The organism is Micrococcus sp. FDAARGOS_333 (genome assembly GCF_002206575.2).
Taxonomy (GTDB): Bacteria; Actinomycetota; Actinomycetes; order Actinomycetales; family Micrococcaceae; genus Micrococcus; species Micrococcus lylae.
In genome coordinates, this window is record NZ_NJFJ02000001.1 from 1,765,461 (window position 1) to 1,996,146 (window position 230,686).

The window sequence follows — 230,686 nt, forward strand, 5'->3', positions numbered from 1 at the left end:
GAGGCGGCCTGGGTCAGCACCTGCGTGTACACGGCCACCGGGGCGATGGTGTCCGCGAGCGCCTCCACGGCGTCCACGAAGGCCGCCACGGACAGCTCGCCGCCGCGGACCATGGCCCACAGGGAGGCCCACACGGTGGCCTGCGCCAGCGGGTCGGCGATGCGGTGGGTGAGCACGGCGTCCAGGGAGATCTGGTCCAGGGACACGGCGGCGTAGGTGAGGTCCTCGTCGTTGGGCAGCACCAGGCGCACGCCGTGCTCCGGAACCTCCAGGCCACGGATCGGGGTGCGCTCGACACCCTCGGCCACGTCCACGGTGACCGAGTCGGTGCGCATCAGGGCACCCGAGGCGTTCGGCTCGTAGACGCCCACCTGCACCACGTGCGGGCGGCGGATCGGTTCGCCGGTGGTGGGGTCCTCGCCGGACTGGACCAGCACCGCGGTGCCGTCCACGATGTCCACGCGCAGCGTCGGCACGCCGGCGGTGTGCAGCCAGGCACCGGCCCACGCGGACATGTCCCGGCCGGAGGCCTCGGACAGCACGGCCAGGAAGTCCTTCAGCTCGGCATTGCCCCACGCGTGGCGCTGGAAGTAGGTGCGGGCGGCCTGCTCGAAGGCCTCGCGGCCCACGTAGGCGGCCAGCTGCTTGAGCACGGATGCGCCCTTGGCGTAGGTGATGCCGTCGAAGTTCTGGCGGGCGGCCTCCAGGTCCACGATGTCCGCCACGATCGGATGCGTGGTCGGGTACTGGTCCTGCACATAGGCCCAGGCCTTGCGCCGGGAGGCGAAGGAGGTCCAGGCCTCGGTGAAGCCGGCGGCCTCGGCGGAGGCCAGGGTGCCCATGTAGTCGGCGAAGGACTCCTTCAGCCACAGGTCGTCCCACCACCTCATGGTCACCAGGTCGCCGAACCACATGTGCGCCATCTCGTGGAGGATGGTGTTCGCGCGGCCCTCCAGCTGGGCGCGGGTCGGCGCGGTGTCATGGATGTAGTGCTCGGTGAAGGTCACCAGGCCCGGGTTCTCCATGGCGCCGAGGTTGTACTCCGGCACGAACGCCTGGTCGTACTTGCCCCACTCGTAGGGGACGCCGAAGAGGTCATGGAAGAAGTCCAGGCCGTTCTTCGTGATGGCGAAGACGGCGTCTGCGTCCATGTGCTCGGCCAGTGTCTGCCGGCAGAAGATGCGCAGGTCCACCGGCACGGCCCCGGTGGCCTCGTGGCCGCCCCAGTGGTCCTCGAACACGGCGTAGGGGCCGGCGAGCAGCGTGGTGATGTAGGTGGACTGCGGACGGGTGGCCTGGAAGGCCACGGTGACCGAGCCGTCGTCGTTCTTCGTCCGGGAGGTCTCCACGCCGTTGGAGGCGAGGACCCACGCGGCCGGGCCGGTGAGGCGGAAGGCGAAGGACGCCTTCAGGTCCGGCTGCTCGAAGTTCGGGAACACACGGCGGGCGTCGGCCGGCTCGTACTGCGTGTACAGGTAGGTCTGGCCGTCGGCGGGGTCCACGTAGCGGTGCATGCCCTCACCGGAGCGGGAGTACAGCGAGGTGCCCCTGAGCACCACGGTGTTCTCCGCGGCCAGGCCGGGCAGGCGGACACGGTTGCGGCCGGCGACCTCGGCGACGTCCAGGGTCACGCCGTTGAGCTCGACGGACTCCACCGAGGCGTTGATCCAGTCCAGCCAGGTCTCCGAGCCCGGCTCGGAGCAGGAGAAGACGAGGGTCGCGGTGACCGGGTACGCCTCGGCCTCCGCGTCCTCGGCGTTCCGGACGTCGACGCAGACGTCGTAGGAGCGCACGGAGACGGCGTTCGCGCGCCCACGGGCCTCATCGCGCGTGAGCTCGGCGGTGTCCCAGTCCGGGCGCGGCAGGGCGGAAGTGTTCTCAGACATGCGTCCTATCCCATCACATCAGCCGCCCCGGGCCGTCGTCGGGTCGGGTCTGTCGGGGACACGGCCGGGTCAGGCCGGGACGGCCTGGTTCTTCGGGATGACCGTCAGGCCGGACGCGGTGACCGTGAATCCGCGGGCCTCGTCCTCGGCGCGGTCGAAGCCGATGCGCACGCCCGGCGGAACCACCACGTTCTTGTCCAGGATCGCGTTGCGCACCTGGGCGCCCTCGGAGATCACCACGGAGTCCAGCAGCACGGACTGCTCCACCCATGCCTCGTCGAGGATCCGGCAGTCCGTGGACACCACGGACTGGGCCACGGTGCCGCCGGAGACGACCACGCCCTGGGCCAGCAGCGAGTCCACCGCGGTGCCCGGGCGCTTCGAGGCCGAGCGGACCAGCTTGGCCGGCGGGGACACGGACTGCCGGGTGTACAGCGGCCAGTCCCGGTTGTAGAGGTTGAACTCCGGCACCGGCTGGACCAGGTCCATGTGGGCGTCGTAGTAGGAGTCGAGGGTGCCGACGTCCCGCCAGTAGTGCTGGCCGGAGCGGGCGCCCGGGATCTCGTTGGCGGTGAAGTCGTACACCCCTGCCTCGCCGCGCTCCACGAACCAGGGGATGATGTCCCCGCCCATGTCATGCGTGGAGTCCTCGTCCTCGGCGTCACGGTTCAGGGCCTCCACGAGGGCGTCCGTGTCGAACACGTAGTTGCCCATGGAGGCGAGGAACGCGTTCGGGTCGTCCGGCAGGCCGGGGGTCGAGTCCGGCTTCTCCACGAAACGGGCGATCCGCTGCCGGTCGGTCTCCGCGGTCTCGATGACGCCGAAGGAGGAGGACATCTGAAGCGGCTGGCGCACCGCGGCCACGGTGGCCTTCGCGCCCGAGGCGATGTGCTGGTCCACCATCTGCTGGAAGTCCATGTGGTAGACGTGGTCCGCGCCGATCACCACCACGATGTCCGGGCGGGCGTCCTGGATCAGGTTCATCGACTGGTAGATGGCGTTCGCCGAGCCGAGGAACCAGTCCTTGCCTCGGCGCTGCTGCGCCGGCACCGACGCCACGTAGTTGTTCAGCAGCGTGGACATCCGCCAGGTCTCGGAGATGTGGCGGTCCAGGGAATGCGACTTGTACTGGGTCAGCACCACGATCTCGCGGTAGCGCGAGTTCACGAGGTTGGACAGGGCGAAGTCGATGAGCCGGTAGGCGCCGCCGAAGGGCACGGCCGGCTTGGCGCGGTCCGCGGTCAGCGGCATCAGACGCTTGCCCTCACCTCCGGCCAGGACGATCGAGAGGACCTTCTTCTGGACCATGGAACGAGGACTCCCTTCCTGCTGGCTGAGATGCCGGCATCGCACCGATGTCCGGTACCGCCAGACTATCGGCACGGTTCGGCGCTGGACTAGGTTGGAGGCGTGCGCATCGACATCGTGAGCAAAGAGTTCCCCCCGGCCGTCTACGGCGGAGCCGGCGTCCACGTCGCGGAGTTGACCCGCGTCCTCGCCGCACGCGCCGACGTCCGCGTCCACGCCTTCGGCGACCCCCGCGACGCCGACTTCCACGGGGCCCAGGTGCTGACCTACCCGACGCCGTCCGGCTTCGAGCAGACCAACGGCGCCGTCCAGACCCTCGCCACCGACCTGACCATGCTCGAGTCGTTCGCCGGAGCGGACGTCATCCACTCGCACACCTGGTATGCCAACATGGCCGGCCACCTCGGCGCCCTGCTGCACGACGCCCCGCACGTGCTCTCCGCCCACTCCCTCGAGCCGCTGCGCCCGTGGAAGGCCGAGCAGCTCGGCGGCGGCTACCGCGTCTCCAGCTGGGCCGAGTCCACCGCCTACCACGCCGCGGACGCCGTCATCGCCGTCTCCGAGGGCATGCGCCGGGACATCCTGAGGTGCTACCCGCAGGTCGACCCGGCCCGGGTGCACGTGGTGCACAACGGCATCGACACGAAGCTCTGGACGCCGCAGACCTCCCAGGGGGCCCTGGCCGAGCACGGCATCGACCCGGACCGGCCGTCCGTGGCCTTCGTCGGCCGCATCACCCGCCAGAAGGGCGTGCCGCTGCTGCTCAAGGCCGCCCTGCAGCTGCCGGAGGAGGTCCAGCTCGTCCTCTGCGTCGGCGCCCCGGACACTCCGGAGCTGGCGAAGGAGGTCGACGCCCTGTTCGCCCAGCTGCGTGAGAAGCGCGACGGCGTCGTGGTGATCGAGGGCATGCTGCCCCGCCAGGAGGTCATGGAGATCCTGTCCCAGGCCACCGTGTTCGCCTGCCCGTCCGTCTACGAGCCGCTGGGCATCGTCAACCTCGAGGCCATGGCCTGCGGCACCGCCGTGGTCGCCTCCCGCGTCGGCGGCATTCCCGAGGTCGTGGACCACGGCACCACCGGGCTGCTCGTGGACATCGAGCAGGAGGACGACGGCACCGGCACCCCCGTCGACGAGGACGCCTTCGTGGCCGACTTCGCCGCCGCCCTCACCCAGGTGCTCTCCGACCCGGAGAAGGCCGCCGCCATGGGCGAGGCCGGTCGCACCCGGGCCATCGAGCACTTCTCCTGGGAGACCATCGCCGAGCGCACCCTCGAGGTCTACCGGACCGTCCTGCGCTGACCCGGCTCCACGCGAACGGCCGCCCGCCTCTGGCTGAGGTGGGCGGCCGCCGTCGCGAAGGGCAGGACCCGGCCGGACCGGGTCACGTCAGGCTCAGGCGTCGGAGTTCTTCGCCTTCTTCGCCGTCTTCTGCCGGGCGCGCAGGGTGCGCTCGTGGACCGGGGCGTCACCCGAGGCGGCCAGCTCCGCGTAGTGGGCGTGGGCCTCCTCCTGACGCGCGTGCTCCTCGTCGGTGGTCAGCTCCATGCGCAGGTGCTCCTGCTCCAGGCCGTAGGCCTCCACCAGCTCCTGGGCGAAGGGGCGAAGGCGCTCGGCGAGGCGGTTGATGTATCCGCGCAGGGCACGGGCGCGCTGGGAGGACACGCGGCCGTGGGCCACGTACCAGCCGAGGTCGTCCTCCACCGTGCGCAGCGCGAAGAGGTCGCGCAGCCAGGTGAGCACGGTGCGGGTGTGCTCATCCTCGATGCGCTCCACGGCACGGGTGAAGGCCTCCCACTGCAGCAGGGCGGCGTGGTCGCGGGCGACCTCGATCAGCTCGTGCTGACGGGAGTTGAAGGCGGCGGCCTGCGCGGCCTTGTCCTTGCCGCGCACCTTCTGCAGGGTGCCGGCGATGTCCGCGGTCTTCGAGCGCACCCGATCCGTCAGCAGGCTCTGCTGGACCTGCGGGTCCTTGAACCAGTTCGCCGAGCGGCGCTCGTCCGAGCGGTCGGACACGGACTGGACCACCTTGTGCAGGCCGGCCCGGTGCAGGGCCTCGGAGGCCTGGCTGGCCACGTACTTGGACACGGCGCCGACGTCGAGGCGGCCGAACTCCTTCGAGTAGTCCGTGAGCAGACGCTTGCCCACCAGCTGGAGCAGGACGTTGTTGTCCCCCTCGAAGGTGACGAAGACGTCCAGGTCCGCGCGCAGCTGGGTGACCCGGTTGCGTGCCATGAAGCCCTGGCCGCCGCAGGCCTCGCGGGCCTCCTGGAGGGTGTCCAGGGCGTTCCAGGTGGTCACCGGCTTCACCGCCGCCGCGAGGGTCTCGAGCTCCTGGCGGTGATGGTCGGTGTCCCCGCGGCCGGAGAAGACCTCGTCGAACTTCTCCAGCAGCTCGTTGGCGGAGAAGGCGTCTGCGTAGGTGCGGGCGAGGCGGTCGATCAGGCGGCGCTGATGGTTCTGGTAGTCCATCAGCACCTCCTCGCGGTCCGGGGAGGACGCGTTGAACTGGCGGCGCTGGTTGCCGTAGGTGATGGCGCCCTGCAGGCCGAGGAAGGAGGCGCCCGTGGCGGACAGGGACAGCGAGACACGCCCCTGCACAAGGGTGCCGATCATGGTGAAGAAGCGGCGGCCCGGGGAGGCGATGGGGGAGGAGTAGGTGCCGTCCGCGGCCACGTCGCCGTAGCGGTTCAGCAGGTTGGTGCGCGGGATGCGGACCTCGGTGAAGTGCAGTCGGCCGTTGTCGATGCCGTTGAGGCCGCCCTTGAGACCGTCGTCTTCGCCGCCGACACCCGGCAGGAAGTTCCCGTCCTCGTCACGGATCGGCACGAAGAAGCAGTGCACCCCGTGGTTGACGCCCTTGGTGATCAGCTGGGCGAACACCGTGGCGGCACGGCCGTGCAGAGCCGCGTTGCCCAGGTAGTCCTTCCATGCGCCCTTGAACGGCGTGTGGATCACGAACTCCTCGGAGGCCTCGTCATAGGTGGCCGTGGTCCCGATGGAGGCCACGTCCGAGCCGTGGCCGATCTCCGTCATGGCGAACGCGCCGGGCAGCTTCAGCGTGAGGGCGTCCGGCAGCCACTTCTCATGGTGCTCGGCGGTGCCCAGGTGCAGGATCGCCGAGGAGAACAGGCCCCACTGGACGCCGGCCTTGATCTGCAGGGAGGGATCCGCGGTGACGATGTCTGAGAACGCCGCCACGGAGGCACCGTGCGCGTCCTCACCGCCGAACCTGGCCGGGAAGGCGCGGGCGATGGCGTCGTTGTCCACGAGGATCCTCAGCTGGTCCAGCACGCGTTCACGGTGCTCGTCCATGCCGAGCAGGGGATCGCGGTGCAGCGCCGGATCCTTCATGAGGGCGCGGGAGGCGCGGCGGACATCGGCCCACCGTCCCAGCAGCGCCTCCTGGAGGGCGGCCCCATCGAGGGCGCCGGCCTCCGGGTGCTCCGGGGCGATCTGGTCGATGTCGTGGGGAACGGAGTCCGTGGGGTCGGCGGCGGGGGTCCCGGTCGTGGGGTCTGCGGCGGTCATGAGGTGCTCCTTTGCGTGCGGGAAGGGGCGGACGTGGTGGATGTGGTGGATGTGGTGGATCCGGTCAGGCCGTTGAGCAGCCAGCCGGTGATCTGGGCGGCGGTCTGCTCCGCCGTGGCGCGGCCGGGACCGCCGGACGCGGAGAGCCAGGCCTCGCCGGCGGCCTTGACCATGCCGAGCGCGGCGGTGGGCCACAGCAGCAGGGGGTCGCCGTCGGCGGGTGCCTCGCGCCCGGCGGCGGCGAGGTGGGCGCGCAGTCGCTCCTCCAGGGTCTGGTGCATGCGCTCGAAGAAGCCGTGGAGCGTCTGCGCGTCGGCGCCGTCCTGCTGCCCGTGGGCCGACTGCACGGAGAAGGCGTACACATGCGGAGAGGAGTCGGCCATCCGCAGGTAGGTCTCGACCATGGCGCCCAAGGCCAGGCGGGGGTCCGAAGAGGTTCCCACCGCTTCGAGCAGGCGCCGCTCCATCAGGGCGATGGCCTCCTGCGAGACAGCCTCCTGCAGGCCCGCCTTGTCCCCGAAGTACCGGTAGAACACGGACTTGGAGGTGCCGGCGTGGGCGGCGATCTCCTCCATGGAGGGGTGGGGGCCCAGGTCATGCACGGCCTCACGGGTGGCCCGAAGGAGCGCGCGGCGCCGCAGGCGGCGATGCTCGTCCCAGCGGGCATGACGCCCGTCGCGCAGCGAGGATGTGTGTGACTTCACGGAACCCACCGTATCAGGTACTCTCGGTTGCGGAAACAACGTTCGCCCTGGCGACGTCCCCTCTTCACGCGGACGCGCCTGCCCCTCGAAGGAGACCGACGTGACCGTCACCGACGCCACCGATTCCCGTCCCGCCGTCGCCGGCGGCCCGCTGCGCAAGGCCGTCGTGGTCGGCGGCAACCGCATCCCGTTTGCCCGTGCCAACACCGCCTACGCGGACGCGTCCAACCAGGACATGCTGACCGCGGCCATCGAGGGTCTCGTCGCCCGCTACGGCCTGCAGGGAGAGCGCCTCGGCCAGGTCGCCGCCGGCGCCGTGCTCAAGCATCCGCGCAACTTCAACCTCACCCGCGAGTCCGTGCTCGGCTCGTCGCTGTCCCATGACACCCCGGCCATGGACCTGCAGGTCGCCTGCGCCACCGGCATGGAGGCCCTCGGCATCCTCGCGGACAAGATCCGCCTGGGCCAGATCGACTCCGGCATCGGCGGCGGCGTGGACTCCATCTCCGACTCGCCGATCTCCGTCTCGGACGGCCTGCGCCGTGTGCTCCTGCGCCTCAACGCCGCCCGCACCGGCAAGGAGCGCCTCGCCGCCATCAAGGACCTCCGCCCGGGCCACCTCGTCCCGGAGCCCGCCGGGGCCGGTGAGCCCCGCACCGGCCTGGCCATGGGCGAGCATCAGGCCCTGACCACCCACGACTGGGGCGTGACCCGCGCCGAGCAGGACGAGCTCGCTCTCGCCTCCCACCAGAACCTGGCCGCCGCCTACGACTCCGGCTACATGGACGACCTGGTCACCCCGTTCCGAGGCCTGGCCAAGGACAACAACCTCCGCGGTGACTCCACCCTGGAGAAGCTCGGCCGCCTCAAGCCGGCGTTCGGCCGCCACCTGGGGGAGGAGGCCACCATGACGGCCGCCAACTCCACTCCGCTCACCGACGGCGCCTCGGCCGTGCTGGTCTCCTCGGAGCAGTGGGCCGCCGAGCGTCGCCTGCCCGTGCTGGCCGAGTTCGTGGACCACGAGATCGCCGCCGTGGACTTCGTGGACGGGGACGAGGGCCTGCTCATGGCCCCGGTGTACGCCGTCCCGCGTCTGCTGGGCCGCCACGGCCTCACCCTGGAGGACCTGGACTTCATCGAGATCCACGAGGCCTTCGCCGGCACCGTGCTCTCCACCATGAAGGCCTGGGAGGACGAGGAGTTCTGCCGCTCCCGCCTCGGCCTGGACGGCGCCTTCGGCACCGTGGACCGCGCCAAGCTCAACGTGCACGGCTCCTCCCTGGCCGCCGGCCACCCATTCGCGGCCACCGGCGGCCGCATCACCGCCCTGCTGGCCAAGATGCTCCACGAGAAGGGCGAGGGCTCCCTCGGCCTGATCTCCGTGTGCGCCGCCGGCGGCCAGGGCGTCGTCGCCCTGATGCGCGGCCGCTGAGCCGAACCGACCGTCGAGACCGACTGAAGAAGGACTGATCTGATGAACGACCCGTACGGCACCTTCGTCGACTCCGCCGTCGGCAAGAGGCTCGCCAAGGCCCTCGGCCTGCCGATGCCCGTCCAGCTGCGCCGGCACACCCCGGGCGCCCCGCTGCTCGAGGGCCCGGCGCTCGTGCTCGGCGGCACCCCCGCCGCCGAGGCCGCCGCCCGTCTGCTGACCAGCTGGGGCGTGGAGGTCCAGACCTCCCGTGCCGAGTCCGTGAAGTACGCCGCCGTGGTGGCCTGCTTCGACGGCATCGACACCCCCGCGGCCATCGGCGAGACCGTCCTCGACCTGGGCGGCACCCTCCGTCAGCTGGCGACGAACTCCCGTGTGGTCACCGTGGCCGAGGACCCGGAGGCCGCCTCGGTGGCCGAGGACCCGGCCGCCCGCGCCGCCCGCCAGGGCATCACCGGCCTGACCCGGTCCCTCGCCCACGAGATGCGCGCCGGCGGCACCGCCAACGGCATCCAGCTCGGTGACGGCGTGGGCCTGGACGCCCCGGGCGCCGCCGGCGCCCTGCGGTTCCTGCTCTCCGGTCGCTCGGCCTACGTCTCCGGCCAGTTCCTCCCGGTCACGACGACGGCCGGTCGCCTCCCGGAGGACCCCGACCGTCCGCTGGCCGGGAAGGTGGCCGTGGTCACCGGCGCCGCCCGCGGCATCGGTGCGGCCATCATCCGCACCCTCGCCCGGGACGGCGCGACCGTGGTGGGCGTGGACGTCCCGGCCGCCGGCGAGTCCCTCACAGCCGTGGTGAACGAGCTCGGCGGCACCGCCCTGCCGCTGGACATCACCGCCGAGGACGCCGGCGCCAGGATCCTCGAGCACTGCCGTTCGCGTCACGGCCGCATGGACATCGTGGTGCACAACGCCGGCATCACCCGGGACAAGATGCTCGCCAACATGGACGCGGCCCGCTGGGACTCCGTCCTGGCCGTGAACACCCTGTCCCAGCTGCGCATGAACGAGGCGTTCCTGGCGGACGAGGCGAAGGACGTGGTGGGCGAGGGCCTGCGCATCGTCACCCTGGCCTCCACCTCCGGCATCGCCGGCAACCGCGGCCAGACCAACTACGCCGCCTCCAAGTCCGGCGTGATGGGCCTGGCGGCCGCCACTGCGCCGCTGCTGGCCGCCCGCGGCGGCACCATCAACGCCGTGGCCCCCGGCTTCATCGAGACCGAGATGACCGCGAAGATCCCGCTGCTCACCCGTGAGGTCGGCCGCCGCATCAACTCCCTGAGCCAGGGCGGCACGCCGGTGGACGTGGCCGAGGCCATCGCCTTCCTCGTCTCCGACGCCGCCGGCGGCACCAACGGCAACACGCTGCGCGTGTGCGGCCAGGCCATGATGGGAGCCTGAGATGACCGAGCTGCAGACCATGCCGTCCCTGGCCGCCTGCTACCGGGCCGCCTTCGGCCAGGCCGCCAAGGACGCCGTCACCAGGCGGCGTCGTCCCGCGGATCTGCCCGCTGCGCCGGTTCTCGTGCGCGGACACCGCATCTCTGCGGAGTCCCTGGACGCCTACCGCCGCCTGCTCGGCGTCGGCGAACCGGAGTCCGTGCCCTCCGTGCTGGTGCACATCGAGGCCTTCCCCGCCGCGATGCACCTGATGGCGGAAGAGTCCTTCCCGCTGCCGCTGATGGGCATGGTGCACCTGACCAACACGGTGTTCCACCACCGCCCGGTCCCCGTGGACGTGCCGCTGGACATCACCGCCCGGGCCTCCGAGCTGGTGGCCCACCACGCCGGCACCGCGGTGGACCTGACCGTCACCGTCACGGACCCGGAGACCGGCGAGGTCCTCTGGGAGGGCGTCTCCCGCTACCTGGCCAAGGGCGTGCACCGCGGTGCCCGGCCCGAGCGTCCGGCCCGCGAGGAGTTCACCGCTCCCGGCATGACCGGGCAGTGGCGCTTCGACGGCGGCGCAGGCCGAAAGTACGCAGCCGTCTCCGGCGACTACAACCCGATCCACCTGAGCGGCCCCACTGCCAAGGCGCTCGGCATGAAGGGCGCCATCGCCCACGGCATGTACCTCGCCGCGAAGATGCTCGCCGGCCGCGAGCCCACCGCAGCGGGCTTCCGCTGGGAGATCGGCTTCGACGCCCCGGTCCAGCTGCCCGGCACCGTCGCGGTCGCCTACGCCCATCCGGCCGCGGGCATCACGGAGGTGACGGGCTGGAACGCCCGCAGGGGCCGCCGGCACTTCACCGGCACGATCGCCCCGATCGAGGCCTGACCCGGCCCCACTCGCACCGAGGCCTCGTGTGAGGCAGACAGGACGGCCCCCGTCACCGCAGAGAAGGTGACGGGGGCCGTCGTCGTGAAGCGCGGGGGCGGGGCAGGACCCGGGCAGGTCGCCGTCCGAGGAGACGACCGGTGCCGGCCGTCCCGTTCAGAGCCCGGCGACCGCTGCGCGCAGGCGGCGGGCGTAGTCGTCCCAGGTGTGGGAGCGGGCCCGGCGCTCGGCCTCGCCGGACATGGCGCGCCAGGAGGCCGGATCCTGGAGGACCCGCTCCAGGGCATCCGCCCAGGCCTGAGGCGTGTTCTGCCGGACGAGGCGCCCGGTGGCGCCGTCTGCCACCGCATGCACCAGCCCTCCGGTGCGGTGGGCGAGCACCGGCGTGCCGCAGGCCTGCGCCTCGAGGGCCACCAGGCCGTAGGACTCGGAGAAGCTCGGCATGGCCACCAGGTCCGCGGCGCGGAACTGGGCGGCGAGCTGATCGGCCGGGACCGGCTCGCTGAAGGTCACCAGGTCCGCCACGCCCTCGGCCTCGGCCAGAGCGGCCAGGTCCGGGGTGTCGGCGCCGGAGGGGGCCCCGTTGACGTGGGCGCGCAGGCGGTCCGTGCCCGGGGCGAGCACGCCACGGCGGCGCAGCTCGCCCAGCGCGGAGATGAGCACCTGGGGACCCTTGTGGTGCTGGATCCGGCCGGCGAACAGGACGCGCAGCTCCGGGTCGAACGGATCCACGTCCTCGGCCTCACCGCCGGGCCACCAGGCATGCCCCGCGGGAGTGAAGACGTCCGTGTCCACGCCGGGGGTGGCCACCACGATGCGGCGCCGAGGGGCGTCCAGCACCTCCATCAGCGTGCGGGCCTCACCGGGGGAGTTCACCACCAGCAGGTCCGCGCCGGCGGCGATCTCCCGCTCGGCCGCCCGACGCTCGTCCGACTCGGCCGCGTCCGGGTCCGCGGCCATCTTCATGGCGGCCACGGTGTGCATGGTGTGCAGCCAGGGTGCGTCCGCGGCCTGCGCGATGCGTCGGGCGGCCGGAGCGGAGAGCCAGTAGTGGCCGTGGACGAAGGCGATCTGCTCGTCGGCCACAAGGCCCTCCTGGTCCAGCCAGGCCAGTGCGTTGCCCGCGAACTCATCCGCGTGCGCGGCGAGGTCCTCCTTGGACAGCTCGCCGCCGGGACCGGCCGGGACCTCGACGACGGTCACCTCCTCCGCCTGCACGCGCGGGGCCGCGGACGGCAGCGCGGACACCACCGGATCCGGGCCGGTGCCACGGGTGAACACGACCGGCCGCATGCCCGTGCGGGCCAGCGCAGCGGCCTCGTGGCGGACATAGGTGTTCAGGCCCCCGGCGTCGCCCTGGCCGGGCTGGTCCAGGGGGTGGGTGTGGAAGGCCACCAGGACGGCGACCGGCACGTCCTGGCGCAGACGGCGGTCCACCGCGTCGAAGAGTCGGCCCGCCCGCGGGCTCGCCGCGATCTCGTCCGCGTGCACCACGGCGCCGTCCGGTCCGCCGAGGGGCACGGTCCAGTTGCGGTACTGGTCCTGGGTGGTGCCGGGCTGGTTCTGGATGCGGCGTTCTCCCACGGCGTCCACCAGGGCCACCGCGTGCAGGGCGGCGGGGGAGCCTGCGGCGAAGCGGTGCAGGGCCAGGATCTTGGCCTCGGTCTCGTCGGACGGCCGGCCGAGCGCGGGATCGCTGGGCAGCTGAGCAGCGGCGTCGAGGAAGCCGGCGACCGTGTGCTCGTGGCCGGCCCGCTCGTCCGCGGGGTCCCCGTCCACGAGGCCGAGCGATTCGCGCAGGTCCAGGTGGACGCCCTCCAGGTAGCCGGCGGTCGGAGGCAGGTCGTGGGTGTTGACGGCCGCCATGGCCAGTGCCCGGTGGGTGCCGGGCTCGGTCGGGACGCCGTCCCGACTCTCGAACCAGAGGATGGTGGTGCCCAGGATCCCGGCGTCCGCCAGGGCCTGCTGGACCCACGGCTCGAAGGTCCCCAGGTCCTCGCCGACCACCACGACGCCCGCCCGCTGGGCCTCGATCGTCAGCACGGCCAGCATGGCCTCGTGGTCGTAGCTGACATAGGCGCCCTCGCGCGGACCGCGGCCGGCCGGGACCCACCACAGGCGGAACAGACCGAGGATGTGGTCGATGCGGACGCCGCCTGCATGGCGCATGACGGTGCCCAACATCTGGCGCAGGCCCGCGTAGCCGTTGTCCGCCAGGGCCTTCGGATGCCATGGGTGCTGCGACCAGTCCTGGCCGAGCTGGTTGTACATGTCCGGGGGAGCGCCGACGGACATCGACTCCACGAGCTGGTCCCCGAGCAGGGCGAGGTCTGCGGCGTGGCGGTCGGCGCCGACGGCCAGGTCCAGCATCAGGCCCAGGCGCATCCCCGAGGACACGGCCGCGGCCTGGGCGGCGGCGATCTGCGTGTCCGCCACCCACTGGCACCAGCGGTGGAAGTCGCGTTCGTCCTCGGTGTCCGTGCCGGTGCGGACGGCGCACCAGGACGCGAAGTCCTCCAGGCCCCGGCCCTGGTCGGCGCAGAAGCGCTCATAGGCGGCCTGGCGCTCGGCCGAGCGGCCCACGGCGTGCACGGCGCGCAGGGCGGGCCACTGCACCTCGGCGACCGCGGCGCGGTCGATCGGCCCGCCCGCGTCCACGGCGGCCTGCAGGGCGGCCCCCGCCGAGAGCCAGCGCTGCTGCTCCGCCTCGGGCAGGTCCGCGAACTCCGGGATCTCGGGAACCCGGACGACCTGCACGTTGAGGAAGCGGCGGCTGACGGGGGAGTAGGGCGAGTCGAGCGGGGCGTGGCCCGGGTCGATCGCATGCAGCGGGTTGAGCAGCAGGAAGTCCGCGCCGTGCTCGGCCGCCGCGGCGGCCACGGTGGCGGCGTCGTGCATGTCGCCGATGCCCCAGGAGCCCGAGGAGGTCACCGAGTAGAGCTGCGCGGAGGCGCCCCAGCCGCGGCGGGCCAGGAACGGCTCGGCGGTGGTGAGCCGTTCCGGGGCGCAGAGGACCGCGGCCTCGGCGACGGTGCGGCCGTCCACGGACACCACCAGACGGTGGTAGCCCACCGGCAGGGACTCGGGCAGCTGCAGGTGGCGCCGCTCGCGCTCGATCGAGTCCACGCTCCGGCGCTCCCCGAGGGAGTCGGTGGCCCCGGCGAGCACGTGGCTGCCGTCCTCGCAGACCACGGTGGCCGCCACCTCCGCGCCGGGGCGCACGGTGAGGGGGACGGTACGCCGCGAGCCGGAGACCGCCACCACCGTGGGCGCGACCACGCGGCGCCAGTCGATCTCCTCGGCGGCCTGCACCGCGGCGTCGAGGGCGACCACGCCGTCCGAGGGGACGTCCACGCCGAGGGCGGAGAGCACCTCCACGAGGAGGTCGTCGGCGACGGTCTGGTCGGAGCCGTCCTGGCCGACGTAGGTCGGCTGCACGCCGTGCAGGCGGGCAAGACGGTGGAGAAGGTCCTGGGCGGCGCGGTTCACCGGTGTCCTCCATCGGATGCTCTGGGCCGGGCGGGGAGGCCTCGGTCGCTGAACGCGCGGGCGTGTGCGCACGAGGCCCACCCCCACACTACCGGGACTGTCCAGGGCCCACGCCCCGACGAGATGCCGGACACGGCGAAGGCCCCGGCAGTTCTGCCGGGGCCTTCGCCTCGATGAGCAGTGCGCGAAGGGGGACTTGAACCCCCACGTCCTTATCGGACACAGCGACCTCAACGCTGCGCGTCTACCAATTCCGCCACTCGCGCTCATTGTTGCGGACCCGGCCGTGGCCGTTCCGCCATGCCCTGCGCGGGCAACTCGAGAACTGTACCACGGTGCTTCGGCGACCGCCAAAACGCAGGTGAGGCACCGTCGTCGGGCCGTCTCGGCCAGCCATGATGAGTCGCCGCGGGACACCGCCGGCCACGGCGGATCGGCTCCGGCGCTAGCCTGAAGGCATGTCCGAGAACAGCGCACAGACCATCCCGACCGACGCCGAGGCCGGTGCGGAGCAGACCCCGTACCGCGATGTCGTCCAGATCTGCCGCGACCTGATCCGCATCGACACCACCAACCGCGGCGGCAACGTGTCCGTCGGCGAGCCGGAGGCCGCCGAGCTCTGCGCCGAGCTCATGCGCGCCGCCGGCATGGAGCCGCAGCTCTTCGAATCCTCGCCCGGGCGCGTGTCCGTGGTGGGCCACCTGCCCGGCTGGGAGCCGGACGCCCCAGGGCTGATCCTGCACGGGCACACGGACGTGGTCCCCGCCGACGCCTCCGAGTGGAGCGTCGACCCGTTCGGCGCGGAGATCAAGGACGGCATGATCTGGGGCCGCGGCGCCGTGGACATGAAGGGCATGGACGCCATGATCCTGTCCACGCTGCTGCACTTCGCCCGCACCGGACAGCGCCCGCGCCGTCCGCTCACGGTCGCCTTCTTCGCCGACGAGGAGGCCGGCGGCGTCTACGGTGCCGGCCACGTGGTCCGGGAGCACCCCGAGGTCTTCGCCGGCTGCACCGAGGCCATCAGCGAGGTCGGCGGGTTCTCCACCGAGATCGGGAGCACCCGCGCCTACCTGGTGCAGACCGCGGAGAAGGGCATCCACTGGCTGAACCTCAAGGCAGTCGACCGCCCCGGCCACGGCTCCGCCCCGCATCCGGACAATGCCGTCACCCACCTGGCCGCCGCCATGCAGCGCATCGGCACCCACGAGTGGCCGCTGGAGTACACCAAGACCACCCGCCAGCTGCTCGAGACCGTCGCCGAGCTCACCGGCACCGAGTTCGACGAGCAGGACCCGACCCCGCAGCTCGAGGCCCTCGGCCACGCCGGCACCTGGGTCGCCGGCACCCTGCGCACCTCCACCAACCCCACCGGGCTCGGCGGCGGATACAAGCACAACGTCATCCCGTCCACCGCCACCGGCACCGTGGACATGCGCACCCTGCCCGGCTCGGACGAGGAGGCGCTCGAGGTCCTCAAGACCCTGGCGGGGGAGAAGGTGCAGGTGGAGCACGAGCACCGGGACATCGCCCTGGAGACCCCGTTCTCCGGCGACCTCGTGGAACTGATGGCCACGGCCCTGCAGGAGGAGGACCCGGATGCCGAGGTGCTGCCCTTCATGCTCGGCGGCGGCACGGACAACAAGCACCTGTCCCGCCTGGGCATCGCCGGCTACGGCTTCTCACCGCTGCGCCTTCCCCCGGACCTGGACTTCACCTCCCTGTTCCACGGCATCGACGAGCGCGTGCCCATCGACGCCCTCGAGTTCGGCTGCCGGGTCCTGGCCCGGATCCTCGAGCCGCGAGAGACGCAGCGCTGAGAGCAGGGCTTCCGTGCCCGCCGCGACGGGGGTACCGTGAGCGCATGAGCACTGACCCGCGCCTGGCCCTCGAAGCCCTCGTCGCCGCCTTCAACGAGCACCTGGTCGCCGTCCAGAACAGCCGCGGCGAGGACGACCCGGCCGTCGAGGCCGCGTTCTTCTCGATCGCCGACGCCTTCGAGGCCTACGAGGACGCCCTCTACGCCAGCACCGGCGAGGTCACCCCGCTCGAAGTGTTCGAGGACGACGATGACGACGACGAGGAGCTCGACGACCTCGAGGACTGACCGCCGCCGGCTTCCCAGAGGCCCCTCCTTTTCAGAGAGGGTGTTCACACCTGCGCGTCGCCCCCGGTGCAGGGCCGTCGCCGTGCCGTAGAGTGACCCCGTGAGTTGGATCGAAGCAGTCATTCTGGGCCTGGTGCAGGGCCTCACGGAGTTCCTCCCGATCTCGTCCTCGGCGCACCTTCGCATCGTGGGCGAGTTCCTGCCCTCCGCGGCGGACCCGGGTGCGGCATTCACCGCCATCACCCAGATCGGCACCGAGCTGGCCGTGCTGATCTACTTCTGGAAGGACATCACGCGCATCATCGCGCAGTGGTGCAGGGCGCTGTCCGGCAAGGTCCCGCACTCCGATCCGGACGTGCGCATGGGCTGGCTGATCATCCTCGGCTCCCTGCCGATCGCGATCCTCGGCCTGCTGCTGGAGGACTGGATCGACACCGAGTTCCGGTCCCTGTGGGTCACCGCCACCATGCTGATCGTCTTCGCGATCCTCCTCGCCCTCGCCGACCGCTTCGGCCGCCAGCGCAAGCCCCTCGAGCAGCTCACCGTCCGCGACGGCATCCTCTACGGCTTCGCGCAGGCCCTCGCCCTGATCCCGGGAGTCTCCCGCTCCGGCGGCACCATCACCATGGGCCTGGCCCTCGGATACGCCCGGGAAGCCGCCGCCCGCTATGCGTTCCTGCTGGCCGTGCCGGCGGTGTTCGCCTCCGGCTTCTACAAGCTCTTCAAGTCCGTCGGCGACCCGACCACCGCCGGCCCGTACGGCATGGGCGAGACTCTGCTGGCCACCCTCATCGCCTTCGCGGTGGGCTACGCCGTCATCGCCTGGCTCATGCGCTTCATCACCCAGAACTCCTTCATGCCGTTCGTCTGGTACCGCATCGCCCTGGGCCTCGGTCTCTACGTGATGCTCGGCACCGGCCTCATCAGCGCCTGAATCACCGCCTCCGACTCGAAAGGCCTCCATGCAGTCCTGGTCCGTCCCCGGCGTGCCCACGCTCCCGGCCCATCCGGACACCCTGCGGGTGCACGACACCGCCACCGGCACGCTGCGCCGTCCCGGGAACCCGGAGGGCTCAGCCTCGCTCTACGTCTGCGGCATCACCCCCTATGACGCCACGCACCTGGGCCACGCGAACACCTACGTGGCGTTCGACCTGCTGCACCGCTACTGGCTCGGCGCCGGCCTGGCCGTGACCTACACCCAGAACGTGACCGACGTGGACGACCCGCTCCTGGAGCGGGCCACGGCCACGGACGTGGACTGGCAGTGGCTCGCCGAGCAGCAGACGGACCTGTTCCGCTCGGACATGACCGCCCTCAACGTGCTCCCGCCGCACCACTACCTCGGCGTCACGGAGACGGTCCCCGCCGTCGTGGAGGGCGTCCAGGCGCTCGTGGACGCGGGCCTGGGGTACACCGTGCCGGGCCGGGACGGCGAGCCGGACGGGGACGTCTACTTCGACACCCGCGCCGCCGAGCGGACCACCGGCTGGCGCCTCGGCTCGGTCGGGGCGCACACGGACGCCGAGATGGCCGAGATCTTCCCGGAGCGCGGCGGCGACCCGCAGCGTCCGGGCAAGCGGGATCCGCTCGACCCGCTGCTGTGGCGCGTGCACCGCGAGGGCGAGCCTGTCTGGGACGGCGGCCCGCTCGGCCGCGGCCGTCCCGGCTGGCACATCGAGTGCTCGGTGATCGCCCGCCGGACGCTGCCGGCTCCGTTCACGGTCCAGGCCGGCGGCTCGGACCTGCGCTTCCCGCACCACGAGTTCTCCGCCGCGCACGCCACCGGCATCGACGGCAAGGACCTCGCCCACACCTACCTGCACTCCGGCATGGTCGCCCTGGACGGGCAGAAGATGTCCAAGTCACTGGGCAACCTCGAGCTCGTGTCCCGCCTCACCGCCCGCGGCGTCGAGGCGGTGGCCGTCCGTGCCGCGCTGCTGGACCACCACTACCGCTCCGACTGGCAGTGGTCCGAGGACGTGCTCACCCACGCCCAGGAGCGGGTCGCGGCCTGGCGCGCCGCGCTCCTGCAGGACTCCCGCCGGGACGGCGCCGCGGTGCACGCCGCTGTGGTCTCCGCCCTCTCCACAGACCTGGACGCCCCGGCCGCACTGCAGGTGCTGGACGCCTGGGCCGTGGGGGAGCGGCTGCCCGAGGCGGAGCCGATCGGCGCCGGGCAGGACGTGGACGTCGCTGACGTGGCCGACGCCCTGCTGGGCCTGCGCCTGCGCTGAGGTGCCCGCTCAGGAACGACGGCGGCCGCGCAGGTAGCGCTCGAACTCCCGTGCGATGGCCTCGCCCGAGGCGTCCGGCAGCTCGCGTGCGTCGGTGGCCTCCTCGAGCTGCTGCACGTAGGCGGCGATGTCCGCGTCGTCCTGGGCGACCTCGTCCACCGACTGCCGCCACAGCGCCGCGTCCGCCTGGAGCTCGGCGGTGTCCACGGTGACGCCGAGCAGCTCCTCGAGCGCCTCCACCAGGGACAGCTGTGTCTTCGGCGAGGGCGACTGGGCCACGTAGTGCGGGACCATGCCCCACAGGGAGAGCGTCGGCAGGCCGGATCGCGCGGCGGTGTCCGTGACCACCCCCACGATGCCGGTAGGCCCCTCATAGGTCGGCTGGTCTGCACCGACGGCGACGCGCACATCCCCCATCGGCGAGGAGGCCCGGGCGGGCATCGGACGGGTGTGGGGCACGTCGGCCAGCAGCGCACCCACGACCACCAGGGCGTCCACGCCCTCGTCTGCGGCCACCTGCAGGATCTCCTGGGTGAAGGCACGCCAGCGCACGTTCGGCTCGACGCCCGAGCACAGCAGCAGCTGCAGCCCGTCCGCGCCGCACTCCTCGGTGGAGACCGGACGTCCGTCGGCGTCCAGCACCGCCTCGTGGACGTGCATGGCGGGCCACTCGATGGTGCCCATGCCGTCCGCATCGCGCCGCACGGTGGGGCGGGTGACCTGGAAGTCGTAGTACTCGCCGGTGCAGACGTCCGCGCGCTGGAAGGCCTCCCACTGGCGGACGAGCGTCTCCAGGGCGCTGGTGGCGGCCTGGCCGGCGTCGTTCCACCCCTCGAAGGCCACGAGCATGACGCGCGGCGCCCGCGCGCCCGACTCCACGGCGGGCACCGTGGCGGTCAGGTAGGCGCGCAGCGGGCCGAGCTCGTCGTCGGTCCTCTCGGTGGACTCCACTTCACTCATGGACGCCACCCTAGACGGTCGGCCCCTGGCCTAGGATGGGCTCATGCCCTCCGCCTCCCACCGGAACGCCCTGCCGGACGCCGTCCTCTGGGACATGGACGGCACCCTCGTGGACACCGAGCCGCTGTGGAACGGCGTGCAGCGGCGCCTCGTCGCCGCGCACGGCGGCACCTGGACCGACGAGCTGGCCGCCTCGCTCGTCGGCCAGGCCCTGGACGTCGGCGCCCGCCGACTGCAGGCCGCCGGCCTCGACCTGCCGGAGGAGGAGATCATCGCGGTGACCATGGAGGAGGTCGCTCGCGGCGTTGCGGCGGACACCCCCTGGCGCCCCGGTGCCCGTCAGCTGCTCGTCGAGCTCGGCGAAGCCGGTGTCCCCTGCGCCCTGGTGACCATGTCCCATGCCCCGTTGGCACAGACCCTGCTGGACGTCGCCCCCGCCGGGGTGCTGGAGCTGTCCGTCACCGGCGACGAGGTCTCCCGCGGCAAGCCCGACCCCGAGGCCTACACCCTCGCCCTGTCCCGTCTGCGGGCGCGCCACCGGGACCTCGACCCTGCCCGCTGCGTGGCGGTGGAGGACTCGCCGGTGGGCGTCCGCGCCGCCATGGCCGCCGGTCTGACCACCGTCGGCGTGCCCAGCGTGCTGCCCCTGGATCCGGACGCGGCCACCGTCCGGTGGGACACCCTGGCGGGCCGCACGGTCGCCGATCTCGCCGCCGTCCTGCCGGGCGCCGCCGCCGGATCCGCGGCGGATTCCTCGTGACCGGTACCTCCGCGGGCCTGCGCCTGGGCAGCCTGGGCGGAGCCCCCATCGTCGTCGGCTGGGCGTGGCTGCTCATCGGCGCCGCCGTGCTGGTGATCTTCGGGCCCTCCCTGCAGCGGGCGGACCCGTCGCTGGGCAGGGCCGCCTACGCCGTCGCCGGCGGCTATGTGCTCGTCCTGGCCGTCTCCGTGCTGATCCACGAGCTCGCGCACGCCGCCGTCGGTGCCGCCCACGGCTCCCGGCCGGAGGCGATCGAACTGTCCGGCTGGGGCGGGCACACCCAGTTCGTCCGCGCCGTGGACCGGCCGCTCGGCTCCGTGCTCACCGCACTGGCGGGCCCCGCGGCCAACCTCGTGCTCGCCGGCCTCGCCCACGCCGCCGGCACCCTCGCGGCCCCGGGCACCGTCACGGCGCTGCTGCTGTCGATGGCGGCCACCGCGAACCTGTTGCTGGCCGCCTTCAACGTCCTGCCCGGCCTGCCGCTGGACGGCGGCCGCATGATCGAGTCGGCGGTCTGGGCCGCCACCGGCTCCCGGCCCCGCGGCACCGTGGCCGCCGGCTGGGCCGGTCGTGTCCTCGCCACCGGCCTGGTCCTCGGCGGGATCGCCGTCCCGCTGCTGACGGACGCCCGCCCCGGCCTCGGTGTCGTGGCCCTCACGGTCCTGGTGGGCGTGAGCCTGTACCGTGGCGCGGACGCAGCGATCGCCTCCGCACGCTGGCAGGACCGCGCCGCCCGCATCACCGTCGGGGACCTGATGCTCCCGGCCGTCCTCCTCGCCCCGGACGCCACCGTGGCGGACGCCGAGGCCGCGCTGCGGACCGGGGGCACCGCCGTCGTGCTGGAGCCGGCGGTCGGCGAGGGCACGACGACGGCCGCACCGGCCGTCGTCGACGTCCAGGCCGTGCGGCGCGTGCCGCAGGCACGGCGGGCACTGACCCCCGCCACGGCGGTCGCCGCCGCCCTCCCGGCCTCCGCGGTGCTCCGTCTGGGCACCGATCCGGAGTCCGGACCCGACTTGATCGACCGTCTCGCCGCCACGGACACTGCGGTGTGGGCGGTCGTCCGCCCCGACGGCCGTGTGCTGGGCATCCTTCCGCGCGCCGCCGTCCTGAACGCCCTCGAGCACAGCCCGCCGAGGCACCGAAGGAGAACACCGAAGTGACCGAGCAGACCCCCACGCCCGCACCCACCGGCGTGAGCGCCCGCCGCGGGCCCCTGCGCGCCGGACAGCGGGTGCAGATCAAGGACGCCAAGGGCCGGCTGAACACGATCACCCTCATCCCGGGAGGGCAGTTCCACAGCTACCAGGGCGTGCTGCGGCACGACGACCTGATCGGCGGTCCGGAGGGCGTGGTGGTGCAGAACAGCTCGGGCCACGACTACCAGGTGCTCCGCCCCCTGCTGAACGACTTCGTGCTCTCCATGCCGCGCGGGGCCACGGTGGTGTACCCCAAGGACGCCGGGCAGATCGTGCAGCAGGCGGACATCTTCCCGGGCGCGGTGGTGGTGGAGGCCGGGGTCGGCTCCGGTGCCCTGTCCATGTCCCTGCTGCGTGCGATCGGCGACGCAGGCCGGCTGCACTCCTACGAGCGCCGCGAGGACTTCGCCGAGATCGCCCGTGCCAACGTGGAGTCCTTCTTCGGTGCCGCGCACCCGGCCTGGTCCATCCACGTCGGAGACGCCCAGGAGAAGATGCTCCAGGTGCACGAGCCGCACTCCGTGGACCGCGTGGTCCTGGACATGCTCGCCCCCTGGGAGTGCGTGGATGCCGTCGCCACCGTCCTGGCCCCCGGCGGCGTGTGGCTCACCTACGTGGCCACCGCCACCCAGCTCTCCCGCGTGGCCGAGGCGATCCGCGAGTCCGGGAAGTTCACCCAGATCGAGGCGAACGAGACTCTCGTGCGCGGCTGGCACCTGGACGGCTTGGCCGTGCGCCCGGACCACCGCATGGTGGCCCACACCGGGTTCCTGCTGACCGCCCGCCGCCTGGCTTCCGGGCAGGAGGCGCTGAGGATGAAGCGCCGCCTGAAGGTCTCCGAGTTCAAGGACGAGGACGTGGAGGCCTGGACTCCCTCGGACGAGTCCCGCTGGACGCCCCAGGCCCTCGGCGAGCGCGTGGTCACGGACAAGAAGGCCCGCAAGAACCTCAAGGAGGCCCGTCTCACCGCCCGCCGTGCCGCCGAGGCCGAGCAGGGTGTGGACGCGCACGGCAACCCTGCCTGAGCCCCCACCTCAGCCCACGAGGAGGACCGATGAGTCAGAACGACCCCACCACCGGCACCGCCGAGGAGCGCGCGGCCGAGCTCGGCCGCATGCTCGCCGACGCACAGGGCACCGCGGAGCGGCTGCGCCTGCAGCTGGAGTCCGCGCAGCGTCACGCCTCGAAGCAGTCTGAGCTGCGCCGTGCCGCCGAGGCCCAGCTGCAGACCGCGGGCCGCAACAACAGGCGCATGGTCGAGCTGCTCGAGGACACCCGTGAGGAGATCACCACCCTCAAGGACGCCCTTGAGGCCACCACGCGCCCGCCGTTCCTCTACGCCCTGCTGGAACAGGTCCACCTGCCCCGACAGCCGCGCGAGGGCGTGGAGTCCGCCGCGGTGGTGCGCGGGGGAGCGGACGTGGTGCTCAACGGCCGCCGCATGCGTGTGGCCGTCTCCCCGCTGCTGGACGCCACGAAGCTGGTGCCGGGCTCGGAGGTGCTGCTGGACGAGACCCAGTCCGTCGTGGGCATCGCCGATTCGGTGCGTGCGGGGCAGATCCTGCGCGTCAAGGAGGTCCTGGACTCCGGCGACCTGGTGGTGGCCGGCGCCGCGGACGAGGAGCGCGTGGTGCGTCGCAGCCCGGCCCTGGCGGAGGCGGACCTGCGCCACGGCGACGCCGTCACCGTGGACCCCCGCCAGGAGTGGGCCCTGCAGACCGTGGTGCTCTCCGAGGTGGAGGACGTCCTGCTGGAACAGACCCCGGACGTCTCCTTCGCGGACATCGGCGGTCTCGGCGCCCAGATCGAGCGCATCCGGGAGGCGGTGGAGGTCCCGTTCCTGCACCCCGGGCTCTACGCCGAGCACGGCCTGCGGGCGCCGAAGGGCATCATGCTCTACGGCCCGCCCGGCACCGGCAAGACCATGCTGGCCAAGGCCGTCGCCTCCTCGCTGTCCGCCCGCTCCACCGCGCAGCAGCCGGCCGTGTTCCTCAACATCAAGGGGCCGGAGCTGCTGAACAAGTATGTGGGCGAGACCGAGCGCCACATCCGCATCATCTTCGAGCGGGCCCGGGAGAAGGCCTCCGCGGGGGCGCCGGTGGTGGTGTTCTTCGACGAGATGGAGTCCCTGTTCCGCACCCGCGGCTCCGGCGTCTCCTCGGACGTGGAGACGACGATCGTGCCGCAGCTGCTCGCGGAGATCGACGGCGTCGAGTCCCTGGGGAACGTGATCGTCATCGGCGCCTCGAACCGTGAGGACATGATCGACCCGGCCGTGCTGCGTCCCGGCCGCCTGGACGTCAAGGTCCGCATCGACCGCCCGGACCGCACCGGCGCCGCCGAGATCATGGGCAAGCACCTCACCGCGGCCATCCCGCTGCACGACGAGGAGGTGGAGGACGCCGGCTCCGCCGAGCAGGCACGTGCCGACCTGATCGAGCGCACCATGGACGCCCTCTACGAGCGCAGCCCGCGCACGGCCCTGGCCGAGCTCACGGACGCCGCCGGCGGCACCGCCGTCCTCTACCTGGCGGACCTGGTCTCCGGCGCCGTGGTGGCGGACGTGGTGGACCGGGCAAAGCGCCACGCCGTCCGGGACCTGCTCGCCGCTGGCGAGGACCCCGCCGCCCGCGGGGTGCGCGCCGTGCACCTGCTGAAGGCTGTGGACGGCGTGCTGGCGGATCAGGCCGACCTGCTCGCCACCGTCTCCCCGGCAGAGTGGGCCCGCACCTCCGGCTGGCGCGGCCCGCACCTGACGGGCCTGACCATGCTGACCGGATCCTCCTCCGGCGGCGTCGCCCGGGAGGCGGGAGCATGAGCCCGGTGCAGCCGACGACCCCGGCGCCGTCCCGCGTGTTCCCGGCCTTCCGGGGCCAGCGCCCGCTGTTCCCGGACACCATGCCCTCCGGACTGGAGGAGCCGCCGAACGGCCGCGACGCCGCCGGCTGGGGTGTCCGGCGCGTCATGGGGACCGAGACCGAGTTCGGCACCCACGCCCCGGCCAACCCGCAGGCCCACCACACCGTGCTCTCCCTCGAGCTGGTGAACGCCTACGCGGACATGGCCACCCGAGCCGGCACGCCGGTGGCCGGCACCGAATGGGACTACTCGGCCGAGTCCCCGCTGGTGGACGCCCGCGGCTGGCGCATGCCCCGCTCGGCCGCCCATCCGTCCCAGCTCACCGACGAGGCCATCACGGGCCAGGACGGCGAGCCGATCCACCTGCTCGTGAACACCGTCCTGGCCAACGGTGCCCGCTGGTACGTGGACCACGCCCATCCCGAGTACTCCTCGCCGGAGACCACCACCCCCCGCGACGCCATGGTCTGGGACGCCGCCGGAGACCTGGTGGCCCAGGACGCGGCGGACCACATCGCCGCCGGCGAGGGCAGCCCCGAGGTGCGGATCTACAAGAACAACGTGGACGGCAAGGGCGCCTCCTACGGCGCGCACGAGAACTACCTCGTGGCCCGCGCCCTGGACTTCGACGAGCTCACCGCCGTCCTGCTGCCGTTCTTCACCGCCCGCCAGGTGCTCGTCGGTGCCGGCCGCGTGGGCATCGGCCCGGACGGGTCCACGCCCGGCTTCCAGCTGTCCCAGCGCGCCGACTACTTCGAGGAGCAGGTGGGGCTGGAGACCACCATCCACCGGCCCATCGTCAACACCCGCGACGAGCCGCACGCCGTCCACGACGCCTACCGGCGCCTGCACGTGATCATCGGCGACGCCACCCTGTCCCAGCACGCCACCTGGCTGCGGATGGGCATGACCGCCCTGGTGCTCGCCCTGGCCGAGGCCGGCACCGCCCCGCGCATCGAGCTCGAGGATCCGGTGGCCGCCCTCCAGACCATCAGCCGGGACCCGTCCCTGCAGGCGGCGGTGCCCGCCGCCGTGGTGCACGACGACGGCACCCGCCACCGTGCGTCGCTCACTGGCATCGACATCCTCCGGGCCTACCTCGATGCCGCCGAGGCCCACTGTGCCGCCCACGGCGTGGATGACGCGGCCACCGCCGAGGTGCTCGCGGCCTGGCGGCAGGACCTCGACGACGCCGCCGCGGATCCCCTGTCCCTGGCCGACCGGGCCGACTGGGCCGCCAAGCTGCGCCTGCTCGAGGGCATGCGCGCCCGCACAGGCTCGGACTGGTCCGACCCCCGCCTGGGCATGCTCGACCTGCAGTACACGGACCTGGCCCCCTCCCGCTCCCTGCACCGGCGGCTGGTCACAGCCGGCCATCTGCGGGTGCTGGCGGACGAGGACGAGGTGCGGGCCGCCGTCGGGACTGCGCCGACGACCACCCGTGCCTGGCTCCGCGGCGGCCTGGTCTCCCGGCATGCGCGCCAGGTGGTGGGCGCCGCCTGGGACAACGTGCTGCTGCGCCCCCAGGAGGGCGACCGCCTGCACCGGGTGCCGCTGGTCGAGCCGCTGCGGGGCCGGGCCGCCGACCTGCCCGGATGGTGGGGCGAGGACGGCCGCACCCCCGACGCGGCCGAGCTGATGCGCACGCTCACGGCCCTGACGGGCGCGTTCTGAGCGCGTAGGCTCGGACCAGACCCTCACCCCACGCCAGAGGAGGACCCCATGGCCCAGGAGCGCATCCATCACCAGAAGCAGGGCGGCGGCGACGGCGGCGAGGACGCCGGCCTGCAGCAGCAGGCCCAGCAGTCCTCCACCGCGCCCAGTGCCGACCTGGACGGGCTGCTGGACGAGATCGACACCGTCCTCGAGGCCAACGCCGAGGAGTTCGTCAAGGGCTTCGTGCAGAAGGGCGGCCAGTGAACGACCGCCGCATCTTCGGGCTCGAGACCGAGTACGGGGTGCAGCACTGGCACCCTGAGGGACGTCGCCTGAGTCCCGAGGAGGTCGCCCGGTACCTCTTCCGCCCCGTCGTGGAGTGGGGCCGCTCCTCCAACGTGTTCGTGGAGAACGGCTCACGCCTCTACCTCGACGTGGGCTCACACCCCGAGTACGCCACCGCCGAGTGCTCCACGATCGACGAGCTGCTCGCCTCGGACGCCGCCGGCGACGAGATCATGCGGGAGCTGATCGCCCAGGCCGAGGAGCGCATGCACGCCGACGGCATCGAGGGCTCGGTGTACCTCTACCGGAACAACGCCGACTCGGCCGGCAGCTCCTACGGCTCCCACGAGAACTACCTGTTGCGCCGCCGCAGTGAGTACCGGCGCCTCACCGAGGCGCTCGTGCCGTTCCTCGTGTCCCGGCAGATCCTCGTCGGCGCCGGCCGCGTGGTGCCCGCCGGCGTGTGGCCGGAGGGCCAGGGGCAGGCCCACTACGCCTTCTCGCAGCGTGCCGACTTCGTGCAGGAGGGCGTGTCCTCCTCCACCACCCGGTCCCGGCCGATCATCAACACCCGCGACGAGCCCCACGCCGACGCCTCCCGCTACCGCCGGCTGCACGTGATCGTGGGCGACTCGAACCTCTCCGAGCACACCCACCTGCTGCGCTTCGGCGCCACTGACCTGATGCTCCGCATGATCGAGTCCGGCTGGCCTCTCGGGGACAAGGAGATGCCCCATCCGACCCTCGCGATCCGCCGGGCCAGCCACGACCTCACCGGCACCGCCCCGCTTCAGCTGCGCGACGGGGCCGCCTCGGCACTCGAGCTCCAGGAGCACTACCTCGAGCGCGCCCACGCGTTCGTCGAGCGTCACGGGGCCCACCACGACCGCGTCGATCAGGTCCTGGACCTCTGGGAGGAGGTCCTGGAGGCCGTCCGCTCCCAGGACACCAGCGGCATCGACACCCGGATCGACTGGGCCATCAAGCTCCGCCTCCTCGAGGACTACCGCGCCCGCCACGGGCTCGACTGGTCCTCGCCCCGGCTGGCGCAGCTCGACCTGGCGTTCCACGACCTCGCCCGGGGCCGCGGCCTGTTCCAGGTGCTGCTCGAGCGCGGCCGCGTGGACCGCGTGATCGACCCTGCCGCGGCCCGGCGTGCCCGCACCGAGCCCCCGTCCGGCACCCGCGCCGCCGTGCGTGCCGCGTTCATCCGCCGGGCCCGCGAGCGTCAGCTCGCGTACGCCGTGGACTGGACCACGATGAAGCTCAACGAACACCCCCTGCACGTCATCTCCATGAAGGACCCCTTCGACACGTCCACCACGGCCGTGGAGAGGCTGTTCGACGGCGTGGTGGATCCAGCCTGAGTCCAGACTCCGTGGGTATGTTGGAGTCCATGACTTCCATCATTCCGCTGGGCCGCTCCCGCAGGCCCCTGACCGCCCTGTCCATGTCCCTGGCGGCGCTGCTGCTGGCCACCGCCTGTGCCGGCGAGGACGCACCCGCCGAGGGCGACTCGCCGTCCGGCGCCGAGGCCTCGGCCGCCGGCCCCGCCGAGAGCGGCGACGGCGGCGAGAAGGACGCCGAGGGCGACGACGAGGACTACACGCGGGCCGAGGCCGGCACCGGCGTGGGCCAGACCGACAAGCTCGAGGCTGTGTCCCTGTCCGCCGCGGACGGCGAGGAGCCGGTGGTGCAGGCCGACACCCCGATCAAGGCCGACGAGGTCTCCACCCGCGTGCTGAAGACCTCCGATCGCGAGCCGGCGAAGGACGGCGACCTCGTCACCGTCTCCACCGTGGCCGTGAACCCGGAGGACGGAGAGGTCATGGGGGAGAACTTCTCCACCGGTCCCGAGGTCGTCATGCTCAACCAGCGCCTGAAGGATGCCAACCAGGAGCTGTACCGGATGCTGCGCACCAGCGCCCCGGGCGCGGAGGTCGCGTACTACATCCCCGAACAGAAGGCCGAGAAGGGTGAGGACGGCCAGCCGCAGGGCCAGGACATGCCCGCCGCGCTCTACGTCTTCCGCGTGAACGACATCCTGCCGACCGAGGCGCAGGGCGAGGAGGTCACCGACCTCGACGACTCCCTCCCGAAGGTCACCGTGGACAAGGAGTCCGGCCACCCGAAGATCCAGAAGCCCTCCGGCGACGCCCCGAAGGACCTCAAGGTGCAGCCCCTCATCCAGGGCGAGGGCGAGGAGGTCGGCGAGCACGACCAGGTCACCGTCCAGTACACCGGCGTCACCTGGTCCGAGGGCAAGACCTTCGACAGCTCCTGGGAAAAGGGCGGCGATCCGGCCACCTTCTCGCTCGACGGTGTCATCGAGGGCTGGAAGGAGGGCCTGGCCGGACAGAAGGTCGGCTCTCGCGTGCTGGTCTCCGTGCCGTCCGAGAAGGCCTACGGCGAGGCCGGCAGTCCGCCGAACATCGGCAAGAACGAGGACCTGCTGTTCGTCGTGGACATCCTGCACACCCAGGCTCCGGCCCAGCCCCAGCAGGACGACTCCGAGGACTCGGACCGCTGACACCCGTCACCTGAGAAGAGGAACACCCCCATGTCATTCGGACAGCGCAACTACGACCGCACGAAGCCCGAGGTGGACTTCCCGGGCGACACCCCGCCCACCGAGCTCGTCGTCGAAGACCTCATCGCCGGCTCGGGCAAGGCCGTCGAGGCCGGGTCCCGCGTCCAGGTCCACTACGTGGGCGTGGCCTGGTCCACCGGTGAGGAGTTCGACGCCTCCTGGAACCGCGGCACCCCCCTGCCGCTGACCGTCGGCGTCGGCCAGGTCATCGCCGGCTGGGACCAGGGGCTGCTCGGCATGAAGGTCGGCGGCCGCCGCCGTCTCGAGATCCCGCCGCACCTGGGCTACGGCGCCCGCGGTGCCGGCTCGGCCATCGGTCCGAACGAGACGCTGATCTTCGTCTGCGATCTCGTCTCGGTCGACTGACGACCGGCGCAGAGCACGTTCGATGACCTCCACCCCCGGAGAGCGTGAACGACGCACCAGCGAGCGCGTGATCGCGCTGCTGATGCTGCTGATCCACACGCGGCACGGCTACACCACCGCGCAGATCCGCCGCCACGTCGAGGGGTATGCGGAACTCGGCGACGAGGCCTTCGAGAAGGCCTTCCAACGCGACCGCGCACTGCTGGAGGACATCGGTGTGCCCCTGTCCCTCGAGCAGCCGGAGGATGCCGACGCCCGCCACGTGGTGGACGCCTCGGCCCTGCTGCTGCCCGAGATCGACTTCAGCGGGGCCGAGCGCCGCGCCCTGCTCCACGCCCGCGAGGTGTGGAGCGAGACCCGGCTGCAGACCGAGGTGATGCGGGCCGTCGGACTGCTCGTGGACCCCGGGTCCGCCGGCGAGGCCGACGACGGTCTCGGCCTGCCCCGCGTGGTGCAGCGTCTCACCCCGAACCTCGAGGTGTTCCTGGACGCCGCCGTGGAGCAGCAGGTGCTCGCCTTCGGCTACCGCACTGCCGCCGGGGCCGTTTCGCCGCAGGACCGACCGCGCCGCGTCCGCATCTGGTCCGCCCTCGAGATCGGCGGCGCCTGGTACGCCGCAGGATGGGACCTCGACCGCCAGGGCGAGCGCCTGTTCCGCGTCTCCCGCGTCATCGGCCGGCCCGAGGAGCTGCCCGGCACCGGGTCCGACGCCCCGGCCCGCCCCGCCGACTGGAACCCCGTCGAGATCCGTGACCGACTGCTCGGCCAGGGCGAGGGCCTGCGCGACCGCGTCCGGCTCTGGGTCGCCCCCGGACGCGGACACTCCGTGCGCCTGCGCGGCCAGGCCGTCACGCCCACCGCGCAGGACGGTGCCGCGCCCGGGGAGGGCTGGGAGCTGTGGGAGACCGACCGTCCCGCCCACGACGGCCTCGTCCAGCTGTGCGGCGGCCTCATGGGCGTCGTCCAGCCCTCGGCGGCCGATCCGGACGTGGTCGCCGAGGTGCTGGCCGCCTGGAGGCGCGTGGCCGAGGTCCACGACGGCGCCCCGCCGCCGCACCCGGAGCTCGCGAAACCACGCCAGTCCCGGTATCGCCAGGGACAGCGCGAGCGCGTCTCCCGTCTGCTCGACATCGTGGGCCTGGCCAACCGCGCCGGCGGCATCACGAAGGTCGAGCTCGCCGACCGCCTCGAGCTCAGCCCCAAGGCCCTCGACGCCGACCTGCGCGACCTCCAGTACTGCGGCCTGCCCGAGCGCCTCTTCCCGGGCTGGCTGTTCGACGTCGATGCCGAGTCCGACGTGGTCGAGGTGCGCCAGGCCGTGGACCTGCCCGCGCCCATCCGCCTCTCCCTGCCCGAGGCACACCGCCTCTCCGCCGCCCTGGACACGGTGGCCCAGATGCCGCACGCGGACGACGAGGTCGCTCCCGCCGCCGTGACCGCGGCAGCACGGATCCGGCAGGTGCTCGCCGACGTCGGACACACCGGTGCCACCACATCGGTGAGGCCCTCCACCGGCGGGACGGACGACCCCGGCGACGCAGCCGCCGTCGTGCCCTCCGCCGCCGACGGCGGGGGAGCAGGGGGCCACGAGCCACCTGCGACGCCCGTGACCTCCTTCTGGGACGTGCACGCAGACCAGGACACCGTGCGTGTGCTCATGGATGCCGTCGCCCGCCACCGGGTGGTGCGCCTGCGCTACCACGCCCTGCACTCCGACCGGACGACGGAGCGGGAGGTCGAGCCCGTGCAGCTCGTCCAGTCCGGCGTGGTCCTCTACCTGCAGGGCCATTGCCGCACCGCCGGCGCCATGCGCACCTTCCGCGTCGAGCGGATCTCCGCTGTGGAGCCGACCGGCGAGATCGCGAAGGCGCGGCGCCGCCCCAAGAAGACGATGCTCACCCCGGTCGACACGACGCTGGAGGCGGTGCTCGCCTGGCATCACCGCATCCGGGACCTGGCGGACGACTATGCACCGCGCCTGGAGGCTCAGGACGCGGACGGGCGACGGCTGACCCGCCTGGGTCTGCTCTCCGAGGACGCGGCGATCGCCCTGGCCGGCATGCACGCCGGGGACGTCGAGGTCCTCGAGCCCGCCGAGCTGCGCCAGGCCGTCCGCGATCGCGCGCTGGCCGCGATCCGGCGCCTCGAAACCGCTGTACGCTTGTGAACAGGAATTCCGACGAAAGGAACTCACCATGGTCGCTGGACTTCAGGGATGGCAGCTCGTCATCATCGTCCTCCTCGCCGTGCTGCTCTTCGCCGCGCCGAAGCTGCCGTCGATGGCCCGCAACCTCGGCCAGTCCATGCGCATCTTCTCCTCTGAGGTGAAGGAGATGCGCAAGGACGGCAAGGACAAGAAGGACGCTCAGCAGGAGGACCGCTCCGCCGGCACCGAGCCGGTGGAGGGTCGCATCGTCGACCGCGACGTCAACGACGTCCGTGAGGGTTCCCACCGCGCCGACGAGCGTTGATCGGCCGGGCCCAGCCCGTCTCGACCGCGAGAGCCGCGCATGAGCATGGACCAGACTCCGCCTGAGGGCGCGCCCGGCACGGGCGCGCCCGAACGCCCCGCGCAGGGCGCCCTCGCCCAGGACACTCCTGCCGTCTCCCGGGAGGAGGTCCGCGAAGCGGCCGCGACGCCCCCGGGCAAGCGCCGCAAGCGCGCCCGCCGGAAGGACAACCCCACCGGCGAGATGCCGCTGCGCGAACACCTCGCCGAGCTGCGCAACCGCATCATCAAGTCCGGCGTCGCGATCGCCCTGGGCACGGTGCTCGGATTCTTCCTGTACGAGCCGGTCATGGGTGCGCTCGCCCAGCCGCTCAAGGACGCCGAGCAGCGGGGCATCCTCGCCTCCCTGAACTTCGACTCGGTCGGACAGTCCTTCGACATCCTGCTGCAGGTCGGACTGTTCATCGGCGTGGTCGTGGCCAGCCCCGTCTGGCTCTACCAGATCTGGGCGTTCATCATGCCGGGCCTGAAGGCCCAGGAGAAGAAGTACGCCATCGTGTTCCTCTCCGTCTCCATCCCGCTGTTCGTCGGCGGCGTGGTGATCGGCTACCTCGTGCTGCCGCAGGCCGTGCAGTTCTTCACCGCCCTGATCCCGGACGGCGGCACGAACTTCATCCCGGCGAACGTCTACATCCCGTTCCTGCTGCGCCTGTTCCTCGCCTTCGGCGCGGCGCTCGTGCTGCCCGTGCTCATGGTGGGCCTGAACATGATCGGCATGCTCCCGGCCCGCACCATCCTCAACCACTGGCGCATCACCGTGTTCCTCATCTCGCTCATCGCGGCCATCGCCGCCCCGGGCGGCGACGCGATCACGATGTTCTACCTGGCCGCTCCGCTGTTCACCCTGTTCGGCGTGGCCATCGTGCTCTGCGTCCTCAACGACAGGCGCCGCAACCGCAGGAGGGCCGCCACCGAGGCGGACATCGAGGCGGAGATCGCCGCCGGCCCGAAGCCGCTCAGCGAGCTCTGAGCCGGCGGGCCCAGGGGACTCCGCCGACAGCGGAGCCGCCTGGGCCGCACAGCGGCCCACCACTAGGCTGGCTCCATGGCCGACTCCCCGCATTCGCATCCGGTGCCCGACGACGAGCCGGTCCTCAGCCCCGCCGAGCGCTACGCCGCCGCCCGCCGGGCCCGGCACCATCCCGGCAGCCGTCTGTCCCAGTTCGCCGCCACCCTCGGGTTCCCCCTCGACCAGTTCCAGGTGCAGGCCTGCACCGAGGTGGAGGCCGGCCACGGCGTGCTCGTGGCGGCGCCCACCGGCTCCGGCAAGACCGTGGTCGGCGAGTTCGCCGTGCACCTGGCGCTGTCCCAGGGCCGCCGGGCGTTCTACACCACCCCGATCAAGGCCCTGAGCAACCAGAAGTTCTCCGATTTCGCCGCGATCCACGGCCCCGAGCGCGTCGGTCTGCTCACCGGAGACACCTCCGTCAACCCGGACGCGGACGTGGTGGTCATGACCACCGAGGTGCTGCGCAACATGCTCTACGCGGATTCCGCCGCCCTCACCGGCCTGGCCTGCGTGGTCATGGACGAGGTCCACTACCTCGGCGACCGCTTCCGCGGTCCCGTGTGGGAGGAGGTCATCATCCACCTGCCCGAGCATGTGCAGCTGGTCTCCCTCTCCGCCACGGTCTCCAATGCGGAGGAGTTCGGCGCCTGGTTGGACACCGTCCGCGGCGCCACCTCCGTGATCGTCTCCGAGCACCGGCCCGTGCCGCTGTGGCAGCACGTCATGGCCGGTCCGCGCCTCTACGACCTCTTCGCCGAGGACGTCGCCTTCGAAGAGTCCGCCGAGGACGACGGCGCCACCGTGCTCAACCCCGAGCTGGCCCGCCTGGCCTCCCAGGCGCACCGCAACGCCGAGCGCTCCGACTGGGGGCGCCCCGGCCGCGGTCGCGGACGCGGCCCCGGAGGCAGGGGCAAGGGGAGAGGCCGTGGCCGTCAGAGCGGGAGGAGACGCACCGACCGCGACGACGGCCGCTCCGGCGGGCGCGGTGCGTCCGGCGGCGGACGTGGCCGGCGCTCCGGCGCCGCCGGCTGGGACGGCGACCGCGGCGTGCAGGGACGCATCGGCCCGCGCGAGCACCGCAACCACGGACTGCGCACCTCGCGCCCCGAGATGGTCCGCACCCTGGAGCGCGAGGGGCTGCTGCCCTCGATCACGTTCATCTTCTCCCGCGCCGGGTGCGACGGCGCCGTGGAGCAGTGCCTGGCCGCAGACCTGGACCTGACCACCCGGGCAGACAAGCGGCTCATCCTGGAGCGGACGGACGAGGTGGCACGCCTGCTCCCGCCGGAGGACCTCGAGGTCCTCGGCTTCTGGGGATGGCGGGACGGCCTGTCCCGTGGCTTCGCCGCCCACCACGCCGGCCTGTTGCCGCCCGTCAAGGAGGCGGTGGAGGACCTGTTCGCCGCAGGGGCGCTGAAGGTCGTCTTCGCCACGGAGACCCTCGCACTCGGCGTGAACATGCCGGCCCGCTCTGTGGTCCTGGAGAAGCTGGTCAAGTTCAACGGGGAATCCCATGTGGACGTCACCCCCGGGGAGTACACCCAGCTCACCGGACGTGCCGGCCGCCGCGGCATCGACGTGGAGGGCCACGCCGTGGTCCTGTGGCGTCCGGGCCTGGACCCGGCCGCCGTGGCCGGACTGGCGTCGAAGCGCACCTACCCGCTGAAGTCGGCCTTCCGGCCCACCTACAACATGTCCGTGAACCTGCTCGCACAGGTCGGTGCACGTCGGGCCCGGGGGATCCTCGAGTCCTCCTTCGCCCAGTTCCAGGCCGACCGCTCGGTGGTGGGCCTGGCCCGCCAGGTGCGGGACAAGGAGGCCTCACTGTCCACCTACGCAGATGCGATGGCGTGCGACCGCGGGGACATGGCCGCGTACATGCGGCTGCGCAAGGAGCTCGCCGCTGCGGAGAAGGCCGGCTCCCAGGGTCGCAGGCGTGCCCGCCTCGGCGCGCTCAAGGAGTCCCTGTCCGAGCTCGCGGTCGGTGATGTGATCGACCTGCGTGACGGCCGCGCCCTCGGGCGCTGCGTGGTGGTCTTCCCGGCCGGCAACCCGCAGAACCCCCGCGTCGGCGTCATCACGGACAAGGCGCAGCTGCGCCGCATCGGCGTGGAGGACCTCGCCATGCCCGTGGAACCGATCGCCGGCGCGGACCTGCCCCGGCTTCTCCAGGTGAAGTCCCCGGCCCAGCGCAAGGACGTCGCAGCGAAGATGCGGGAGGCCGTGCGCACGCACCGCCCGCCCTCCGGCGGGCGCGACCGCTCCGGCTTCCGCCGCGTGGAGCCGGAGGAGTCCCCGCGGGTGGAGGAGCTGCGCCGCGAACTGCAGGCACACCCGTGCCACGGGTGCCCGGACCGCGAGGACCATGCACGCTGGGCCGAGCGCTGGTTGGGGCTGCGCCGGGAGGTCACCCAGCTCCGCGACCGGATCTCCGGACGCACGAACACGCTCTCCGCCGCGTTCGACCGCATCGTCGGGCTGCTGCAGGAGTACGGCTACGTCGGCTCGGATCCGGGAAACCCGCGGGAGGCCGTGGAGCCGGCCGGTCAGGCGCTGCGGCGCATCTACGGGGAGCGAGACCTGCTGACGTCGCTTCTCCTCCAGGATCCGTCCGTCGCCCGGCTCACCCCGGAGGACTGGGCGTGCCTGGCAGCCCTGCTGGTCTACCAGGGCCGGTCCGAGCCCCTGGCCGGCACCGTGGTCATGCCCAACGCGCGGCTCCAGGCCGTCCACGAGGCCACCGAGCGGCTCCAGGACCGGCTCCGCCGGGACGAGGCGGCCGCCCGACTCGAGCCCACGCCGGAGACCGACCCGGGGCTGGTGGCGCCGATGCACCGCTGGGTGCGCGGCAAGTCCCTCCGGGACACGTTGCACGGCTCGGACCTTGCCGCCGGCGACTTCGTGCGCTGGGCCCGCCAGGTCATCGATGTGCTCGGCCAGCTCGCCCAGGTCCCCGGGGACGAGGCCCGCACGCGCGACTGCCGCCGCGCCTCGGATCTCGTGGCACGTGGTGTCGTGGCCACCTCGCTGCCCACGGTCGCCGTGGACGGGTGAGCCTGCCGGGCCGGTGGGCCCGACCGGACGGGGCCCTGATGAGGCCTGGCCGAACGGGACCCTGATGAGGCCCGGCCGTGACCGGACGGGCCATGGACCGGCAGAGAGCACTAGGCTGAGAGCGTGACCGCTCTCCTGTTGCACCACGGCATCGTCCACTCTCCGACCGACCCGTACGCCACCGCCCTGATCGTCGAGGCCGGTACCGTCGCCTGGCTCGGCGGTGACGACACCGCCGCCGCATTCCTGCGCGACGGCATGGCCGAGCAGGATCTGGACGGCGCCATCGTCACGCCGCTGTTCGTGGACCCCCTCGCCTCGAGCGCCTCCGGCGCCTGTCACCGCGGCATCGGCCTCGTCACCGTTCTGCGCGGCTGGGACGGAGACCGCACGCTGCGCACCGGGGTTCCCGGCGCCGACCACGAGGCGACGGACACACCCGGGGCAGCGGTCGTCGTCGAGTACCGCCCGCATCGGCAGACGGACGCGCAGCAGGCCGGCCGTCCGTCCGCCGGCGTCTGGATCGCCGCTGACGCGATCCCGTCCACGGAGCTCGACCAGGCCGTGATCGCCGCCGTCGAGGCGGGGGAGCAGGTCTACCTCGTCCCCTCCGACCTCGCTGATTCGTCAGCCGTGCAGGCCGCACAGACGGCTTCCCTGGCCGCTCTGCGTGCCGCCGAGAAGGCCTGCGGCATCCCCGCCATCGGCCGGACACGTCCACGGCTGGCCGTGGGGGCGCCCCTGACCGCGCAGGAGGAGGACTTCCTCGCCGGGCTCTCCGCCTCCGTCACCGCGCTGGTGGACGCCGGGGCCGGCACCACGGCCCCCGTGGGCGGTCTCCTCGCGGCGGCCGTGCCGGTGTGCCTGTCGCTGGCCGCGGACGGCAATCCCTGGGGAGCTGTCCGCGCCGCGCTGCACCACCCGCATCCACAGCAGGGCGTGTCCGCCCGGTCCGCGTTCACCGCCGCCACCCGCACCGGGCTGCGGGCCCTGTCCGACACGCCCGCCGCCTACGTCGACCTGCCGGCCCGGCTGTCCGTCTCCGCGCCGGCGACCTTCGGCGTCTGGGAGGCGGATGCGGTCACCGTGCAGGCGCCGGACGGCCGGGTGGCCGCCTGGAGCACCGACACGCGCGCGGGCACGCCGTTGCTGCCCTCGCTGGACGCCGGGGAGGACCTGCCCCGCCTGCGCTCGGTCTGGGTCCACGGCCGCGAGGCCTGAGGGCGACGTCGGTCTTCCGAGGCCGCCGTCCGCCGACGCCGGACGGCACGATCCACGGCCTTGCCTCCGCACGATCAGGCGCAGCGGTTCCTATACTGGGGCGGATGACCCGCGCGCCGCGGGCCGTCTGCCTACGCCTGTGTCCCGTCCGGGGACTGCTCGGCGGCAGGGGACGGCGGGGTCCGCACTGGACCGGCCGGCGCTGACACGAACCCGATGCAGGAGGGGAACGCCCGCATGCGCGTGCTGACCATCATTCCCACGTACAACGAGATTGAATCGCTGCCGATCACTCTCGGCCGCCTCCGCGAGGCCAACCCGGAGGTTGACGTTCTCGTGGTGGACGACGGCTCCCCGGACGGCACCGGCGCCTGGGCGGACGAACGCTCCGCAGCGGACTCCAAGGTGAACGTGCTGCACCGCGCCGAGAAGAACGGCCTGGGCGGCGCCTACCTCGCCGGCTTCGCCTGGGGTCTGGAGCGCGGCTTCGACGTGCTCGTGGAGATGGACGCGGACGGATCGCACCAGCCCGAGCAGCTGCCGCGCCTGCTGGACGCGATCCACGGCGCCGACCTGGTGATCGGATCCCGCCGCGTCCCGGGCGGCAAGATGGTCAACTGGCCGCCCCATCGCAAGTTCATCAGCATGTGCGGGTCCCTGTACCCGCGCATCATGCTGGGTCTGGACCTCACCGACATCACCGCCGGCTACCGCGCCTACCGCGCCCAGGTGCTGCGCGAGATGGACCTGGGCGCCGTGCAGTCCAAGGGCTACGGCTTCCAGGTGGACATGACGTTCCGTACCGCCCGTCTCGGCAAGCGGATCGTGGAGGTGCCGATCACCTTCGTGGAACGTGAGTTCGGCGAGTCCAAGATGTCCGGCGGCATCATCACCGAGGCTGTGACCAACGTGACCAAGTGGGGCCTGCAGGCCCGGTGGGAGAAGCTCAGGCAGCTCGTCTCCGGCCGCTGACCGCCGGCGTGACCCGCGGGGGTTGTACGCATGCATGACGAAGGGGCCGGACGTTCCACACGGATCGTCCGGCCCCTTCGTCTGTCCGGCCCCTTCGTCTGTCCGGCCCCTTCGTCTGTCCGGCCCGGGGTCCGGGACGCGGGGGAGCGGCGCGGCTCAGGCCTCGCCGCGGCTGGCGCGGAGCTTGCCGAGCTGGACCTGGAGGGTCTCCTCCAGGTCCTCCATGGAGCGGCGCTCCAGGAGCATGTCCCAGTGGGTGCGGACCGGCTTGCCCGCGTCCTCCTCCGGCTTCTCGCCGTCCACCAGGAACGCCTCCTTGCCGGTCTTGGAGGTCCAGGTGGCCGGGATGTCGGCCTCAGCGGCGAAGGTGACGAACACCTGTTCACCGTCCTCGCAGCGGTACTCCACCCGCTGGCGGGCCGCGGGCTCGACGCCGGCCTCGGACTCCAGCGACTGGGCTCCCAGACGCATGCCTCGCAGGCTGCGATCGCTCACGTTCTCATCTCCCTCGTGTTCGGCGACGGGCGGCGCCCGGACGTGGACCCGGGCGCCGCCCCACTCTCGTCAGTGACGTTCAACTGACGATTGTCGCATGTCATTCCCGGCCGGTGCGGGGATCCTCCTGCGCCGCGCCGGTCCCGTCGCCCGAGGACGGATCCCGGCCGGGGGCGTCGGCAGGGGTATCAGCCTCGACGCCGGTGGGCTGCTCGGCGTGCCGGCCGGGGAGCTCCTGGGCCTCGGGCGCGCCTGCGGCGGTGGTGCCGGGGGCGGTACGGGCGGACTGGCCCTCCGTGAGCGGAACGTCCAGGTCCTGCGGCACGGCGAGGGCCTCGTCGAGGGAGGTCTGCGGCATCTTGTCCGCGGTCATGGCCCCGGCCGTCATGGACTCCATGACGCCCGCCGAGCGCAGGCCGTCCGCGGTGGTCGGGCGGACCTTGCGCTCCTTCCGCTCCGTGCGCTCACGGGTGGCGCTGGTCTGATCGCCGGAGGCGGCACGCGTCTCGGACAGCGGGGAGCCGGAGCCGGAGAAGGCACTGCCGATGTTCCTGAGCGCCTCAGAGAGCTCGGCCGGCACCACGAACATCGTGTTGGACTGGCCGTCGGCGATCTTCGGCAGCTGCTGCACGTACTGGTAGGCCAGCACGTCCGGGTCGGCGCCGCCGGCGTGGATGGCCTCGAACACGACGTCGATGGCCTCGGCCTCCGCGTTCGCGCGGAGGATGCGGGCCTGGGCTTCGCCCTCGGCCGCGAGGATCTGGGCCTGACGCTCACCCTCGGCGGTGAGGATCTGGGCCTGCTTGGTGCCTTCGGCGGTGAGGATGGCGGCGCGGCGGTCGCGCTCGGCACGCATCTGCTTCTCCATCGAGTCCTGGATGGAGTGCGGCGGGTCGATGGCCTTGAGCTCCACGCGGGACACGCGCAGACCCCACTTGCCGGTGGCCTCGTCGAGGACGCCGCGGAGCTTGTTGTTGATGGTGTCGCGGGAGGTCAGCGCCTCTTCGAGGTTCATGCCGCCGACCACGTTGCGCAGCGTGGTGGTGGTCAGCTGCTCCACGGCGTGGATGTAGTTTGCGATCTCGTAGGTCGCGGCCTTCGCGTCGGTCACCTGGAAGTAGACGACCGTGTCGATGGAGACCACGAGGTTGTCCTCGGTGATCACCGGCTGCGGCGGGAAGGAGACGACCTGCTCGCGCATGTCCATGTGGGGGAGCATGCGGTCGATGAACGGAACGACCAGTGTCAGGCCCGCTCCGGCGGTGCGCTGGTACTTGCCCAGGCGTTCGATGTTGGCTGTCCGGGCCTGGGGGATGATCTTGACCGAGGAGGCCAGGATCATCACCACCACGGCGATCAGGACGAGCACGATGATGAGTGACTCCACGTGATGCCTTTCGTCGGGTGAGGTCAGGTGGTCGGTGCGGCTCCGGGCGGGCCCGGATCAGGGATGTGCGGGGTCCTCGCCGGTGGCGTCCCAGTCGATCTGGGGCACCGGGCGGACGATCAGGGTGGCGCCCTCGACGCGGAGGACGGTGACCTCGCTGCCGGCGAGCGCTTCGGGGGCATCCGGCTCGGTGCGGGCGGTCCAGGTGTCCCCGTCGAGGGTGAGGGTGCCGGAGGAGCCGGTGATGGCATCCGGCGTGGTGATGCGGCGTCCGGAGAGCGACTCCAGGTAGGAGGGGGAGTCGTCGGCGGAGCCGTGCAGGCGCTTCAGCGCGGTCGGACGAGCGAGGCCGAGCATCGCCAGGGAGACGACCGCGAAGACCACCCCTTGCAGCCAGGGCTCGGCTCCGGCCAGGGCGGCGACCATGCCGCCGAGCGCCCCGACGCCGAGCATCAGGAAGATGAGATCGAGCAACAGCAGCTCCACACCGGCCAGCACGAGGGCCGCGGCGAGCCAGAGCCACCATGCGTTCTCCTGGAACCACTCCATACTCATGGGTCCGATTGTGTCACAGGCGACACTCATGGCCGCCACGGTCAGGACAAGGCGGACAACGGTCCGGTCACGAATTCCGGCGCGGGCGGGTACCACGTTTGCTACTCGCCAGTAGGATGGACGCATGTCCGACGCCACGCGCCGCCAATCTGCCCCGTCGTCCGCCGTCCCGACGACGGCCGCCGCCTCGTCCGTGCCGCCCACCGCCCGCTCGGGCCGGGGCGGCTACCCTCGGCTGTTCTCCCCGTGGCGGGTCGGCCACCTGAGCCTGCCGAACCGCGTCGTCATGGGCTCGATGCACATGGGCCTCGAGGACTCCCACGACGACCTGCCGCGCCTGGCCGAGTTCTATGCCGAGCGCGCCCGCGGGGGAGCGGGGCTGATCGTGACCGGAGGCTTCTCGCCCAATCGCCTGGGCCGGCTCTCTCCGGGCGCAGGGATGCTCGCCTCCCAGGCCGACGCGGACGCCCACCGCGTGGTCACCGACGCCGTCCACGCCGAGGGCGGACGGATCCTGGCCCAGCTGCTCCACGCCGGCCGCTATGCGAAGTCGCCGCTGCAGGTCTCCGCCTCACGCACGCGGGCTCCCATCAGCCCCGTGACGGCGTTCGCCCTGCCGACCGCCGCCGTGAGACGCACGGTCCAGGACTTCGTGCGCGCCGCAGGCTGGGCCCGCCGGGCCGGCTACGACGGCGTGGAGGTCATGGCCTCCGAGGGCTACCTCATCAACCAGTTCCTGGCCCCGGCCACCAACCACCGCACCGACCGCTACGGCGGCACCGCGGACAACCGCCGCCGCTTCCTCGAGGAGATCGTGTCCGGGATCCGGCAGGCCGCTGGGAACGACTTCGTCATCAGCGTCCGCCTGTCCATGGTGGACCTGGTGCAGGACGGCCAGACGCAGGAGGAGGTCCTGGACGTCGCCCGCGCCGTCGAGCGCTGCGGCGCAGACCTCATCAACACGGGCATCGGCTGGCACGAGGCCCGGGTGCCGACCATCGTCACCTCGGTCCCGCGCGCCGCCTTCGCCGCGGCCACCGCGCGGGTCCGCGAGGTGGTGGACATCCCGGTGTCCGCCTCCAACCGCATCACTCTGCCGCACACCGCCGAGCAGATCCTGGAGGCGGGCCAGGCCGACGCCGTGACGATGGCGCGCCCGTTCCTCGCCGACGCGGCCTGGGTCGCGAAGGCGCGGGCAGACCACGAGGCGGCCATCACCCCGTGCATCGGCTGCAACCAGGCCTGCCTCGACCACGTCTTCTCCGGCCGCACCGTGTCCTGCCTGATGAACCCGCGCGCCGGACGGGAGACCGAGGCCCCGTACGACCGCCTCGGCGGCCCGGTGGCCCTGGGCATGCCCGAGGTGCCGGCGGCGCCGGCGTCGAGGCCGACCGTCGCCGCGGGCCGCACCTACGCAGACGCGGAGACGGCCGACCACACGACCGGTTCCGCTGAGGGACGGCGACGCGTGGCCGTCGTCGGCGGCGGACCGGCGGGCCTGGCGGCGGCCCACGCCGCCGCCGCCCGCGGACACGAGGTCACCCTGTTCGAGGCGACCGGACAGATCGGCGGACAGTTCCGCCTGGCCCGCCGGATCCCCGGCAAGGAGGAGTTCGCCGAGGCGCTCGCCCATTTCCGGGACCGCCTCGATCCGCTGGGCGTCGACGTGCGCACCGGCGTGCGCGCGGATGCCGCCATGCTCGTCGGACAGGCCGGGGAGCCGGCCTACGACCACGTGGTGGTCGCCACCGGTGTGGTGCCGCGTGAACTGGACATCCCGGGCATCGACCGGCCGGAGGTGCACGCCTACCCGGACGTCGTGGACGGAACGGTGACCTGCGGGGACACCGTGGCGGTCATCGGCGCCGGCGGCATCGGCGTGGACGTCGCCGAGCTGCTCACCGCCCCGGCGAGCCACGCGCACGGCGCGTTCCAGGACCTGCAGGACTGGCAGGCCGAATGGGGCGTGGACCCGGCGTTCACCGAGCGCGGGGCACTGACTGCCCGCCGCCCGGAGGCGCCGGCGCGTACCGTGCACCTGCTGCAGCGCAGCCCCGGCAAGATCGGTGCCCGGCTCGGCGCCACCACCGGCTGGGTCCACCGTGCGGCGCTCAAAGCCCGTGGCGTGGTCAAGCACTCAGGTGTCCGGTACGTCAAGATCGACGACGACGGTCTCCACGTGGACGTGACCAGGACGGTGGGGACGTGGCGGAAGAGGACCGAGGTGAGCCGGACGGTCCTGGCGGTGTCCGACGTCGTGGTCTGTGCCGGCCAGGAGTCCGAGGCGTCCCTGGCCGCAGAGCTGCGCGCTGCGGGGATGCCGGACGAGCGGATCCACGTGGTCGGCGGCGCACTGAAGGCCGGCGAGATCGACGCCAAGCGGGCGATCGACGAGGCCGTGCGCGCCGTGGCGACGATCGGCTGACGACGAGCCGCGGGACCGGGGGCCGACTCAGCTTCCCGCACCGGCCGGCCGCCGACCCTCACTGCACGAGCCGCGTGGCCGCCCCGCCGGGCCGGTTGCCAGGGCGTCGGCCAACAGGGGAGCGGCACGGCGGGGGCCTGGTCAGTCGGTCTGGTACTTGTGGCCCAGCCAGGTGATGAGCAGGACCACGGCTGCACCGGCGACCATCAGGCCCACGGTCTGGGGGACCGCCTCGGTCGGAGCCAGCAGGACGCGTTCGTCCTCGAGCTGCCACGGCCAGAGGGCGCGCAGGGCGCCGACCATCAGGCCGGTCACCACCGCCAGGGTGACGCCGCGGTGGTTCTCCAGCAGACGCTGCAGGGCGCGCACGAACAGGCCCAGGCCGAGGATGGCGCCGGCGGCGAAGATCGCCAGATAGCCCCAGTCACGGTTGTTGACGGCGTTGAGGGTCGGCTCGTAGAGGCCGAAGCTCAGGAGCAGGAACGACCCGGACAGGCCCGGCAATGCCAGCGCGCAGATCGCGATCGCGGCGGCGAAGAAGACCACGAACGGGTTGGCGGCAAGCTGTTGGATCGGCAAGCCGAAGAACAGGAAGGCCGCGATGCCGGCCACCACGGTCACCAGCACCGTACGGACGTTCCACGCCGTTCCGACCGCCATGATCGGAATGAGCACAGCGGCCACGGACATGCCGAAGAAGACGCCGAAGGTCTGGATCGGATAGTCCTCGACGGCCGGCGCGATGAACTTCGCGCCCAGCAGCAGTGCAGGGAACATGCCGAGGACCACCGGGATCACGATGTCCCATCGCACCTGGCGCAGGTCCTCGTAGGCGCTGGCCTTGTCCGTCACCAGCCCCTTGATGCCGCCGACGAAGTGCCCGGCCGAACGGATGAGGTGCTCGTAGATGCCCACGATCATCATCACGGTGCCGCCGCTGATGCCGGGCAGCACTTCAGCGGCTCCGATGGCGGCGCCGCGCAGGACATGGAAGGGCGTCTGACGGTTCACAGAGGGCATGCCTGCCAGCGTAGTCGTGCGCGCGGGCGCGCCGGAGCAGATCCGGGCACCGGCCACGTCGTGTTCGTCACCGTCGCGCTGAGTGCCGCAGGCACGGCTCGACGGCACGGGGTTCAGGCTGGCTCACGTGAAGGTTGAAGTCTGAGTGACAGAGCAGTGTCAACCTTCACTGCAGCATGTGGAAGGTTCATGGCAGATCAGCGACACTCACCGCGAGATGGAGCCCCTGAACCCGAACGCCGATAATGTACATTATGTCAGATATCGGTTGCCCGACCATGCGAGACCCTCCCCGGGCCGACCGCCATGGACGGCACGCACCTGCCCACCGATGGGACAATGGGGCCATGAACCGCGCCGTCGACACCGCAGACACAACCCACCGACCGCACCCGCACGCCCAGCGCGCCCTGCCGGGCTGGACGATCCCCGTCGTGCTGCTGATCGACATCGTGCTCGTGACCGTCTTCGTGGCGATCGGCCAGCGCGAGCACACCACGCAGAACGGGTTCCTGGGCCTGCTCGTCACGGCCTCACCGTTCCTCATCGGCCTGCTGGCCTCTTCGTTCGGGTTCTGTTGGACCCGCGCGCATCGGTGGCTCCAGGTGTGGCCGGCGGGCATCGGCGTCTGGCTCGGCACCCTGACGCTGGGGATGCTCCTGCGCGTCGCGTTCGACCAGGGCGGCGCTCCCCTGCCGTTCGTCCTCGTCGCCGCCGGCTCGCTGGCTCTGTTCCTGCTCGGTCGTCGCGCGCTGACCGGCCTGCTGCTGCGTCACCGCTGAGCGTGCCCGAGCGCAGCCGACAGTCGGTGGACGTCGGCGGCCGGCCACAGCTTCGGCGTACAGCCGCGCCTTGAGGTGAGTGGCGTCGTCGTACAGTGGGGCCACGCCCCGCAGGGACGCACCCCTGCTCCCCCGCCAACGGAAGGACGCCCCCATGGTGACCGCCATCGTCATGATCCGCACGGACAAGTCGACCATCCCGGAGACCGCAGAGAGGATCGCCGGCCTCGAGGGAGTCTCCGCCGTCTACTCTGTCACCGGCGGCTGGGACCTGGTGGCCATGGTGAAGCTGCGCGAGTACGACCAGCTCGCTGACACCATCGCCGACCAGCTGTCCAAGGTGTCCGGGATCCAGGACACGGAGACGATGCTGGCGTTCCGGACCTACTCGCAGGCCGACCTGGGTGAGGGTTGGGCCCTCGGTTTCGAAGGATGAGCCTCCGCGGCATCGCATTCACGGCCGCCCCGCTGCTGCTGGCGGGTGTGCTCGGTGGATGCAGTCCCGACCCGGCGGCCGCTCCCCCATCCTCTCCCCCGTCCTCGGCGGCCACGTCTGCCTCGGCGTCGCGTTCCGCCGCTGCCTCTGAGACGGTCCCGTCGCGGACGCAAGCGACGTCGCCGTCGCCCTCCGACGTCCTGCCCAGTTCCGGGTCCGCATCGACATACCCGGCACCGAGCACGCAGGACCCTGTGCCGACCGCCTCGGTCGCCTCCTCCAGCCCATCCGACACTCCCCCGTCCGCGACGCAGGCGCGCACGGCCACGATCTCCGTCTCCGGAGACCTGTTGTGGCACGAGCCCCTCTGGGAGGCGGCCCGCACGGACGACGGCTTCGACTTCCGCGCGCAGCTGGATGGACTCACACCCGCCCTGGCGAACGCGGACCTCGCCGTCTGCCACCAGGAGGTGCCGGTGGCGCGCCCCGGCGGCCCCTACTCCGACTACCCGACATTCCGCTCCCCCGCTGAGACCGTGGACGCCGTCGCGGCCGCCGGCTTCGACCTCTGCACGACCGCCTCCAACCACACGATGGACGACGGCTGGGACGGCCTGGTGCGCACGCGCGAGACCCTGGAGGCCGCCGGGCTCGGCGCCGTCGGCACCTACACCACGCGCTCGGAGGCCCAGTCACCGCACCTGTTCACCACCGATCAGGGGGTGAAGGTCGCGATCGTGTCCCAGACCTATGGTCTCAACGGCATCCCCAAGACACCCGGACGAGAGTGGTCCGTTGACCTCCTGGACCCGGACAAGGCCGTCGCCGACGCTCGCCGTGCCCGCGCCGCCGGTGCGGACATCGTCATCTTCCACATGCATGCCGGCACCGAATACGAGCAGGAGCCGGACAGCAACCAGCGGTACATGGCGGCCATGGTGACCGCATCCGGTGAGTTCGACCTGGTCATGGGCCAGCATCCCCACGTCGTCCAACCGATCGAGAAGGTCAACGGGGTCTGGACGGTCTTCAGCACCGGCAACCTCATGGCCGCACAGCGCCGTGACACCCCTCAGACCGACGACGGCATGCTCGTGGACATCTCCTTCCGGGAGACGCCGTCCGGGCGCTTCACCGTCGACCGGGTGCAGTGGGCACCCACCCACATCAGCCGACCCGGCGAGGATGCGGACGGGATCCCACGCGTGCGCGTCATCCCGGATGCGCTGCCCGAAGCATCGGGGCCGACGCGCAAGGCCTTGCAGGACTCGGCGGCCAGGACCCGCTCCGTGGTCGGCGCGCACGCACCTGAAGGCCTCGTGGAACGCACCGAGCCCCTCGTGTGACCTGACGTCCCCAGGGGGACGACGTCGGCCGTCTCACCTTCAATGTGAAGGTGAGACGGCCGACGTCGTTCTTCCGGCAGAGGCAGCCGCGCGTTTCAGGAGCGCGAGAAGGCCACCCAGCGGTCCAGCACGTCCTGTGCGGCACCGGAGTCGAGGGACTCGGCGGCCACCGCCATCTTGTCCGTGATGCGCTCGGCCAGCGGGCGGGAGGCGTCGGGGTCGTCGGCCACGAGGCCGACGGCGGCGTTAAGCAGGACGGCGTCGCGGATCGGCCCCTTCTCCCCCGCCAGCAGGGCGCGCACGATCTGAGCGTTGTGGGCGCCGTCCTTGCCGGCCAGCGCCTCCACGGACTGCAGCTCGAGGCCGAAGTCGCGCGGGTCGATCTCATGCTCTGTCACTGCACCACGCACCTCGTAGAGGGCAGACGGACCGGACGTGGTGACCTTGTCCCTGCCGTCGGAGCCGCGGAAGACGAAGCCGCGGACGCCGCGGTCGGCGAGCACCTGGGCCAGCAGCGGCGCCATCGTGGCATCGGAGCATCCCAGCGCCTGTGCGGTGACCTTGGCCGGATTGGAGAGCGGGCCCAGGAAGTTGAAGACCGTGGGCACGCCCAGCTGACGGCGCACCGGGGCCACGTGCTTCATGGACGGGTGATAGTTCTGCGCGAACAGAAAGGTCATGCCGACCGCCTCGGCGCACTCCTCCGCCTTCTCAGCCGGCATGGACAGGTCCACGCCGAGCGCCTCGATGACGTCGGCCGCACCGGCGGTGGACGAGGCGCCGCGGTTGCCGTGCTTCACCACACGTGCACCCGCGCCCACGGCCACGAGCGAGGACATGGTGGAGATGTTGACGGTTCCCAGGCGGTCACCGCCGGTGCCGACGATGTCCAGGGTCTGCCCCGGAACGGACACCGGTCGGGCGCGCCGAACCATGACCTCGGTCAGGCCGAGCAGCTCCGGGACGGTCACGCCCTTGGCGGCCAGGGCGGTGAGGAAGCCGCCGGCCTGGGCCTCGGAGGCGGTGCCGCCCATCATCTCCTCCATGGCCCAGGCCGCCTGCGCCAGCGACAGGTCGACGGACGAGGTGAGGTCGCCGAGGATCTCGGGCCAGGTGGACGGGGTCGCTGCGGTGCTGGAGATGGCGTTCACATGGACGACCCTATCGCCCGGCGCACGCCCGGGGACGTCCGACCGTCACGGTGTGACGCTGGACGTTCGCTGACCGTATGCCCTGCAATCACGTTGAACATGCGCCCTACCGGGGACATGCAGGCTGCGACACGGTAGCGTCCGGTTGGGCACAGGACACGGTTTAGGGCCATAATGGCCAGGTGACCACTGCAACTCCCGCTCTCCAGCAGCCCGCGCCCACCGGGCTCCCGAGCCGCCCCAACATGGTCCAGGTCGGAACCATTGTGTGGCTGGCCAGTGAGCTCATGTTCTTCGGCGGGCTCTTCGCCATGTACTTCACCCTGCGCTCCACTTCGCCGGAGCTCTGGGCGACCCACTCCGAGATCCTGAACATCCCGCTCGCGGCCGTCAACACGACCATCCTGGTGCTGTCCTCCGTGACCGCCCAGTTCGGCGTGTTCGCCGCAGAGCGTCTTCAGCCGCGCCGGACCGGAGGCCTCTTCGCCATCAAGTCCTGGGGCATGGTCGAGTGGTTCATCCTCACCGCGATCATGGGCTCGGTCTTCGTGGCCGTCCAGGCCTACGAGTACGCCGTGCTCGTGTCGGAGGGTGTCACCATCGCCGCCAACGCCTACGGCTCGGCGTTCTACATCACCACCGGCTTCCACGCCATCCACGTGACCGGCGGCATCATCGCGTTCATGTTCATCATCGGACGCGCCTACCTGGCCCGCCGCTTCGGCCACCATGAGGCGACCTCCGCGATCGTCGTGTCCTACTACTGGCACTTCGTCGACGTCGTGTGGATCGCACTCTTCTTCATCGTCTACTTCCTGGACATCGTCGCCCCGCTCTGACGGACGGCACACCAGGACCCACTCCGCACCCGAGGCGAATCGACCAGGCATGATGGTGTCGATTCGGCAGACAACGTAAGGAACCCACTGTGAAGGCACTATCGCAGCACCGCCGCCACCCGCTCATGGGGCTGGCACTGCTTCTGCTGGGGCTTCTGGTGACCGGCGGCCTCTACTCCGCCGCCAGCACGGTCAACCAGGCCCAGGCGGCCACCCAGGTCACGACGGCCGCCTCGAGCGATGACATCGCCGAGGGTGAGAAGCTGTTCAACGCGAACTGCGCCACCTGTCACGGCATTGGTGCCGCCGGCAGCGACGCCGCTCCGTCGCTCATCGGCGTGGGCGCGGCCTCGGTCGACTTCCAGGTCGGCACCGGCCGCATGCCGATGCAGATGAACGGCCCGCAGGCCCGCATGAAGCCGGTCCAGTTCAACGAGGAGCAGACCGCGCAGATGTCGGCCTACGTCGCCTCCCTCGGCGCCGGCCCGGCCATCCCGGACGAGGAGTACCTCGACGCGGGCCAAGAGGACGTGAACATCGCCAAGGGCGGCGAGCTGTTCCGCATCAACTGCGCCATGTGCCACAACGCCGCCGCCGCCGGCGGTGCGCTGACCCGCGGCAAGTTCGCCCCCACCCTGGAGGGCGTGTCCGAGAAGCACATCTACGAGGCGATGGCCACCGGCCCGCAGAACATGCCCGTGTTCTCCGACGCCAACCTGAAGCCCGAGGACAAGCGCGACATCATCGCCTACCTCAAGACCATCGAGAACAACGGCTCGCCCGGCGGTCTCTCCCTGGGTTCCCTGGGTCCGGTCTCCGAGGGCCTCTTCATCTGGACTGCCGGCCTGGCCGTGATCATCGGCTTCATGGTCTGGCTGACCTCCCGGTCCTCCTGACCCCGTCGGCGCCCTGGGCGCCGGCCGTTAGACACTGCATCACTCACACAAGCAAAGGAAATGAGTCATATGGGCGAGCACGGCAACGGAGGGACCCAGCGCCCCTCGGACGCCCTCGAGCACGCCGGTGGGGACGCTCCCCGGTACGCCATCGACAACCCCGGGCTGCCTCCGCACCGCCTGAGGATGGCTGACGAGGATCCGAAGGCCGCGAAGCGCGCTGAGCGTCAGGTCTCGGTGCTATTCCTGATCTCGATCATCGGCACCGTCATCTTCTTCGTCGGCTACTTCGGTGTGGGCCAGATCGGCAACAACGAGTCGTTCGACGTCATCTTCCTGCAGAACCTCCTGCTGGGCGTCGGCACCGCCCTCGCGATGCTCGGCATCGGCTTGGGCATCGTCCACTGGGCGAAGACGCTCATGCCGGACCACGAGATGGTCGAGGAGCGTCACGAGGTCCGCACCGAGGCCGATCGCCAGCTCGCCGCCGGCATGATGCAGGACATCATGGACGAGACGCAGATCAAGCGCCGTCCCCTGCTCCGCAACACCCTGATCGGCGCCGCCGTCCTGGCCCCGCTGCCGTTCATCGCAGTGTTCCGCGACCTGGACAACACGGACAACTTCTCCGACAGGGAGACCGAGAACTTCGGCGTCGAGCGCCTGCGCCACACCATGTGGGCCGAGGGCGTCCGCCTCGTGCGCGACCCCACCGGTTCGCCGATCAAGGCCTCCGACGTCACCGTCGGCTCCGCCGTGCACGTGATCCCGGAGGGTCTGAACGACCTGCCCCACGGCAAGCTGAACGAGAAGGCCAAGGCCGTCGTCCTGCTCATGCGCCTCGATCCCGCCAAGGTGAAGATCACCCCGGGTCGCGAGGACTGGAACGTGGACGGCATCTTCGCCTACTCCAAGGTCTGCACCCACGTGGGCTGCCCGATCGCCCTGTACGAGCAGCACACCCACCACCTCCTGTGCCCCTGCCACCAGTCGACCTTCGACCTGACGCAGGAGTGCAAGGTGATCTTCGGCCCGGCCAGCCACGCGCTACCGCAGCTGCCGATCGCTGTGAACGACGAGGGCTTCCTCGTCGCCCAGAGCGACTTCCATGAGCCTGTCGGACCTGTCTACTGGGAGCGTGGCTGATACCCATGAGCACCACTGTGAAAGAGTTTCAGCCGGCCACCCGCACCGGCCGCCTGGCGAACTACCTCGACACCCGTGTGGGCATGTCCCCCATCGTCAAGGAGTTCGGCCGCAAGATCTTCCCGGACCACTGGACCTTCATGTTCGGCGAGGTTGCCCTCTACAGCTTCGTCATCCTGCTGCTGTCCGGCGCGTTCCTGACCTTCTTCTTCGATCCGTCGATGGCGCACGTCACCTACGAGGGCGCCTACGCTCCGCTCTACGGCATCGAGATGTCCGCCGCCTACGCCTCGACGCTGGACATCAGCTTCGACATCCGCGGCGGCCTCTTCATGCGCCAGCTGCACCACTGGGCGGCGCTGCTGTTCGTGGCCGCGATGTCCGTGCACATGCTGCGCGTCTTCTTCACCGGCGCGTTCCGTCGCCCGCGTGAGCTCAACTGGGTCGTCGGCTGCGGCCTCCTCATGATGGGCTGGGCTGCCGGCTTCACCGGCTACTCCCTCCCGGACGAGGTGCTCTCCGGCAACGGCCTGCGCATCATCGACGGCATCCTGAAGTCCCTGCCGATCGTCGGCACGCACATCTCGATGTTCCTGTTCGGCGGCGAGTTCCCCGGCTACTCCATCGTGGGTCGCCTGTACGCGCTGCACATCATGATCGTCCCGGCGATCATCCTGCTGCTCATCGTGATGCACCTGTTCATGGTCGTCACCCACAAGCACACCCAGTACCCGGGTCCGGGCCGCACCGAGAACAACGTGGTCGGCTACCCGGTCGGCCCGGTGTACGCGGCGAAGGCCGGCGGCTTCTTCTTCATCGTGTTCGGCGTCCTGGCCCTCATGGCCGGCACCGTCACCATCAACGCGATGTGGAACTACGGTCCGTACGACCCGTCCCCGGTGCAGGCCGGTACCCAGCCTGACTGGTACATCGGCTGGTTCGACGGCGCCCTGCGCCTGATGCCGGGCATGATCGGCGACTTCTCCTTCCTGTGGAACATCCCGATGCCGTGGGGCTCCAGCGTCTCGCTGCCCATGGGCGTGCTGGTCCCGCTGATGCCGGTCGGCATCCTGATCTTCGGCATGATCCTGTGGCCGTGGATCGAGGCCTGGATGACCAAGGACAACCGCGAGCACCACATCCTGGACCGCCCGCGCAACGCCCCGGGTCGCACCGCCGCCGGTGTCGCCGGCGTCACCTGGTACTGCGTGATGTGGGCCGCCGCCTCGTCGGACCTCATCGCCACCCACTTCCAGGTGTCCCTGAACGACGTGCTGTACATCCTCCGCACGCTGTTCTTCATCGGCCCGGTGATCGCCTTCATCGTGACCCGCCGCATCTGCCTCTCGCTGCAGCGCAAGGACCGCGAGCTGGTCCTGCACGGTCATGAGGCCGGCGTCGTGGAGATGTCCCCGGAGGGCGGCTTCTCGGAGCGTCACCGCAACCTGACCGACTACGAGATGTACCGCCTGGTCTCCTTCGAGTCCCCGCGCCCGATCCCGGCCACCCCGGGTCGCAAGGGCAAGGTGTCCCTCATGGAGAAGACCCGTGCCGGCATGTCCCGCCTCTTCTTCGAGGAGCGCGTGGAGCCCGTCACCCGCCAGGAGCTCGTCGAGGCACAGCTCCACAGCGACCACGGCCACCACGCCGTGGAGGGCGACAAGGGCAATCAGATCGGTCACTGACCTAACGGCTCACCGCCACTGACGGAAGGCCCGCAGCACATCACGTGCTGCGGGCCTTCCGCTGTCTCCAGCACACCTCCCCACCCCTTCCGGACGCCTGGGGGGCCGCTCCCGAGGTCAGAACGCCACCTCCTCGCCCGTCCGGCCTATGGGGGCGGGCGCGGAGACGTGGCAACAGGACAGGCAGGGCAGGACAGGGGAACCGGGTGGGGCTCCTCCACGTGAGCCGACACCGCTGCAGACAGGCAGCCCGTCACGTCGGCGTCTGCTCATGGTCAAGGAAGGCACGGCCCTGGCCGGGACGCTGACGGCGCGCTGCCGCCCTGTCGCCGACAGCAGAGCGCCGACCCCAAACCCCTGTCCAGAGAGTTCTCCTCGCCTGTCTGCCCCCACGACAGTGCTCCAGAGGTCCGCCAGGAGCCGGCCGGACGCCGTGCAAGGGCTCCACGAGACCAATGGGCATCCTGTCTCCCCGTCCGGATGGTGCTGGTGCGGCCGGGATCCTCTTTCAAGGCCGTCTTCTTCGCTCGAGGCCGTCATCCCCTGCCGAGGCCACCCCGCGCGCCTGCAACCCGTTTCCCCGCCTGAGGCCTGGTCATGGCCCCGCAGGCGGCAGACACGCCCGCTGGGCCCCGCTCAGCGGCCGACCCCCGCTGTGGGCCGACCACGGATCCTCCACCGCGGCTCCTGTCCCGGCGTCCGAGGCGCAACGCGCTCCACGGGCCACGCCGATCTCCAGCGCCCAGTGCCCGTCCCGAGGCGTCGACACCCTCGTCGCAACTGCACCCCACACCAACAGCTGCGCCAGGTGGGCGGTGGGCAGACCGGTGGCAGGCAAGGGCGTCGTGGCACACCCCATGCCCCGCAACGGGTCTACGTCCACGACACCGCCTGGCGTGCGTCGATCGACGACGACCGGAGCCTGCAACGCCTTCGTGGCTCACAAGTTCGCGCAGGGTGCGGTGTCACTCCCCTGTCCAGGCCCGCCCGCGCACGAGGTCCACAGACGCCCTTGACGGCCGTCAAGGCCCTTCCCGACGCCGACACCGCACCCCGACGCCAGCACCGCTCCCCGGGTTCCCCGGGCTCCCATGGGCCCCACGCCTCCCCTGGGCCCCACGCCTCCCCTGGGTCCCACGGGGTCCTAGGGCGTGTCTGAGAATGGATCCAGGGGGCCAGCTGACACCCTGGAAGGCATGTCCCGCTTCCAGATGCTCTCCGATGCCCAATGGGAGTTGATCGCCCCGATGCTCCCGACCCGGACCGGCAGGGCCGGCAGGCCGTTCTCGGACGCCCGCACGATGGTGGAGGCGATCATCTACCGATATCGGTGCGGGATTGCATGGAGGGATCTGCCCGAGGTCTACGGGCCTTGGCAGACCGTGTGGACCTGGCACCGGCGCTTAGCTGAAGAGGGCACCTGGGATGCGGTGCTGGCGAGGCTGACCGCCGCCGCGGACGCCGAAGGCCTGATCGATTGGTCGGTCTCGGTGGACTCCACGATCGCCCGCGCGCATCAGCACGCGACGAACATCACCCGCCTCACAGGGGGATGGGTCGAACTACAGGAATCTGCATGAGGAGCCGGCCGATCACGGCATCGGGCGCTCCCGGGGAGGGCTGAGCACGAAGATCCATCAGCTCGTCGATGGGACCGGGCTGCCGCTGGTCAGCCTGATCACCCCCGGCCAAGCCGGGGACTCCCCGATGCTGCTGCCGCTGCTGGGGCGGCTGCGCGTGGCACGGCCGGTAGGGCGGCCCCGGACCCGCCCCGAGGCGGTGCTGGGCGACAAGGCGTACTCCTCCCGGGCGATCCGCACCCACCTGCGTGCCCGCCGGATCAAAGCCGTGATCCCCGAGCCGGCGGATCAGCAGGGCCACCGCAGGCGCCGCGGCTCGGCCGGTGGCCGTCCCGTGGGCCTGGACTCGCAGGCTTACAAGGGCCGGAACGTGATCGAGCGCCAGTACGCGCACCTGAAGCAATGGCGGGGCCTGGCGACCCGGTACGACAAGTACGCGATCGTCTACCGGGCCGCCGTGGTGTTGAACGCTGTGCTCGCGTGGTCCAAACGATTGTCAGACATGCCCTAGCTCTCGTTCCGTCTTCGGGAGAGGCTGGCGAGGTACTCGTTGTAAGAGTCGAGTTCGGCGTCCTCGGCTTTCTGTCGCTGTCTCGAGGTGCGCACGTCGCGGGCTCGCCAGCGGGACAGGCAGACGATGAGCACTACGAACATCGGCAGCTCCGCGTAGGTCCATACCAGCGTGCCGGCGATCGCCTGGTCGATGACGGGGTCATGGCTGCCTGTGGGGGTGGCGTATGCGCTGAACAGCGGTGTGGCGGTACGGAGCAGGATCAGGCCGAAAATGGCGTGGATCTGGATCTCGACGGCGATATCGACGAATCGTGCGGCGAAGGAGGGTTGGCGCGGTAGCGGATCGGAGGACCATAGCGGTGTTGCCGAGACGATGCCGAGGACGAGGATGACGAAGAGCAAGGCGTCCTGGCCGAAGGGGATGCGCATGATGACGCTGATCGCGTCGGTCAGGTAGAGGACCGGGTACAGCAGTATCGCAATGACGATGGCGACCACAGGGTGCAGTGCGGCGCTCCAGAATCGTGAGCGCAGTCCCCCGTGCGCGGCACGGAGCACGAGACGCCCGAGGCCGGTGTGCGGTGTGCTGCGCAGGAGCAGCAGCCCGGGTGACCCTGCGATGAGGAGCGGCGGAACGACGGTCAGCAGGGTGATCTGCTGGAACACCAGCGCTGTGATGGATTCCGTCGCGAGACGGTTCACACCGAACATCGTGATAGCGAAGATCAGGGCGCACCCGATCAGGAACGATGCTGTGCGGGCGATCGCCCAACGGCGCCTGTTTCGCCACATCCAGATCGCTCCTCGCAGATACAGTGCCGCGAACAGCAGAGCGGCGATGCCGACGGGTGAGCCGGTGAGGGGTTCGAACGTGACCCACTGGTCGATCGGCGGCATAGCGAATTTCCCTTCATCGAGGCGATCAAACGTCGGCGACTTCGGCCGCGGTGGTGGTGCCGGAGCGGGGTCAGGTGAGGCCGGAGTAGGAGTGGGGCCTTGGCCCTTGATCGTGGACACGGTGTCGGTTCGGTTATGCCGCTTCCGCAAGCGGCACCGGCTCCCAGGGCAACCAGGTACAAGGGAATCTGCCACCGCTCCAGCCAGCCGATCATGTACTTCCTTTCCGGGCGAGGACCTTGCCTCCATCCTCACGGAGCTGCCCGGTTGTCGCGACGTGGCGGTAGAGGGCCTGTTGGACAAGGAACCTACTGCCTGCCCTTCTCGGTTTCCCAACCTGTGTCCGGCTTTGCCGACAGCTCGGCTCCTCACGCCTCAGGTAGTGCCCGAGCGCCAGCCCTGCTTGGCGGGCGCCGATCACTAGCACGTCGGTCTCGGCCATGGTGTGGTTTCTCCTCGTTGCGGGCGCGTGGGCGGGCCGTAGTGCGGCTGGTGTGTCAGTAACCGGTGAGGGCCGGGAAGAAGGTCCAGAACACCGAGGCGGCCACGGCCACATAGGCGATGGCCACCAGGGTTCCGGCCCAGCCGGCGGAGAACCGCACCACCGCGGCGTGCGCGGGGATCACGCCGTGGGCGAGGTTGCGCACGGTGAGCAGGATGAACAGCGGGATCATCGCCGCCCACACGATCATGCAGTACAGGCACAGGATGTGGATCTCGAACAACGCCTGGGACCACAGCCAGATGGTGAACACCGTGCCGGCGGTGACCCCGGCCTGCAGGCCGGCCCAGTACCAGCGCCCGGGGCTCGCCCCGGAGAGGGTCACCATGGCGGTGGTGATGACCACGGCGAACGCCACGATGCCGATCAACGGGTTGGGGAAGCCGAACAGCTCGGACTGCCAGGTCCCCATCACCTTCCCGCAAGACACCCAGGGGTTGATGTCACAGCTGGTGATGTACCCGGCATCCTCGTACAGCTCCAGGCGTTCGAGCACCAGGATCGCCGAGGCCACCCAGCCGACCACCCCGGTGATCAACAGCACCAGGCCGAACGGACGGTGCCGGGCGACAGTCGGTATCCCCGCTACGTCGGAGGCCTGCCCGGTACCGGCAGGGCGGTCGGTGGTGGTCGTGGGGATCGTCATGGGTGAATTGGTGTCGGTGTCGGGGACACTCATGGGCCCGGTCAGTCCGTCGTGGCGGCGGCGTCGACCTCGGCGCGGAACTGCTCGAGGGTGTTCAGAGTGAGCATCTGTCCGTCCAGGAAGAAGGTCGGGGTGCCCTGCACGCCCAGCGCGGTCCCGTCGGCCACGTCGGCCTCGATGCGGTCGCGGGTGGCCGGGTCAGCCACCGCGGCATCGTAGGCGGCCATGTCCAGGCCGAGATCCTCGGCGTAACCGCGGAACACCGGGCTCCGGTCCTCAGTGGTATGGCTCCACTGCTCCTGGGTGTCGAACATCTGCTGATACATCGCCTCGTACTGTCCCTGCTGGCCGGCGGCTTCCACGGCTACGGCGGCGGTCATCGAGTTGGGATGTCCGGGCAGCGGGAAGTAGCGGTGCACAAAGGTCACCGTGTCGGCGTACTCGGCGCGCAGTTCTTCCACGACCGGGTAGGCGGCCTTGCAGCCCTCGCACTCGAAGTCCAGGAACTCCACCAGCACGGCCTGCTCGTTCGGGGCCTTGGACAGTACCCGGCTGTCTGGGCGCATCACCGGCGTGGCCTCCGAGGGGGCGCTCTGCCCGGTCCCGGAGGAGGCAGTTTGCCCGGAGCCCTGGGGGGCGGCGTCGCGGGGGCCGCTGGCGGCCACCACTCCGACGATCAGCCCGGCCAGCACCACAGCGGCCAGTACGACCCAGACGATGGTCTTGGCCTTGCGGGATGTGGTGCCCGGTGTTGACGGATCAGAGGGGGTCGGATTGCGGGTCGGTGTGCTCACGAAGGGATCCGTTTCGGTCGGTGGCGACGGCACCGTGCCGTCGGGGTGGGAATGAGCTGGGGCTGGGATGCAGGGGTGGGTCAGGGGTGGAGGGTCTCAGTGTGGGGGTGGGTGGCCGGTTCGATTTGGAAGGTGGAGTGTTCGATGGGTACTTGGAAATCCTGGGCCACGCACCGTTGCAGGTCGGTCAGCACAGTGCCCAGGTGCGCGGCGGTCAGGCAGCCGTTGTGCACGGTGACGTGCGCGGAGAGCACGGGGGTGTCGGAGTCGATGCGTGAAGCGTGCAGGTCATGGACCTCCAGCACGTGCGGCAGCTCCGATAGCCGGATGCGGACCGCCTCCAGGTCCAAGCCCTTGGGGGTGGTCTCCATGAGTACGTCGATGGTGTCGCGAAGCAGGATCAGGGCTCTGGGCACGATCAGTGCGGCGATCAACAGGGACACCACCGCATCGGCGCGATTCCAGCCGGTGGTGGCGATCACGATCGCCGAAACGATCACTGCGACCGATCCCAGGGCGTCGTTGAGTACCTCCAGGAACGCGGCCTTCATGTTCAGGTTCTCACCTCGGGAAGAGGCCAGGATCGCCAGACCGATGAGGTTGCCAGCCAAACCGATCACCCCGAACCAGAGCATCGCGGTGGATTCGACCTCGGGGGGTTCGATGAGCCGGCGTACGCCCTCCACGGCTACGAAGCCGCCCACGGCCAGCAGCACCGCGGCCTGCGCGGCCGCGGCGATGATCTCGGCGCGCTTGTACCCCCAGGTGCGCTTGTCCGTGGCCGGGCGCAGCGCCAGGGTCGCGGCGGTCAAGGCGATCAGCAACCCGGCTGAGTCAGTAAACATGTGCCCGGCGTCGGCCAGCAGGGCCAGACTGCCCGAAGCCAGCGCGCCGATGACCTCGGCGACCATGATCGTCGCGGTGATGGAGAAGACCACGGCCAGCCGGCCCCGCCGGCCCGCCGCCGGAAGAGCATGGGAATGATCGTGTCCGCTCATACCGGGGTCTCTTCCACTCGATGAATCATCAGCTGAACGTCACCATCCTATCCGGCGATACTGAAGGCACGCTCAATGCGCACAGCAGGCGCAATCCGCCCCGCAGCCATCGCCATCCTTCTCGTTCTGGTCCCCGGCGATCAGCGCGGAGGCGGGGGTGCAGCAGGCATCCCCGCGCCAGGCCTCCACCCCTTCCTTGAGGGCGACGGCGGCGATCACCAGGGCCGCGACTGGGTCGGCCCAGGTCCAGCCCAGGGTGCTGTTGAGGACCAGGCCCACCAGCAGGACCGCCGAGAGGTAGGTGCAGATCAGGGTCTGTTTGGAGTCGGCCACCGCGGAGGCGGACCCGAGTTCGCGGCCAGTGCGCCGCTCGAACCAGGACAGGAACGGCATGATGGCCAAGCTCACGGCGGCCAGCACGATCCCCACCGTGGAATGCTCCGGTTGCCCGGCCCCGAACAGGGTGCGCACGGCGTCGACGGTGATGAAGGCGGCCAAGCCGAAGAAGGAGAAGGCGATCAGGCGCAGCGCCACCTTCTCCCGGCGGTGCGGGTCCGGGGTGGCGAACTGCCAGGCCACCGCGGCGGCGGAGAGGACCTCCACGATGGAGTCCAAGCCGAAGCCGATCAACGCGGAGGACGAGGCCACGGTGCCGGCGGCCAGGGCGATGGCCGCCTCGATCACGTTGTAGGTGATGGTTCCGGCCACGATCCAGCGGATCCGGCGGTGCAGGACCGCACGGCGGTCGTCCGTGAGGGGCTTGGAGCTCAGCGTGAGGGTGCTCATGCGCAGGTGCATCCCGCAGCGGAGCGGCAATCCGGGTCGATGGTCAGCGTCAACTCCAGCAGCTCCCCAAGGGTCTGGCCCAGCCGGGGGTCGGCCAGGGCGTACCAGACGTTGCGGCCCTCGGCGGTAGTGGTCACCAGCCCGCAGCCGCGCAGGCAGGCCAACTGGTTGGACATCACCTGCTTGGACACCCCCAGCTCCCCGGCCAGCGCCGACGGGCGGGCCGGCCCATCACGCAGGGCCAGCAGGATCCGGGTCCGGGTGTCATCAGAGAGGGCATGGCCCAGTCGGGACAACGCCGAGACATGAGTGAGGGTCGTGGTGCTCATGCCTAGAACGGTACAGCATAACGTGTACCCTTGTCGGGGTGCCGCCCGGCAAGCGGCCGGCACCATGGCCCGATCCCAGGAGGTCCGCGCAACCGTGCCCCACTCTGATGTCCCGCTGACCGAACCATCCCGGCTCCTGCCCGTCCCATTGTCGGACGGCAGGAGAAGGGGCTCGGTGTGAGCATCGGGAACTACTTCGCCGAGACCGTCAACTCCGGGGCTCTGCTCATTGCCGCACCGCTGGCGATGATCGCAGGGATCGTCTCGTTTCTGTCCCCGTGCATCCTGCCGCTGGTGCCCGGCTACCTCGGTTACGTCTCCGGGCTGGCCAACCCCACACATCCGGACAACCGCCGCCGGGTGCTGACCGGGGTCGGGCTGTTCATCCTGGGCTTCGCCGCGGTCTTCACCCTCTACGGGGCCGCCTTCGGCACGATCGGTCACTGGCTGGTGCGCTGGCAGGACCCGATGATCCGCGTCCTGGGCGTCCTGGTGATCGTTATGGGCCTGGCCATGGTTGGCAAGTTGCCCTTTTTCCAGCGCACGATCAAACCCACCCTGGCCCCCCGGACGGGCCTGGCCGGGGCCCCGGTGCTCGGGGTCGTCTTTGGGCTGGGCTGGACTCCCTGCATCGGCCCGACACTCGGCGCCGTGCTGGCATTGAGCACCACCACCGGCGATCCCTGGCGCGGGGCCCTGCTGGGCTTCCTCTACTGCCTGGGACTGGGCATCCCATTCCTGCTGGCCGCGGCGGGGATCAGCTGGGTCACCAACGCCCTGTCCTACGTCCGTCGCAACATCCGGGTATTCAACATCATCGGCGGATCCCTGCTGGTGGGGGTCGGGATTCTGATGGTCTCCGGGCTCTGGATGCTGTGGATGTACCAGCTGCAGAGCCTCGCCGGCACCTTCACCACCCCCGTCTAAAACCAGAAACCCCGCCCCACCGGACCGGTTACTGAGGAGTGACCGGTCCGATGGGACGGGGACGAGGGCCCTGAGTGGTCGGTGACGGGTGTGCTCAGAGGCCGAAGGCTCCGCCGCTGATCAGGATGAAGACGCCTAGGGCGTGTCTGACAATAGCTTCGACCACGCAAGCACCGCGTTCGGCACCACGGCAGCCCGGTAGACGGTCGCGTACTTGTCGTACCGGGTCGCCAGGCCCCGCCATTGATTCAGGTGCGCGTACTGGCGCTCGATGACATTGCGGCCCCTGCAGGCGTCCGCGTCGAGGCGATGGGGCGCCCGCCGCGGGCACCGCGGCGTCTGCGGTGGCCCTGCTGGTCGGCCGGCTCGGGGATGACCGCCTTGGTCCGGCGGGCACGCAGATGGGCGCGGATCGCCCGGGAGGAGTACGCCTTGTCACCCTGCACCGCCTCGGGGCGGGTCCGGGGCCGCCCCACCGGCCGTGCCACACGCAGCTGCCCCAGCAACGGCAGCAGCATCGGGGAGTCTCCTGCCTGGCCTGGGGTGATCAGGCTGACCAGCGGCATCCCGGCCCCGTCCACGAGCTGATGGATCTTGGTGCTCAACCCACCACGGGAGCGCCCGATCCGTCTGAATCGGCCGGCTCCTCACGCAGATTCTTGTAACTCGATCCAGCCCCCTGTGTGCCGGGTGGTGTTCGTGGCGTGCTGGTGAGCGTGGGCGATCGTGGAGTCCACCGAGACCGACCAGTCCACCAAGCCCTGTGTGTCAGCGGCGGCGGTCAGCTATGCCAGCACCGTGTCCCAGGTGCCCTCGGCCGCCATCCGGCGTTGCCAGGTCCACACGGTCTGCCAGGGCCCGTAGACCTCGGGCAGGTCCCTCCAGGGAATCCCGCACCGGTACCGGTAGATGATTGCCTCCACCATCATGCGGGCATCGGCGAACGGCCGGCCCTGCCGACCGGTCCGGGTCGGAAGGGTCGGGGCGATCAGTTCCCATTGGGCATCGGAGAGCATCTGGAAACGGGACATGCCTTCCAGGGTGTCAGCCGGCCCCTGGACTCATTGTCAGACACGCCCTAGGGGCCCCACGCCTCCCCTGGGTCCCACGGGTCCTAGGGGCCCCACGGCTCCTAGGGGTCCCACGGCTCCCCCGGGTGCCACGCCTCCCGCGGGGCCCAGGGCTCCTGGGGTTCGCGCAGCCGCACCAGCGGCTCTGCGGCCGTCCCGTGGTGTCCTCCTGCGCCGTGAGAGCCACCACGGCCCCGATCCCCCTTCCCGCACCCCATCCCGCACACCTTCCCTCAGGGGGTGAGGTCCCACCGCGCTGATGGCGAAGCACCGGTGTCCGGCTCCTGGTCGGGTCCCGGGGACGGGCAAGGCTGCGGACACGAACAGAGGCGGGCCGCACCCCGTGAAGGGATGCGGCCCGCCTCTGTCAGTGGCTCAGGGGCCTCGAGTCAGTGCGCGTACTTTCCGCGGGAGAACTCGAAGACCCAGCCCACGGTGCCGAAGGCGGCCAGGACGACGCCGATGAAGAAGATCCACCAGCCGACGGCCAGACCGGTCACGACGAACGCGCAGGCGGTCGCCAGCACCAGCGGCCACCAGGACCACGGCGCGAAGGTGCCGTAGGTCCCGGCGTAGGTGAGGATCTCACCGTCCTCGTCGTCCGCCGGGCCCTGCCCGAAGCGCTTCTCCGTGGCCTGGATGTACCAGGCGATCATGAAGGACATGGCGCCCAGGGCCAGGAGGGCCGGGATGCCCGCCCACTCGGTCCACTTCACCCAGAACCCGTAGACGGTCCCGACGATGACGAAGAAGACACCGATGACCCAGAAGATGTTCGCGGTCACCTTCACTTGGCAGTCACCTTCTCTCCGAATGCCTCAGGGGTGTGCTGCGGGGAGTACGGCGACAGCTCCGGGTGGTGGAGGTCGAGCGCCGGACGCTCCGAGCGGATGCGCGGCAGCGAGTGGAAGTTGTGGCGCGGCGGCGGGCAGGAGGTCGCCCACTCGAGGGAGCCGCCGAAGCCCCACGGATCGTCCACGGTGACCTTCTTGCCGTGGCGCGCCGTGATGTACACGTTCCAGAAGAACGGGATCAGCGAGGCGCCGAGGATGAAGGAGAACACGGTGGAGAACTGGTTCATGGCGGCGAACCCGTCCTCGAGCATGTAGTCCGCGTAGCGACGCGGCATGCCGATGACGCCCAGCCAGTGCTGCACCAGGAAGGTGCCGTGGAAGCCCACGAACAGCAGCCAGAACTGGATCTTGCCGAGACGCTCGTTCAGCATCTTGCCGGTGAACTTGGGCCACCAGAAGAAGAAGCCGGCGAACATCGCGAACACCACGGTGCCGAAGATGACGTAGTGGAAGTGCGCCACCACGAAGTAGGTGTCGGACACCTGGAAGTCCAGCGGCGGGGAGGCCAGGATGACGCCGGTCAGACCGCCGAACAGGAAGGTCACCATGAAGCCGAGGGTCCACAGCATCGGGTTCTCGAAGGTGATCGAGCCGCGCCACATGGTGCCGATCCAGTTCACGAACTTCACGCCGGTCGGGACCGCGATGAGCATGGTCATCAGGGAGAAGAACGGCAGGAGCACGGAGCCGGTGACGTACATGTGGTGCGCCCACACGGTCACGGACAGGGCCGCGATCGAGGTGGTCGCGAACACCAGGGTCTTGTAGCCGAAGATCGGCTTGCGGGAGAACACCGGGATGATCTCGGAGACGATGCCGAAGAACGGCAGCGCGATGATGTACACCTCGGGGTGGCCGAAGAACCAGAAGAGGTGCTGCCAGAGGATGGCACCGCCGTTCTCCGGGTCGAAGATGTGTCCACCGAAGCGACGGTCCAGGCCCAGCGCGAACAGCGCGGACGCCAGCGGCGGGAAGGCCATCAGTGTCAGGATGCCGGTGATCAGCGTGTTCCAGGTGAAGATCGGCATGCGCCACATCGTCATGCCCGGTGCACGCATGCACAGGATGGTGGTGATGAAGTTGACGCCGCCCAGGATGGTGCCGAAGCCCTGCAGGGCAAGGCCGAAGACCCAGAGGTCTCCGCCGACTCCCGGCGAGTAGGTGGTGTTGGACAGCGGCGCGTAGGCGAACCAGCCGAAGGAGGCCGAGCCCTGCGGGGTGAGGAAGCCGGCGCAGGCGATCAGCGAGCCGAACAGGAAGAACCAGAACGCCAGGGCGTTCAGGCGCGGGAACGCCACATCCGGGGCGCCGATCTGCAGCGGGACGAGGACGTTCGCGAACCCGACGAACAGCGGGGTCGCAAACATCAGAAGCATGATCGTTCCGTGCATGGTGAACAGCTGGTTGTACTGCTCCTTGGTCTGCAGGATCTGCATGCCCGGCTCGAAGAGCTCGGCACGGATCAGCAGGGCCATCACGCCGCCGACACAGAAGAACGCGAAGGAGACGATCAGGTACATGTACCCGAGCACCTTGTGGTCCGTGGTCGTCAACCAGCTGACAGCGATCTTTCCGAGGGAGCGGGGCACGACGCGCGGCGCCGCCGTGCGCGTGGTCTCCTCCGTCGTGTACTCATACGTGGTCATCAGTGGCTACCTCCACCGCGCGGAGTCTGGAGGTCGTTCTCCATCTCACGCGCACCGTCAGGGTTCTCGTTCGGGTTGCGGTTGTACTCGTCCCCGACCAGGCCCGGCTCCATCTGGTCCAGCTGCTGCTGGAACTCCTCCTCGGAGACGACCTCCACGTTGAAGAGCATCTCGGAGTGGTACTCGCCGCAGAGCTCGGCGCACTTGCCGTCGAAGCGGCCCTCCTCCTGCGGGGTCAGGTAGAGGTGGTTGGTCTTGCCGGGGATCAGGTCCCGCTTCTGGAGGAACTGGGGGATCCAGAAGGAGTGGGCGACGTCACGGGACTTCAGCTCGAAGTGCACGGGCACGTCGACGGGGAGGTACAGGGTCGGCAGCGTGTCCTGCACGCCGGCGTTGCCCTCGGTGTCGAGCTGAGCCTGGACGCCGGCGTAGTGCGCCTCCTGGCCCTCGTACTCGTAGTTGAAGTCCCAGGCCCACTGCTTGCCGTACACGGTGACGGTCAGCGGGGAGTCGTCCACGGGGGTGTCGACCTCGGTCTGCACACGAACGGTGAAGCCCCAGAGGCCGAAGACGAGAACCAGCGGGATGACCGTGAACATGGTCTCCAGCGGCATGTGGTACGCGGTCTGCTTCGGGAAGCCCTGGTCGTTCTTGCGGCGGCGGTAGGCCACCATGCACCAGATCATGGCGGCCCAGGCGACCAGGCCGATGACCAGTGCGGCGATCCAGGAGTCGACCCAGAGGTTCGTCAGCACCTCATTGTGGTTGGTCGTCCCGTTGGTGCCGGGGAGCCAACCACGCTTGACCTCTTCCGAACAGCCGGTCAACGCCAGCATGGCGGTGGCCCCCAGGGCGCCCGCCTTCAGCGTGCGTCGAGTCCGACGTCCGGCGTCATTCTGTGCTCTCACAGACGGCCTTCCTCTTCATCTCGTGTGCGATGGGCGCCCCTCTCCCCCGCCGGGAATCGCAGAATCCTGCGGATTTCCCTCACAGCGGACAGGGGTGCCCGGGTGATTCCCCTCTACTCTACGTCTTTCCGGCGATTCGTGCTGACCATGACACCCCGCCTCAGGGGCGTGTCCCCGCCGATCGGAGCACTTCCGGCATCCGGACTGCGGGTACCTCCCGATCCCCCTCTGACAGGGCACGGCGGGCGCCTCCCCGTGGCCTCACCGTCGCCTGTCGCGCCCGCACCGGAGCCCTCCGGACACACCTCGGGCCGGCCCCCTCGGGGAGCCGGCCCGGAAGCGCTCGGCGAGCGGCCGTCGTCGTGGCCCACCCCGCTCTCGGCGAGGTGCCGCGGACAGCCGCCTGCCGGTCAGTGGAAGGAGTCGCCGCAGGCGCAGGAGCCGGAGGCGGTGGGGTTGTCGATGGTGAAGCCCTGCTTCGAGATGGTGTCCTCGAAGTCGATCTTCGCGCCCATCAGGTACGGAACGGACATCTTGTCCACGATCACCTCGACGCCGTCGAAGTCGCGGACGGTGTCCCCGTCCAGGACGCGCTCGTCGAAGTAGAGCTGGTAGATCAGGCCGGAGCAGCCGCCGGGCTGCACGGCGATGCGCAGACGCAGGTCGGTGCGGCCCTCCTGCTCCAGCAGGGCACGGACCTTGGCCACCGCGACGTCGGTGAGCTCCACCTCGTGCGGGGGCAGGCCGTCGGCAGGCTGGGTGGCGCCGATCTCGACGCCGGTCTCGTCAGCGGACAGTGCCATGGGGGCCTCCTCGTGTGGGGACGTTCTTCCGCACCTCGAGGGTACGGCTTCTTCAGGTGTGAACGGTACCGGTCGCCGGTTGATTCCCGACGACGGCCGCCCGCCGTCCGCATCCGGCCCGCCCGGTGCTGTGGCCGGGCGGGCAGGACGGCGGGCATGCGGGCTCAGGCGCCCAGGCGGGCGAGCCAGAGGGCCTCGGCGAGGATCGCGTTGCGGAAGTCGCCGAGGTGCAGGGACTCGTTGGCGGAGTGGGCGCGGGAGTCCGGGTCCTCGACGCCGGTGATGAGGATGGTGGCCTCCGGGAAGACCTCGTTGAGATCTGCGGTGAAGGGGATGGACCCGCCCAGTCCGGTGGCCTTGGGCTCCACGCCCCAGGCCTGGTGGAAGGACTCCATCATGGCAGCGGCCATCGGGTCCGAGGTGTCCGTGGCGAACGGCTGGCCGAAGTGGCCCTTCTCGAAGGTGATCTCCGCGCCGAGGACGGTCTTCGCCTGCTCGGCGAGGTAGGAGGTCACGGCCTCGTAGGCCTGCTCCGGGTCCACGCCCGGGCCGACGCGCAGCGACCACTTGGCGCGGGCGGAGGGCTGGATGGTGTTGGAGGAGGTGTCCACGCTCGGCACGTCGATGCCGATGATGGACAGGGCGGGGCCGTTCCACAGGCGGTCGGCCAGGGAGCCGGAGCCGGCCAGGGTCACCCCGTCCAGCACGCCGGCGTCGGTGCGGTAGGTCTGTTCGGAGTAGTCCACGTCCGCCTGCACTTGGGCGCCGACGCCCGGGACGGCCACGTTGCCCTGCTCGTCGTGCAGGGTGGCGATCAGCCGGCACAGCAGGGTGACGGCGTCCAGGACGGGGCCGCCGAACATGCCGGAGTGCACGGCGTGGTCCAGCACGCGGACCGTGACGGTGCCGTCGGCGACCCCGCGCAGCGAGGTGGTCAGGGCGGGCTCGCCCACGGACCAGTTCGCGGAGTCGGCCACCACGATCGCGTCGGCCTCGAGGTCGGCCTTCTGGTTCTCCAGGAAGGTGCGGAAGGTCGGCGAGCCGGCCTCCTCCTCGCCCTCGACGAACACACGCACGCCCACGCCGGCCTCCGGGACGGCAGTCTGCAGGGCCTTCAACGCGGCGAGGTGGAGCATGATGCCGGCCTTGTCGTCCGCCGCGCCACGGCCGAAGAGGCGGTCGCCCACGCGGGTGGCCTCGAACGGCGGGGTGTTCCACAGGGACTCGTCGCCCGTAGGCTGCACGTCGTGGTGGGCGTAGAGCAGCACGGTGGGCTTGCCCTCGGCACCGGGGCGGTGGCCGAGGACGGCGGGGCCGCCGGGCTGCCCGTCCTCACGGTCCTCGGTGACGATGCGCACGTTCTCCAGGCCCAGCTCGCTGACGAGCTCGGCGACCTTCTGGGCCGACTGCTCCAGCAGCGAGCGGTCGAAGGAGTCCCAGGCGATGCCGCCGATGGACACGAGGTCGGACAGAGTGGTGACGGTCTCGTCGAACTGGGCGTCGACGGCGGCGGTGATCTTCTCGACGAGCGCGGGATCGAGCTCGGAGGCGGCGGGAATCTGAGCGGTCATGGGGCTCACACTATCGAAACGGGGCCGCCGGGCCGATGCACCCGCCGCCGCGGCCGCGTGGCCCTGCGCGGCCCGTGCGCACCGCGCGCCTAGACTGGGGCCCGTGTTCAGCCGCAAGAAGACCTCCGAGAAGTCCAGCACTGCCCCGACGCACGGCACCGAGCCGGCCGGCGTCACGGACGAGTCGCCCGCCCGTCGCGACCGTTCCAAGCCCAAGGGTGTGCCGACCCCGCGTCGCAAGGACCAGGAGGCGGCCCGCCGTCGACCGCTGGTGCCTCAGGACCGGAAGGCCGCGAAGAGGGCGGACCGGGAGGCGATGGCCGCCGAGCGCGCGAAGATGCGCCAGGCGCTGGAGACCGGCGACGAGCGGCACCTGCCCGTCCGGGACCGCGGCGCGCAGAAGCGCTTCGTGCGCGACTACGTGGACGCCCGCTGGTCGATCGGCGAGTTCCTGCTGCCGGTGGTGTTCCTCTACATCCTGCTGATGTTCATCCCGGGGCGTGAGTTCCAGCTGGTGCTGATGTACTCGCTGTACGCCCTGGTGGCGCTGGTGATCGTGGACTCGATCATCCTCGGCTCCAAGGTCCGCAAGGCGCTGGAGGCGAAGTTCGGCACGGCCGAGCCGGGCACCAAGATGTACGCGATCATGCGTGCGCTGCAGTTCCGTCGTCTGCGGCTGCCGAAGCCGCAGGTCACGCGCGGCCACTACCCGGCCTGATCCTCTCCGGCACACGCCGGACACACGAAGGGGCGGTCCCGTTCTCGGGACCGCCCCTTCGTGTGTCTCTGCCTGCTTCCCGACGACGGCCGCTCCCCTTCCGGGGGCGGCTCGCCGTGGGCGTCGGGCGGCTGGAGGACGGTCGTCGGGCCCAGCCTCGCGCGGCCGGTCCGCAAGCGAGCCGCAGGGCGGCTCAGCCGCGCAGGCGCTTGCCGAGGCCGGCGTTGATGCGGCCGGCCCAGAACGGGCCCTCGTAGAGGAAGGCGGTGTAGCCCTGCACCAGGTCGGCGCCGAGCTCGAGGCGCTGGGCGACGTCGTCCGCGGTCGTGACGCCGCCGACGCTGATCAGGGCGACGTCCTTGGGCAGCTGGGCGCGCAGCAGGCGCAGCACCTCCAGCGACCGCTGCTTGAGCGGCGCGCCGGACAGGCCGCCGGCGCCGAGCTTCTCCACCTCGGCGGCGTCGGTCTTGAGCCCCTCGCGGCCGATGGTGGTGTTCGTGGCGATGACGCCGTCCAGCGGCAGCTGGCGGGCCATGTCCGCGACGGCCACGATGTCCTCGTCCGCGAGGTCCGGGGCGATCTTCACCAGCAGCGGCAGGTGGCGGTCGCTGACGGCTGCGTCGGCCTCCTCGCGGACGGCGCGCAGCAGCGGCTCGAGGGTGGCGATCTCCTGCAGCTGGCGCAGGCCCGGGGTGTTCGGGGAGGAGACGTTCACGGCGAGGTAGTCGGCGTGCGGGGAGAGCAGACGGGCGGAGATGCGGTAGTCCGCGGCGGCGTCGGCGAGCTCGACCACCTTGGTCTTGCCGATGTTCGCGCCGAGGATCGGACGGTTCTGCCCGAAGCGGCGCTGCAGGGTGGCGCGGGTGGCGGCCAGGCGCGGGGCGACCGCCGCGGCGCCCTCGTTGTTGAAGCCCATGCGGTTGACCACGGCCTTGTCCTCCACCAGGCGGAACAGGCGCGGCTTCTCGTTGCCGGGCTGGGCCTGGGCGGTGACGGTGCCGACCTCGATGTGGCCGAAGCCGAGGTCCGCCAACGCGGTGGTGCACAGGCCGTGCTTGTCGAAGCCGGCGGCGAGGCCGAACGGGGTCGGGAAGCGCAGGCCCATCACGGTGCGAGCGAGCCACGGGTCCGGGCGGAACGCGGAGCGGAGCACTGCGGAGGCGCCGGTGCGCTCGGCGGCGCGGATGCCGGCCACGCCCTTCTCGTGCGCCTCCTCGGCATCCATGCCGGAGAACACGGCGTTGAAGAAGGGCGGGTAGACACGCGGCAGGCTCGAGCTGAGCAGGTTCTCGATCCCGGTCTTCACGGAAGGCATCTGCATGTGTCCATCATCCCACGTCCCACCCCGGGCTTCGGCGGCGTGCCGCGCCTAGGTGTACTCGGCCATGACGTTGGTGACAGATAGTCCGTTGACGATGAAGAGAACCTCCGGGTGAAGTGGGGCTTGTCAACGGCATCCCAATCACCACGGAGGTTCTCATGTCCCACGCTAACGCCCGGTTGACCCTGTATGGAAGGACGCTACTGGTCCACCGGGTTCTGGAAGAGGGCATGCCCGTGGCCCACGCCGCGGCCTTGATGGGCATCTCGCGTCAGTGCGCGCACCGGTGGGTCTCCCGTTACCGCACCGAGGGCGAACACGGGCTGCAGGATCGTTCCAGCAGGCCTCACCACTGTCCGAGCAGAACCAGCGCCCAGACCGAACAGCAAGTCCTTCAGGCCCGCAGCACGCACCGGCGGGGTCAGGACTGGATCAGCACCAGAGTCGGGGTCCCGGCCAGGACGGTGAACCGGATCCTGGCCCGTCACCAGATGCCTGCCCTGGCCTGTCTTGATCCGGTGACCGGGGAAGTGATCCGTTCTTCGAAGGCCACCACTCACCGGTATGAGAAAGACCGTCCTGGCCAGTTGGTGCACGTAGACGTGAAGAAGATCGGGAAGATCCCGGACGGGGGCGGGTGGCGTGCGCATGGCAGGGCGGCTACCGCTCCGCTCAAAGGACGTCGACCCAAGATCGGGTACGACTATGTGCACTCGATGGTCGACGATTGCTCCCGGCTCTCGTACAGCGAGGCCTTGCCGGATGAGACCGGGCCCACGTGCGCCGGGTTCCTGGCCCGGGCCGCGGTGTACTTCGCTGAGCACGGCATCGACAGGATCGAACGGGTCATGACGGACAACGCCTTGGCGTACAAGAACTCGCAGGCGTTCAAGGAAGCGGTCTCAGCTTTGGGTGCACGGCAGAAGTTCATCCGGCCGCACTGCCCGTGGCAGAACGGCAAGGTCGAGCGGTACAACCGGACGCTGGCGCAGGAATGGGCCTACAGCCAGGTCTGGGCCTCGAATACTGAACGCACGGACGCCCTTGCCCGGTGGCTCCATGAGTACAACACTGAGCGTGGCCACACCGCGCTTGGAGGCAAGACTCCCGCTCAACGAGTGTCATCAACGTGATGGCCGAGTACACCTAGGCTGGATCCCATGACCCTTCCCGACGACGGCCGCCCCCCTCTTCCGTCCGACGCACCGGATCCGGTGGTCGCCTCCGAAGAGGAGACGCTCTCCCCCGACCCGCGCGGGTCGGACGGCAGCACGCCGGAGCTGCCGGCGCTGCTCACCACGGAGCCCGGCGGTGACTGGGAGCCGGACGTCATGGACGGGTTCGAGGCGAAGACCTTCGCGGTGTCCGAGGACGATCAGGGCACCAACCTCGTCACGATCGTCCGGCCGGTCGCCAGTGACCGGGACCGGTCGCGGACGCCGGTGGTGCTCATCCACGGGTGGGCCGACTACTTCTACAACGAGCCGGCCGCGAAGGCCTTCGAGGATGCCGGCTACGCGTTCCACGCCATGGACCTTCACCGCTACGGACGCTCCCTGCGCGAGGGGCAGACCCCCGGGTGGACCGACTCCCTGCTGAACTATGACGCGGACATCGAGACCGCGCTCGGCGAGATCGGCCGGACCTACGAGAACAAGCCGATCATCGTGGCGCACTCGACCGGCGGGCTGGTCGCCTCGCTGTGGGCCGAGCGCAACCCCGGGCGCATCCGGGCGCTGGTGCTGAACAGCCCGTGGCTGGAGATGCAGGGCTCCACGTGGGTGCGGCATCTGGCCAAGACGATCGTGGACCCGGTGGCGAGTCGTCAGCCCTACGCCATGCTCAAGCTGCCGAAGATCGACTTCTACTGGCGCACGCTGTCCTCGGAGGCGGAGGGTGAGTGGGACCTGCACCCGCTGTGGCGGCCGAAGACCTCCTTCGAGGTGCCCGCCGCCTGGCTGGGAGCGGTGCTGGTGGGCCACGCGCAGGTGAAGGCCGGGCTGGACATCCAGGAGCCGGTGCTGACCCTGGTGTCCGAGCGCGGCTTCCGCGGCGCGAAGTTCTCCGAGGAGATGAAGACCGCGGACATCGTGCTGGAGCCTGAGACCATGGCAGAACGCGCCCTGCGCCTGGGCCGCCGAGTGACGATCAACCGCTACCCGGACGCGCTGCATGACGTCTTCGCCTCCCCCGAGGTCATCCGCAACCAGGCTTTTGCGGATGTCCTGCAGTGGTTGCGGGCCTACGGGGGCTGACGGTCACGTCCGGGACTTGTCCACGGCGCCGCCGTAGCGGCGGTCACGGCGGGCATAGAGCTCGACGGCCTCGTAGAGGGTGCGGCGATCCACGTCCGGCCAGAGGATGTCCATGAACAGCAGCTCGGCGTAGGCAGACTCCCAGAGCAGGTAGTTGGAGAGGCGCTGCTCGCCGGAGGTGCGCAGGAACAGGTCCACGTCCGGGGTCGGCCGGCTCCCCCGCACCCCTGCGCGGATGTCCTTGTCCAGGTAGCGGGTGAGTGTCTCCTGGCGGATGCCCTCGGGCGTGAGGTCGCCGGCGGCCACCTGCTCGGCGATCGCCCTGACCGCGTCGGTGATGGCGGCGCGGCCGCCGTAGTTCACGCACATGTGCAGGGTGGTGCCGGTGTTGTGCCTCGTCAGCTCCTCGGCGGTCTGCAGCTCCTTGATCACGGACTTCCACAGCCGCGGGGTGCGGCCGTTCCAGCGGATGCGCACGTTCCAGGAGTGCAGGGTGTCCCGCTGACGGCGGAGCACGTCCCGGGAGAAGCCCATGAGGAAGCGGACCTCCTCCGGGGAGCGCTTCCAGTTCTCCGTGGAGAAGGCGTAGGCGGAGACGTGGCCGATGCCCAGCTCCACGGCGCCGGCCACCACATCCAGCAGGGCGGCCTCACCCGCGCGGTGGCCTTCGGTCCTGGGAAGGCCGCGCTCGTTCGCCCAGCGGCCGTTGCCGTCCATCACGATCGCCACGTGCTGCGGCACGAACCTCCGGTCCAGTGCCGGCGGCCGCGCTCCGGAGGGGTGCGCCGGAGGAGTCACGATGGCCCGCTCCCGTCCGGCGGGGCTGGAGACGGTGGGGTCGCGGCGGACGGGGCTCATCGGTGCTGGTCCTTCATCGAGGCGGTGCAGGTGGTGCGGCCTGAGCCATCTGCTCGAGCACGGTGAGGGACACCAGCCGGCGCTCGACGTGGAACTGCAGGTACGCGCCCACGATACCGGCGGCCTCCCGCACGGCGAGGTCCGACGCGGCGTCCGCGACGCCCCAGTCCCCCACCTGGAGCGCCGCCAGCAGCCCAACGGTCTCGGGGGCCGGCCGGGACGAGCCGGACGGCCGGCAGTCCTCGCAGACCATGCCGCCCAGGGCGATGGTCAGCGAGCGGTGGGGGCCCTGTGCCCCGCAGCGGGCGCAGTCGGTGAAGGACGGTGCCCAGCCCGCTGCGCTCAGCGTGCGCAGCAGGAAGCTGGACAGGATCAGGGAAGGCGTGTGCCGTCGTCGGGACAGGGCAGCCAGGGCGCCGTGGAACAGACGGAACTGGGCCTGTGCGCCGTCGGCGTCCACGGCCGTGACGCGCTCCACCGTCTCGGCCATGGCCGCGGCGAGGGAGAACAGCTCATAGTCCCCGGCCAACCAGGTGGCGTAGGGCGTGATCAGCTGGGCCTGGGAGACGGTGTGGAGGTCCTTGCGGCCACGGGCGATCTGCAGGGTGGAGTGCATGAACGGCTCCACCACGGATCCGAAGCGGGAGGTGGAGCGCCGCACCCCCTTCGCGACGGCACGGACGATGCCGTGGTCCGGGGTGAGGATCTCCAGGATCCGGTCTGCCTCGCCGAGCCTGTGCGTGCGCAGCACGATGCCCTCGGTGCGGAAGGAATTGGCGGTGTAGCCGCCTCCGGGTCCGCGGGAGCTGCGTGCACTGCCGCGCCGGGACACGGCTCCGCCGCCGCCTTCACCCGGTGCGGCGGCGGAGGAGCCTGTCCTCATGGGGCTCAGGCCTGGTCGCGCAGGGCGCGGTTGACGGCGGAGACCACGGCCTTCAGGGAGGCCTGGGTGGTGTTGTGGTCCAGCCCGACTCCCCAGAGGACGCGGTCGCCGATGGCGGCCTCCACATAGGCGGCGGCCATGGCGGAGCCGCCTTCGGACAGGGCGTGCTCGGAGTAGTCCAGGACCCGGACGTCCACCCCGTCCTCCGCCAGCATGCTGAGGAAGGCGGCGATCGGGCCGTTGCCGGTGGCGGTGCGGGTGGACCACTGTCCCTCCCGCTCCACCTCCACGGTCATGGAGAACACGCCCTCGGCCGGGGACTCGGTCTGGACCGTGCCGAGGTGATAGAGGCCCCAGCGGCCGGCCTCGTCCTCGGCGGGCAGGTACTCGTCCTGGAAGACGTCCCAGAGGTCGTCGCCGGAGACCTCTCCGCCCTGGGAGTCCGCGAGGGACTGGATGACGTGGGAGAACTCGATCTGCGCTCGGCGCGGAAGGTCCAGGTTGTGCTCCGTCTTGAGCAGATAGGCCACACCGCCCTTGCCGGACTGCGAGTTGACCCGGATGACGGCCTCGTAGGAACGGCCGATGTCCTTCGGATCGATGGGCAGGTACGGGACCTGCCAGAGCATCTCGTCCAGGTCCTTCCCGGCGGCAGCGGCATCCTGCTCCATGGCCTCGAACCCCTTCTTGATGGCGTCCTGATGGGAGCCGGAGAAGGCGGTGAACACGAGGTCGCCGCCCCAGGGGGTGCGCTCGGGCACGGGCAGCTGGTTGCAGTACTCCACCGTCCGCTTGATGTGGTCCATGTCCGAAAAGTCGATCTGCGGGTCGATGCCCTGGCTGAACAGGTTCATGCCGAGGGCCACGAGGTCCACGTTGCCGGTCCGCTCGCCGTTGCCGAACAGGCACCCCTCGATCCGGTCGGCGCCGGCCATGTAGCCGAGTTCGGCGGCGGCGATGCCGGTGCCGCGGTCGTTGTGCGGGTGCAGGGAGAGGATGACGTTCTCGCGGCACTCGAGGTTGCGGTGCATCCACTCGATGGAGTCGGCGTACACGTTGGGGGTGGCCATCTCCACGGTGGCCGGCAGGTTGAGGATCATCTTGCGGTCCGTGGAGGCCTCCAGCACCGTGGCGACCTCGTCGGAGATCCGCCGGGCGAACTCGAGCTCGGTGCCGGTGTAGGACTCGGGCGAGTACTCGTAGGTGATCTGGGTGCCGGTGAGCTGCTCCTCGAACTTCTTCACCAGGCGGGCGCCCTGGGTGGCGATGTCCACGATGCCGTCCTCGTCCTGGCGGAACACCACACGGCGCTGCAGCACCGAGGTCGCGTTGTACAGGTGGACGATGGCCTGCTTGGCGCCCTCGAGGGACTGGAAGGTGCGCTCGATCAGGTGCTCGCGGGCCTGGGTGAGGACCTGGATGGTGACGTCGTCCGGGATGTGGTCGCCCTCGATCAGCTGGCGGACGAAGTCGAAGTCGGTCTGCGAGGCGGACGGGAAGCCGACCTCGATCTCCTTGTATCCCATGGACACGAGGAGCTGGAACATGCGCAGCTTTCGCTCGGGTCCCATCGGATCGATGAGGGCCTGGTTGCCGTCGCGGAGGTCCACGGCGCACCAGCGGGGTGCCGAGGTGATGACCTTGTCCGGCCAGGTGCGGTCCGGAAGGTCGATGGTGAACTGATCCAGGTACGGGGCGTACTTGCCGACCTTCATGCCGGACGGCTTCTGGACGTTGCGCATGGCGCCTCACCTCTCGACTCGGTGTCTGGTGGCCTGTGGGCCGCCGCCGGCGGGTGTGCCGGTGACGGGGCGGGTGGACGGCGCGGATGGGCAGCCCCACCCTCCTGATCCCATTCCACACCCATCCGCGGCGTCCGTCGCGCCTGTGACACGCGGGGGTCTCACTGGGTGGACGGACACGTCCGGAAAGTGGGTAAAGACGACGACGGCCCTCCCCCGGCGGGAGAGCCTCGCCCGGGCGAGGGCCCGGACAGGCTTCAGACACTCACATGCCGAGTCGATGCAGGTGCTTCGGGTCGCGCTGCCAGTCCCGCGCGACCTTGACCCTGAGATCCAGGTAGACGTCGGTTCCGAGCATCCTTTCGATGCCGGCGCGGGCGTCCTGGCCGATCTTGCGCAGGCGAGCGCCCTTCCTGCCGATGATGATGCCCTTCTGACTGTCCCGCTCGACGTAGAGCGAGGCCCAGACATCCACCAGCGGCCGGTCCTTCGGCCGGTCCTCGCGGGGGGCCATCTCCTCGACCACCACGGCCACGGAGTGCGGCAGCTCGTCCCGGACGTCCTCCAGGGCAGCCTCGCGGATCAGCTCGGCCACCATCACGGCCTCGGGCTCGTCGGTGAGCTCGCCGTCCGGGTAGAGCGGCGGACCCTTCGGCAGCAGGTCGCCGAGGACCGTCTCCACGTCCGCCACCTGCCGGCCCTGCACGGCGGAGACGGGGACGACGGCGCGGAAGCCCTCGCCCTGGTTCTCCGGACCGATCACCTCGTCGCCCAGGGCCGTCACGGCCAGCAGCTGCTCGGCGAGCTGCTGCGGGGAGACCTTGTCCGTCTTCGTCACGATCGCCACCACAGGCGTGCGCCTGAGGTAGCTCAGCTGCTGGGCGATGAACCGGTCGCCCGGGCCGATCGCCTCGTCAGCCGGGATGCACATGCCCACGGCGTCCACCTCGTTGAGGGTCTCCGCCACGAGGTCGTTGAGCCGCTCGCCCAGCAGGGTGCGCGGACGATGCAGGCCGGGAGTGTCCACCAGCACCAGCTGGAACTCGTCCCGGTGCACGATGCCACGGATGGTGTGTCGCGTCGTCTGCGGCTTCGAGGAGGTGATCGCCACCTTCTCCCCCACCAGCGCGTTGGTGAGTGTGGACTTGCCGGCGTTCGGCCGGCCCACCAGGCAGACGAAGCCGGAGCGGAACTCCGGGTCCACCCCGCTGACATCCAGCAGCGGAGCCTCACGATCCTGCCTGCGGTCCCTGCGGCTCATGCATGCTCCTTCGTCGCGGTCTGGCCGGGTTCGGTGTCCTGCTCGTCCTCACGCTGGCGGAAGCGCAGCGGGCGGTCCTCGGTCTCGGTCACGCGAAGCCGGGACACGCGGTTGCGGCGCGGCTCCAGGGACTCGGCGTGCAGGACGATGCCCTGGACGGTCACCTCGGAGCCCTGGATCGGGACGCGGCCCAGGTGCTTGGCCAGCAGGCCGCCGAGGGTGTCCACATCCTCCTCGTCGTCCAGGTCCACGTCGAACTCCTCCGCGAAGTCCGAGACGTTCATGCGAGCGTCCACGAGGTAGACGCCGTCCTCGACCTTCTCCACCTCGGGCTGGTCCTGGCGGTCGTCCTCGTCGTAGATCTCGCCGACGATCTCCTCGATCAGATCCTCCAGCGTCACCAGGCCCGCGGTCCCGCCGTACTCGTCCACCACGATCGCCACGTGGGTGGACTCGCGCTGCAGCTCCTGCAGCAGGGACGCCACGGACTTGGACTCCGGCACGAAGCGCACGTCCCGCATCCGCTCGGACACGCAGGTCTCCGGGTCCACACCGTCCTTGTGCAGGGCGCGGGTGACGTCCTTCAGGTAGAGCATGCCGCGCACGTCGTCCGCGTCCTCCCCGACCGCCGGCACGCGGGAGAAGCCCGAGCGCAGGAACAGCTGCATGGCCTGGCGGAGATTGTGCTCCACGTCGATGGTCACCACGTCCGTGCGCGGCACCATCACGGCGCGCACGAGGGTGTCCCCCATGGTGAAGACGGACTGGATCAGCTCGGCCTCGGAGTCTGCCAGGACGTCCGCGTCGTGGGCCCGGGCCACCACCTCGCGCAGGTGGCGCTCCTGGAAGTCGTCCTCGTCGTCCACCTCGAGCTCAGGGCGGCGGCGGTCCCGTCCCAGCTGGCGGGACAGCGGGCCGAGGGCCCTGGTGAGGCCGCGGACCATGCCGCCGGTGCGCTTGGCCACGGCGGCCTCGTTGCGGGAGCCGATCGGCCGTGGGGACCACACGCCCAGCAGGCCGGCAACCACCACCACCAGCAGCGCCGCGGACAGCAGCGCCGCCCACCAGATGCCGGTGAACTCCACCATCGCGATGGTGATGCAGACGGCGGCCAACGACTCGGTGAGCAGGCGCCAGAAGCGCAGCGAGCCCATGTGCGCCGGCAGCTCGGCCAGCACCTCCAGGGCCGTGGACTTCCCACTGGCGCGGGCGATCTCCTCAGCGTCCTTGCGCGAGAGGTAGGTGAACGCCGACTCCGCCAGGGCCAGCACCCAGGTGAGGATGATGAACAGGACGAAGGCGACGACCAGGATGACGGGAGTGATCACGGCGGTTCGCTCAGTCCTCGGTGGTCGGGGCGGGGGCGGGGCGGCCGAGGACCTCGGCGACGAGGCGGTCCTGCAGCGCGAACATCTCGGCGCGCTCGTCCTGCTCCATGTGGTCGTAGCCGAGCAGGTGGAGCATGCCGTGCGTGAGCAGCAGCATCAGCTCGTCGTCACGGCTGTGGCCGCCGCGGGCCGCCTGTTCGGCGGCCACCTCCGGGCACAGCACCACGTCTCCGAGCACGCCCTCGGACGGGGCGTCCTCGGTGCCGGGGGCGAGCTCGTCCATGGGCAGGCTCATCACATCGGTGGGGCCCTCCAGGTCCATCCACTCCACGTGCAGTTCGGCCATGCGGGCGGCGTCCACCACGGTCACCGCGGTCTCGGCCTGCGGGTGGACGTGCATGCGCGCGTAGACGTGCTTCGCCATGGCGAGCAGGTCCTGTTCCGGCACGTCGATGCCGGACTCGTTCACGATCTCAACGGCCACGGCGGCTCCTTCCGGGCTGGGCGCCGCGGCCGGTCTCCGGGCGCAGGGTGTCGTAGGCGTCCACGATCGCGGTCACCAGCCGATGGCGCACCACGTCCGACGAGTCGAAGCGGACCATCTCGATCCCGTCCACTCCTTCCAGCACCTCCACGGCCTGGGCCAGGCCGGAGGCGGTCCCGCGCGGCAGGTCCACCTGGGAGGTGTCTCCGGTGATGACCATGTGCGCCCCGAAGCCGAGGCGGGTGAGGAACATCTTCATCTGCTCGCCGGTGGTGTTCTGTGCCTCGTCGAGGATCACGAACGCGTCGTTCAGGGTGCGGCCGCGCATGTAGGCCAGCGGAGCCACCTCGATGGTCCCGGCCTCCATCAGCCGCGGGATGGACTCGGGCTCCACCATGTCATGCAGCGCGTCGTAGAGCGGGCGCAGGTAGGGGTCGATCTTCTCGGACAGCCCGCCGGGCAGGTAGCCCAGGTGCTCGCCGGCCTCCACCGCGGGGCGGGTGAGGATGATCCGGTTGACCTCCTTGGCCTGCAGCGCCTGCACGGCCTTGGCCATGGCCAGGTAGGTCTTGCCGGTGCCGGCCGGGCCGATCCCGAACACGATGGTGCAGCCGTCGATGGCGTCCACGTACTCCTGCTGGTTCACGGTCTTCGGCCGGATCGTGCGGCCGCGGCCGGACAGGATGGAGGCGCGGGAGACGGCGGTGGCCGGGGCGCGGCCGCCGCGCACGAGGGTCACCACCTGCTCCATGGTGTCCGCGGTGACGGGGATGTCCTTGTGGGCGATGCCGCGCAGGTCCTCCACGATCCGGCGCACCGCGGCGACCTCGGCGGGCGGGCCGTCCAGCCCGAGCTCCTGGTCCCGGACGGAGACCTCGACCTGCGGGTACACGCCGGCCAGGATCCGCAGCAGGGCGTCCTGGGGTCCGAGCGTGCGGACCATCAGGTCCGAGGACGCGAAGTGGACGCTGTGGTGGCCGGTGGGGACGGTGGGACGGGTCTCGGCGTGAGAGGACGTCACGATGGGGTTCATCACCTCGGGGTTCGCAGGTGCTGTCAGGGGCATGCAGGACGCCTGTGCCGCAGGCGGCAACGTGGCGCGTCCGCTCATTCTACGTGCGTCACCAGCGTCCGAGCAGGTGCTGGAGGACGGCGATGGCGGCCGGTCCCGCCGTGGAGGACCGCAGCACGTTGGGCCCGAGAAGCCGCAGCTGCACGCCGGCGTCCGTGAGCGCATCGAGCTCGCCGGCGGAGATCCCGCCCTCCGGGCCCACCACCAGCACGATCCGCTCCGCCTCGGACCAGTCCGCCGCGTCCGCGGCGGTCAGCCCCTGCGTCGCGTCCTCGTGCAGAACCACGACGACGGTCCCCTCCGTGACGAGGTCCCTCACCGAGGCGCCGGTGACGGTGGGCTCCAAGACGGGAATGCGGGCCCGGCGGGCCTGCTTGGCGGCGGCGTGGAGGGCATCGGCCCACTTCTGCCGGGCCTTGGCCTCCCTGGGGCCGCGCCAGCGCACGATCGCCCGCTCGGACTCCCACGGGACCACGGCGTCCACGCCGAGCTCTGTGGCCGTCTGCACGGCGAGGGTGTCCCGGTCCCCCTTGGCCAGAGCCTGCACGAGCACCAGTTCCGGGCGCTGTGCCGGGACGTCCTCCACCTGGTCCACGGTGACGGTGACCGAGTCCTTCTCCGCCGCGGCCACGGTCCCGTGGGCACGCCGGCCCACGGTGTCGGCCACGAGGATCGGATCCCCCGGTCCCAGGCGCATGGCGCCGGCGGCATGGCGCGCCTCGGCCTCGGTGAGGGTCACGGACGAGCCGGGGCGGCCGTCGTCGAGGACCCCGGGGGCCACGTAGAACAGGTGCGCAGTCACGTCAGAGGTTCTTCAGGTTCTCGCGGATCCGGGCGAACATCGACTTCTGGTGCTTGGCGCCGTGGACGACCTCCTCGCCGCGCAGCTCGGCCAGGCGCTCCATGAGCTCGCGCTGCTCCGAGGTGAGGTCGGTGGGCGTGGCGACGAGGACGTTCACGCGCAGGTCTCCGCGGCCGACGCCGCGCAGTCGACCCACGCCCAGGCCCTTGAGGACCTCCACGTGGCCGGGCTGGGTGCCCTCGGCCAGGGTGACGGTCTGGGGGCCGTCCAGGGTGTCCAGGGTGAGGGTGGTGCCGAGGGCCGCGGCGGCCATCGGGACGGTGACGGTGGTGGACAGGTTGTCACCCTCACGGGCGAAGGTGGCGTCCGGGGCCACGACGATCTCCACGTAGAGGTCGCCGTGGGGACCGCCGCCGGGGCCGGCTTCGCCGCGGCCGGCCAGGTGGATCCGCGTGCCGGTGTCCACGCCGGCCGGGACCTTGATGGTCAGCGGCTTCCGGGCGCGCACACGGCCCTGCCCGTGGCACTCGTGGCACGGGCTCGGCAGGGTGGTGCCCATCCCCTGGCAGCCGGGGCAGGCCTCGGTGGTCATGATCGTGCCCAGCACGGACCGCACCGGGCGCTGGATCATGCCCTGGCCGTGGCAGGTGGAGCAGGTCTCCGGCGAGGTGCCGGGCTCGCAGCAGGAGCCGTTGCAGGCCTCGCACGTCACGGCCGTGTCCACCTGCAGGGTGGTCTCGGCGCCGAACACGGCGTCCTTGAGGGAGATCTGCGCGCGGATCTGCGCGTCCTGCCCGCGGCGGGTGCGGGAGGCCGGGCCGCGCTGGCCGCCGGCGGCGCCCATGAACGTCTCGAAGATGTCCGCGAAGCCGAAGCCCCCGGCGCCCTGGCCGAAGCCACCGAACCCGGCGTTGCCGTTCTCGTTGCCCGTGGAGTCGTAGTTGCGGCGCTTGTCCGGATCGCTGAGGACCTGGAAGGCGTGGGAGATCTGCTTGAACCGGTCCGCAGCCTCCTCGCCCGGGTTCACATCCGGGTGGTACTTGCGGGCCAGCTTCCGGTACGCGCGGCGGATCTCCTCCTGGGAGGCGTCGCGGGACAGGCCGAGCGTCTCGTAGTGGTCGGACACGGTGGGGACTCTTCCTTCCAGAAGACTTCAGATGGGGTTTCGAGGATGCGGTGAGGGGCCGTCGTCGGGACGCGGCGAGGCCCCCCGATGAGGCGGCGACCCTCAGGTGCTGAGGATCCGGGAGAGGTAGCGGGCGATCGCACGGACCGCGGCCATGGTGCCCGGATAGTCCATGCGGGTGGGGCCCACGACCCCGAGCTTGGCGACCGCGCCGGGCCCATAGGAGGCGGCCACCACGGAGGTGTCGGCCAGCGAGCCGGCGTTCTCCGAGCCGATGCGGACCGAGAGGCCGGACACGTCCTGTTCCATCTCCGTGAGCAGCCGCAGCAGCACCACCTGCTCCTCCAGCGCCTCGAGGATGGGGCCGATGGACTGCGGGAAGTCGCCGTGGGTCCGCGCGAGGTTGGCGGTGCCCGCCATGACGATGCGGTCCTGGCGGCCTGCCTCCAGCAGCTGGCGGACGGCGGCGGTGAGCGTGTCCGCCAGCGGACGGTCCTCCGGCGGGACGGACAGCACGGCCGTGTCCAGGACGGCGGAGGCCTGAGCAGGCGTGAGCCCGTCCAGCGACTGCAGCAGGACCTGCTTGAGCGCGGCGAGGGTGGCGTCCGCGGCCTCGTGCTCCGTGGCGACCACACGCTGGTCCACCCGCCCCGTGGAGAGGATGAGGACCACCAGCACGCGGGCCGGCGCCAGGGAGACCAGCTCCAGGTGCCGCACGGTGGAGCCGTCCTCATGGGGGAACTGTGCGATGGCCACCTGCTGGGTCAGCTGCGCCAGCAGCCGGACCGCGTTGTCCATCATCTGCTCCATGTCCGCCTCCGGCTCCAGCAGCGCCTTGACGGCACGGCGCTCGGCGGCGGACAGGGGCTTCACCTCGGAGAGGCGGTCCACGAACACGCGGTAGCCCTTGTCCGTGGGGATGCGGCCGGCCGAGGTGTGCGGAGCCATGATGAGGCCCTCCTCCTCCAGGGCCGCCATGTCGTTGCGGACCGTGGCCGAGGAGACGCCCAGGCCGTGACGCTCCACCAGCGCCTTCGAGCCGACCGGCTCGCGCAGGGCGACATAGTCCTCCACGATGGCCTGCAGCACCTGCATGCGGCGCGGCTGTTCGCTCATCGGGACCGGACTCCTCTCCTGATCGGGTGGGCTCGGGGTGCAGGCGCCTGGTGCCTCGGCATGGCCGACCGGCTGGCACTCTCCGGGTTCAAGTGCTGATCCTACGGCGATCCGGCTGCGAGTTCACGGCGCGTCGGCGCGGGTTCGCTCACAGCGGGCAGTGACGTGGCTAGGGTCTGCAGGCATGGACTGGAGCAGCTGGGGACCCGGACCCGCCGACGCGCTGAAGCGACCCGCCGGCACGCGGGCCAAGACCGTCGGCGCCGCGCCGGGCACCGTGGTGGAGGACGTCGCCACCGGATTCGTCGGAGCCGTGCTTCGTGTGGAGCGCGCCGGCGGCGTGCACGTGGTGGTGCTGGAGGACCGCCACGGGAAGACCAGGTCCTTCCCGCTGGGCGGCGGCTTCTGGATCGACGGCGAACCCGTGACGCTCGTGCCGGAAGCCCGTGCCAACGGGCCGGCGAAGAGGACCGCGCAGCGCACCGCATCCGGATCGGTGCGCGTGGGGAACAGCCGGGCGCGCACGGCGCGGGCGTCGCGCATCTGGGTCGAGGGCGCGCACGATGCCGAGCTGGTGGAGAAGGTCTGGGGCGAGGACCTCCGCCACGAGGGCATCGTGGTGGAGCCCCTGCACGGCGTGGACGACCTCGCCGGGGCCATCGCCGACTTCGGGCCGTCCGGCCGGCGCCGCCTGGGCATCCTGGTGGACCACCTGGTGCCCGGCTCCAAGGAGGAGCGCATCGCCGCCGATGCGATGCGGACGCCCGGAGCGGCCGGCAACGTGCTGATCCTCGGCCACCCCTACGTGGATGTCTGGCAGGTCATCAAGCCACAGGTCATCGGCATCCAGGCCTGGCCCGTGGTGCCCAAGGGGCAGGACTGGAAGACCGGCATCCTCAAGGCACTGGGCTGGCCGCACCGCACCAAGGAGGACGTGGGCCTGGGCTGGAAGCGGCTGCTGGCCCAGGTCCGCACCTACGCCGACCTCGAGCCCTCTCTGCTGGGACGTGTGGAGGAACTCATCGACTTCCTCACCGAGCCCGGGACCGCCTGAGCGATAGACTGACGCAGAATCGGCCCCTGACCGCGGGGCGCCCGGCCGGCAGACAGGGGCGCACCGTCGGTCTCCGGCCAGCCCCCGACCCTTCGAGGAGTACCGTGGCGAAGCCCGACCGCAGCGCACCCCGACGCGTCCCCGAGCCTGCTGCCGAGCAGGGCCCGGCCAGCGGCGCGGAGCAGGCGGAGACCGCAGCGGCGGGCTCGGCCCCTCAGCCGGACCGCGCCCCCAGCGGCCGCGTCCGCCCCAAGCCCGCCTCCGCCCGCCACGCCGCAGGCCCTGCCGCCGCCGAGGACTCCCGACGGGCCACGCCCGAGGCACCGGCGCCCAAGCACGCCGCTGCCGTGGCCGGTGGCGGCACTGCCGTGAAGACCAAGACCGAGGCTCCAGACGAGCCGCGCCCCGCCCGTCCCGTGCGCCCGGCCAAGAAGCAGCGGGCCGCCCGCCGTCCGTCGTGGGTGGAGGCCTCCTCCGGCCCCGGCGCCCCGCTGACCGCCAAGCAGGACCGTGAGCGGGCGACCCTGGCTCACTTCGGCGTGGCCGTCGGCTTCATGGTCCCGCTGGCCGTCTGGCTGCTCTACCGTGACCGCGGCCCCTTCACCGCTCAGGAGGCCAAGGAGGCGCTGAACTTCTCCGTCCCGCCGACCCTGCTCATGGGCGTGTTCTTCTTCCTCGGCCAGCTGCCCGTCCTGGGCCCGGTGTTCGCCGTCATCGGTGCGCTGCTCTGGATGGTCATGGCCTTCTACGGCATCCTCGGCGGCTCCCAGGTGAACAAGGGCCGCCCCTACAGGTACCCGTTCAACCTGCGCATCCTGCGCTGACCGAGCCTGCCAGAGACGAACGGCGCCCGCCTGAGGCGTTATGGGGATGCACCACGGCCCCGGCGTTGTGGGGATGCACCACGGCCCCGGCCTTGTGGGGATGCAACACGGCCACGTTCTTCGATCTCAACACCGTGTCTTGCCCCCACGACGCCGGGGCGGGGCGGGTGGGACCTTGCCTCACATCGCAGGGCCGGGCGGGGGCGGCGACTCGCTCGCTCAGAAGCCGGCGAGCTCGCGCACGATGTGGTCGTTGCGCAGCCGCCCCTGCAGGGTCGGAACGATCCGGCCGGCCTGGGCCAGGCCGCCGTCGATCAGGCCCGCGGCGATCAGCTGCGGGATGCGGGCACGGGCGGCCGCTCCCCCGTCCTCGGCCTGCTCCAGCACCCGCACGTCCAGGCCCTCGACCATGCGGACGTGGAGCATGATCTGCTCCAGCAGGCGTGCCTCGGCGTCCGGCACCTCGCGTCCCACGGCCGGGGTCACCCCGGTGGCCAGGCGCTGCGCGTAGGCCGCCGGGTGCTTGGCGTTCCAGAACCGGACGCCGGCCACGTGCGAGTGGGAGCCGGGGCCGATGCCCCACCAGTCCATGTCTCGCCAATAGGCCACGTTGTGCTCCGCGCGGTGTGCCCCGGTCTCTTGCGGGTCGTGCGCCCAGTTGGAGACCTCGTACCAGCGGAAGCCGGCAGCCTCCAGCAGCTCGTCCGCCAGCAGGTACTTGTCCGCCTGGTCGTCCGGGTCCACGTCGGCCACCTGGCCGCGCGCCACCTGTGCGCCGAACTTGGTGCCCTCCTCCACGATCAGCGAGTAGGCGCTGATGTGGTCCGGGCGGCAGGCGATCGCTGTCTCCACGGTGGTCCGCCAGTCCCCGAGCGACTCCCCCGGCGTGCCGTAGATCAGGTCCAGGGACACGTCCAGCCCGGCGGCGCGTGCAGCATCCACGGCGGCCGGGATGTTCTCCGGCCGGTGGGTGCGCTCGAGCGTGGCCAGCACGTGCGGGACCGCCGACTGCATCCCCACGGACACGCGGGTCACTCCCCCGGCGGCCAGCTCACGCAGATAGGCCTCGTCGACGGTGTCGGGATTGGCCTCCACCGTCACCTCGGCGCCCTCCACCATCCCAAACGCCTCGCGCGCGGCGTCCAGGATCCGCACCAGGTGCGCCGCCGGCAGCAGCGTCGGCGTGCCACCGCCGAAGAACACGGTGTGCAACGGCCTTGCCGGCACCCCGGAGTCCTCCAGCGCCCTGCGTGCGAACCCCACCTCCGCCAGGGCCGTGTCCACGTAGTCGTCGCGCGAGGCGCCGGGGCCGAGGTCCGGGGCGGTGTACGTGTTGAAGTCGCAGTAGCCGCAGCGCACCGTGCAGAAGGGCACGTGCACGTACAGGCTGAAGGTCCTCGGTACGCCCGCGGCGAGGGACCGGCGGACCGCCTCCCCGCACGAGGAGGGGAGGCGTCCGTCGTCGGGGACGGGGTCACCGAGCGGCAGGACGGCGGGCACGCGTTACTTCTTGCCCTTGTCCGCGGACGAGGAGTCCGAGGACAGCGCGGCGATGAACGCCTCCTGCGGGACCTCCACGGTGCCCACCATCTTCATGCGCTTCTTGCCCTCCTTCTGCTTCTCCAGCAGCTTGCGCTTGCGGGAGATGTCGCCGCCGTAGCACTTGGAGAGCACGTCCTTGCGGATCGCGCGGATGTTCTCACGGGCGATGATGCGCGAGCCGATGGCCGCCTGGATCGGCACCTCGAACTGCTGCCGCGGGATGAGCTCCTTGAGCTTCGCGGTCATCATGGTGCCGTAGGAGTAGGCGAAGTCGCGGTGGGTGATCGCGGAGAACGCGTCCACCTGGTCGCCCTGCAGGAGGATGTCCACCTTGACCAGGTCCGCGGCCTGGTCGCCGTCCGCTCCCCAGTTCAGGGAGGCGTAGCCCTTGGTGCGGGACTTCAGGGAGTCGAAGAAGTCGAACACGATCTCCGCCAGCGGGATGCGGTAGCGGATCTCCACGCGCTCCTCGGACAGGTAGTCCATGCCCTGCAGGTGGCCGCGCTTGGACTGGCACAGCTCCATGACGGCGCCGATGAACTCGGCCGGCACGATGATCGTCGCCGCGGCCATGGGCTCACGGACCTCGTGGATCTTGCCCTCCGGGAACTCGGACGGGTTGGTCACCTCCACCACGGTGCGGTCCTCGGTGGTGACCTGGTAGACCACGTTCGGCATGGTGGAGATCAGGTCCAGGTCGAACTCGCGCTCCAGCCGCTCGCGGACGATCTCCAGGTGCAGCAGGCCCAGGAAGCCCACACGGAAGCCGAAGCCGAGCGCCACAGACGTCTCGGGCTCGTAGTTCAGGGCGGCATCGTTGAGCTTGAGCTTGTCCAGCGCGTCGCGCAGCACCGGGTAGTCGGAGCCGTCGATGGGATAGAGGCCGGAGAACACCATCGGCTGCGGGTCCCGGTAGCCGCCGATCTCCTGCTCGGCCGGGTCCGACTCCAGGGTGACGGTGTCGCCCACCTTGGACTGGCGCACGTCCTTCACACCGGTGATGAGGTAGCCCACCTCGCCGACACCGAGGCCTTCGGTCGGCTGCGGCTCAGGGGAGGACACGCCGATCTCCAGCAGCTCGTGGGCGGCACCGGTGGACATCATGCGGATCTTCTCGCGCGGGGTCAGCCTGCCGTCCACCACGCGCACATAGGTGACCACGCCGCGGTAGGTGTCGTAGACCGAGTCGAAGATCATGGCGCGGGCCGGTGCATCCGCCTGACCCACGGGGGCCGGCAGGGACGTCACCACCCGGTCCAGCAGCTCGGGCACGCCCACGCCGGTCTTGCCGGAGACCCGCAGCACATCCTCCGGCTCGCAGCCGATCAGCTGGGCGAGCTCCGCGGCATAGCGGTCCGGGTCGGCGGCAGGCAGGTCGATCTTGTTCAGCACCGGGATGATCTCGAGCTCGTGCTCCATGGCCAGGTACAGGTTGGCCAGGGTCTGCGCCTCGATGCCCTGGGCGGCGTCCACCAGCAGGATCGCCCCCTCGCAGGAGGCCAGGGAGCGGGACACCTCGTAGCTGAAGTCCACGTGGCCGGGCGTGTCGATCATGTTCAGCGCGTAGTCGACGCCGTCGACCTCCCACGGCATGCGCACGGCCTGCGACTTGATGGTGATGCCGCGCTCCCGCTCGATGTCCATGCGGTCCAGGTACTGCGCCTTCATGTCGCGCGGCTGGACCACACCGGTGCACTGCAGCATGCGGTCGGCCAGGGTGGACTTGCCGTGGTCGATGTGCGCGATGATGCAGAAGTTGCGGATCACCGAGGGATCGGTACGCGAGGGCACGGGCGGGTTAGACGCCAGAGGCGACACAGGGCACTTCCTTCACGAGCGGAACCAGGATCAACCGCCCATTCTTCCATGTGCGGAGTCGGTAGGCTCGCTTCCATGGGAATCGACCTCATGCGAGCCGTCACCCTCGCCCGCCGAATCTACCGCACCGTCCAGCAGCGCGGGCGAGCCGACGGCGGACGCCGGCAGGGCCCGGACCCACGCGGGACGGCCCCGCTCCCCGTCGGCGCGGCGCCGGCACGCAGAGTCAACGCGGCACCGGCGCGCAGACCGATCAGCAGCGCGTGTCCCGCTACCCGGGCGACTTCACCGGGCGCACCCGCGTGGAGTATGCGCCGGTCCCCGGCCCGCAGGCCGGCCCCGGAGAGGTCGTGTGGACCTGGGTCCCGTTCGAGGAGCTGGACGGCCGCGGCAAGGACCGCCCCGTCCTGATCGTGGGCCACGACGACGGCCACCTCCTCGGCCTGATGCTCACCTCCAAGGACCGCAACAACGACCACGTCTCCGACCCGGACTACGTGGACATCGGCTCCGGCGCGTGGGACTCGAAGGGGCGCCCGTCCGAGGCCAAGCTGGACCGCATCGTCCGCGTGGACCCGCGGGACGTCCGCCGCGAGGGCGGCGTGCTGGACCGCTCACGGTTCGACGCCGTCGCACAGGCGCTGGCCGACCGCCGGGGCTGGAGCCGCTGACATGTCTGACCGGACGAGGCCCGGTGAGCATGCCGGCGGCGAGTGCCGTCGTCGGCGGGTGCCGTCGTCGGGAGGCGTGAGGGGACACGCAGGAATCTGTGACACGCAGCGGGCCCGGTTCCGCCCGATGTCCATTGGCTGGTAAGGTAGTGGTCATTGTGTCCGGTCGGTCGACGGACACCCTCGGGGCGGAGAACCAAGGCACTCCCCACGCCGCTCAGTCGCCGCACCCGAGATGCCCTCTACGACCCCTGTACAGACGGTGCGGCCACGAGCCGGCACCGACAACATGAAGGACCTGATTTGGCTAACATCAAGTCTCAGAAGAAGCGCATTCTCACCAACGAGAAGGCCCGCCAGCGCAACGTCGCGGTGAAGTCTGCTCTGAAGTCGGCGGTCCGCTCTGTGGACCAGGCCGTCGCCGCCGGTGACAAGGCCGCCGCCGGGGAGGCGCTCAAGGTCGCCTCCCGCAAGCTGGACAAGGCCGCGTCCAAGGGCATCATCCACAAGAACCAGGCCGCGAACCGCAAGTCCGGCATCGCCGCACGCGTGAACGGCATGGACGCCTGAGCTGCTGAAGCTTCATACGAAGGCCCCGTCACCGGTTGGTGACGGGGCCTTCGTGTCTCTGGCTCAGTCACCGGCTCCGTCATCTCGACGACGCCGCCTCCTGCCTCCGGAGGGTGAGGTACCGGGGAGGCCAGCTCTGGAGGGTGAGGTACCGGGGAGCCCAGCCTGCACCGCAGGAAACTCTCTGCTCCTCTCAAGTGAGGGCGCCCCTCTCAAGTGAGGGCTCAACACGGCCTCCTGAAGCGATCTCACCACCGTGTTGTATCCCCACGATGCAGAACTGGGGGCTGCACTGGCCGGCTCAGCGGCGGGTGCCGGTGGAGACGCGGATCACCGCGCGCTCGACGGCGAAGTCCGGGTTGCGGGAGCCGCCCTTGACCTCGGCATCGGCCTGGGCGATCCACTCCACCGCGTGCGCGATCCCGGCGGGGCTCCAGTGGCGGGCGGCCTGCTGGATGAACTTCATCTGGAACGGGGCCACACCAAGAGCGGCGGCGAGCTCGTTCGGGGCGTCCCGGGAGTCGATGACGCGGGCGACCTGACGGGCCTTCATGGCCAGCGCCGTGGTCAGCATCACCGGGTGGACGCCGGTGGCCAGGGCGTGCCTGGTCAGCGCGACGGCGCGGGCGGCATGCCCCTCCAGCGCGGCATCGGCCACGGCGAAGCTGGTGGCCTCCACGCGGCCGCCGTAGTACTGGTCCACCACCTGCCTGGTCACCGCGCCCTCGGTGTCCGCGAGCAGCTGGTGGCAGGCGGAGGCCAGGTCGGTGAGCGAGGCGCCGGTGGCCTGCACGAGCGCACGGGCGGCCTCCTCGTCGATGCGGCGTCGGTGGTCCTTGAACTCGGCGTAGACGAAGGCGATCTTGTCCTCGTCCTTCTTCAGCGCCGCACACTCCACCACGGTGCCCACCGTCGCGACGGCGTCCAGCAGTTTCTTGCCGCGGTTGCCGCCGGTGTGGCGGAGGACCACGGTGACGTCGACGGCCGGCGGGCCGGAGGTCACCAGGTCCAGGGCGTCCGTGAGGAACGCGTCGTTCATGGACTCCAGGCCTTCGGCGATGATCAGCGTGGGCTCGGCGAACAGGGAGGGGCTCGCGGCCATGGCCAGCTGGCCAGGCTGGTACTCGGCGGCGCGGAAGCGGTGGGTCTCGATGGCCTCGTGGCGCTGCTTGAGCCCCTTCACCACCTGGTCGGTGACCCAGCGGGCGGCGTAGTCCTCGGGGCCCTTGAGCAGCATCAGCGGCCCGGGCCGGGCCTGGCGCCAGGCCAGCGGGTTCGCGGCGGCGCGAGACCGGGCGGTGCGGGAGGAGCGGGCTGCGGCCATGCGGTCCATCCTACGGGTCATCGGCCCCCGCCCTCCGGCCCTGTGCTCAGCGCGTGGAAGCGCAGCCGCGCCGTGGTCTGCGCCACCGCCGGGCTCGTCCCGTCGTCGACGGGGTGCTCCGGGGCCCCCGCGGTGCCCGCCTCGAGGCTCACGACGACGGTCCCCGCCTCGTCCGTGCGCAGCACCGCTCCCAGCGGGGCCAGGACCTGCAGGGTCTGCGGGTGCGGGTGGCCGTAGGAGTTCTCCCGTCCGGCGGAGACCACGTAGGCGTCGGCATCGACGGCCCGGGGCAGGGCGGCCCCGCCGTTGCGGGCGCCGTGGTGGGCGACGGAGTACAGGTGCGCGTGCGCCGGCGGCGCCGCGGCATCCTCATGCCGTCCGGCGATCCAGGCGTCGGCGGCATCCTGCTCGATGTCCCCGGTGAAGAAGACGCGCAGCGGACCGCGGCCGGTCTGCACGGTGGCGAGGATCTGGGCGGAGGCGTCGTTCTCCGTGGCGGCGTCCTCATCTGCGAGCAGCACCTGCCAGGTCACGTCTCCGGAGCTCTCCCGGTCTCCGGTGCGCAGGCGGCGGGAGCCCGGTGGCGGATCGGTGCCTGCCTCCTCACCGGCCGCGGCGGGCAGCCCGAGGCCCCGGACGCCCTCGCCGCGTGTGGCATGGCGCAGGGCGGGTGCTCCCAGGGCGATGGCGGCGTCCAGTCCCCCGGTGTGGTCGGCGTGCAGGTGGGTGAGGAGCACGGCGTCCACCCGCGCGATGCCGAGCGCCTCCAGGCAGGCTGCCGCCGGCTCCGGCTCGGGACCGACGTCCACCACCACGGCACGTTCGGGGCCGCTGCGCAACACGGCCATGTCGCCCTGGCCCACATCGCAGAACGCCACCGCCCAGTCTGCGGGAGCCTGACCGGCGGGGGCGGGCAGGACCACGGCGGAGTAGCCGCCGGCCCCCGAGGCGATGAGCACGGCGACGAGCACACCGGACACGGTCAGCCTCCCACCCCGCCGGGGAGCGGAGAGGCCCTGCCTGCGCACGGGGGCGTGCCGCCGTCGTTCGGTCAGGAGCAGGACGGCGTACAGGGCGGCAGTCGCGGCCACGGTGAGGACTGCGAGGACGAGGCCGAGACCGCCCTCGGGCCAGGGCCTGAGCGCGCCGGGCAGCCCGGCACAGACGTGGGCGACCAGACCGATGTAGGCGGCCGGGAACTGGATCACCCAGACGAGGGCCGCCGAGACGGGCGGCAGCGCCAGGACGAGCCCTGCGGCCGCGGTGCCGAGCACGGTGATCGGAGCCACGGCCGGTGCGGCAAGCATGTTCGCCGGAATCGCGTAGGCGGAGACGGTGCCGGTCATGGCGAGCAGGATCGGCTGACACGCCAGGTGGGCACAGGTGGTGACGGCGAGGGTGACCGAGAGCCAGCGGGCGGCCCAGCCCGGCAGGACATGGCCGAAGAAGCGGTAGAGGTGTGCCTCCGCCGGCCGCGCGCCGAGGATGATGCCGGCCGTGGCCGCGACGGACAGCTGGAGCGCCGGCTCCGTCGCCAGCCCCGGCACGGCGACGACCACCGCCGTCCCAGCCAGGCAGAGCAGCGTGAACGCATGACGTGAGCGCCCGCCGAACAGCGCCAGGGCCCCGAGTCCGCCCATGACCGCCGCGCGCAGCACCGACGGCTCGGGCCCGACGATCACCACGAACACGACCAGCGTTGCGATGACCGCGGCGAACACGGCCGTCCGGTTCACGCGCAGCAGGCGGAGCAGGCCGGTGACGGCGCCCGCCAGAAGAGCACAGTTCGCACCGGAGACGGCGCTCAGGTGACTCAGCCCGGCGTCCTTCATCGCCTGGTCGGTCTCCGGGCTCTGGGCGCTGCGGTCACCCAGGACGAGGCCGGGGATCAGCTCGCCGGCGGTGCCGAGGGTGCCGTCGGCCTGGTCCCGGAAGGCGGCACGCAGGCGCTCTCGGCCGCCGCCGGCGTCAGGCGACACGACGCCGTCCCCGCCGTGGGCGGCCGGGCGGGAGCCGGGGCGCTCGCCGTCGGGGTTCTCACGGACACAGGGGGCCGGGCGGGGGTCGGCGGTGGCGCGCAGGAACACGGTGCCGTCCTCACGCCGCGGTTCGACCACCGCGCAGACGGACTCCCCCGGTGCGGCCTCCAGCCAGCCCTCTGGCCCGGTGAGCACGGCGGAGGTGGTCTCCGCCATGCCCTGCTGGTCCGGTCCGAAGGCGGTGACGTCCACGGTGACCGCAGCACGCCGGGCACCGTAGGCGGAGGCGAGCTCCCGCGGGTCTGTGCTGATCTGCAGGGCCACGCGCACGGGCTGCTCGGCCTGCAGGGTCTGCGCCCAGCCGATGCGCTCCTCCTCTCCCACGCGCAGCGCCACCGACTGCGAGACCAGCGCTCCGACGGCCGCCGCCACCGCGAGGGCCCCGGCCGCCGTCCGCGTCCCCGCAGCCGCTCCACGCTCCCGCGTCCCCGCAGCCGCCCCACGCTCCCGCGCCGCCGCAGCCGCCCCCCGCTCCTGCGGCGTCGCTGGCGGCACGGCAGTCCTCGCACGACCCCTCAGCCCGACCGCCGTCACCGCCGCGGCGATCGCGACCGCCACCAGCCCGACAGAGACCAGCGTGGTCCCCGTCGACGTCCACTGCGGCGCCAGATTCCCGACCGCCAACGCCGTCACCAGGGCCGGCGCCCAGCGGGCGTCGATCGCGGCGGGCAGTCGCCGATTCACGCGCTGCTCACCAGGTCACCAGCGGCGCGAGCCGCTCGAGCGTCGCCGGGCCGATGCCGGAGACCGCGTCCAGGTCCGTCAGGGACTGGAAATCCCCCACCTGCTCCCGGTGCGCGATGATCTTCTCCGCCGTGGCCGGCCCGACCCCGGGCAGCGTCTGCAGCGCACTGCTGTCCGCGGTGTTCAGGTCAACCTCCCCCTCACCCGCGCCGCCGTCCTGTGCCTCTGGTCCCGGGCCCATGGCCCCGTCCGCGGCAGCGCCGGCTCCCGCCTCACCGTCGGCACCACCCACCACCGCATCGTCGCGGGCGTTCGAGTCCACCTCACCGGCCACCGCATGCGCCTGGGCCTGCACGGACTCGAGCTGTTCCTCGGACGTCTGCTCTGACGGCACGAGCACCTGCTGCCCGTCGAGAAGCGGAGCCGCCAGGTTGATCCGCTCGGCCTGTGCGGCAGGCGTGGTCCCGCCCGCGGCGGCGATGGCATCGGCGGTCCGTGCATCGGCAGGCACGGTCACCACCCCCGGCGACCGCACCTCGCCGATCACGTGCACCCGCACCCGGCTCTGGTGCCCACCGTCCTCGTCGGTCGCCTCCCCCTCGCCGTCTGCGGCCTTTCTCGGCTGCTGCCCCGTGGCTCGGTCGCCGCCTGCTGCGGCGCCCTCGGCCTCACCGCCTGCGCCTGCCGACGACGGATCCTCACCTCCACCGGGCCCGTCGCGGTCACCGGTCCTTCCGTCCCCGGCACGGCCCTCGGCCCCGACGCCATGCCGCGCCTGCGTGTCCACCGGAACCGGCTCCGGCGCGGACGGACGCATCAGCCAGGTCACCGCCCACCACGCGGCCACCGCCACCACCAGCACCATGACCGCGCTGCCGACCAGACGCCAGCGGAACACGGGGACCCGCGGCGGTTCCTCCTCCCAGGCCGAGGCCGCCACGGGGTCGTCGACGAACCCGGTGCGCACAGCGCCGGGTGAGGGATCCGGGAAAGGCGAGGGCCCGTCGTCGGGAATCAGACTCTGCTCGGATGCGGGTGCGGACTGCTGCGGCTGTGGACTCATGCGTCCACGGTGCCCTCCCGGACTGCCCCTCTGCCGGGCTCAGGCCTCGTCTGTGGATGGTTCGGCCGGGTCGGTCGCCTGTGCAGGAACGGACGGCTCCTTGGGCGTGTCCTCCCTCGTCGCGACCGACGCGCCCTCGGCACTGGCGTCGACAGCGCCCGCACCGCCGGCCCCGGAGCCGCCGACGTCCGCTGCGTCGTCCCCCTCAAGCAACGGGGTGGCGATCACGCCGAGGCCGCCGAGGCCGAGGTGGGCGGCGAGCACAGCCGGGAAGTCCACCACGGGGATCGGGGTCTGCGAGAACGGCTGCAGGCGTGCGGCCAGTGCCTCCGCGGCAGGCCGATTGCCGTAGCCGTGGACGGCGATCCCGCAGGGCTCCGCCTCGGCCTTGGCCTGTACGGCGGCGGCGATGCGGTCCACGGCGGCGTCCAAGGACCGGGCCCGCTCCACCAGGCAGATCGTCCCGTCGCGCAGCGCCAGCACGGGCTTGACCTGGAACATCGAACCGATCAGGCCCTTCAGCGCGCTGATCCGGCCGCCGCGGCGCAGCTGCTCGAGGTTCGGCACGGTGAACATCACCAGGGACTGCTCGCCGGCGCCCTGCAGGTACTCGACGATCCCCTCGACCGGCAGCCCGAAGCCGGCCCGGACGGCGGCCTCCATGACCATGAAGCCCAGGGCCATGCCTGCGGACCGGGAGTCCACCACCTCGACGGGTATCGACACACGCGTCGCGGCCATCTTCGCGGCCTCGACCGTCCCGGACAGGCCGCCGGAGATGTGCACCGAGACGATCCGCGCGTACCCGGCGGCCTCGAGCTCGCGGTAGGTCTCCTCGAACCCGCCCGGGGACGGGCGGGAGGTCCGCACCGGCAGGTTGGCGGCCAGGGCGAACGGCAGCTCCTGGTGCAGCTCCTCCGAGCCCTCCGTGTAGATCTGCTCCCCCACCATGACGGGCATGGGGATCTGACGCAGCCCCGCGGCCAGCGGGTGCTCCAGCACCGACGACGGGATGGCGGCCGAGGAGTCGGTGACGATCGCCGTGCGGTCGCGGCGCGGCGGCTTCAGACCGTAGCGCACCCGCCCGGCCAGCCGGGACCGGCGGGCACGCACACGCGCCTGGTAGTCCTGTTGCCACTGCAGCACGGACGTCACCGCGGCTCCTCTCCTCGGCCGGCCTCCATCAGCGGATGACGAGGTTGACCAGTTTCGGCGCGCGGACGATCACCTTGACGATCTCGGCGTCACCGATGAACCGCTGGACCTTCTCGGAGGCGCGGGCGGCGGCCTCGAGGTCGGCCTCGGAGATGTCGGCCGGCACCTCGAGGGTGTCGCGGACCTTGCCCTTGACCTGGACCACGGCGGTGACGGTGTCCTCCACCAGGAGGGACTCGTCCACCTCGGGCCACCCGGAGCGCACCACGGACGGGGTGTGGCCGAGCATGACCCACATGTCCTCCGCGGTGTACGGGGAGAACAGGCTGAGCAGCTTGGCGACGGCCTCGGCGGCCTCGCGGACGGCCGGATCGCCGGCGCCGGCGCCGTTGTCGATCTCCTTGCGGGTGGCGTTGACCAGCTCCATGGTCTTGGCGATGACCACGTTGAACTTGCCCTCGTCCAGCAGCTTGGAGGACTCGGCGATGGTCTTGTGGGTGGCCGAGCGCAGCGCGGTGGCCTCCGCGGCGGAGACGTCCGCGCCCACCGGGGCGCCGCCGGCGCGCACGTCGCGCGCCAGTCGCCAGGCGCGGGCGAGGAACCTGCCCGCGGCGGCGGGGGCCACGTCGGCCCAGTCCACGTCGTCCTCCGGCGGCGAGGCGAACACCATGGTCAGGCGGACGGCGTCCACGCCGAAGGTGTCCAGCTGCTCGCCGAGGTCCACGCCGTTGCCCAGGGACTTGGACATGGCCTTGCCGCCGTTGAGCACCTGGCCCTGGTTCAGCAGCGCCGTGAACGGCTCGGTGAACGGCACCAGGCCCATGTCATGCAGCGCCTTGGTGAAGAAGCGGGCGTACAGCAGGTGCAGGATCGCGTGCTCCACGCCACCGACGTACTGGTCCACCGGCATCCAGTCGGCCACGGCCTGCGCGTCGAACACGGCGGTGTCGTCCCGCGGGGAGGCATAGCGGAGCACGTACCAGGAGGAGTCCACGAACGTGTCCATGGTGTCCGAGTCGCGGCGGGCCGGCTTCCCGCAGTCCGGGCAGTCCACGGTGACCCAGGCGTCGGCGGCGGCCAGCGGGGACTGGCCCTTCGGGGCGAGCTGCTCGCCCTTGAGGTCGGTCGGCAGGGTCACCGGCAGCTGCTCCTCCGGCACGAGCACCTCACCACAGTCCTCACAGTGCACCACGGGGATGGGGGTGCCCCAGAAGCGCTGGCGGGACAGCAGCCAGTCGCGCAGGCGGTAGTTGGTGGTGCCGCGGCCGGTGCCCTTGGCCTCGAGGATCTCGATGGCCCTGGCGATCGCGTCGGTGCTCGTCAGGCCGTCCAGCTCGCCGGAGTTGACCAGGATGCCCTCGCCGGCGGTGGCGACGCCAGAGACAGCGGGGTCCTCCTCGCCGGTGTCCACGACCATGCGGACCGGCAGGTCCATGGCGCGGGCGAAGTCGAGGTCGCGCTGGTCGTGCGCGGGCACGGCCATGATGGCGCCGGTGCCGTAGTCCGCCAGCACGTAGTCCGAGGCCCAGATCGGCAGCGACTGCCCGGTCAGCGGGTTCACGGCGGTGCGGCCGAGGTCCACACCGGTCTTGGTACGGTCCGTGGCCTGGCGCTCGATCTCGGAGACCTTCTTCAGGTCCTCGCGGTAGGCCTCCAACTCGGCGCGCCTGTCCTCGGTGACGAGGCCCAGGGCCAGCTGCGAATCCGCGGCCACCACCATGAAGGTCGCTCCGAACAGGGTGTCCGGGCGGGTGGTGAACACGGTGACGACCGGGCCGTCCGCGTCCACCTGGAAGTCCACGTGGGCGCCGGTGGAGCGGCCGATCCAGTTGCGCTGCATGGCGAGCACGCGCTCGGGCCAGCGGCCCTCCAGCTGGGCCATGTCGTCCAGCAGGGCGTCCGCGTACTCGGTGATCTTGAAGTACCACTGGTTCAGCGTGCGCTTGGTGACCTCGGCACCGCAGCGTTCACAGGCGCCGTCCACAACCTGCTCGTTGGCGAGCACGGTCTGGTCCTGCGGGCACCAGTTGACCGGCGAGTCCTTCCGGTACGCCAGGCCGCGCTTGTAGAACTGCTGGAACAGCCACTGGGTCCAGCGGTAGTACTCCGGGTCCGAGGTGTGCAGCTCGCGATCCCAGTCCACGGCGATGCCGTAGCGCTGGAAGGAGTTCTTCTGCGTCTGGATGTTCGCGTAGGTCCACTCCGCCGGGTGTGCGTTGCGCTTGATGGCGGCGTTCTCGGCGGGCAGGCCGAAGGAGTCCCAGCCGATCGGGTGGAGCACGTCATAGCCCTGCTGCATCCAGTGGCGGGCCTTCACGTCTCCCATGGCGAACGCCTCGGCGTGGCCCATGTGCAGGTCGCCGGAGGGGTACGGGAACATGTCCACCACGGTGCGGCGCTCACGTCCGTCCTCGAGGGGCGCGTAGGTGCGCGCGGCCTCCCAGTAGCCGGCCCAACGGGCCTCGACCTCGCGGAACGAGTACTCGGCGTCCTCCGGGATCTGCGGGGTGTCCGGAGTGGGGTTGGATGCGGTCACGCTCGTGGGGTCCTTCGTCGATGGGGTCAGGGGTCAAGCCTGCCCATCCTACGCGTCCGGGCCAGCGGTTTCGCCTCTCCGCTCAGGTCCGCATGCACTCTGCCCGCCTGAGCCCGCCCCCGACGACGGACGCGAGACCGGGGTGCCCGGCCGTCGTCGGGCCTGTCTCGACGGGTCTCGGTCCCGCCGGCGACGGCAACTGGTGAGGACACGCACTCATCCGCCCACGTATCAGCGCATCAGACGGTGAGTCCTCACCAGTCGACGAATCGGGGAGGCGAGGCGGTCCCGGCAGGTGCCCGGCCCGTCGTCGGGCCTGACTCGACGGGTCTCAGCCCCGCCGGCGGCGGCAGACACCCGAGGGGCTCAGTGGGCGAGTTTCAGTCCGATCACGCCGCCGACGATCATCAGCAGGAAGAGGATCTTGAGCGTGGAGACGGGCTCGGCTCCGGTGGACATGGCGTATACGACCGTGAGCGCGGCGCCGATGCCCACCCAGATCGCGTAGGCGGTGCCGACCGGCAGCTCGCGCAGCGCGAAGGCGAGGCCGCCCATGGACGCGATCAGCGCGACGAGGAAGACGAGCGACGGGCCCAGTCTGGTGAAGCCCTCCGACCTGCTCAGCGCGGTGGCCCAGACGGCTTCGAGCGCACCGGAGAGGATGAGGACGATCCAGGACATGTCTGCTCCTCTGGGCCGTCTTGTCGCTGTCCGGGTACGGCACCCCTCGTCCGGGGCCCGCGCGGATCGGCGGGCCGAGATCGAGGGTCGCACGCAGGGCCGATGCGGGCAACCCGGCCCGAGGCGACCGCCGGTGGAACGGGGAGGTCCGCACCCCCCGACGACAACTGGTGAGGACACGCACTCATTCGCCCACCTGGCGGCGCTCCAGACGGTGAGTCCTCACCAGTCGGCGAGTCGGTGAGACGAGTCGGTGAGACGAGGCGGTGAGACGAGTCGGTGAGACGAGGCGGCGAGGCGAGGCGGGCCGGCGTAGCGGGGACGGCCCCCGTCGGACCGGCGGCCTCAGCCGGCCAGGAACCCCTCGAGCAGCGCGGCGCACTCCGGCGCCTTCTCGTAGTGCAGCAGGTGCCCGACGCCCGGCAGCATCGCCAGGGACACCCGCGGGGACACGGCACCGATCCGCTCGGCCAGGGCCTGCTGGGAGGCGGGCGAGCCCATCGGGTCCTCCGTGCCCGCCACGAGCAGCACCGGCAGGGCGAGCCGGTCCGCGCTGTCCACGACGGAGCCGGTGGTGCTGGCCCGGTACGCCTGCGCCAGCGAGGCGCGGGTGGCGAACCGGCTGAAGTGGCGCAGGTGCTGGTCGTGGGTGTGGGCGAGGATGCGCACGTCCGCGGTCTCGGACATCAGCAGCGTGGTGAGCCAGGTGATCGGCCGGGCCCGCAGGATCGCGTCGCCGAGCCGCTCCGGCAGTCTCGCGGCCACCTCGTAGTAGCCCTGCGCCACCCCGGCTGTCAGCCGGTCCACCACGGAGCCGTTCGCGGACAGCGCCGGCTCGGAGATCGGGTTGAGCAGCACCAGGGCGGACCACCGCCACGGGTCCTGGCCCGCCAGGTGCGCCGCCACGATCGACCCGTAGGAGTGACCGAGCAGCACCGCGTCCTCCGGCACCTGAAGCTGATCGACGGCCTCCGCCACCGCACCGGCGTGGTGGGCCACACTGTGCTCGGCCGCCGGGAACGCCGCGGATGCGCCGAACCCCGGCAGGTCGACGGCGAGGATCCGATCGCCCGGCAGGCAGTCGGCGAGCAGGGCGAGCCCGTGGTGGTCCCCGCGGAAGCCGTGCACGAACACGACGGTGCGTGCCGTCGTCCTGCCCTCGGGAAGGTACTCGAACACGGCCACCGGCAGGCAGGAACCGCTGGTCGGGTCGGTGACCTGCACGGTGTGGTGCACCGGCTCGCGCACCGCGGCCCCGGTGAACAGGGACGGGTCGCCGGCGCTCGGCGGACACAGGCGGTCGCGCAGGCGCACCGGGGGCGCCTCGCTCGGGCGGGCTCCGTGGGTCTGCATGCCCGTCAGCCTAACGACGACGGCACCCTCCTCCGGCTCCCGCCTCGCCGGACGCTGGGGCCGCTCCCGCGTCGCCCGCTTCCGTGCGGCCGGTGGGCCTCCGCGGGCTCAGAGGATGCCGGCCGGGTCGAGCCGGAGCCGGATCGGCTTCTGCTCGGCACGCGTGGACGCCGCCGACTTCGCCTTGCGGAGCACGCGCACGGTGGCCTCGGCGGCGGACCACGGGAAGATCAGCAGGGCGCGATGCCGGGCCTCGTCGGCGACCTCGGGCACCGGCCCGATCCACGGCAGCGGTTCCGGCGCGTGCGCACCGGTCGGCAGCTCCTCGCGGCGGGCCTCCTCGACCAGCTCCAGGTACTCGGCCACCGCCGCGGCCTCGCCGGTCACCTCCGCCAGTCGCCCGGCCGGCGGCAGGTGGAGTTCGCGCCGCTCCTGCAGCTGATGGGAGGCGAAGCCGTCCGGGTCCCAGCGGATCAGCGCGCCGACGGTCTCCGGGTGGTCGGCGGTCACCACCGCCACTCCCCCGTCCTGCGCCGGACGCACCAGCGCGGCGGCCGCCAGCCACCGGGACAGCACGCGGCCGGGCACGTCGAGGCCCTCACGGGCGAGCTGGGAGTCGCCGTCCAGCAGCAGCGCCGCGGCATAGCCGCCGCGGGCCACCGGCTCGGCCCCGACGGTCGCCACCACCAGGGCGGGATCGTCCCCGACCTCGGTGAGGATGTGCTCCGAGGAGCTCGAGAGCACCGGCACCTGGGGGAAGGCCCGGCCCAGCTCGTCCGCGGTGCGGTCCACGCCGCGGGAGCCTGCGCGCACCTGCTGGGTTCCGCACTCCGGGCAGCGGAAGCCGCGCTCGCGCACGCCGCACCAGCGGCAGGACAGCTCACCGGTCTGGGCGGCGGCGCGGTCGCGGAAGGACAGCGGCCCGGAGCAGTGGCGGCAGCGGGCGGGCATGCGGCACCGCTGGCAGACCAGCGCCGGGATGAAGCCGGCCCGGGCGACCTGCACCAGCACCGGGCCCGGGGTCCGCCCGTCCAGGGCCTCACGCGCGGCCCGCCAGGCGGCCTGCGGCAGCCGTGCCCTCCGGGCGAACGGGTCGCGGGCGGACTCCCACGAGTCCGCGGTGGAGAGCACGCGCGGGGCCAGCCGACGCTGCTCGGCGCGGTCCACCGCGAGGTGCTGCACCCAGCCGGCGTCCACGAGCCGCTGCAGGGCGGCGGTCCGGCCGAGGCCGGCGAACAGCACACCGGCCCCCTCCTGACGCGCCCGCTGAAGGGCGACCTCCCGCACATGCTGATAGGGAGCACGCGGCTCGGCCAGGGCGTCGTCGCCCTCGTCCCACACCGCGATCAGCCCCAGGCCCTCCACGGGCGCCCAGATCGCCGACCGCGTGCCCACCGCGATCCGGGCCCGACCGGTCAGCAGACGCAGGTGCGCCCGATACCGCGGCGTGTTGCCGTCTTCGGCGGTGAGCCGGGCGTAGGCGTGCTCGCCGACCGTCGCGTCCAACGCCGCGCACAGCCGGGTGAGGTCGCGTTGGTCGGGGACCACCAGCACCACGGAGCGTCCGGCGGCCGCCACGGTCTTCGCCAGGTCCGCGAACACCGCCGCCTCGTCCCAGTCCCCCACGCGGGAGGGCAGCACAGCCGCCGCCCGTGGGGCGTCTCCGGCACAGACGGCGGAGACGAAGGCATGCCCGCCGGCCAGTGCCGAAAGCACTGGCGTCCCGACGACGGCACCGGCCTCCGCCGCGGCCGTCTCCTCGTGTACGGCATCGCCGCTCTCCCCCGCCGCCTCGGCAGGGTCGGCCGCCTCGACATCGGCCTCACCCTTCGCCCGCGTCGCCACCGGCGCATCCAGCTCCGGCTCGGCGAGGAACTCCTTCTCCACCTGGGCCACACGCGGCGGCACGGCCACGCGGAGAACATCCGAGAGGACGCCGGCCTGGCGCACCGCCACGGCCCTCGCCAGCGCGAGCACCGGTGGAGTCAGCGGCGGGACCTTCGTCACCACGGTGCGCAGCGGCACGAGCTGGGCTCCGGTGGCAGGCTCCTCGACCCGCTCGATGAGCCAGCCGGTGAGGTCACGGCCGCCGAAGCGGACGGTGACCCTGGAACCGGGCACGGCCGCCTCGTCCAGCGACGGCGGCACGAGGTAGTCGAACTCCCTGTCCAGGTGCGGGACGGCGGAGTCCAGCACCACCTTCGCCACCGGCAGCTGCGGCCAGCCCTCGGCGGACTCCGGCAGCGCGCTGCGCTCCGGAGGGTCGGGCAGGGCGAACAGGGCCTCGCTGATGGCGGGCTCCCGTCAGAGGCCGGCGGCGGCGCGCAGCCTGTCCACGCGGTCCAGGCGCTCCCAGGTGAAGTCCGCGTCCTCACGGCCGAAGTGGCCGTTGGTGGCGGTCTTGCGGTAGATCGGCCGCAGCAGGTTCAGCTCGTTCACGATCGCCAGCGGGCGCAGGTCGAAGACCTCGTTCACGGCGTCGATGATCGTCGCCTCCGGGACCGTGTTGGTGCCGAAGGTGTCCACGTAGAGGCCCACCGGGCGGGCGGATCCGATGGCGTAGGCGACCTGGAACTCGGCGCGGTCCGCCAGGCCTGCGGCCACCACGTTCTTGGCCACCCAGCGCATGGCGTAGGCGGCGGAGCGGTCCACCTTGGACGGGTCCTTGCCGGAGAAGGCGCCGCCGCCGTGGCGTGCCATGCCGCCGTAGGTGTCCACGATGATCTTGCGGCCGGTGAGGCCGGCGTCGCCGACGGGACCGCCGATGACGAACTTGCCGCCGGGGTTGATGATGATGCGGGTCGCAGAGACGTCCAGTCCCGCGGCCTCGATGACCGGACGCACCACGTGCTGCTCCACGTCCCGGCGCAGGGTCGGCTGGTCCACCACGTCATGGTGCTGGGTGGAGACCACGACGGCCTCGATGGTCTTCGGGCGGTGGTGCGCGTCGTAGCCGATGGTCACCTGCGTCTTGCCGTCCGGCAGCAGGTAGGGCATGGGCGAGTCCACCATCGTGCGCACCTCGGTCAGCCGTGCGGAGAGCCGGTGGGCCAGATAGATGGGCATCGGCATGAGCGTCGGCGTCTCGTTGGTGGCGTAGCCGAACATGATGCCCTGGTCCCCGGCGCCCTGCACGTCCACGGCGTCCGCGGAGCCGTACTCTCGGGTCTCAAGCGAGGTCATGACGCCGGTGTGGATATCCGAGGACTGCTGGCCGATGGAGATGTTGACTCCGCACTGGGCGCCGTCGAAGCCGTTGGCCGAGGAGTCGTAGCCGATGTCCAGGATCGTCTTGCGGACGATCTGCGGGATCTCGACGTAGGCGCTGGTGTTGACCTCTCCGGCCACCTGCACCAGTCCCGTGGTGGTCAGCGTCTCCACGGCGACCTTGGCGGACGGGTCCGCCGCGAGCAGGGCGTCCAGGATGGCGTCTGAGATCTGGTCGCAGATCTTGTCCGGATGACCGGCGGTCACAGACTCGGACGTGAACAGGCGCAGGTCGCCGCCGCCGACTCCGCGGTAGGGGGCGTGAGCAGACGTGGTGGAGGTCGAATCGGTCATGCGGACGATTCTAGTGTCCGCTGAGGACACGCTAGAGCGCGAGCGTCATCTGCTCCACGACGAGCCGTGCGGCATCCGTCTTGTCCCCCGCGCGGGAGACCGGCTCGCGACCGTCGGCGAAGAGCACGGTCACCTCGGTCTCGTCCCTGCCGAAGACCCTGCCGGCGCCGACGTCGTTCACCACGAGCATCTCGCAGCCCTTGCGGGCGAGCTTGGCCTGCGCGTACTCGAGCACGGAGGACTCGCCGTCCCCGGTCTCCGCGGCGAAGCCGACGATCAGCCCCGGCATGTCCGCGCCCGCGGCGCGCTCGGCCACCGCGGTGGCCAGCACGTCCGGGGTGCGCTCCAGCACGAGGGTCGGCGAGGAGCCGTCCTCGCCCTTCTTGATCTTGGTCTCGGCGACGTCCACCGGCCGGAAGTCCGCCACGGCGGCGGCCATGACCAGCGCGTCCGCGCCCGGGGCATGCTCCAGCACGGCCTCGAGCAGCTCCTGCGTGGACTCCACGTCCACGACCTCGGCGCCGGCCGGTGGCTGTGCGGTCATGGCGGCCGCGATCAGGGTGACGTCGGCACCGGCGGCGAGGGCCTGCTCGGCGATGGCCACGGCCTGCTTGCCGGAGGACCGGTTGCCCAGGTAGCGCACCGGGTCCAGCGGTTCCCGGGTGCCGCCGCCGGTGATCACCACACGACGCCCGCTCAGGGGTCCCGACGACGGTCGGTCTCCCGGGATGCCCAGGGACCCTGGGGCGTCGGGAACGGTGGGGTCCGACGTTGCGACGGAGGTGGCGGACGCCGGTGCCGTCGTCGCGCCCTCCTGGGTGACGGCACGGCCGCGGGATAAGGCCAGGGCGTCCGCGGCGAGGGCCTGGGCTGCGGCCCAGATGTCCTCGGGCTCGGGCAGGCGACCGGGGCCGGAGTCCTTGCCGGTCAGCCGGCCGACGGCCGGTTCCAGCACGGTGACGCCGCGGCGGCGCAGGACGGCGACGTTCTCCTGGGTGGCCGGGTGCAGCCACATCTCCGTGTGCATCGCCGGGGCCACCAGGACCGGGCAGGTGGCGGTCAGCAGCACGTTGCCCAGCAGGTCCGGTGCCATGCCGACGGCGGTGCGTGCCAGCAGGTCCGCGGTGGCCGGTGCGACGACGACCAGCTCGACCTCGCGTCCGAGACGGACGTGACGGACCTGGTCGACGTCGTCGAAGGTGTCCGTGCTCACCGGGTGGCCGGAGAGCGCTTCCCAGGTGGCGCGGCCGACGAACTCCTCGGCATGGACGGTGGGCACCACGGTGACCTCATGTCCCGCCTCCGTCATGAGGCGCAGCAGCGAGGCCGACTTGTACGCGGCGATCCCACCGCCGACGCCGAGGACGATCCGCATGGGATCAGGCGTTCTCGGAGTCCTTGGAGGACTCCTCGGCGGACTCGAGGTCCTCGGCGGCGCCGAACGGGTCCTCCTCACCGGGGAGGGTGAAATCACCGAACTCCTCGGCGGCGAAGTCCACGGCGGCGGCCTCCTCGGTGGCCTCGCGGGAGACCAGCAGGTCCGACTCGATCTCGCGCAGGGCGATGGAGAGCGGCTTCTCGTTCAGCTCGGTGTCCACCAGCGGGCCGACGTACTCGAACAGGCCCTCGTGCAGCTGGGAGTAGTAGGCGTTGATCTGACGGGCGCGCTTCGCAGCGAAGAGCACCAGGGCGTACTTGGAGTCGACCCGCTCCAGCAGGGAGTCGAGGGGCGGGTTGACGATGCCGGCGTACTGATCGGTCACGGATTCTCCAGTCGTTGCGTGGCGTGGATGCGCGCGGGGCGCATGGGGTCTTCGGGGCGAGCCGGGGCGGTCCTGTCAGGGCGGGGCCCTCAGGCGCGCGGGTCCAGTCCCATCAGGCGGACCAGCTCCTTGGCGGCGCTCTCGACGCGGTCGTTGACCACGACGGCGTCGAACTCCGGCTCGGCGGCGAGCTCCAGTCTAGCGGTTTCGAGGCGGCGGCGCTGTTCCTCCGCCGACTCCGTGCCGCGGCCGGTCAGGCGTCTGACCAGCTCGTCCCAGCTCGGCGGGGACAGGAACACGAAGGTCGCCTCCGGCATCGCCTCCCGCACCTGGCGTGCGCCCTGGAGGTCGATCTCCAGCAGCACGTGCCGGCCGGCGTCCACCGCCTCCTGCACTCTGTCCCGGCGGGTGCCGTAGCGGTGCACCCCGTGGACCACCGCCCACTCGAGCATCTGGTCCCGCGCGACGAGGTCGTCGAACTCGTCCGCCGTGACGAAGAAGTAGTGGACGCCCTCCTCCTCGCCCGGCCGGGCGTCACGGGTGGTGGCGGACACCGAGAGCCACACCTGAGGGTAGTTGTCCCGGATGTAGGCGGAGACGGTGCCCTTGCCCACGGCGGTGGGGCCGGCCAGCACGGTCACTCCGGGGCCGGTCAGCGGATCCTTGCGGCTCGGCCGTGCGCCCGGGACGGCGGGCGGCGGGCCCATGGAGGGGTTCTCGGTCACGGTGTGCTCCTTCGTGGCGTTGCGGCCGGTCGCCGCGGTTGCCGCTCCCCTGCCCCGACGGTGAGGGAGCGTCCGGCTCAGCGGCCGATGTAGGCGATGAGGGCCTCCCGCTGGCGACGGCCGACGCCCTTGAGGCGGCGCACCGGGGAGATGCCGCAGACCTCCATCACTCGCCGGGCCCGGATCTCACCGACGCCCGGCAGGGCCTGGATCAGGTCGACCGTGCGCAGGCGTCCGACGGCCGGGTCCTCGTCCGCCCGGGCGAAGACCTCTTGCAGGGAGACCCTGCCGGCAGCGAAATCGCTCTTCAGCTCCGCGCGCTGCTGACGGGCACGCAGCGCCTTCTGCCTGGCCTCGGCCCGCTCTTCCACGCTGAGTTCGCGCAGTGCCATGGAAAACCTCTCTCGATGCTGTGGCTGTGGCAGGTTCTTGCGGAATCTGAGAGCCACTGTAGTTCAGGTCAGACATCAGACCGATGTCGATGCGAAAAAGTATCACCGGGGACACGGACCGTCACGCACCACGGCCTGTGCATGTCATCCCTGAAGGTCAGACAGGTTCGTGCGGAGTGCCTCCGCCAGCCCGGCGACGGTCGGCCCGGCCCTCAGGATGCCCCGGGAGCTCGTCGCCAGCACGGCAGGCCACGCGTCGGCGAAGCCGCTGCGCATGCCCTCGGCCGTCGCGCCCTGCGCCCCGTAGCCCGGTGCCAGCAGGGCACCGCGCACGGCGGACAGGTCGATGCCGAGCTCACGGGCCCGGTCCGCGACCGTCGCGCCGACCACCAGGCCGACCGGGCCCAGACGGTCCTCGCCTGCCCTGAGCGCGTTCTCCGCGGCCGCGGCGGCAACGATCCGGGCCGCCACGCTGCCGCCGGCGGCCCCCCGCGCGGCCTCTGCGGGCCGGGAGCCCGCCGAGGCGGGGGGTGCAGACGGGGCGGCCGAGCCGTCGTCGTGCCCCACGTGCTGGACGGAGGCGCCCTCCGGGTTCGAGGTGAGCGCCAGGACGAAGACGCCGCGGCCGGTTTCCGCCGCCAGGTCCAGGGCCGGACGCAGCGACTCGAAGCCCAGGAACGGGCTCAGGGTCACAGCGTCGGCGGCCAGCGCAGAGCCGTCGGCGAGCCAGGCGGCGGCATAGCCGGCCATGGTCGAGCCGATGTCCCCGCGCTTGGCGTCGGCAATAGTGAGGATCCCGGCCTCCCGGGCCTCGGCGAGCAGCCGTTCCAGCGCGGCCATGCCGGCAGAACCGTGGCGCTCGTAGAGCGCCACCTGCGGCTTCAGGGCGGCCACCAGCGGGGAACCGCCTCCGGCCGCAGCCTCCAACGCGGTCAGGGAGAACGCCTCGAGGCCGGCCGCCGTGTCGTCGAGCCCCCAGTCCTTCAGCAGGCCCGGGTGCGGGTCGATGCCCAGGCAGAGCGGACCGACGGACTCCATGGCCGCCGCCAGGCGGGCCCCGAACGGGACCCGCCCGGCGATGCCGACGCGCGCGGTCCCCTCCGCAGTCATGCCCGAGCCTCTGCGGCGGCGCGCTCCCCGGCCTGATCGTCCAGCGCGGTCTGCAGACGCGACTCGTGCTCCTGCAGGGAGGTCACGGACCACTCGAACTGGCGCTGGGCCTCGATCGCCTGCAGGCAGGCCCCGAACTCGGCCGTGGTCGTGATCACCGGCACGCCGAGCGAGGTGGCCGCGGCACGGATCTCGTAGCCGTCGGTGCGGGCGTCGCCGCCGGAGGGCGTGTTCAGCACGAGATCGACGGTGCCGGCGTGCAGCTGCTCCAGCACGGTGCCCGCGCCGTCCTCGTGCCCGGCGTCGGCGATCTTCGCCACGACCTCCGCGGGGATGCCGTTGCGCCGCAGCACCTCGGCGGTGCCGCCGGTGGAGACCACCTGGAAGCCGAGGTCGACGAGGCGCTTGGCCTGGCCCACGAGGGTGCGCTTGTCCCGATTCGCGACCGACACGAACACGCGCCCCGAGGTGGGCAGCGGGCCGCCGGCGGCGGACTGGGACTTGGCGAACGCGGTGTCGAAGTGCTTGTCGATGCCCATGACCTCGCCCGTCGAGCGCATCTCCGGGCCCAGCAGCGAGTCGACCACGCGGCCCTCCGCGGTGCGGAAGCGGGTGAACGGCAGCACGGCCTCCTTGACCGCCACGGGCGCGCCGATCGGCAGGGTGCCGCCGTCGTAGCGGGACGGCAGCACGCCGGCAGCGCGCAGATCGGCGATGGTGCGGCCCACGCCGATCAGCGCGGCCGCCTTGGCCAGCTGCACGCCGGTCGCCTTGGAGACGAACGGCACGGTGCGGGAGGCGCGCGGGTTCGCCTCGATCACGTACAGCACATCCGAGGCGAGGGCGAACTGGATGTTGATCAGGCCGCGCACGCCCACGCCGGCGGCGATCTGCTCCGTGGCGGTGCGCACGCGATCCAGCACGTCCGGGCCGAGGGTCACCGGCGGGAGCACGCAGGCGGAGTCGCCGGAGTGGATGCCGGCCTCCTCGATGTGCTCCATGATGCCGCCGAGGTACAGCTCGCTGCCGTCGTAGAGGGCGTCCACGTCGATCTCGATCGCGTCCTCGAGGAAGCGGTCCACCAGCATCGGCTGGTCCGGGGTGATCTCGGTGGCGTGCTCCACGTAGGAGGCCAGCGCCTCCTCGGTGTACACGATCTCCATGCCACGGCCGCCCAGCACGTAGGACGGGCGCACCAGGACCGGGTAGCCGATCGCGTCGGCCACGCGCTTGGCGTCCTCGAAGGACACGGCGGTGCCGTTCTTCGGGGCGATCAGACCCGCGTTGTCCAGCACGCGGGCGAACTCGCCGCGGTGCTCGGCCAGGTCGATCGCCTCCGGCGAGGTGCCGAGGATCGGCACGCCGGCGTCCGCGAGCTCCTGGGCCAGCTTCAGCGGGGTCTGGCCGCCGAGCTGCACGAAGACGCCCAGCACGCCGCCGGAGGCCTCCTCGGCCGCGATGACCTCGAGGACGTCCTCGAGGGTGAGCGGCTCGAAGTACAGGCGGTCCGAGATGTCGTAGTCCGTGGACACCGTCTCCGGGTTGCAGTTGACCATGACGGTCTCGTAGCCGGCTTCCCGCAGGGCCATGGTGGCGTGCACGCAGGAGTAGTCGAACTCGATGCCCTGGCCGATCCGGTTCGGACCGGAGCCGAGGATGATCACGGACTTCGACTCGTGGGGCTCCACCTCGGTCTCGAGGTCGTAGCTGGAGTACCGGTACGGGGTGAAGGCCTCGAACTCGGCGGCGCAGGTGTCCACGGTCTTGTAGACCGGGCGGACGCCGAGGGCGTGGCGGACGCCGCGGACCACGGCCGGGTCCATGTGCCGCAGCTGACCGATCTGGGCGTCGGAGAAGCCGTGGCGCTTGGCGCGGTGCAGCAGCTCCGCGGTGAGCTGGTCGGCCGTGCGGACCTCGTCCGCGATCTCGTTGATCAGCATGAACTGGTCCAGGAACCACGGATCGATCGCGGTGGCCTCGAACGCCTGCTCCAGGGTGGCCCCGGCGTAGAGGGCCTGCTGGGTCTGGGCCAGGCGCTCGGTGGTCGCGGTGCGGGCGGCGCCCAGCAGGGCGTGCGGGTCCGCCTCCTGATCGAACGACAGCTCGGTGCCCTTCTGCTCCAGGGAGCGCAGCGCCTTCTGCAGGGCCTCGGTGAAGTTGCGGCCGATCGCCATGGCCTCGCCCACCGACTTCATGGTGGTGGTCAGGGTCGGATCCGCGGCCGGGAACTTCTCGAACGCGAAGCGCGGAACCTTCACCACCACGTAGTCGAGCACGGGTTCGAAGGAGGCCGGGGTCTTGCGGGTGATGTCGTTCGGGATCTCGTCCATGGTGTAGCCCAGGGCGAGCTTCGTGGCGATCTTGGCGATCGCGAAGCCGGTCGCCTTCGAGGCCAGGGCGGACGAGCGGGAGACGCGCGGGTTCATCTCGATGACCACCACGCGGCCGTCCTCCGGGTTCACCGCGAACTGGATGTTGCAGCCGCCGGTGTCCACCCCGACCTCGCGGATCACGTTGATCGCGATGTCGCGGAGCCTCTGGTATTCGCGGTCGGTCAGGGTCATCGCCGGGGCGACGGTGATGGAGTCGCCGGTGTGCACGCCCACCGGGTCCACGTTCTCGATGGAGCAGACCACCACGACGTTGTCGTTGCGGTCGCGCATCATCTCGAGCTCGTACTCCTTCCAGCCGAGGATGGACTCCTCCAGGAGCACCTCGGAGGTCGGCGAGTACTGCAGGCCTGCGCCGCAGATCCGGTGCAGGTCGGCCTCGTCGTAGGCCATGCCGGAGCCGAGGCCGCCCATGGTGAAGGACGGGCGGACCACCACCGGGTAGCCGAGCTCCTTCACGGCCTGAAGGGCCTCGTCCATGGTGTGGACGATCGCGGAGCGGGCGGACTCGCCCCCGGAGCGCTCCACCACGCCCTTGAACTTCTCGCGGTTCTCGCCCAGTTCGATGGCGTCGATGTTCGCGCCGATGAGTTCGACGCCGAACTTCTCCAGCACGCCGTCCTTGTCCAGGGCGATGGCCGTGTTGAGGGCGGTCTGCCCGCCGAGGGTCGGCAGCACCGCGTCCGGGCGCTCCTTCTCGATGATCTTCGCGACCACCTCCGGGGTGATCGGCTCGACGTAGGTGGCGTCGGCCAGCTCCGGGTCGGTCATGATCGTCGCCGGGTTCGAGTTCACGAGGACGACGCGGACGCCCTCCTCCTTGAGCACGCGGATGGCCTGGGTGCCGGAGTAGTCGAACTCTGCCGCCTGGCCGATGACGATCGGTCCGGAGCCGATGACCAGGACGGAGTTCAGGTCGGTGCGCTTGGGCATGGGTCAGGCTCCTTCGGCGGTGCGGGCGGAACGGGAGTCGCGGTGCTCGGTGAGCAGGGCGACGAAGCGGTCGAACAGGCCGAGCGAGTCGCGCGGACCGGCGGTGGCCTCGGGGTGGAACTGGACGGAGAAGGCCGGGCGGTCCAGCAGGCGCAGCCCCTCCACGACGTCGTCGTTGAGCGACCAGTGGGAGACCTCCACGCGGCCGTAGCGGGATTCGGGCGCCTCGACGGCCTCGCCGCGCGGGGCGTCCACGGCGAAGCCGTGGTTCTGGGAGGTGATCTCGACGCGGCCGGTCTCCTTGACCATGACCGGCTGGTTCGGGCCGCGGTGGCCGAACGGCAGCTTGTAGGTGCCGAAGCCCAGGGCGCGGCCGAAGATCTGGTTGCCGAAGCAGATGCCGAAGAACGGCAGGCCGGCGTCCAGGACCTCGCGGAGTGTCTGAACCTGCCGGTCCGCGGTGGCCGGGTCACCCGGACCGTTCGAGAGGAACACCCCGTCCGGGTCCACGGCCTGGATGGCCGCGAAGTCGGCGGTGGCCGGCAGCACGTGCACCTCGACGCCCCGGGCGGCGAGGTGGCGCGGCGTGGCGGCCTTCATGCCGAGGTCGAGGGCCGCGATGCGGGCGACCGGCTCGCCGGCCCAGCCGTGCTCGGCCGGGGACACGACGTAGGCCTCGGCCGCGGAGACGGTCTCGGCGAGGGACTGGCCCTTCATGGACGGCTGGGAGCGGACCTGTTCCAGCAGCTCGGCGACCGGGCGCTCGGCCTGCTCGCCGGAGAACACGCCGGCCTTCATGGAGCCCTCGGTCCGGAGGGTGCGCGTGATCGCGCGGGTGTCCACGTCCTGGATGCCGACGATGCCCTGTGCCTTCAGCTCCTCGTCGAGGGAGCGCTCGGAGCGCCAGTTCGAGGGGCGGCGGGCGGCGTCGCGGACGACGTAGCCGGCGACCCAGATCGCTCGGGATTCCCTGTCCTGCGCATTGACGCCGGTGTTGCCGATGTGCGGTGCGGTCTGCACCACGATCTGGCCGGCGTAGGACGGGTCGGTCAGGGTCTCCTGGTAACCGGTCATGCCGGTGGTGAACACGGCCTCTCCCAGGGTGGCGCCGCGGGCGCCGTAGGCGCGGCCGCGATGGACTGTGCCGTCCTCGAGCACGAGCAGCGCGGGGTCGGTGGTGGGGCTCATCGGGCGTCCTCCTGTGCGGCACCGGTGGTGGCGGTGCGGTCGATGATGGTCTGCAGGGCGTCCAGCAGGGCGTGGCGGTCCTGCGGGTCGCGGGGTCGGAAGGCGGTGGTGACCTCGGTGCCCCCGAGGTCCCAGGTGAAGGCGACCAGTCCGTCCGGTTCGACGAACTTGCCGACCATGCCGCCGGTGGTGCCGCACTCGCGGAGCGCGGCGGCGGGCACGAACACGTTCTCCACCCGCGGGCGGAGCACCACAGCGCCGGCGTGCTCTCCGAGGGTGTGCACCTCCAGGCGCGCGTCGGAGCGGATGCCGAGGTCATGGGCGGCGACGCGGTCGAGGCGGTCCTGACCCAGCACCGTGCCCACGTACATGCCCTGGGCTCCGGCGGCGGGCTCGACCTCGTAGAGTGCGGCGGGCACGGCTTCCGGAGCGGCGATGCCCGACTGGCGGCGCTTGCGTGCGGTCCACCCCCACAGGAGCAGTCCGACCAGGACGACGATGACCCCGAGGGTCCAGGCGATGATCGAGACGTAGTGCTCGGAGTAGTCCTTGAGCGGGGAGGCCGGCGGCACGGGGCGCACGCCCGAGGCCAGCAGCACGGCCTGGCCGGCCGCGAGGGTCGTCGGGCTCACCGGGCCTCCTCCACCGGGGCGTGGCGGAACGGCTCCGCGAGGACGCCGTCGGCCACCACGCGGCGGCCGCGGTAGAAGGTGTGCACCGTGCGGCCGGGCAGTTCGCGGCCCTCATAGGGGCTGTTGCGGGACTTGGTGGTGTGCGTGGCGGGGTCCACGACGCAGCGCACGGCCGGGTCCCAGAGGAGCAGGTTGGCCACGGAGCCGACGACCGGGGTGCCGTCCTCCTCCACGTTGCCCTGGTCCTCCAGGCCGGCGATGCGCGCCGGGGTCGCGGACATGACGCGGGCGACGCCGGCCCAGTCCATCAGGCCGGTCTCCACCATGGCCTCCTGCACCACGGGCAGGGCGGTCTCGAGCCCGGTCATGCCCATGGCCGCCACGGTCCACTCGCACTGCTTCGTCTCGGCGGTGTGCGGGGCGTGGTCGGTGCCCACGGTGTCGATGGTGCCGTCCGCCAGCGCGGCCCGCAGGGCGTGCACGTCCTCGTCACGGCGTAGCGGCGGGTTGACCTTGAACACCGGGTTGTAGGAACGGACGAGCTCCTCGGTGAGCAGCAGGTGGTGCGGGGTGACCTCGGCGGTGACGTCGATGCCGCGCTCCTTGGCCCAGCGGATGATCTCCACGGAGCCGGCCGTGGACACATGGCAGATGTGCAGACGGGACTCCACATGCTGGGCGAGCAGCACGTCGCGGGCGATGATCGCCTCCTCGGCGACGGCGGGCCAGCCGGCCAGGCCGAGGACGCCGGAGAGCTCGGACTCGTTCATCTGGGCACCGGCGGTGAGCGTCGGCTCCTGGGCGTGCTGTGCCACGAAGCCGCCGAAGGCCTTCACGTACTCGAGCGCGCGGCGCATGAGCACGGCGTCGTGCACGCACATGCCGTCGTCGGAGAACATGCGCACCTTCGCCTGGGAGTCGGCCATGGCACCGAGGTCGGCCAGGGACTGGCCGGCGAGCCCGACCGTGACGGCGCCGACCGGGTGCACGTCGCACCAGCCGGAGGCGCGGCCGAGGCGCCAGACCTGTTCCACCACGCCGGCGGTGTCCGCGGTCGGGGTGGAGTTCGCCATGGCGTGGACGGAGGTGAAGCCGCCCATGGCGGCGGCGCGGGTGCCGGTCTCCACGGTCTCTGCGTCCTCCTTGCCGGGCTGGCGCAGGTGGGTGTGCAGGTCGACCAGGCCCGGCAGCAGGACCAGGCCGGCGCAGTCGATCGTCTCGACGTCCCGGGACTGGTCGGCGGCGCAGGAGTCCACGGCGGCCACGCGGCCGTCGGCGACGAGCACATCGGCGCTCCCGCCGTTCGGGAGGGTGGCGCCGCGCAGCAGGACGGGGGCGTCGGTGGTGGTGGCGGTCATGCTCAGGCCTCCGGGTCGTTGTTCAGGACGAGGTGCAGGACGGCCATGCGGATGGAGACGCCGTTGGCCACCTGCTCGAGGACGGTGTTGTGCGGCGAGTCCGCGGCGGCGTCGCAGATCTCCAGGCCCCGGTTCATCGGGCCGGGGTGCATCACCACGGGCTGCTGCAGCACCTGTCCGCCACGGGAGTCCAGCAGGGCGAACCGCTCTGCCGTCAGACCCCAGGAGCGGGTGTACTCCCCTGCGGACGGGAAGAAGGCACCGCCCATGCGCTCGGCCTGGACGCGCAGCATCATGACGGCGTCCGGCCGCTCGGCGAGGGCCTCGTCGAGGGAGTAGGTGACACGGCAGGGCCAGCTGCCCACGCCCACCGGAAGCAGGGTCGGCGGGGCGGCGACCACCACGTCCGCGCCGAGGGTGTGCAGCAGCCAGACGTTGGAGCGGGCGACGCGGGAGTGGAGGATGTCCCCCACGATCACCACGCGCATGCCGGTCAGGTCCGTGCCGGTGGAGTCCACCCCGCGCGAGCCGGCGAGGCGGCGGCGCAGGGTGAAGGCGTCCAGGAGGGCCTGGGTCGGATGTGCGTGGGTGCCGTCGCCGGCGTTGACCACGGCGGCGTCCACCCAGCCGGACTCGGCGAGCTGCTGGGCGGCGCCGGAGGACCAGTGGCGCATGACGATCGCGTCCGCGCCGATCGCGGCCAGGGTCTGCACGGTGTCCTTCAGGGACTCGCCCTTGGACACCGAGGAGCCCTTCGCGGAGAAGTTGATGACGTCCGCGGAGAGGCGTTTGGCAGCGGCCTCGAAGGAGATGCGGGTGCGGGTGGAGTTCTCGAGGAAGAGGTTCACCACGGTGCGGCCGCGCAGGGACGGAAGCTTCTTGACCTCGCGCTCGTTGACGGCCGCCATCTCCTCGGCGGTGTCCAGGATGGCCAGGGCGTCCTCGTGGCCGAGGTCCACGGTGGAGAGCAGGTGGCGCACGGCTCAGGCCTCCCTCTCGGCGTCGGTGATGACCACGGCGTCCTCGACGTCCGTCCCATCCGTCTCGGACAGGACCACGTGGACGCGCTCGGCGGTGGAGGTCGGGAGGTTCTTGCCCACGAAGTCGGCGCGGATGGGCAGCTCGCGGTGGCCGCGGTCCACGAGGGTGGCCAGGCGCACGGCCGCGGGACGGCCCAGGTCGGCGACGGCGTCCAGGGCGGCACGGACGGTGCGGCCGGAGAACAGCACGTCGTCGACGAGCACGACGACGGCGCCGTCCAGGCCACGGTCGGGGACCCGGGTCGGTGCAGGGGTGCGGGACGTGGAGCGGCGCAGGTCGTCGCGGTAGAGGGTCACGTCGAGCTGGCCGACGGAGGCGGCGGCGTCGAAGGACGGGTCGATGCGGGCGACGATCTCGCCGAGGCGCTGCGCCAGCGGCACGCCACGGCTGGGGATGCCCAACAGGATCAGGTCCTGGGCGCCGCGGTTGGACTCCAGGATCTCGTGGGCGATGCGCGTGAGCACGCGCTGGATGTCCGCTCCGGACAGCACGGTCCGGGCGGCTCGGGCTCGGTCAGAGCGAGGTGCGGTGGGATCTGCTCCCATGCCGGCGCCTCCTTCCCCGCCTCACGGGACGGACGTTAAAGGATGCGATCGTGCCCGGTCTGCCGGGCGCGCGGGCCGCTCGGCCCACAGGCCGTAGCGCGCGGTTCCCACCCTACCAACACCGAGGGCCCGCAGACCTGCTCTGTGACAGGCTCCGGACCCTCGGGCGTGTGGGGTGCGTCTCAGGCGAGCAGGGTCGGCTTGACCTGCTGGAGCCGGCCGAGGAGGCCGTTGACGAACTCCGGGGACTCGTCGGTGGACAGCTGCTGGGCGAGGGTGACGGCCTCGGCGACGGCGACGCCGTCCGGGACCTCGTCGTTGAACAGCAGTTCCCATGCCCCGACGCGCAGGATCACGCGGTCGACGGCGGGCATGCGGTCCAGGGACCAGCCGCGCGAGTAGGAGGTCAGTGCCTCGTCGAGGCGCTCCTGCTCGGTGATCACGCCGTCGATCACCTGCTGGGCGTACGCGTTGACGCGCAGGTCGGTGTGGTCGACGCGGGCACGGATGCCCTCGTCCGGGGTCGTGCCGCGCTGCTCCGCCTCGAAGAGGATCTCGACGGCGCGCAGGCGGGACCGGCTGCGCGCCGTCCCGCCGCGCCTGGCGGAGGAGGCGGACTCAGTCATTGACGCGGCCCAGGTAGTCGCCGGTGCGGGTGTCGACCTTGATCTTGGTGCCCTGCTCCACGAACAGCGGGACCTGGACCTCGGCGCCGGTCTCCACGGTGGCGGGCTTGGTGCCGGCGTTGGAGCGGTCGCCCTGCAGGCCCGGCTCGGTGTAGGTGATCTCCAGGACCACGGAGGCCGGCATCTCGAGGTACAGCGGGCTGCCCTCGTTCATGGCGATGGTGACCTTGGCGTTCTCGAGGAGGTACTTGGCGGCGTCGCCCACGACGGCCTCGGAGACCGGGATCTGGTCGTAGGTCTTCACGTCCATGAAGACGTAGTCCTCGCCGTCCTGGTACAGGTACTCGTAGTCCGAGCGGTCCACGGTGGCGAGCTCGACCTTGGCGCCGGCGTTGAACGTCTTGTCCACGGTCTTGCCGGTGGTGATGTTCTTCAGCTTGGTGCGCACGAACGCGCCGCCCTTGCCCGGCTTGACGTGCTGGAACTCGATGACGTTCCAGAGCTGGCCCTCGAGCTTGAGGACGGCGCCGTTCTTGATGTCGCTGGTGCTTGCCACGTTCTCTCTCCCACGGTCGTGACGCGCGGCGGTGAGCGCACGCGCGAGTGGATACGGTTTCTTGTCGGATGTGCGCCCGCCAGTCTACGGCAGGCCCGGGATCACTCGGCGATCTCCTGGTAGGCCGCGAACAGCAGCGAGGCGTCCGGGACATCCACGGTGGCCGGCTGGCCGATGCCGTCCAGCAGGACGAAGCGCAGCCGGTCTCCGCGGTTCTTCTTGTCGCGCTGGATGCCCTCGAGGAGGGTCTGCCAGCGGTCGCCGCGGTAGGACACCGGCAGGCCGAGGGACTGGAGCACGGACCAGTGGCGGTCCGCGGTCGCGTCGTCGATGCGGCCCAGGGAGCGGGCGAGCTCGGCGGCGAAGACCAGGCCCACGGACACGGCGGCCCCGTGGCGCCACTGATAGCGCTCGGCCAGCTCGATGGCGTGTGCCAAGGTGTGGCCGTAGTTGAGGGCCTCGCGGCGGCCGGTCTCCTTGAGGTCGTCGGTGACGATCTGGGCCTTGACGGCGATCGCACGCTCGATGAGCTCCCGCAGGACGGCGGAGTGGGGGTTCTGCGCCTTCTCCGGGTCGGCCTCGATGAGCTCGAGGATGGTCGGGTCTGCGATGAAGCCGCACTTGACCACCTCGGCGAGGCCGGAGATCAGCTCGTTGGCCGGCAGGGTCAGCAGGGTGTCCAGGTCCGCGAGCACGCCGGCCGGCGGGTGGAAGGAGCCCACGAGGTTCTTGCCCTCGGCCGTGTTGATGCCGGTCTTGCCTCCCACGGCGGCGTCGACCATGCCGAGCAGGGTGGTCGGCATGTGCACCACGCGCACACCGCGCAGCCAGGTGGCGGCCACGAAGCCGGCCAGGTCGGAGACGGCTCCGCCGCCCACGGAGACGATCGCGTCCGAGCGGGTGAAGTTGTTCTGGCCCAGGACCGTCCAGCAGAAGCCTGCGACCTGGAGGTGCTTGCCCTCCTCGGCGTCCGGGATCTCTGCGGTGAGGGCGGTGAGGCCCGCGGCCTCGAGGTCGTTCTTGACCACGTCGCCGGTGGCGCGCAGGGCGCGGGGGTGGATGATCAGCACCCGCTGGACGTGGGGGCCCAGCATGGCGGGCAGGCGGCCGAGCAGGCCGCGGCCGACGACCACGTCGTAGCCTCCACGGGCAGCGGCTGCGGCGCCTCCGGAGACGGGGATGACCGTGGCGTCGCCGGTCCCCGGGTCGGGGGCGCCCACCGGGTCGGTCGGGTCGGCGGAGACCGCGTCGGCGCGGGTCTGCTCGTGCTCCTGGGGGCGTTCGGTCATCGGCGTCGGTCACTCCTTGTTTCGGCGGCGGACCGACTCCACGATACGCCAGGCGACGTCCTGGGAGCTCAGGCCCGTGGTGTCGATGGTCACGTCCGCGACCTCGCGGTAGAGGTGGTCGCGCTCGTTGCGCAGCCGCTCCCAGTTCCCCTTCGGGTCGCCCTTGAGCGCCGGACGGCCATGGCCGCCGCGCACCCTGCGCAGGGCGTCGGACGGGGCCACGTCCAGGTGGACCACGTGGTCGTCCGACTCCTTCAGGCGCCGCCGGGTGGCGGCGCTGAGCACCGCGCCCCCGCCGCAGGAGAGCACGAACGGACGGTGGCGGCTGAGCAGGTGCTCCATGACCTGCTCCTCGGCACGGCGGAAGGCGGGTTCGCCGTGCTCGACGAAGAACTCCGGGATGGGCCCGTGCGCCTGGGTGAAGACGGCGTCCGCGTCCAGGTGCGCACACCCCACGAGCCGCGCCAGCTCCCGGCCGACGGTGGACTTGCCGCATCCCATGGGGCCGACCAGCACGATCCGCCGCCGCAGCCGCCAGCGCCAGAGCCAGGCCGAGGGCACGCGGAGCCGCTCGAGCTCGCGTTCGACGGCCTGCACCGTCCGGCGCCAGGCCTGGCCGCCGGGGGTGGTCGGGCTCACGGCAGCGGGTCCCCCATGGGGGTGTGGGACGCCTCGCCGGTCGGCTCCGGCAGCGGGGTGAGCGAGGCGGTGAAGGCCTCGAGGTTCCGCCTGGTCTCCGGCAGCGAGTCGCCGCCGAACTTCTCCATCACGGCGTCGGCCAGGACAAGGGCCACCATGGCCTCGGCGACGATGCCCGCGGCGGGCACGGCGGCCACGTCGGAGCGCTGGTGGTGGGCGGTGGTGTCCTCCCCGGTGGCCACGTCCACGGTGCCCAGGGCGCGCGGGACGGTGGCGATCGGCTTCATGGCGGCGCGCACGCGCAGCACCTCGCCGGTGGACATGCCGGCCTCGATGCCCCCGGCACGGTCGGTGGCGCGGCGGGGCCGGCCGTCCGCGCCGCGGACGATGGCGTCGTGGGCGTCGCTGCCGCGCCGGGCAGCCGTGTCGAAGCCGTCACCGACCTCCACGCCCTTGATGGCCTGGATCCCCATGAGGGCGCCGGCCAGACGCGCGTCGAGGCGGCGGTCCCAGTGCACGTGGGAGCCGAGGCCGATGGGGGCACCGTAGGCGAGCACCTCGACCACGCCGCCGAGGGTCTCGCCCTCCTTGCGGGCCGCGTCGACCTCGGCGACCATCGCTGCGGAGGTCTCCGGGTCGGTGCAGCGCACCGGATCCTCGTCCAGACGGGCTTCGTCCTCGGGGAGCGGGACGTCGGCGCCGGCCGGCAGGCTCACCCCACCGAAGGCGACAGTGTGGGACACGATCCGCACCCCGAGCTCGGCGAGCAGGCTCCGGGCGGCGGTGCCGAGGGCGACGCGGGCGGCGGTCTCGCGGGCCGAGGCCCGCTCGAGCAGCGGACGGGCCTCGTCGAAGCCGTACTTCTGCATGCCGGTGAGGTCGGCATGGCCGGGGCGCGGGCGGGTGAGCTTCGCAGCGCGGGCGAGGCCCTCCAGGTCGGACTCGTCCACCGGGTCGGCGGACATGACCTTCTCCCACTTGGGCCACTCGGTGTTGCCCACCTGGATCGCGACCGGGGAGCCGAGGGTGAGGCCGTGGCGGACGCCGCCGAGCAGCGTCACCTCGTCCTGCTCGAACGTCATGCGTGCGCCGCGCCCATAGCCGAGGCGTCGCCGCGCGAGGGCGTCCTGGACGTCCTTCGTGGTCAGGGGGACGCCTGCGGGCAGCCCTTCGATGATTCCGGTCAGGGCGGGTCCATGCGATTCACCCGCGGTCAGCCAACGCACCATGCCCGGCAGTCTCTCACGCCTGCTCCACGACGACGGCCCCTCGCCCCGCGCATGTCCACTCTCCGAACATGCCGGTCCAGGATGTGGTCCCCTCTGGGCCGGGGGCCGTCACCAGGACCGGGGCCGTCGCCAGGGCCGACTCCGGCTCCCGGTTCGGCACGCCTGGAGCAGTGGCACGCCCGGATCAGTGGCGCGGCGGCAGGCCGACGGCCCGTGCCATCACGTCCGTCACCTCGGCCCAGTCTGCCCGCTCCACGCGTTCGCGCAGGGCAGCCTCGGCGCCCTGGGCCACCGCTGCCGCGGCGAACAGGCGCACCTGCTCGACTGCCTGGTAGAGCAGCATCTCCACGCCGGACACCACCGCGCCTCCGGCGTCCTGCCAGGCGCAGGCGATCGCCGAGGGCCACGGGTCGTAGGCCGCGTCCAGCAGGGGCGGCAGCCCGGCGTCGCCGCGGACCGTCCCGTCCGCCGCTGCCGGGACATCACCGTCACGATGGGCCGAGGCCAGCTGCTCGGCCAGGGGGTCGGCGGCCCTCGGCGGCAGCGTGCACACCACGGAGGCCAGGCCCGGCGCGGCCGCGGCCAGCTCGTCCAGGCCGCGCACCTGTGCCTGCATCCCGCACTCCCGCGCCAGCGCCACCAGCGGCGCGGCACGCTCGGCGCTGCGGACGAACAGGTCGATCCGGCCGGCCTTCAGCACGGAGGCGGCCAGCACGGCGGCCGAGGCCGTGCCGCCGTTGCCGACGACGCCGACCGTCTCTGCGCCGGTCAGCGGGCGCAGGCCGGCGAAGCGCAGGGCGCCCACGATCCCCTCGACGTCGGTGTTGTGGGCCCAGGGGCCCACCTCGTCGGCCTGGTGCGCGGCTCCGTTCCCGCTCCCCCTGTCGGTATCGCCGAGGCCGTGGTGCCGGTGCTCCGGATGCCCCCACACCAGCGTGTTCGCCGCGCCGAGCAGCTGCACCCGCGCCGACCGGCTCGTCGCGGCGGCGGCCGCGGCCTGCTTGTGCGGCATGGTCACGGACAGGCCGACGTACCCGTCACGGCAGGCGGCCAGGAAGCCGTCGAGCTCCTCGGGCGCCAGGTCCTGCCGCCCGTAGTCGATCGGCAGGCCCAGGTGGGCGTAGGCGGCACGGTGCAGCTGTGGGGACAGCGAGTGGTCGATCGGCCTGCCGATCACGGCGGCGTGGCGGTGCATGGCGTCCTCTCCCCCAAGCGCCTGCGGTCCTGTCCCCGTCGGTCGGAGGCGGGCCGGGGCGCGTCGGGCGGGTCAGCAGATGTCCGGGTTCTCGCGGCAGTAGGCCCGGTACTCGTCCTGGTACTTCTGGTGTTCGGCGTAGGTCTTGGCGAACTTGGTCTCGCCCGTGGAGATGTCCACGGTGACCCAGTAGTAGTAGTCGTTCTCCTTCGGCTTCGCCGCCGCGTCGATGGCCTTCAGGGACGGGGCACCGATCGGGCCCGGGGGCAGGCCCTCGTGCACGTAGGTGTTGTACTCGTTGGACTTGTCGCGGCGCTCGGCGGAGGAGAACTGCAGGCGCCGCTCGCCCAGGCCGTAGATGACGGTCGCGTCGATCTGCAGCAGACCGTCGGTCTCGCGGTTGTCCGGCTTCAGACGGTTCTCGATGATGCCGGCCACCATGGGGTAGTCGTCCGGGAGCGCCTCGGCCTCCACGATCGAGGCGATCGTGACGGTGCGGAACTGCTCGTCCGGGTCCGTGACCCCCATCTTCTCCAGCTCCGCGAAGGTCGGGTCGATCAGCGCGCGGACCATGTCCTCGGCGGAGTCCTTCAGCGGCAGGCGGTACTCGCCCGAGGCCAGGTAGCCCTCGACCGTCGTCGCCTGCTCGGGCAGCCCGTACTTCTGGGGGTCGGAGACGGCCTCGGCGAACTCGGCGCGGTCGTGGGGCGTCGCGGCGGCCAGGGAGTCGAGGACCTCCTGCAGGCGCTCGCCCCGGTTGACCGCCACGTAGGCGACGGCCCCGCGGCCGGCGCCCTGGAGCGACTCCACCGCGTCCTCGGCGGTCATCTGCTCCTGCATGTCGTACTCGCCCGGCTGGATGTGCTTGCCCGGGGACATCTCGGCGGCTTGTCTGAACGCCTCGGCCGAGGCCACGATCCCGGCCTCCTCGAGGCGCCGGCCGATGAGGATCGCGCCTTCGCCGTCGTTCACGGTGAAGGTGACCGTGTCCCCGCTGGTGCGCGGGTAGTCTGCGGCGTCGCCGGGCAGCAGGCCGCCGATGACACGGGAGAGGATCGAGCCGATCACCAGGACCAGCACGCCGATGACGATGATGCCTCGTAGCCGGCGTCGACGGCGCAGACGTCGTCGTTCGGCGGCCACGGGGTCCTCTTCCGTCTCACCCTGCGCGTCCTCGCGGTCGTCCTGGGCGCCGAGCAGGGACCAGCCGGGGTCGTCCGGGTCCACCTCGCGCGGCTCCTCGCCGGGGGCATACAGCTCCTCGTCACGACGACGGCCCGCACCTGAGGTGCGCCGGTCGCCGGAGCCGGCGGCAGGGGCGCCGTCGGAGTCGTCCGTCGGCCCGGGCGAGACGCCCTGCCCGGCAGGGCGGCCGTCGTCGGGAGGGCCGGAGGCGCCGGCGGACGCGGCAGGGTCCTGACCGGCCTGACCGGCGGCATGGTCTTCCGGCGGCGACGCGGGACCGTCCGGGTGCACGGGGGCGGCCTCCGTGCTGCGAGCCGGCTCGCCCGGCAGGCGAAAGGTGTCGACCAGGTCGTCGTCCGGGACGCTCGACGGCAGGCTCTCGAACGGGCCCTGATGCGGGTCGGCCTCCGGGGGCGTCTCGTCTCCGGGGCGGGTCACTGGGTCTCCTTCCGGATGACGTCGTCGACGGGGTCGCCGGCCCACGCGCCGGTCCGACGCTGCGTGTCCACGGCTGCCTGCAGGATGGCCACGGCCGCGGCCTGGTCGATCACCTCACGGCTGTCCTTGACGGAGCGTCCCGAGGCCTGCAGCCCGCGCTGCGCCGTCACTGTGGACATGCGCTCGTCCACGAGGCGGACGACGGCGCCCGAGCCGGCCTCGGCCAAGGCCTCGGCGAGCCGGGACGCGTAGGCCACGGCGTCCTCGGTGGACGGGGTCCACTGCCCCTGCAGGTTCAGCGGCAGACCGACGTAGACGGCCACCGCCTCCGCCTCGAGGGCCTCCTGCACGGCCAGCCGCACGTCCGAGCCCTTCTTCGTGTCGCGCCGCAGGGTGCGCAGCGGGGTGGCGATCAGCCCGTCCGGGTCCGCGGAGGCCAGGCCGACGCGGGCGCGCCCGACGTCGACGCCGAGGGTGCGCCCGCGGCGCACGGCGTCGGTGCCAATGTCCGGCTGCTGCTCGGTCATCACGCGGAGCGGACCGCCTCGGCCACGGCCCGCAGGGCCTCGTCCACCTTGGCGGCGTCCTGACCGCCGCCCTGGGCGACGTCGTCCTTGCCGCCGCCTCCGCCGCCGAGCACGCCGGTGGCGACCTTGACCATGGCACCGGCCTTCAGGCCCGCCGCGCGGGCGGCCTCGTTGGTGGCGGCCACGATGAGCGGACGTCCCTTGGCCTCGGCGGTCATGGCGACGAGCACCGGGGTGCCCGCGGCGTTGCCGGCGGCGGACTCCAGTCGCGTGCGCAGGTCCAGCACGAGCGAGCGCAGCTGGCCGCCGTCCACGGCACCGGCGTGGTGGGCGAGCACCGTGACGGCAGTGCCGCCGGCGGTGGTCACCTCCTGCGCCTCGGCCACGAGCCGGCCGGCCTCGGCCTGCAGCTGCGCGGCCTTGAGCTCGGCGATCTGCCGCTCGGCGGCCTTGAGCTTCTCCATGGTCGCGCCGATGCGGTCCTTGAGCTGGTCGGCCGGAGCCTTGAACATCTCGGACAGGTCCGAGACGAGGGTGCGCTCGGCAGCCAGGTGTCGGAACGCGTCCAGACCCACGAGGGCCTCCACGCGGCGGTTGCCCGAGCCCACGGACTGCTCGCCGAGCAGGGTCAGGGCGCCGATCTCCGCGGTGCGGTTCACGTGGGTGCCGCCGCAGAGCTCACGGGAGAAGTCGCCGTTGATCTCGACCACGCGGACGCGGTCGCCGTACTTCTCGCCGAACAGGGACAGGGCGCCCATGGCCTTGGCCTCGTCCAGGGACATCTCCTTGGTCAGGACGGTGTGGTTGTCCCGGATGGCGACGTTGGCGAGGTCCTCGATCTCCGAGCGGGCCATCGGGGAGACGGCCTCGGACCAGCGGAAGTCGAAGCGCAGGTACCCCTCCTTGTTGAAGGAGCCGGACTGCGTGGCCTCCCTGCCGAGGATCTCGTGCAGCGCGGCGTGCACGATGTGCGTGCCGGTGTGCGCCTTCTCGGCGTCCAGGCGGCGCTGCACGTCGATGGATCCGAGGGCGGCGGCCCCGGCGGAGACTTCGCCCTGCCTGACGCGGACGCGATGCACGGACAGGCCCTTCACCGGGGCCTGGACGTCCAGGACGTCCAGCTCGAAGCCGTCGCCGGTGATGACGCCGCGGTCCGCGGCCTGGCCGCCGGCCTCCGCGTAGAACGGGGTGGCGTCGAGCACCAGGTCCAGCTCCTGGCCGGCGGAGGCGGACTGCACGGAGGCGCCGTCCGCGATCAGGCCGCGGATGACAGACTCGGTGGCGAACTCGGTGTACCCGGTGAAGTGGGTCTGCCCCTGGCCGCGCAGCTGCTGGTACACCTCGGTGTTCGCATGGCCGGACTTCTTGGACTTGGCGTCCGCACGGGCGCGGTCGCGCTGCTGTTGCATGAGCGCGCGGAATCCGGCCTCGTCCACCTCGACGCCGGCCTCAGCGGCCATCTCGAGGGTCAGCTCGATCGGGAAGCCGTAGGTGTCGTGCAGTTCGAAGGCGTCCCTGCCGGCCAGACCGTGCCCCTCGGACTTCGCGGTGGAAACCGCGGCGTCCAGGCGGGCGGTGCCGGCGGCGATGGTGCGGGAGAAGGTCTTCTCCTCGTTGAACGCCACGCGGCGGATGCGGTCCCACTGCTCGGCGACCACCGGGTAGGTGCCGGCCATCGCGTCCCGGGAGACGGGCAGCAGCTCCGGCAGCACCGGGTCCGTCACCCCCATCAGGCGCATGGCGCGGATGACGCGGCGGATCAGCCGGCGCAGCACGTAGCCGCGGCCCTCGTTGCCCGGGGTGACACCGTCCGAGATGAGCATCAGCGAGGAGCGCACGTGGTCGGCGATCATGCGCAGGCGCACGTCGTCGTCGTAGTGCGGGTCCTTCGGGTCCTCGGTGGAGGTGTACTCCACGCCGGCCAGCTCGGCGGCGCGGTCCAGGACCGGGCGCACCTGGTCCGTCTCGTACATGTTCTCCACGCCCTGCAGGAGCATGGCGAGGCGCTCGAGGCCGAGGCCGGTGTCGATGTTCTTGTGCTGCAGCTCGCCGGCGATGTCGAAGTCGTCCTTGGAGCGGACCTCGGAGAGGCGGTACTGCATGAACACGAGGTTCCAGATCTCCAGGTAGCGGGTGTCGTCCGCCGCCGGGCCTCCCTCGACGCCGTACTCGGGACCGCGGTCGAAGTAGATCTCGGAGCACGGGCCGCCCGGGCCGGGCTGGCCGGTGTTCCAGTAGTTGTCCTCCTCGCCCATGCGCTGGATGCGCTCGGCCGGCAGCCCCACCACGTCCTGCCAGATCTGCGCGGCCTCGTCGTCGTCGTTGTAGACGGTCACCCACAGACGGTCCGGGTCCAGGCCGTAGCCGCCCTCCTCCTGCGGGGTGGTGAGCAGCTCCCAGGCCATCGGGATGGCCTTCTCCTTGAAGTAGTCGCCGAAGGAGAAGTTGCCGCACATCTGGAAGAAGGTCCCGTGGCGGACGGTCTTGCCGACCTCCTCGATGTCCGCGGTGCGGATGCACTTCTGGACGGACACGGCGCGCTCGTACGGCGGTGTCTGCTCGCCCAGGAAATAGGGGATGAAGGGCACCATGCCGGCCACCGTGAACAGCAGGGACGGGTCCGGGGACACCAGGGAGGAGGACGGGACCACGGTGTGGCCCTTCTTCTCGAAGAAGTCCAGCCAGCGCTGGGCGATGTCCTGGGTCTTCATGCGGTGTGCTCCTCGGAGGTGGTCTGCGGGGTCGTGGTGGTCTCGTGCCCGGTCGCGGCGCCCTGCGCGGCGGCGGATCCGGCAGCGCCCTGCCCGGGGGCGCCGGTGCCCGCCGCGGACGGGGCGTCCACGGTCTCGCCGCTGATGGTCTGGCGGCCCTGGGTGCCGAGGCGGTCGGAGACGGTCCTCCAGGCGGGGACCTCCTCGCGCAGCTGGGCGGCGAAGCCACGGGCGCCCTCGGCGAGCAGGGTGGCGGTGGCGGCCCCGGCGTTGCGGCCGAGAGTGGACGGATGGAGGGTGGTGCGCAGCGTCTCCTCGGCCTTGACGGCCGCGGCGTCGCGGCCCCTGCCCAGGGCCATGTGGCCGATCCAGCCTGCGGCGGCACCGGCGCCGAGCATCAGCACCTGCTTGATCATCGCTGCCCACCTTCTGCCCCGCTGCACGGGCGCTCGTCGATCTGGGACACGGTCCTGGACGACTTTACCGCCGGTCAGCGGCAGAACGCCGCAGAATCCCCGGGCCTGGCCCCGAGATTCCGCACACAGCGGACGGGCCCGGACACGCCGCAGGCCCGGCCCCTCGACGAGGGGGCCGGGCCTGCCGGAGACGCGTGACGTCGTCGTGAGGCCGCCGAGGCGGCCTGACGAGGACGGGATCAGCGCGCGTAGTACTCGACCACAAGCTGCTCCTCGCAGGTCACCGGGACCTCGGAGCGCTTGGGGCGGCGGGACAGGGTGGCGCGCAGCTTGTCGATCTCCACCGTCAGGTAGCCCGGGGTGGCCGGCAGGACCTGCTGGTGGGCGCCGGCGGCGGCGACCTGGAAGGGCTCGAACTTGGCGGAGCGCTCGTGCACCTCGATGACCTGGCCCTCCTTCACACGGAAGGACGGGATGTCGACGCGCTTGCCGTTCACGGTGATGTGGCGGTGCACGACGAACTGGCGGGCCTGCTGGATGGTGCGGGCGAAGCCGGCGCGCAGCACCAGGGCGTCCAGGCGCATCTCGAGCAGCTCGACCAGGTTCTCGCCGGTCAGGCCCTCGGTGCGCTTGGCCTCCTCGAAGTAGCGACGCATCTGGGCCTCGCGGATGTTGTACTGGGCGCGCAGGCGCTGCTTCTCCTTCAGGCGCACCGCGTAGTCGGAGTCCGCCCGGCGACGGGCGCGGCCGTGCTGACCGGGGCCGTACGGACGGCGCTCCATGTACTTCTCGGCCTTCGGGGTCAGGGCGATGCCCAGGGCGCGGGAGTGCCGCACAGTGCGGCGGGTGCGCAGGTTGCCACTCATGGGTGGTCCTCACTTTCCTTGACGTGCGATGCCGTTCGGGTTTGTCTCCGCGCCGCCGTCAAGCGCCCGGGCACGGCGTGGCCGTGCGGGGTCGAGAACGGTGCGGAACCTGGCCTCCGGTCGATCCGTCGGAGGGCTGAGGGGCACATCGCGGGCCCGTCGTCACCACGGCGCCGCGCTCCCCCACGCAGCCGTGCCGGGCACACAGGTGCCCGTTCTCAGCGGGGTGAGGGGGATCGTCCGGGACGCGACGCCTGCCAGACGGTGGACCACTCTACCAGGTGTCTCAGCCGGCGCCGCGGAGGATGCGGCGCAGCGCGGCGACCTGCTCGGCCAGGCGCTTCTCGTGGCCGATCGGCTTGGGGACGTAGTAGTCCTTCCCCACGAGCGGGTCCGGGGCGTACTGCTGGCGGGCGACGGCGTGGGGCTCGTCGTGCGAGTACACGTAGCCCTCGCCGTGGCCGAGGGCGGCGGCTCCCGGATAGTGGGCGTCGCGCAGGTGCGGCGGGACCTGGCCGGTGCCGCCGGCGCGCACGTCCGCGATGGCGGCGTTCACCGCGTTGTAGCTCGCGTTGGACTTCGGCGCGGTCGCCAGGTGGGTGACGGCCTGGCCGAGGACGATCCGCCCCTCCGGCATGCCGATCAGCTGCACGGCCTGCGCGGCGGCCACCGCGGTCTGCAGCGCGGTGGGGTCGGCCATGCCCACGTCCTCGGAGGCGGAGATGATCAGGCGCCGGGCGATGAACCGCGGGTCCTCCCCCGCCTCCAGCATCCGGGCGAGGTAGTGCATGGCGGCGTCCACGTCCGAGCCGCGGATGGACTTGATGAACGCGGAGATGACGTCGTAGTGCTGGTCTCCGTCCTTGTCGTAGCGCTGGACGGCACGGTCCATGGCCTGTGCGGCGTCGGCCTCGGTGACGGTGATGCCCTCCTCGTCCTCGTCGAGGCCCTCCTGCTCCACGCGGTCCAGGGCGACGCCGGCGGCGGCCTCCAGGACGGTCAGGGAACGGCGGGCGTCGCCGCCGGCCATGCGCACGAGGTAGTCCCGGGCAGCCTCCGAGAGGACCACCGCGCCGTTCAGGCCGCGCTCGTCCTCCACCGCCCGAGCGAGCAGCCCCTCGATGTGCGCATCCTGCAGCGGACGCAGGGTGAGCAGCAGGGAGCGGGACAGCAGCGGGGCGATCACCGAGAAGCTCGGGTTCTCCGTGGTGGCCGCCACGAGCACCACCCAGCGGTTCTCCACGCCCGGCAGCAGCGCGTCCTGCTGAGCCTTGGTGAAGCGGTGGATCTCGTCCAGGAACAGCACGGTGGTGCGCCCGTAGAGGTCACGCTCCTCGCGGGCGCGGTCCATCACCTGGCGGACGTCCTTCACACCGGCGGAGATGGCGGACAGCTCCACGAACCTCCGGCCCTCGCCGCGGGCGATCACGTGCGCAATGGTCGTCTTGCCGATGCCCGGCGGCCCGTACAGGATGATCGAGCTGGGCCCCGCAGCACCCGTGTAGCCCTCACCCGAGGAAGCGGCGAGCTTGCGCAGCGGGGCACCGGGGCGGAGCAGGTGGTCCTGGCCGAGGATCTCCTCCACCGACCTCGGACGCATGCGCACCGCCAGCGGCGCGGCCGAGGAGCGCACGGACGCCTCGGCCTGGCGGGACACGCCCGAGGCCAGGCGGTCGCCGGAGGGCGAGGCGCCGTCGTCGGGGTCCTGGGCGGAGGTGAAGAGGTCGTTCATGGCCCCACCATCCTAGGGCTTCGGCCGGACACGGTGGACGGGCGGGGCGCGCGGTGAGCACCGGCAGTCCGTGGCGGCGCCCGCATCCGCCGCCACAGGGCACCCGCGCAGGGACGGGGACGATCCTGCGCGACAGGGCCCCTGGCAGCGGCGGCGGTGCCCGTTCCAGCCGGCCGCCGTCCTGACGGCCACCTTCCCGACGACGGCCGTTCCGCTCCCCGTGCCGGTCGCGTCACACTGCGCTCACCCTGGGTTCATCCGGGACGTGTCAGGTGGACGGGTCCCCGCCGATGCCCGGGCGCTGCGCTGCGCCCGACGGCCGAACCGACGAAGGAAGTCTCCTCACCCATGCGCACCCTGCACCGCACCGTCGCCGCCGCGGCCGCGACCGCCCTGACCGCCACGGCCCTGTCCGCCGCGGTCCTCGCCCCCGCCACCACCGCCGCCCCGGCCCCGCACTCGGCCGCCGCGCAGAAGGGCCACCACGCGGGCAACCACGGCAAGGGCCACGGCCAGAAGGCCAACCCCTCCGGCAAGACCGTGGAGCTGTCCCCGGCCGGCACCCACGAGACCGGCGTGTTCGACGCCTCGGCCGCCGAGATCCCGGCCTTCGACGCCTCGACCGACCGCCTCTTCGTGGTCAATGCGGAGAACGGCGCCGTGGACGTGCTGGACGTGGACGGCGCCGCCGCCCCGACCTACTCCTCCACCCTCGAGATGGCCGGCGTGGCCGCCGCGGACGGCTCGGTGATCCCGGCCGGCTCCACCGTGAACTCGGTGGCCGTGCACGGCGGCATCATGGCCGTCTCGGTCGAGGCCCCGGAGAAGACCGACCTCGGCTGGGTCGCCTTCTTCCAGACCTCCACCCTGGCCCCGCTCGGTGCCGTCCGCGTGGGCGCCCTCCCGGACTCGGTGGCCTTCTCCGGCGGCTACGCCGTGGTGGCCAACGAAGGCGAGCCGGCCGACGACTTCTCCGTGGACCCGGAGGGCTCGATCTCCGTGATCACCGTCCCGAGGAGCGCGCAGCAGTTCTCCCGCCTGTCCCAGGACTCGGTGCGCACCGTGGACTTCCGCGCCTTCGACGAGGGCACCGAGCTGCCGGAGGGCGTCCGCGTGTTCGGCCCGGACGTGCAGACCCCGGCCGGCCAGCCGGACGCCGGGTACATCGCCCGCAACCTCGAGCCGGAGTACGTCACCATCGACCCGACCGGCCGCACCGCCTACGTCTCCGTGCAGGAGGCCAACGCGGTGGCGGCCGTGGACCTGAAGTCGGCCTCCCTGAAGGACTTCTGGGCCCTGCAGCTCACCGACTGGTCCACCGAGGGGAAGTTCGACGCCTCCAACCGGGACTCCGGCATCGAGCTGCGCCACTGGCCGGTGCTTGGGGTCCCCATGCCGGACGGCATCGACGTCTACCGCCACCGCGGCCAGGACCTGATCCTCACCGCCAACGAGGGTGACTCCCGCGAGTGGGGCGACTACGTCGACACCGAGCGCGTCAAGGACCTGACCCTCTGCGAGGCCGAGTACCCGAACGCCGCCGAACTGCAGGAGAACGAGAACCTCGGCCGCCTCAACGTGCTCACCGACCTCGGCTGGGACGCCGAGCGCGAGTGCATCGCCCAGCTGCACACCCTGGGCGGCCGCGGCTTCTCCGTCTACACCGCGGACGGGCAGCGCCTCTTCGACTCCGCCGGTCTGGTGGAGCAGACCATCGCGGACCTGATCGCCGCCGGCGAGCTGCCGGCCGAGGCGTTCAACGCCAACAACGACGAGACCCCGTCCTTCGACAACCGCTCCGACGACAAGGGTCCGGAGCCGGAGTCCGTGGTGGTCGGCAAGGTCCAGGGCCGCACCTACGCCTTCCTGGGCCTGGAGCGCATCGGCGGCGTGATGGTCTTCGACATCACCGACCCGACCGCCGCGACCTTCGTGGACTACGTCAACGAGCGCAACTGGGACGCCGAGGCCGGCGACGAGGCGAACTACGGCGACATGGGCGCCGAGGGCCTCGAGTTCGTCCCCGCCTCCGAGTCCCCGTCCGGCGTGGCCCTGCTGATCGTGGCCAACGAGGTCTCCGGCTCCACCACCGTCTACGAGGTGAACCCCACCCGGAAGTGACCCGGCCGCGGACGTCGGCTGTGTGCCACGGGTCGGAATCGACGTCCTGACGGGCCGGATTCCGACGCACCGCACACAGACGGTCGGTCATAGCACAGCCGCGCCGCACCCATCCCGACGACGGAGCGCACCTGACGCTGTCAGGTGCGCTCCGTCGTCGTGCGTCCTCTGGGGGACGTGCCGGAGACGGGGCGGGCGTCCTCTGCGGGGCGTGCGTCTACTGCGAGGCTCACCGGAGACGGGGCGGGCGTCCTCTGCTGGGGCTCACCGGAGACGGGGCGGGCGTCCTCTGCTGGGGCTCACCGAGGGCGGGGCGTGCGTCCTCTGCGGGGTCCGCCCGGTGACGGGGCGTGCGAGCATGGTGCCCATGCGTGCCGTATGCCAGAGAGCCGATTCCGCGTCCGTGACCGTCGCCGGAGAGGTGGTGGGACGGTTCGAGGGCGAGGGCCTGGTGGTCCTGCTGGGCGTGAGCGTGGAGGACACCGAGGCCGAGGCCGTGCAGGTGGCGCAGAAGGTGGCCGGGCTGCGGATGCTCGAGGACGAGCGGTCCCTGCTCACCGCCGAGGCCCCGGCGCTGGTGATCAGCCAGTTCACCCTCTACGGGGACGTGCGCAGGGGCCGCCGACCGTCCTGGACCCGCTCGGCCAAGGGCGACCGGGCGAAGCCGCTCTACGAGCGGTTCATGGCCGAGCTCGAGTCCGCCGGCGTGCGCGTGGAGCGCGGCGTGTTCGGCGCCCAGATGGAGGTGACGCTGACCAACTCCGGCCCGTTCACGCTGATCGTGGACTCGGACGAGCTCAAGGGCCCGCGGCGGGGCTGAAGGAACAGCCGCGGACGTGGACAACCCCGACCGTGAACGGTCGTGGCCGCCCTCAGGACGATTCCTCGTCTGAGAGCGGCCACGTCCACGCAGGGTCCCCCATGGGCCCGCTCAGCCGTCAGGCCCGCTCAGCCGTCAGGTCCGGTCCGAGATCAGGGCTTCGCCTCGCCCTTCGCCTCGCCCTTCGCGGCTTCCTTCTGCTCGGCGGCGGCCCTCTTGTCCTCCGGCTTGGCGTCCACGCCGGCCTCCTTGCGCTGCTGCGCGGTGATCGGGGCCGGAGCCGCGGTCAGCGGGTCGTAGCCGCCGCCGGTCTTCGGGAACGCGATGACCTCGCGGATCGAGTCGGTGCCGGCCAGCAGGGCCACCACCCGGTCCCAGCCGAACGCGATGCCGCCGTGCGGCGGGGCGCCGAACTTGAAGCCCTCCAGCAGGAAGCCGAACTTCTCCTCCGCGTCCTCCTGGGACAGCCCCATGACCTCGAAGACACGCTTCTGCACGTCCTGGTCGTGGATGCGGATGGAGCCGCCGCCGATCTCGTTGCCGTTGCAGACGATGTCGTAGGCGTACGCCAGGGCGGAGCCCGGGTCGGTGTCGAAGGTGTCCATGAACTCGGGCTTCGGCGAGGTGAACGCGTGGTGCACGGCGGTCCACGCGCCGGAGCCGACGGCCACGTCGCCGGAGGCCTCCGCCTCCGCCGCAGGCTCGAACATCGGGGCGTCCACGACCCACACGAAGGACCAGTCGGCCTCGTGCACCGGAACCTCCGGGCCGGCGTCCTTGAACAGGCCGCAGCGACGGCCGATCTCCACGCGGGCGGCGCCGAGCAGCGCGCGGGACTCCTTCGGCCTGCCGGCCGCGAAGAAGATGCAGTCGCCCGGGTTCGCGCCGGTGGCGGCGGCCAGACCGGCCTTCTCCTCCTCGGTGATGTTCTTGGAGACCGGGCCGGTGAGGGTGCCGTCCTCCTGGATGAGCATGTAGGCCAGGCCCTTGGCGCCGCGCTGCTTGGCCCACTCCTGCCAGGCGTCCAGGGTGCGGCGCGCCTGGGAGGCGCCGCCGGGCATCACGACGGCGCCGACGTACTCGTTCTGGAACACGCGGAAGGGGGTGTCCTTGAAGTACTCGGTCAGGTCGGTCAGCTCGAGGCCGAAGCGCAGATCCGGCTTGTCCGAGCCGTACTTGGTCATGGCCTCGTCGTAGGTCATGCGGCGAATCGGCAGGTCGACGTCCACGCCGACCTTCGCCCACAGCGCCTGCACGATCTTCTCGCCCAGGGTGATGATGTCGTCCTGCTCCACGAAGGAGGCCTCGATGTCCAGCTGGGTGAACTCCGGCTGACGGTCCGCGCGGAAGTCCTCGTCGCGGTAGCAGCGGGCCAGTTGGTAGTACTTCTCGATGCCTCCCACCTGCAGCAGCTGCTTGAACAGCTGCGGGGACTGCGGCAGGGCGTACCAGGAGCCCGGGGCCAGGCGGGCCGGGACCAGGAAGTCACGGGCGCCCTCCGGGGTGGAGCGGGTGAGGGTCGGGGTCTCGACCTCGAGGAACCCCTCGGAGTGCAGCAGCTCGCGGGCGATGCGGTTGGCCTCGGAGCGCAGGGCCATGATCTTGGCCGGCTGCGGACGGCGCAGGTCCAGGTAGCGGTGGCGCAGGCGGGTCTCCTCGCCGACCTCCACGTGCTCGTCCACCTGGAACGGGAGGGCGGCGGCACGGTTGAGGACCGTCAGCTCGTCCACGATCAGCTCGATCTCGCCGGAGGGCAGGTTCGGGTTCTCGTTGCCCTCGGGGCGACGCTCGACGACGCCGGTGACCTTCAGGACCCACTCGTTGCGCAGCGGGTCGAAGTCCGCCTCATCGCGGACGACGATCTGGGCGAAGCCGGAGCGGTCGCGCAGGTCCACGAAGGCCACGCCGCCGTGGTCCCGGCGGCGGGCCACCCAGCCGGTGACGGTGACGGTCTGGCCGATGAGCGAGGCATTCAGCTCGCCGAGGGTGTGGGTGCGAAGCACGGGTTCCTCCTCGTCCGGGGTCGCCGGACGTCGTCGCGGGTTCATGGGGGTGCCACACCGCTGTGGTAGTCATGCAGGACAGGGGTGCGACCGCCCAGAGTCTACCGGCACCCCCTCCACCGACCGCACCCGAGGAAGAGGACGGCCGTGTCCGGCACCCTGCAGCGCACCCTGACCCTGCCCCAGGCGACCGTGATCGGCGTCGGTTCGATGGTGGGCGCCGGCGCGTTCACGGCGCTCGGCCTGGCCGCCGCGCTGACCGGCGGCCACGCCGGTGCCCTGTACCTGGCGCTGGGCCTGGCGGCCGTCGTGGCGACGTGCAACGCCCTGTCCACCGCCCAGCTGGCCACCGTGCATCCGGCCTCCGGCGGGACCTACGTGTACGGCCGTGAGCAGCTCGGCCCGTGGCCGGGCTTCCTGGCCGGCTGGGGGTTCGTCACCGGCAAGACCGCGTCCGTGGCCGCCATGGCGGCCACCGTGGGCCTCTATGTCTTTCCCGACGACGGCCTGCTCGCCCGGGTCGTGGGCGTCGCCGCCGTCGTGGTGCTCACCGTGGTGGCCGTGCTGGGCGCGACCCGCACCGCCCAGGTCACGGTGGCGATCCTCATCCCCGTCCTGGCGGTCCTGGCCCTGGCCGTGGTGGCCGGGCTGGCCCTCCGGGACCGGGGCGGGGACGCCGAGGGCGCGGAGGCGCTCGGGGATCCGTCCGCGCTGGGGGTGCTCATGGCGGCGGGCCTGCTGTTCTTCTCCTTCGCCGGCTACGCGCGCGTCGCCACGATGGGCGAGGAGGTCATCGACCCACGCCGCACCATCCCGCGCGCCGTGCTGGGCGCCCTGGCGTTCACGGTGGTGCTCTACGTGCTGCTGGCCGCAGGCCTGCTCGGCGCCCTCGGCGGGACCGGGCTGGCGCTGTCCCAGGCCCCGGTGCGCGCCGGGCTCGAGGCCACGCTCGGCACCGGATGGGGCTGGGTGGCCCTGGTGGCGGCCGCCCTGGCGTGCGTGGGCGCCATGCTGAACCTGCTGACCGGCATCTCCCGGACGGCCCTGGCCATGGCCCGTGAGGGCGACCTGCCGCGTCCGCTGGCGAGGGTCGGCGGACCGGCGCAGACGCCCTGGGTCGGGCAGACGGTGGTGGGCGCCGCCGTGGTCCTGCTCGTGGTCGCCACGGACATCCTGACCGTGGTTGGTTTCAGCTCCTTCGGCGTGCTCGTCTACTACGCCGTGACGAATCTCTCCGCCCTCACGCTCTCCGGCGCCCGCCCGCTGCGTGTGCCCCGTGCCGTGAACATCCTCGGCCTGGTCCTCTGCCTGGTGCTGGCGTTCACCCTGCCGCCGATGTCCGTGCTCGCCATGCTCGGCGTGTTCCTGGTGGGTGCCGGAGGACGCGCGTTCGTGCGTGCCAAGGACGACTACCGGGCCGGCCGCTGAGTGTCGGAAGACCGGACCGCGCAGGTCTGGGCCCGCACTGCATCGGTTGCTCCTGTCACCGCGGTGGCGGCGCCCACGCGGGCCACGGACCGGTCGTGACCTGCAGCTGCGCGAGCGCCTCGACGAGGGCGAGCAGCATCTCCCCGGCGTCGGAGGCCGCGTCCGGCATGAGCGCCGGATGGGTGTGCCAGACGACGCTGCCGGAGGCCGGGATCGTGGCGTGGGCGAGGACCCGGCTGTCGTCGTCGATGCCGTTGTAGACGGCCCAGAACGTGGAGTCCGGCTCCCCCAGGCGCTCGTCGACCACGCGGTCGAGGGACAGTTCGAACCAGGACGACGACGTCGAATCCGGCCGGACGACCTGGAACCCCCATGACCGGCCCGGGGTCAGCGGCCGGCACCGTATCCGAACGGTCTCGGCACCCGTGCCGGCGCACTGCACCACGTACTCACCGGCCGGGGCGTCGTCGGGATCCGGGCCGCACCAGCGCACCGAGTAACGATTGCCGGGCCGTCCGGGAACGGCCGCCGCAGGGAAGTGCTGTGCCGCGACCCGGGCCAGGGCGTCGTGGACCAGCGCGCCCTCGGGCGAACGCTCCGCAGTGACGTCGAAGACCGCCTCGCGATCATCGATCCGGAAGGCGCCGACGACGGTCGGATCGCCGAGCAGACCGCGTCGCACCGCGGCGATCCGCACCCAGGGGTGCCCGGCAGGGGCCTGCCCGGCCGTCACCTCCCAGTGGAGGGGAAGATCAGGCAGATGACTCACCACCTCCGCCAGCCGGGCCTGAATCTCCTGGACCGGGGGCAGCCCTTCGGAGGACGGCGAGCTCTCCCCGTCACCGGACGACGTCGTCATTGAGGCTGGTACCACGTCGTGTCTCCCACTGCTCCACGGACGGGGCCCGGCGCAGCCTGCGGTCACCTGCGGGACCAGGTCCTCGGCCGGAGGCATCCACGTCTGCGGGTCGGCGGACACCTGCTCGCCGGAGCGGATGTCCTTGACCTCATGGCCGGACTCCCCCGCCCCCAGGAACCAGACATACGGGATGCCGCGGCGATCCGCGTACTTGATCTGCTTGCCGAACTTCTCGGCGGTGACGGCCACCTCGGCGGCGATGCCGCGCTCGCGCAGCACGCCGGCCACGTCCTGGGCGGCCGACCAGTCCTCGTCCGCGGTCAGGGCCACGTAGACCACGGTGGGAACGGCCCGGGAGGCGACGGCCATGTCCTGGGAGAGCATGCGCATCACCAGCCGGGTGACGCCGATGGACAGGCCGACGCCAGGGAACGTCCGGTTCCCCTTGGAGGCCAGGGCGTCGTAGCGGCCGCCGGAGCAGATGGAGCCGAGCTGCTCATGGCCCACCAGGACCGTCTCGTACACGGTGCCGGTGTAGTAGTCGAGGCCGCGGGCGATGGAGAGGTCGGCGACGGCCCGGCCCGGGGCGCGGCGGTGCATCGTGCCGATGACCTCCGCCAGCTCGGTGAGCCCCTCCTCCATCAGGTCGTCCTGCACACCGAGGGCGCGGACCTGCTCCACGAAGGAGGTGTCCTCGGTGCGGATGGCGGCCAGGGCCAGGGCCTGCTCTGCCTGCTCGGCGGAGGCCCCGACCTCCTCCTGCAGCAGGCGGGCGACCTCCTCGGGGCCGACCTTCTCGAGCTTGTCGATGCTGCGCAGCACGCCGGCGGTGTCCGTCAGGCCGATGCCGCGGTAGAAGCCCTCGGCGAGCTTGCGGTTGTTGATGCGGATGAGGAAGTCGCCGATCGGCAGGGCGCCGAGCGCCTCGGCCATCACGAGGGCGACATCCACGTCATAGCGCGGGGACAGCTGCCCGTCACCGACGATGTCGATGTCCGCCTGGGTGAACTCGCGCGCGCGGCCCTCCTGCGGCCGCTCGCCGCGCCAGACCTTCTGCATCTGGTACCGCCGGAACGGGAAGGCGAGGTGGCCGGCGTTCTCCACCACGTAGCGGGCGAAGGGCACGGTGAGGTCGAAGTGCAGGGCCAGGCGCTTGGGGTCGTCCGGGGACGTCGCCGAGCGCCGGCCCTCGGCGACCTCCTGGTCCTCGGCCAGCCGGGAGACGGCGTAGACCTCCTTGTCCACCTCACCCTTGCGCAGCAGCTGGCCCAGGGTCTCCACGGCGCGGGTCTCGATCCCGGCGAACCCGTGCAGCTCGAAGGTCCGACGCAGCGTGTCCAGCACATGCTGCTCGACGACGCGCTCAGCGGGGAGCCACTCGGGGAAGCCGGACAGGGAGGACTTGCGGGCCATGGGGTTCCTTCGTCTCGGATCGGGCCGTCGTGCGGACGGGACTGACCCGCCCAGTCTAGGCGGCGGCGCTGCTGCGGTGCGGCCGGTGCGGCGGCGGTCCGGGACCTGGCCCTCCCCCGGCGGGGTGCCCGGGAGCACGCGTGACCAGGGGCGCGACGACGGCCGCCGGGTTCGTCCACCGCCTCGCCCACGCATGTGGCCGGGGTTGCCGGGCGCTTCTGTGCTTTCGCGGCTAGGCTTGCCCTGTTCGTGTCCATCCCGACCCGCCCGCGCACGTCAGCGCGAACGGGCCCGTCCAGGGAGAGTTCCAGCGGTGACCACTGAGAATCAGAAGTCCGACGACCAGCAGCCGACCGCCGACGCCGCCGAGGCGCAGGTCGAGAGCGCGCCGACCACCGACGCCGCGCAGGCACCGGCCGGGCACCAGGCTGAGCCCGCGGCCCCGGAGGTCGAGAAGGCACCGGAGGTCGAGAAGACCGAGGCGAAGCCGGCTGCTCCTTCCCCGGCCGCCATGAAGCCGGGCAGGCCGGCCACCCCAGCCGCAGCCGCCCCGGCGACAGCCAAGCCCGCCGCCCCGGCCCCGACCGTCGAGCCGACCGATCCGGCCACGGCCGCGCAGTTCGCCCGCGTGACCGAGGACGGCCACGTGGTGCTGCTGGACGGCCAGGAGGAGCACACCGTCGGCCAGGTCCCCGACGCCACCGCAGAGGAGGCCGTGGCCTACTTCGTGCGCAAGTACGACGACGTCCGCGCACAGATGGCGCTGTTCGAGCAGCGCATCGCCGCCGGCGCACCGTCCTCGGAGCTCCAGAAGGCCCTCAACCAGATGAAGGCCACCGTGCAGGAGCGCCAGATGGTGGGCGACATCAACGCGCTGCGCACCCGTCTGGCGGCTCTGGAGACCTTGCTGGGCGACTACCGCGCCGCCGAGGCCGAGGCCCGTCAGGCCGCCCAGGCCGAGCAGCTCGCCGCCCGCGAGGCGATCGTCGCCGAGGCCGAGGAGTTCGCCGCCACCCCGGCCGAGCGCATGCCGTGGAAGAAGGCCTCCAAGCGCATGGCCGAGCTCTTCGACGAGTGGAAGGCCGCCCAGAAGACCGGCCCGCGCCTGTCGAAGTCGGTCGAGGACGGCCTCTGGAAGCGCTTCCGGGGCGCCCGCACCCAGTTCGACAAGACCCGCCGGGCGCACTTCTCCCGTCTGGACGCCCGGTCCGCGGAGGCGAAGCAGGTCAAGGAGCGCCTCATCGCCCGCGCCGAGGAGCTCTCCTCCTCCACAGACTGGGGCGTGACCACCGGCAAGTACCGCGACCTGATGAGCGAGTGGAAGGCCGCACCGCGTGCCTCCCGCAAGGAGGACGACGCCCTCTGGGCCCGCTTCCGTGCCGCACAGGACGTGTTCTTCACTGCCCGCAACGAGGCCAACGCCGAGATCGACCGCGAATACGGCGCCAACCTCAAGGTCAAGGAGCAGATCCTGGCCGACGGCAGGAAGCTCCTGCCCTTCACGGACGTCAAGGCCGGCCGTGCTGCGCTCAACGAGCTGCGCGGCCGCTGGGAGGAGGCCGGTCGAGTGCCGCGCGGTGACGTGCGCCGCATGGAGGCCGGCTTCCGCGAGCTGGAGGACGCCCTCAAGCAGGCCGAGAACGAGCACTGGCGCCGCACCGACCCGGAGACCAAGGCCCGCACGAACTCCGCGCTGACCCAGCTGGAGGAGACCATCGCCGGCCTCGAGGCCGAGCTGGAGGAGGCCAAGGCCGCCGGCGATGAGAAGAAGATCGCCCAGGCCCAGGAGGCGCTCGACGCCCGCCTGCAGTGGAAGAAGGCGTTGGAGGCCTCCGCCGCCGACCTGGCCTGAGCCTGTCCCGCCGCGGACGACGCGGCCTGCGCCCGACGGGCGGTCCGGCATTCGGCCGGGCCGCCCGTCTGCGTTGTCCACACCCCGGCGGCAGCGGGCGCGCACCTGGCGCAGGATGGACGCCATGAGATCCTCCGCCGCCGACGCGCCCGTCCCCCTCACCGCAGCAGTGCCCGGCCCGATCCCGGCCCCGCCCACCGACCGGACGGTGACGACCGAGGTCTGGGCGGCCGGTCCGGACTTCGCGGACGCGGAGCTGCAGACGCTGGTCTCGGCCGGGGCCCTGCACCACCTGCTGGGCCGGGTCTACGCTCCGGCGGACCGCCCGGTGGACCCCCGCATGCGCGCGGACGCGGTCTGGCTCGTGGCCGGCCCGCTGCTGACGGCAGGGTGGACGGCCATGGGGCTGACGGCGGCGTGGCTGCACGCGGGAGGCCCGCTGCCGCGCACGCTGCACATCGCCGTAGCCCACTACCACCGGCCTCCGCCGGCACGGGACCACGGGCCCGGGTGGACGTTCACGCAGGCGGACGTGGCCGCCGTCGGAGGGTCTGCCGCGCCGGCCGAGGCGGACGTCGTGCTCCTCGGCCCGGTGCGCGTGACCACGGTGGGGCGCACCGTGGAGGACCTGCTGCTGGCCGACGGCTCCCAGGAGGGCCGGGCGGCGGCGCGGCTGATCGCCCGGTTCGGGGCGGAGGGACTCGTCGAACGGCTGGCGCCGCCGCGGCGCAGGCCCGGCATCGTCCGGGCCCGCCGACGCCTGGCCGAGCTGCTGTCCTGACCGGCGCAGCCGTCAGGTGCGGCGCACGTCGAAGACGCCGTCGATCCGCTTGACCGCGTTGACCACGTGGTTGAGGTACATCGGGTCGCCCATCTCGAAGACGAACCGGCTCATGGCCACCCGGTCCCGCGTGGTGTTCACGGACGCGGACAGGATGTTCACGTGGTTCTCCGCGAGCACACGGGTCACGTCCGAGAGCAGCGAGGTGCGGTCCAGCGCCTCCACCTGGATCTCCACCAGGTACACGGCGTTGCGCGTGGGGGCCCAGGCGACGTCCACGCGGCGCTCGGGCTCCTGCTCGAGCAGGGTGTCCACGTTGTTGCAGTCGCTGCGGTGCACGGACACGCCGGAGCCGCGGGTGACGAAGCCGCAGATCTCGTCCGGCGGCACCGGATTGCAGCAGCGTGCCAGCTTCGTCATCATCCCCGCGTTCCCCTGGACCAGCACGCCGGTCGCGCCGCCGTCGGAGGACGGCGGACGCTTCACGGGACGCTTGACGATCTCCTCGAGCTCGATCTCCCCCAGCGCGGTCTCGGAGGACGGGGCCGTCGGCGACTCCTCTGGTGGGGCCAGCTTCGCCTGGACCTTCTCCACCACGTTCTGTGCGGAGAGGTGGCCGTCGGCGATCTGCGCGAACAGGGCGTCTAGGCCGTTCAGGCCGTGCTCGGCCGCCACGGCGGGAAGCTCCTCGCCGCCGAGGACCTTCTGGACAGCCAGGTTCTCGCGGCGCAGCTGACGGGTCAGGGACTGCCTGCCGCGCTCGATCTGCTCGTCGCGGCGCTGTGTGGCGAACCAGTGGCGGATCTTGGACTTGGCGCGCGGGGAGACGGTGAAGCCGAGCCAGTCGTGGCTGGGGCCGGCGTTCTCGGCCTTGGAGGTGAACACCTCCACGGTGTCGCCATGCTGGAGCTGGGAGGACAGCGGGACCAGCTTGCCGTTCACGCGGGCACCGATGGTCCGGTGGCCCACGTCGGTGTGCACGGAGTAGGCGAAGTCCACGGGGGTCGCGCCGGCGGGAAGGGAGCGGATCTCTCCCTTGGGTGTGAAGACGTAGACCTCGTCCGCGTCGATCTCCGTGCGCAGTGAGTGCAGGAACTCGTCCGGGTCCCGGGTGTCCTTCTGCCAGTCCATCACCGAGCGCAGCCACTGCGGCGTGGACGAGCTCGCGGTCCCGGCGGCCGCGTTGGCCTTGTACATCCAGTGCGCGGCCACGCCGTACTCGGCCTGGCGGTGCATGTCGAAGGTGCGGATCTGGATCTCCACAGCACGTCCGCCCGGTCCCATCACGGAGGTGTGCAGGGACTGGTACATGTTGAGCTTCGGCATCGCGATGTAGTCCTTGAACCGACCCGGCAGCGGGCTCCACTGCGCGTGAAGGACGCCGAGCGCGCCGTAGCAGTCCTTCACCGAGTCCACGAGCACGCGGATGCCGGTGAGGTCGTAGATGTCGTCGAACTCCTTCCCGCGCACGATCATCTTCTGGTAGATCGAGTAGTAGTGCTTGGGGCGGCCGGTGACGGTGGCCTTGATGCGGTTGTCCCGCAGCCGGGCGCTGATCTCCTCGCGCAGGCGCTCGATGTGCTTCTCGCGCTCGGGGTTGCGCTCGCCCACCAGGCGGACGATCTCCGCGTAGACCTTCGGCTTCAGCGCGGCGAAGGACAGGTCCTCCAGCTCCCACTTGACCGTGTTCATGCCGAGCCGGTGGGCCAGCGGCGCGTAGATGTCCAGGGTCTCCTGGGCCTTCTTGGCGGAGGACTCCGGGGACACGTAGCGCCAGGTGCGCGCGTTGTGGAGCCGGTCGGCGAGCTTGATGAGCAGGACGTTCACGTCCTGGGCCATGGCGATGACCATCTTGCGGACGGTCTCGGCCTGCGCGGCGGCACCGTAGGTGACCTTGTCCAGCTTGGTCACGCCGTCCACCAGCACCGCGACCTCGTCGCCGAAGTCCTTGCGCAGCTGCTCGAGCGAGTAGTCCGTGTCCTCCACGGTGTCGTGCAGCAGGGCGGCGTAGATCGTGGGCCCGGACAGGCCCAGCTCGGCGAGGATCGTCGCCACGGCCACCGGGTGGGTGATGTAGGGGTCCCCGGAGCGGCGCATCTGGCCCTCGTGGCAGCGTTCGGCCACGGTGTAGGCGCGGATGACCTCCTTGAAGTCCGTCCGCGGGGAGCGCGTGCGCAGGGTGCGCATCAGCGGCTCGAGGATGGGCGAGTACTCGGTGGCGTGACGACCGGTGAGACGTGCCATGCGTCCACGGGGACGGGGCGACTTCTCGGGGCGGCGAGCGTCGGCGTCGGACACGGAGGGCGGGGTCATGGCTGCGTGTCTCCTCCCCGGGACGTGGGGTGTCCCGTCTCGACGCGAACGGCGGCGCGATAGCGGGGAGTCTACCTCCCCGCGCTCGCGCCGCCGTGCGGCATGTGCGTGTGTCCGGCGGACGTGCGGTCGGCCGTGTGGTCCCAGGTCAGGCCCGGGCGGCCGGCTCGGTCCCGTCGACGCCCTCGGTCCCGCCCTCCGGGGCACGGCCCGAGGACTCGCGACGGGCCAGGACGGCGCCGTCGTGATCGGTGACGTCCCCGTCTCCGCGGCGCAGCAGGGCGTAGAGCGGCGCCTGGATGAACAGGGTCGCCATGGTGCCGACGATGATGCCGACGAAGATGGCCAGGGCGATGTCGGAGAGGGTGCCCGCACCGAGCAGACCCGCGCCGATGAACAGGATGGAGCCCACCGGCAGGATGCCCACCACGGAGGTGGTGATCGAGCGGACCAGCGTCTGGTTCACGGCGAGGTTCACGTTCTCCGCGAAGGTCCGGTCGGCGTCCTCGTGGACCGTCTGGGTGTTCTCGCGGATCTTGTCGAACACCACCACGGTGTCGTAGAGCGCGTAGGACAGGATGGTCAGGAAGCCGATGACGGCGGACGGGGTGACCTCGAAGCCGGTGGCACCGTAGATTCCGGCGGTCAGCGCCACCACGTAGAGCATGCCGATCACCGCGGCCAGCGACATCTTCCAGGTGCGGAAGTACAGCGCCATGAACAGGGTCACCAGGACCACGAAGATCACCAGACCGATCAGGGCCTGCTGCGAGACGGCGGCACCCCAGGTGGGGCCCACGAAGTTCGAGGTCACGTGGTCCGCGGTCACGCCGTAGGCGTCCTGGAGGTTCTGGGCGACCTGCAGGGTCTGGGCGTCGTCCATGCGCTCGGTCTGCACGCGCATGGTGCCCGGGGCGATGTTCGTGACCGTGGCGATGCCGTCGGCGGCGACGTCCCGCACGGCCTGCTCGCCTGCGGCGACGTCCGTGTTCTGAACGGAGGAGACCACGAACTCGGAGCCGCCGCGGAACTCGATGCCGAGGTTGAAGCCTCCGCGCATCAGGGTCAGTCCGCCGGCGACCAGGAGCAGGATCGCCGCGGCGGCGAACCAGGTCTTCCAGCGCTGGACGAACGGGTAGGACTTGTGTCCGGTGTAGAGGGCGTTGCCCCACTGAGCGAAGCGGTTCACTGGCCGTCCTCCTGGGTGCGCTCGGACGTGGTGGTGGTGCCGGCGGCCGGCGAGGCGGCCTCGCGCTCGGCGCGACGGCGTTCGGCGATGGTCTGGCGGCGGGCCGCCTCCCCGCGCGAGCGGCGGCGACGCCGCTCGGCACCGCCGGAGGCCCCCTGTGCCGTCTGATCGCTCGGCGGGGTCTTGAACTCACGCACGCGCCCGGCACCCTTGTACAGCGGCTCACGGCCGAGCAGCGACGGGTCGAGGCCGGACATGCGGTGGCTTCCGCCGATGAAGCGGGTCTGGGACAGCAGCACCATCATGGGGTGTGTGAACCAGAAGACCACGATGAGGTCGGCGATCGCGGTGAGGCCGAGGGTGAAGGCGAACCCGCGGACGTTGCCGACCGCCACGAAGTACAGCACCGCAGCGGCGAGCAGGTTCACGGCCTTCGAGGCCCAGATGGTGCGGGAGGCGCGCTTCCAGCCCTCGCGGACGGCGGCGTCGATCGTGCTGCCGGCGCGCAGCTCGTCCTTGATGCGCTCGAAGTACACGATGAACGAGTCGGCGGTGAGGCCGATCGCCACGATCAGGCCTGCGATGCCGGCCAGGGACAGGCGGTAGTTGTCGGACCAGCCCAGCAGCGAGATCGCGAGCCACGTGATGACGCCGGCCACGATGATCGAGGCGAAGGTCAGCAGACCGAGGACGCGGTACTGGAAGAACTGGTAGGCGGCCACCAGCAGCAGGCCGATGAGTCCCGCGACGAGGCCCCAGAACAGCTGGTCCTGGCCGAGGGTCGCGGAGATCTGCTGCTCGGACTCAATGGTGAAGCTGATCGGCAGGGCACCGTAGGACAGCTGCTCGGCGAGTTCGGCGGTGGTGACCTCGTTGAAGCCCGGGCCGGAGATCTGGGCCTGGCCGTTGGGGATGACCGCCTGGGACTGCGGGGCCGAGAGCACGGTGCCGTCCAGGATGATGGCGAACTGCTTGCGCGGGTCGCCCTCCGGGTACGGGGTGAGCTTCTGGGTGACCTCGCGGAACTTCTCGGTGCCCTCGCTGTTGAAGGAGAGGTTGACGACCCACTGGTTGGTGGAGACGCCCGTGGAGGTGTTCGCCATGTCGTTGGTGGCGTCGGCGATGTCGGTGCCCGGGATCACCTGGGGGCCGACGATGTACTTGGCGCTCTGCCCGGTGCCCTCGGCGATCTGCTCCTCGGTGGCGGTCTGGCACACCACGGCCGCCTTGTCCGTGGGCAGCGGCTCGGCACCCGGGTCGCGCGGGACGGTGCAGTCGGTCTTCTGGAACTCGTCCAGCAGGTCCGGGGTCAGCCAGTTCGGGTCGTAGGCGTCCTTCGGCTCGCCCTCCGGCTTCGGGAAGTCGTCCTTCGGGGTGCGCTGGTCCTCGGCGACCGGCTCGGCGGGGCCGGACTGCAGCACCGCGCGGAACTCCATGTCCGCGGAGGCCTGGATGAGGCGGCGGGTCTGGTCGTCCGGGGTGCCCGGCATCGCCACCACGACGTTCTCGGCGCCCTGGGTGGCGACCTCGGCCTCGGCGACGCCGGAGCCGTCCACGCGGGCGCGGATGATCTCCACGGCCTGGTCGAGCTGCTCAGGGGTGACGCGCTGGCCGCCTGCGGTCTCGGGGGCGAGCACCATCTGGGTGCCGCCCTCGAGGTCCAGGGCCAGGCGCGGGGCCCAGGTGGCCTGATGGGTGGCCACACCGATGCCGAGCACGACGGCCATGAGGGCGATGAGCGCGCCGAGCCACGTCAGGGTGCGACGTGCCGCGCTCGCGGGGGTCTTCGATGCCATGGGCGTTCAGGCTCTCCACAGATCGAGCGACCCGGCCGGGGCGGCCGGGTCGCGGACGGACAGGTCAGGGACGCTCGTCGTGGCGGGGCTGGTCCTCGCCGTTGAGCTGGATGCGGTGGCGGTCCACGTCCTCGTCGGCGGGGGCCTGCGGCTCGCCGTACTCGGCGCCCTGCTCGGCCCGGGTCTGGTCGTCCGCGGCGACGGCGCCCGAGGTGCCCGAGGAGGCGACCGAGTCCGGCTCCACGATCTGGGCGACGGCCTGCAGGTGGACGTCCATGTGGGTGCCCGGGGCGACCTCGATGGTCACGCGCTGGGAATCCTGGTTCACGGCGACGACGTGGCCGAAGATGCCGGAGCCGGTCATGACCTCGACGCCCGGGGTCAGCTCCGTGCGCATCTTGGTCTGCGCCTGCTGGGCCTTGCGGGCCTTGCGGAAGGAGAAGAAGAGCAGCAGCGCCATGACGCCGAACATGAGCAGGAGGAACATGCTTCCGCCGCCGCCCTCGGCCTGCTGGCCGAGCACGATGGGCATGTCTGCGATGGACAGGGCGAGGGTGGTCACGAGAGACACTCTCCGTCGTCGTCGGGGATGAGGACGTGCGCAGGCACACCCGTCCGGGGTGTGGGGGTGCGCACAGTGCAGACCAGTCTAGGGCGTCTGATGCCCGACGACGGCCAGGCGCCTGTCCGTGGCGCCTGGCCTGGGCATGTGGCCCGCTCCGCTCAGCCCCGCTCCGGGGCCGGGAGCCCGAGGTGCTCCCAGGCTCCGGGCAGCGCGACACGGCCCCGCGGCGTGCGGCCGACCAGGCCCTCGCGGATGAGGAACGGCTCCGCGACCGTCTCGACGGTCTCGGTCTCCTCGCCGACGGCCATCGCGAGGGTGGACAGGCCGACCGGTCCCCCGTCGAAGACGGTGCAGAGGGCGTTCAGGACGGCACGGTCGAGGCGATCCAGGCCGCGCTCGTCCACGTCGTACATGTGCAGGGCCCGGCCGGCGGCCTCGGCGTCCACGGACGTCAGGCCCTTCACGAGCGCCCAGTCGCGCACGCGGCGCAGCAGCCGGTTGGCGATGCGCGGCGTGCCCCGGGAGCGGGAGGCGATCTGGGCGAAGCCGGCGGAGGTGACGTCCATGTCCAGCAGCAGGGCGGAGCGGCGCAGGACGAGCTCGAGTTCCTCGGTCGAATAGAACTCGAGGTGCCCGGTGAACCCGAAGCGGTCGCGGAGCGGCCCGGGCAGCAGGCCGGCGCGCGTGGTGGCCCCGACCAGGGTGAACGGCGGCAGCTCCAGCGGAATGGAGGTCGCGCCGGCGCCCTTGCCGACGACGATGTCCACGCGGAAGTCCTCCATGGCCATGTAGAGCATCTCCTCGGCCGGACGGGACATGCGGTGGACTTCGTCCAGGAACAGCACCTCCCCCTCGGTCAGGGACGAGAGGATCGCCGCGAGGTCGCCGGCGTTCTGGATGGCCGGCCCGGAGGAGATGCGCAGCGGGGCGTTCATCTCCGCGGCCACGATCATCGCCAGTGTGGTCTTGCCGAGCCCGGGCGGGCCGGACAGGAGCACGTGGTCCGCGGCGCGGTCGCGCAGGCGGGCAGAGCCCAGCATCAGGTCCAGCTGCTCGCGGACGCGCTGCTGGCCGACGAACTCGTCCAGGTGCTTCGGACGCAGCGCGGCCTCGAGGCGGCGCTCGTCCTCCCCCGCGTCCCCGGCGACGACGCGGTCCGCGCCCCGGTCCCCGGCGTCGGTTCCGCCGCCGTTCATCGGCCGCTCCGGACGGTGGCGGCGGCACCGACGTCGCGCAGGGTGGCGCGGAGCAGGGCGGCCACGTCCCGGCCCTCGTCGAGCTCGGGGTGGGCCGCGAGGGTGGCCTCGACGCGCTTGAGGGCCTCCTTCTCGGACCAGCCCAGGCCGGCCATCGCCTCGACGACGTCCGCGTGCCAGTGCTCCGCCGGCGCCGCGGGCACCTGGTCCTGCGCGGCCTCGGCGGGCGTCTCGGCGCCGGTCGGGGCCAGCTTGCCGGCCAGCTCCACGAGGATCTTCTTCGCCAGCTTCGGGCCGATGCCGGGCACCCGGGTCAGGGCCTTCTCGTCCTCCTGGGCGACGGCCACGCGCACCGCCTCAGGAGGGTGCACCGCCAGCACGGCCAGGGCCAGGCGCGGGCCGACGCCGTTGGCGCCGAGGAGGATCTCGAAGACCTCCTGCTCGGCCCGGGCGGCGAACCCGAAGAGCGTGAGCGAGTCCTCCTTCACCACCAGGTGGGTGTGCACACACGCCTCGCGCCCCTCGCGCAGGGCGGACAGGGTCTGCGGCGTGGCGAACACGAGGCGGCCGACGCCGCCGGAGACGATGACGGCGCGGTCCAGTCCGACGTACTCGACGGTCCCGGTCAGGGAGGCGATCACGGCACAGGTCCTTTCTCCGGACGGACACATTCGGACCGCCGGCGTTCGAACATACTATCGAACGGCTCGGTGCCCGGACGCACCCGACCGCAGGCCGTGGCGAGGGACCGCGCCGGGTGCGCGGCCGTCGTCGGGAAGGGGCGGCATCAGCGGCGGCGGGCGGCGCCCGTGGCCGCCCCGGAGCGCTCGGCGGCCAGCCACTGCTCCTGTGCCCTGGTCAGCGACGTCCCCGCACCGACGGGCCGACGCCCGGCAGAGTCGGCGGCCTCCGCGAACCGGGACCGTCCGCCGCGGGAGGTCATGGAGCCGGTGGCCAGGCCGGTCTGCCCTGAGGCCCGGCCGAGGGCGGTGCCGCGCCAGGCATGGGCGAGGGCCAGGGCGATCGCGTCGGCGGCGTCGGCCGGACGCGGCGGGGCGTCGAGGCCGAGGATGCGGGTGACCATCGCGGTGACCTGCTCCTTGCCCGCGTTGCCGTGGCCGGTGACGGCGGCCTTCACCTCGGACGGGGTGTGCAGGCCGACCTCCAGCCCGCAGCGGGCGGCGGCGGTGATGGCCACGCCGGCGGCCTGGGCGGTGCCCAGCACGGTGGGCGTGTTGTTGTTGGCGAACATGCGCTCCACGGCGGCCCGCTGCGGGGCGTACCGCTCGAGCACCTCGGTGACCTCCCGGTCCAGGTGCAGCAGCCGCTCGTGGAGCGGCGCGTCGGACGGCGTGCCGGACACCCGGACGTGGACGAGCCGTCCGCGGCGCCGCGCGTCGACCTCCACGACGGCGATGCCGCAGCGGGTCAGTCCCGGGTCGACGCCCAGGACGCGCAGGGTGCCGTGGCCGACTCGTTCCGCCAGTCGGATCAGTCCTCGTCGAGCTCGGCGAGGACGGACTCCGGGATGTCCACGTTGGAGTAGACGTTCTGCACGTCGTCCAGCTCCTCGAGCGCATCCACGAGCTTCAGGAAGGTCGCGGCGGACTTGGCGTCCTCCAGCTCCACCTTCATCGACGGCAGGAACTCGGCCTCGTCGGACTCGTACTCGATGCCGGCGGCGTCCAGGGCCTCGGCCACGGCGCGCAGGTCGGAGGCCTCGGAGACGATCTCGAACACGTCGCCGTCCTGCTGGACCTCCTCGGCGTCCGCACCGCCCTCGAGGATCGCCTCGAGGAGGCCGTCCTCGGTGTTGCCCTCGGCCGGCAGGCGGACGACGCCCTTGCGGGCGAACAGGAAGGCCACGGATCCGGAGTCGGCCAGCGTGCCGCCGTTGCGGGTCACGGCCACGCGCACGTCGGAGGCGGCGCGGTTCTTGTTGTCCGTGAGGCACTCCACCATCAGGGCCGAGCCGGACGGGCCGCGCACCTCATACATGATCTCGGTGTAGTCCACGACCTCGCCGGTCAGGCCGGCGCCGCGCTTGATGGCGCGGTCGATGTTGTCGTTGGGGACGGAGTTCTTCTTCGCCTTGGAGACGGCCAGGTCCAGGGCCGGGTTGCCGGCCAGGTCGGGACCTCCGGCGCGGGCGGCGACCTCGATGCCCTTGATGTACTTGGCGAAGGCCTTGGCACGCTTGGCGTCGAGCGCGGCCTTCTTGTGCTTGGTCGTGGCCCACTTGGAATGACCGGCCATGATGCTCCTTCGCGGTTCGGCGACGTCGGGATGTCTCGGCGCACCATCTTAGCGGCGCGGCCCGGTCCGACCGCGGGCGCGCGTCACAGGAGCGCGTCGGTGCCCGGCGACCGGCGGCGGGCCGACCGGCGCGGGCGGCCGGAGGGGACGGGCCGGCCGGGCACCTAGACTGCGCCCATGGACTCACCGCAGATGACGCAGGGCATCTCCCTGCCCGCCGACCACCCTCTCGCCTCCCCTTCTCCGCTCCCCTACGGGCTCCCCGACTTCGCCGCCGTCTCCGACGCACAGCTGGCCGAGGCCGTCCGCGCCGGCATGGCTGCGCAGCGGGGCGAGGTCGAGGCGATCCTGGCCTCGGACGAGGCCCCGACCTTCGAGAACACCGTGCGCGCGTTCGAGCTGACCGGCGACCTGCTGCGCCGCTCCGCCGCCATGTTCTTCACCCTCGTCAGCGCCGACGGCACCGACACCCGCCAGGCCCTGTCCGAGGAGCTCATGCCGGAGCTGGCCGCCCACGAGGACGCCCTGCTGCTGGACCCGCGCCTGGCCGAGCGCGTGGCCGCCGTGGACGCGTCCGGCCTCACCGGCGAGGACGCGCGCCTGCACGAGCTGTTCGCCCAGCGCCTCGAGTTGGCCGGGGCGCACCTGTCCGCCGCCGACCGCGCCGAGCTGCAGCAGATCAACACCGCGCTGGCCACCGCGGGCGCCCGCTACACCCGCCGCCTCGTGGCGGACACCGCCAAGCGCGCCGTGCTGGTGGAGGACCCGGCCCGCCTGGCCGGCCTCGGTGCCGACGACGTGCAGGCCGCCGCCCGCGCCGCCGAGGAGGCCGGCCACCCCGGCAAGCACCTGCTCACGCTGTCCCTGTTCGTCTCCCAGCCGCAGCTGGCGCAGCTCGAGGACGCCGACCTGCGCCGCGACCTGTTCGAGGCCTCGATCGGCCGCGGCACCGAGGGCGAGGACGAGGTTCTGTCCGTGGCCATGGAGATCGTCCGGCTGCGTCTGCGCAAGGCTCGTCTGCTCGGCTCCGAGTGCTGGGCCGAGCACGCGCTCAAGGACCGCGCCGCCCCGTCCGTGGCCGCGGTGCAGGAGCTGCTGGCGTCGATGGCCGGCCCGGCCATGGCCAACGCGAAGGCCGACGCCGCACAGGTCTCCCCCGACGGCGGCGCCGTGGCCCCCTGGGACTGGCCGTACCTGTCCGCCGCCTACGCCAGGGAGCAGTTCGCGGTGGACGCGGCCGCCCTGCGCCCGCATTTCGAACTGGACCGCGTGCTCACCGACGGCGTGTTCGCCGCCGCCGGCGCCCTCTACGGCCTGTCCTTCGCCGAGCGCCCGGAGTTGGCCGAGCACATGTACCGCCCGGGCATCCGCGTCTGGGAGGTCTGCCGGGACGACGAGCCGATCTGCCTGTTCGTGGGGGACTTCTTCGCCCGCGCCACCAAGTCCGGCGGCGCCTGGATGCACACCGTCCGCGACCGCGCCGACGCCCTCGGCGAGCGCCCGGTGGTCTTCAACACCATGAACGTGCCGGCCCCGGCGGAGGGCCGGCCTGCCCTGCTCACGCTGGACGAGGCGACCACGCTGTTCCACGAGTTCGGCCACGCGCTGCACGGCCTGCTGGCTCAGGGCCAGTACGCCTCGCTGACCGGCACGTCCGTGCCGCGGGACACCGTGGAGTTCCCGTCCCAGGTGAACGAGGTGTGGCTGCGCGAGCCGTCCCTGCTGGACGTCTACGCCCGTCATGTGGAGACCGGGGAGCCGCTGCCGGCCGGCACACTGGAGCGTCTTCAGGCCGCGGATCTGTGGGGCGAGGGCTACCGCACGGTGGAGTACCTCGGCGCGACGATCGTGGACATGGCCTGGCACACCCTCACCGAGGACACCGTGGACGCGGCGACCGCGGACCCGCTGGCGTTCCAGGAGCAGGTGCTGGCCGAGGCGGGCATCGACTCTTCTCTGGTGCCCCCGCGCTACGGCACCGGCTGCTTCAAGCACATCTTCGGCAACGACTATGCGGCCGGGTACTACTCGTACATCTGGGCCGAGGTGCTGGATGCCGACGCCGTGGAGTGGTTCTGCGCCAACGGCGGCATGACCCGGGAGAACGGCGAGCGGTTCCGCTCCGAGCTGTTGTCCCGTGGCAACACCCGGGACCTGATGGAGTCGTACCGGGCCTTCCGCGGCCGGGACGCCGAGCTGGAGCCGCTGCTGCGCCGCCGCGGCCTGCTGGTCTCGCAGCCCTGATGCCGGCCGGGGGCGCTCACACGTTGACGGGGCGTTCCCCGGCGGCCCTCTGCGTTCCCCGGCACCCCAGGGCTTCCCGGCGGCGTCTGCTCAGCGGGCGGCGCCGGGACGGGTGGCGTTGAGGACGGCGCGCAGCCAGCCGCGGGCGGTGTGGTCCCACTTGCGCCGGTCCACGTTCCACTCCTTGGTGTGACGGGCCCGGGTGAAGCGGACGAAGCGGACCAGGTCCGGGTTGCGCTCGGCCAGTTCCATGGAGGGGCCGACGGGCACGTAGTCGTCGTCCTCGGAGTGCATGATCAGGGTCGGCACGCGCAGCTGCTCGGCGCGGGCCACCCAGTTGAGGGACTTCAGGTCCACGGGGGCGGCCAGGCCGGTGACGAGGCGCCCGGCCCGGTTGGACAGCAGCCAGCGCCCGACGAGTCCGACGGCCTCCGGGATGCGCTTGAGCCCGGCCTGGTACTTGAGCACGTCGATCCAGTCGACCACGGGGCCGGTGAGCACGATGGCACGCACCCGGTGGGCGAGCTCGGAGCGGTCCACGCACTGCAGGGCCACGGCCCCGCCCATGGACCAGCCGAACAGCACGACGTCCTCGGCGCCCTGGTCCAGGGCGTACCGGATGGCCGACTGGACGTCGTGCCACTCCGTGGTGCCGAGCCCGTAGCGGCCGTCCTCGGCGTCAGGGGCGTCCCCGTCGTTGCGGTAGGACACCAGCAGGGAGGTCATGCCGAGCTTCTGGGCGCTGCGCACCGCGCGGATGCCCTCGTTGCGGCGGGCCCCGCGGCCGTGGACCATGATCGCCCACATCCCGTCCCCGGCCCGTGGCGTGCCGTCCTGGGCGGCCGACGGGTCCACACGCCAGGCGGGGGCCGTGCCGTTCTCCACCGGGACCTCCACGTCCACGGCGTCGAACCCGGCGTCCTGCGGGGTCGGGTAGACGAAGCCGGTGAAGCGGCCGCGGGCGGCCGCGTGCAGGTTTCCGGAGTACACGTGCTCCACCTCGCGCTCCACGGTGCCGTCGCGGGGGTCGAAGGAGACGATCCGGCCGATGCGCGCGCAGGAGGCGCCGCCGTCGAAGGTGAGCGAGTAGGTGCCCGGGACCGTGGTCTCCGAGTCCGCCGACAGGATGACCCGGGTGCCGTCGTCGCCGTCGATCACGGCGAGGACCTCCACGTCCTCGGCGTGGTTGCGCACGGGGGTGACCACGATCCTGGCGAAGACGGAGGCGAGCGTCGAGGAGGCGCCGAACACCACGAACGCGGCGGACAGCCCGAGGGAGGCCACCAGCGGGGACCAGCGGGCCGCGTCCACGGACTTGTCCACGGAGGTACGGGCGGCCGTCTTGGACAGGTCCAGGGAGGTGCGGGCCGCGTCGAGGCCGCGGCTCACCGACCGACGCACCCGGTCCAGCACGTCCTCGCGCAGCGGGGCGGCGGACGTGGCGGGGCGCGGCAGGTCTCCGAACATGCCCGCCATTGTCCCGCATGCTCCTGGGCCGCGTCTGCACGGTGACACGGCGCGACCCGTCCCCGGCGTGTCCGGGGCAGTGCGGAGTACAGTCGCGCCCATGAGCGAGTCCACCCCCACCACCGGATCCACTCCGGAGGATCCCCGCACCCTGACCGACGAGGACTGGGCCGCGCGCCTGTCCCCCGAGGAGTTCCACGTGCTGCGCCGCGCCGGCACCGAGCGCGCCTTCACCGGCGAGTATTGGGACACGAACACGGTGGGCGTCTACGCCTGCCGCGCCTGCGGCGCCGAGCTGTTCCGCTCGGAGCAGAAGTTCTCCGCCCACTGCGGCTGGCCGTCCTTCTTCGCCCCGCTCGCCGAGGACCGCGTGGAGTACCGGGAGGACACCACGCTCGGCATGCGCCGCGTGGAGGTCCGCTGCGCCGCCTGCGCCTCCCACCTGGGCCACGTGTTCGAGGGCGAGGGCTATGACACGCCCACGGACCTGCGCTACTGCATCAACTCGATCTCCCTGACCCTGCAGCCGGAAGGACCCGCCTGACGATGACCGGCCTGCGCGCCTTCGCCTCGGACAACTACGCCCCCGTCCACCCGGACGTCTGGGCCGCCCTCGCCGCCGCCGACTCCGGCCACGCCCGCTCCTACGGGGACGATCCCGTCACCGCAGCCCTCGGCGAGGCCGTCCGCGCCGAGTTCGGCGAGCAGGCGTTCGCCGTCCCCGTGTTCAACGGCACCGGAGCCAACGTGGTGGCCCTGCAGGCCATGCTTCCGCCGTGGGGCGCCGTCCTGGCCGCCGAGTGTGCCCACATCCGCCACGACGAGGGCGGCGCCCCCGAGCGCATCGGACGCACCTCCCTGCTGTCCGTGGCCACCCCGGACGGCCGGCTCACCCCGGAGCTGGTCGCTCCGCACGTGCACCGGGACGGATTCGTCCACGCCGTGCAGCCGGCCGTGGTGGAGATCGCCCAGGCCACAGAGGTCGGCACCGTCTACTCCGTGGAGCAGGTGAAGGCGCTCACGGATGCCGTGCACGAGGCCGGCCTGACCGTCTACATGGACGGCGCCCGCCTCTCCAACGCCGCCGCCGCGCTCGGCGTGCCGCTGCGCGCCTTCACCACGGACGCCGGCGTGGATGTGGTGTCCTACGGCGGCACCAAGGCCGGAGGCCTCGGCGCGGAGGCGATCGTGGTGCTGAACCCGGACGCGATCCTCGCCGCCGGGCACATCACCGCCGCGGACCTGCCCGGCGGGGACGCGTCCTCGGCCGCGCAGCGTGCCGAGAAGGCGCTGGGCTACCTGCGCAAGGCGTCCATGCAGCTCGGTTCCAAGCACCGCTACCTCTCCGCCCAGCTGCTCGCCCTGCTCACGGACGACCTCGGCATCCGGCTGGCCGGCCACGCCAACGCCATGGCCGCCCGCCTGGCCGCCCGGGTGGAACAGATCGACGGCGTGGTCCTCACCCAGCGTCCGGAGGCCAACACGCTCTTCGCGGTGCTGGACCCGGCCGCCGCGGACCAGGTGCGCGCCCGCTTCCCGTTCTACGACTGGGACCCGCAGCGCCACGAGGTCCGCTGGATGACCTCCTGGGACACCACGGAGCAGGACGTGGACGACTTCGCCGACGCCGTGGCCGAGGCCGTCGCCGCGCACGGCTGAGCCGTCGCCCCCGCGGCGTGCGAAGGTCCCGAACGGCCCGCCACCGGCGCGCCCTCGTGCCCTGAGCGGAGCCTGTCCGGCCCGACACCGGCGCGCCCTCGCCGTGTCCGGGCCGGCCGGTCCTACGCTGTTCCGTATGACCCTCGTCGGACTGCAGAACGGAGCACGTCCCGGGGCGTCCCCTGCCCTGCCCGGTGCCTTCCGGACCGCCCTGCGCGAGCTGCGGGACGCCTCCCCGCGCCGCGAGGTCCGGCTGCGCGAGATCGCCGCACCCCAGGGCCTGGCCCCGCACGCGGTGGCCCTGGCCGCGGACGTGCGCCCCCTGTCCGACGCGGAGGACATCCCCCCAGCCGTGGCCACCGGCCGCTTCGTCCTCCTCCACGACCCGGAGGGCTCGGAGCTCTGGCAGGGCACCTTCCGCGTGGTCACCTACATCAAGGCCGGCCTGGAGCTGGACGTCGCCGAAGACCCGATGCTCGGCGCCGTCGCCTGGACCTGGCTCGTGGACTCCCTCGAGCTGCGCCACGCGGACTACACCGCCGCCGGCGGCACCGCCACCCGCATCCTGGCCGAGTCGTTCGGCACCCTCGCCGAGCGCCCGGACGCCACCGAGATCGAGATGCGCGCCTCCTGGACGCCGGGCGGCCGCGCCATGGGCGCCCATCTGGAGGCCTGGGCCGAGATGGTCTGTGCGTTCGCGGGCCTGCCCCCGCAGCCCGACGGCGTCACGGCCCTGCCCGTGCTCAGGAAGGACGCATGACCCGCACCCCCTCCAGCCGTTCGTCGCAGAAGCACGACGGCGGCTCCCCCGCCGCGACGCAGACCGCCGCCTCCGAGGCGCCCCGCCTCATCACCGAGCCGGCCGACGGGGTCCCCCTGCTGACCGACACGCCCGGCGGTCTGGCCGCCTGCGCGGAGGCCCTGTCCGGCGGCACCGGACCCGTGGCCGTCGACGCCGAGCGCGCCTCCGGCATCCGCTACGGCCAGCGTGCCTTCCTCGTGCAGCTCAAGCGCACCGGCTCCGGCATCTGGCTGATCGACCCGGAGGCGTTCGACGACCTGTCCCCGCTCGTGGCGGCGCTGAAGGGCGTCGAGTGGATCCTGCACGCCTCCACGCAGGACCTGCCCTGCCTGTCCGAGCTGGGCCTCTGGCCGGACCGGCTCTTCGACACCGAGCTCGCCGCCCGTCTGGCCGGATTGCCCCGTGTGGGCCTTGCCGCGGTCCTCGAGCACATGCTCGGCGTGACCCTGGCCAAGGAGCACTCGGCCGCGGACTGGTCCACCCGACCGCTGCCCGAGTCCTGGCTCACCTACGCCGCCCTCGACGTGGAGCTGCTGGTGGAGCTGCGCGAGGCCCTGCTCGCGCTGCTCGAGTCCCAGGGCAAGCGCGAGTGGGCCGAGCAGGAGTTCGAGCACATCCGCACCACCCCCGTTCCCGGACCGCGTGAGGACCCGTGGCGCCGCACCTCCGGAGCGCACGCGCTCAAGAGCCGCACCCAGCTTGCCGTGCTGCGCGAGCTCTGGCAGGCCCGCGACGACCTGGCCCGGCACAGGGACATCGCCCCCGGCCGCCTGCTCCCCGACTCGGCGATCGTGGCCGCGGCGAAGGCCCAGCCGCGCACCGTCCCACAGCTGCGCGCCACCCAGGGCTTCCACGGCCGCGCCGCCGGTCGGGAGGCGGCCCGGTGGGTGGCGGCGATCAAGGCCGGTCGGGACCGCGCCGCCGACGGCGACGCCCCGGAGGTGCACCGCCGCGGCCGTGGCGACGGTCCCCCGCAGCCCCGCCTGTGGAAGGACCGCAGCCCGGAGGCCGACGCGCGCCTGCGCACCGCCAAGCCCTGGGTCGCCCGGCACGCCGCCGAGATCGGCATGCCCACCGAGAACCTGCTCACCCCGGACACCCTGCGTCGGATCTGCTGGGACCCGCCGGCGGTCGTGACCCCTGAGTCCGTGGCGGAGGCCCTCGCCGGGCTCGGCGCCCGCCCCTGGCAGGTCGAGCAGACCGCCGCGATCCTCACGGTCTCCTTCCTCAACCCCATGTCGGTCTGAGCGCGGCGCGGATGCGCCGGAAGGTTACCCACGGGTAATGTGACGGACAGGACAGAGGCGAGCGGCCGTCGTCGGGAAGCATGAGACGCGGTACGCCTCCCTCTCTCGCGACGAACAGGAGCCTCATGACCGCGCACACCCCCGCCCCGCTCGAGCAGTTCGAGTCCCTCGCCGCCATGGCGCCGGACGAGGTGCTGACCACCGCCGAGGTGACCGACCACGAGCTGCCCGGCGGCGCCGGCACGCTCGCCCTGCTGACCCTGGACAACGGCGCCGGACCCCGCCGCCCGGCCACCCTCGGCCCGCGCACCCTGCTGGAGCTCGGCCGCGTGGTCGAGGCCCAGGCCCGCCGCGCCGAGGCCGGTGAGATCCAGGCGCTGGCCTACACCGGCGTGGAGGGCACCTTCGCCGCCGGCGCCGACCTGTCCCTGGTGGCCTCCTTCGAGGACACCTCCCGAGGCGCCGACCTCGCGCTGCTCGGCCATGCCGTCTACGACCGCATCAGCGCGTTCCCGGCCCCGACCGTCGCCCTGGTCAACGGCCTCGCCCTCGGCGGCGGCCTGGAGCTGGCTCTCGCCGCGGACCATCGCATCGTGGCCGCCGACGCGAAGGGATTCGGCCTGCCCGAGGTGCGCCTCGGGCTGATCCCCGGCTGGTCCGGCGTCTGGCGCGTCCCGCACCTGATCGGCCCCGAGGCCGCCGTGCAGGTGGTCCTCAAGAATCCGCTGGACAACAACCGTCTGCTCAAGGCCGCCGAGGCCCACGAGCTGGGCCTGATGGACCGCATCGTCGACGGCGACCTGATGGAGGCCGGCCTCGAGCTGGCGGGCGCCCTGGTCACCGGTGACGAGGCCGTGGCCGCCGAGCTGGCCGCCCACCGCGACCGGGACACCTCGGACGCCGCCTGGGACCGCGCCGTCGAGGCCTTCGCGACGCTCCAGGCCGCCCGCCCCGGCGCCGACCTGCCGGCCCGCCGCCGCCTCGAGCAGCTGTTCGTGGGCGCCCGGACCCGCACACGCGCCGAGTCCGCGCAGGCCGAGGCCGAGGCGCTGTCCGAGCTGATCGCCTCGGACGAGTTCCGCCACACCGTCTACGCGTTCCTCGGCCTGGTCCAGGGCCGGGCGAAGAATCCGGCCGGCGATCCGGGTGCGGACCGTGCGATGCCGGTGAAGAAGGTCGGCGTGGTCGGTGCGGGCCTGATGGCCGGTCAGCTCGCCCTGCTGTTCGCCCAGCACCTGCAGGTGCCCGTGGTGATGACGGACATGGACGACGAGCGCGTGCAGCGCGGCCTCGCCTTCGTGCAGAAGCAGGTGACCAAGCAGGTCGAGCGCGGGCGCCTCACCGCCGAGCAGGGCGAGGGGCTGGCCGGCCTGATCAGCGGCTCCACGGACAAGTCCGTCTACGCGGACGCCGACGTGGTCATCGAGGCCGTGTTCGAGGAGCTCGAGGTCAAGCGCACCGTGTTCCGCGAGCTCGAGGGCATCGTCCGCGAGGACGCGATCCTCATGACCAACACCTCCTCCCTGTCCGTGGCCGGCATGGCCGAGGTGCTGGAGCACCCCGAGCGCCTTGTGGGCTTCCACTTCTTCAACCCGGTGGCCCAGATGCCCCTGGTGGAGATCGTCCGCGTGGAGCAGACCACGGACGCCGTGGTGGCCACCGCCTTCGAGCTGTCCCGCCGCCTGCGCAAGACCGGCGTGCTCGTGCACGACGCCGCCGCCTTCGTGGTCAACCGCGTGCTCCTGCGCCTCATGGGCGAGGTCCAGGCCTCCTTCGACGCCGGCACCGACGCCCTCACCGCGGACCACGCGCTCGATCCTCTGGCCATGCCCATGACGCCGTTCACCCTGGCCGCCATGGTGGGTCTGCCCGTGGCCCAGCACGTCTCCGAGTCCCTGGCGGCGGCCTTCGGCGAGGAGCGCTTCCCGGTGTCGAAGAACGTCCAGGCGCTCATCGACGGCGGCAAGACCGCCCTCTGGGCCAAGGACGTCAAGGACCCGGCCGAGGCCGGCGGCGCGACCGGCGAGGCCATCCCCGAGGCCACCGCCGCACTGCTGAGCCAGGGCGAGGACCCGCAGACCGCCGAGCAGCTGCTCGTCCGCGTGCAGGACGCGCTGGCCGAGGAGATCGGCCTGCTCCTGGACGAGGGCGTGGTGGCCGCGCCGGAGGACGTGGACCTGTGCATGATCCTCGGCGCCGGCTGGCCGATGCATCTGGGCGGCATCACCCCGTACCTGGACACGGTGGGCGCCTCCGAGCGCGTCAACGGTCAGCGGTTCCACGCCGCCTGAGCCCGCACCGGCTCACCGGCGGACGTCCGCCCTCGGGTGCACGTCGCCGCGCCGCTCAGCGCGGTCTGCGGCGGCGTGCACCGCGGTCGGCGGTGACGCTCAGCGCGGCATGCGGGCGAAGGTGACCAGGTCCTCGGGCAGCCCGTGGAGGGCGGCCTCGTCCGAGTCGACGGGAACGGAGATGGCGCCGGCTCCCCAGTCGGAGCCGGTCAGTGCGCCCTCACGCACCCAGTGGATGCCGAGCACGTGGCCCTCGGAGCGCAGCTCGATGCGGTGTGCCGCGGCGCCGTCGCCGCCGGGGGCCGCCTCGACGTCCGTGGGGGCGAGCGCGGCCTCGAGGATCCGTGCGGGGCCCTGCAGTGGTGAGGCCTCTTCCAGGCGCCGGTACGTCAGGGCCTCGCCGGTCTCGCCCACCGTGCGGGCCAGCAGGCCGTCCGCGTAGGAGGGCACGATGTCCGCGTCCAGGCCGGCGCGCTCGCGCTCGATGCGCACGCGCTGGGCGGAGGCGGAGTCCTCGTAGGACAGCTCGGTCCAGGTGGAGCCGTCGGCGGCGAAGTGCACCTGGCACTGGGCCATGAACCGCTCCGGGAGGGACGGGGTCGCGGCGCGCTGCGCGGGTGTCGGCTGGAAGGCGGTGCGGGTGGTCAGCACGCCGTCGGCCAGGTGCCGGTGCAGGAAGCCGCAGTGCTCGCCGCCGAGCAGGAACGCCTCCCAATCGTCGAGCGGGTCGAGCGGGTACAGGCCGGGGGTCTTCGGGGAACTCACGTGTCCCATCCTGTCAGAACTGCGGGTTCTCCTCGCGACACCTGGGACAATGGGATCCATGAGCAACGAGGACACCACCCCCATCGCCACCGAAGGCTGTGCCTGCTCGAACCGTCGCGCCGTCCTGCGCGGTTCCCTGGCCGCCGCGGCGGCCGGCGCCGGCTCGCTGGCCCTGTCCGGCTGCACCCAGCAGCTGAAGGAGGAGAACGCCGCGCAGAAGCACCACACCGGCGGCGACTTCACCGAGGTCATGGCCTCGGCCGACCTGCCCGTGGGCGAGTCCACGCAGCTGGACGTGGACGGCCGCACCCTGCTGCTACACCGCGAGGACGAGGACAACGTCACCGCATACTCCAACGTCTGCACCCACCAGGGCTGCGCCGTGGAGATCACCGAGCGCGACGGCCAGACCACCTACGGCTGCCCGTGCCACGGCTCCCACTTCGACCCGGTGACCGGCAAGCCCTACGGCGGGCCGGCGAAGAAGCCGCTCACCGACTTCCAGGCGCGCGTGGACGGAGAGCAGATCCTGGTCAAGCTCTGACCTACCCCCACCACCGGCTCCACGACGACGGCCGCCCACCTGGTCAGGTGGGCGGCCGTCGGCCTGTGGTCAGGCACTCGGGTCGGCACGGGGCGAGTCGATGCCAGGTGTGACGGAACGACCGGCACCGACAGGCGGAGGGACGGGGTTCCGTGGCGCGGGGTCCCGGCCACGCGACCGTTTCCCGAACGACAGTGCGCTGGGACGCGACTGTTTCCCGAACGAAAGTGTCCCGGGACGCGACTGTTTCCCGAACGACAGTGCCTCAGTCCTGGGCGCTATAGCGGCGGGAGCCGGGGACCGAGGGGTCTGGGTCGGCACCGTACCGGCGCCGAGCTGCGACCTTCGGCGAGCGGGCCGGCGGGAGCAGCGGGGCGGCGTTCGAGTTCGGGTCCCAGTCGGGCTGCTCGGCGCGGCGGGCCGGATAGTGGCGGTACCGCCACCACAGCCACGCCAGCGAGCCGAGGCCCGGCAGGCAGACGATCGCCAGCACCCAGGGCACACGACGGCGCTCGTCCAGGGGCGAGCGGGACAGGGTCACCAGGCCGACGAGGAAGAGCACGCCGACCACGATCGACGCCGTCCACCACCAGGTCTGTGGCGAGGACAGCACGGACAGCAGGGCCACAGCGCTCAGAACAGGGCGACGCGGGGCACCGCCGGGAAGATCTCGTCCAGCGCGGCGAGGTCCTCCTGGGTGGGCTCCCAGTCGGCGGCACGGACGTTCTGCCCGATCTGCTCCGGTCGGGTCGCGCCGGCGATCACCGAGGCCACCGGCCCCTGCGCGGCGAGCCAGCCGAGGGCGACCTGCACCTCGGTGAGGTCGCGCTCCCGCGCGAAGGCGCCGAACGCCGCGAGCTGCTCGCGGTCGGCGTCCTCCACGAGGTTCTGGCGCACGTGGGACAGGCGCGAGCCGGCCGGGGCACTGCCGTCCGAGTACTTGCCGGTGAGCAGGCCGTTGGCCAGGGGGAAGTACGGGAACACGCCGAGGCCGAACTCCTCGGCGGCCGGGACGACCTCCTGCTCGGCGCGGCGGTCCAGCAGGTTGTAGTGGTTCTGCGCGGAGACGAACCGCTCGGTGCCGAGCTCGCGGGCCACGTACTCGGCCTGCGCGATCTGCCAGCCGCAGCGGTTGGAGTGGCCGATATAGCGGACCTTTCCGGCCCGGACGAGGTCGTCCAGGGCGGCCAGGGTCTCGTCGATCGGCGTCTGGGGGTCCGGGGTGTGGAACTGGTAGAGGTCGATCCAGTCCGTGCCGAGGCGGCGCAGGGAGGCCTCCACCGCGCGCACGATGTACGCGCGGGAGCCGCGGGCGCCGAAGTCCGGGCCGTTGGCGCCGTCCATGTCCATGCCGAACTTCGTGCCCAGCACGATCTTGTCGCGGTCCGCGCCGAGCGCCTTGCCGAGGCGCTCCTCGGACAGCCCCGGGGTGGCCCCGTACATGTCCGCGACGTCGAAGAAGGTGATGCCGTGGTCGATCGCGGCCCGCACCACGGCATCGGTCCCGGCCTGGGACTCGGTGGCGGTGCCGGCGCGGCCGAGGTTGTTGCACCCCAGGCCGATCACGGAGACGGTCAGGCCGGAGTTGCCCACTCGACGGGTCTGCATGGCTCAGGCGTCCTTTCCGGCGTCTGCGGACGCCGTGCGGTCCTCGAGGACCTCGATCTTGTTCGGCTGGACCCCGTGTGCGCGCTTGGCGGCGAACGGGATCTCCTTCGCGGCCCGGCCGGCGTGCGGGGTGCGCACGCGCAGCTCGAGACGGCCCTCGGCCTCCGCGACGTCCACGACCTCGCCCAGTCCGCGCCAGGCGAGCCGGTGGGTGATCTCCCCGGCCAGGGTCTGGCCGTGGCGGCGCTCGATGTCCGTGGCGGCGCGTCCGCGCAGGCGGTAGGCGACCACCAGGTCCGTGAGGGCGGACTCGTCGAGCTCGGCGAAGCCGTCCTCGGCGCACTGGGCGGCGAAGGCCTCGAGCAGCTCCTCGCCGGCGGCGTCGTCGGCGACCGCCTCCTCGTTCACGGTGCCGGGCTGACCGACCCTGCCGTGGTGGACCACGACCTCGCCGGAACCCGGGACGCACCAGGCCTCGCGGTACTCGAACAGGCGCGAGCCGTCTTCGGCGGTCGTATCGCGGTAGCAGCGGACGATGCTCATGCCTTCTTCCCCCGGGTGGAGTCGGCGGCCTGAGAGGAGGCCTGGTCCGAGGCGGCGGTCGAGCCGGAGCCGGCCGCGCCGCCGTCGTGACTGCCCTCCAGCAGCGGCAGGCCGCCGGTGCAGGGGTCCGCGGAGCGGGCATACGGGACCTTGGAGCCGAGCACCTGGGCGACGGTGTCCCGGGTGATCTGCTGGGCGGTCAGGCCCACCCGACCCAGGACCTGGGCACGGGTGCCCTGCGCGAGGAACTCCACCGGCAGGCCGACCTCGTTCAGGGCGGTGTCCACCCCTGCGGCGCGCATGACCTGGCGGATGCGGGACCCCACGCCGCCTGCCTTCACACCGTCCTCGAGGCACACCACGATGCGGTGCGCCGCGGCGAGCTCCACCACGGAGTCGGCCACCGGCAGCACCCAGCGCGGGTCCACCACGGTGGCGGAGATGCCCTGCTGGGACAGCCGGCGGGCCACGTCCAGGCCGAGCTCGGCGAAGGAGCCGACGGCCACGATCAGCACGTCGCGCTCGGCGCCGGGCACGTCCGAGGCCTCGCCCAGGCGGGCCAGCACGTCGGTGCCGTCGGCCAGGCGCTCCACGGCCTCGACCGGCTCGCCCACGGACCCCTTGGCGAAGCGCACCACGGTGGGCGCGTCCTCGACGGCCACGGCCTCGCGCAGCTCCTCACGGAGGCGGTCGGCGTCGCGCGGGGCGGCCATGCGCAGGCCCGGGACGGACTGCAGCAGGGCCATGTCCCACATGCCGTGGTGGCTGGGGCCGTCCGGGCCGGTGACGCCCGCGCGGTCCAGCACGAACGTCACGCCGGCGCGGTGCAGGCCCACGTCCATGAGCATCTGGTCATAGGCGCGGTTCAGGAAGGTCGCGTAGATGGCGACCACCGGGTGCAGGCCGCCGAACGCCATGCCGGCGGCCGATGTGGTGGCATGCTGCTCGGCGATGCCGACGTCGAACACGCGCTCCGGGAAGCGGGCCGCCATCGGGCCGAGTCCCACCGGGTTCTGCATCGCCGCGGTGATGCCGACGATGTCCTTCCGCTCCTCGGCCAGGGCGACCATCTCCTCCCCGAACACCGAGGTCCAGGACGGCGCCGACGCGGCACCGAGCGCCTCGCCGGTGACCGGGTCGATCTGACCGACGGCGTGGAACTGGTCGTCCATGTGGGCCAGCGCCGGGGCGTAGCCGTGGCCCTTCTCCGTCATGGCGTGCACGAGCACCGGGCCGCCGTAGGCGTCCGCGTCCCGGAGGGCATCCTCCATCTCCTGGAGGTCGTGGCCGTCCACCGGGCCGATGTACTTCACGCCGAGGTCCTCGAACAGGCCCTGCGGGGCCCACAGGTCCTTCAGGCCCTTCTTCGCCGCGTGCAGGCCGCGGTAGACCACGTCGCCCGGGGCGCCGGCCGACTTCAGCCGGCCCTTCATCGAGTCCAGGGTCTGCTCGTAGCGGCGGTGCGTGCGGACCTTGTCCAGCACGCTGCGGCGCAGACCGGTGAGGTGGTTGGCGATGCCGCCGACGGTCGGGGCATAGGAGCGGCCGTTGTCGTTGACCACGATCACCACGCGGCGGTCCTTGTCCGCGGCGATGTTGTTCACCGCCTCCCAGGCCATGCCGCCGGTGAGAGCGCCGTCGCCGATCACCGCGACGACCGTGCGGTCACCCTGCCCGGTCAGCTTCCAGGCGCGGGAGATGCCGTCAGCCCAGGACAGCGAGGACGAGGCGTGCGAGGACTCCACCACGTCATGCTCGGACTCGGCCCGATCGCCGTAGCCGGTGAGGCCTCCCTCCTGGCGCAGCCGGGAGAAGTCCTGGCGACCGGTGAGCAGCTTGTGCACGTAGGACTGGTGGCCCGTGTCGAACACGACCGCGTCCCGCGGCGAGTCGAACACGCGGTGGATGGCCATCGTCATCTCGACCACGCCCAGGTTCGGGCCGAGGTGCCCGCCGGTCTGGGAGACGTGGGTGATGAGGAACTGGCGGATCTCCTCCGCCAGCGCGGCCAACTGGTCCTCTGTGAGGGCCGACAGGTCCGCCGGGCAGGCGATCTGCGGCAGCAGCGGGGCGCCGGGTCTCGTGGGGGGCAGATGTTCCATGGTCCGTCCAGCGTACTCCGCAGGTGCGCATCCGGGCGGGACGCGGGCGGGCTCCGTGGATCAGGCCTTCGCGGCGATCTGACGGAGCACGTACTGAGACATGCTTCGCTCTGCCTGGCGATAGTTGCACAGCTTCCGTCGGCTCTCAGGATCCCTGTCTCGATGGGACGCCCGACGATGCAACCGTACAAGACCAATTTCTCTTGGGTGATCGGCGGTACTGGGATCGTCTTCTCACCACGGTGATGTTCACGAGACGACGCAGCCGATCCCGTCACGACGGCGAGCGAGGTGAGCCCGTCCGTTCGGGCCTCGATTCCATCTGCGACCAGAGCAGCCGAGCCGATGTTCTCCATCGCAGCCTCAGCGCTGCCACCCCGGGTCGATGGGATCTTGGCCGGGCGATTCCACGCCCGCCGATCGACATTCACTTGATACCCTGGGGGGGTATAGCGTTGACTGGACCAGAACGAACAGGAGACTTCATGCGCAAGCACCTCATGACCACCGTCGCCGCAGGAGTGCTCGGAGGAGCGCTCGTGTTCACCGGCTGCAGCACCGGCGGCGACCAGGACCAAGGGACCCCCTCGACGACCAGCCAGCACGAGGGCCACGGCAGCAGCTCTGACAGCGGCGGGATGGAGCATCCGATGGACGGCGGCCCCGCCCCCGAGGGCATCGAGGGGGCTGCGTCACCCACATACCCGGTCGGCACCGAGGTCACGCTCACCGCCGACCACATGGAGGGCATGGACGGTGCGAACGCGACGATCGCCGGCGCGTACGACACGTACACCTATGCGGTGGACTTCACGCCGTCCGCAGGCGGGGAGCCGGTCAAGGATCACAAGTGGGTCGTCCAGCAGGAGATCAAGGACGCCGGAGATGAACGTCTGGCCGACGGCACCGAGGTCACTCTCGAGGCCGAACACATGGAAGGCATGAAGGGCGCGAAGGCGACCATCGCCTCCTCCACCGAGGAGACCGTCTACATGGTCGATTACGAGTCCGACGGCATGACGATGACCAACCACAAGTGGGTCGTCGAGAGCGAGCTCAAGCCGGCCTCCTGAGCCGATCGCGGCGGGCGCGCTGAAGGTCCGCGGCGAAATACGACCCGATCGAAGGAAAGATCGGGGAATCACGAAGGGAAGCGAAGAGCATGACGGACCCGACCACGCATCACCATGACCACGCCGGCGTCGCGACCACCGAGTCCGGCCACCGTGACGACTCGCGCGCCGAGAACGAAGACCACACCATGGAACACGGTGACCACGCCGGGCACGGTCATCACGGCGGTGGTCACGCGGGCCACGGCGACCACGTCGGCCAGTTCCGGCGGCTGTTCTGGATCAACCTGATCATCGCCATCCCGGTGGTCGCGTTCTCCCCCATGTTCGCCATGCTCCTGGGCTACTCGGTCCCCAGCTGGGCGGGCTGGGTCGCCGCAGTCCTCGGCTCCGTCATGTACGCCTGGGGCGGCACCCCGTTCCTCACCGGTGCTGTCAGCGAGCTGAAAAGCCGCCAGCCGGGGATGATGCTGCTCATCGCGCTCGGCATCACCGTAGCGTTCCTCGCCTCCTGGGCCGCCACTGTCGGTCTCGTCCACCCCGAGCTCGAGTTCTGGTGGGAGTTGGCGCTGCTGATCGTCATCATGCTGCTGGGCCACTGGATCGAGATGCGCTCACTGGCACAGACCACCTCGGCGTTGGACTCCCTCGCCGCGCTGCTCCCTGACGAGGCTGAGCGTATAGAGGGAGACGACGTCGTCAAGGTCGACCCGGCAGAGCTGCGCGTCGGCGACGTCGTCATCGTCCGGCCCGGCGGCAGCGTCCCCGCCGACGGCACCATCGTCGACGGCCGCGCCGACATGGACGAGTCCATGATCACCGGCGAATCACACCCCGTCGCCCGCGGCGAGGGCGAGAACGTCACCGCCGGCACCGTGGCCACCGACTCCGGCCTGCGCGTAGAGATCACCGCCACCGGCGACGACACGGCACTGGCGGGCATCAACAGGCTCGTCGCCGAGGCGCAGGGCTCATCCTCCCGTGCCCAGCGCATCGCCGACCGGGCTGCGGCCCTGCTGTTCTGGTTCGCCCTCGGAGCTGCGCTGATCACCGCCGTCGTCTGGACGCTCTTCGGGCTCCCCGACGACGCGGTCGTTCGCACCATCACTGTCCTCGTCATCGCCTGCCCCCATGCGCTGGGTCTGGCGATCCCTCTGGTCGTGTCCATCGCCACCGAGCGCGCCGCCCGCGGCGGCGTCCTGATCAAGGACCGCCTCGCACTGGAGTCCATGCGCCAGGTCGACGCGGTGCTCTTCGACAAGACCGGCACCCTGACCAAGGGCGAGCCCACCGTCACCGGCGTGGAGCCGACCGGCGGCCTGAATGCCGAACAGCTCCTCGCCCTGGCCGCCTCCGCCGAGGCCGACAGTGAGCACCCCCTCGCCCGGTCCATCGTCACCGCCGCCAAGGAGAAGGGCCTCGCCGTCGAACCGGCCAGCGGGTTCACCTCCTCCCCGGCGGTCGGCGTCACCGCGACGGTGGCCGACCATGAGATCCGCGTCGGCGGACCCCGTCTGCTCGAGGAGACCGGCCAGGACGAGATCGGTCTCGCCGACGAATGGCGGGCAGAGGGTGCGATCATCCTGCACGTCCTCCGCGACGGCGAGGTCATCGGCGGTCTCAAGCTCGCCGACGAGGTTCGCCCAGAGTCCCGCGACGCCGTCGATGCGCTCCATCAGCTCGGCGTCGAGGTCGTCATGATCACCGGCGACGCTGAAGCCGTGGCGAACGAGGTGGGAAGAGAGCTCGGCATCGACCGGATCTTCGCCGGCGTCCGCCCCGAGGACAAATCCGCCAAGGTCGACCAGCTGCAGAAGGAGGGCAAGAAGGTCGCCATGGTCGGCGACGGCGTCAACGACGCCCCTGCCCTGGCCCAGGCTGACGTCGGCATCGCCATCGGGGCCGGCACCGACGTCGCCATCGCCTCCGCAGGTGTCATCCTCGCCAGCTCCGACCCGCGTAGCGTGCTCTCGGTGATCCAGCTCTCCCGTGCCGCATACCGTAAGATGAGGCAAAACCTGTGGTGGGCTGCAGGGTACAACTTGATCTCTGTGCCGCTCGCGGCTGGCGTGCTCGCGCCCGTCGGCTTCGTCATGCCGATGTCAGTAGGTGCGATCCTGATGTCGACCTCCACCGTCGTCGTCGCGCTCAACGCCCAGCTGCTGCGTCGCATCGACCTCGCCCCAGCTGCCAGCACCCGCTCCGTCCTGGAGCACCAGAAGTGAAGGACACACCCGTGACCACTGAAACTGCAGCCGATGAGACCGGTACCGACACCGGAGCCCATCGGCACGGCTACATCAGTGACAAGGACCGCTACCGCAACCGCATGAAGCGTATCGAAGGCCAAGCCCGCGGCATCACGAAGATGATCGACGACGAAAAGTACTGCATCGACATCCTCACCCAGGTTTCGGCCCTCACCCGCGCCCTGCAAGGAGTGGCGACCGGTCTTCTCGATGACCACCTCAAGCACTGCGTGCTCGACGCCGCCAAGAAAGGCGATGAAGACGCGGCCATCGCCAAGATCCAAGAGGCCACCGACGCCATCAATCGCCTCGTGCGCTCCTGACACCATCCGATTTCGTCAACACAGGGTGCCTCGGACCGGTGGACCCCGGATCAGGACAAGGCTCTTGATGTCTCCGGGCAGGCATGCTTTGCACGTAGTCGCGCCCTTGGCACCGGCGAACTCGGGATGCCTTCTGTCTAACCTGACGACATGAACACGTTCACCTGAGAAAAGAGTTGGGCATGCCACTTGCCATTGTTGCTCCGATCCAGTCCTCCAGGAGCCGCCTGAGGATCTGCGCGGCCTTTACCGGTCTGGCGACCAGCGCCGTCCTCCTGCTCAGCGGCTGTGCTGATGCGGGACCGACTGCTGATGCAGGATCCGATCACTCACTGGTGGTCGATCACAATCTAGACGGATTGAATGCTCGCGAGATCATCAAGCGCCTCGACTCAACGAAGGTGACAGATCGCTCGTCTGAATTCTTCGCGTCGATTGAACCCGACCAGCTTGTACTGACCGACGATCAGAACAATCAGACCACCGTGCCGATGCCAGAAGACGAGTTCTACGTCTCTATCGCCCCGTATCGCAGCCAGACTCACGAATGCTACTTCCACAGCCTCACGACTTGCCGCGGCGAGCTCGCCAATACTGACGTCCACGTCACCGTGGTCGAGGCGACGTCCGGGGAAACCATCTTCGATGAAGCGCTGACGACGTACGACAACGGATTCGTCGGGGTCTGGCTGCCGCGTGGAATTGACGCTACTCTCACTGTCTCAGCTGAAGGCCGCACCGCGAAAAAGGCCATCTCGACCCACCCCGACGACCCCACCTGCTTGACCGGTCTTCAGCTAGTGTGAAGCACCCTGGGTTTGGTTCCGAGTCTCAGTAAGGAGAATCGGAGTATGCCCAAGAAGTTCACCCCCGAGTTCAAGACCCGCGCCCTGGAGCTCATCGAGGATGAGGATCCAGGCCGAGCAGTGCTCCGGCCGCGTCGCCTGCACCGACGTGGCTGAGGCCCTCGGCGGGATCTCACCCCACACACTGCGGAACTGGTGGAAGCAAGCCCGCATCGATCGCGACAAGGCCCCCGGTGTGGGCACCGATGAGTCAGAGGAGATGCGCCGGCTGCGCCGGGAGAACCTCGAACTGCGTCGTGCCAAGGAGATCCTGCGCAAGGCCTTGGCTTTTTTCACAGCGGAGCTCGAGGAGCTCAAGCGGATCCACGCGGAGAACTACAGCATCTACGGGGTGCGGAAGAGGCACCACGCCATGGCCTGTACCGGCTGGCAGATCGGCCGGGACCACGTCGCGCGCCTCATGCGGGCCGCCGGCCTTCAGGCCGTGCGGCGGGGCCACAGGCCGATCACCACGCGCCCCGCGAGGGAGCCGGATACCCGCCCAGACGTCGTCGGACGGCGCTTCGCCGCCGAACGTCCTCACCCGTTGTGGGTCGCTGACATCACCTACGTCAGGATCCTGGCCGGGTTCTGCTACGTCGCGTTCGTCACGGATGTATTCACTCGCCGGATCGCTGGGTGGGCCGTCTCGGCCAGTCTGCATACCCAGGGGCTGCCGCTGCTGGCCCTTGAACATGCTCTCCTGAGCACTGGTGCCAGCCGTGGCCGCCAAGGCCAGATCCACCCCCCCCCGGGCCGAAGCGCCCAGTACGTCGGCTTGGCCTACTCCGACGCGCTCACCACCGCCGGGGTGAGTGCCTGGGTGGGCACCGTGGACGATTGGTAATACAACGCCCTCTCGGAGAACGTGAACGGGCTCTATAAGGTAAAAGCTCAGCCATTCCACGCGGCTCTGGGAGTCGACCGAGGCTGTCGAGCTGGCCACGATGGATTGGGTGCACTGGTGGAACGCCGCCCACCTGCACGAGGCCCTTGGCTACCGCACTCCCGCACAGGTCGAGGAGGCCTACACTCACCACCGAGATGTAGCGCCCGTTGCGTCCTGACCTCGGAACGAAATCCAGGTCGCTTCACGCCTGGCCCAAGGGTGAGCCGGGCTCTGAACTCGGCAGATGAAGAGCGGTCGTGCACCGGTGTGGACCCGGCACCCACGACGACGGCGGCCCCCACCTTCCGTGCGGAAGGTGGGGGCCCGTCGTCGTGGCCCTGCCCCGGCTCAGCGCCGGAGGCGACAGGTCACGCCGAGGCGATCACTTCGCGGCGATCTGGCGCAGCACGTACTGCAGGATGCCGCCGTTGCGGTAGTAGTCGGCCTCACCGGGGGTGTCGATGCGGACGACCGCATCGAACTCGGTGACCTTGCCGTCCTCGCCCTCGGCGGTGACCTTCACGGTCTTCGGGGTCTTGCCCTCGTTCAGCTCGGTGACGCCGGTGATCGAGAAGACCTCGGTGCCCTTCAGGCCCAGCGAGTCGGCGTTCTCGCCCTCCGGGAACTGCAGCGGCAGCACACCCATGCCGATGAGGTTCGAACGGTGGATGCGCTCGAAGGACTCGGTGATCACGGCCTTGACGCCCAGGAGCGCGGTGCCCTTGGCCGCCCAGTCACGGGACGAGCCCGAGCCGTACTCCTTGCCGCCCAGCACCACCAGAGGGGTGCCCTGTTCGGCGTAGTTCTGCGCGGCGTCGTACACGTAGGCCTGCGGGGCGCCGTCCTGGGTGAAGTCGCGGGTGAAGCCGCCCTCCACGCCGTCCAGCAGCTGGTTCTTGATGCGGATGTTCGCGAAGGTGCCGCGGATCATCACCTCGTGGTTGCCACGACGCGAACCGTAGGAGTTGAAGTCCTTGCGCTCCACACCGTTCTCCAGCAGGTACTTGCCGGCCGGGGTGTCGGACTTGAAGGAGCCCGCCGGGGAGATGTGGTCGGTGGTGACCGAGTCGCCGAGCTTGAGCAGGACGCGGGCGCCCTCGATGTCCGTGACCGGATCCGGCTCCATGCCCATGCCCTCGAAGTACGGGGGCTTGCGCACATAGGTGGAGTCGGCGTCCCACTCGAAGGTGTTGCCGGACGGGGTCTCCAGGGACTGCCAGCGCTCGTCGCCGTCGAAGATCGTGGAGTACTTGTCCACGAACATCTGGGTGTCGATGGACTCGTCGATGATCTTCTCGACCTCGGCCGGGTCCGGCCAGATGTCCTTCAGGTAGACGTCGTTGCCCTCCGAGTCCTGGCCCAACGCCTCGTTCTCGAAGTCGAAGTCCATGGAGCCTGCCAGCGCGTAGGCGACCACCAGCGGCGGGGAGGCCAGGTAGTTCATCTTCACGTCCGGGTTGATGCGGCCCTCGAAGTTGCGGTTGCCGGAGAGCACCGCGGTCACGGAGAGGTCGTTGTCCTGGATCGCCTGGGAGATCTCGGACTCCAGCGGACCGGAGTTGCCGATGCAGGTGGTGCAGCCGTAGCCGACGATGTTGAAGCCCAGCTGGTCCAGGGACTCGTTGAGGCCGGACTTCTCGTAGTAGTCGGTGACGACCTTGGAGCCCGGGGCCACGGAGGTCTTCACCCACGGCTTGGAGGTCAGGCCCTTGGCGACCGCGTTGCGCGCCAGCACGCCCGCGGCCATCATGACCGACGGGTTGGAGGTGTTGGTGCAGGAGGTGATCGAGGCGATGGTCACGGCGCCGTGGTCCAGCCCGAACTCGCGGCCGTCCTCCATCGTCACGTTCACGGCCTTGGAGGGACGGCCGAGGCCCTCCTCGTCGCCCGAGGCGTAGTTCGCCAGGTCCTTGCGGAACTGGTCCTTGGAGGAGGTCAGCTCGATGCGGTCCTGCGGACGCTTCGGGCCGGAGATGGACGGGACCACGGTCGACAGGTCCAGCTCCAGGTACTCGGAGTACTCGACCTCCTTCGACGGGTCGTGCCACATGCCCTGCTCCTTGGCATACGCCTCCACGAGGGCGATGGACTCCTCGGAGCGGCCGGTGAGGCGCAGGTAGTCCAGGGTGACGTCGTCGATCGGGAAGATCGCGGCGGTGGAGCCGAACTCCGGGGACATGTTGCCGATGGTGGCGCGGTTGGCCAGCGGCACGGAGCCGACGCCCTCGCCGTAGAACTCGACGAACTTGCCCACCGCACCGTGCTCGCGGAGCATCTCGGTGATGGTCAGGACCACGTCGGTCGCCGTGGCGCCGGCCGGGATCTCACCGGTCAGCTTGAAGCCGACGACGCGCGGGATCAGCATGGAGACCGGCTGGCCGAGCATGGCGGCCTCGGCCTCGATGCCGCCGACGCCCCAGCCCAGCACGCCCAGGCCGTTGACCATGGTGGTGTGGGAGTCGGTGCCGACGCAGGTGTCCGGGTAGGCGCGCAGCACGCCGTCGACCTCACGGGTCATGACGGTGCGGGCCAGGTTCTCGATGTTGACCTGGTGGACGATGCCCATGCCCGGGGGGACGACCTTGAAGTCGTCGAAGGCGGTCTGGCCCCAGCGGAGGAACTTGTAGCGCTCCCCGTTGCGCTGGTACTCGACCTCCATGTTGCGCTCGATCGCCTGGTCGTTGCCGAAGAAGTCGATCTGCACGGAGTGGTCGATGACCAGCTCGGCCGGGGACAGCGGGTTCACGCGGGTCGGGTCACCGCCGAGGTCCTTGATGGCCTCGCGCATGGTGGCCAGGTCCACGACGCAGGGCACGCCGGTGAAGTCCTGCATGATCACACGGGCCGGGGTGAACTGGATCTCGGTGTCCGGCTGGGCCGAGGCGTCCCAGTTCGCCAGGGCCTGGATCTGCTCCTTGGTCACGTTCGCACCGTCCTCGGTGCGCAGCAGGTTCTCGAGGAGGACCTTGAGGGAGTAGGGCAGCTTGTCCGCGCCCTCGACCTTGTTGAGGCGGAAGATCTCGTACTCGGCGCCGTTGACGTCGAGGACGCCCTTCGAGCCGAAGCTGTCGACAGTCGTCACGGGAGGACTCCTTTTCCTGCCCGGCCTGTGCGCCGGGCGCTCGTCCAGTTGTGGGTCTCACATGAGCGGTGCGTCGCGGCGGCGATCCGTGAGCCGATCGGCGCCGAGATGTGGTGCACCGCACTCGCCTCCACCCTACCCTGAAGGCAGGGCGGAGAGAGGCTGTGTTGCCTGATCTCTCGAAGATCAGACGGCCGGCGCGGTCCGCGTCAGGACCGTCACCGACTCCAGGTGGTGGGTGTCCGGGTAGAGGTCGATCACGCGGGCCCGGGTGACCTCGTAGCCGCCGCGGGCCAGCCAGGCCAGGTCCCGGGCCAGTGAGGCCGGGTCGCAGGACACGTAGACGACGGTCTCCGGGGCGAGCGCGATGATGCGCTCGACCGCACGTCGGCCGGCCCCGGCACGCGGCGGGTCCAGCACGACGGTGTCCAGGGTGCGGCCGGCGAGGCCACCGTCCTGCTCCTCGGCGTCCGGGTCGGCGAGCAGGTTGCCGAGCACGCGGTCGGTGGGACCGTTGAGCACGGTGGCCTGCGGGAGGTCGTGGAGGTTGCGCAGGGCGTCCCGGGAGGCATGGGGGGCGACCTCGACGGACAGGATGTGGCCGCCCGGCCCCACGGCCTCGGCGAGGAAGGCGGTGAACAGGCCCACGCCGGCGTAGAGGTCGGCGACCACCTGTCCCGGCTGCGGGGCGGCATCCTCCATGACGGCGTCCACCAGCGTGGTGGCCGCGTCCTTGTGGACCTGCCAGAACCCGTCACCGGAGACGCGGAAGGTGCGGGTCACGCCGTGGGCGGCGGCGACGGTCTCCTCGACCCAGGTGCGCCCGGTGATGCGCTCGACCTTCGCGGGAGCATTGCGGCGCTTGGCCGGCAGCAGGAAGCCGGTGGACAGCTCTCCGTGGGCGTTGGCGGCCTGGCGGATCCGGGTGCGCAGCCGTCCGAGGCCGACCTCGTCGGAGCGGGTCTGGGCGGTGGGGGTGACGAGCACGAGCGGACGGCCGCCGTCAGCCGGGGTCGTCACGTCCACGCGCTCGGCGCCGGAGAAGTCCCAGTCCCAGAGGGCGAGGGCGTCCAGCGCCGGCACGCCGAGGGGCATGTTGCGGACCGCCACGAGGGTGCCGGAGCGGTGCGCGTGCATGGCGATGCGGCCGTTCGGCGTCACGGCGAAGGCGTTGCGCGTGCGCCAGCGCTGGCCGGTGGGCTCGTCCTCGCCGGCGAACATGACCTCCGGCTCGACCGTGATGCCGGCGATGCGGGCCAGGGTGTCCCGGTAGACCTGGGCCTTGAGCCGGCGCTGGTGCGGAACCACGATGTGGCCGAACTCTGCGCCGCCGACCGGAAGGCGTCCGGAGGCATGGGCGCGCAGCATGTCCGCCAGCTTCCACTGGTGGATGCGACGGAACTCCGAGGGACGGATGATCTCCACGGCGTCCCCGCGCCAGAAGCGGGCGCCCTCCTCACTCTCTGTGAGGGCCACGCGGACGCGTTCGCCCGGGATCGCATGGCGCACGAAGACGACGCGCCCCTCGTGACGGGCCACGCAGTGGCCTCCGTGGGCGACAGCGCCGACCTCGAGCTCGATGAGCCGGTCCACGTCGACGCAGTCGTGTGGGGTGTCGGTGACCGCCATGGATTCTCCTTCCGGAGCCGCACGCCGGACCTTGCGCCGACGCTCGTGTGGTCCTATCTTTGCACGCTCGGAAGGGGCCGGTGGACCCGGGGACGCGCGGCGGCGCGCGCGCCCGCCCCACGTGTCACCGAACCGTCAACGGCTGTTCGCCCCCAGGTCACCGGCCCGCAGGCCGTCCTGCACCTGCCAGGGCACCAAGGCGATCATGACACCCGGCTCGCGCTGCAGGCGGCTCCGCAGCCGGGAGGCGGCCCTGTTGTGCAGGAGGGTGCGCCAGCCCGGCCGCACCACGTACTCGGGCAGGTAGACCATCGTGAGCCCGTGGCCGCGTCGGCCGGAGAGCCTGCGCAGGTGGCGCACGAGCGGGGTCACCGCGTCGCGATAGGGGGACCCGACCACGGTCAGCGGCACCGGCACGGCGGCCCTCTCCCACTCCGCCAGCAGAGCGGCGGTCTGTTCCCTCTCGATGTCCACGACGACGGCCTCCAGGCTCCCGGGGCGGCTCGCCCGGGCGTAGGCCAGGGCCCGCAGGGTCGGCCGGTTCAGCGACGTCACCACCACGGTGGCGTGGACCCGCGACGGCAGCGCCCGTGCGTCGTCGTCCTCGGCGGGGGCCAGCTCTGCGGCGACGGCCCCGTAATGGGCGTGGATCCGCCCCATGAGCAGCGCGCCCAGGAGGATCGCCGGCAGCGCGACCCAGGCGCCGCTGGCGAAACGGGTCACGAAGACGACCACGCCGGCCAGGACGGTGACGCCGAGCGCGGCCGCCGTCAGCACCAGGCGCAGCCGGACGAGGGCGCGCCCGCGGGTGCCCGGGGTGTGCGCCAGGCGGCGACGCCAGAGCCGCAGCATGCCGGCCAGCGCGAGGCTGAACGCCAGGAAGACTCCGATGACGTAGACCTGCACCAGGTAGGCCGTGTTGGCCTCGAAGACCAGCAGGAGGACCGCCGCGCCGATGCCCAGGCAGATCACCGACCAGCTCTGGACGAGACGGTCGCCGCGGGACTTGAAGTGGCGCGGCAGGTAGCCGCCCTCGGCCAGGCGCGCGGTGAGCGCGGGGAACGAGGCGAAGGCGGCGCGGGCGGCGATCAGCAGCAGCACGGCCACGGAGGCGACCACGAGCGTCGTCCACAGGGCCTGCCCGCCGAAGACCGCCGCGGCGATCTGCGCCACCACGGGAGGCGGAGTCAGCTCGTCGGGCACCGGGTTGCCGCCCGGGGTGCGCAGCAGGTCGTGGTCGAGGGCGACGACGACCCCCGTGCGCTGCGCCAGGTGCATGACGCCCAGGGTGAGGGCGGCCATCGTCCCGGCCATGCAGAGCAGGATCCAGCGCACCCCGGGCACCGACGGCCGGCGGACCTGCTCGACGGCGCCGACCGGGGCCTCCACGCCCGTCAGCAGGGCGGACCCCGCGGCGAAGGCGCGCAGGGCGAGCAGCCCGACGCCCAGGGCCGTGGCCGGTGCTGCGACCGCGTCCACCACGGTGTAGCCGGCGGACTGGGCCCGGGCGAGGCCGCCGGTCAGGTCCTGGACCACACCGACGGCGATCGTCGCGGTCAGCAGCACCACGAAGACGCTCACCAGCACGGCCGTCATCCTGCGGCCGCGTCCCGCTCCACGCAGGCACACGAGGACCAGCAGGAGCAGGGCCGCCAGCGCCACGGGGAGGCGGTGCCCGCGGAACACGGGGAACAGGGCGACCGCGTACTGCGCGAACGCGGCGAGGGACACGGCCACCGTGAACACGAGGTCCACCAGCAGCGCCGAGCTCGCCACGACGCCCGAGCGCGGGCCGAGGTTGGTCCGGGCCATCTCGTAGATGCCGCCGCGCGGCACTGCGACGACCGCGGCGCGGAAGGCGAGGACGATCAGCAGCATGATCGCGACCACCGCGATGCCCACGACCGGCCCCAGCGCCAGCCCCGCCGCGCCGGCGGTCACGAGCGTGAGGATCACCTCGTCCGGCGCGTAGGCCAGTGAGGAGAACGCGTTCGAGGAGTGCACGGGCAATGCCGTGGTGCGCGGCAGAGCAGTGCGCTGCCCCGGCCCGGAGGCCACGGGGCGGCCGACCAGCAGTCGGCGCAGAGAGGACAGGACCGTCGTCACGTCGGACACAGTACCCGCGTCGCGGGCGTCGGTCCTCTCCGGGTGGGATGATGGCGATCGGCGGCCAGCGTGGCCGCAGGAGGAGGCACTCACCGTGGCGCATTTCGTCATCCTGGGCTGCGGGCGCGTCGGCGTCGCCCTGGCCCGCACGCTCGAGGACGCCGGCCACTCGGTGGCCGTGGTGGACCGCGACCGGCACCGCTTCGAGGCGCTCGGCGAGGACTTCTCCGGCACCACCGTCGCCGGCGTCGGCTTCGACCAGGACATCCTCTGCCGGGCCGGGATCGAGCAGGCCGTCGGCATGGCCGCGGTCTCCGCGGACGACAGCACCAACGTCATCGCCGCCCGGGTGGCCCGCGAGCACTACGGCGTGCGCCATGCCGTGGCCCGGATCTACGACCCGGAGCGGGCGACCGTGTACCAGCGCCTCGGCGTCTCCACCGTGGCCGCCGTGCAGTGGACCACCGACCGCATCCTCTCCCGCCTGCTGCCGGCCGGCACCGGGCGCTCCGAGCACCGCGACGCCTCCGGCGAGCTGCTGATCGGCGAGCTCACCTGCGCCGCGTCCTGGTACGGCCGATCCGTGGGCGAGCTCGAGGAGGTCACCGAGGCCCGGGTGGCGTACCTGACCCGCTTCGGCGAGGGCGTCGTCCCCTCCGCGGAGACGCTGCTGCAGGAGGGCGACGTCGTGCACCTGGTGCACCCGGTGGACCGCCGTGACGAGGTCGAGGCCCTCGTGGCCGGGGCACCGGAGAAGGAGGAGTCATGAGGGTGGTCATCGTCGGGGCCGGCGCGGTCGGCACGTCCATCGCACGGGAGCTGTGCGCCCGCCGGCACGAGGTGTGCGTGATCGAGCACCGTCACGAGATCGCCGAGCGCGCCGACCTGGGCTCCGCCGCCGTCCTGGTCGGCGACGCCGCGGACCTGTCCGTGCTGCGCCGCGCCGAGCTGGACCGGGCGGACGTGCTCGTGTGCGCCACGGGCGACGACCGGGCGAACCTCGTGGTGTCCCTGCTCGGCCGCAGCGAGTTCGGCGTCGGCCGGACCGTGGCCCGTGTCAACAACCCGCGCAACCACTGGCTGTTCGGCGAGGCATGGGGCGTGGACGTGGCGGTCTCCACCCCGTCGATCATGACGGCGCTCGTGGAGGAGGCGGTGGAGACCGGCGACCTCGTCCGGCTGCTGGACATCGGCTCCGGCGAGGCGGCGCTGTCCGAGTACACCGTGCCCCGGGACCACTGGACCGTCGGACGGCGCATCGGCTCCATCAGCTGGCCGGACGAGGCCCCGCTCGTGGCGGTCGTGCGCGACGGCCGCCCGCGGACGCCGCAGGCTGACGAGGTGCTGCAGGCCGGGGACGAGGTGTTCTTCCTGAGCTCGACGGACTCGGAGGCGACGCTGCGTGACCTGCTCGTGGACCCGGTGGACGGTCGGTCCTGACCGACTCCGTCGCGCACCGGCCCGGGGGACGGCGCCCCGCCTCAGCCCGCCGCCGTCCTCCGCGGCGCGGACACGGACCAGGCCAGCCAGAGCCCGAGGGCGTAGAACGGCAGGCCCATCACCAGACGCGCCACACCGAGCGCCGTCGTGGCCTCGGCGAGATACAGCGGCAGCTGCACCGCCAGACGGGTGAGCATGACGGCCACCATGATCCACGTGGCCACCGCGTAGGCGCGGCGGCGGGCACGGTCGTGGCGCCAGTCCACCCCCTCCCCGCGCACCATGCCGAAGATCAGGCCCACCACGGGCCAGCCGACGAGGATCGAGACCACGAACCCCAGCGAGTAGAGACCGTTCGTCACGAAGCCCCAGACGTAGAAGTCGCGGGCCTGCCCGGTGGTGAGGGCCATGACCACACAGAGCACCACCACGGCGAGGCCGGCGACGGCCTGCACGGGAGACTGCCGCTGGACCAGGCGCACCGCGCCCATCACCACGGCCACGCCCACCGCGGCGACGCCGGAGGGCCACACCGCCTGGGTCACCATGAAGGCGACCATGAACACGAAGGTCGGCAGCGAGGCCTCCACGATGCCGCGCCAGCCGCCCACACTCGCCAACGGGTCCAGTCGGCCCTTCTCGTCCAGCCGTGCGGACCCGCCCCACGAGCGCATCAGCGCGGAGGGCGCGTCCGGGGACAGGGGCGCGTCCGCCTCAGCGGCGTCGCGGCCCGGCGCCGGGGCGGGCCGGTGCTGTCCGGGTGCGCCGCCGTCGTCGGGACGCCCGGAGGGACGGGGGTGCTCGTCGGGCTGGGTCACGGACGCTCCTGTCGGCGACCCGGTGCGGGAACCAGGTCGTAGGCGGGGTTGTGGACGGTGGGGACGCCGTCGGCGGTGGTCAGCGTTCCGCGCACGCGCAGCCACTGCCCGGGCAGCACCTGGGGCACTCGGCGGCGCCCATGCCAGAGCAGCACGACCGTGTCCTCGGCAGACTCCTGCCCCGGCTCGGGCAGGGCCTCCGCGAGCTCGGCGCGGAAGACGGCGTCCGCGTCGGCCGCCGGGACCGTGACGGTCGCGACCACGCCGACGCGCTCGACCGTCTCGGCCATGTCAGCGGACCTCGGTGATCTCGGGACCGCGCTCGGGCAGCTGCGGGGCCTCGGCCGGGGCACGCTCGCCGGTGACGTCGGCGGACTCGCCGCCCGGCCGACGACGACGTACCGGCCGCGCGTTGACCGGCGGGCGCAGCGGGAGCAGCTCGCGCGGCGGGACGGGCTCCTCACCGCGGACGACCACGAGGTCGGCGAAGACGCCCTCGATCTCCTCGGCGTCCTCCGGGTGCAGGGCGGCCTCACCCTGGATCACGCCGCGCACGAACCAGCGGGGCCCGTCCACGCCGATGAAGCGGGCCACGTTCCAGCCCGGCGAGCCGTCCGGCATGGAGGCGGGCACACGGCTCATGACCTCGGTGCCGAAGCGGCCCTGCCGCTCGTCCGCCACGGCACCGGGGGTGGTGCCCAGAGCGTCGAGGATCTCGGCCCGCAGGTCGTCCCACAGGCCCGACCGGCGCGGGGCGGCGAAGGCCTGCAGCTGCACGGCGGACGTGCCGGCGGTGACGGTCACGGCGATCACGCGCTGGGTCTTGTCCTCCAAGTCCAGGCGCAGCTTCATGCCCTGGCGGGCCTTGATGCGCAGGGAGCCGAGGTCGATGTAGCCCTTGGCGTCCGGACGGTCGGCCACGTCGAACGGGCCGGTCGTGTCGTCGCCGGCAGGCATCAGGCCGGCCGCGATGCGGTCCCGGTCCTCCATCAGCTCCTCGGGCAGGGTGACCTGCTCATGGCGTACGTTGCGGTTGCGTCCGAAGATCATGCGTTCCTCCTTGCGGGCGTCCGGCTCAGCGGTCGTTCTGCGGGGCTGCGGCGGCGTCCGGTCCGGCGGCCGGGGTGAAGCCTCCGGTCGATCCGAATCCGGCGGCGCCGCGGGCGGAGTCCTCGAGCCGCTCGACGCGCACGAAGTCGGCCTGCACCACCGGCTGGACCACCAGCTGGGCGATGCGGTCACCGCGCTGGAGGCGGATCGGCGAGGACGGGTCCATGTTGACCAGCGGCACCTTGATCTCGCCACGGTAGCCGGCGTCGATGGTGCCGGGGGCGTTCACGACGCTCAGGCCCTGGCGCACGGCCAGGCCCGAGCGCGGATGCACGAAGGCGGCGTAACCGGCGGGCAGGGCGATCGCCACGCCTGTCGGGACCAGCGCGCGCTCCCCGGGGGCGAGCTCCACGTCCACGGAGGTGCGGAGGTCGGCGCCGGCGTCGCCCTCGACGGCGTAGGCGGGCGGCTCGAGCCCATCGTCCAGCAGCTGCAGCGGCACAGGGATGCGGTGGATGTCACTCACAGCGGGCCACTCTACCCGAGCGACCGCGCGCCGGGCCGGGCGGAGGAGGGTGCGTGTGGGAAGCTGGAGCACATGCGTGAGAACCAGCAGACCGCCCCCGCCGCCGAGGCCGAGACCGTCCTGTTCGAGGAGCGCCTGACGCCGTCCGTGGGCGTGTGGGTCGTGGCCGTCATGCTGGCCGCGCTCTCGGTGCTGGTGTTCGCGCCGATCAACCTGACCACCGGCATCGTGGCGGCAGTCCTGTTCTTCATCGTGGAGGCGATCGTCCTGGTCACGTCCACTCCGCGGATCGTGGTGACGGGCACGGACCTGCAGGTCGGCAAGGCCCGCATCGAGCGCTCCTACCTCGGCGAGGTCACCGGCTTCCTGGGCGACGACGCCCGTCAGCAGCGCGGCGCCCGTCTGCACGGCCTCGCCTACACGGTCATCCGCGGGTGGATCTCCCCCGTGGTCCGCATCCAGCTCACCGACGAACGCGACCGCACCCCGTACTGGCTGACCAGCACCCGCCGTCCGCAGGAGCTCGTCAAGGCCCTCGGCGGCACCATGCACACCGCCGAGGCGGAGGACCTGGAGCACGACGGGCACCGCTGAGTCGCAGCGCCGCGCAAGGGACCAGAGGCTGCGCACGACCCGCCCTGACACGCCAGAACGCCCCGGACATCCGATCGGATGCCCGGGGCGCTCTGCGTGGTCTGCTGCCGGCGGGTGCGCCCGGCGGATCAGCTCTCGCAGTCGGTGCAGAAGATGAGGCCGCCTTTCTCGCGCGCGGCCTGCGAGCGGTGGCGGACCAGGAAGCAGGAGGCGCAGGTGAACTCGTCGGACTGCGCGGGCAGCACCCGGACCATCAGCTCTTCGTTGGAGAGGTCGGCGCCGGGCAGCTCGAAGCCCTCCGCGGCCTCGGTCTCATCCTCGTCGACGACGGCGGACTGGGTGTCCGTGCGACGGGACTTCAGCTCCTCGATGGAGTCCTCGGTGCCGTCGTCGTCGTTCTTCCGGGGGGCGTCGTAGTCGGTGGCCATGGGGGATCTCACGCTCCGCTCAGGTCTGGACCGGCGGGACGGGCCGCACCGCCGGTGAAGAAAGGGGGACGGACCGCTGGTCACTGTGGGGCTTCGTCACCCCGACGAGGGGCTGACCACACGGCGCCGTTGCGCGTAGATTGTGCACGATCGTCGCCTCGGTGCCAAATGAGAGCCGGCCGCATCCGTGTTCCGTTCGTCACAGCGTGGACGTGTTCTAGGATCGGACGACGGACGCGCGCAGGCGCGCCCGGTCCTGACGGCACCCGTCCGGGCCCGGGCCGACGCCGCCGCACCGGTGAGCACGGAGACGACCCGAAGGAAGGCACTGGCGCCCATGGCCGAGATGCGACCGGCTGGACTGACCGAGGACGGCACCGCCCTGCGGCTGACCGACCAGGACGGCGGCGAGCACACCCTCCCCCTGACCGACGAGGTGCGCTCTCTGGTGACCGCCGACTCCGGCGGCGGCACCGCCGACTCCCCCGCCGCCACGGCGTCCCGGGAGAAGGACGACGACGACCGCCCCACCTCCGCCGGGGACGTCGCCTCCGCCTCCGACGGCCGGCAGGACGACGTCGGCGCCGTCGGCCGGCCCCGCCCGGGCTCCTCGACCCGCCCCGGCGCCGACGCCGCAGACGAGGTCCCGGCCGCCCAGGTGTCCCCCCGCGAGATCCAGGCCCGCATCCGCGCCGGCGCCACCGCCGAGCAGGTCGCCGAGGCCACCGGCGCCTCCCTGGCCCGTGTCCGCATCTTCGAGTACCCGGTCCTGGCCGAGCGCGCGTGGATCGCACAGCAGGTCCAGCAGCTCGAGGTGTGGGTCGGCGGCCCGGACCTCTACTCCTCCACGGTCGAGGACGGCGGCCCGAGCACCCTGGGCGAGCTCGTCTCCCATCGGCTGCAGGAGCTCGGCCTGGACGCGGACGCCGTGACCTGGGACGCCTGGCGCGAGGGCCCGGGCCCATGGACCGTGGTCGCGGACTTCAGCCTGGAAGGGCTGCGCTCCAAGCCGACGCAGGAGCAGCCGCCGGCCCGGTTCGCGTTCCGCCAGGGCGCCAAGCAGGTGGACCACGTGAACCGCTGGGCCCAGCTGCTGGCCGACGCCGAGACCTGGAACATCCCCTCCGGCCGGTCGAAGGACGACGAGACCCCGTTCGACGTCGAGGCGGGGGACGTCCCCGAGCGCCCGGCCGCCGAGCCGACCGCCCTGCACCCGGACACCGCCCCAGACCCGGACGAGGAGCTGCTCGACATCCTCCGGGCCCGCCGCGGCCAGCGCCTCGGCGCAGACGAGGAGTCCGACGACGCCCTCGCCCTGATGCTCACGCGAGAGGAGACCCCGAACCCGCAGCCGCCGGCGAAGCCGCCCCTGGCGGCCGCAGACGACACCGGCGCCGGCTCCGCCGTCTCGGCCGACCGGACCGAGTACCTGTGGGACGACGAGGACGCCGGCGACGACAGCCCGCTGGCCTCCGTGCACGCCTTCCGCTCCGCGGACCCCGCACGTGACGAGGACGCGGGCGACGCCGACGCCCGTGACGAGGATGCCGCGGCTGAGGAGACCACGGACCCGCAGGACGAGGACAAGGCCGCCGAGGACGAGGCCGCCAACGAGGACGCCGCGCAGAAGCCTCGCCCCGGCCGGTCGACCTCCGGCCGCGGGACCTCGCGCGGACGCATCGCGGACGTGCTGATCAAGGACACCTCGGAGCCGAAGCCCGGCGCGCAGAAGGAGTCGCCCCGGTCGAAGTCCTCGACCCGCCGCGCCTCCGTGCCGAGCTGGGACGAGATCGTCTTCGGCCGCAAGAACGACTGACCCCTCCCGGGCCCTCCGCCCCCCAGCAGCCCGGGAGACGGCGCACGGGAGACGGCGCACGGCAGGGCACCGTCAGGACGCACGGCAGGGCACCGTCAGGACGCACGGCAGGGCACCGTCAGGAGGGGCTCTCCCCGCTCAGGTGCTGAGCAGCAGCAGGGGCACCTCACGCTCCGCTCGGGTGGGCGAGCCGTGCTGTCCGACCATCTCGAAGGCGTGGGCACCGACCCGGCGGCCGTCGTAGAGGGCCAGGTCGCCGTGGGCGGCGATGAGCAGGTCGCCGATGCGCGGGCGCACCCGGTCCGCGACCTTGGCGCCGAACCAGCCGGCGGCCACCGCCTCGTCCCGGGTCAGGACCCATGCGTAGGCGCCGTGGGCGGCACGCCAGGCCTCGGCCACGGCGGCGCGGCGCTCGGCGGAGACGTCCGCCCCGAAGTGCAGCTGCACCAGGCGCGGCTCCCCCGCCGTGTGTTCCACGCCGTCGAGCAGCTCCGGGAAGCGCAGACGCCCGTTGTCGAGCACCTCCGCGTAGTCGAGCCGACGGGAGTCGGGCACGTCCACCATCCCGTGGTCCCCGGTGATGCCGAGGGTGGAGCCGGGCGGCATCCGCTCGTGCAGCCGCTTCAGCGTGGTGTCGACCTCCTCGAGGGCATGGAGCCAGGAGTCGGAGCCCAGGCCGTCGCGGTGACCGGCCTTGTCCAGCTCGTTGAAGTACAGGTAGACCAGGGCAGGCTGCCGGACGCTGTCCAGCACGCCGAGGGCCAGCTGCATGCGGGCGGCCATCGTGGAGCCGGCCCGGTACTCGCCGCCGCGCAGGGCGGCGCGGGTCAGCGCGGAGCCGGCGAACAGAGGCAGGGAGACCGTGACCACCGCACAGCCGGCCGCCTCGGCCCGCTCCAGGACGGTGGGCAGCGGCTGCCACTGCTCCGGGACGGTGGCCGGGTCCCAGCCGCCGAGCATGTTCACCACCACGCCCCGCTCCGGATCGAGCACGTCATAGCCGACCACGCCGTGCACGCCCGGCTCCTCGCCGGTGCCCAGGCTGGTCAGGGAGGCCGCGGTGGTGGTCGGCACGGGCGCCTGCAGGACGCGGCCGTGGGACTCCATGGCGGACTTGAGGAACGGGGCGTGACCGCCGTAGCGGCGCAGCACGTTGCGGCCGAGCCCGTCCACCAGTGCGACCACGGCACGGCGGGTCTGCGGCCAGGCCAGCGCGTTGTCCAGCCCCTCCACCCCGAGCGCCGCGGCCGCCGAGGCCATGACGGAGCGCAGATGCCGCTCGGCCGGGACGACTCCGGCGGGGACGGGTGCGCTCATGCGACCGCCGCCAAGTGGACGCGGCGCAGGGTGCGGGCGAACGCCAGGGCGTCCTCGACCGCGGCACGCCCGTCGGCGTCCGCCGCCACGCGGATCACGAGGTCCTCGCGCGTGGAGGTGCCGGTATAGCCGTGGTCCGCCTCGCAGTTCGGGTCGGCGCAGCCGGCCGGCTGCAGGTCCAGGCGCTGGCCGCCGGCCCACTGCACGGCCAGCGTCATCTCGGCCACCGGGTCGGTGGGGCGGAACCGCTCGGGCTCGGCGTGGCCGGTGGTGATCACCACGGAGCCGATCGCGGACACCGGGACGAGCTCCGTGGAGATCTGGGCCAGCATGCGGCGCCCCTCGGTGTCCAGCGGGTGGTCGTCCAGGTGCGCGGCCACCACCACGTCCTCGCACACCACCAGCACGGTGATGTGGCGGTGGATCTCGTCGTAGTCGAAGTGGGTGTCCACGTGCACCAGGTGGGCCAGTGGCTGCCGCCCCTCCAGCTCCTGGGCCAGGTGGTGCGCCACCAGGTCCGGGTAGAACCCGGCGCGGGCGAGGGACTCGGTCAGCGACGGACCCGAGCCCACCGTCCAGCGGCGGCCCTGTTCGGCCGCGCCCAGGCGGTTCAGCGGTGAGCGGTGGTCGTCGTGCTCGTGGTTCCTGCGCAGCGGGGTCATGGGCTCCATGCTATCGGCGCCCGGACACCTGACCGCCGCATCCACAGGTGACGCCCTGGCGGCGCCGAGGGGCGTCGTCCACGAGGTCAGTCCCCGCGCATGGCACGGCGGGCGGAGTCGGTGCGCTGGCCGGCGTCCGCGACGTCCACCTCGGCCTGCAGCACCGTGACTCCGCCGGGGCCGGCCAGGACGGGGGCGAACCTCAGGCGGGCGACAGACGGCAGGTCGTCCTTGAGGGCGGCCACGCGGGAGACGAGGTCCTCCAGGGCCCCCATGTCCGCGGCGGGCACACCGCCGTGGGCCTGCAGCTTGGACGCGGCACGCGGGGCGCGGACCATCTGGGAGACGTCACCGGAGGTCAGCGGCGGGACGCGGTGCACCCAGTCGTCCAGCAGGTCGGTGGCGTCGCCGGTGATGCCGAAGGACACCACGGGGCCGATCAGCGGGTCCTCCAGGGCCGTGACGGTGACGGCCTGGCCGGCCGGCGCCATGGCCTGCACCTCGAGCTCGGTGACGCCGAAGGCCTTCAGCGCCTGGCGCATCTGTTCCACGTTGCGGCGCAGCGAGTCCGCGTCCGTGATGGACAGCCGCACACCGCCCAGGTCGAGACGGTGGCGCAGGTGCGGGTCGACCGCCTTCACGGCCACCGGGAACCCGAGGCGCTCGGCCGCCTCCACGGCCTCATCCGTGGTGCTGAAGCGCTCGGACGGGAGCGTGGAGATGCCATAGCAGCCCAACAGGCGCGCCGTCTCCTCCGGGGTGAGACGGGTGAGCTCGGTGCCGTTGTTGCCGCGGGCCACGGCGGCCTCCACGATCTCCTCCGCGGTGTGGCGGTCCACGCCCTCGAGCTCGATCGGCTCGCCCATGTCCTCGTCCCGCCAGTCCACGTAGGTGGCCAGGCGGCCGAGCACGCGCAGGGCCTTCTGAGGGGACGGGTAGAACGGGACGCCCGGCTGCAGGGCACCGGGCTCGGCGTCGTCGTCCAGCGGAGCCGAGCCGGCGAGCAGCGCACCGGAGTATTCCGGGTCCACCACATCGGTGAGGCAGACCAGGACCGGCACCTCGGCGCCGCGGGCGGCGTCCGAGAGTTCGCGGGCCAGATCGGCGGGGACCTCGGCCGACTGGTGCAGGCCGGCGCGGGCGATGACCACCACGGCGTCGGCGCGGCCGTCGGCGAGCGCGGTCTCCAGATCCTTGCGGACGGCGTCTGCGTGGCGGGCGGTGCCGTCCTCGGCGGAGGCGAGGCCGACGGTGCCCACGACCTCGAGGCCCTCGGCGGAGGCGGCGTCCCGGGCGAGGCGGTCCAGGGCGAGGGAGTCGCCCACCAGCAGCACGCGGCGGCCGCGCGGCAGCGGTTGGGAGGCCAGGGCCTGCATGAGGTCCATGAGCTCCTCGTGGGTCATGACCTCGATCGCGCCGGTCTGGTCCAGCATGGAGTCCACGGTGCCTTCGGGTGCCCGGGTGGTGCGGGTCTCGTGGCCCGGGGGCAGGTTGCGTCCGGTGACGTCCGAGCGGACCACCACGACCGGCTTGGTGCGGGAGAGGCGGCGGGCGATCCGGGAGAACTTGCGCGGGTTACCGAAGGACTCGAGGTACACGCCCACGGCGGCGGTCTGCGGGTCGTCCTCGAAGTACTGCATCGCGTCGTTGCCGGAGACGTCGGCACGGTTGCCTGCGCTGATCACGGTGGACACGCCGATGCCGCGGCGCAGGGCGGAGGAGGCGAGCATCGCGGAGATCGAGCCGGACTGGCTGAACAGGCCGATGCGGCCGCGAGCCGGCATGCCGGGCGCCGGGGAGGCGTTCAGGCGGATCTTCGGGTCGGTGCAGATCACGCCGAGCGAGGCGGGGCCGATGATGCGCATGCCCTCCGCGCGGGCACGGGAGACGAGCGCGCGCTGGGCGGCCACGCCCTCGGCGCCGGCGTCCGCGTAGCCGGAGGTGAGCACAAGGATCCCCTTGACGCCGTGCTCGGCGCACTGCTCGACGACGCCCGGCATCTCGTCCACGGGGACGGCGGCCACCACGAGGTCGACCGGGCCCGGGATGTCCTTCACATGGGCGTGGGCGGGCACACCGCAGACCTCGAAGGCCTCGCGGTTGACGGCATGGACGTCCCCGGTGAAGCCGCCGGCGAGGATGTGCTCGAGGACCACGTGGCCGACCGACTCGGGGTGACGGGAGGCGCCGACGACCGCCACGGAGGACGGGTTGACGATCTCGGAGACGGACCGGGCCTCGGCGCGGTGCTCGCGCGATTCCATGACGGCACGCCAGCGGGCGGTGGGGTCGATGGGGAACTCGACGGCCACGACGCCGTCCTCGAAGCGACGGGCGATCTCGAAGCCGGACTCCTGGAACACGGAGAGCATCTTGCGGTTCTCCGGGAGGACCTCGGCGGTGAAGCGGCGGATGCCGTTCTCACGGGCGGCGACGGCCAGGTGCTCCATGAAGATGGAGCCGAGGCCGCGGCCCTGCGCGTCGTCGGCGATGTTGAACGCCACCTCGGCGACGTCCTGGTTCGGGTAGCGGTCGTAGCGGCCGACGCCGAGGATGCGGCCGCGGCGCTGGACCACGAAGGCCACGCGGTCCTTGTAGTCGACGACGGTGAAGCGCTCGAGGTCCTTCTTGGACAGCTGCGACTTGTACGTGAAGTAGCGCAGGTAGATCGAGGACTCCGACTGGCCTCGGTGCATGGCCTGCAGGCCGTCCGCGTCGTCCGGAGTGATCGGCCGCAGGCGGGCGGTGGTGCCGTCCCTGAGCACGACGTCCGCCTCCCAGTGGCGGGGATATACAGGCTTCTGACGCTTCTCACCCATAGGATTCAGCCTAGACAATCTCCGAACCGTTGAGGACTCCCGAAGCACCATGACAGCCCGATCGACCCGTTCCCGCTCGGCCGGTGGCGACGCCCCGCAGCCCGTTCCCGTGGAGCAGGAGAACATCGTCGACGTCGACGTCGCGCAGGAGATGGAGGGCTCGTTCCTCGAGTACGCGTACTCGGTGATCTACTCCCGCGCCCTGCCGGACGCCCGCGACGGCCTGAAGCCGGTCCAGCGGCGCATCCTGTTCATGATGTCCCAGATGGGGCTGCGCCCGGACAAGGGGCATGTGAAGTCGGCCCGCGTGGTCGGCGAGGTGATGGGCAAGCTGCACCCCCACGGCGACGGCGCGATCTACGACGCCATGGTGCGCATGGCCCAGCCGTTCTCCCTGCGCCTGCCGGTGGTGGACGGCCATGGCAACTTCGGCTCGCTCGACGACGGTCCGGCGGCCCCGCGCTACACCGAGGCCCGCATGGCTCCGGCGGCGCTGGCGATGACCGCCGACCTGGACGAGGACACGGTCGACTTCGTCCCGAACTACGACAACCAGTTCACCCAGCCCGGCGTCCTGCCGTCGGCCTACCCGAACCTGCTGGTCAACGGGGCCTCCGGCATCGCGGTGGGCATGGCCACCAACATGGCCCCGCACAACCTGCGTGAGGTCGTCGCCGCGGCCCGCCACCTGCTCGGGCACCCGGACGCGGAGCTCGCGGACCTGATGGAGCACGTCCCCGGCCCGGACCTGCCCTCGGGCGGCCGGATCGTGGGCCTGGACGGGGTGAAGGACGCCTACGCCACCGGCCGCGGCTCCTTCCGCATGCGCGCCACCGTCGCTGTGGAGCAGGTCACCGCACGCAAGACCGGACTCGTGGTCACCGAGCTGCCGTACGGCGTCGGCCCGGAGAAGGTGATCGAGCGGATCAAGGACGGCGTCAACGCCAAGAAGATCACCGGCATCTCCGACGTCGTCGACCTGACGGACCGCAAGAACGGCCTCAAGCTCGTCATCGAGCTCAAGTCCGGGTTCAACCCGCAGGCCGTGCTCGCCGCGCTCTACAAGCACACGCCGCTGGAGGAGACCTTCGGCATCAACAACGTGGCCCTCGTGGACGGCCAGCCCCAGACCCTGGGGCTGAAGGAGCTGCTCCAGGTCTACGTGGACCACCGCCTGTCCGTGGTGCGTCGCCGGACCGAGTACCGCCTCGGCAAGAAGAGGGACCGGCTCCACCTGGTGGAGGGCCTGCTGCTGGCCCTGGTCGACATCGACGAGGTCATCGAGATCATCCGCACCTCGGACGACGCCGCCGCGGCCCGCACCCGCCTCATGCAGGTCTTCGACCTCACCGAGGTCCAGTCCAACCACATCCTCGAGCTGCGCCTGCGCCAGCTGACCAGGTTCTCCCGCATCGAGCTCGAAGCAGAGCGGGACGAGCTGGCCGCCGCGATCGCCGAGCTGGAGGCCATCCTCGCCTCGGACGCCCGCCTGCGCGAGGTCGTCTCCGGCGAGCTGGCGGACGTGGCGGACGAGTACGGCGACGACCGCCGCACCCGGCTGCTCGACGCCGAGAACCTCGCCTCCCCCACCGCCTCCGCCCCGGCGGCGAAGGAGGCCGGGGCCGTCGCGTCCCCGATGATGGTCGCGGACACCCCCTGCTGGGTGCTGCTGTCCACCGCGGGCCGCCTGCTGCGCACCGCGGACCGGACCCCGATCGCCCCTGTCGGCCGCCGCCACAAGCACGACTCCTACACCTCCGTGGTCCCGACGACGGCCCGCGGCGAGATCGGTGCCCTCACCTCCGCAGGCCGCCTCCACCGCCTCCAGGTCGTGGACATCCCCGCCGCCGCGGAGGCCTCCGCCTCCCCGCCCATGGCCGAGTCCGTGCCCGCCAAGGAGTTCGTCCCGCTCGAGCGCGGCGAGTCCCTCGTCGCCCTCGTCCCCCTGGACGCCGTCCTGGCGATCGGCACCGCCCGCGGTGTGGTCAAGCGCGTCCGCCCACAGTGGCCGCTGAACCGGGACGTGTTCGAGGCCATCACCCTCAAGGACAGGGACGCCGTGGTGGGCGCCGCACCCGCAGTGCAGGACGAGGACCACCTCGTGTTCGTCACCGCCGCCGGCCAGCTGCTGCACTATGAGGCCTCGCTGGTCCGTCCGCAGGGCCCGTCCGCCGGCGGCATGGCCGGCATGCGTGTGGCGGACAAGGACACCGTCCTCGCGTTCGCCGTCGCCCCGGCCGGCACCGTGGTGCCCGAGGCCGAGCTGTCCTCCTCCGAGCGTCCGGCCGTGGTGGTCACCGTGGCCGACGGCCAGTCCGACCTGCTCGGCTCCGCGCCCGGGTCCGTGAAGGTCACCCCGCTCGGCGAGTACCCGACCAAGGGCCGCGGCACCGCCGGCGTCCGCGCCCACCGGATGCTCAAGGGCGAGAACGCCGTGGTGCTGGCCTGGGCCGGCGCCTCCCCCGCCCTCGCCGCGTCGAAGGCCGGCGTCGCCCGCGCCCTGCCCACCGAGTTCGGCCGCCGCGACGGCTCGGGCGTCCCGGTGGACCAGAGGATCGAGGCGATCGGCTCCGGCGCCTCGCCGATCCTGGTGGCCGCCGCCCCTCAGGCCGACGACGCGGTGGAGGTCTCGGCCGAGTGAGCGACGCGGTGCAGGTCACCGCTGCGGCATCCGGGGCTGACCTGCCGAGCGCGTGGACGACGACTCACCGCGCGCCGTGACGGCCCCTGACGCGGCGCCGGGTCACCGCCGGCGGTGGCCGTGCTCGGCCCCGAGCCGCAGGACCACGTCGGCGTCCGCCACCAGCGCCTCGTCATGGGTGACCGTCACCGTGATCCTCGCCCCCAGGCCCGCCACCAGATCCTGCATGAGCGCGTGGCCCTCGTCGCGGCCGAGGTGCGCCGTCGGCTCGTCCAACAGGACCACATCCGCCCCGGCCAGCAGGGCCCGGGCCACCGCGAGACGCTGACGTTGCCCGCCGGACAGTCGCCGGCCGCCCGGTCCGACCCGGGTGTCCAGCCCGTCCGGCTGTGCCGCGAGCCAGCCGTCCAGCCCGACCCGGCGCAGGGCGTCTGTGAGCTCCTCCTCGTCCGGGGCCTGCTGCGGGTCTCGGGACAGCGCCAGGTTGCCGCGCACGGTCGAGTCGAACACGAGCGCGTCCTGCGGCGTCCACGCCACCCGGCGCAGGCGGTCCGCCGAGGGCCTGGTCCCGGCCTCGGCTCGGCGCCCCGTGCCGGCCACTTCGGCGCCCGGCCGGCACACCGGGGCCGTCCCGGGCCCAAGCTCCGGCCCCGCCTCCTTTGACTCCACCTCTTCCGACTCCGCCGCGGTGAGCAGCGCATAGCGGCCCTGGGCAGGCGGGAGCAGGCCGAGCAGCACGGACAGCAGCGTGGACTTGCCGGAGCCGGACGGCCCCACCACCCCGATCCGCTCGCCCCGCCGAGCACGAAGGTCCAGGCCGGTCCAGACCGGCTCCTGTGCCCCCGGATGCCACGCGGCGGCGTCCTCGAGCAGCAGGGTCTCGACGACGGTGTCGGCCTCGGCGGCGGATGTCGGACGCCCCGATCCGGTCGGCTCCGGCCCGGCCAGCAGTGGCGCGACGGCGCGGCCCCGATCCCGCAGCACGGGCAGCTGCGCCGCGGCGGTCCCCAGGGCGGCCAGCGGCTCGGCCCAGCTCAGGGCGATAAGGACGGCCAACGCCGCGGCCGGAGCGGCGGTGCCGGTGTCCAGGGCGGCCTGGGCGGCGGCCAGGGCGGACGCCGAGGACGCGGCCACGGCCAGGGCCGCCCCGAGCCCGGCCGCGCGGGAGGCGCGGCGTGCCGGGGCGTCCAGCTGCTCGGCGGTCCGGTCCAGCCTCTGCAGGGCACGCTCTGCCAGGCCGTTGGCGTGCAGGTCTGCCGCTGCCTGAAGCAGGCGGGTGACGTGTCCGAGCAGCGCCGAGCGTCGCGTGGCGGCGGCCCCGGAGGCGGCCCGGTCGACGAGCAGCACCGCCGCGGGGACCAGCACCAGCCCGGCAGCCGCGACGGGCAGGGCCGCCGCGGCCGGACCGGGGGCCAGCACGGCGACGATCGCGGCCGTGACGGCCCAGGCCAGCAGCGCCGCCGGGACCGGGACGAGGACGCGGGGCACGGCGTCGCGCAGCGCGTCGACGTCCGCGACGAGCGCGGACAGGGCCCCGTCGGCCCGGCTGAGCCGGCGGAAGGCGGCGGGATCCGCGCCGAGGCGGTCCCAGATCCGCAGACGCAGCCGGCCCGCCCACGCCAGCACCGCGTCGTGGGCGGACAGCCGCTCCAGGTAACGGCAGACGCCGCGGGACACGCCGAACGCCCGCACCAGCACGATCACGGCCAGCAGGTACAGGATCGGCGGCTGATAGGCGGCCATGACGATCAGCCAGCCGGACAGACCGGCCAGCAGCGCCGCGGACAGGTGGGTGCCCACGGCCCAGCCGACCGACGCCCACAGCCTGCGGGCACCCCAGGGCAGCAGCCGGAGGACGTGGCGCCCGCGCGGGACACGCTGTGCGGTGGAGGCGACCGGCGGCCCAGTATCGGCCGCATCGATGCCGGCATCGGCCACGGCGGCCGTCGGCGGCCGCCCTGATCCGGCGAGGGCGGGGTCGTGGGATGCGATGAGCAGGGCGACCGGTGGCAGGGACAGTCCGGGCACCCGATCCGTCCTGATCGTCAGCAGCAGTCGGCGCACCCGGTCCGCCGCCGTCTCGTCCAGGTGGGCGGTGGGCTCGTCGAGCAGCACCAGCCGAGGCGCGCCGTCCGCGTCGTCGTCCGTCTGTGCGAGCCGGGCCAGCAGCCGGGCCAGGGCAAGACGACGCCGCTCCCCGGGGCTGAGGTCGTCGACCGGGCGCTCCGCCAGGTCCGCGCGAAGGCCCACCGCCTCCAGAGCGGACCGGGCCTGCACCGGGTCCGCCCCCGCCAGCGCCAGCTCCTCGGCGCCTGTGGGGGCGGCGAACTCCGGATGCTGCCCCAGCCACAGGACGCGTCCGGGCTCGGGCGCCCGCACCGTGCCGGCCACACGGACGTCGTCGTCGCGGAGCAGCCCGGCCAGCAGGTGCAGGACGGTGGACTTGCCGGTGCCGGACCCGGTCGAGAGCACCCGGGCCTCGCCGGCGGGCACGGACAGGTCGAGGCCGTCCACCACCCATGGCCCGGCCCCGTAGGCGATCCGCAGCCCGTCCAGGGACAGCACCGGCTGCGCAGGGTCCTCACCTGCGTCGTCTGCGCGCCGCAGCCTGTCCAGGGCGGGGACACGCAGCGGCTCGTGCAGGCGGGCGTCGATGCGTTCCCGGGCCGCCTCGGCATCCTCGGTGGCATGGAAGGCAGCACCCAGGTCCCGCAGCGGCAGGTAGACCTCGGCCGCCATGACCAGGACCACCAGCCCCTCCGCGAGCCCCAGGCTCCCGGAGACCAGACGCACGCCGATCACCACCGCCACGACCGCGACGGACAGGGAGGCGATCAGCTCCAGCGCAAGGCCGGAGACGAACGCGGTGCGCAGGGTGCCCATCGTGGCGGCCCGGTGCCGTTCGGAGACCCTTTCCAGAGAGCGCCGCTGCACCCCGGCCCGGTGCAGGCCCACGAGCACCGGCAGCCCACGGGCGAGCTCGGCCAGCTGGGAGGAGAGCCGGGCCAGTCCCGCGGCGGAGTCGGCGATGCGCTCGGCGGTGTGCCGGCCGATCAGGACCATGAACAACGGCACCAGCGGCAGGGTGAGCAGCAGCAACAGCGCGGACAGCGGATCTCGCAGCAGCGCCCACCCGATCAGCGCGGGTGGGACCACCGCGGCCGCGGCCAGGGCGGGCAGCACCCGCGCGTGGTAGTCGTCCAGTCCCTCCAGGCCGCGGGTCGCCACCACCGCGTCCGGGCCCACGTCCTCGCCCAGGGCGTCGGCCTCGTCCAGGCGGCGCCGCAGCAGCGCACGGCGCAGGTCCGCCTGTACCTGCAGGGAGGTCCGGCGCCCCAGCGCCGGAGCGATCGCCTCCGCCGCCGCACGCAGCAGGGTGCCCGCCGCGCCCAGCAGCAGGGCGAGGCCGACCTGGTCCGCCTCCACCGGCCCGGCAGGGGCCGGCGGGCGCAGGAGCAGGTCGAGCAGGTCGGAGGCATCGGGGACGGGCAGGGCCGCAGCCAGCCCGGTCAGCAGCCGGGTCAGCGCCTCGGCGAGCAGGATCCATCCGCCCGCACGCAGCACGGCGCAGCCCAGCAGGGGGACCAGCAGCCGCCGGGAGGCGGAGTCTCGGGGAAGGGGGCCGGAAGACCGAGGTGCCCGGCCGTCGTCGGGACGACTCACACCGGGCGGACCGCGTGGGCCGTGGGGATGTGGGTGACGGCGATGCGGCGGCGGAAGGTCCAGTAGGACCAGGCGGTGTAGGCCAGGACGATCGGCACGAAGACGACCGTCACCCACGCCATGACGGTGAGCGTGTAGGCGCCCGACGAGGCGTTCTCCACGGTGAGGCTGTACGCGGGGTCGATGGTGGAGGGCAGCACCACCGGGTAGACGGCGGTGAACAGGGCGGCCACGCCGGCGGCCAGGAAGCCCCCCATGGCGGCGAACGTCAGGCCCTCACGGCCGGCACGCGCCCACATCCAGGCCGCCGCCAGGGCCACCACGGCGAGCACCGTGAGCACCCACGGCAGGACGGCGCCGCGGCGGGCGACCACGAGCACGACCCACAGGGCCAACGGCGCCACGAGCACCGGGAGCCAGCGGCCCAGCACCCGACGGGCCGCCTCGCGTGCGGCGCCGTCGGTCTTCAGGCCGAGGAATGCCCATGCCTGGGCGATCGCGTAGAGGACCACCGCCACGCCGCCGAGCAGCGCGTACGGGGTGATCCAGACGAAGGGGCCGCCCACGCGGTCGCCGTTGGCGTCCAGCGGCAGGCCGGTGGTGGTCAGGGCGAGCATGGCGCCCACGGTGAAGGCGGCCAGCAGCGAGCCGCCGGCCAGGCAGGCGTCCCATACGGCGCGCCCGGCGTCGGTGATCGCCTTGCCGCGGTACTCGATGGCCACGGCGCGCAGGATCAGTCCCACCAGCGTCAGCATCAGCGGCAGGTAGAGGGCAGAGAACAGCGAGGCATACCAGTGCGGGAACGCCGCGAAGGTCGCGCCGCCGGCGGTGAGCAGCCACACCTCGTTGCCGTCCCACACGGGACCGATGGTGTTGAGCAGCTGGCGCCGGGAGCGCTCGTCCCGCGCCCACAGGCGCATGAGCATCCCGACGCCGAGGTCGAAGCCCTCGAGCAGCAGGTAGCCGAGCCAGAGGACTCCGATGAGGGCGAACCAGATGGTGGGCAGGGTCTCTGCCATGGTGACGTTCTCCTTGGGTCCCGATCGCGGGTCAGTAGGCGAAGGCGAGGACGTCGTCCTCGTCGTGGTCGTGGTCGGTGGGGTCCGCGTGCTCGTGTGCGGTGAGCTCCGGCATGCCGGCGGGCACACCGCCGCGCACATAGCGGGCCAGCAGGACGACCTCGACGACGAGCAGGGTGCCGTAGAGCAGGGCGAACACGATCAGGGACACCAGGATCTCCACGCCGTCCACCCCCGGGGACACCGCGGCGGCGGTGAACATGAACACCTGGTCTCCGGCGGGCAGCGCCGGGTTCGGGGCCACCACGAACGGCTGGCGGCCCATCTCCGTGAACACCCAGCCAGCCATGTTCGCTCCGAAGGAGCCGCCGATCGAGAGGACGGCCACCCGCATCCAGTTCCGGCTCGCCGGGACCGTGCCCCTCCTGGTCATCCAGAGGGCGCAGGCGGCGGCGAGCGCGGCGAGGCCGCCGAAGGTGATCATCAGGCGGAAGCCCCAGTAGGTCACCTCCATCAGCGGCTGGTAGTCGATCTCCGCGCCCGCCCGCTCTCCGTACATGGGGTCGTCCGGCAGGTGGGTGCCGTACTTCTCCTGGTACTCCGGGATCAGGCTCGTGATGCCCTTGACCGGGGTCGTGAAGTCCTCGTAGGCCAGGTAGGACAGCAGGCCGGGCACCTCGACCACGCCCACGACGTCGTCACAGGTGGTGGCGCCCGAGCGGTCGGACAGGTCGGCGAAGGAGAACACGGAGAACGCCGTGCCGTCATGGCAGGCGGCCTCGGCCGAGGCCATCTTGAGCGGCTGGGTCTCGATCATCTGCTGGGCCTGCGCATGGCCGGTGAAGGCGGTGCCGGTGAAGCCGATGATCGCCACCGCGGCGCCGATGCGCAGGGAGCGCAGCCAGACGGTGTGGTCCAGGCGGTCCCGGGCGGCCGAGCCGGTCTCCCCCACCACCACGCGGCCGTCGGCGTCCACGGAGTCGATGCCGTCGGCGCGGCGGCGCCAGAGGTGGTACCAGGCGATGCCGAGCAGGAAGCCGCCGCCCACGGCATAGGCGCCGAAGAGCGTGTGCGGGAAGTGGGTCAGCAGGATGGGGTTCGTGAGCACGGCCCCGATGTCGTCCAGCACGGGGCGTCCGTCCACCACGCGGTAGCCGACCGGGTGCTGCATGAAGGCGTTGGCGGCCATGATGAAGTACGCGGAGAAGTGGGCGCCGACCACCGCGAGCCAGAGGGCCGCGAGGTGGACCGCCTTCGGGAGCGTCTTCCAGCCGAAGATCCAGGCCCCGAGGAACACGGACTCCAGGAAGAAGGCGATGAGCGCCTCCATCGCGAGGGGGGCGCCGAAGACGTCCCCCACGAAGCGGGAGTACTCGGACCAGGCCATGCCGAACTGGAACTCCTGCACGATGCCGGTGGCCACGCCCATGATGAAGTTGATGAGGAAGAGCTTGCCCCAGAACTTCGTCATCCGGAGATAGACCTCCCGCCCCGTGGTGAACCACGCGGTCTGCAGGACCGCCACGAGCAGTCCGAGGCCGATGGTGAGCGGGACCATCAGGAAGTGGTAGACGGTGGTGATGCCGAACTGCCAGCGGGCGAGTTCCAGGGGATCCATGCTGTGTCACTCCAGTGCAGAGACGTGATTCCACGGTGTGGGACGTTCTCAGGATACCCCTGGGCCATCACCGGTCAGGCATGTGTCGAGTGGCTCCGATCACCCTCCTGAGGTCCTCGGTCCCCCCGGGGGATAGACTCGTTCTCCGGCCTGCCCGCTCGGCGGGCCCGACAGACGTGCCCCGAGCAGATTGGCCCAGGTAACCGAACGTGTCCGGCAACGCCAGCTTCGAGTACTCCCGCGCCGCCCTCCTGGCGGTGACCGAGGTCGAGGCCCCGAACGAGCTCACCTCCGAGGAGCTGGACGTCCGTCTGGACGACGTCCTCAAGCGCCTCAAGCTGCCCAAGGGGCTGCTGCAGCGCGTGGCCGGCGTCCGCGCCCGCCGCAACTGGGACAGGCCGGGCGACTTCCAGGAGGCCGCCGCCCGCGCCGGCACCGCCGCCCTCGAGGCCGCGGGGGTGCGCCCGGACCAGGTCGGCCTGATCGTCAACACCTCGGTCACCCGCGCCACCCTCGAGCCGTCCGTGGCCGTCGGCGTCCACCACATGATGGGCCTGCCGACCTCCGCGGTGAACTTCGACATCACCAACGCCTGCCTCGGCTTCGTCAACGGCATCATGCTGGCCTCCTCCCTCGTGGACGCCGGCCAGGTCGACTACGCCGTGGTCGTGGCCGGAGAGGACGCCCTCAAGGTCCAGGACGCCACCGTGGAGAACCTGCACTCCCCGCAGACCAACCGCGGCAACTTCATGGAGCAGTTCGCCTCCCTCACCCTCGGTTCGGGCGCCGCCGGCGCGGTGATCGGCTCCGCCGAGGAGCACCCGGAGGGCCACCGCATCGTCCGCGGCGTCACCCGCGCCGGTTCCGAGCACCACCTGCTCTGCGTGGGCGACCACAACGGCATGTACACCGACTCCACCGGCCTGCTCGACGGCGGCCTCGAGCTCGTCATGGACGCCTGGAACGACGCGCCCGCCGACTGGGGCTGGAAGGACGCGGACCGGTTCATCACCCACCAGGTCTCCCAGCTGCACACCAACGCGATCGCGGAGGCCGCCGGCCTGGACCTCGACCGCGTCCCCACCACCTTCCCGACGCTCGGCAACATCGGCCCGGCGTCCCTGCCCATCACCCTCGTCCGCGAGCAGGACACCCTCGAGCGCGGGGACAAGGTCCTCTGCCTCGGCGTCGGCTCCGGACTGAACACCGCCATGCTCGAGATCCAGTGGTGAGAAGGAGGACCACGCCGTGAGCATCCCCGCAGCCGCAGCGACCATCCCCCCGATCGACAGGATGCCCGGGTGGGACCCGCAGTGGTCCCGCCTGCTCACGGTCCAGTCCCCCGCGGACCCGGCCGGCACCGTCCGGACCTTCCACATCGCGGACACCGGCCCGGCCCTGGCCGCGATGGGCGTGGAGGTGCACGGCACCATCCTCGCCGTCCACGGCAACCCGACCTGGTCCTACCTGTGGCGCTCGCTCATGCGCGCCACCGTGGACCAGGCCCGTGCCGGCGGCACCGCCTGGCGCGTGATCGCCCCGGACCAGCTGGACATGGGCTTCTCCGAGCGCCTTCCCCACGCGCAGATGCCCCGCCCGGAGACGATGGGCACCGCCGGTTCGGACTACCGCGGCCTCGCCGCCCGCCTGGACGACCTCACCGCGATCACCGACGCCCTGGAGCTGCCCGGCCTCGTGGCCGCCGGCCACCGCCTCGTGACGATCGGCCACGACTGGGGCGGCGTCGTCTCCCTGGGCTGGGCCGGCCGCCACGCCGAGCTGCTGTCCGGTGTGATGACGCTGAACACCGCCGTCCACCAGCCGGAGGGCGCCCCCATCCCGGTGCCGCTGCAGGCCGCCCTCGCCGGCCCCCTGCTGGCCAACTCGACCGTGGCCACGGACGCGTTCGTCTCCGTCACCACGTCCCTGGCCAGCCCGCAGCTGTCCCGCGCGGTGCGCGCCGCCTATCACCTGCCGTACACCTCTGCGGACCGCCGCGGCGGCGTGGGCGGCTTCGTGGCGGACATCCCCGCCACCGCCGACCACGGCTCCCACCCCGCGCTGCAGGAGGTCTCCGCAGGCGTGTCCGCCCTGGGCACCGCCGACGTTCCCGCCCTGATCCTGTGGGGCGCAGACGACCCCGTCTTCCTCGACCGCTACCTCGACGACCTGCGCGACCGCCTTCCCGCCGCCCGTGTGCACCGCTACGAGGAGGCCGGCCACCTGCTCATCGAGGACCGGGACCTGACCGGACCCGTCCTCACGTGGTTGGAGCTGCTGGACACCGGCATGCTCTCCTCCCCGGGATCGGGCCTGCCCGTGTCCCTGCCGGAGCCCGAGCTGCGCTACGAGGCGCACCCGTCCACCACGTCCCTGCACCTGGAGGACCTCGAGTCCCACGTCTCAGCCGGTGAGGAGGACGACGACGGCACCGCACCCTCCGGCCAGGACGTCCCCGCCGCCCCGGTGCAGCCCGCCTCCTCGTCCTCCGGACGCCGTCGCCTGTGGGACCAGCTGGAGGAATGGGGCGCCCCGGAGGCCTACAACCGCGACGCCACCGCCCTGGTGGACATGACCGGCGCCGCCAGCTCCCGAGCGATCGTGCGCCGGAAGCGCCGCCCCGTGGCCGTGAGCTGGGGCGAGCTGCAGGAGATGGTCTCGGCGATCGCCACCGGCCTGTGGGCCGCGGGGGTCCGCCCGGGGGACCGCGTCTCCATGCTCGTGCCGCCGGGCCGGGACCTCACCGCCGCGCTCTACGCCGTGCTGCGCCTGGGCGCCGTGGCCGTCGTCGCGGACCAGGGCCTGGGCATCAAGGGCATGACCCGGGCCATGAAGTCCGCCCGCCCGAGGTGGATCATCGGTCAGACCCCGGGCCTCACCCTCGCCCGGGCGCAGTCCTGGCCGGGCACCCGCTTCTCCGTGGCCACGCTGGGGACCGCCCAGCGCTCCCTGCTGAACGTGGAGGACAGCCTCTACGCCATGGTGGAGCGCCACCGCGACCCGCACCGCGTCGGCCCCGTGGACGAGCAGGGCCAGATCCTGCCGGTCCCCGAGGAGCACCAGGAGGCCGCCGTCCTGTTCACCTCCGGCTCCACCGGTCCGGCCAAGGGCGTCGTCTACACCCACGGCCGCCTGGGCCACCTGGTGCGGCGCATCCGCCGCACGCTCGGCATCGAGCCGGGCTCGTCCCTGCTCGCCGGGTTCGCGCCGTTCGCGCTGCTGGGCCCTGCCCTGGGCGCCACCTCCGTGTCCCCGGACATGGACGTCACCAAGCCGGCCACGCTGACGGCCCGCGGCCTCGCCGAAGCCGCAGAGGCAGGCCAGTCCACCGTGCTGTTCGCCTCCCCCGCCGCACTGCGCAACGTCGTGGCCACGGCCGACGAGCTGGACGAGGCCGGGCACGCCGTCCTCGACCGGATCCGTCTGGTCCTCTCCGCCGGGGCCCCCGTCCCGCCGTCCCTGATGCGCCAGGTGACCGCGCTTGTGCCGAACGCGCGGGTCCACTCCCCCTACGGCATGACCGAGGGCCTGCTGCTCACGGACATCAACGCGGACACCGTCCAGGAGCTCGTGCACGCCAAGGACGCCGGCGTGTGCGTCGGCACCCCCATCGAGACCGTGGAGGTCGCGATCGCCCCGCTGCTGGAGGACGGCTCCGCGGAGGAGGTCATCCTGGACCGCGAGTCCGGCTGGGGCGTGCTGGGCGAGGTCGTCGTCTCTGCACCGCATCTGAAGGAGCGCTATGACGCGCTCTGGTACACGGACCAGCAGTCCAAGCGGGACAGCCTGTTCGGCGGCGGCGGGCGCGTGTGGCACCGCACCAACGACGTCGGCCACGTCGACGCCGAGGGGCGCCTCTGGATCGAGGGCCGACTGCAGCACGTCGTGTCCACCCCTCACGGCCCGGTCGCCCCGGTGGGCCCGGAGGCCGCCATCGACGCCCTCGGCCCGGTCGACCGCTGCGCGGTCGTCGGCGTGGGCCCCGCCGGCACCCAGGCGCTGGTGGTCTGCGTGGAGGCGGCGAAGCCTGCGACCCGTCCGGAGAAGCGCGCCGGTCACCTGCGGGACGGCCGACCGAAGCCGGGTCTGGCCCCCGCCGAGCTGGCGACCCAGGTCCGCGCGGCCGTGGCGCCACTGGCCGTCTCCGCCGTCCTCGTCACGGAGGCCATCCCCACGGACATCCGACACAACTCCAAGATCGACCGTGCCCGCATGGCCCGGTGGGCCGAGCACGTGCTGGCCGGCGGAAAGGTGGGCCGTCCCTGATGTCACGCATGGGATTCGAGGTTGAGCTCGACGCGCTGGGCACTCCTCAGGTCTTCGAACAGCCTGAGGCGCACCGCGTCCTCGTCACCGGCGCCTCCGGCATCCTGGGCCAGGGCGTGGCGCGGGCGCTGCTCGCCTCCGGCTCCGAGGTCGTCACCCTCCAGCGCCGCCCCTCCGGCGTCGAGGGCGCCGAGGACGTCCGCGGCTCCGTGGCGGATCCCGAGGCGGTCGCCCGCGCCATGGACGGCGTGGACACAGTCGTGCACGTGGCCGCCAAGGTCTCGGTGTCCGGCCGCGAGGAGGAGTTCGAGCTCATCAACGTCGCCGGCACCCAGTACGTGGTGGAGGCCGCCAGGGACGCCGGCGTCAGCCGCATGGTGCACATCTCCTCCCCGTCCGTGGCGCACGCCGGCAGCTCGATCGTCGGTGAGGGGGCCGGCCCGGCCGACCCGGCCGCCGCGCGGGGACCCTATGCCCGCACCAAGGCCGCCGGCGAGCTGATCGCGCTGTCTGCCGACTCGCCGTCCTTCCACGTGCTCGCCCTGCGCCCGCACCTGATGTGGGGTCCCGGAGACATGCAGCTGACCGACCGCATCGTGCAGCGGGCCCGCGCCGGCCGCATGCCGGTGCTCGGCTCCGGCGCCGCCCTTGTCGACACCCTCTACACCTGGAACGCCGTCGAGGCCGTCCTGGCCGCCGTGACCGCCGCGGACCACACGCACGGCGAGTCCCTCGTGGTCACCAACGGGGAGCCGCGCCCGGTGGGCGAGCTCATCACCCGCATCGCCATGGCCGGCGGTGCCGCCCCGCCCCGCCTGCGCCTGCCCGCGGGCGTGGCCCGCCGCGCCGGCGCCCTCGTCGAGCGCGCGTGGGAGCGGAACCTCTTCGGCATGCGCCGTGCCACCGCCGACGGCGAACCGCCGCTCACCGAGTTCCTCGCCGAGCAGCTGTCCACCTCCCACTGGTTCGACCAGCGCCGGACCCGCGAGGTCTTGGACTGGCGTCCCCGGGTGAGCATCGACGAGGGCCTCGAACGCGTCGCCGAGCACTACGCCGAGCGCTGACCCTCCGCGCCGGGCCGTCCCGGCCGCGTCCTACCGCCGGCGCTGGGCCGCGGGTCGGTCACGCCGCCGGCGTGTGCCTGCACGATCTGCGCGGCGATCTCACGGAAGCGCTCGATCGCCCCGGGAGGACTGAGGAGGCGGATGTGGTCGCCGAACTGGAGCAGCTGACGCACCGATTCCACATCCGAATAGTGGACGGTGATCGGGGTCCAGCCTTCCTCCGGGACACCCGCGGCGACCAGCCGGGTTCCGAGGATCCGCCGCGCCAGGTCCAGACGGGTCGAGCGCAGCATCGCCTGCACCTCGACGCCGGGGGTCGGTGAGAGTCCGGTGACCAGCTCGTGCCAGACCGATCGCAGATCGCTGCCGGGGCGCAGCACCGCGTCGTCCGTGAGGGCCTCGTACCGGTCGATGCGGCCGGCATGGAACATGCGGGGCGCGCCGCCGACGTCGGCCACGAGGTACCACGCGCCAGCCTTGTTCGCGAGGCCGTACGGATCCGCGGTGAGCCAGGTCCCGTCGGCCTGACCGCTGCGGCGGTAACGCAGGCGGATGCGTCGTCGCCGGCGCGCGGCGGTGAGAAGATCGCTCAGGTCTTGCTCCTGCCCCACGGTGAACCACCCGGTGGGGTCGATGAGCAGGACCTCGGACAGCGGTGTCGTCTCGGGCGCCCGTCCCCGGAGGGCCACGGCCGTCAGTTTCTCCTGGGCACTCACCTGGTGCGCCTTGAGTCCGATCTGGTTCAGCAGCTCGGCATCCGGGCCGGCCGCGGTCAGCACCTGCAGTTCGCCCGGATCGAGGCGTGCCACGTCCAGCCGTGCCCGGCGGTCCAGCACGATCGCTCCGCCGCGGCCCTGTTCCGTGTGGATGGGCACACCCGCGGCCGACAGTGCCACAACGTCCCGGAGGATGGTGCGCGAGGACACCTCGAGGCGACGGGCCAGTTCGGCGCTCGTCATCCGCTCATATGTCTGCAGGAGCAACAGGATCGACAGCAGCCGGGAGGACCTCATAGGCCGATCCTGCCAGAAGCATGACAGCAGATGTCATGTTTCCCTGCTCGAATGGTGGCTCCTGAACCACCGATCCGAGGAGCCACCATGACGGCACCCAACCTGTTCCTGAACTACGTGAGCGACGCCGAGCGGTCCACCGCCTTCTACAGCGACCTGTTCGAGATCGAACCGACCTTCACCAGCCCCCGCTATGTCGCCTTCGAGGTGGCCCCGGGAGTGCTGTTCGCCATCTGGACCGGCCGCAGCGAGAACGCGGTCGCCGGCACGCCTCGGACGAGCGAGGTCGGACTCATGGTCCCCGGACCGGCGTCGGCCGTCGACGAGGTGTACCGGCGGTGGGTGGCCAAGGGCGTGCGGGTGGTCGAAGGGCCCTACGACGAGGTGTTCGGCCGCACCTTCGTGATCGCCGACCCCGACGGCAACCTCATCCGGGTCAGCCCCGTCGACTGACCGGCGGCCGGAGGCTGAGGCGCCGCGTTCCCGTCACGGGGCGGCGCCCGGCCTCACCGGTCGGCGGGCGAGTCGAGCAGCACTGCACGGTAGCTCCGGTGGAAGAGGACGCCGACGACGGTGCCCAGCGCCACGGCCGCCGCGACCTGTAACGTCCCGCCCGGCAGTCCCGCGATCAGAGCCGGTCCGATGGCCGCCCCGAACGCCAGGGCGAGCGCGGCCGCGGCGGGCACCGTGTCCTGGGACGCCGAACCGCCGGCCGCCCGGAGCTCGCTGAACCGCCGCTGCACGGGGAGCAGGGCCACGACGGCGACGACCATCGCCACCACCATGCCCGCCAGGGCGGGCCAGTCCCCCACCAGCGCGCGGAGGCCGGCGCTCGTCAACGCGACGCCGACGCACACGGAGGCGACCGTCAATCGTCTGAGCACGGAAGGCTCTGTCACGGCTGCGAAGCTCATGTCCCCCACCCTAGGGGCCCCACCGGCCGCCGGGTCCACCGCACCGCGTCCTCAGGCATCGATGCGCTCGGCGTCCAGCTCGTCCGCGTTGGAGACGATGAACTCCTTGCGGGGTGCCACGGAGGAGCCCATGAGCAGGTCGAAGACCTTCTCTGCGGCCTCGAACTCGCTGATGCGCACGCGGCGCAGCATGCGGTGGCGCGGGTCCATGGTGGTCTCCGCCAGCTGGTCCGCGTCCATCTCGCCCAGGCCCTTGTAGCGCTGGATCGGCTCCTTGTAGCTGCGGCCCTCCGACTCGAGGCGGGTCAGCAGCTGCGCCAGCTCCTTCTCGGAGTACGTGTACACGACCTCGCGCTCCTTCTTGCCGCGGGCCACGACCTCCACGCGATGCAGCGGCGGGACGGCGGCGTAGACGCGGCCTGCCTCCACCAGCGGCCGCATGTAGCGGAAGAACAGGGTGAGCAGCAGGGTGCGGATGTGGGCGCCGTCCACGTCCGCATCGGTCATGAGGATGACCTTGCCGTAGCGGGCGGCGTCCAGGTCGAAGGAGCGGCCGGCACCGCCGCCGACCACCTGGATCAGCGCGGAGCATTCGGCGTTGGAGAGCATGTCCCCCACCGAGGCCTTCTGGACGTTGAGGATCTTGCCGCGGATCGGCAGCAGCGCCTGGAAGTCCGAGGAGCGGGCCAGCTTCGCGGTGCCCAGCGCCGAGTCGCCCTCCACGATGAACAGCTCGGAGGAGGTGACGTCGTTGGTGCGGCAGTCGGCCAGCTTCGACGGCATGGAGGAGGACTCGAGCGCGTTCTTGCGGCGCTGGTTCTCCTTGTGGGTGCGGGCCGCGATGCGGGACTTCATCTCCGCCACGACCTTCTCCAGCACCGCGGCGGACTGCTGCCTCTGGGTTCGGGCGCCGGACTTCAGCAGGGCTGCGAGCTCCTTGGAGACCACGTTGCTGACGATGCGGCGCACGGCCGGGGTGCCGAGCACCTCCTTCGTCTGGCCCTCGAACTGCGGCTCGGCCAGGCGCACGGTGAGCACCGCGGTGAGGCCGGCGAGGACGTCGTCCTTCTCCAGCTTGTCAGTGCCGGCCTTGAGCTTGCGGGCGTTCGCGGCGACCTGGTCGCGGAAGGTCTTCAGAAGCGCTGCCTCGAAGCCGGACTGGTGGGTGCCGCCCTTGGGGGTCGCGATGATGTTCACGAAGGAGCGGAACGTGGTCTCGTAGCCCACGTCCCAGCGCAGGGCCACGTCCACCTCGCAGGTGCGATCCACGTCCTTCATCTGGGTGCGGCCGTCCGCGCCCAGCACGGGGACGCGCTCGGAGAACGTGCCGGAGCCCTGCAGGCGCCACACATCAGTGACGGGCGAGGCCGGGGTGAGGTGCTCGGCGAACTCGGCGATGCCGCCGTCGTACTGGAAGACCTCCTCATGCGGGCCCTGTTCCCCCGGCGTGCCCTTGAGCCGGCGCAGGTCCCGCACCGTGATGCGCAGGCCCGGGATCAGGTAGGCGGTCTGGCGGGCGCGGGCCTGCAGCTCCTCCACGGAGAAGCGGGCGTCCGGAGTGAACACCTGTTCGTCCGCCCAGTAGCGGACCCGGGTGCCGGTGACACCACGTTTGGCCCTGCCGACGACCTCGAGCGGGGTGACCTCGGTGCTCTCGGCGAACGGCGCCTCCGGGCTCGGGCAGGAGCCGTCCTGGAAGGTGCCCGGCACTCCGCGGCGGAAGGACATGCGATGCACCTTGCCGCCGCGCGAGACGTGGACGTCCAGGCGGGAGGACAGCGCGTTCACCACCGAGGCGCCCACGCCGTGCAGGCCGCCGGAGGCCGCGTAGGAGCCGCCGCCGAACTTGCCGCCGGCGTGCAGCTTGGTGAAGACGACCTCCACGCCGGACAGGCCGGTGCGGGGCTCGACGTCCACGGGGATGCCGCGGCCGGAATCCTCGACCTCCACCGAACCGTCCGGGTGCAGCGTGATCTCGATCGAGGAGCCGTAGCCGGCCAGGGCTTCGTCCACCGAGTTGTCGATGATCTCCCACAGGCAGTGCATCAGGCCGCGGGAGTCGGTGGAGCCGATGTACATGCCGGGGCGCTTGCGCACGGCCTCGAGCCCCTCCAACACGGAGAGGTGGCGGGCGTTGTACTCGGTTGAGCGGCTCACGGCGGGATCTTGCCTTTCCTGCAGATCGAGGGCGTCTTCCAGGGTACGTCGGCAGCCCGCTACGCGGGCGGCGAAACACCGCGGCCGCGACACCACGGGAGGGAACAGACCTGCCATAGTGGTGGTTCTGATGGATGGAGCGGGCACGCCCGCGGGACCGTCGAGACGGACCCGTCGCCCGTTGCCGGACACCGAAGACCGAAGGAGGACGCCATGTCCACGACCGCTGTGGCCGAACCGGCCTCGCTGAACGCCACCGACCGCTGCGACCGTTGCGGTGCGCAGGCCTACGTGCGCGCCGTCCTCACCGCCGGCGGCGAGCTGCTCTTCTGCGGCCACCACGCCCGGGCCGTCGAGGACGTCCTGCGTCCGCAGACCTCGGTGTGGCAGGACCAGACCCACGAGCTCACCGTGCGTCCCACCCCGGAGGACTGACCTGCCGGACGCAGACGAGGGCCGGGACTCCAGTGCGGGGTCCCGGTCCTCAGTGCGTCCCGGGTCGACGAGGTTCGCCCGCGTCCCCGGTCGACGAGGTTCGCCCTCCTGCCCGCCGTCGCTCATGCTCTGGCGGGCCCGTTGCGCGGGCGAAGGACGAGGTTCACAGGCCCACCGCCCAGCCCACGTCAGCGGGACGGGACCAGGCGTCCGTATTCGACTTCCGCGAGCTGGGGCCGGCGGGGGTCCGCGGAGCGGTGACCGGTCTCCGTGAATCCGAGCCGCTCGTAGGCGCGACGCCCCGCGATGTTGTCCTCCGGCGTCTCGAGCAGCTGGCGGCTCCTCCCTGCCTGCCGCATCACCTCGTCCGCCCCCGCGAACAGCGCCTCGACGACGCCGCGGCCGCGGTGACCGGGGCGCACGTAGACGGACACGATGTTCACCGTCTTCTCGTCCAGGAGCATGTCCTCGGTGTAGCCGACCCAGTCGATGCTCAGCGCGCCCACCGGAACACCGTCCGCCAGTGCCTGGAGGTGGGTGTGCGGTCCGGACACCCGTTCACGCCAGGTGGCCTCCGTGTAGTCGGCGACGTCGTCCAGGGTCGCCCAGAAGTAGTCCGGGGCGTCCGCGAGCATCTCCAGGCGCAGCTCGCGGTAGGACTCCCAGTCCGCCTCGTCCACCAGACGCAGCGAGAGCGGCGCGTCCGGCTGGACGGTCTCGGGCAGGGTGACCTCCGGCCGTCGGCCGGAAACGGGGATGTCCGACATCGGGCGTCCTCTCGAAGACGGGCTCGCCGGTCGCGGCGGGCAACGGTCGGGGCCTGCGACGACGCGGCGTGGGTGCCTGCGACGACGCCCCGCTCGGCGGGGCCGGCAGGGGCGTCGTGGAGCCGCGGGGTCAGTCCAGGTAGTCGCGGAGGACCTGGGAACGCGAGGGGTGGCGCAGCTTCGACATGGTCTTCGACTCGATCTGCCGGATGCGCTCCCGCGTCACGCCGTAGACCTTTCCTATCTCGTCCAGGGTCTTCGGCTGGCCGTCGGTGAGGCCGAAGCGCATGGCGACGACGCCGGCCTCGCGCTCGGAGAGCGTGTCCAGCACGGAGTGCAGCTGCTCCTGGAGCAGGGTGAAGGACACGGCATCCGACGGGACGACCGCCTCGGAGTCCTCGATGAGGTCGCCGAACTCGGAGTCGCCGTCCTCACCGAGCGGAGTGTGCAGGGAGATCGGCTCGCGGCCGTACTTCTGGACCTCGACGACCTTCTCCGGGGTCATGTCGAGCTCCTTGGCCAGCTCCTCCGGGGTGGGCTCGCGGCCCAGGTCCTGGAGCATCTGGCGCTGCACACGGGCGAGCTTGTTGATGACCTCCACCATGTGCACCGGGATGCGGATGGTGCGCGCCTGGTCCGCCATCGCGCGGGTGATGGCCTGACGGATCCACCAGGTCGCGTAGGTCGAAAACTTGAAGCCCTTGGTGTAGTCGAACTTCTCGACGGCACGGATCAGACCGAGGTTGCCCTCCTGGATGAGGTCCAGGAAGAGCATGCCGCGGCCGGTGTAGCGCTTGGCCAGGGAGACCACGAGACGAAGGTTCGCCTCGAGCAGGTGGTTCTTCGCCCGGCGGCCGTCCGCGATGATCAGCTGCATGTCGCGACGCTCGCGGTAGTCCTCGACCGGGTTCTCCTTCATCTTGTGCTCGGCGTAGAGGCCGGCCTCGATGCGCATCGCGAGGTCCACCTCCTGCTCCGCGTTGAGGAGGGCGACCTTGCCGATCTGCTTCAGGTAGTCCTTCACCGGGTCAGCGGTCGCACCGGCGACGACGACCTGCTGGACCGGCGCGTCGTCCTCCGAGTTGTCCACCACGAAGCCGCCGGAGGAACCGGCGTCCTCACCCTTCTTGTCGCCCTTGACGCCGGCCTGCTCCTTGGCCGCCGACTCGTCGGACTGGGGCTCTTCGACCTCGGTCTCCTCGACGGCGTCGGGCGCAGTCGGCTGGAGGTCCTCGAGCTCCACGGCGGCCTTGGCCGAGGCCTTCTTCGTTGCAGGCCTGCGGGCTGCGGTCTTCGCGGCCGGAGCCTTCTCGGCCGCCGTACCGGTGGTCTTCTTCGCGGCGGCGGTGGTCTTCTTCGCCGTCGAGGACTTCGCGGTCGAGGCAGACCCGGTGCCCGTGGTCTTCTTCGCCGCGGGGGTCTTGGCGGTGGAGGCCTTCTTGGTCGCGGTCGACGTCGTCTTCTTCGCGGCGGCGGTGGTCTTCTTCGCCGTCGAGGACTTCGCGGTCGAGGCAGAGCCGGTGCCCGTGGCCTTCTTCGCCGCAGGCTTCTTCGCAGCGGTCGTCGTCGAGCCCGTCGTGCCGGACTTCTTGGCCGCGGTGGTCTTGCGAGCGGTGGTCTTCTTCGCGGCGGGGGTCGAGGTGGTCTCCGGACCGTCCTGCTTGCCGCTGGTGGTCGACGTCGGGGTCACACGTGGCCTTTCGGTTGGTCCGCGGCCGTTCCGCGGGTGTCTGCAGTGGCGCGCACCGTCGCCTCTCCGGCCCGCTGGAGGACCGCAGGGAGCCGACATGCGCGTGACCCTGTCAAGTCCAGGCCTGACGGCCACACCGCGCCGCGGCGTGTCCGGCGACCGCATCGGACTCCAGGGTCTTCGGTGCGCACAACACGGCCTGCTGACGGTCTATTCCCGCTCGGGACGGAAATGCTCCGCGGCCTGCCGTGAGGCCCGATTATGCCACGCAGACCCGCGCTCGGCCGGGCCCTCACCCGGCGGGTCGCCAGGCGGTCCGCGGGTTCGACGCCCAACCGGCGATGCGCCCGCCCTCGACCAGACGGAGGAGCAGGGAGGTCAGGCGGTGGCCTGGCCGCAGGCGCCATGCCTCCTCGAGGTGCGCGCAGGCCCGTGACCCCTGCCCTCGGGCCCAGGCGATCCATCCGACCACGGCGAGCGCATTGGCCGCCTGCTCGACGGGCAGGTCCGGGACGGCGGCCCGCAGCTCGTCGTGGAGACGGTCGAGCAGGTCCCAGCGCGGCGCCTCGTCCGAGTCGGCGAAGAAGAGGTCGACGGGACAGGCGTCGGGCCCCGCGTCGTGGTCATGCCCGACGGCGGCCATCCCCAGCAGGCGGTCCCGCCACAGGGGCAGCGCCAGCGGGGCCGCAGCCTGCCTGCGGTTCAGCACGCCGATGCGCGACCGCCCGGCCAGGATCCGCGCCCAGAGTCCGAGCCAGGCGGTGATCGAGGCCTCGTCGTCGTCCGCCGGCAGGGGCCAGGGGGCGTGCTGTGCCGCCGGGGTGGGCACATCTGCGCGTCCGGGCCCGGAGTTCCAGATCGACCCCTCCGCCGCCATCAGGGACAGGGAGACGGCGCTCAGCTCGGGGGAACCGATCGGGCGCGGCTCGTCGTCCTGGCCGACGTCGATGTCCTCACCCTCTCCGGTCCAGGCGACGGCGGCCCCGTCCTCCACGCACCATGCGGCCACGACGGGGACTCCGGCCCGCTGGAGGACTGCTCGCAGGACCGGCGCCAGCGGCCGGTGCACGGACTCGTCCAGGCCGGGCTCATGGACGACGAGCAGGCAGCCGTCGGCGTCGCGGTCCGAGCGGACGGCGCGGGCGACGGCCTCGGCCCAGCGTCGCCGCGGCCCCTCTGCCGACGGGGCGGGGACGGGGACGTCGACCCGCGCCACGGCGCGCATGGTCTTCCCCCGGAGGGTGATGAAGCAGAGGCTGGAGCGGGGCAGTCGGCCCAGGACGTGCCCGATGTAGCCGAGCAGGTCGTCGACGTCGCGGGCCGAGGCGTGCGGGACGGTGGCGGTGTGCTGTGTGGTGTCCATGCCGTCACGCTGGACCGCCGTGCCGTTTCAGGCCAGCGCGGCCCCTTGCGTCACGGCGTGTCTGTGGACGGGCCCGGGCCCTCGTCGTCCTGTGCAGGAGAGGAGGGGCGCGCGGACGGGCCACCCTCCCGTCCGAGCAGGTACGCCTCCACGGCCGAGGCGAGTTCGTCGCCGTCGGGGAGTCCCTCGGAGGTCTCGAGCAGGGACCGCCCCTGCTCCGCGACGTTCTGGTCGAAGGTGCGTTCAAGACCGGACACCATGGCCTGGATCTCCTCGGAGCCTGCGGTCTGCCGTTCGAGCTCGGCCTCGACGTCCCGTGCCTTGTCCCGCAGCTCGTCGGTGGGGAGCATCAGCCCCATGGCGGCGCCGGCGTACTCGAAGGCCGCGACCGCCGCCTGGGGGAACTTCGCCTCGGCGATGTAGTGCGGCACGTGCAGCGAGTAGCCGGCCGTCGGGATGCCCTTCTCCTCGGCGGCCGTCTCCAGCAGCTGGAGCATCCCGGCCATCATCTCGGCCTCGGCGGACCAGGTGCTCAAGCCCGCCAGGACGTCGGTGCGCGTGCCATGGGCGGTCACGCCGACCCGGCGCGTGTGCGGCACGGGCATCGGCACGGAGTCGACGAGGACGAACGAGTTGACCCTCCAGCGGTCGGCCAGCTCCAGGACCTCTGCGGCGAAGCCGTGCCATCGGAAATCCGGCTCCGGCCCGGAGAGCATGAGGAACGGATGGCCCAGCAGGTCCTTCACGAGATCCACGCCGATGCGCGGCACCTGCAGGTCCAGATAGCGGTCCCGCTCGAAGCGCACGTGCGGACGGCGGGCGCGGTAGTCGTAGACGGCGTCCAGGTCGACGTCCGCCACCGGGGTGGTCTCCAGCCGGTCGCGGACGGCCTCGCGCAGCTGGCGGGCCACGCGTCCGGCGTCCATGTGCCCGGAGAGGGCGACCAGAAGGTCGAGCCCCTCGGGCACCTCCACGCCGGGGTGCAGGGTCATGAGCGTCTCGGGAGTCTGCATGGCCGCGGCCTCACCTAGTCCTTCCTGGTCCGGTTGCCTCGATCTCGGCGCAGACGGCTCGCCGTCGGCCCCGCCTCGATCAACAACGATGCCGCATGCTGGTCCATTCCCCGCACGATGCGGGTCGTCCGCCGATGCCGCGCCGCTCCGATCGCCCGCCGCGAACGGCTCGCAACAGGCGACGATAGGATCGGGCGTGACGCGCATCATGCCGCGGGACCCGCCCGTGCCCGGCACAGCGCGCTCGCGACCAGAACCATCGACATGGAAACGAGGACCGACGACGTGATCACCACCGATCGTCCGACCCTGACCACCTGCACGCTCGAGGGCACCGACGCCGCTGCCCTCGTGATCGGCGTGGGCACCGGCGCCGACGGCGCCGAGCTGCTGGCCAACCCCCTGCCGGCCGACGCGGCGGAGAGACTCCAGTCCCTGCTGGAGCCGCTGGGCGTCTCGGGCAAGGCGGACGAGGTCGTCCGCGTGCCGGGCGTGGAGGGCTGCCCCGTCGAGCTGGTCGTGCTCACCGGCGTCGGCTCGGTGGAGGACGCCGAGCCGACCGAGGAGGCCCTGCGCCGCGCCGCCGGCGCCGCGGTCCGCGCCCTCGCCGGCACCGAGAAGGTCGCCGTGGGCCTGCCGGCCGACACGGCCGAGCGTCTCGCCGCCGTCGCCGAGGGCGCCGGCATGGGCTCCTACGCCTTCACCGCCCACAAGTCCACCAAGGACGCCGAGGCCGCCCGCCGCTCCGCCCCGGTCTCCGCCCTGTCCTTCGTGACCGAGGCCGCCGACGCCGAGGCCGTCCTCGAGCGCGCCGGGCACATCGCCGACGCCGTGTGCGCCACCCGCGACCTCATCAACACCCCGCCGTCGCACCTCTACCCGGAGACCTTCGCGAAGACCGTGGAGGAGGACCTCGCCGGCTCGGGCGTCTCCGTCAAGGTCTGGGACGACAAGCAGCTGCTCGCCGAGGGCTTCGGCGGCATCATGGGCGTCGGCCAGGGATCCTCACGCCTGCCGCGCCTCGTGCGCATCGAGCACGCCCCTGCTGACGCCGCGGCCCACATCGCCATCGTGGGCAAGGGCATCACCTTCGACACCGGGGGCATCTCCCTGAAGCCGGCGACGTCCATGACCACCATGAAGTCGGACATGGGCGGCGCGGCCTCCGTGTTCGTCGTCGTGCGCGCCGCCGCCCGCCTCGGCCTGAAGGTCAAGGTCACCGGCTGGCTCGCCCTCGCCGAGAACATGCCCTCGGACACCGCGATCCGCCCGTCCGACGTCCTGACCATGTACGGCGGCAAGACCGTCGAGGTCATGAACACCGACGCCGAGGGCCGCCTGGTCATGGCCGACGCCATCGTCGCCGCCACCGAGGAGACCCCGGACGTCGTCATGGACATCGCCACCCTCACCGGCGCCCAGATGATCGCCTTGGGCACCCGCACCACCGGCATCATGGGCGACGACGAGATCCGGGACGAGCTCGTGGCCGCCGCGGACCGCGTCGGCGAGACCGCCTGGGGCATGCCGATCCCGGAGAACCTGCGCGCCTCGCTCGACTCCCGCGTGGCCGACATCTCCAACGTGGGCGACCGCTTCGGCGGCATGATGTCCGCCGCCGCGTTCCTGCGCGACTTCGTGGACGCCTCCCGCGCCGAGGCCGAGCGCGCCGAGTCCCCGACCCCGTGGGCCCATCTCGACATCGCCGGCCCCTCCTTCAACGAGTCCGCCCCGTACGGCTACACCCCGAAGGACGCCACCGGGACGATGGTGCGCACGCTGATTGGTTTCATCGCGGGCCGCGCCGGGTAAGGTAGGCACAACCGACCGCTCCGGGCCTGCGGCGGCACCGACACCACGGGTGCCGCCGCGGGTCCGGGCGGCACCGGCATCAGCATCAAGCGATCGATCCAGCACCCAAGGAGCTTCATCGTGGCCGACAAGGCAACCGCTCAGGAATTCGACGTCCTCGTCCTCGGCGGTGGTTCCGCCGGCTACGCAGCCGCGCTGCGTTCCGTCCAGTACGGCAAGACCGTGGGCCTCATCGAGAAGACCAAGCTCGGCGGCACCTGCCTCCACTGGGGCTGCATCCCCACCAAGGCCTACCTGCACGCCGCGGAGGTCGCCGATGAGACCCGCCACGCCGAGAAGTTCGGCGTCAAGGCCACCCTCGAGTCGGTCGACATGTCCGCCGTCCGCGACTACAAGGACGGCATCGTCGCCGGCAAGCACAAGGGCCTGTCCGGCCTGATGAAGATGCGCAAGGTCCAGGTCATCGAGGGCGAGGGCAAGCTCGTCTCCGAGAACGAGATCGAGGTCGACGGCACCCGCTACAAGGGCGCGAACATCGTCCTGGCCTCCGGCTCCGTCTCCAAGACCATGGGCCTGCCGATCTCCAAGAAGATCATGACCTCCACCGAGGCCCTGGAGCTCGACTACACCCCGAAGTCCGCCATCGTCCTGGGCGGCGGCGTCATCGGCTCCGAGTTCGCCTCCCTGTGGAACTCCTTCGGCGTCGAGGTCACCGTCATCGAGGGCCTCGAGCACCTCGTCCCGAACGAGGACCCGGCCATCATCAAGGTCCTCGAGCGCGAGTTCAAGAAGAAGGGCATCAAGACCAACCTCGGCACCTTCTTCGACAAGGTCGAGGAGACCGAGGACGGCGTCAAGGTGACCCTCGCCGACGGCAAGGAGTTCACCGCCGAGGTCTGCCTCGTCGCCGTGGGCCGCGGTCCGAACACCGAGGGCATGGGCTACGAGGATCAGGGCATCAAGATGGACCGCGGGTTCGTCCTGACCGACGAGCGCCTCCACACCGGCGTCGGCAACATCTACGCCGTCGGCGACATCGTCCCCGGTCTGCAGCTGGCGCACCGCGGCTTCCAGCAGGGCATCTTCGTGGCCGAGGAGATCGCCGGCAACAAGCCGATGGTCGTCGAGGACGTCAACATCCCGAAGGTCACCTTCACCGAGCCGGAGATCATGTCCGTCGGGCTCACCCAGCCGAAGGCCGAGGAGAAGTTCGGCAAGGACAACGTCGAGATCGCCGAGTACAACCTGGCCGGCAACGGCAAGTCCTCGATCCTCGGCACCGGCGGCATCATCAAGATGGTCCGCCAGAAGAACGGCCCGATCGTCGGCGTGCACGGCATCGGCAAGCGCATCTCCGAGCAGATCGGCGAGGCGCAGCTCATCGTGAACTGGGAGGCCTACCCGGAGGACGTGGCGGCCTTCGTCCACGCCCACCCGACCCAGAACGAGTCGCTGGGCGAGGCCGCCATGGCCCTGTTCGGCCACCCGCTGCACGGCTGACCCCATCCACCCAGACATCCCGACCCGCGTCCCCGCGGGCCGGACAGACCACCCGACGACTGCGACGACGGTCGTCCGTCCGTGAGGAGAATCGGCCACATGTCCGAAACCGTGAACCTTCCCGCACTCGGCGAATCCGTGACCGAGGGCACCGTGTCCCGCTGGCTCAAGGAGGTCGGTGACGAGGTCGCCGTCGACGAGCCGCTCGTGGAGGTGTCCACCGACAAGGTCGACACCGAGATCCCGTCCCCGGTCGCCGGCGTCCTCGAGGAGATCCTCGTCGAGGAGGACGACACCGTGGAGGTCGGCGCCCCGCTCGCCACCATCGGCGACGGCGAGGGCGGCGGCTCGTCCGACGACTCCGACGACGACGCCGAGGCCGAGGAGGACGCCTCCGAGGCCGCGGCCGCCGACGAGTCGGACGACTCCGACGACTCCGAGGAGAAGGAGGAGGTCAAGGCCGACAAGGGCTCCTCCTCCGGCGAGACCACCGAGGTCACCCTCCCGGCCCTGGGCGAGTCCGTCACCGAGGGCACCATCAGCCGCTGGCTCAAGGAGGTCGGTGACGAGGTCGAGGTCGACGAGCCGCTGCTCGAGGTCTCCACCGACAAGGTCGACACCGAGATCCCGTCCCCGGTCGCCGGCACCCTGGTCGAGATCAAGGCCGAGGAGGACGAGACCGTCGAGGTCGGCGCCGTCCTGGCCCTGGTCGGCGACGGCTCCGGCTCCTCCGACTCCGACGGCGGCTCCGCCGACGACGCGGACACCGAGGACGAGTCCGACGCCTCGGCCGAACAGATCGAGGAGAAGGCCACCCAGGCCGAAGCTCCCGAGAAGACCGAGGAGGCGGTCGAGGAAGCCGCGGACGAGGACGCCGACCAGGACAAGGGCGGCGCCAAGCCCGAGGAGACCTCGGCGTCCGAGGAGGACGCCAAGCGCGACGACCGCGAGCGTCAGGACGCCGACACCCCGACGGCCTCCGAGCCGGGCCAGGGCTACGTCACTCCGCTGGTGCGTCGCCTGGCCAAGCAGCACAACGTGGACCTGTCCACCGTGCGCGGCACCGGTGTGGGCGGTCGCATCCGCAAGCAGGACGTGCTCGCCGCCTCCCTGGCCGCGGGCGAGGCTGCCTCCGGCACCGAGAAGACGGCCGCCGAGGCCCCGGCCGCCGCCTCTGCTCCGGCCGCCGCCGTGGAGTCCTCCGTGGACCCCTCGGTCCGCGGCAACACGGAGAAGGCCCCGCGCATCCGCCAGGTCATCGCCCAGCGCATGCGCGAGTCCCTGGACCTGTCCACGCAGCTCACCCAGGTGCACGAGGTCGATCTGACCCGCATCGTGAACCTGCGTGCCCAGGCCAAGGCCTCCTTCCAGGAGCGCAACGGCGTGAAGCTGACCTACCTGCCGTTCATCGCCCAGGCCGTGGCCGAGGCGCTGAAGCAGCACCCGAAGCTGAACGCGTCGTTCTCCGAGGACAACAAGGAGATCACGTACCACTCGTCCGAGGACCTGGCGGTCGCCGTCGACACCGAGAAGGGCCTGCTCGTCCCGGTGATCAAGGACGCCGGCTCGCTGAACCTCTCGGGCATCGCGCAGAAGATCGCCGACGTGGCGGACCGTGCCCGCACCAACAAGATCGGTGCGGACGAGCTGTCCGGCGGCACCTTCTCGATCACCAACATCGGCTCGGTCGGCGCCCTGTTCGACACGCCGATCATCAACCAGCCGCAGGTCGCCATCCTCGGCACCGGTGCGATCGTGAAGCGTCCGATGGTCGTGACCGATGCCGACGGCAACGACTCGATCGCCATCCGCCACATGATGTACCTGTCCCTGACCTACGACCACCGCCTGGTGGACGGCGCGGACGCCGGCCGCTTCCTGATGACGCTGCGCCAGCGTCTCGAGGCGGGCGAGTTCGCCCACGAGCTGGGTCTCTGACGAAAGGAATCCCCCGCACACCATGGACTTCACCGACGTCCTGCGCCTGATCTTCCTCGCCGTCCACTTCATCTCGGTGGCCGCAGTGCTGGGAGGCTGGTTCGCCAACTTCAAGCGGCCGACCGTGACCGCATCCCAGTGGTGGGGCGCGATCGGCATGCTGGTCTCCGGGCTCGCCCTCGCCTCGATCGTCTCGATCGTGGGCGACCCGAACCACATGAAGCTCGGCATCAAGGCCGCGATCGGCATCGTCGTCTTCGTGATGGCGCTGATCGGCCGCCGCAAGATCAACTCCGGCGAGTCGGTCGGCAAGGGCGTCGCCCACGCCGTCGGCGGCATGGCGCTGATCAACATCCTGGTGGCGGTCTTCATCTGACCGCCTGCGGCACCCGCCGCACCCGAGGGGCCGGCCCGGTGAGCATCGCTCGCCGGGCCGGCCCCTGCTCCGTGTCCGTGGTTCCGGCGGCCCACGCCCTCCCCGGCGGCCCGCCCCCTCCGGCTGCGCCGTCGTCACGACGACGTCCGCTCACCTCGGGCGCACCTCGCTCACCTTCCAGCCGTCCTCTGTCCGCTCCATCACGAGGGTCGCGGCGTCGCGTCGCGCAACCTCCGCGGTGAGCACCTCGCCGTTGCCGTCCACGAGCCGGTGCGCCGAGGTCTCCAGCACCACGGGGACGGCTGCCACGGTCGGCCGCTGCCCCGATCCAGCGTCAGCCTCACCGTCCGGTGTCACGGACAGCTCCAGGCCGTCGAACCGCGTGTCTTCTGCCCGGAGGCGTTCGATCACCGTGCGGTCCGCCATGTCCGCGTCCGAGTCGGGGACCGCGTAGGCCGCCACGGCGGCGGCGTCGGCGTAGGCGAGGGCCCTCGCACGCTCTGTGGCCACGCGTTCGAGCACGTGCGCGTCGGGAAGCGCGGGGTCCGCCTCCGGCCTGCGACCGTCGGTTCCGGCCGTCTGCGAGGCCGCAGTGTCCGGCCCCGCTCCGGACGGCGGGGCGTCGCCCTGTCCTCCGGACGGCGGGGCGTCACCCTGTCCTCCGGACGGTCTTTGGCGCGGATCAGCCGTTGCTGTCGAATCCGTGGCTGCTGCGGCCTGCCTCGGCCGTGTCGGCTCTGTCCCGCCCTGCTCCCGCAAGTCGTGCGTGTCAGCCGGCGCGAAGAGCATCAGCGCCGTCGTCATGGCCGCAGCGACCGCCGCGAGTCCTCCGGCCACCTGCAACACCCGGACCCGGCTTCGGCTGGGTCGAGCGCGCCCCGAGCGTCCCGGTGCCGTGGGCGCCGGCCGCACCGTCGGCAGGACGAGCGCCACCTCCGGGGAAGCCGATGCGTGCAGGAGGACGGGCTCGCACTCACCCGTGGCGTACAGCGCATGGGCGAACTCCTCCGCGCTCGGCCTGCGTTCGGGCACGGGGTCGAGGCAAGCGTCCAGCAGGTCGGCGAGCTCTGCCCCGGCGTCCGGGACCAGCACCGGCAGCGGCGCCCGGTCTTCGAGCCCGGCCGGCGCCCGCCCGGTGAGGCAGAACCAGGCGACGGCGCCGAGGGCGAACACATCCGCCGCGGCGTCTGGGACCCCGTCCCCGTGCGCCCCATCCACTGTCTCCGGCGCGGCGAACCCGGGGGTGCCACCTGCACGGTCCTGCCCGCCCAGCAGCCGCGAGGCACCCAGGTCGGACAGGGCAGGCCGGCCGTCGACGTCGAACAGGATGTTGGCCGGGGAGACGTCCCCGTGCACGATGCCCTCCTCATGCAGGGACTGCAGGGCTTGGGCGATTGGCACCACGGCCGTCCGCATCCGGGCCACCGGCAACGGACCGCCGGCACGCACGAGCGCGGCCAGGCTCCCACCTGCCAGCAGCTCAGTGAGCAGACCGGTGCCGCGGTCGGTCTCGACCTCACCGAGCGGTGCCACGAGGTGGCGGTGGCGGTGGTGCCGGAGCGCGGCCGCCTCCTGGGCCAGGCCCTCCGCCCCGCCGGGCAGCGGCACCTTGAGCGCCGCCTGCTCCCCGCCCGGCCCGCGGACCTCCCAGACCTCCGCGTCGGCGCCGGCGCCCAGCCGGCGCCCCACGGTCCACCCGGGCACCCGGGGCCTGTCCTGCGGCTCCGTCTCCTGCGGCGCGTGCTCCCGCCCACGCTCGCCGCCTCCCTCTGCCCCGGGGCCTCCCCGGGCCGTGTCCCCGCTGTCCTGCGAAGCCTGCATCTTTGAGCTCCCTCGCGTCCGGCTCGGCGTGACCGGTGCGGTCCCGCCACGGCCATTCTGGACGCACCACGCCGTGCCCCTCTGAAGTTATCCACACCCTGCCTGAACCGATAGAGTGGCGGGCATGTCTGAGCTCTCTGTGCCCCCGGTGCGCGTCCTCGGCTTCGATCCCGACTTCGTCGACTACCGCGAGGCGTGGGACCTGCAGCGATCGCTGCACGCTCAGGTCGTCTCCGGCGCGTCCGAGGGACAGATCCTCCTGCTCGAGCACTCCCCCGTCTACACGGCCGGCCGCCGCACCGAGGACGCCGAGCGCCCCAGGGACGGCGCCGAGGTGATCGACGTGGACCGCGGCGGGAAGATCACCTGGCACGGACCGGGCCAGCTCGTGGGCTACCCGATCGTCCGGCTGCGGGACCGCGCCCACGTGAAGGACTTCGTCTGGTTCATCGAGGAGCTGCTGATCCGCACCGCGGCCGAGTACGGGGTCACCGCCGTCCGCGTGGACGGCCGTGCCGGCATCTGGTGCCTGGCGGACCGGGCCCCGGACGGCTCGCAGCGCCCCGACCGCAAGCTCGGCGCCATCGGCCTGTCCATCCACGAGGGCGTCTCGATGCACGGATGGGCCCTGAACTGTTCCAACTCGCTGGAGCCGTTCTCCACGATCATCGCGTGCGGCATCGCCGACGCCTCCACCACCACCCTCTCCGCGGAGATCGGACGCACGGTCACCCCGGCCGACGTCCGTCCTGTGCTCGAACGCCACCTCGCCGAGCTCGCCCCGCAGTACATCTCCACCGCCGACCCGGAAGGACACCCCGCATGAGCCCCGCACCCGAAGGCCGCCGCCTGCTCCGCGTCGAGGCGCGCAACGCCGAGGTCCCGGTCGAGCGCAAGCCGGAGTGGATCAAGGCCAAAGTCCACATGGGCCCGGAGTACATCGGTCTGAAGAACAAGGTGAAGCGCTCGGGCCTGCACACCGTCTGCGAGGAGGCGGGCTGCCCCAACATCTACGAGTGCTGGGAGGATCGCGAGGCCACCTTCCTCATCGGCGGCGACATCTGCACGCGCCGCTGCGACTTCTGCGACATCGCCACCGGCAAGCCGCGTCCGCTGGACATGGAGGAGCCGCAGAAGGTCGCCGAGAACATCCGCGAGATGGGCCTGCGCTACGCCACCGTCACCGGCGTGGCCCGAGACGACCAGAAGGACGGCGCGGCCTGGCTGTACGCGGAGACCATCCGCAAGGTCCACGAGCTGAACCCGAACACCGGCCTGGAGATCCTGCCGCCGGACTTCGGGGCCGTGCCGGAACTCGTCCAGCAGGTGTTCGACGCCCGCCCGGAGGTGTTCGCCCACAACCTGGAGACCGTGCCGCGCATCTTCCGCAAGATCCGCCCGGCCTTCACCTACGAGAAGTCCCTCAAGGTCCTGTCCATGGCCAAGGAGGACGAGCTCGTCACCAAGTCGAACCTCATCCTCGGCATGGGCGAGGAGGACCACGAGATCGACCAGGCCCTCGTGGACCTGCACGAGGCCGGCTGCGACATCATCACCATCACCCAGTACGTGCGTCCGTCGAAGCTGCACCACCCGATCGACCGCTGGGTGAAGCCGCAGGAGTTCGTGGACTGGTCCAAGCGCGCCGAGGAGATCGGCTTCGCCGGCGTCATGGCCGGGCCGCTGGTGCGCTCCTCCTACCGTGCCGGCAAGCTCTACGCCTCGGCGCTGGAGAAGCTCGGCCGGCCCCTCCCGGAGCACCTTTCCCAGCTGGCCGGCGAGTCCACGGCGCGCCAGGAGGCCGCCGCCGTCGTCGCCCGGATGGGCTGATCGGCGCAGGTAGACTGGAACGGCTATGGCCAAGAACTCCGCATCCTCTCAGCCCGGCTCGCCGTCGCCCTCCCTCAAGGAGGTCAAGGCGATGCAGCGCGACCGCCGTCGCCAGATGAAGGCAGACAAGAAGTCCGACCGCGCGGCCAAGCGCGCCGAGCGCAGCCGCAAGCCCGGCATCATCACGCAGCTGAAGCAGGTCTTCAGCATGACCCGCCAGCACTACCCGAAGCTGGTGCTGTGGATGGTGCTCGCCTTCGTGGCGACCCTGCTGGTCGGACTGCTCATCGGTCTGCTGCTCCACAACTGGATCACCTGGCTGCTGATCTCCATCCCGTTCGGCGTCCTGGCGGCGATCATCGTGATGAACCGCTTCGCCGAACGCGCGATGTTCGCCCAGATCGACGGCCGCCCGGGTGCCTCCGGCGCCGCCCTGTCCACGCTGAAGCGCGGCTGGATCGTCTCCCAGGAGCCGGTCGCCGTGAACCCGCGCACCCAGGACGTCGTCTACCGTGCGATCGGCCGCCCGGGCGTCGTCCTGGTGACCGAGGGGCCGTCCAACCGCATCGCGAAGCTCGTGAACAAGGAGGAGCGCGCCATGAAGCGCTTCCTGCCGAACGTGCCGGTGCGCGTCGTGGAGACCGGTCATGGCGAGGGGCAGGTCCCGCTGCACAAGGTCGTCAAGACCCTCAAGGCTATGGAGAAGAAGCTGACCAAGCACGAGGTCAACGCGGTGGACAAGCGCCTGTCCGCCATCGGCTCCGCCAAGCTCCCGATCCCGAAGGGCGTCGACCCCATGAAGGCCCGCCCGGACCGCCGGAGCATGCGCGGACGCTGACCGGCCCGCTCCCCGCGCCGCGGACCAGACGATGACGGACCGTCACCTCGCGAGGTGACGGTCCGTCGTCGTTGTCCCGCCCGCGACACCGTCCGGCGCCCGGCGCCGAAGGCCCCGCACGCAGGCGCCTCGGTCTCACATGACGAGCTCCACGGTGCCGGCGGCCTTGTCGTGGAGGCTGCGGCCGTCCGGGTCCACGATCATCAGCGGCAGCACCAGGCACAGCAGGACGGTGCGCAGCAGGATCCTGTGCACGGGCGCGGTGGAGCCGCCGCCCAGGGGCACCACCTGGATGCGGACGAGGGCCTTGCCCACCGTGGTGGCGAGCAGGGACAGGCCGAGTACGTGCATGACGGCCAGGGCGATGAGGGTGGCCAGGGCGTTGCCGCCGAAGAAGACGTTGGAGATCACCAGGGCGATGGCCCAGTCGATGCAGAGCGCGCCGATCCGGCGCAGGGGGCGGGCCAACGAGCTCGGCCCGGACTCCGGCAGGCCGAGCCGGTCGCCGGGCCACCGGCCGGCGTGGATGTTGCCGCCGGGCCCATCCACCCAGCCAGCCATCTCTCGGCGGGTGATCAGCGGCTCGCTCCGGCCGCCCTGAGGTCGCTGCTGCCGCGGGGTCTTCTCGTCTCTGGCCACCCCACCAGCGTAGTCGGGGTCCGCCGGCGGCGCGTTACACGCCGGAAACACCCACGGCATGACCGCGTCACGCCGCTCACGTAGTGTGAAGGAAGCTCCACGGCGGAAGAACTCCTGCCGCGGGCGCCCCCACTGCCACACAAGGAAGGCGAGGCGAGAACAATGTTCAGCTCTGTCGAGGAAGCCCTCACGTTCATCAAGGAGGAGGGCGTCGAGTTCGTGGACATCCGCTTCACCGACCTGCCGGGCGTCCAGCAGCACTTCAACGTGCCGGCCACGACCGTGGACGAGGACTTCTTCCGGGACGGCCAGCTCTTCGACGGCTCCTCCATCCGTGGCTTCGCCGGCATCGCTGAGTCGGACATGCAGCTGATCCCGGACATCGCCACCGCCTACGTGGACCCGTTCCGCATCCGCAAGACCCTGGCGATGAACTTCTCCATCGTGAACCCGCGCACCGGCGAGCCGTACCACCGCGATCCGCGCGGTGTCGCCCAGCGTGCCGAGGAGTACCTGACCGCCTCCGGCATCGCAGACACCGCGTTCTTCGCCCCCGAGGCCGAGTTCTTCGTCTTCGACGATGTCCGCTACGAGTCCTCTCCGCGAGGGTCCTTCTACGCGGTGGATTCCGAGGAGGCCTGGTGGAACTCGAGCCGAGAGGAGGCGGGCGGCAACCTCTCCCACAAGACCCCCGAGAAGGGCGGCTACTTCCCGGTGGGCCCGACCGACAAGCAGGCTGACCTGCGCGACGAGATCTGTGCCGTCCTGAACGAGGTCGGCCTCGAGGTGGAGCGTTCGCACCACGAGGTGGGCGCGCCGGGCCAGGCCGAGATCAACTACAAGTTCAACACCCTGACCCACTCGGCCGACGACATCCTGAAGTTCAAGTACGTCGTCAAGAACGTCGCCGAGCAGTTCGGCAAGACCGCCACCTTCATGCCCAAGCCGGTCTTCGGCGACAACGGCTCGGGCATGCACTGCCACCAGTCCCTGTGGACCGACGGCGAGCCGCTGTTCTACGACGAGAAGGGCTACGCGAACCTGTCCGACACCGCCCGCTGGTACATCGGTGGCCTGCTGAAGCACGCCTCCGCCGTCCTGGCGTTCACCAACCCGACCGTGAACTCCTACCGCCGCCTGGTCAAGGGCTTCGAGGCCCCGGTGAACATGGTGTACTCCCAGGGCAACCGCTCCGCCGGCATCCGCATCCCGATCACCGGCTCGAACCCGAAGGCCAAGCGCATCGAGTTCCGCGCCCCGGACGCCTCCGGCAACCCGTACCTGGCCTTCGCGGCCCAGCTGATGGCGGGTCTGGACGGCATCCGCAACCGCATCGAGCCGGCCGAGCCGATCGACAAGGACCTCTACGAGCTCCCGCCGGAGGAGGCCGCGGACATCCAGAAGGCCCCTGCCTCGCTGGAGGAGGCGCTGAGCGCCCTCGAGGAGGACCACGAGTTCCTGCTCGCCGGCGACGTCTTCACCGAGGACCTCATCCAGGCTTGGATCGACTACAAGCGCGAGACCGAGATCGCCCCGCTCGCCGCCCGCCCGAACCCCTACGAGTTCGAGCTGTACTACTCCTGCTGACGTCATAGCAGGGATTCCGCGGGCGTAGTCAGCTAGGAGTCCGCGCGGCCCCGCAGCCTCTCTCCGGAGGGTGCGGGGCCGTCGTCGTGGTGGCCGGCACGCGCCGGCGGCGCGGAATAACGACGACGGCCCCGGGCGCTGGCACTGACGACCCACCGTCGTCTGCCCACCGGAGGACCACCATGACCGCGCTGCCGATCTCGATGCTCGACCTGGCCACCGTGAAGCCGGGACGGACGGTGGCCGAGGCCCTGTCGGAGTCCGTGCAGCTCACGCAGGCCGCCGAGGAGCAGGGCTTCACGCGCGTGTGGTTCGCCGAGCACCACAACATGCCGGGCATCGCGTCGTCCGCCACCGCCGTGCTCCTGGCCCACGTGGCCACGCAGACCTCCACCATCCGGCTGGGCTCCGGCGGCGTCATGCTGCCCAACCACTCCCCGCTGGTGATCGCCGAGCAGTTCGGCACGCTCGCCGAGCTCCATCCGGGACGCATCGACCTCGGACTGGGCCGTGCCCCGGGCACCGACCAGCGCACCCTGCAGGCCCTGCGCCGCTCCCCCGACGCCGCCGAGGACTTCCCCCAGGACGTCCTGGAACTTCAGGGCTACCTGCGCGGTGAGTCCCGCCTGCACGGCGTGGACGCGTACCCCGGCAAGGGGACGGACGTGCCGCTGCACATCCTCGGCTCCTCCGCCTTCGGCGCACAGCTGGCCGCCCGCCTCGGCCTGCCCTACGCCTTCGCCAGCCACTTCGCCCCGGACATGCTCGAGCACGCCGCGCGGATCTACCGCGAGACCTTCCAGCCGTCCGAGCAGCTGGCCGAGCCCCACTTCATGGCGGCGATGAACGTGGTGGCCGCGGACACCGAGGAGCAGGCCCGTGCCGAGTACGAGCACGCGCTGCGCCTGCGTGTGCAGATGCTGGTCGGCCGCGGACGGGACTACACCGACCAGGAGCTCGACCTGCTCATGGACTCGCCCGCTGCCGCGCAGGTGATCCGCATGGTGCGGCACACCGCCGTGGGCACCGGCGAGCAGGCCGCCGCCCACGTCCGCGACTTCGCGGCACAGAGCGGTGCGGACGAGGTGATGGTGACCGCCATGGCCCCGAGCCTGACGGTGCGCCGGCGCACGGTCGAGCTGCTCGGCGAGCACGTGGTGCGCGGCTGACGGACCGGTGGCACGCGCCCGTCCCTCCGAGGGAGTCTCCGGCACAGGCCGGCCGCCGGCATGGGGTCAGAGCCCGTAGAAGTGCTTCTCGAACACCTGGCGGGCATGGCGCATGGTGCGCTTGACGTGTTCCTCGACGTCGCCGGCGTGGTGCCCGGGTCCGGCGCACCAGCGGGCGAGCGCGGCCACGTCCCGAGTGTGGGAGGGCAGCACGTCCGAGGCCTTGCCGGACCAGAGGTAGCCGGCTGCACGGATGCGGCTGCACAGCAGCCAGGCCTTCTCGAGGGCCTCGGCGTCCGCGGCCGGGAGCAGGTCCAGGGACACCAGCGCGCGCAGCGCCGGAAGGGTGGACGTGGTGCGCAGCGAGGAGTGTTCGCCGGCATGGCGCAGCTGCAGAGTCTGCACGAGCCACTCGACGTCCGAGAGGCCGCCGGGGCCGAGCTTCACATGGCGGGAGGGCTGCACACCGCGCGGCAGCCGCTCGGACTCCACGCGGGCCTTGATGCGGCGGATCTCCCGCAGCTCCCCGGCGGAGAGTCCGCCGCTGTAGCGGACGGAGTCCGCCCAGTCCCCGATCTCCTCGAGCAGCGAGGGCTCGCCGGCGAGCGGACGGGCACGCAGCAGCGCCTGGCGCTCCCACACCTCGGCCCAGCGCTGGTAGTACTCGCGGTACGAGTCCATCGAGCGCACGAGTGGTCCCTGACGTCCCTCCGGGCGCAGATCCGCGTCCACCACGAGGGCGGGTTCCCCCGGCAGGGCGGGCTTCGCCGGCTGCTTGAGCAGGGCGGTGAGCTGCTTGGCGATCGCCACGGCCTGGTGCTGGGCCGCCTCCGGGTCCGCGCCCTCGCGCGGGCGGTGGACGAACATGGCGTCCAGGTCCGAGCCGTAGGTGATCTCGCGGCCGCCCTGACGGCCCATCGCCACGACGGCGACGTCGGTGAGCAGCTCCTCCTCCTGCTCGACCGCGGCCAGGCACACGTGCAGGGCTCCGAGCACGGCCACGTGGTCCACGTCGGAGAGCGCCCTGACGGTCTGCTCGAGGTCGATGTGACCGGAGGCGTCGGCCAGGGCGACGCGGAGGATCTCGCGGCGGCGGGCGTGTCGCACATGGCGGACCACCTTGGCCGGCTCCTCGGACCGGTCTCGGCGGGACAGGACGGCGCGGGCCTGCTTCCACAGGGCCTCCGGCTCCATCGGCTCGAGCTGGCGGTCGTCGCCGAGCCAGGCGGTCGACTCCGGGGAGTGCTCCAGCAGGTCACCGATGAACCGGGAGCTGGAGAGCACGCCGCACAGGCGCTGGGCGGCCGCGTTGGAATCGCGGAGCATGCGCAGGAACCAGGAGCTCGCCCCGAGGGACTCGGAGAGCCGACGGAAGGCGAGCAGACCGCCGTCCGGGTCCGGTCCGTCCGCGAACCAGCCGAGCATGACCGGCAGCAGCTGGCGCTGCATCGCGGCGCGGCGGGACACGCCCCGGGTGAGGGACTCGATGTGCCCCAGGGCTCCCTTCGGGTCGCGGTAGCCCAGGGCGGCCAGGCGCTCCTGGACCGCCTCGGCGGTGAGCTTGACCTCGTCGTCGGACAGGGCCGCCGTGGTGGACAGCAGCGGCCGGTAGAAGATCCGCTCGTGCAGCTGACGGACCTCACGGCGCACGGTGCGGAAGGCCTCGGAGAGCTCCCCGCCGCCGGCATGGCGCTGCTCGCCCGGCGCCTGCATGGAGCGGGCGACCACGCGCAGCGCCTCCTCCTTCGTGGGCATCAGGTGCGTGCGCCGCAGGTGGACGAGCTGGATGCGGTGCTCGAGGGTGCGCAGCCAGCGGTAGCGGGCGGCGAACGCCTCGGCGTCACGGGTGGAGATGTAGGAGGCCTCGCACAGCCGGTCGATGGCCTCGAGGGTGGAGCGGACGCGCACGGTCTCGTCCGCACGCCCGTGGACGAGCTGCAGCAGCTGCGCCGTGAACTCCACGTCCCGCAGACCGCCGCTGCCGAGCTTGATCTCCCGGTCCCGGTCCGCGTGGGCGATGGTGTCCATGACCCGGCCGCGCATCTTCTGCACGCTCTCCACGAAGCCCTCCTGGGCGGAGGACTTCCACACCAGCGGCCACATGCGGTCCATGTACTGCGCGCCGAGGGCGGTGGAGCCGGCGATCGGGCGGGCCTTGAGCAGCGCCTGGAACTCCCAGCCGTGGGCCCACCGCCGGTAGTACTGCGCGTGGGAGTCCACCGTGCGGGACAGCGCCCCGTCCCTGCCCTCGGGCCGCAGGTTGGCGTCCACCTCCCAGAGGTTCGGCTCGGGGGCGGCGCCGTAGACGACCTTGCCGATGCCGCCGGCCATCTCGGCAGCCACCACGGCGGCCGTCGTCTCGTCCTGGCCCTCGCCGGCGGCGTGGACGAAGACCACGTCCACGTCGGAGATGTAGTTGAGCTCGCGGGCGCCGCACTTGCCCATGCCGATCACGGCGAGGTCGAGGGTCGCGGCGGCCTCGCCGTGACGTTCGACGGCGGCGTCCCGGGCCACGGCGAGCGCGGCGTCGATCGCGGCACCGGCCAGGTCGGCCAGCCAGGCGGAGACGGACGGTTCGATCAGGGTGGGGTCGGCCGAGCCGAGGTCCTGCAGGGCGATCGCGGTGATCTGCCGGCGGTAGGCCCGACGCAGGGCCACGGCGGCCTCCGCACCGGTCCGGCCGGCCACGGGTCGCTCGGCCTCCGGGTCTGCGCCGACCGACTCGAGCAGCAGGCGACGCAGGGCAGCGGACTCGTCCTGCCAGTCCTGGCCGGTCGCGGCCGGGTCGCGCTGGGTCAGGGCGGGAGCGGTGGCGGCGGCCCGCTCGGGATCGGAGACGAGGTCCAGGTGCTCCGGGCGCCGGATGAGGAACTCGCCGAGGGCCTCGGACGCGCCCAGCAGGCGGGCCAGCCTCGCTGCCTGCTCCTCGTCCGCCACGATCCCCTTCGCGTCGGGCTCACGCTCGATCAGGCGCAGCCAGAGCAGCAGCGCCTGTTCCGGGTCCGGGGCGTGGGACAGTGCGGCCACGAGGGCCTCGAGGTCCACGCCCTCGAATTCCCTCTGGCCCATGAGGGAGCGGGCACGGTCCAGGTCCGTGAATCCGGCGGCCGTCAGGGCGCGGCGCTGGAGGGACTCGGCGTCGGCCCCGGGCAGCGAGGTCATCGGCGTCTCCCTCCGCTCAGAGGCCGCTGAGGTAGCGCTTGATCTCGTACTCGGTGACCTGGACCCGGTAGTCGTCCCACTCCTGGGCCTTGTTCCGCAGCAGGGTCTCGAAGACGTGCTCGCCGAGGACTTCGGCCACGAACTCGGAGTCCTCCATGATGCGCAGGGCGTCGTGCAGGGTGCCCGGCAGCGGCTGGTGGCCGAGGGCGCGACGTTCCATGGTGGTCAGCGCCGAGATGTCCTCGGCGGCGGCCTCGGGCAGCTCGTAGCCCTCCTCGATGCCCTTGAGGCCGGCGGCCAGCAGCAGGGCGTAGGCGAGGTAGGGGTTCACCCCGGCGTCCAGGCCGCGGTACTCGATGCGGGCAGAGCCCGCCTTGTCCGGCTTGTAGAGCGGCACGCGCACGAGGGCGGAGCGGTTGTTGTGGCCCCAGGACACGTAGGCGGGCGCCTCGCCGCCGCCCCACAGGCGCTTGTAGGAGTTCACGAACTGGTGGGTCACCGCGGTGATCTCCACCGAGTGGTGCAGCAGGCCGGCGATGAACTGCCGCGCCGTGGTGGAGAGCCGGTACTCGTCCGAAGGGTCGTAGAACGCGTTGGAGTCGCCCTCGAAGAGGGAGAAGTGGGTGTGCATGCCAGAGCCCGGGTGCTCGGAGAAGGGCTTGGGCATGAAGGTGGCGTAGTGGTCGTTGAGCGAGGCCACCTCCTTGATCACCGTGCGGAACGTCATGATGTTGTCCGCGGTGGTCAGTGCGTCGGCCGCGCGCAGGTCGATCTCGTTCTGTCCGGGGCCGCCCTCGTGATGGCTGAACTCCACGGAGATGCCCATGTCCTCCAGCAGCGTCACGGCGTGGCGGCGGAAGTCCTGGGCCACGCCGCCGGGGACGTGGTCGAAGTAGCCGGCGGAGTCCACCGGGACCGGCTTGCCGTCCGGTCCGGGCTGGGAGGACTGCAGCAGGTAGAACTCGATCTCCGGGTGCGTGTAGCAGCTGAAGCCCATGTCCGCGGCCCTGTTCAGGACGCGGCGCAGCACGTGGCGGGGATCGGCCGGGGAAGGCTCGCCCTCCGGGGTGAGCACGTCGCAGAACATGCGTGAGGTGCGCTCCTGCTCACCGCGCCACGGGAGGATCTGGAAGGTGGACGGATCCGGCTGCAGGAGCATGTCAGACTCGAAGATGCGGGTGTAGCCGTCGATCGAGGAGCCGTCGAAGCCCAATCCCTCGGTGAAGGCGCCCTCCACCTCGGCCGGGGCCAGCGCCACGGACTTGAGGGTGCCGATGACGTCGGTGAACCAGAGGCGGACGAAGCGCACGTCCCGGTCCTCGATGGTGCGGAGCACGAAATCCTGCTGTCGATCCATGCACGTCACTGTAGTCGGCGTGGTGCACGCCACTGCGTAGACTCGGGCACATGTCGACCCAGCATCCCCAGGCCGCCGACAGCGCGGTCGCACCCGCTTCCGCAGACACCGCCGACGAGACCGCCGTGTACGGGCCGCCCGCCCCGTCCCGCTACCGCACCGTGCACCTGCAGAGGGCCAAGGACGAGGGACGGCGGTTCGCGATGCTCACCGTCTACGACGCCATGACGGCCGCCCTGTTCGACGCCGCGGGCGTCGAGGCGCTGCTGGTCGGCGACTCGGTCGGCAACACCATGCTGGGCCACTCCTCGACCCTGCCGGTCACCGTGGAGGACATGGTGACCTTCTCCGCCGCCGTCGTCCGCGGCGTACAGCGGGCCTTCGTGGTGGCGGACCTGCCCTTCGGCTCCTACGAGGAGTCCCCCGAGCAGGCCGTCCGCTCCGCCATGCGCCTGGTGAAGGAGGCCGGTGTGCACGCCGTGAAGATGGAGGGTGACGAACGCTTCGTCCCCCATGTGGAGGCCATGACCGCCGCCGGCATCGCCGTGGTGGCCCACATCGGGTTCACCCCGCAGTCCGAGCACGTGCTCGGCGGCTACCGGGTGCAGGGCCGCGGCGACGGCGCGGCCGACCGGATGATCGCCTCCGCCCGCGCCCTCGAGGCGGCCGGCGCGTTCTGCGTGCTCATGGAGATGGTCCCCACCGAGGTCGCCCGTGCCGTGGACGAGGCCCTCACCGTCCCGACCATCGGCATCGGCGCCGGCGGCGGCACCACCGGACA

185 protein-coding genes, 1 tRNA gene, 3 pseudogenes and 1 riboswitch (2 of these 190 only partly in view) are annotated in these 230,686 nt (G+C 71.8%); of the genes and pseudogenes, 78 read left to right on the top strand and 111 right to left on the bottom strand.

The annotated features are described in order from the left end of the window. Both pepN and glgC read right to left on the bottom strand, forming a co-directional pair. A protein-coding gene (pepN, locus tag CEQ11_RS07870; RefSeq protein ID WP_088478261.1) for an aminopeptidase N crosses the window boundary here: on the bottom strand, window positions 1-1,886 show its 5' portion. It extends 781 nt beyond the left edge of the window; 1,886 of the gene's 2,667 nt are visible here — the first part of the coding sequence; its start codon is at window positions 1,884-1,886; the stop codon falls past the left edge of the window. 69 nt (window positions 1,887-1,955) lie between these two features. Next, window positions 1,956-3,194 carry a glucose-1-phosphate adenylyltransferase gene (glgC, locus tag CEQ11_RS07875; RefSeq protein WP_087133329.1) on the bottom strand — a complete coding sequence of 413 codons (1,239 nt, stop codon included), beginning with the start codon at window positions 3,192-3,194 and terminating at the stop codon, window positions 1,956-1,958. 102 nt (window positions 3,195-3,296) lie between these two features. On the opposite strand from glgC, the gene glgA reads away from it, so the two are divergent. Continuing rightward, entirely contained in the window at window positions 3,297-4,493 is a 1,197-nt protein-coding gene (gene glgA, locus CEQ11_RS07880) for a glycogen synthase (RefSeq protein ID WP_067190720.1), read from the top strand. Window positions 4,494-4,586: 93 nt separating this feature from the next. On the opposite strand, the gene CEQ11_RS07885 is transcribed toward glgA, so the two are convergent. Together CEQ11_RS07885 and CEQ11_RS07890 are read right to left on the bottom strand one after the other, a co-directional pair. Beyond that, window positions 4,587-6,722, bottom strand: a complete 2,136-nt coding sequence (locus tag CEQ11_RS07885; protein WP_088478262.1) for an acyl-CoA dehydrogenase — start codon at window positions 6,720-6,722, stop codon at window positions 4,587-4,589. Continuing rightward, on the bottom strand, window positions 6,719-7,426 hold the full coding sequence (locus CEQ11_RS07890; RefSeq protein WP_227718803.1) for a TetR/AcrR family transcriptional regulator: 708 nt from the start codon (window positions 7,424-7,426) through the stop codon (window positions 6,719-6,721). The genes CEQ11_RS07885 and CEQ11_RS07890 overlap by 4 nt, the downstream gene beginning before the upstream one ends. Window positions 7,427-7,526: 100 nt before the next feature. Here CEQ11_RS07890 and CEQ11_RS07895 point away from each other — a divergent pair, with 100 nt between their 5' ends. The 3 genes from CEQ11_RS07895 to CEQ11_RS07905 are packed head-to-tail and all read left to right on the top strand — an operon-like array spanning window position 7,527 to window position 11,136. Beyond that, window positions 7,527-8,858: an acetyl-CoA C-acetyltransferase gene (locus tag CEQ11_RS07895; protein ID WP_070638339.1), complete on the top strand. Its 1,332-nt coding sequence runs from the start codon at window positions 7,527-7,529 to the stop codon at window positions 8,856-8,858. Window positions 8,859-8,900: 42 nt separating this feature from the next. After that, entirely contained in the window at window positions 8,901-10,259 is a 1,359-nt protein-coding gene (locus CEQ11_RS07900; RefSeq protein ID WP_070638342.1) for a 3-oxoacyl-ACP reductase, read from the top strand. A gap of 1 nt (window position 10,260) precedes the next feature. Further along, window positions 10,261-11,136 (top strand): MaoC/PaaZ C-terminal domain-containing protein, encoded by an 876-nt coding sequence (locus CEQ11_RS07905; protein WP_088478263.1) that lies wholly within the window; start codon window positions 10,261-10,263, stop codon window positions 11,134-11,136. Between the two features lie 156 nt (window positions 11,137-11,292). Here CEQ11_RS07905 and CEQ11_RS07910 read toward each other — a convergent pair whose 3' ends face one another. After that, complete coding sequence (locus tag CEQ11_RS07910) at window positions 11,293-14,625, bottom strand: 4-alpha-glucanotransferase (protein WP_227718804.1); 3,333 nt, start codon at window positions 14,623-14,625, stop codon at window positions 11,293-11,295. Between the two features lie 181 nt (window positions 14,626-14,806). Further along, window positions 14,807-14,891: transfer RNA gene (locus tag CEQ11_RS07915), tRNA-Leu, on the bottom strand. Between the two features lie 192 nt (window positions 14,892-15,083). On the opposite strand from CEQ11_RS07915, the gene CEQ11_RS07920 reads away from it, so the two are divergent. From CEQ11_RS07920 to mshC, 4 genes are all read left to right on the top strand, one after another. Then, window positions 15,084-16,445: a M20/M25/M40 family metallo-hydrolase gene (locus CEQ11_RS07920; protein WP_082739825.1), complete on the top strand. Its 1,362-nt coding sequence runs from the start codon at window positions 15,084-15,086 to the stop codon at window positions 16,443-16,445. Window positions 16,446-16,489: 44 nt separating this feature from the next. Beyond that, the gene (locus tag CEQ11_RS07925; RefSeq protein ID WP_067190732.1) at window positions 16,490-16,732 is read left to right on the top strand and encodes a hypothetical protein; all 243 of its coding nucleotides are present in this window, start codon (window positions 16,490-16,492) and stop codon (window positions 16,730-16,732) included. A 100-nt stretch (window positions 16,733-16,832) separates the two neighbouring features. Continuing rightward, window positions 16,833-17,666: an undecaprenyl-diphosphate phosphatase gene (locus CEQ11_RS07930; RefSeq protein WP_070638349.1), complete on the top strand. Its 834-nt coding sequence runs from the start codon at window positions 16,833-16,835 to the stop codon at window positions 17,664-17,666. Window positions 17,667-17,694: 28 nt separating this feature from the next. Next, on the top strand, window positions 17,695-18,969 hold the full coding sequence (gene mshC / locus CEQ11_RS07935) for a cysteine--1-D-myo-inosityl 2-amino-2-deoxy-alpha-D-glucopyranoside ligase (RefSeq protein ID WP_067190736.1): 1,275 nt from the start codon (window positions 17,695-17,697) through the stop codon (window positions 18,967-18,969). A gap of 9 nt (window positions 18,970-18,978) precedes the next feature. Here mshC and CEQ11_RS07940 read toward each other — a convergent pair whose 3' ends face one another. Then, window positions 18,979-19,929: a PAC2 family protein gene (locus tag CEQ11_RS07940; protein WP_067190739.1), complete on the bottom strand. Its 951-nt coding sequence runs from the start codon at window positions 19,927-19,929 to the stop codon at window positions 18,979-18,981. A 43-nt stretch (window positions 19,930-19,972) separates the two neighbouring features. Between CEQ11_RS07940 and CEQ11_RS07945 the strand changes: the two genes are divergently transcribed. The 15 genes from CEQ11_RS07945 (at window position 19,973) to CEQ11_RS08015 (ending at window position 38,409) form a co-directional block, all read left to right on the top strand. Further along, the gene (locus tag CEQ11_RS07945; protein WP_067190559.1) at window positions 19,973-20,689 is read left to right on the top strand and encodes an HAD family phosphatase; all 717 of its coding nucleotides are present in this window, start codon (window positions 19,973-19,975) and stop codon (window positions 20,687-20,689) included. After that, the gene (locus tag CEQ11_RS07950; protein ID WP_088478264.1) at window positions 20,686-21,852 is read left to right on the top strand and encodes a site-2 protease family protein; all 1,167 of its coding nucleotides are present in this window, start codon (window positions 20,686-20,688) and stop codon (window positions 21,850-21,852) included. The genes CEQ11_RS07945 and CEQ11_RS07950 overlap by 4 nt, the downstream gene beginning before the upstream one ends. Beyond that, complete coding sequence (locus CEQ11_RS07955) at window positions 21,849-22,913, top strand: tRNA (adenine-N1)-methyltransferase (RefSeq protein WP_067190563.1); 1,065 nt, start codon at window positions 21,849-21,851, stop codon at window positions 22,911-22,913. Before CEQ11_RS07950 ends, CEQ11_RS07955 begins: the two co-directional genes overlap by 4 nt. Before the next feature lie 29 nt (window positions 22,914-22,942). Next, window positions 22,943-24,706, top strand: a complete 1,764-nt coding sequence (arc, locus tag CEQ11_RS07960) for a proteasome ATPase (protein WP_067190565.1) — start codon at window positions 22,943-22,945, stop codon at window positions 24,704-24,706. Continuing rightward, window positions 24,703-26,421: a depupylase/deamidase Dop gene (dop, locus tag CEQ11_RS07965; RefSeq protein ID WP_088478265.1), complete on the top strand. Its 1,719-nt coding sequence runs from the start codon at window positions 24,703-24,705 to the stop codon at window positions 26,419-26,421. Before arc ends, dop begins: the two co-directional genes overlap by 4 nt. A gap of 48 nt (window positions 26,422-26,469) precedes the next feature. Continuing rightward, window positions 26,470-26,667, top strand: a complete 198-nt coding sequence (locus CEQ11_RS07970; RefSeq protein ID WP_067190569.1) for a ubiquitin-like protein Pup — start codon at window positions 26,470-26,472, stop codon at window positions 26,665-26,667. Then, complete coding sequence (pafA, locus tag CEQ11_RS07975) at window positions 26,664-28,055, top strand: Pup--protein ligase (protein WP_067190571.1); 1,392 nt, start codon at window positions 26,664-26,666, stop codon at window positions 28,053-28,055. The genes CEQ11_RS07970 and pafA overlap by 4 nt, the downstream gene beginning before the upstream one ends. A gap of 29 nt (window positions 28,056-28,084) precedes the next feature. After that, the gene (locus CEQ11_RS07980; RefSeq protein WP_227718805.1) at window positions 28,085-29,218 is read left to right on the top strand and encodes an FKBP-type peptidyl-prolyl cis-trans isomerase; all 1,134 of its coding nucleotides are present in this window, start codon (window positions 28,085-28,087) and stop codon (window positions 29,216-29,218) included. Window positions 29,219-29,248: 30 nt separating this feature from the next. Continuing rightward, window positions 29,249-29,644, top strand: coding sequence for an FKBP-type peptidyl-prolyl cis-trans isomerase (locus CEQ11_RS07985; RefSeq protein WP_067190578.1), 396 nt, complete (start codon window positions 29,249-29,251; stop codon window positions 29,642-29,644). A gap of 22 nt (window positions 29,645-29,666) precedes the next feature. Further along, a complete protein-coding gene (locus tag CEQ11_RS07990; protein ID WP_088478266.1) occupies window positions 29,667-31,811 on the top strand; it encodes a YafY family protein in 2,145 nt (714 codons plus the stop codon). Window positions 31,812-31,839: 28 nt separating this feature from the next. After that, window positions 31,840-32,115 carry a Sec-independent protein translocase subunit TatA gene (gene tatA / locus CEQ11_RS07995; RefSeq protein ID WP_067190582.1) on the top strand — a complete coding sequence of 92 codons (276 nt, stop codon included), beginning with the start codon at window positions 31,840-31,842 and terminating at the stop codon, window positions 32,113-32,115. 222 nt (window positions 32,116-32,337) lie between these two features. Beyond that, window positions 32,338-33,123 carry a twin-arginine translocase subunit TatC gene (gene tatC / locus CEQ11_RS08000; protein ID WP_070637060.1) on the top strand — a complete coding sequence of 262 codons (786 nt, stop codon included), beginning with the start codon at window positions 32,338-32,340 and terminating at the stop codon, window positions 33,121-33,123. A gap of 75 nt (window positions 33,124-33,198) precedes the next feature. Beyond that, window positions 33,199-36,216: an RNA helicase gene (locus CEQ11_RS08005; protein WP_088478267.1), complete on the top strand. Its 3,018-nt coding sequence runs from the start codon at window positions 33,199-33,201 to the stop codon at window positions 36,214-36,216. Between the two features lie 123 nt (window positions 36,217-36,339). Further along, on the top strand, window positions 36,340-37,437 hold the full coding sequence (locus CEQ11_RS08010) for a hypothetical protein (RefSeq protein WP_088478268.1): 1,098 nt from the start codon (window positions 36,340-36,342) through the stop codon (window positions 37,435-37,437). A 237-nt stretch (window positions 37,438-37,674) separates the two neighbouring features. After that, window positions 37,675-38,409, top strand: coding sequence for a polyprenol monophosphomannose synthase (locus CEQ11_RS08015; protein WP_088478980.1), 735 nt, complete (start codon window positions 37,675-37,677; stop codon window positions 38,407-38,409). Between the two features lie 156 nt (window positions 38,410-38,565). Here the strand turns inward: CEQ11_RS08015 and CEQ11_RS08020 are convergent, their stop codons facing one another. The 3 genes from CEQ11_RS08020 to CEQ11_RS08030 all read right to left on the bottom strand — a co-directional run bounded on the left by CEQ11_RS08020 (window position 38,566) and on the right by CEQ11_RS08030 (window position 40,846). After that, on the bottom strand, window positions 38,566-38,904 hold the full coding sequence (locus CEQ11_RS08020) for an RNA polymerase-binding protein RbpA (protein ID WP_070637034.1): 339 nt from the start codon (window positions 38,902-38,904) through the stop codon (window positions 38,566-38,568). 100 nt (window positions 38,905-39,004) lie between these two features. After that, window positions 39,005-40,291 (bottom strand): SPFH domain-containing protein, encoded by a 1,287-nt coding sequence (locus CEQ11_RS08025; protein ID WP_227718806.1) that lies wholly within the window; start codon window positions 40,289-40,291, stop codon window positions 39,005-39,007. Window positions 40,292-40,348: 57 nt separating this feature from the next. Beyond that, complete coding sequence (locus CEQ11_RS08030) at window positions 40,349-40,846, bottom strand: NfeD family protein (protein WP_227718807.1); 498 nt, start codon at window positions 40,844-40,846, stop codon at window positions 40,349-40,351. Between the two features lie 124 nt (window positions 40,847-40,970). Here CEQ11_RS08030 and CEQ11_RS08035 point away from each other — a divergent pair, with 124 nt between their 5' ends. Next, window positions 40,971-43,271: an FAD-dependent oxidoreductase gene (locus CEQ11_RS08035; RefSeq protein ID WP_088478269.1), complete on the top strand. Its 2,301-nt coding sequence runs from the start codon at window positions 40,971-40,973 to the stop codon at window positions 43,269-43,271. A gap of 141 nt (window positions 43,272-43,412) precedes the next feature. Here CEQ11_RS08035 and CEQ11_RS08040 read toward each other — a convergent pair whose 3' ends face one another. Beyond that, on the bottom strand, window positions 43,413-44,291 hold the full coding sequence (locus CEQ11_RS08040) for a DUF368 domain-containing protein (protein WP_227718808.1): 879 nt from the start codon (window positions 44,289-44,291) through the stop codon (window positions 43,413-43,415). 347 nt (window positions 44,292-44,638) lie between these two features. Here CEQ11_RS08040 and CEQ11_RS08045 point away from each other — a divergent pair, with 347 nt between their 5' ends. The 3 genes from CEQ11_RS08045 to CEQ11_RS08055 all read left to right on the top strand — a co-directional run bounded on the left by CEQ11_RS08045 (window position 44,639) and on the right by CEQ11_RS08055 (window position 46,855). Then, window positions 44,639-45,073: a DUF3054 domain-containing protein gene (locus CEQ11_RS08045; RefSeq protein ID WP_088478270.1), complete on the top strand. Its 435-nt coding sequence runs from the start codon at window positions 44,639-44,641 to the stop codon at window positions 45,071-45,073. A 154-nt stretch (window positions 45,074-45,227) separates the two neighbouring features. Next, window positions 45,228-45,509, top strand: a complete 282-nt coding sequence (locus CEQ11_RS08050) for an Lrp/AsnC family transcriptional regulator (RefSeq protein ID WP_088478271.1) — start codon at window positions 45,228-45,230, stop codon at window positions 45,507-45,509. A 254-nt stretch (window positions 45,510-45,763) separates the two neighbouring features. Beyond that, window positions 45,764-46,855 carry a CapA family protein gene (locus tag CEQ11_RS08055; protein ID WP_193763006.1) on the top strand — a complete coding sequence of 364 codons (1,092 nt, stop codon included), beginning with the start codon at window positions 45,764-45,766 and terminating at the stop codon, window positions 46,853-46,855. A 95-nt stretch (window positions 46,856-46,950) separates the two neighbouring features. On the opposite strand, the gene trpD is transcribed toward CEQ11_RS08055, so the two are convergent. Next, window positions 46,951-48,006, bottom strand: a complete 1,056-nt coding sequence (trpD, locus tag CEQ11_RS08060; protein WP_088478273.1) for an anthranilate phosphoribosyltransferase — start codon at window positions 48,004-48,006, stop codon at window positions 46,951-46,953. Window positions 48,007-48,188: 182 nt separating this feature from the next. On the opposite strand from trpD, the gene CEQ11_RS08065 reads away from it, so the two are divergent. From CEQ11_RS08065 to CEQ11_RS08085, 5 genes are all read left to right on the top strand, one after another. Further along, the gene (locus CEQ11_RS08065) at window positions 48,189-48,845 is read left to right on the top strand and encodes a heme-copper oxidase subunit III (protein ID WP_193763007.1); all 657 of its coding nucleotides are present in this window, start codon (window positions 48,189-48,191) and stop codon (window positions 48,843-48,845) included. An 89-nt stretch (window positions 48,846-48,934) separates the two neighbouring features. Next, a complete protein-coding gene (locus CEQ11_RS08070; protein ID WP_088478274.1) occupies window positions 48,935-49,741 on the top strand; it encodes a c-type cytochrome in 807 nt (268 codons plus the stop codon). A gap of 69 nt (window positions 49,742-49,810) precedes the next feature. Next, window positions 49,811-50,887 carry a ubiquinol-cytochrome c reductase iron-sulfur subunit gene (locus tag CEQ11_RS08075; protein WP_088478275.1) on the top strand — a complete coding sequence of 359 codons (1,077 nt, stop codon included), beginning with the start codon at window positions 49,811-49,813 and terminating at the stop codon, window positions 50,885-50,887. Window positions 50,888-50,892: 5 nt separating this feature from the next. Further along, a complete protein-coding gene (locus tag CEQ11_RS08080) occupies window positions 50,893-52,572 on the top strand; it encodes a cytochrome bc complex cytochrome b subunit (RefSeq protein ID WP_088478276.1) in 1,680 nt (559 codons plus the stop codon). Window positions 52,573-53,768: 1,196 nt separating this feature from the next. Then, window positions 53,769-54,663 (top strand): IS5 family transposase gene (locus CEQ11_RS08085; RefSeq protein WP_088478277.1). Its coding sequence is split into 2 segments (ribosomal slippage): window positions 53,769-54,125 and window positions 54,127-54,663, totalling 894 coding nucleotides; the frame shifts between segments, so codons are not numbered across the junction. Here CEQ11_RS08085 and CEQ11_RS08090 read toward each other — a convergent pair. From CEQ11_RS08090 to CEQ11_RS08115, 7 genes are all read right to left on the bottom strand, one after another. After that, on the bottom strand, window positions 54,660-55,562 hold the full coding sequence (locus tag CEQ11_RS08090) for a cytochrome c oxidase assembly protein (protein WP_036317477.1): 903 nt from the start codon (window positions 55,560-55,562) through the stop codon (window positions 54,660-54,662). The genes CEQ11_RS08085 and CEQ11_RS08090 overlap by 4 nt on opposite strands. 211 nt (window positions 55,563-55,773) lie before the next feature. After that, window positions 55,774-56,004 carry a hypothetical protein gene (locus CEQ11_RS12755; protein WP_127913478.1) on the bottom strand — a complete coding sequence of 77 codons (231 nt, stop codon included), beginning with the start codon at window positions 56,002-56,004 and terminating at the stop codon, window positions 55,774-55,776. A 55-nt stretch (window positions 56,005-56,059) separates the two neighbouring features. Beyond that, window positions 56,060-56,710 carry a vitamin K epoxide reductase family protein gene (locus CEQ11_RS08095; protein ID WP_020624358.1) on the bottom strand — a complete coding sequence of 217 codons (651 nt, stop codon included), beginning with the start codon at window positions 56,708-56,710 and terminating at the stop codon, window positions 56,060-56,062. Window positions 56,711-56,751: 41 nt separating this feature from the next. Then, window positions 56,752-57,504 carry a thioredoxin domain-containing protein gene (locus tag CEQ11_RS08100; protein WP_036317487.1) on the bottom strand — a complete coding sequence of 251 codons (753 nt, stop codon included), beginning with the start codon at window positions 57,502-57,504 and terminating at the stop codon, window positions 56,752-56,754. An 80-nt stretch (window positions 57,505-57,584) separates the two neighbouring features. Next, entirely contained in the window at window positions 57,585-58,502 is a 918-nt protein-coding gene (locus tag CEQ11_RS08105) for a cation diffusion facilitator family transporter (protein ID WP_041102741.1), read from the bottom strand. Between the two features lie 72 nt (window positions 58,503-58,574). After that, window positions 58,575-59,288: a cation diffusion facilitator family transporter gene (locus CEQ11_RS08110; RefSeq protein ID WP_036317504.1), complete on the bottom strand. Its 714-nt coding sequence runs from the start codon at window positions 59,286-59,288 to the stop codon at window positions 58,575-58,577. Next, window positions 59,285-59,617 (bottom strand): helix-turn-helix transcriptional regulator, encoded by a 333-nt coding sequence (locus CEQ11_RS08115; protein WP_088478278.1) that lies wholly within the window; start codon window positions 59,615-59,617, stop codon window positions 59,285-59,287. Before CEQ11_RS08115 ends, CEQ11_RS08110 begins: the two co-directional genes overlap by 4 nt. Before the next feature lie 177 nt (window positions 59,618-59,794). On the opposite strand from CEQ11_RS08115, the gene CEQ11_RS08120 reads away from it, so the two are divergent. Next, the gene (locus CEQ11_RS08120) at window positions 59,795-60,544 is read left to right on the top strand and encodes a cytochrome c biogenesis CcdA family protein (RefSeq protein ID WP_036384828.1); all 750 of its coding nucleotides are present in this window, start codon (window positions 59,795-59,797) and stop codon (window positions 60,542-60,544) included. Window positions 60,545-60,679: 135 nt separating this feature from the next. On the opposite strand, the pseudogene CEQ11_RS08125 reads toward CEQ11_RS08120, so the two are convergent. The 6 genes and pseudogenes from CEQ11_RS08125 to CEQ11_RS08155 form a co-directional block, all read right to left on the bottom strand. Further along, window positions 60,680-61,575, bottom strand: a pseudogene (locus tag CEQ11_RS08125) (IS5 family transposase). 428 nt (window positions 61,576-62,003) lie between these two features. Beyond that, complete coding sequence (locus CEQ11_RS08135) at window positions 62,004-62,405, bottom strand: cytochrome c oxidase subunit 4 (RefSeq protein WP_088478280.1); 402 nt, start codon at window positions 62,403-62,405, stop codon at window positions 62,004-62,006. Beyond that, window positions 62,402-64,114, bottom strand: coding sequence for a cytochrome c oxidase subunit I (ctaD, locus tag CEQ11_RS08140; RefSeq protein ID WP_088478281.1), 1,713 nt, complete (start codon window positions 64,112-64,114; stop codon window positions 62,402-62,404). The genes CEQ11_RS08135 and ctaD overlap by 4 nt, the downstream gene beginning before the upstream one ends. Next, on the bottom strand, window positions 64,114-64,965 hold the full coding sequence (gene coxB, locus CEQ11_RS08145; protein ID WP_088478983.1) for a cytochrome c oxidase subunit II: 852 nt from the start codon (window positions 64,963-64,965) through the stop codon (window positions 64,114-64,116). The genes ctaD and coxB overlap by 1 nt, the downstream gene beginning before the upstream one ends. Window positions 64,966-65,432: 467 nt before the next feature. After that, the gene (locus CEQ11_RS08150) at window positions 65,433-65,825 is read right to left on the bottom strand and encodes an iron-sulfur cluster assembly accessory protein (protein ID WP_088478282.1); all 393 of its coding nucleotides are present in this window, start codon (window positions 65,823-65,825) and stop codon (window positions 65,433-65,435) included. Between the two features lie 164 nt (window positions 65,826-65,989). Beyond that, entirely contained in the window at window positions 65,990-67,396 is a 1,407-nt protein-coding gene (locus tag CEQ11_RS08155; protein ID WP_088478283.1) for a dipeptidase, read from the bottom strand. Between the two features lie 103 nt (window positions 67,397-67,499). Here CEQ11_RS08155 and CEQ11_RS08160 point away from each other — a divergent pair, with 103 nt between their 5' ends. Beyond that, window positions 67,500-68,114 (top strand): DUF3043 domain-containing protein, encoded by a 615-nt coding sequence (locus CEQ11_RS08160; protein WP_088478284.1) that lies wholly within the window; start codon window positions 67,500-67,502, stop codon window positions 68,112-68,114. Between the two features lie 193 nt (window positions 68,115-68,307). Here CEQ11_RS08160 and CEQ11_RS08165 read toward each other — a convergent pair whose 3' ends face one another. Continuing rightward, window positions 68,308-69,435: a quinone-dependent dihydroorotate dehydrogenase gene (locus CEQ11_RS08165; protein WP_088478285.1), complete on the bottom strand. Its 1,128-nt coding sequence runs from the start codon at window positions 69,433-69,435 to the stop codon at window positions 68,308-68,310. 158 nt (window positions 69,436-69,593) lie between these two features. Here CEQ11_RS08165 and CEQ11_RS08170 point away from each other — a divergent pair, with 158 nt between their 5' ends. Continuing rightward, complete coding sequence (locus tag CEQ11_RS08170; protein ID WP_088478831.1) at window positions 69,594-70,568, top strand: IS481 family transposase; 975 nt, start codon at window positions 69,594-69,596, stop codon at window positions 70,566-70,568. Window positions 70,569-70,595: 27 nt separating this feature from the next. After that, window positions 70,596-71,690 (top strand): alpha/beta hydrolase, encoded by a 1,095-nt coding sequence (locus CEQ11_RS08175; protein ID WP_102957509.1) that lies wholly within the window; start codon window positions 70,596-70,598, stop codon window positions 71,688-71,690. Between the two features lie 3 nt (window positions 71,691-71,693). Here CEQ11_RS08175 and uppS read toward each other — a convergent pair whose 3' ends face one another. The 10 genes from uppS to hrcA form a co-directional block, all read right to left on the bottom strand. Further along, window positions 71,694-72,548 (bottom strand): polyprenyl diphosphate synthase, encoded by an 855-nt coding sequence (gene uppS / locus CEQ11_RS08180; RefSeq protein ID WP_088478286.1) that lies wholly within the window; start codon window positions 72,546-72,548, stop codon window positions 71,694-71,696. Window positions 72,549-72,561: 13 nt separating this feature from the next. Further along, complete coding sequence (recO, locus tag CEQ11_RS08185; RefSeq protein WP_088478287.1) at window positions 72,562-73,431, bottom strand: DNA repair protein RecO; 870 nt, start codon at window positions 73,429-73,431, stop codon at window positions 72,562-72,564. A gap of 5 nt (window positions 73,432-73,436) precedes the next feature. Beyond that, entirely contained in the window at window positions 73,437-75,173 is a 1,737-nt protein-coding gene (gene leuA, locus CEQ11_RS08190) for a 2-isopropylmalate synthase (protein WP_088478288.1), read from the bottom strand. A gap of 265 nt (window positions 75,174-75,438) precedes the next feature. Next, window positions 75,439-76,434 carry a GTPase Era gene (gene era / locus CEQ11_RS08195; protein WP_102957510.1) on the bottom strand — a complete coding sequence of 332 codons (996 nt, stop codon included), beginning with the start codon at window positions 76,432-76,434 and terminating at the stop codon, window positions 75,439-75,441. After that, window positions 76,431-77,762 carry a hemolysin family protein gene (locus CEQ11_RS08200; protein WP_088478289.1) on the bottom strand — a complete coding sequence of 444 codons (1,332 nt, stop codon included), beginning with the start codon at window positions 77,760-77,762 and terminating at the stop codon, window positions 76,431-76,433. Before CEQ11_RS08200 ends, era begins: the two co-directional genes overlap by 4 nt. A 10-nt stretch (window positions 77,763-77,772) precedes the next feature. Continuing rightward, window positions 77,773-78,246 carry an rRNA maturation RNase YbeY gene (ybeY, locus tag CEQ11_RS08205; protein ID WP_067191912.1) on the bottom strand — a complete coding sequence of 158 codons (474 nt, stop codon included), beginning with the start codon at window positions 78,244-78,246 and terminating at the stop codon, window positions 77,773-77,775. Continuing rightward, window positions 78,236-79,306, bottom strand: a complete 1,071-nt coding sequence (locus tag CEQ11_RS08210) for a PhoH family protein (protein WP_088478984.1) — start codon at window positions 79,304-79,306, stop codon at window positions 78,236-78,238. Before CEQ11_RS08210 ends, ybeY begins: the two co-directional genes overlap by 11 nt. A gap of 61 nt (window positions 79,307-79,367) precedes the next feature. After that, entirely contained in the window at window positions 79,368-80,120 is a 753-nt protein-coding gene (locus CEQ11_RS08215) for a 16S rRNA (uracil(1498)-N(3))-methyltransferase (RefSeq protein WP_088478290.1), read from the bottom strand. Window position 80,121: 1 nt separating this feature from the next. Then, complete coding sequence (dnaJ, locus tag CEQ11_RS08220; RefSeq protein WP_088478291.1) at window positions 80,122-81,246, bottom strand: molecular chaperone DnaJ; 1,125 nt, start codon at window positions 81,244-81,246, stop codon at window positions 80,122-80,124. A gap of 102 nt (window positions 81,247-81,348) precedes the next feature. Beyond that, entirely contained in the window at window positions 81,349-82,362 is a 1,014-nt protein-coding gene (hrcA, locus tag CEQ11_RS08225; RefSeq protein ID WP_088478292.1) for a heat-inducible transcriptional repressor HrcA, read from the bottom strand. 184 nt (window positions 82,363-82,546) lie between these two features. Between hrcA and CEQ11_RS08230 the strand changes: the two genes are divergently transcribed. After that, window positions 82,547-83,416 carry a DUF3097 domain-containing protein gene (locus CEQ11_RS08230; RefSeq protein WP_088478293.1) on the top strand — a complete coding sequence of 290 codons (870 nt, stop codon included), beginning with the start codon at window positions 82,547-82,549 and terminating at the stop codon, window positions 83,414-83,416. Window positions 83,417-83,520: 104 nt separating this feature from the next. Beyond that, entirely contained in the window at window positions 83,521-84,240 is a 720-nt protein-coding gene (locus tag CEQ11_RS13155) for a DUF4870 domain-containing protein (RefSeq protein ID WP_227718809.1), read from the top strand. Between the two features lie 219 nt (window positions 84,241-84,459). Here the strand turns inward: CEQ11_RS13155 and hemW are convergent, their stop codons facing one another. Together hemW and lepA are read right to left on the bottom strand one after the other, a co-directional pair. Next, window positions 84,460-85,740 carry a radical SAM family heme chaperone HemW gene (gene hemW / locus CEQ11_RS08240; protein WP_088478294.1) on the bottom strand — a complete coding sequence of 427 codons (1,281 nt, stop codon included), beginning with the start codon at window positions 85,738-85,740 and terminating at the stop codon, window positions 84,460-84,462. Between the two features lie 3 nt (window positions 85,741-85,743). Beyond that, window positions 85,744-87,600, bottom strand: coding sequence for a translation elongation factor 4 (gene lepA / locus CEQ11_RS08245; RefSeq protein ID WP_067191615.1), 1,857 nt, complete (start codon window positions 87,598-87,600; stop codon window positions 85,744-85,746). 263 nt (window positions 87,601-87,863) lie between these two features. On the opposite strand from lepA, the gene CEQ11_RS08250 reads away from it, so the two are divergent. Both CEQ11_RS08250 and rpsT read left to right on the top strand, forming a co-directional pair. Continuing rightward, a complete protein-coding gene (locus tag CEQ11_RS08250) occupies window positions 87,864-88,271 on the top strand; it encodes a type II toxin-antitoxin system PemK/MazF family toxin (RefSeq protein WP_193763009.1) in 408 nt (135 codons plus the stop codon). 303 nt (window positions 88,272-88,574) lie between these two features. Next, complete coding sequence (rpsT, locus tag CEQ11_RS08255) at window positions 88,575-88,841, top strand: 30S ribosomal protein S20 (protein ID WP_067191612.1); 267 nt, start codon at window positions 88,575-88,577, stop codon at window positions 88,839-88,841. A gap of 301 nt (window positions 88,842-89,142) precedes the next feature. Here the strand turns inward: rpsT and holA are convergent, their stop codons facing one another. From holA to CEQ11_RS08415, 32 genes are all read right to left on the bottom strand, one after another. Continuing rightward, the gene (gene holA / locus CEQ11_RS08260) at window positions 89,143-90,165 is read right to left on the bottom strand and encodes a DNA polymerase III subunit delta (protein ID WP_088478985.1); all 1,023 of its coding nucleotides are present in this window, start codon (window positions 90,163-90,165) and stop codon (window positions 89,143-89,145) included. Between the two features lie 17 nt (window positions 90,166-90,182). Beyond that, on the bottom strand, window positions 90,183-92,528 hold the full coding sequence (locus CEQ11_RS08265) for a ComEC/Rec2 family competence protein (protein ID WP_127913479.1): 2,346 nt from the start codon (window positions 92,526-92,528) through the stop codon (window positions 90,183-90,185). Between the two features lie 367 nt (window positions 92,529-92,895). After that, window positions 92,896-93,951 (bottom strand): helix-hairpin-helix domain-containing protein, encoded by a 1,056-nt coding sequence (locus tag CEQ11_RS08270; protein WP_088478296.1) that lies wholly within the window; start codon window positions 93,949-93,951, stop codon window positions 92,896-92,898. Window positions 93,952-93,990: 39 nt separating this feature from the next. Continuing rightward, a complete protein-coding gene (locus CEQ11_RS08275) occupies window positions 93,991-95,106 on the bottom strand; it encodes a DegV family protein (RefSeq protein ID WP_088478297.1) in 1,116 nt (371 codons plus the stop codon). 28 nt (window positions 95,107-95,134) lie between these two features. Next, window positions 95,135-97,642, bottom strand: a complete 2,508-nt coding sequence (leuS, locus tag CEQ11_RS08280; protein ID WP_088478298.1) for a leucine--tRNA ligase — start codon at window positions 97,640-97,642, stop codon at window positions 95,135-95,137. 366 nt (window positions 97,643-98,008) lie between these two features. Beyond that, complete coding sequence (locus CEQ11_RS08285) at window positions 98,009-98,323, bottom strand: multidrug efflux SMR transporter (protein ID WP_067191604.1); 315 nt, start codon at window positions 98,321-98,323, stop codon at window positions 98,009-98,011. 9 nt (window positions 98,324-98,332) lie between these two features. Further along, a riboswitch (guanidine-III (ykkC-III) riboswitch) is annotated at window positions 98,333-98,402 on the bottom strand. Between the two features lie 266 nt (window positions 98,403-98,668). After that, window positions 98,669-99,676 (bottom strand): alpha/beta fold hydrolase, encoded by a 1,008-nt coding sequence (locus tag CEQ11_RS08290; RefSeq protein ID WP_088478299.1) that lies wholly within the window; start codon window positions 99,674-99,676, stop codon window positions 98,669-98,671. Window positions 99,677-99,784: 108 nt separating this feature from the next. Then, on the bottom strand, window positions 99,785-101,875 hold the full coding sequence (locus CEQ11_RS08295; protein ID WP_227718810.1) for a primosomal protein N': 2,091 nt from the start codon (window positions 101,873-101,875) through the stop codon (window positions 99,785-99,787). A gap of 105 nt (window positions 101,876-101,980) precedes the next feature. Beyond that, complete coding sequence (metK, locus tag CEQ11_RS08300; RefSeq protein WP_087133383.1) at window positions 101,981-103,237, bottom strand: methionine adenosyltransferase; 1,257 nt, start codon at window positions 103,235-103,237, stop codon at window positions 101,981-101,983. A gap of 31 nt (window positions 103,238-103,268) precedes the next feature. After that, window positions 103,269-104,612, bottom strand: coding sequence for a phosphopantothenate--cysteine ligase family flavoprotein (locus tag CEQ11_RS08305; RefSeq protein ID WP_088478300.1), 1,344 nt, complete (start codon window positions 104,610-104,612; stop codon window positions 103,269-103,271). A gap of 4 nt (window positions 104,613-104,616) precedes the next feature. Then, window positions 104,617-105,000, bottom strand: coding sequence for a DNA-directed RNA polymerase subunit omega (gene rpoZ / locus CEQ11_RS08310; RefSeq protein ID WP_088478301.1), 384 nt, complete (start codon window positions 104,998-105,000; stop codon window positions 104,617-104,619). An 89-nt stretch (window positions 105,001-105,089) separates the two neighbouring features. Further along, window positions 105,090-105,707 (bottom strand): guanylate kinase, encoded by a 618-nt coding sequence (gmk, locus tag CEQ11_RS08315; protein ID WP_088478987.1) that lies wholly within the window; start codon window positions 105,705-105,707, stop codon window positions 105,090-105,092. Window positions 105,708-105,802: 95 nt separating this feature from the next. Further along, entirely contained in the window at window positions 105,803-106,117 is a 315-nt protein-coding gene (gene mihF, locus CEQ11_RS08320) for an integration host factor, actinobacterial type (RefSeq protein WP_088478302.1), read from the bottom strand. A 144-nt stretch (window positions 106,118-106,261) separates the two neighbouring features. Beyond that, the gene (gene pyrF / locus CEQ11_RS08325) at window positions 106,262-107,227 is read right to left on the bottom strand and encodes an orotidine-5'-phosphate decarboxylase (RefSeq protein ID WP_102957511.1); all 966 of its coding nucleotides are present in this window, start codon (window positions 107,225-107,227) and stop codon (window positions 106,262-106,264) included. Further along, window positions 107,224-110,550: a carbamoyl-phosphate synthase large subunit gene (carB, locus tag CEQ11_RS08330; protein ID WP_088478303.1), complete on the bottom strand. Its 3,327-nt coding sequence runs from the start codon at window positions 110,548-110,550 to the stop codon at window positions 107,224-107,226. The genes pyrF and carB overlap by 4 nt, the downstream gene beginning before the upstream one ends. A gap of 3 nt (window positions 110,551-110,553) precedes the next feature. After that, on the bottom strand, window positions 110,554-111,738 hold the full coding sequence (gene carA / locus CEQ11_RS08335; RefSeq protein WP_088478304.1) for a glutamine-hydrolyzing carbamoyl-phosphate synthase small subunit: 1,185 nt from the start codon (window positions 111,736-111,738) through the stop codon (window positions 110,554-110,556). Next, the gene (locus tag CEQ11_RS08340; protein WP_227718811.1) at window positions 111,735-112,370 is read right to left on the bottom strand and encodes a hypothetical protein; all 636 of its coding nucleotides are present in this window, start codon (window positions 112,368-112,370) and stop codon (window positions 111,735-111,737) included. The genes carA and CEQ11_RS08340 overlap by 4 nt, the downstream gene beginning before the upstream one ends. After that, window positions 112,367-113,728 (bottom strand): dihydroorotase, encoded by a 1,362-nt coding sequence (locus CEQ11_RS08345; protein WP_067189472.1) that lies wholly within the window; start codon window positions 113,726-113,728, stop codon window positions 112,367-112,369. Before CEQ11_RS08345 ends, CEQ11_RS08340 begins: the two co-directional genes overlap by 4 nt. 2 nt (window positions 113,729-113,730) lie before the next feature. After that, window positions 113,731-114,708 carry an aspartate carbamoyltransferase catalytic subunit gene (locus tag CEQ11_RS08350; RefSeq protein ID WP_088478305.1) on the bottom strand — a complete coding sequence of 326 codons (978 nt, stop codon included), beginning with the start codon at window positions 114,706-114,708 and terminating at the stop codon, window positions 113,731-113,733. Between the two features lie 3 nt (window positions 114,709-114,711). Continuing rightward, on the bottom strand, window positions 114,712-115,314 hold the full coding sequence (gene pyrR, locus CEQ11_RS08355; RefSeq protein ID WP_088478306.1) for a bifunctional pyr operon transcriptional regulator/uracil phosphoribosyltransferase PyrR: 603 nt from the start codon (window positions 115,312-115,314) through the stop codon (window positions 114,712-114,714). A gap of 182 nt (window positions 115,315-115,496) precedes the next feature. Then, complete coding sequence (nusB, locus tag CEQ11_RS08360) at window positions 115,497-115,940, bottom strand: transcription antitermination factor NusB (RefSeq protein WP_067189466.1); 444 nt, start codon at window positions 115,938-115,940, stop codon at window positions 115,497-115,499. Next, a complete protein-coding gene (efp, locus tag CEQ11_RS08365; protein WP_067189464.1) occupies window positions 115,933-116,496 on the bottom strand; it encodes an elongation factor P in 564 nt (187 codons plus the stop codon). Before efp ends, nusB begins: the two co-directional genes overlap by 8 nt. Before the next feature lie 101 nt (window positions 116,497-116,597). Continuing rightward, complete coding sequence (aroB, locus tag CEQ11_RS08370; protein ID WP_088478307.1) at window positions 116,598-117,785, bottom strand: 3-dehydroquinate synthase; 1,188 nt, start codon at window positions 117,783-117,785, stop codon at window positions 116,598-116,600. A gap of 9 nt (window positions 117,786-117,794) precedes the next feature. Beyond that, entirely contained in the window at window positions 117,795-118,424 is a 630-nt protein-coding gene (locus CEQ11_RS08375; RefSeq protein ID WP_227718812.1) for a shikimate kinase, read from the bottom strand. Further along, complete coding sequence (gene aroC, locus CEQ11_RS08380) at window positions 118,421-119,653, bottom strand: chorismate synthase (RefSeq protein ID WP_088478308.1); 1,233 nt, start codon at window positions 119,651-119,653, stop codon at window positions 118,421-118,423. The genes CEQ11_RS08375 and aroC overlap by 4 nt, the downstream gene beginning before the upstream one ends. A 184-nt stretch (window positions 119,654-119,837) precedes the next feature. Next, window positions 119,838-120,848 (bottom strand): shikimate dehydrogenase, encoded by a 1,011-nt coding sequence (locus tag CEQ11_RS08385; RefSeq protein ID WP_088478309.1) that lies wholly within the window; start codon window positions 120,846-120,848, stop codon window positions 119,838-119,840. A gap of 72 nt (window positions 120,849-120,920) precedes the next feature. Then, on the bottom strand, window positions 120,921-122,471 hold the full coding sequence (mltG, locus tag CEQ11_RS08390; protein ID WP_102957512.1) for an endolytic transglycosylase MltG: 1,551 nt from the start codon (window positions 122,469-122,471) through the stop codon (window positions 120,921-120,923). Then, window positions 122,468-122,998: a Holliday junction resolvase RuvX gene (ruvX, locus tag CEQ11_RS08395; protein WP_088478311.1), complete on the bottom strand. Its 531-nt coding sequence runs from the start codon at window positions 122,996-122,998 to the stop codon at window positions 122,468-122,470. Before ruvX ends, mltG begins: the two co-directional genes overlap by 4 nt. Beyond that, window positions 122,998-125,709 (bottom strand): alanine--tRNA ligase, encoded by a 2,712-nt coding sequence (alaS, locus tag CEQ11_RS08400; RefSeq protein ID WP_088478312.1) that lies wholly within the window; start codon window positions 125,707-125,709, stop codon window positions 122,998-123,000. Before alaS ends, ruvX begins: the two co-directional genes overlap by 1 nt. After that, complete coding sequence (locus CEQ11_RS08405; protein ID WP_067189456.1) at window positions 125,706-126,125, bottom strand: hypothetical protein; 420 nt, start codon at window positions 126,123-126,125, stop codon at window positions 125,706-125,708. Before CEQ11_RS08405 ends, alaS begins: the two co-directional genes overlap by 4 nt. A 239-nt stretch (window positions 126,126-126,364) precedes the next feature. Then, complete coding sequence (gene rpsD / locus CEQ11_RS08410) at window positions 126,365-126,991, bottom strand: 30S ribosomal protein S4 (protein ID WP_067189454.1); 627 nt, start codon at window positions 126,989-126,991, stop codon at window positions 126,365-126,367. A gap of 286 nt (window positions 126,992-127,277) precedes the next feature. After that, window positions 127,278-128,723 carry a replication-associated recombination protein A gene (locus CEQ11_RS08415; RefSeq protein ID WP_088478313.1) on the bottom strand — a complete coding sequence of 482 codons (1,446 nt, stop codon included), beginning with the start codon at window positions 128,721-128,723 and terminating at the stop codon, window positions 127,278-127,280. A 348-nt stretch (window positions 128,724-129,071) separates the two neighbouring features. Between CEQ11_RS08415 and CEQ11_RS08420 the strand changes: the two genes are divergently transcribed. Together CEQ11_RS08420 and dtd are read left to right on the top strand one after the other, a co-directional pair. Next, on the top strand, window positions 129,072-130,844 hold the full coding sequence (locus CEQ11_RS08420) for a choice-of-anchor I family protein (RefSeq protein ID WP_088478314.1): 1,773 nt from the start codon (window positions 129,072-129,074) through the stop codon (window positions 130,842-130,844). Between the two features lie 367 nt (window positions 130,845-131,211). Continuing rightward, window positions 131,212-131,664 (top strand): D-aminoacyl-tRNA deacylase, encoded by a 453-nt coding sequence (dtd, locus tag CEQ11_RS08425; protein WP_088478315.1) that lies wholly within the window; start codon window positions 131,212-131,214, stop codon window positions 131,662-131,664. Between the two features lie 152 nt (window positions 131,665-131,816). Here dtd and aspS read toward each other — a convergent pair whose 3' ends face one another. After that, window positions 131,817-133,667, bottom strand: coding sequence for an aspartate--tRNA ligase (gene aspS, locus CEQ11_RS08430; RefSeq protein WP_088478988.1), 1,851 nt, complete (start codon window positions 133,665-133,667; stop codon window positions 131,817-131,819). A 147-nt stretch (window positions 133,668-133,814) separates the two neighbouring features. On the opposite strand from aspS, the gene CEQ11_RS08435 reads away from it, so the two are divergent. Next, window positions 133,815-135,095, top strand: a complete 1,281-nt coding sequence (locus CEQ11_RS08435; protein WP_088478316.1) for an APC family permease — start codon at window positions 133,815-133,817, stop codon at window positions 135,093-135,095. A 922-nt stretch (window positions 135,096-136,017) separates the two neighbouring features. Here CEQ11_RS08435 and hisS read toward each other — a convergent pair. After that, window positions 136,018-137,367 (bottom strand): annotated as a pseudogene (gene hisS, locus CEQ11_RS08440) (histidine--tRNA ligase); the annotation flags it as partial. Between the two features lie 313 nt (window positions 137,368-137,680). Here hisS and CEQ11_RS08445 point away from each other — a divergent pair. Next, on the top strand, window positions 137,681-139,219 hold the full coding sequence (locus CEQ11_RS08445; RefSeq protein WP_227718813.1) for a DUF349 domain-containing protein: 1,539 nt from the start codon (window positions 137,681-137,683) through the stop codon (window positions 139,217-139,219). 124 nt (window positions 139,220-139,343) lie between these two features. After that, window positions 139,344-140,000: a hypothetical protein gene (locus CEQ11_RS08450; RefSeq protein WP_227718814.1), complete on the top strand. Its 657-nt coding sequence runs from the start codon at window positions 139,344-139,346 to the stop codon at window positions 139,998-140,000. Window positions 140,001-140,012: 12 nt separating this feature from the next. Here the strand turns inward: CEQ11_RS08450 and CEQ11_RS08455 are convergent, their stop codons facing one another. From CEQ11_RS08455 to CEQ11_RS08490, 8 genes are all read right to left on the bottom strand, one after another. After that, window positions 140,013-142,313 carry a bifunctional (p)ppGpp synthetase/guanosine-3',5'-bis(diphosphate) 3'-pyrophosphohydrolase gene (locus CEQ11_RS08455; RefSeq protein WP_088478318.1) on the bottom strand — a complete coding sequence of 767 codons (2,301 nt, stop codon included), beginning with the start codon at window positions 142,311-142,313 and terminating at the stop codon, window positions 140,013-140,015. A 148-nt stretch (window positions 142,314-142,461) separates the two neighbouring features. Next, window positions 142,462-143,502: a protein translocase subunit SecF gene (secF, locus tag CEQ11_RS08460; protein ID WP_088478319.1), complete on the bottom strand. Its 1,041-nt coding sequence runs from the start codon at window positions 143,500-143,502 to the stop codon at window positions 142,462-142,464. Beyond that, the gene (gene secD / locus CEQ11_RS08465; RefSeq protein WP_088478320.1) at window positions 143,499-145,298 is read right to left on the bottom strand and encodes a protein translocase subunit SecD; all 1,800 of its coding nucleotides are present in this window, start codon (window positions 145,296-145,298) and stop codon (window positions 143,499-143,501) included. The genes secF and secD overlap by 4 nt, the downstream gene beginning before the upstream one ends. A 64-nt stretch (window positions 145,299-145,362) precedes the next feature. Next, a complete protein-coding gene (yajC, locus tag CEQ11_RS08470) occupies window positions 145,363-145,860 on the bottom strand; it encodes a preprotein translocase subunit YajC (RefSeq protein ID WP_227718815.1) in 498 nt (165 codons plus the stop codon). A 161-nt stretch (window positions 145,861-146,021) separates the two neighbouring features. Continuing rightward, entirely contained in the window at window positions 146,022-147,059 is a 1,038-nt protein-coding gene (gene ruvB / locus CEQ11_RS08475) for a Holliday junction branch migration DNA helicase RuvB (RefSeq protein ID WP_088478321.1), read from the bottom strand. After that, a complete protein-coding gene (gene ruvA / locus CEQ11_RS08480) occupies window positions 147,056-147,700 on the bottom strand; it encodes a Holliday junction branch migration protein RuvA (RefSeq protein ID WP_088478322.1) in 645 nt (214 codons plus the stop codon). Before ruvA ends, ruvB begins: the two co-directional genes overlap by 4 nt. 146 nt (window positions 147,701-147,846) lie before the next feature. Continuing rightward, complete coding sequence (gene ruvC / locus CEQ11_RS08485) at window positions 147,847-148,518, bottom strand: crossover junction endodeoxyribonuclease RuvC (protein WP_067189488.1); 672 nt, start codon at window positions 148,516-148,518, stop codon at window positions 147,847-147,849. 32 nt (window positions 148,519-148,550) lie between these two features. Further along, window positions 148,551-149,315 (bottom strand): YebC/PmpR family DNA-binding transcriptional regulator, encoded by a 765-nt coding sequence (locus tag CEQ11_RS08490; protein WP_067189435.1) that lies wholly within the window; start codon window positions 149,313-149,315, stop codon window positions 148,551-148,553. 177 nt (window positions 149,316-149,492) lie between these two features. Between CEQ11_RS08490 and CEQ11_RS08495 the strand changes: the two genes are divergently transcribed. Continuing rightward, on the top strand, window positions 149,493-151,559 hold the full coding sequence (locus CEQ11_RS08495; protein ID WP_227718816.1) for a M3 family metallopeptidase: 2,067 nt from the start codon (window positions 149,493-149,495) through the stop codon (window positions 151,557-151,559). A gap of 90 nt (window positions 151,560-151,649) precedes the next feature. Here the strand turns inward: CEQ11_RS08495 and CEQ11_RS08500 are convergent, their stop codons facing one another. Beyond that, window positions 151,650-153,026 carry a S9 family peptidase gene (locus CEQ11_RS08500; RefSeq protein WP_227718817.1) on the bottom strand — a complete coding sequence of 459 codons (1,377 nt, stop codon included), beginning with the start codon at window positions 153,024-153,026 and terminating at the stop codon, window positions 151,650-151,652. Between the two features lie 100 nt (window positions 153,027-153,126). On the opposite strand from CEQ11_RS08500, the gene msrB reads away from it, so the two are divergent. From msrB to CEQ11_RS08525, 5 genes are all read left to right on the top strand, one after another. Beyond that, window positions 153,127-153,570 (top strand): peptide-methionine (R)-S-oxide reductase MsrB, encoded by a 444-nt coding sequence (msrB, locus tag CEQ11_RS08505; protein ID WP_067189431.1) that lies wholly within the window; start codon window positions 153,127-153,129, stop codon window positions 153,568-153,570. A gap of 2 nt (window positions 153,571-153,572) precedes the next feature. Continuing rightward, entirely contained in the window at window positions 153,573-154,685 is a 1,113-nt protein-coding gene (locus tag CEQ11_RS08510; RefSeq protein ID WP_088478325.1) for a low specificity L-threonine aldolase, read from the top strand. 136 nt (window positions 154,686-154,821) lie between these two features. Next, window positions 154,822-155,445 carry a DUF3000 domain-containing protein gene (locus tag CEQ11_RS08515; RefSeq protein WP_087133355.1) on the top strand — a complete coding sequence of 208 codons (624 nt, stop codon included), beginning with the start codon at window positions 154,822-154,824 and terminating at the stop codon, window positions 155,443-155,445. Continuing rightward, the gene (locus tag CEQ11_RS08520; RefSeq protein ID WP_088478326.1) at window positions 155,442-156,734 is read left to right on the top strand and encodes an HRDC domain-containing protein; all 1,293 of its coding nucleotides are present in this window, start codon (window positions 155,442-155,444) and stop codon (window positions 156,732-156,734) included. Before CEQ11_RS08515 ends, CEQ11_RS08520 begins: the two co-directional genes overlap by 4 nt. Before the next feature lie 125 nt (window positions 156,735-156,859). After that, window positions 156,860-159,025, top strand: a complete 2,166-nt coding sequence (locus tag CEQ11_RS08525; protein WP_088478327.1) for a 3-hydroxyacyl-CoA dehydrogenase NAD-binding domain-containing protein — start codon at window positions 156,860-156,862, stop codon at window positions 159,023-159,025. 99 nt (window positions 159,026-159,124) lie between these two features. On the opposite strand, the gene CEQ11_RS08530 is transcribed toward CEQ11_RS08525, so the two are convergent. Beyond that, a complete protein-coding gene (locus tag CEQ11_RS08530; protein ID WP_088478328.1) occupies window positions 159,125-159,790 on the bottom strand; it encodes a hypothetical protein in 666 nt (221 codons plus the stop codon). Between the two features lie 58 nt (window positions 159,791-159,848). Here CEQ11_RS08530 and CEQ11_RS08535 point away from each other — a divergent pair, with 58 nt between their 5' ends. Further along, complete coding sequence (locus tag CEQ11_RS08535; RefSeq protein WP_088478329.1) at window positions 159,849-160,334, top strand: ubiquinol-cytochrome c reductase iron-sulfur subunit; 486 nt, start codon at window positions 159,849-159,851, stop codon at window positions 160,332-160,334. 265 nt (window positions 160,335-160,599) lie between these two features. On the opposite strand, the gene CEQ11_RS08540 is transcribed toward CEQ11_RS08535, so the two are convergent. Genes CEQ11_RS08540 through dxs form a run of 4 tightly spaced genes read right to left on the bottom strand, consistent with a single transcriptional unit; the run spans window position 160,600 to window position 164,587 of the window. Further along, window positions 160,600-160,962, bottom strand: a complete 363-nt coding sequence (locus tag CEQ11_RS08540) for a PLD nuclease N-terminal domain-containing protein (protein ID WP_088478330.1) — start codon at window positions 160,960-160,962, stop codon at window positions 160,600-160,602. A 5-nt stretch (window positions 160,963-160,967) separates the two neighbouring features. Continuing rightward, window positions 160,968-161,942, bottom strand: a complete 975-nt coding sequence (locus tag CEQ11_RS08545) for an aldo/keto reductase (RefSeq protein WP_088478331.1) — start codon at window positions 161,940-161,942, stop codon at window positions 160,968-160,970. A gap of 3 nt (window positions 161,943-161,945) precedes the next feature. Continuing rightward, window positions 161,946-162,485, bottom strand: coding sequence for a hypothetical protein (locus CEQ11_RS08550; RefSeq protein ID WP_088478332.1), 540 nt, complete (start codon window positions 162,483-162,485; stop codon window positions 161,946-161,948). After that, entirely contained in the window at window positions 162,482-164,587 is a 2,106-nt protein-coding gene (dxs, locus tag CEQ11_RS08555; protein WP_088478333.1) for a 1-deoxy-D-xylulose-5-phosphate synthase, read from the bottom strand. Before dxs ends, CEQ11_RS08550 begins: the two co-directional genes overlap by 4 nt. A 485-nt stretch (window positions 164,588-165,072) precedes the next feature. Between dxs and CEQ11_RS08565 the strand changes: the two genes are divergently transcribed. The 6 genes and pseudogenes from CEQ11_RS08565 to CEQ11_RS13485 form a co-directional block, all read left to right on the top strand. Continuing rightward, entirely contained in the window at window positions 165,073-165,660 is a 588-nt protein-coding gene (locus tag CEQ11_RS08565) for a YdhK family protein (protein ID WP_088478334.1), read from the top strand. Window positions 165,661-165,749: 89 nt separating this feature from the next. After that, entirely contained in the window at window positions 165,750-167,885 is a 2,136-nt protein-coding gene (locus CEQ11_RS08570; protein WP_070639125.1) for a heavy metal translocating P-type ATPase, read from the top strand. 11 nt (window positions 167,886-167,896) lie between these two features. After that, the gene (locus CEQ11_RS08575; protein WP_271437975.1) at window positions 167,897-168,232 is read left to right on the top strand and encodes a metal-sensitive transcriptional regulator; all 336 of its coding nucleotides are present in this window, start codon (window positions 167,897-167,899) and stop codon (window positions 168,230-168,232) included. 182 nt (window positions 168,233-168,414) lie between these two features. After that, window positions 168,415-169,038 (top strand): CueP family metal-binding protein, encoded by a 624-nt coding sequence (locus CEQ11_RS08580; RefSeq protein WP_087133348.1) that lies wholly within the window; start codon window positions 168,415-168,417, stop codon window positions 169,036-169,038. A gap of 148 nt (window positions 169,039-169,186) precedes the next feature. Next, on the top strand, window positions 169,187-169,924 hold the full coding sequence (locus CEQ11_RS08585) for an IS3 family transposase (protein ID WP_369804920.1): 738 nt from the start codon (window positions 169,187-169,189) through the stop codon (window positions 169,922-169,924). 70 nt (window positions 169,925-169,994) lie between these two features. Next, window positions 169,995-170,144: pseudogene (locus CEQ11_RS13485) on the top strand (integrase core domain-containing protein); the annotation flags it as partial. 204 nt (window positions 170,145-170,348) lie between these two features. Here CEQ11_RS13485 and acnA read toward each other — a convergent pair. The 3 genes from acnA to CEQ11_RS08600 all read right to left on the bottom strand — a co-directional run bounded on the left by acnA (window position 170,349) and on the right by CEQ11_RS08600 (window position 176,783). Continuing rightward, window positions 170,349-173,048 (bottom strand): aconitate hydratase AcnA, encoded by a 2,700-nt coding sequence (acnA, locus tag CEQ11_RS08590; protein ID WP_088478336.1) that lies wholly within the window; start codon window positions 173,046-173,048, stop codon window positions 170,349-170,351. Between the two features lie 186 nt (window positions 173,049-173,234). Then, a complete protein-coding gene (locus CEQ11_RS08595) occupies window positions 173,235-174,677 on the bottom strand; it encodes a class I SAM-dependent RNA methyltransferase (protein ID WP_087133917.1) in 1,443 nt (480 codons plus the stop codon). A gap of 135 nt (window positions 174,678-174,812) precedes the next feature. Next, window positions 174,813-176,783 (bottom strand): APC family permease, encoded by a 1,971-nt coding sequence (locus CEQ11_RS08600; protein ID WP_088478990.1) that lies wholly within the window; start codon window positions 176,781-176,783, stop codon window positions 174,813-174,815. A gap of 94 nt (window positions 176,784-176,877) precedes the next feature. Here CEQ11_RS08600 and CEQ11_RS08605 point away from each other — a divergent pair, with 94 nt between their 5' ends. Beyond that, window positions 176,878-177,552 carry a TrkA family potassium uptake protein gene (locus CEQ11_RS08605; RefSeq protein ID WP_067191159.1) on the top strand — a complete coding sequence of 225 codons (675 nt, stop codon included), beginning with the start codon at window positions 176,878-176,880 and terminating at the stop codon, window positions 177,550-177,552. After that, a complete protein-coding gene (locus tag CEQ11_RS08610) occupies window positions 177,549-178,223 on the top strand; it encodes a TrkA family potassium uptake protein (protein WP_088478337.1) in 675 nt (224 codons plus the stop codon). Before CEQ11_RS08605 ends, CEQ11_RS08610 begins: the two co-directional genes overlap by 4 nt. A gap of 41 nt (window positions 178,224-178,264) precedes the next feature. On the opposite strand, the gene CEQ11_RS08615 is transcribed toward CEQ11_RS08610, so the two are convergent. From CEQ11_RS08615 to dut, 4 genes are read right to left on the bottom strand one after another with little or no spacing between them, the layout of a single operon-like run. After that, window positions 178,265-179,041: a DUF3159 domain-containing protein gene (locus tag CEQ11_RS08615; protein WP_227718818.1), complete on the bottom strand. Its 777-nt coding sequence runs from the start codon at window positions 179,039-179,041 to the stop codon at window positions 178,265-178,267. After that, window positions 179,038-179,331 (bottom strand): hypothetical protein, encoded by a 294-nt coding sequence (locus CEQ11_RS08620; protein WP_067191155.1) that lies wholly within the window; start codon window positions 179,329-179,331, stop codon window positions 179,038-179,040. Before CEQ11_RS08620 ends, CEQ11_RS08615 begins: the two co-directional genes overlap by 4 nt. A 1-nt stretch (window position 179,332) precedes the next feature. Then, window positions 179,333-180,091, bottom strand: coding sequence for a DUF3710 domain-containing protein (locus CEQ11_RS08625; RefSeq protein ID WP_070639285.1), 759 nt, complete (start codon window positions 180,089-180,091; stop codon window positions 179,333-179,335). Between the two features lie 25 nt (window positions 180,092-180,116). Next, window positions 180,117-180,617, bottom strand: coding sequence for a dUTP diphosphatase (dut, locus tag CEQ11_RS08630; RefSeq protein ID WP_088478338.1), 501 nt, complete (start codon window positions 180,615-180,617; stop codon window positions 180,117-180,119). Window positions 180,618-180,689: 72 nt separating this feature from the next. Between dut and CEQ11_RS08635 the strand changes: the two genes are divergently transcribed. After that, window positions 180,690-181,211, top strand: a complete 522-nt coding sequence (locus CEQ11_RS08635; RefSeq protein WP_088478339.1) for a DUF3093 domain-containing protein — start codon at window positions 180,690-180,692, stop codon at window positions 181,209-181,211. A gap of 128 nt (window positions 181,212-181,339) precedes the next feature. On the opposite strand, the gene CEQ11_RS08640 is transcribed toward CEQ11_RS08635, so the two are convergent. Next, on the bottom strand, window positions 181,340-181,639 hold the full coding sequence (locus CEQ11_RS08640) for a DUF4193 domain-containing protein (RefSeq protein WP_070639280.1): 300 nt from the start codon (window positions 181,637-181,639) through the stop codon (window positions 181,340-181,342). Between the two features lie 337 nt (window positions 181,640-181,976). On the opposite strand from CEQ11_RS08640, the gene sepH reads away from it, so the two are divergent. After that, window positions 181,977-183,455: a septation protein SepH gene (gene sepH, locus CEQ11_RS08645; RefSeq protein ID WP_127913480.1), complete on the top strand. Its 1,479-nt coding sequence runs from the start codon at window positions 181,977-181,979 to the stop codon at window positions 183,453-183,455. Between the two features lie 138 nt (window positions 183,456-183,593). On the opposite strand, the gene CEQ11_RS08650 is transcribed toward sepH, so the two are convergent. The 3 genes from CEQ11_RS08650 to CEQ11_RS08660 all read right to left on the bottom strand — a co-directional run bounded on the left by CEQ11_RS08650 (window position 183,594) and on the right by CEQ11_RS08660 (window position 188,253). Next, entirely contained in the window at window positions 183,594-184,772 is a 1,179-nt protein-coding gene (locus tag CEQ11_RS08650) for an alkaline phosphatase family protein (protein WP_088478341.1), read from the bottom strand. Next, on the bottom strand, window positions 184,769-185,434 hold the full coding sequence (locus CEQ11_RS08655; RefSeq protein WP_067188597.1) for a DUF5998 family protein: 666 nt from the start codon (window positions 185,432-185,434) through the stop codon (window positions 184,769-184,771). The genes CEQ11_RS08650 and CEQ11_RS08655 overlap by 4 nt, the downstream gene beginning before the upstream one ends. 86 nt (window positions 185,435-185,520) lie before the next feature. Further along, window positions 185,521-188,253, bottom strand: coding sequence for a GNAT family N-acetyltransferase (locus CEQ11_RS08660; protein WP_088478343.1), 2,733 nt, complete (start codon window positions 188,251-188,253; stop codon window positions 185,521-185,523). Between the two features lie 49 nt (window positions 188,254-188,302). Between CEQ11_RS08660 and CEQ11_RS08665 the strand changes: the two genes are divergently transcribed. Continuing rightward, the gene (locus CEQ11_RS08665; protein ID WP_088478344.1) at window positions 188,303-190,894 is read left to right on the top strand and encodes a DNA topoisomerase (ATP-hydrolyzing) subunit A; all 2,592 of its coding nucleotides are present in this window, start codon (window positions 188,303-188,305) and stop codon (window positions 190,892-190,894) included. 102 nt (window positions 190,895-190,996) lie between these two features. Here the strand turns inward: CEQ11_RS08665 and CEQ11_RS08670 are convergent, their stop codons facing one another. The 3 genes from CEQ11_RS08670 to CEQ11_RS08680 are packed head-to-tail and all read right to left on the bottom strand — an operon-like array spanning window position 190,997 to window position 197,194. Next, window positions 190,997-194,557 (bottom strand): ATP-binding cassette domain-containing protein, encoded by a 3,561-nt coding sequence (locus tag CEQ11_RS08670; protein ID WP_227718819.1) that lies wholly within the window; start codon window positions 194,555-194,557, stop codon window positions 190,997-190,999. Beyond that, a complete protein-coding gene (gene cydB / locus CEQ11_RS08675; RefSeq protein WP_088478346.1) occupies window positions 194,554-195,576 on the bottom strand; it encodes a cytochrome d ubiquinol oxidase subunit II in 1,023 nt (340 codons plus the stop codon). The genes CEQ11_RS08670 and cydB overlap by 4 nt, the downstream gene beginning before the upstream one ends. Window positions 195,577-195,607: 31 nt before the next feature. Continuing rightward, window positions 195,608-197,194, bottom strand: a complete 1,587-nt coding sequence (locus tag CEQ11_RS08680) for a cytochrome ubiquinol oxidase subunit I (protein WP_088478347.1) — start codon at window positions 197,192-197,194, stop codon at window positions 195,608-195,610. Between the two features lie 209 nt (window positions 197,195-197,403). Here CEQ11_RS08680 and CEQ11_RS08685 point away from each other — a divergent pair, with 209 nt between their 5' ends. The 3 genes from CEQ11_RS08685 (at window position 197,404) to CEQ11_RS08695 (ending at window position 202,524) form a co-directional block, all read left to right on the top strand. Further along, window positions 197,404-198,426, top strand: a complete 1,023-nt coding sequence (locus CEQ11_RS08685) for a 3-oxoacyl-ACP synthase III (protein ID WP_088478348.1) — start codon at window positions 197,404-197,406, stop codon at window positions 198,424-198,426. A 61-nt stretch (window positions 198,427-198,487) separates the two neighbouring features. Beyond that, a complete protein-coding gene (locus CEQ11_RS08690; RefSeq protein WP_088478991.1) occupies window positions 198,488-201,460 on the top strand; it encodes an alpha/beta fold hydrolase in 2,973 nt (990 codons plus the stop codon). Next, a complete protein-coding gene (locus CEQ11_RS08695) occupies window positions 201,460-202,524 on the top strand; it encodes an NAD(P)-dependent oxidoreductase (RefSeq protein ID WP_088478349.1) in 1,065 nt (354 codons plus the stop codon). The genes CEQ11_RS08690 and CEQ11_RS08695 overlap by 1 nt, the downstream gene beginning before the upstream one ends. Here CEQ11_RS08695 and CEQ11_RS08700 read toward each other — a convergent pair. Then, window positions 202,509-203,537, bottom strand: coding sequence for a YafY family protein (locus CEQ11_RS08700; protein ID WP_088478350.1), 1,029 nt, complete (start codon window positions 203,535-203,537; stop codon window positions 202,509-202,511). The two genes, CEQ11_RS08695 and CEQ11_RS08700, sit on opposite strands and share 16 nt — an antisense overlap. 87 nt (window positions 203,538-203,624) lie before the next feature. Here CEQ11_RS08700 and CEQ11_RS08705 point away from each other — a divergent pair, with 87 nt between their 5' ends. Next, window positions 203,625-203,990, top strand: coding sequence for a VOC family protein (locus CEQ11_RS08705; protein ID WP_088478351.1), 366 nt, complete (start codon window positions 203,625-203,627; stop codon window positions 203,988-203,990). Window positions 203,991-204,043: 53 nt separating this feature from the next. On the opposite strand, the gene CEQ11_RS08710 is transcribed toward CEQ11_RS08705, so the two are convergent. Continuing rightward, window positions 204,044-204,451, bottom strand: a complete 408-nt coding sequence (locus tag CEQ11_RS08710) for a hypothetical protein (protein WP_143745234.1) — start codon at window positions 204,449-204,451, stop codon at window positions 204,044-204,046. A gap of 51 nt (window positions 204,452-204,502) precedes the next feature. Continuing rightward, on the bottom strand, window positions 204,503-206,608 hold the full coding sequence (locus CEQ11_RS08715) for a type IIA DNA topoisomerase subunit B (RefSeq protein WP_088478352.1): 2,106 nt from the start codon (window positions 206,606-206,608) through the stop codon (window positions 204,503-204,505). A gap of 213 nt (window positions 206,609-206,821) precedes the next feature. On the opposite strand from CEQ11_RS08715, the gene CEQ11_RS08720 reads away from it, so the two are divergent. Then, on the top strand, window positions 206,822-207,043 hold the full coding sequence (locus CEQ11_RS08720; protein ID WP_067188618.1) for a hypothetical protein: 222 nt from the start codon (window positions 206,822-206,824) through the stop codon (window positions 207,041-207,043). A 188-nt stretch (window positions 207,044-207,231) separates the two neighbouring features. On the opposite strand, the gene CEQ11_RS08725 is transcribed toward CEQ11_RS08720, so the two are convergent. The 4 genes from CEQ11_RS08725 to CEQ11_RS08740 all read right to left on the bottom strand — a co-directional run bounded on the left by CEQ11_RS08725 (window position 207,232) and on the right by CEQ11_RS08740 (window position 211,876). Beyond that, a complete protein-coding gene (locus CEQ11_RS08725; protein WP_088478353.1) occupies window positions 207,232-207,810 on the bottom strand; it encodes a GNAT family N-acetyltransferase in 579 nt (192 codons plus the stop codon). Window positions 207,811-207,940: 130 nt separating this feature from the next. Beyond that, window positions 207,941-209,500, bottom strand: a complete 1,560-nt coding sequence (locus CEQ11_RS08730) for an RNA polymerase sigma factor (protein ID WP_227718820.1) — start codon at window positions 209,498-209,500, stop codon at window positions 207,941-207,943. Between the two features lie 292 nt (window positions 209,501-209,792). Further along, window positions 209,793-210,863, bottom strand: a complete 1,071-nt coding sequence (locus CEQ11_RS08735; protein ID WP_088478355.1) for a DUF4192 family protein — start codon at window positions 210,861-210,863, stop codon at window positions 209,793-209,795. Between the two features lie 50 nt (window positions 210,864-210,913). After that, complete coding sequence (locus CEQ11_RS08740; RefSeq protein ID WP_087133749.1) at window positions 210,914-211,876, bottom strand: PAC2 family protein; 963 nt, start codon at window positions 211,874-211,876, stop codon at window positions 210,914-210,916. A 264-nt stretch (window positions 211,877-212,140) separates the two neighbouring features. Between CEQ11_RS08740 and CEQ11_RS08745 the strand changes: the two genes are divergently transcribed. From CEQ11_RS08745 to CEQ11_RS08760, 4 genes are all read left to right on the top strand, one after another. After that, on the top strand, window positions 212,141-213,688 hold the full coding sequence (locus tag CEQ11_RS08745; protein ID WP_193763012.1) for a leucyl aminopeptidase: 1,548 nt from the start codon (window positions 212,141-212,143) through the stop codon (window positions 213,686-213,688). A 120-nt stretch (window positions 213,689-213,808) separates the two neighbouring features. After that, window positions 213,809-215,188: a dihydrolipoyl dehydrogenase gene (gene lpdA / locus CEQ11_RS08750; RefSeq protein ID WP_088478357.1), complete on the top strand. Its 1,380-nt coding sequence runs from the start codon at window positions 213,809-213,811 to the stop codon at window positions 215,186-215,188. Between the two features lie 99 nt (window positions 215,189-215,287). Further along, window positions 215,288-217,126 carry a 2-oxoglutarate dehydrogenase, E2 component, dihydrolipoamide succinyltransferase gene (gene sucB / locus CEQ11_RS08755; protein ID WP_088478358.1) on the top strand — a complete coding sequence of 613 codons (1,839 nt, stop codon included), beginning with the start codon at window positions 215,288-215,290 and terminating at the stop codon, window positions 217,124-217,126. 22 nt (window positions 217,127-217,148) lie between these two features. Further along, the gene (locus CEQ11_RS08760) at window positions 217,149-217,502 is read left to right on the top strand and encodes a hypothetical protein (protein WP_088478359.1); all 354 of its coding nucleotides are present in this window, start codon (window positions 217,149-217,151) and stop codon (window positions 217,500-217,502) included. 150 nt (window positions 217,503-217,652) lie between these two features. Here CEQ11_RS08760 and CEQ11_RS08765 read toward each other — a convergent pair whose 3' ends face one another. After that, entirely contained in the window at window positions 217,653-219,206 is a 1,554-nt protein-coding gene (locus tag CEQ11_RS08765) for a serine/threonine-protein kinase (RefSeq protein ID WP_193763013.1), read from the bottom strand. Window positions 219,207-219,447: 241 nt separating this feature from the next. On the opposite strand from CEQ11_RS08765, the gene lipB reads away from it, so the two are divergent. The 3 genes from lipB to CEQ11_RS08780 are packed head-to-tail and all read left to right on the top strand — an operon-like array spanning window position 219,448 to window position 221,991. Continuing rightward, window positions 219,448-220,149 (top strand): lipoyl(octanoyl) transferase LipB, encoded by a 702-nt coding sequence (lipB, locus tag CEQ11_RS08770; protein ID WP_088478361.1) that lies wholly within the window; start codon window positions 219,448-219,450, stop codon window positions 220,147-220,149. Then, complete coding sequence (gene lipA / locus CEQ11_RS08775) at window positions 220,146-221,153, top strand: lipoyl synthase (RefSeq protein WP_088478362.1); 1,008 nt, start codon at window positions 220,146-220,148, stop codon at window positions 221,151-221,153. The genes lipB and lipA overlap by 4 nt, the downstream gene beginning before the upstream one ends. A 25-nt stretch (window positions 221,154-221,178) precedes the next feature. Beyond that, on the top strand, window positions 221,179-221,991 hold the full coding sequence (locus CEQ11_RS08780) for a DUF4191 domain-containing protein (RefSeq protein WP_067188643.1): 813 nt from the start codon (window positions 221,179-221,181) through the stop codon (window positions 221,989-221,991). A 135-nt stretch (window positions 221,992-222,126) separates the two neighbouring features. On the opposite strand, the gene CEQ11_RS08785 is transcribed toward CEQ11_RS08780, so the two are convergent. Next, on the bottom strand, window positions 222,127-222,630 hold the full coding sequence (locus CEQ11_RS08785) for an RDD family protein (protein WP_067188645.1): 504 nt from the start codon (window positions 222,628-222,630) through the stop codon (window positions 222,127-222,129). 162 nt (window positions 222,631-222,792) lie between these two features. Between CEQ11_RS08785 and glnA (CEQ11_RS08790) the strand changes: the two genes are divergently transcribed. Both glnA (CEQ11_RS08790) and CEQ11_RS08795 read left to right on the top strand, forming a co-directional pair. Further along, on the top strand, window positions 222,793-224,217 hold the full coding sequence (glnA, locus tag CEQ11_RS08790) for a type I glutamate--ammonia ligase (protein ID WP_088478363.1): 1,425 nt from the start codon (window positions 222,793-222,795) through the stop codon (window positions 224,215-224,217). Between the two features lie 182 nt (window positions 224,218-224,399). After that, complete coding sequence (locus tag CEQ11_RS08795) at window positions 224,400-225,386, top strand: LLM class flavin-dependent oxidoreductase (protein WP_070639251.1); 987 nt, start codon at window positions 224,400-224,402, stop codon at window positions 225,384-225,386. Between the two features lie 66 nt (window positions 225,387-225,452). Here the strand turns inward: CEQ11_RS08795 and CEQ11_RS08800 are convergent, their stop codons facing one another. Then, the gene (locus CEQ11_RS08800; protein WP_088478364.1) at window positions 225,453-228,548 is read right to left on the bottom strand and encodes a bifunctional [glutamine synthetase] adenylyltransferase/[glutamine synthetase]-adenylyl-L-tyrosine phosphorylase; all 3,096 of its coding nucleotides are present in this window, start codon (window positions 228,546-228,548) and stop codon (window positions 225,453-225,455) included. 16 nt (window positions 228,549-228,564) lie between these two features. Continuing rightward, window positions 228,565-229,905, bottom strand: a complete 1,341-nt coding sequence (glnA, locus tag CEQ11_RS08805) for a type I glutamate--ammonia ligase (RefSeq protein ID WP_067188652.1) — start codon at window positions 229,903-229,905, stop codon at window positions 228,565-228,567. Between the two features lie 50 nt (window positions 229,906-229,955). Between glnA (CEQ11_RS08805) and panB the strand changes: the two genes are divergently transcribed. After that, window positions 229,956-230,686, top strand: the 5' portion of a protein-coding gene (gene panB / locus CEQ11_RS08810; protein WP_088478365.1) for a 3-methyl-2-oxobutanoate hydroxymethyltransferase. It continues 166 nt past the right edge of the window; the window shows 731 of its 897 coding nt (coding positions 1-731); its start codon is at window positions 229,956-229,958; its stop codon lies off the right edge, out of view.

Excerpts from the sequence above, each read along its gene's own strand:
- glgC (WP_087133329.1), bottom strand. The coding sequence starts at position 3,194 with ATGGTCCAGAAGAAGGTCCTCTCGATCGTCCTGGCCGGAGGTGAGGGC.
- CEQ11_RS07885 (WP_088478262.1), bottom strand. The coding sequence starts at position 6,722 with ATGACCGCCGCAGACCCCACGACCGGGACCCCCGCCGCCGACCCCACG.
- CEQ11_RS07900 (WP_070638342.1), top strand. The coding sequence starts at position 8,901 with ATGAACGACCCGTACGGCACCTTCGTCGACTCCGCCGTCGGCAAGAGG.
- CEQ11_RS07905 (WP_088478263.1), top strand. The coding sequence starts at position 10,261 with ATGACCGAGCTGCAGACCATGCCGTCCCTGGCCGCCTGCTACCGGGCC.
- CEQ11_RS07920 (WP_082739825.1), top strand. The coding sequence starts at position 15,084 with ATGTCCGAGAACAGCGCACAGACCATCCCGACCGACGCCGAGGCCGGT.
- CEQ11_RS07925 (WP_067190732.1), top strand. The coding sequence starts at position 16,490 with ATGAGCACTGACCCGCGCCTGGCCCTCGAAGCCCTCGTCGCCGCCTTC.
- mshC (WP_067190736.1), top strand. The coding sequence starts at position 17,695 with ATGCAGTCCTGGTCCGTCCCCGGCGTGCCCACGCTCCCGGCCCATCCG.
- CEQ11_RS07940 (WP_067190739.1), bottom strand. The coding sequence starts at position 19,929 with ATGAGTGAAGTGGAGTCCACCGAGAGGACCGACGACGAGCTCGGCCCG.
- CEQ11_RS07945 (WP_067190559.1), top strand. The coding sequence starts at position 19,973 with ATGCCCTCCGCCTCCCACCGGAACGCCCTGCCGGACGCCGTCCTCTGG.
- arc (WP_067190565.1), top strand. The coding sequence starts at position 22,943 with ATGAGTCAGAACGACCCCACCACCGGCACCGCCGAGGAGCGCGCGGCC.
- dop (WP_088478265.1), top strand. The coding sequence starts at position 24,703 with ATGAGCCCGGTGCAGCCGACGACCCCGGCGCCGTCCCGCGTGTTCCCG.
- CEQ11_RS07970 (WP_067190569.1), top strand. The coding sequence starts at position 26,470 with ATGGCCCAGGAGCGCATCCATCACCAGAAGCAGGGCGGCGGCGACGGC.
- CEQ11_RS07980 (WP_227718805.1), top strand. The coding sequence starts at position 28,085 with ATGACTTCCATCATTCCGCTGGGCCGCTCCCGCAGGCCCCTGACCGCC.
- CEQ11_RS07985 (WP_067190578.1), top strand. The coding sequence starts at position 29,249 with ATGTCATTCGGACAGCGCAACTACGACCGCACGAAGCCCGAGGTGGAC.
- CEQ11_RS07990 (WP_088478266.1), top strand. The coding sequence starts at position 29,667 with ATGACCTCCACCCCCGGAGAGCGTGAACGACGCACCAGCGAGCGCGTG.
- tatA (WP_067190582.1), top strand. The coding sequence starts at position 31,840 with ATGGTCGCTGGACTTCAGGGATGGCAGCTCGTCATCATCGTCCTCCTC.
- tatC (WP_070637060.1), top strand. The coding sequence starts at position 32,338 with ATGCCGCTGCGCGAACACCTCGCCGAGCTGCGCAACCGCATCATCAAG.
- CEQ11_RS08005 (WP_088478267.1), top strand. The coding sequence starts at position 33,199 with ATGGCCGACTCCCCGCATTCGCATCCGGTGCCCGACGACGAGCCGGTC.
- CEQ11_RS08015 (WP_088478980.1), top strand. The coding sequence starts at position 37,675 with ATGCGCGTGCTGACCATCATTCCCACGTACAACGAGATTGAATCGCTG.
- CEQ11_RS08030 (WP_227718807.1), bottom strand. The coding sequence starts at position 40,846 with ATGAGTATGGAGTGGTTCCAGGAGAACGCATGGTGGCTCTGGCTCGCC.
- CEQ11_RS08035 (WP_088478269.1), top strand. The coding sequence starts at position 40,971 with ATGTCCGACGCCACGCGCCGCCAATCTGCCCCGTCGTCCGCCGTCCCG.
- CEQ11_RS08040 (WP_227718808.1), bottom strand. The coding sequence starts at position 44,291 with ATGCCCTCTGTGAACCGTCAGACGCCCTTCCATGTCCTGCGCGGCGCC.
- CEQ11_RS08045 (WP_088478270.1), top strand. The coding sequence starts at position 44,639 with ATGAACCGCGCCGTCGACACCGCAGACACAACCCACCGACCGCACCCG.
- CEQ11_RS08050 (WP_088478271.1), top strand. The coding sequence starts at position 45,228 with ATGGTGACCGCCATCGTCATGATCCGCACGGACAAGTCGACCATCCCG.
- CEQ11_RS08075 (WP_088478275.1), top strand. The coding sequence starts at position 49,811 with ATGGGCGAGCACGGCAACGGAGGGACCCAGCGCCCCTCGGACGCCCTC.
- CEQ11_RS08080 (WP_088478276.1), top strand. The coding sequence starts at position 50,893 with ATGAGCACCACTGTGAAAGAGTTTCAGCCGGCCACCCGCACCGGCCGC.
- CEQ11_RS08090 (WP_036317477.1), bottom strand. The coding sequence starts at position 55,562 with ATGCCGCCGATCGACCAGTGGGTCACGTTCGAACCCCTCACCGGCTCA.
- CEQ11_RS12755 (WP_127913478.1), bottom strand. The coding sequence starts at position 56,004 with ATGGCCGAGACCGACGTGCTAGTGATCGGCGCCCGCCAAGCAGGGCTG.
- CEQ11_RS08095 (WP_020624358.1), bottom strand. The coding sequence starts at position 56,710 with ATGACGATCCCCACGACCACCACCGACCGCCCTGCCGGTACCGGGCAG.
- CEQ11_RS08105 (WP_041102741.1), bottom strand. The coding sequence starts at position 58,502 with ATGAGCGGACACGATCATTCCCATGCTCTTCCGGCGGCGGGCCGGCGG.
- CEQ11_RS08110 (WP_036317504.1), bottom strand. The coding sequence starts at position 59,288 with ATGAGCACCCTCACGCTGAGCTCCAAGCCCCTCACGGACGACCGCCGT.
- CEQ11_RS08115 (WP_088478278.1), bottom strand. The coding sequence starts at position 59,617 with ATGAGCACCACGACCCTCACTCATGTCTCGGCGTTGTCCCGACTGGGC.
- ctaD (WP_088478281.1), bottom strand. The coding sequence starts at position 64,114 with ATGACCACGTATGAGTACACGACGGAGGAGACCACGCGCACGGCGGCG.
- CEQ11_RS08150 (WP_088478282.1), bottom strand. The coding sequence starts at position 65,825 with ATGGCACTGTCCGCTGACGAGACCGGCGTCGAGATCGGCGCCACCCAG.
- CEQ11_RS08155 (WP_088478283.1), bottom strand. The coding sequence starts at position 67,396 with ATGACCGCTCAGATTCCCGCCGCCTCCGAGCTCGATCCCGCGCTCGTC.
- CEQ11_RS08165 (WP_088478285.1), bottom strand. The coding sequence starts at position 69,435 with ATGCAGATGCCTTCCGTGAAGACCGGGATCGAGAACCTGCTCAGCTCG.
- CEQ11_RS08170 (WP_088478831.1), top strand. The coding sequence starts at position 69,594 with ATGTCCCACGCTAACGCCCGGTTGACCCTGTATGGAAGGACGCTACTG.
- CEQ11_RS08175 (WP_102957509.1), top strand. The coding sequence starts at position 70,596 with ATGACCCTTCCCGACGACGGCCGCCCCCCTCTTCCGTCCGACGCACCG.
- uppS (WP_088478286.1), bottom strand. The coding sequence starts at position 72,548 with ATGAGCCCCGTCCGCCGCGACCCCACCGTCTCCAGCCCCGCCGGACGG.
- recO (WP_088478287.1), bottom strand. The coding sequence starts at position 73,431 with ATGAGGACAGGCTCCTCCGCCGCCGCACCGGGTGAAGGCGGCGGCGGA.
- leuA (WP_088478288.1), bottom strand. The coding sequence starts at position 75,173 with ATGCGCAACGTCCAGAAGCCGTCCGGCATGAAGGTCGGCAAGTACGCC.
- era (WP_102957510.1), bottom strand. The coding sequence starts at position 76,434 with ATGAGCCGCAGGGACCGCAGGCAGGATCGTGAGGCTCCGCTGCTGGAT.
- hrcA (WP_088478292.1), bottom strand. The coding sequence starts at position 82,362 with ATGAGCGAACAGCCGCGCCGCATGCAGGTGCTGCAGGCCATCGTGGAG.
- CEQ11_RS08230 (WP_088478293.1), top strand. The coding sequence starts at position 82,547 with ATGGACTGGAGCAGCTGGGGACCCGGACCCGCCGACGCGCTGAAGCGA.
- holA (WP_088478985.1), bottom strand. The coding sequence starts at position 90,165 with ATGGCCGCAGCCCGCTCCTCCCGCACCGCCCGGTCTCGCGCCGCCGCG.
- CEQ11_RS08270 (WP_088478296.1), bottom strand. The coding sequence starts at position 93,951 with ATGAGTCCACAGCCGCAGCAGTCCGCACCCGCATCCGAGCAGAGTCTG.
- CEQ11_RS08285 (WP_067191604.1), bottom strand. The coding sequence starts at position 98,323 with ATGTCCTGGATCGTCCTCATCCTCTCCGGTGCGCTCGAAGCCGTCTGG.
- CEQ11_RS08290 (WP_088478299.1), bottom strand. The coding sequence starts at position 99,676 with ATGCAGACCCACGGAGCCCGCCCGAGCGAGGCGCCCCCGGTGCGCCTG.
- metK (WP_087133383.1), bottom strand. The coding sequence starts at position 103,237 with ATGACCGATTCGACCTCCACCACGTCTGCTCACGCCCCCTACCGCGGA.
- CEQ11_RS08305 (WP_088478300.1), bottom strand. The coding sequence starts at position 104,612 with ATGCGGATCGTCCTCGGCGTCGGCGGTGGGATCGCCGCGTACAAGTCG.
- gmk (WP_088478987.1), bottom strand. The coding sequence starts at position 105,707 with ATGGGCCCGCCGCCCGCCGTCCCGGGCGCACGGCCGAGCCGCAAGGAT.
- mihF (WP_088478302.1), bottom strand. The coding sequence starts at position 106,117 with ATGGCACTGCGCGAACTCAGCGTGGAAGAGCGGGCCGAGGCCAGGCAG.
- pyrF (WP_102957511.1), bottom strand. The coding sequence starts at position 107,227 with ATGACTGCGGAGGGGACCGCGCGCGTCGGCATCGCCGGGCGGGTCCCG.
- carB (WP_088478303.1), bottom strand. The coding sequence starts at position 110,550 with ATGCCCAAGCGCACCGACCTGAACTCCGTCCTGGTCATCGGCTCCGGA.
- carA (WP_088478304.1), bottom strand. The coding sequence starts at position 111,738 with ATGAGCCCCACCACCGACCCCGCGCTGCTCGTGCTCGAGGACGGCACA.
- CEQ11_RS08345 (WP_067189472.1), bottom strand. The coding sequence starts at position 113,728 with ATGACCGCCACCACCACCGACGCCCCCGTCCTGCTGCGCGGCGCCACC.
- pyrR (WP_088478306.1), bottom strand. The coding sequence starts at position 115,314 with ATGGGAGCAGATCCCACCGCACCTCGCTCTGACCGAGCCCGAGCCGCC.
- nusB (WP_067189466.1), bottom strand. The coding sequence starts at position 115,940 with ATGACTGAGTCCGCCTCCTCCGCCAGGCGCGGCGGGACGGCGCGCAGC.
- aroB (WP_088478307.1), bottom strand. The coding sequence starts at position 117,785 with ATGACCGAACGCCCCCAGGAGCACGAGCAGACCCGCGCCGACGCGGTC.
- aroC (WP_088478308.1), bottom strand. The coding sequence starts at position 119,653 with ATGGTGCGTTGGCTGACCGCGGGTGAATCGCATGGACCCGCCCTGACC.
- CEQ11_RS08385 (WP_088478309.1), bottom strand. The coding sequence starts at position 120,848 with ATGCACCGCCACGCCGCCGTGATCGGCAGGCCGATCGACCACTCGCTG.
- ruvX (WP_088478311.1), bottom strand. The coding sequence starts at position 122,998 with ATGACCGAGCAGCAGCCGGACATTGGCACCGACGCCGTGCGCCGCGGG.
- alaS (WP_088478312.1), bottom strand. The coding sequence starts at position 125,709 with ATGAAGACCCAGGACATCGCCCAGCGCTGGCTGGACTTCTTCGAGAAG.
- CEQ11_RS08405 (WP_067189456.1), bottom strand. The coding sequence starts at position 126,125 with ATGATCAAGCAGGTGCTGATGCTCGGCGCCGGTGCCGCCGCAGGCTGG.
- rpsD (WP_067189454.1), bottom strand. The coding sequence starts at position 126,991 with ATGAGTGGCAACCTGCGCACCCGCCGCACTGTGCGGCACTCCCGCGCC.
- CEQ11_RS08415 (WP_088478313.1), bottom strand. The coding sequence starts at position 128,723 with ATGAACGACCTCTTCACCTCCGCCCAGGACCCCGACGACGGCGCCTCG.
- CEQ11_RS08420 (WP_088478314.1), top strand. The coding sequence starts at position 129,072 with ATGCGCACCCTGCACCGCACCGTCGCCGCCGCGGCCGCGACCGCCCTG.
- dtd (WP_088478315.1), top strand. The coding sequence starts at position 131,212 with ATGCGTGCCGTATGCCAGAGAGCCGATTCCGCGTCCGTGACCGTCGCC.
- CEQ11_RS08450 (WP_227718814.1), top strand. The coding sequence starts at position 139,344 with ATGAGATCCTCCGCCGCCGACGCGCCCGTCCCCCTCACCGCAGCAGTG.
- CEQ11_RS08455 (WP_088478318.1), bottom strand. The coding sequence starts at position 142,313 with ATGACCCCGCCCTCCGTGTCCGACGCCGACGCTCGCCGCCCCGAGAAG.
- secD (WP_088478320.1), bottom strand. The coding sequence starts at position 145,298 with ATGGCATCGAAGACCCCCGCGAGCGCGGCACGTCGCACCCTGACGTGG.
- ruvB (WP_088478321.1), bottom strand. The coding sequence starts at position 147,059 with ATGAACGGCGGCGGAACCGACGCCGGGGACCGGGGCGCGGACCGCGTC.
- CEQ11_RS08490 (WP_067189435.1), bottom strand. The coding sequence starts at position 149,315 with ATGGCCGGTCATTCCAAGTGGGCCACGACCAAGCACAAGAAGGCCGCG.
- CEQ11_RS08495 (WP_227718816.1), top strand. The coding sequence starts at position 149,493 with ATGGACTCACCGCAGATGACGCAGGGCATCTCCCTGCCCGCCGACCAC.
- CEQ11_RS08500 (WP_227718817.1), bottom strand. The coding sequence starts at position 153,026 with ATGTTCGGAGACCTGCCGCGCCCCGCCACGTCCGCCGCCCCGCTGCGC.
- msrB (WP_067189431.1), top strand. The coding sequence starts at position 153,127 with ATGAGCGAGTCCACCCCCACCACCGGATCCACTCCGGAGGATCCCCGC.
- CEQ11_RS08510 (WP_088478325.1), top strand. The coding sequence starts at position 153,573 with ATGACCGGCCTGCGCGCCTTCGCCTCGGACAACTACGCCCCCGTCCAC.
- CEQ11_RS08515 (WP_087133355.1), top strand. The coding sequence starts at position 154,822 with ATGACCCTCGTCGGACTGCAGAACGGAGCACGTCCCGGGGCGTCCCCT.
- CEQ11_RS08520 (WP_088478326.1), top strand. The coding sequence starts at position 155,442 with ATGACCCGCACCCCCTCCAGCCGTTCGTCGCAGAAGCACGACGGCGGC.
- CEQ11_RS08525 (WP_088478327.1), top strand. The coding sequence starts at position 156,860 with ATGACCGCGCACACCCCCGCCCCGCTCGAGCAGTTCGAGTCCCTCGCC.
- CEQ11_RS08535 (WP_088478329.1), top strand. The coding sequence starts at position 159,849 with ATGAGCAACGAGGACACCACCCCCATCGCCACCGAAGGCTGTGCCTGC.
- CEQ11_RS08545 (WP_088478331.1), bottom strand. The coding sequence starts at position 161,942 with ATGCAGACCCGTCGAGTGGGCAACTCCGGCCTGACCGTCTCCGTGATC.
- CEQ11_RS08550 (WP_088478332.1), bottom strand. The coding sequence starts at position 162,485 with ATGAGCATCGTCCGCTGCTACCGCGATACGACCGCCGAAGACGGCTCG.
- dxs (WP_088478333.1), bottom strand. The coding sequence starts at position 164,587 with ATGGAACATCTGCCCCCCACGAGACCCGGCGCCCCGCTGCTGCCGCAG.
- CEQ11_RS08565 (WP_088478334.1), top strand. The coding sequence starts at position 165,073 with ATGCGCAAGCACCTCATGACCACCGTCGCCGCAGGAGTGCTCGGAGGA.
- CEQ11_RS08570 (WP_070639125.1), top strand. The coding sequence starts at position 165,750 with ATGACGGACCCGACCACGCATCACCATGACCACGCCGGCGTCGCGACC.
- CEQ11_RS08580 (WP_087133348.1), top strand. The coding sequence starts at position 168,415 with ATGCCACTTGCCATTGTTGCTCCGATCCAGTCCTCCAGGAGCCGCCTG.
- CEQ11_RS08595 (WP_087133917.1), bottom strand. The coding sequence starts at position 174,677 with ATGGCGGTCACCGACACCCCACACGACTGCGTCGACGTGGACCGGCTC.
- CEQ11_RS08610 (WP_088478337.1), top strand. The coding sequence starts at position 177,549 with ATGAGGGTGGTCATCGTCGGGGCCGGCGCGGTCGGCACGTCCATCGCA.
- CEQ11_RS08620 (WP_067191155.1), bottom strand. The coding sequence starts at position 179,331 with ATGGCCGAGACGGTCGAGCGCGTCGGCGTGGTCGCGACCGTCACGGTC.
- CEQ11_RS08625 (WP_070639285.1), bottom strand. The coding sequence starts at position 180,091 with ATGATCTTCGGACGCAACCGCAACGTACGCCATGAGCAGGTCACCCTG.
- CEQ11_RS08635 (WP_088478339.1), top strand. The coding sequence starts at position 180,690 with ATGCGTGAGAACCAGCAGACCGCCCCCGCCGCCGAGGCCGAGACCGTC.
- CEQ11_RS08640 (WP_070639280.1), bottom strand. The coding sequence starts at position 181,639 with ATGGCCACCGACTACGACGCCCCCCGGAAGAACGACGACGACGGCACC.
- sepH (WP_127913480.1), top strand. The coding sequence starts at position 181,977 with ATGGCCGAGATGCGACCGGCTGGACTGACCGAGGACGGCACCGCCCTG.
- CEQ11_RS08650 (WP_088478341.1), bottom strand. The coding sequence starts at position 184,772 with ATGAGCGCACCCGTCCCCGCCGGAGTCGTCCCGGCCGAGCGGCATCTG.
- CEQ11_RS08655 (WP_067188597.1), bottom strand. The coding sequence starts at position 185,434 with ATGACCCCGCTGCGCAGGAACCACGAGCACGACGACCACCGCTCACCG.
- CEQ11_RS08660 (WP_088478343.1), bottom strand. The coding sequence starts at position 188,253 with ATGGGTGAGAAGCGTCAGAAGCCTGTATATCCCCGCCACTGGGAGGCG.
- CEQ11_RS08665 (WP_088478344.1), top strand. The coding sequence starts at position 188,303 with ATGACAGCCCGATCGACCCGTTCCCGCTCGGCCGGTGGCGACGCCCCG.
- cydB (WP_088478346.1), bottom strand. The coding sequence starts at position 195,576 with ATGGCAGAGACCCTGCCCACCATCTGGTTCGCCCTCATCGGAGTCCTC.
- CEQ11_RS08680 (WP_088478347.1), bottom strand. The coding sequence starts at position 197,194 with ATGGATCCCCTGGAACTCGCCCGCTGGCAGTTCGGCATCACCACCGTC.
- CEQ11_RS08690 (WP_088478991.1), top strand. The coding sequence starts at position 198,488 with ATGCCCGGGTGGGACCCGCAGTGGTCCCGCCTGCTCACGGTCCAGTCC.
- CEQ11_RS08695 (WP_088478349.1), top strand. The coding sequence starts at position 201,460 with ATGTCACGCATGGGATTCGAGGTTGAGCTCGACGCGCTGGGCACTCCT.
- CEQ11_RS08700 (WP_088478350.1), bottom strand. The coding sequence starts at position 203,537 with ATGAGGTCCTCCCGGCTGCTGTCGATCCTGTTGCTCCTGCAGACATAT.
- CEQ11_RS08705 (WP_088478351.1), top strand. The coding sequence starts at position 203,625 with ATGACGGCACCCAACCTGTTCCTGAACTACGTGAGCGACGCCGAGCGG.
- CEQ11_RS08710 (WP_143745234.1), bottom strand. The coding sequence starts at position 204,451 with ATGAGCTTCGCAGCCGTGACAGAGCCTTCCGTGCTCAGACGATTGACG.
- CEQ11_RS08720 (WP_067188618.1), top strand. The coding sequence starts at position 206,822 with ATGTCCACGACCGCTGTGGCCGAACCGGCCTCGCTGAACGCCACCGAC.
- CEQ11_RS08725 (WP_088478353.1), bottom strand. The coding sequence starts at position 207,810 with ATGTCGGACATCCCCGTTTCCGGCCGACGGCCGGAGGTCACCCTGCCC.
- CEQ11_RS08735 (WP_088478355.1), bottom strand. The coding sequence starts at position 210,863 with ATGGACACCACACAGCACACCGCCACCGTCCCGCACGCCTCGGCCCGC.
- CEQ11_RS08740 (WP_087133749.1), bottom strand. The coding sequence starts at position 211,876 with ATGCAGACTCCCGAGACGCTCATGACCCTGCACCCCGGCGTGGAGGTG.
- CEQ11_RS08745 (WP_193763012.1), top strand. The coding sequence starts at position 212,141 with ATGGAAACGAGGACCGACGACGTGATCACCACCGATCGTCCGACCCTG.
- sucB (WP_088478358.1), top strand. The coding sequence starts at position 215,288 with ATGTCCGAAACCGTGAACCTTCCCGCACTCGGCGAATCCGTGACCGAG.
- CEQ11_RS08760 (WP_088478359.1), top strand. The coding sequence starts at position 217,149 with ATGGACTTCACCGACGTCCTGCGCCTGATCTTCCTCGCCGTCCACTTC.
- lipB (WP_088478361.1), top strand. The coding sequence starts at position 219,448 with ATGTCTGAGCTCTCTGTGCCCCCGGTGCGCGTCCTCGGCTTCGATCCC.
- lipA (WP_088478362.1), top strand. The coding sequence starts at position 220,146 with ATGAGCCCCGCACCCGAAGGCCGCCGCCTGCTCCGCGTCGAGGCGCGC.
- CEQ11_RS08780 (WP_067188643.1), top strand. The coding sequence starts at position 221,179 with ATGGCCAAGAACTCCGCATCCTCTCAGCCCGGCTCGCCGTCGCCCTCC.
- glnA (WP_088478363.1), top strand. The coding sequence starts at position 222,793 with ATGTTCAGCTCTGTCGAGGAAGCCCTCACGTTCATCAAGGAGGAGGGC.
- CEQ11_RS08795 (WP_070639251.1), top strand. The coding sequence starts at position 224,400 with ATGACCGCGCTGCCGATCTCGATGCTCGACCTGGCCACCGTGAAGCCG.
- CEQ11_RS08800 (WP_088478364.1), bottom strand. The coding sequence starts at position 228,548 with ATGACCTCGCTGCCCGGGGCCGACGCCGAGTCCCTCCAGCGCCGCGCC.
- glnA (WP_067188652.1), bottom strand. The coding sequence starts at position 229,905 with ATGGATCGACAGCAGGATTTCGTGCTCCGCACCATCGAGGACCGGGAC.